Below are 230,686 nucleotides of genomic sequence, written 5' to 3' on the forward strand. Positions count from 1 at the left end.
ATAGGTGAAGCTTTGTTAGATCATGGTCTAGCACCTGCTTCCGATATTCGTGATCGGGTCAAAGAAGTACTATCTTCTTGCGGATTATCGTCCTATCATATTGATCGTTTTCCACATGAATTTTCTGGAGGTCAACGTCAACGGATCGGAATCGCCCGAGCATTGGTATTGAATCCAGAGCTGATTATTGCTGATGAACCGGTATCAGCGCTTGATGTATCGATTCAAGCTCAGATTATTAACCTGTTTAGTCATTTACAGGAGAGTAAAGGATTAACGTATCTTTTTATTTCGCATGATTTGAGTGTAGTCGAACATCTATGTTCACGTATTGGGGTGATGTATCTCGGTTCAATGGTAGAGACAGCTTCCAGAGATGAATTGTTCCGTCATCCGCTACATCCATATACCAAAGCTTTGTTATCTGCTGTACCGATTCCGATTCCCAAGTTAAAGCGTGAACGAATCGTGTTAAAAGGGGATATTCCAAGCCCTGCCAATCCACCTTCTGGTTGCAAATTTCATACTCGCTGTCCGTTTGCAGAACAGCGTTGTAAAGACGAAGTTCCTGTATTTCGCAATATGGGTAGTGATCACTGGGTTGCATGTCATTTGGTCTAGACGTATAAAATAATAGTATAATTAGCAAAAAGCCACTGATCTTTAAAAGATCAATGGCTTTTTTTTGATGGTATCTATTTAGTTAGAAGCTGTAACAGCTACTTGCTCGCGGCAAGCATCTGAGCAGAAGTGTTCGTGTTCTTCTTTGCAAGATTCGCATACCACATGTTGCAGATTGCAAGTCGGGCAGTTGATATAATCGTCTGTTGGTGCTTCGCAATGATAGCATTTGCCTACAATAATATCTTCATCGGTATGGTTGATTGGAATCGAAATACGTTCGTCAAATACATAACATTTTCCGTCAAACAATCGACCTTGTACTTCAGGGTCTTTACTATAAGTCACAATACCGCCTTCAAGTTGAGCAACATCGTTAAAGCCTTCTTTCATCAAGAAACCGGTTAGCTTTTCACAACGTACGCCACCTGTGCAGTATGTGAGAATCTTTTTGTCTTTGAACTCGCTCATATTTTCTCTGATCCATTCAGGGAACTCGCGAGAAGATTCAACATTCGGACGAATTGCCCCGCGGAAATGACCGATATCGTATTCATAATCGTTACGACCATCCAAAACAATCACATCTTCTTGTTGAAGTTGTTCATAGAACTCTTTCGGTGAAAGGTGCTTGCCTGTAAATTCACTAGCATCCCATTCTTCTTCAAAGCGGAAAGTGACCAATTCATCTTTTGGACGCACAAACATTTTTTTGAAAGCATGTTCTTCTGCTTCATCAATTTTGAACACTGTATCTGCAAATCGTGGATCTGCTAATAAGTCTTGCATATACTGTTCAGTCTGTTCAAAATCACCTGACAATGTACCGTTAATACCTTCTGGTGCGATTAGAATTCTTCCTTTGATACCTAACTTTTTGCAATATTTCAAATGCTCTGCGGCAAGTGCTTCATGATCATCAATTTTGACAAATTTATAAAATAATAAAATCCGGTATGGACTCGTAGACATATTCATCACCCTATATATAAAAATTTTAATTTTGCACCGACGTACAATATAATCGCAATCATAAATTTTACGCTTCTCTTGGGGGTTAGTCAATGAAAATGTATAAAAAGGGGGATTTAATTCTTATGGTGGGGTGGGAGCGCTGCGCCAATAGAATCGTTCTTGTCGTCGCTGTTGCTATGGAATCCCTTGAATGACCGCTTGGCGGTCGGGATTTCATAGCAAAGGCGATCGCTTCGCTCTTTCAGAACGATTCTATTCGCTCCGCTCTACGGTGGGAGTGGGAGGAATTAAAGTCTTGGGTGGGGGAGGGTAGGTGGAGTTTGGGTGGGAGATTTGGAGGGGAGTGAGAATGTAGTGGGAAAGTAATAGATAGTATTGAGATGGTAAGTGAGAGTCAGATATAGTGGGATTATTGTGAGAATGGGAAGAAGATTTTGTGAAGGGATAATATATAGTGGGAAATAAAAAAAGGGGCTGTCTAATGGGGATAGACAGCCGGGAGTGTGGGATAGCATATAGAGTTGGGATGGAGAAAGTATCTATTCACTGATGCTTATGCAACATACTTAAATGTGATTTGATTTTGTATAGTGATTAGCGGTTTGCGCGGTTTTTGGAATTTTGTTTATGTGTTTTGGATAAGGTTTTCCATTTTTGTTTTTCTTGGCGCAGTTGAGTGACGTTATTTTTGCGTTCGTTGTAGGCTAGTTCTTTTTTGAGTTTGAGCCAGTTGTTGTAATGTTTAGTTGGTAGTGTGCCTTCGGTTAATGCTTGTTGCACCGCGCAGTCTGGTTGATCCTCTGTATGCGCACAGTCGTGGAAGCGACACTGTTCGGCTAGAGATTCGATATCATGGAATGTTTCTTCCAGTCCTGTCGAAGCTTGCCCTATACCCAGACTTCGCATGCCAGGAGTATCGATCACGATCATACCATTGTGTAGTAAATGGAGTTCACGATGAGTAGTAGTGTGTTTACCTTTCGCATCGTCTTCGCGAATTGCATTTGTTTTCATTTTGTATTCGCCTGCAAGTGCGTTAACGAGTGAAGATTTACCGACACCAGAAGAACCAAGCAATACCAGTGTGTCTCCTACAGCAAAATGCGCTTGTAGTTCTGTTAATCCGTCACCATGAATACTATCGACTGGATAGACAGGAACACCAAAGCCAGCTATTTCTAATTGTTGAAGATAGTGATCCAATTGATCGGTTAGATCGCTTTTGGTTACGATAATAAGCGGTTGTGCTCCGCTATTCCACGCAATCGTTAAATAACGCTCAATACGATTCAGATTAAAATCATCATTTGCCGAACAAACGAGTAGACAATAATCAAAATTGGCAGCAACCACCTGTTCACCAATATCAGGATCATCACGCAAAATAATCGTTTTACGTGGTAACACTTGATGGATGAGTGAAGTATCACCGGGATGGCTCTCCAGAGCGACAAAATCACCAATCGAAGGGCGATCGACTCGCAGAGCATCGCGGAATGAAGAGGTTTTTAATTTGGCTAATTGTTCTCCATCTTCAGAGACAACACGGTATACATGTTTGAACACCGCACTAATCCGTGCTGGAATAAGACGTTCCGACGTCTCATAGGCTGCAAAGTGTGCAGCAAAATAATCGTTATATCCATAATCATTAATATTCAATTCAGTTAGCTCCTTTGTTGTATCGGGAGCTTGTTTACGTTATCCGTTCATTTCTCCCGATTGGAAATAGGTTCTATGCGGCGTGTGATGGGGTGTACGTTCAATAGTCATCATTATGAATCATCCTTTCTGTTCGGGATTTCACCAACAGTATAACAGAAAATGGATAAAAAGGAATAGCAAAAATAGAAGATACGTATAAACATAACCAGGATTGTAAATAGAGTGTTATCTTTTACACGTTATAAACAATTCATTTATGATCAAAAAGAACTAAATTTGTAAGCAAATCGCAAAAATACCTTTTCAGCCCGCAAAAATACGTTACAATTGAGTTGTGAATATTTGTTGAATACATGTAAATTTAATATCAATGATCCAATAATCATAGCGTAATTACGTTTGATGTGAGGAGGAAGCAGATGAATCCGAAGCGTACAAGTTCAAGGTTGTTGCGGAGTTATATGTTGTCTTATTTACTTATTTTTCTGATTCCTCTTATTTTGATTACTGTTCTGGTCTATCAAAGCGCTGTTAAAAGTCTACGTACTGAAATAGAGCAATCCAATGTGAATCAGTTAAGTCAGGTACGAATGACGATAGATGGACGGATGAAAGAGTTAAGCGATATTGCAGCCCGGATCAGTTATGATAACAATCTGACTTCTTACATGGTGAAGCATCCGTATTATAGTCGTGAAGCGATCAATACACTGGCTCAATATCGAGCGAATAGTTCGATTATTGATGAGTTATTTCTTTATTTTCATAACGATTCGATGATCTATTCTTCTCAAGGATTAAGTAATTTGAATGTGGTTTTTGGACGAACATATGAATTTAATAATTGGACAAATGAACAGATTACACATGACCTTAATGAGATTAATTATCCGATGACTCGCTTAACCGAGCAATTGGGCACTCATTCACGCCAAAGGTCGATGTTATTACATATTGTGCCGATCAAGCCTGCTGATGCGTATCCATATGCGTCTGTAGTGTATTTGATTGAAGAATCCAAATTGACCGGAATGATGGATTCGATTTTGAATGATTTTAAAGGAAATAGTTATATTTTTGACAATACAGGTCAGGTACTTACGGTCAACAACCATGATCAACCGGTGCAAAATCAAGAATTGAATACGCTTTCTCAGCTAGGAGAAGGGATTCATAGTATGATGCTAAATGGAAAACCGCAGTCTGTAGTGTCGGTCACTTCAGCGCAAAATGGGTGGACATATGTAACGACTATGCCAAGTGATCAATTTTTTAGTCGGATTTTTCATATTCAGACATTGATTATATTGGTGTTCGGATTGATTGCTCTAGCAGGTATTCCAATCGCAGTATTATTAGCGCGTAGACAGTATCATCCACTACGTGATCTGGTTGAATTTGCAAAAGAAAAAACCAATCATTCAACCATCCCATCTGTCTCCAGTGGCACTTCTAATGAGTGGACATGGATTAAAAACACATTGCATGATTATCGATATCAGATGGATATGCAGGAACCGTATGTGCGTCACCAGTGCTTACTATTGTTAATGAAGCATGGCAAGCCAGAAGATCCAGAGACGATACGTGTTATAGACAGTCTGGGGCTGGAAGCCGATCATCATCAATATTTTGTCATGATTGTAGCCAGTGATATTTTATCTGAAGCCAGATATACAGATACATTACAAGCTACAGATACAGACATAGCCGAGACTCAGCGCTTAGAGAAATTGCTGGATCCGTATTTATTTTTACCGGATATTTTAGCAGAAATCGATCTTCCTCATTTGAATGCACATATTTATGGAATAGAGTACTCGTCAGGCAATCGGTTAGCTTTGGCGGTGTGCTGGCATCAGCTTGAAGAAGTAGAGCGTCAGCAACAAATGAAGCAGATTGTAGAAGCAGTTAGAGAAATTGTGTTTGAACATTATTATACGTTGCCAACTGTAGGGGTAGGCACAAGTTATACACGTCTGGATGAGTTAAATCAATCTTTTATCGAAGCGGCAACAGCGATGGAATATCGATTAACAGATACCCAGCATAGTGTCACATACTTTGATCAATTAAATAGTGAAGCCGATCGTCCTTCAGGCGAGCATTATTGGATTACAAATGAATCGTTATTAAAATTATCTCAAAGTTTGAAGCAAGGTAATATTATGGTTGCTTCCCATATGGTGCAGACGGTTGTAGCCGACGTACGCTCACAAGCCTTACCACTTTCACTGATGCGGTGTGTTTTATTTGATCTATTAAATACAGTGCTCAAAGCGGCTTCAGAAGTGGGATTAATACGAAGTATACGCGACATGCCGAAGCTGGCTTCTTTTGAACGTACAGAAGAGTTAGAAGAACAACTACATCTATTGATTGCACGCATCTGTACATGTGCAGAACACAAAGAAGAAACCAAGCAATTATCTATGATGGATCAAGTGCTTGCTTATGTACGGGAACAGTATTGTGATTATGCGCTAAGTCTGGAAGGTGTGGCTCAGCAGTTCTCGATTTCTAGTTCATATCTTAGCCGCACCTTTAAAGAAAAAACAGGGTATACGTTCTCTCAATATGTATGGCAATTGCGTATGGATGAAGTGATCCGGCAGATGAACGATACCAACGATCCACTGAAAGATATTATTCTGCGTGTAGGATATCTGGATACCGCTAATTTTATTCGCAAATTTAAAAAAGAAACAGGCTGTACACCGGGGCAATATCGTAAGCAAAGTCTGCAAAATGAAGATCATAATCTACCAATTAACAACAGTACAGGATAATCAGGAGCAACACTGTTTGTAGGATAAAAAAGATGATAAAAAAAAGACCTCAATCGCTATCTCTAGCGGAAAGAGGTCTTTTTTTTATGAGTACATTTCTACGTTTACATATCAATCACATAAATTGTATGAATCACATAAATCGCATCAATAATGTGGTTATGCTGTATACTTGTCTACCTTTTTAGCTTGATTTCCAGCGATCATACGCTACCTGATAAATCTCTATAATCCGATCTCCACCCATTTGCTTGATCGTTGCTAGATACGTATCCCAACTGGTTAACGGTTCTTGTCCGGTAACAAATTTGGCTTCCATTTGCTCAATATACGTATCCATATCTGCACGCAGACTTGAAATTTCAGCCTGTTCTTCTTGCGTTAGATACAGAATAGGGAAAGGTGGCTGTGGATCATAGGCAAGAATTTTCTCGTCATTTTGCTTGTCTACCCACGTATCAAATTCTTCTTTTAATCCTTTTTGCAAATCAGGGCTTAATAAAGTAGGCGCTGGCGTACCATAGTTCGGTGTTAATGTTCCACGGTAATCTTCACGACTATTGTACTGGCTTGGTAGCTCTTTCCATTTCTTAGTATGATCTTTTTCGTTGACCGTCTCGTACATTAGACCTTCAGGGCCTTTGTCGAACAGCATAGCACCTTCATAGCTGTACATATAATCGACCCAGCGCATAGAAGCTTCTGGTGAAGGGTTGCTTTCAGTAATAGCAAATGATCCGGTAGATAACCCCGGGTGAATAGCAACAGCTGGCTTGTCTACAGCATCACTTTTCACAGGAACAAACATCGGGTCTTTGGTTGTCGGCTTACCGCCATGTGTGAAATAAGCATGCCAATCTTGGAAAAGACCTAGCTGATTGTTAGCCCCTTTGGCTTTTTTCTGATCAGGAGTTTGTGAGAACGTTTCATGATCTAACAGATTTTCATTCCATAAGCGATTCATATACGTTAAAAATTCACGATATCCTTCTTCGGTACGAGCAAAATGTACTTTACCATCTGCATCATTATAGATATCTTCTCCATAGATACCCCAAGCACCTAATAACCATGAACGAATATCATCTAATTTGACAGAAGCTAAAGGAATTTCGTCTTTTTTGCCATTGCCATTCGGATCTTCATCACGGAAACGAACCAATAGATCGTACAATCCTTCAGTAGTGGTTGGTAGATCTTTGACTTTCAGTGCTTCCAAAAAGTCACCGTTATACCACATCGGACTGCGATACCAGATACTTTGCTGATTGATTACCGGTAATGAATAAATATGACCATCCGGTGTAGTGATCGATTTGCGGATAGATGGATCTTCGTCCATTAGCTTTTTAAGATTAGGTGCATAATTATCGATTAGACCTTCCAGCGGAAGCAAGATACCTTGATTTCCGTAGTTGACTTCGTCTGCTTGAGTGAGAGAAGAAGCATAGAAGATATCTGGATACTCACCACTGGCAAATACCAGATTTTTTTTCGTTTCAAAGCTATCCAATGGCGGATTTTCGAAAGTGAACGACACATTTGTTAACTTTTCCATTTCTTGAAAAGCAGGCATGTCTTTCCAGTTCTGTAGACCAACATCAGGGCCCATCATTGATAAAGTAATCTTTTCTTTGACGATAGGGAATCCTTCTTTACTTACATTTTCAGCCGAGTTAGACTTGGCGGCTTCTTCAGCTTTGCCACCGGAACAGCCAGCAAGTAGCGTCGTTCCTAATACCAACGATAATGCGACTGTACCTGTTTTGCGCATAAAAGTAGAACGGAATCGAAATGGAGATTGATTTGTCATAATAATCCTCCTTGTAAATGATAGTAGACATTCGATCGTAAGCGCTTACCCTTTGACTGATCCTATCATAACGCCCTGAACAAAATAACGCTGAACAAAAGGATAGACCGCAATAATCGGCAATGTGGCAACAATAATAACAGCATATTTGAGCAGAGCCGCCATATCTGCTTTGGCATTCATCGCCATTGCAGCTTCACCGCTCGTAGCGGCACCTTGAGCAGAAGTAGACATTTCTTGCAAAACAAGAATCTGACGCAATACCATTTGTAGCGGATACTTGGATTGATCATTTAAATATACCAAAGCGTTAAAATAACTGTTCCAGTGACCTACACCATAGAATAGTGCCATTACTGCAATAATAGGTGTTGATAACGGAACAACGATTTTTAGAAATAATCTCAAATTCGTACATCCATCCATATGAGCGGCTTCTTGAAGTTCAATCGGAATCGTGGATTGGAAAAATGTCCGCGCTACAATAATGTTCCAGACCGAAGCAGCTCCTGGCAAGATCAATGCCCACATCGAGTTCACCAGACCTAATTGTTTGACGATAAGATACGTAGGGATCAGACCACCACTAAAAAACATTGTGACTAGAAACATTCCCATAAAAAACCCTCGTCCTACAAAATCTTTACGACTGAGTGCATAAGCCGCAGGTAAAGTGACTAGTAGATTGATTAACGTGCCGACAACTGTATACAAAATCGTATTGCCATAACCGACCCAGATTTTACTATTTTCAAAAACTCTAATGTATCCTTCAAATGTAATTCCTTTGGGCAACAGCCACATTTCGCCTGAATTGACGTAAGAAGGTGTACTGATCGAAGCACTTAAAATGTAGATAACAGGGTAGAGTACTAGTACAAAAGCGATCGTCACATACAGGTAGTTGCAAATCAGAAACAAACGGTCTGTTTTGGTTTCTTTGATCACAGCAGCCATAGATCATCCCTCCTTAATACGTTATAGATAAGCTATATATGAATTACCATAGACTATGTTCTGTTGTACGACGAGCAATCTGATTCACAGTAATCAATAGAATCGCATTAACCGCTGAATTAAATAGACCTACTGCTGTTGAGAAGCTGTACTGTACATTAATCAGACCGGTACGATATACAAATGTATCAATAACATCAGAAGAACTCATATTAAGAGCATTTTGCAATAATAAAATCTTCTCAAAACCAACTCCTAAGATACTCCCTATACTCAAAATCAGCAAAATTGTAATCGTCGGGATAATGGTTGGAATATTGATACTGATAATACGTCGAAAACGGCTTGCACCATCCATAATAGCAGCTTCATGTAGCTGTGGATCGACCGCGGAAAGGGCAGCAAGGTAAATGATAGTTCCCCAACCTGTACTTTGCCAGACACCGGATAAGACGTACATCGTTTTGAACCATGCCGGATCGGTCAGTAGATTAGGCGCAGTAAAGCCTGACCATTCTATAAATTTGATAATGATTCCTGTAGAAGGAGAAAGAAATGTAATAATAATCCCTGCCATAACTACAACCGAGATAAAATGAGGAGCATACGTGACGGTTTGTACAGTGCGTTTGAAAAATCCATTTTTGATCTCATTAAAAGCGAGTGCTAATAAAATAGGTAAAGGAAAACCAACAGCTAATTCGTATAACGAGATACTTAATGTATTCCATAATAAATCCCAGAAATAATAAGATTCAAAAAAACGCTTAAAATGCGTAAAACCTACCCAGGGACTATCGGCGATCCCTCGTGCGGGCAGAAAGTTTTTGAAAGCAATCTGAATGCCATACATAGGTCCATAATGAAAGATAAGAAAGTACAAAAATGCAGGTGCTATTAAGATGTATAATTCCCAATTACGTGTGATCCTTTTCCAAAGTGACTTACGCCGATCAGATACATTAACTTCAGAAATAGAATCAGTATGAACGGTATTCGATACATTTCTTTGCATCATAGTCCTCCTTTCTGGTGAAACGATAGAATAATAAAGAAGTGGTGTACCGCTATGTGTATAGTCTTATTGTAGAAATATAACGGTTGAACCGTAAATATGTGAATCATGAAGTGAATAGTAAAAAAGCACATATTCCTTGTCAGTACAGGCTTTATAGAACATAGAGAGTATCAATCTACTACTCAAAAAGATCAAGAAGTATGTAAAATTTGCTGTCATATAAGTAGTCATTTTAACAAAAAACATATAAATAAATGATTTTTCGATTTATAGAACGCTTACAAAATAAATATAAAATATCAATGTTAGTTGTATGCGTTTACATATGTAAGGTTAGTGATGGGTGGAAGTGAAATGTTTAGTACAAGAGGGTTATGTTTAAAATATCCCCATACGTTCTTTCCATTAAATAGAAAGAAGTTCGTATTCTACATATTACAAATTCACTTATTAAAGGATGATTATAAAATGGATCAAAATGATAAAGTGTTAGATAAAATTGTGGGTGTATTTGATAACGAAGCTCAAGTTAGTCGTACGTTAGAAGATTTGAAAGCAGCAGGATTTACAGAGCAAGATATTTCAGTTATTGCTAAAGACCATGAAGAGATCGAACGAATAGAGCAAGAGACTGATATGGATACAGCAGAAGGCATGGCTTCCGGTGCAGCTACAGGTGGAGTGCTCGGCGGGGTCGCTGGTCTGCTAATTGGATTAGGAGCATTAACGATTCCGGGTATCGGGCCAATATTAGCAGCAGGGCCGATAGCGGCTACTTTTACAGGGGCGATTGTAGGAGCTGGTGCAGGCGGTCTTGCTGGTGGTCTAGTAGGCTATGGTGTACCTGAAGAAGATGCACGCCATTATGATGAGCGTGTCAATGAGGGAGCAATACTGGTATTAGTTGATGAATCAACAGGACGTGGAGCTGAGATCTACAATATTTTCCGCAAAAATAACGCTTCTAATGCACAATATGATGAAATGTAATTCATAGATCATTAAAAATCGATCTGCAAGTAAAACACTAATGAATGATAGATAATTTATGAGTAGCCATCAGAAAACAATAAGGCAATTGTACAGGTGATTATACTGTAGAATTGTCTTTTTTTATGCCTATTCAGCAAGTCTATACATAGCTACATTTTGCTAAAATAAATAGTCGTTGACAACTTGTATATACAAGAATATAATCCTGTATATACAAGTTAGATGTAAGCGATATTATAAACATCGATAGCAATCTGATTCAAGGAGAAATGTGAATATGAATGCTTTATCCACACAATCAGTCCAAATTACCCGACAAGACTGGTGGCGCAAATCGGTCGTGTATCAAGTCTATCCACAAAGTTTTAATGATACGACAGGCAAAGGAACAGGCGATATCAAAGGTGTTACTCAAAAGTTAGATTATCTAAAAGGATTAGGTGTTGAGATTGTCTGGTTACAACCTGTCTACTTATCCCCACAAAATGATAACGGTTACGACGTAGCCGATTACTATCGTATTCATCCTCAATATGGAACGATGGAAGATATGGAAGAATTGATCGCAGAGATCAAAGCACGTGATATGTATTTGATGACTGATATTGTAGTCAATCATTCTTCAACAGAACATTATTGGTTCCAGGAAGCTCGCAAATCCAAAGACAACCCGTATCGGCATTATTATATCTGGCGTGATCCTGCTCCAGACGGCGGTGTTCCTAACAACTGGCAGTCCAAATTTGGCGGCTCAGCATGGCAATATGATGATCATAGCGGGCAGTATTTTTTGACATTATTTGATAAAACACAAGCTGATCTGAATTGGGAAAATCCTAAAGTTCGACAAGAAGTGATTGATTTGTTAACTTTTTGGGCAAATAAGGGTGTTAGCGGATTTCGGATGGATGTTATTAATTTGATCTCCAAAGATCAGAATTTCCCAACTGATACCGATGAAGGCGGTCTGGCTATTAGAGACGGTCGTAAATTTTATACTGATGGGCCGCGTGTACATGAGTATGTGAAAGAGTTGTATGAAAAAGTATTTGCACCTTATCAAGCCGTAACGGTAGGGGAAATGTCATCAACAACACTGGAGCATTGTATACGTTATTCCAATCCAGAGGAAAAAGAATTTTCGATGACCTTCAATTTTCATCATTTGAAAGTAGATTATCCGAATGGTCAGAAATGGGAATTGATGCCTTATGATTTTGAAGCATTAAAATCATTATTGTCCCACTGGCAAGTAGGAATGCAGCAAGGAGGAGGATGGAACGCTTTATTTTTCAATAATCATGATCAGCCGCGCGCATTATCACGTTTTCTAAATGATGATCAATACCGCGTAGAAAGTGCCAAATTATTAGCGACCACTTTGCATGGCTTACAAGGAACACCTTATATTTTTCAAGGTGAAGAAATCGGGATGCCTAATCCGCAGTGGTCAAGTATTGATGAATTTCGAGATATAGAATCTACGAATATGTATCGCATTTTGCAAGAACAAGGTAAATCAGCGACAGAAGCATTAGATATTATTCGTGAACGTTCGCGTGATAATTCACGTACACCGATGCAATGGGATAGCAGCACTAATGCAGGATTTACAACAGGAACACCATGGATCAAAGTGGATGAACGTTATCCAGATATCAATGTACAGTCTCAGCTTCATGATCCGTTCTCCGTTTATCATCATTATCGTCAATTGATTACACTTCGCCAGCAAGTAGAAGTGCTCACCGATGGTACATATGAACGATTAGATCAGTCCCATCCTCAGATATTTGCTTATACACGTAGCAATGCACATGAGCGCATCATTGTTATTTCTAATTTTAGTGCAGAACAAGCAGTATTTCATTTACCAGAGCAGATCACACAACAATACAGTTCAGTACAATTACATGCGGCTACTTTATTGATCGGCAATACAGTCACTACACCACATGTAAGTGAATCCATAAATTTAGAACCGTATGCGTCTTATATGTGGCTTCTGCATGAAGATCGTTCTGTATCCAATCGTTCTCAATAATTGATCCAAATAATCAATCATTAATCTATACAAATAAAGTATGAGTGGAGTAGAGCAGAATCAATCTGTTCTACTTTGCAAGTACATGAACATGCAGACATAGTGAAGGAGTGGGGTTAGGTGGCAGATATCGATAAAAAAAGTGTAGAGCAGATTATAGCCGCAGTCGGTGGCAAAGAAAATATAGAAGTAGCTACACACTGTGTAACACGATTACGATTTGCTTTGCATGATGATAGTCTGGTAGACAAAGATGCGTTGGATCAGAATGATCTGGTCAAAGGACAATTTTCGTCACAAGGTCAGTATCAAGTAGTTATCGGTCCCGGACTTGTTGATAAAGTGTACAACGAAATGATAGCGATTACGGGCGGTAATCGTGCTTCCAAAGACGATGTAAAAAGTGCAGCTAGTAAAAAGCAAAATCCGATTCAACGAGCAATCAAAACACTGGCTGATATTTTTATTCCGATTTTGCCAGCGATCGTTACAGCAGGTTTATTATTAGGGATTAATAATATTTTGACAGGCGCAGGTATTTTCTTTGAAGGACAATCTTTAGTGGATGTATATCCACAATGGAAAGATTTTGCTTCTATTATAAATACGATAGCCAGTACAGCCTTTACGTTTCTTCCTGTATTGATCGGTTGGTCAGCGACCACCAGGTTTGGCGGTAGTCCTTTACTCGGGATTGTACTCGGTCTGATTCTAGTTCATCCAGATCTTATGAGTGCTTACAAATACGCAGATGCTGTCAATAGTGGCACTGTACCTGTATGGAATCTATTTGGCTGGGAAATCAACAAAATCGGTTATCAAGGACAAGTATTACCTGTACTTGTATCCGCTTACGTATTATCACGTATTGAAATATTTTTAAATAAACGAATAGCTGATTCTTTTAAACTATTATTGTTAGCTCCTATTACGTTGCTAGTCACAGGTTTCCTTGCATTTACCGTTATCGGGCCGGTTACGTTTGCAATCGGTAATGTGATTACAAGTAGCTTTGTCTATGTATTTGATACAGTTCCTGCTCTAGGTGGTCTAATCTATGGTGGATTGTATGCATTGCTAGTTATTACAGGAATGCATCATACGTTCCTTGCAGTCGATGTACAATTGATCGGAACACAAGGAGGCACCTTCTTATGGCCAATGTTAGCTTTATCTAATATTGCTCAAGGTGCAGGCGCATTAGCTATGGTACTTATTTTGAAAGATCAAAAAAGTAAAGGTCTAGCGATTACATCGTCTGTATCCGCTTTTCTCGGTGTAACTGAACCGGCGATCTTCGGGGTTAATATTCGTTACAAATATCCTTTTGTATTCGGAATGATTGGTTCAGCTATCGCAGGGGTATTGCTCACGATTAATCATGTGTTGGCGTATTCAATAGGGGTCGGCGGTATTCCCGGATTCCTTTCTATCTTCCCGGATCAGTGGGGCGTATTCTTTATCGGTATGGCAATCGTATTGATTGTTCCTTTTACACTGACATTGTTATACGGCAAAATTATGATCCGTCGTCAGCAAAATAACAGTTCTGCTGATGATACCAAAAATGTATCCAAAGCAACGACTCCAACAACGACCGAATCGGTTAAAGGCTCTGCTCATCAAGCATTATCTGGTTCTCAATCGAATGCTACCAGTGATGCAGATGCAGTGGATGTGTTGGAAGTGTTAGCTCCTGTCACAGGAGAAGCGGTTATGTTGGAACAAGTACCTGATCCTGCTTTTGCTGAAAGACAAATGGGTCAAGGGATCGCTATCGAACCGACAGATGGTAAGATTGTTGCTCCATTTGCCGGAACGGTCGTGCATATTATGGCGAATAGTAAGCATGCTATGATTTTGGAACATGCGACTGGCGTACAGATTTTGATTCATGTAGGTATTGATACTGTAGGTCTTAAAGGCGAAGGATTTACAGTCCATGCGGAGACAGGAGATACGGTAGAAGCAGGTCAATTGTTATTAGAATTTGATCGTGATGTGATTCAGGCAGCAGGGTATCCGATCATTACGCCTATTATTGTGCCAGATGGTCAAGATATGATTGAATCGATTGAAGAACTTCCGGGTACAGTCAATGACTTGAAGTATCAGATTCTAAAAATTCATCTTAAACAATAAGCATGATCTCGGTGACATTGATATCGTATGTAAAACAATTTGCTGATTTCAGATGATTCAAAAAGTGCTACAATAAATGTGGTGATGACAAGTGAATACTAATATTTTTCTACAAATTTATCATGATTATTCAGAACGTATTCAATCCGGTGAGATCGCTGCGGGTACCAAACTTCCTTCTGAAAATGATCTAACCAGAGAATATGGCATCTCTCGCGAAACAGTGCGCAAAGCACTTCAATTACTTTCAGAGAATGGATTTATTCATAAGATCAAAGGCAAAGGTTCATTTGCACTTGATATTGGACGAATGAATTTTCCGTTAAGTGGTCTGGTTAGCTTCAAAGAAATGTCTGAACGAATAGGACGCAAATCACAAACGATTGTTTACAAAACAGAGCATATTCCTATACCTCATGCAGTAGCTCGTCATTTGGAAACAGATAAACATGCAACTGTATGGCAAGTGATTCGTGCTCGCAATATAGAAGGCGAAAAGGTCATTCTGGATAAAGACTATTTCCGCTCTGATATTGTCCCGTTGTTAACAACAGAAATTGCTAGCGGATCGATCTATGCTTATCTGGAACAAGAATTGAATTTGCAGATCAGTTATGCTAAAAAAGTAATTTCTGTAGAAGATGCAACCACTGAAGATTATGAATTGTTAGATTTAAAAGAGTACACTCATGTTGTTGTAGTACGCAACTATGTTCATTTAGAAGATACGACTCTTTTTCAGTATACTGAATCAAGGCATCGGTTAGACAAATTTCAATTTGTCGATTTTGCTAGACGTTCTCCTGGAGAAGAAAAGTAGATTTATTAATGAACAACAAAAGAAGCTAGTACAAAAAGGTCTGTCCTGTTCGCTGTCATTCAGTGAATAGTTACAGACCTTTTTGTGATCAAATGTGTTATAAGAGGCGGAAGTATGGTTTTTCCCATTATGAGAATAAGTGCTGACTTGTTTGACTTTTAACCGTAATCTTACTACACTCAAAGTATAGATTGATAATTCCTACTTGTTTAATTGGTTTTTTTATTTTCCTATTTATTGACCAATGGTTTAAAATACAATATTTATTATGGTTATTCATCTAACAACACACAATGATTAGATCATCAAAGGAGCAAACTCGAATGGCTTTATATCGCAGTACTATGGATTTGATCGGAAATACACCACTGGTAGAAATCAATGCGTATGATTTACCAAGAGGTATTCGGTTATTTGCCAAGTTAGAATTTATGAATCCTGGAGGCAGTGTCAAAGATCGGGTAGGTAAAGCGTTACTTCACGATGCACTGGCTACCGGCAAAATCAAACCAGGTGGCACACTTGTGGAAGCGACAGCAGGAAATGCAGGGATAGGTCTAGCGATGGCGGCGATCCATGAAGATATTTCTGTTGTATTTGCTGTGCCAGAGAAATTCAGTATCGAAAAGCAGACCTTAATGAAAGCGTTAGGAGCTCGGATTGTGCATACTCCGACAGCGAAAGGAATGCGTGGTGCTATAGATAAAGCACGTGAACTGGTAGAAGAAATACCGGGTGCATATTGTCCGGGGCAATTTACCAATCCAGATAACCCCAAAGCGTACTATCAAACGATGGGACCTGAGATCTGGAACGATCTTGAAGGGAAAGTGGATGTATTTGTCGCAGGGGCAGGCTCTGGTGGTACATTTATGGGTACAAGCCGTTATTTGAAAGAGCAAAATCCAAATATTAAAACAGTCATTGTAGAGCCAGAAGGTTCGATTATCAATGGCGGCGAATCGGGATCGCACAAAACCGAAGGAATCGGGATGGAGATGATTCCTGAATTTATGGATAAATCGTATTTCAATACAATTCATACAATCAGTGATGAAGATGCTTTTCATCGGGTCGCTGAACTGGCTCGTCTGGAAGGATTATTGATCGGAAGTTCAGCAGGATCAGCGCTTCATGCTGCTCTTTTAGAAGTTGAAACAGCGCCCGATGGTGCTCATATCGTCACCATTTTCCCGGATAGTAGTGAACGTTATTTAAGCAAACAAATTTATGAAGGTGGTATTTAAATATGAAACGCAAAACAAAATTGATTCACGGCGGTATCTCTGGTGATCCTCATACAGGCGCAGTCAATGTGCCTATTTATCAAGTAAGTACGTACAAACAAGAAGAGATTGGTGTACACAAAGGATATGAATATTCTCGTACAGGCAATCCGACACGATTTGCCTTGGAAGAATTGATTAAAGATTTGGAAGAAGGATATAAAGGATTTGCTTTTGGCTCAGGGATGGCGGCTATTCATGCCGTATTTACTATGTTCAATACAGGTGACCATATTTTGCTTACAGATGATGTCTATGGAGGTACATATCGTATCTTCACCAAAGTGTTAGCACGTCTGGGGATCGAGTCTACTTTTGTAGATACAACCGATCTGGATGCTATTCGCCAAGCAATACAGCCGAACACCAAAGCTATCTATGTGGAAACGCCAACCAATCCTTTGCTTAAAGTTACAGATATTCGCGCTGTAGCCGATGTAGCCCATGAACATGATCTATTATTTGTCGTCGATAATACATTTGCTACCCCATACTGGCAAAATCCTATTCCATTAGGAGCAGATATTGTGCTTCACTCTGCAACTAAGTATTTGGGAGGGCATAGTGATCTGGTAGCAGGGTTAGTTGTAGTAAATAGTGAAAAACTTGCTGAAGAGATCCATTTTATTCAAAATGCTGTTGGTGGAATTCTAGGGCCACAAGATGCATGGTTATTAATTCGTGGGATCAAGACATTAGGATTGCGTATGGAAGCAATAGAACGTAATTCACAAGAAATCGTAACCTTTTTAACTGAACATCCAGCAGTAGGCAAAGTCTACTATCCAGGTCTAGCTTCTCATCCGCAACATGAATTATCCAAAAAGCAAACAACAGGTTTTGGTGGTATTATTTCATTTGATGTCGGTAGTGATGCCAAAGCAGCAGAATTACTCAAAAAGCTGACTTATTTCACATTAGCAGAAAGTCTAGGAGCTGTGGAAAGTCTTATTTCAGTACCTGCACGTATGACCCATGCTTCGATTCCAGCAGAACGAAGAGCAGAATTGGGCATTACACCAGGATTAGTACGTATTTCGGTAGGCATTGAAGATGGAGAAGATCTGATTGATGATCTCAAAAAAGGTTTAGATCAATAATTCCGTATTATACAAACAAGCGATAAACTATCACTAAAAATGACAAAAATGAAATATTTATTTTTGTTGTAAACCAGTGTATAGACGATCGCTTGTTTTTTATTTTATATTTCTTTAGAAATCATCGCATGATCCTTAGAAAATGAATAAGATAGAGTATTACATATAACATTATAGAAATAATATCGTTTGGATAAAGAGAGTCAATAAACATAAATGGTGATCAGAAGTAGTGATTATAGCAGTGTAAATTAGAGGAAAAGCGCTACCATTAACCAAATGTTGGTTGGTTTAATCTTTTTTATACGGTTAATAACACTATAAGCGACAAACACATATAAAAAAAGTGCAGTTCAATTGTCTGCACAATTATTACTTACATGCAATCATTTATACATGATGCAACTTTTCAAAAAAAGCGTACTTATCCTGAGGAGGATGAAGAAAAATGATGGACCATAACAATACAAATGAAATGAATAACGAGCAAACAAATGACAAAGTTGTAGGAATGTTTGTAGAAGAACAACAAGCAACTCGTGCGATTGAACAATTAAAAGCCGAGGGTATTTCTACAGATCAAATCTCTGTTATTGCCAAAGACAAAAAAGATTTAAAACATATTAGTGAAGAAACAGGAACAAAAGCTCCTGAAGGGATTGCTACAGGTGCAACAGCAGGAGGATTGTTAGGCGGAACTGCCGGTCTTCTTGCAGGTCTGGGCATGATGGCTATTCCGGTATTTGGCCCGATTATGGCAGCAGGCCCAATCGTTGTCGCATTAACAGGAGCAGCAGTCGGTGCAGGTGCTGGTGGTCTAGTAGGCGGTTTGATTGGACTCGGTATTCCTGAAGATGAAGCAGCAGAATACGAGAACAATGTAAATGAAGGACAAATTTTGGTATTGGTAGACAAATCTGCGGGTCATCGCAATATGATTTATGATATTTTCCGCAATAACCATGCTTCTAATAGTCGATTCTATGATCGTAATGATACAGCATCACCAACGATCCCAACAACAACGGCAACACCAGCAACAGATCATTTGAGTACACCTGTGGATCATACGGTATCGACAGATTCGATGAACAATGATCGTGCTAATATAAACGAAGATGAGCAGACAGCTATTTTACGTGAAGAAGCACGTCTGGGACGTAGTAGTGAAAATGTAGTTGATAAAGATGTTTCTTCTACGCCAACCAATCCTTTACACCGTAATTAATCAACAGCACTCATCACATCATTATTTATAATTTATAAATTTACAAATAATGAAAATATTAGCATATAACCCAAAATAGCTGTTTTAAACACTTTTTTACGGTTAATCATATAGCAGAACGATAGAAACAGAACAATACAAATTTGCTTACAATCCAAGGAGGATAAACACTATGGAAACTCATAACACTAATGATTTAAATAACACTAACGAATTGAACAATGACAAATTGGTAGGCGTATTCCAAACAGAACAACAAGCTAGTCAAGCGATCGAAGACTTGAAAGCGTCTGGTATTAACAAAGACAATATCTCCGTTATTGCCAAAGATAAAAAAGATCTGAAGCATATCAGTGAAGAAACAGGAACCAAAGCACCTGAAGGCATTGCAACAGGAGCAGCGGCTGGTGGTACAATCGGTGGGGTAGCAGGATTGCTAGCAGGTATCGGTATGATGGCTATTCCAGTATTTGGTCCAATTATGGCGGCAGGCCCGATTGCAGTAACATTAGCAGGCGCAGCAGCTGGAGCTGCTGGTGGTGGATTAGTAGGCGGACTTATCGGTCTTGGTATTCCTGAAGATCAAGCAAAAGAGTACGAAAACAATGTAAAAGAAGGTCAAATTCTAGTCTTGGTTGATGAGCATACAGGTCGCCAAGTAACAGTATATGATATCTTCCGCAAAAATCAGGCTTCCAATACAAAATATTATGATACAGATACAACAACTGCTACAACAGGAACAGGTATTGATAGTGTAAATGTTGATCCTGATTTGAATGATCGTAGAGTGGACAGCGAACGCGATCCATTGAACTTCCCTAGAAAATAAGTTGTCGATATAAAGACAACAAATTATAAACTTATGTGTAATTAAGGTGCTAAAAGGCTCTATAAGCTAATCACTTATAGAGCCTTTTTTTGTATTTAATTTTAAGTGTTCCATTGGATATAACTTGGGTAATAGTAAAAGAAGTGAAATATAGTTAATATTCCATTATTTTATTGTAAAAAATCTTTTCTTGTTCACACTCTATCGTACGTATTTATTTACAAATATTATTATACATAACTACATAGAGATGAGATTGATTATAAATAGGAGGTAGGTTCATGATTAAATTTGCACAAGTATCCAAACAGTATGAAGATGGTACGATTGCTGTACATCCGATGGATTTACATATTCAAAAAGGTGAATTTTTCGTATTGGTTGGGCCAAGTGGATGCGGTAAAACCACAACTCTCAAAATGATCAACCGATTAATAGAACCCAGCTCAGGATTTATTTCTATTAATGATCAACAAGTTAATGATTCTCCTGTACACGAATTGCGTCAAAGTATAGGGTATGTGCTCCAACAGATCGCTTTATTTCCACATATGACGGTAGAAGAGAATATTGCTATCACTCCTGAATTATGTGGATGGGATCGAAAAAAAATAGATAAACGTGTCGATGAATTACTTCATATGGTAGGGCTTGATCCTAAAGTGTTCCGCACTCGTAAGCCGGATGAATTATCAGGCGGACAACAACAACGTATCGGTGTACTGCGTGCGCTTGCTGCTGATCCACCTGTCATTTTAATGGATGAACCTTTTAGTGCGCTTGATCCGCTAGCCAGAGAACGATTGCAAAACGATCTGTTAGAACTTCAAGTGACGATTCAGAAAACGATTGTATTTGTCACCCATGATATTCAAGAAGCGCTCAAGTTAGGAGATAGAATCGGGCTAATGCGTGAAGGGAAAATGATTCAAGTCGATACGCCAGAGCAGTTGTTACATCATCCTGCACATCCATTTGTGAGTGAATTTTTTAGCTCTGTACAAGGGGAGTCCTACACATCGACTTCATCTTCGTTGCTCAAAAAAACATCTATATCTAGCAAAGGAGACGCTGAATAATGAATAATATATGGGAAGTAATGATTCAGCGGCAAGATCAGTTATTACAAGCATTGACTCAACATATACTTATTTCTTTTGTAGCTTTGTTATGTGCTTTAATTATTGCTATTCCGTTAGGCATTTATATCGCACGTCATTTGAAAATATCTGAAGGGATATTAGGTATTGCCGCTGTATTACAGACGATTCCTTCGCTTGCTTTGCTCGGTTTATTGATTCCGTTATTAGGGATCGGGATTGTACCTGCAATTGTAGCGATTGTAATATATGCGCTATTGCCGATTTTGCGTAATACATATACAGGTATCCGAAAAGTCGATCCTTCTTTATTAGAAGCGGCTGATGCGATGGGAATGACCCCGACAAAACGATTATTTAAAGTCGAATTGCCTTTAGCGATGCCTGTCATTATGGCGGGTATTCGGACAGCGATGGTACTTATTATCGGGACGACTACATTAGCAGCTTTGATCGGTGCAGGTGGATTAGGGGATATTATATTGCTCGGTATTGACCGTAACGATACAGCTTTGCTTATCTTGGGTGCGGTACCTGCGGCATTGTTAGCGATTATCTTTGATGTTCTGCTACGTGTGATCGAAAAAAGATCATTCCGTCAATCTATTATCTGGTTATCAGCTACAGCATTGATCGTGATTGCGGTAAGTGTAATTCCGTTACTGAATAATACGCAAAAAGATCTGGTGATTGCAGGTAAGCTTGGAGCAGAACCAGAAATTTTGATCAATATGTACAAAGAATTAATCGAACAAGATACCAATCTAACAGTTGAACTCAAGCCAGGAATGGGTAAAACACCATTTTTGTTTAACGCTCTAAAAAATAAAAATATCGATATTTATCCTGAATTTACAGGTACAGCGCTAGCTGAATTTTTGAAAGAAGATGCGGTAAGCACAGATAGCAATCAAGTATACAATCAAGCGAAAGAAGGAATGGCGAAAAAGTTCAATATGGATATGTTATCTCCGATGGAATATAACAATACGTATACTTTAGCGGTTCCTGAGGCTTATGCACAGCAGAATAATTTAGAAAATATTTCAGATCTTCAAAATGTATCATCACAAGTAAAAGTAGGTTTTACACGCGAATTTGCTGATCGTAATGATGGTTATGTAGGCATGACCAAGTTGTACGGATTTACATTTCCTAATTTGCAAACGATGGAACCGAAATTACGCTATAGTGCAATCGCGTCCGGTGATATTCAATTGATGGATGCTTATTCTACGGATAGTGAATTGCAACGATATAAGTTGAAAGTGCTCAAAGACGATAAAGGATTATTTCCACCTTATCAAGGTGCGCCATTGATGCGTGATGAGACATTGAAGCAATATCCAGAAGTAGCAGAAGCTTTAGATCATTTGTCCGGTCAGATTACAGATGATGAGATGCGCAAAATGAATTATCAAGTGGATGTTGAAGGGAAACCTGCATCCGAAGTAGCCAAAACGTTTTTACAGCAAAAAGGATTGTTGAAATAACAAGAACTTGTATATTGTTTATTTTGTACTGTATTTTTGTACAACAACAATGTTAGATCAAAGTCGTACGATTTCAGTGGATTACAAATCATTGAATAGTACGGCTTTTTTTGTATATTTCATATCTATATCTTCAATTGTGAAAAATTTGTTCATAAACAGTTGTACCTTGTTGTTCACATTTGAGGTATAATGAAAGGATGCACTAAATCAGATCACTTGGAGGAATACACGGATTGAACACTTATCCATTTACATTTGATCCCGGACAACCATTTATTAAGCAGGCGAGTGATTGGATCGCGGATGTTTTTTATGATATTTTACCCGAAGCAGGTTTTGAGGTAAGAGACGAACAGATTTATATGGCTTTTCAATTGGAAAAAGCATATGCCGAAAAGAAAACTATTTTTGCAGAAGCGGGTGTAGGTACAGGGAAAACATTAGTCTACCTTTTATATGCTATTGCTTATGCTCGTTATACACGCAAGCCTGCTATTATCGCTTGTGCCGATGAGTCATTGATCGAACAGCTGGTCAAACCAGAAGGGGATATTAGCAAGCTTGCCAAGCATCTTAATCTGGTAGTAGATGCCCGTCTAGGGAAATCGCCGGATCAGTATATTTGCTTGAACAAACTGGATGTAGTACGTGATGATGCAACAGAAAGTGATGTATATCGCGATATTTATGCCGGTTTGCCAGAGTTTGTACATTACCCGGATACAATGCAATCTTTTTATCCATATGGTAACCGCAAAGAGTATCCTGAATTGACCGATGGCGAATGGAATCGAATAGGTTGGGATGTATTTCAAGATTGCCTGGTATGCCCGCAACGTCATCGCTGTGGTCAGACATTATCGCGTGAACATTACCGTAAATCGTCTGATTTGATTATTTGTTCACATGACTTTTATATGGAACATGTCTGGACATATGATGCTCGCAAACGGGAAGGGCAACTTCCTTTACTGCCTGATCACAGTTCAGTAGTATTTGATGAAGGTCATTTGCTAGAAACAGCAGCTCAAAATGCGTTAACACACAAGTTAAAACATTCTCTTTTTGAAAGTATTGTTGTGCGCTTGTTAGAAGGAGAAGTTCGTGAGACGTTAGCACTTGCAGTAGAAGAAGTGATTTTGGAAAGTGATATTTTGTTCGAGAAGTTAGCGAAGTACAGTCAGCCTGTACCTGCTTCAGATCGCAAAGAAATCAACTGGAACGAAGATCTGATGAACCAAGTCGGACGTGTCCAAGCACAGATTGCTGTGATTGAAGAAGAGTTAGTATTTGAAAGTGCATTATTCACACTGGATGATTATCAGCTCAAAATTGTAGAAGAACATCTAGAAATGATTCAGATCGCATTGAATCTTTGTCGCAAACAAGATCAGTTGATCTCATGGGTCACAGGAGAAGAAGCCGATCTTACACTGGTGATTATGCCGAAAAAGGTAAAAGAAATTCTGAACGAGAAAGTATTTGCTAAAAAAATGCCTGTTATTTTCTCTTCAGCAACGTTATCGGTCGAAGGTTCATTTGATTATATTGCGCATAGTCTGGGAATCGATAAATATCTTGCTTTCTCAGTAGCTTCTCCTTACGATTACAAAGAACAAATGCAAGCGAATCTAATGCCTGTATTGCCAGGTGTGACGACTACATCAGGTGCTTCTTTGGGATTGTTGGATCTCAATGCTGTCAATGTACAGTCTGAAAGAGTACTTGGATTGTTGGATCAATCGGGTGGACGTGCTCTTATCTTATTCTCTTCTGTTGAGGAATTAGCTGCGTTCCGTCAAAGTACACAAAACTTTACAGGATATGCTAAATATCGCATGTTATATGAAGGATCTGCCGAAATCAGTCATTTGATCTCTGCTTTCCAACAAGATGAGACTAGCGTATTATGTGCAGTTACGTTATGGGAAGGATTAGATATTCCGGGACCTTCGTTGTCCAATGTGATTGTCTGGTCATTGCCATTCCCTTCGAACGATCCATTATTTGCTTCACGCCGCGCGGAAGCAGTAAATGCTTTTGAAGAAGTCGATATGCCTTACATGCTACTTCGTCTCCGTCAAGGCATGGGACGCTTAATCCGTTCACGCGAAGATAGTGGAAGTGTATCCATCTTCGGTCGAGAATTGGATCAACCGGATGTTCGTCAAGCGGTTGAGCAGTTGTTACCTTGATTTGGATGAAATATAAATAAGAAGTGGTTGGAGTTATAAAATAGTTGCACGACCATTTAAAACCATATAATATCAAAAAGGGATTGAAGATATATTCAATTCCTTTTTGTTGTGATCAATCATACATAAGAGTAGGAGATAATGTAAATTATGCAGATGATCGATATTCAAGCTGTTTATGAGCAATTTAATACACTCAGTGCAAGTATCAAATTTTTGATTGCAGGTGTAGCCACATTCTTTGTATTTATGTATAAAACATTTGCAACGATGTATGCTGAAAATGATAAAAATGTACAGTCTACTTCTACTCAGAAATTGGAGATTCTTTTTAAGTTACAAGCGGCACTATCTATTTACAGTAAAAGCACTAAACAAATAGCAGATCAGAATGAGCTCATTTATATACTTGCTAATACTATGATGTATCTAGATTTTAGACTCAGAAAAAAAATAGAACTGTTTTATGAGAATCGATCAGATCATACTTTGCAATTAATAGAAAAACAGATCACATATGAACTTAATAACAGTCACATGATTCTTAGAAAAAAGTTACCGACCGAACGATTCTTTTTATTTACAAGTAATATGGTTAGACCACTATTTCCAGTATTAATATCGTTAATATTTATTGCGGTTTCTTTTTTTATCGTGATTAATTCAATGTTAACAGGTGATATTTACAAACAGTTAGAAATTGTAGCCGGATATTTTTCAGTACTTAATGCATTATTTATATTTATTCTATTGATCAATGTAGTTATAGAGGATTTCAAAAGTGTGCATTTTCGTTGGATTCCTTTGATAGGTTCTATAATTATAATCGTTTTACCACTTTTACTAATGAATCCACTTATACCTGTATTCGCTATCTTATTTACACAAATTATTATTTTTATAGGTATGATTTTTGCAAATAAAATAACATAATCTATATCCTCTAAAAAGATCATATAAATCATTTTGATATCATGAAGCATTCGTCTTGGAAATTCAATCTCTTATTTAATTGTTGTATGGTAGACGTGATCTAGAATAAAAGGTTTCATTTACTTTTAATGGTTAAAAATGGTTATATTTTGAGCGAAAGTGGTATATGTCTTATGGATATGTCATAATAAAGAGGTTACATAGTAACGATTACACTTATAAAATTTGAAGAAAGCACATTTGAGAGGAAATGAAATGATGAAAAAAGTAAATAAATTGGCAATCGGCACATGGGCACTTACCGCATTGGTAACGGCATCTTTATATTCAGCACATTCTGTACAAGCAGCATCTGCAACTTCAACATTACCTGCGGCTAGTACATCCAAAGCGATGACATCTACAACAACGACTGCAACGACACCAGCAGTTTCCTATTATACAAAAGATGGCGTATGGACTGGAGTGAAAAAGTTAAACCATGATAGTGTAACTCCACTTATCGTTGAAGCTGAAAAAAGATACGTATACACTTCTACAGGTGGCAAAACATCTACAACTGATAGTACTTTTTCTTTAAATAACAAAACATATCGTTACTTATCTACAGATATCAATACACATGCTAAATTATTAGCGTATTTGACAGAAACATATACCAAACAAGCAAGCGAAGCTTATATTCAAAAATATGTAATCGAGAACAACGGCAAGCTGGCACAAGTGGTGTCGAATGAAGACAGCAAGTTAGAATTCAATCGTTCTACTGCTAAAATGATCAGCATGACAGATACCACTCGTGTATATCGCTTAACGGTTCCTTATGTTAAAGATGCACAACCTGTCGAACGTATGCTTGTGAAATTTGAATTAGTTGATGGCTTGTGGAAAATCAATACTTCGCCAAGTGCATTGTTTTAATATAATGGTGAAAAATAACATACTATTATAGTGACACATATAATCAATAAAAAAGAACCTTTCGTTACAGTACACACTGTAGCAGAAAGGTTCTTTTTATTTGGTACGAATATTTTGTTGACGGAAATGAAGAGGAGTTAGACCACAGCTTGTTTTGAATAGTCGGTAAAAGTACTTCATATCGTGAATTCCTACTTCGTCTGCAATCTGCTGAATACTCCAATCAGTGTTGATTAACAATTCGCAACTTTTTTGTACACGAACTTGTTGCAACATCCGGGTATACGTATAACCGGTTGTTTCTTTAAATTTACGCTGTAGATGACGAGGGCTGATCGATAACCATTGGCAGAACTCTTCCATTTTGAGGGGGTTACGATAATGTACTTGAATATATTCGATCGCAAAAGCTACAGGATCCACTAATTTATCCGGTTTGGATAGCAGACTGAATTGCTTGAGTCGGTACATGGTATTCAGTAAATCAAGCAAGCAAATATATAATTTGTAATGGTAGCCAGGAGACTGCGAATTAACAGCAAAATTCATACTATACATTATTCTAGCAAATTCGCCACCTTGATCTTTATACCGTAACCACTCTTCACTTTGACGAAAAAATTGGGCTATTGCGTCAAATTCACGTTCTAATTCGTTTTTTGGTGAGTTTTGAGGAGCTAACAACTCTGTTTGGAACATACAGGTCATCATTTGCAAAGGAACAGCAGGTGTAGCAGATTCGGATTTGAGTAAATGAGGGATCCCGATCGGAATAAAAAACAAGTCTCCTTCTTCAATCTGTAATGAATCTTTATGAATAAATAACGTTCCTTTGCCTTCACTTATATAGATAATTTCATAAAATTCATGAGCATGTTCTTGAAAAGAACCTTTTACCGTAACCAGTTGGAAAGAAATGGGGGTTTCGATTGGAAAAGGATGTTGAAACATTTCAAATGATCGAGGCGATGATGTCATTATGAATCTCCTTTATATTTCATAATTAGATGTCGCATTTTCCTAATTTTTTGTCGTATTCAACTATATTTCAAATTTGGAGATTTAGCTACAATAAAATAGTACAAGAGATCAACACACACGTTGATAGACTATATTAATCATCACCATTTCAGGAGGAACTTATGACAACAACATCATTAATTACACATTTACCAGATACGTTAGCCCCTTACTTACTTCGTAGAGGAGAAGGACAGCGTTATCTTTTTGGTAAACAGTTAGCAACTGTGATAGCGAATTTTCAAAGTACAGGCGATATTTTATCGGCAGCTATTATTTCAGGACCCAAAGGAGAATCGTTCCCGCTTCATACTCATCAACATACTTACGAATCTATCTTTGTATTAGAAGGTAAAGTTCAATTTGTTATCAACGGTCAAAGTCATCTATTATTGCCGGGTGATTATGCACATATTCCACCAATGACAGAACATGCGTATCAATTGCTTGCCCATCGTAATGCTTTTATCTCTTATTCGATTGCAGGGAATGTAACAGATATTTATGAAATATTAGGACAATCACATACACCATATGAGTATCCGGCTGTAAGTGATCATACGTATGCTACAGAACATCTACAACAGGCTATGCAACAAGCAGATATTACTTTCGCTACATCAGAGACAGTATTTCCTGATTATGAATTAGTAAATAACAGTGTGATTCCAGATGCTGTCGAATCGTATGTATTAGAAAGTGGCGAAGGAACCAAATTGCTAACAGGTGACCAACTGCATCGTCTACTCGCAACTCAAGCTTCTACAGATGGAGATTATATTATGGTATCTACAGAAGGCCCTAAAGGAGACGCTATCGTATCCCATTATCATGAGCATCATACCGAGACATTTTTCTGTGTACAAGGACAGATGACGATGTGGGCGAATGGTGAAGAAGTTCAATTGTTACCAGGAGATTTCTTGCATGTGCCAGCAGGAACCGTCCATTCTTACCGTCTGGATACACACTATACGAAATTTGTAGGTGTACTGGTAAGTGGATTGTTTGAACCATTTTTCCGTTTGTTGGGTGATGAGTATGAACACTATATCTTCCCTGATACACCTGGCCCGCTTCGTATGGATCGTGTGATTGCCAATATTCAATCACTTGATCTCAAAGTAGTTACTCCTCCAGGCGGTCACCGTCCAGAATAATAAGATAAAGGAAAGAATAGTGCTAGTCTGATGCCACCTGTAGAGAGTGTATAAGACTAGCACTCAGGTATATTATGAAAATTATCTATATTCTAGCATTAGCGATGATTATCTCGGTTATGAATTCCACGATGTTTAACGTCGCTTTGCCTTCGATTCGTCACGATTTTGATCTTAGTAGCTCTCAAGTAAGTTGGGTAGTCACATCCTATATTATTATCTATGCTATTGGCTCAGTAACGTATGGCAAGCTAGCAGATAAATACCGGCTCAAAAATTTAATGACGATTGGACTATGTTTATTTGCGATAGGTTCTATTGTTGGGTTTGTCGCTTCAGATTATTGGATGGTGATCGCAGGTCGTATTCTACAATCCGCAGGTGCCTCTGTTATTCCAGCATCATCGATGATTATTCCTATTCGTTATATAGCTGCTGAAAAGCGGGGAAGAGCGCTCGGAATTACTTCTTCCGGCATGGCGCTCGGTACGGCGATGGGGCCGATTATCGCTGGCATGATTACCAGTTTTGCAGATTGGCGTTATTTGTTTGCGATTTCTTTATTATCGTTAGTGACTATTCCTTTTTTTCGCAAATATCTCAATCAAGATCAAGTGCGTCCGCTGAAAATAGACATCTGGGGTGGTATCCTATTAGCGACAACAGTCACATTGCTTTTATTAGCAATTACTAATGTCAGTCTTATTCTTGCTATTATCACGATTGTCATGCTAATTGTTTTTGTGATCTATATTCGTAAAGTGGATCAGCCATTTTTAGATCCAGCTATTTTCCGCAATTCGACCTATACAACGACAATGATTATCGCTTGTCTGGCATTGATATTTAATCTATGTGTTCCATATCTGATCCCACAAATGTTAAGTAGTATTCATCAATTATCTTCATTTACAATTGGTCTGATTATGTTTCCCGGTGCATTGATCGCTGCTATATTTGGAATTGTAGGTGGACGGATTGCAGATAGCAAAGGAAATACATTTTTGCTACGGATTGCGTTTGTACTGCAACTGATAACATATGCTCTATTAGCGGTATTTACAGATCGGTCGTATTGGTTGATTATGGGGGTACTTCTGATCGGCAATACAGGGCTAACTTTTGCTCAAGTCGGGCTTGCCAATACAGTCTCTCGTACATTAGATGGTGCACAAGTAGGTGTCGGTATGGGATTATATATGATGTTAAGCTTTATTTCAGGAGCTATAGGTACAACCGTACTGGGATTAATACTGGATCGTGTGAAGTCTCCATGGTCTTTGAATAGTATATGGTATGCTGGTGGAGCTAATACATTCAGTAATATTTTCTTAGTGTTTGCAATCTGGATCGCGATCATAATCCTCTTTTTATTCCGTTATTTACGCGCTGCTAATCATAATTCAACATTTTCTAAATAATCATCTGATAACAACGCACAGATAATAATAATATCAATACAAAAAGGAAGCCTTAGTGTAATTCAAGGCTTCCTTTTTTGTATATAAATCGTCAGCACAATAAGATAGCTCTGACATCAACAATAGCTTATTCATTTTCAACAGAATAAGTTATCGATATTATTGCTTAATCACTTCAAAAGCTTCCCAACCACTGACTGTACTGCGATTAGCAATGAGCGGACTATCTCCGTAATTGTCTGCACAAACATAGAGGTTATTCGCTAATGATTTGAACGTTCGTTTCCCATCCGCTGTAGTTCCCATTTGAAATGTTTCCCATGTTCCGATCGCGGTCTTATTAGCGATTAATGGGCTTGCCCCGGTATTATCAGCGGATACGTATTTATTGTTCGCCATAGAGCGTAGTGCAACATTATTATTACCAAGATCGATAAGCTCAAATTTTTCCCAGTCGCTGACTGTAGTAGAACGAGCGAGAAGAGGAGCATTTCCATAATCTTCAGCTGCAACATATTTTCCATTAGCTGCAGCTTTAAGCGCTACAATATTACCTGTGTCTCCAGAACGCTGGAATACACGTACATAATCAATAGCGTATTTTTGTGGGAAAGTAGTACTTGCGTCAGGATATCCAGGCCAGTTGCCACCTACAGCTAGGTTAAGTAATAAGAAGAAAGGCTTATCAAATACCCATTTGTTGCCGCCGATATCTGCTGATGTACGAGTGTGATATAAATTATTATCAACATACCAGCGAATCACATTAGGTTCCCATTCAATAGAGAAGGTGTGATAAGCGTTACTGATATTTTCACCGATTGTATACCCTGCGGATAGACCACCAGCACCGGAATAACCAGGCCCATGAATCGTTCCGTATACGGTATTAGGAGCATTAGGTCCTACATATTCCATAATATCGATCTCACCGCTATTTGGCCACTGATTGCTACCGATATCGCTACCTAGTGTCCAGAATGCAGGCCAGATTCCTTTACCGTAAGGAAGTTTGGCACGCATTTCGATTTTTCCATATTTCACATCAAATTTGCCAGCTGTTGTTAAGCGAGCAGATGTATAAGGAGCACCATTATAATTTTCTTTCAACGCTTGAATAATCAGATTGCCATTGTCCATATAAGCATTATTGGTACGATTGGTATAGTACTGTAACTCATTATTTCCCCAACCACCAGCACCTGTTTCTGAATTCCATTTGGAACCATCTACACCTGTTCCATTTGATCCATTGAATTCATCTGACCAGATCTGCTTCCAAGTGCCAGCTGCTTCGGCTTCAGAGTTCCAAGTCCATGACCCTAATAATGTAAATAAGCATAGCGTGGATAAAAGAATAGCAATCTGCTTGCGTATCAACATGAATACCCCACCTTTTATATGGTTTAATTTCCATTTTATTGTATTTTAAGGATGGAGAAAGATAAACTGCTTTTTACGACATACGTAGAAACACACACACTATACACAAAAATGCCCCTTCAGACCATATATTTATTCTTTAATATGTTGAAGCCATCGACTAGGAGACATCTGTTTGTATTGCTTAAACACTCTGCCAAAATAATTTAAGCTTGCAAATCCGCAATAATACGCCACTTCACTGATATTCCATTGCCCGGAGCGTAACAACTGCTCTGCTTCATGAATACGTAACATATTGATATAGTCGATAAATGTTTTGCCAGTCGTCTTTTTAAATAAATAACAAAAATAAGTAGGAGTCAGTTGACATAGATTCGCAGCAGTCTCCACAGATATATGTTCTCGGAAATGATGACTGAGATGCTGAAATAAAGGTTGCATATAAGAAGGATGAAGATTGGACTTTTGTACATGGATACGATCTTGTTCTGCCATTCGATAAAGCCAACCAATACAAGCGAGTAAATACGATTTAATTAGCAGTTCTGAACCCTGTGTAGATTGCTCATACTCAATAATCATCTGTTGCAGATAAAATGTAATGTGCTGAGATAATAGATGATCTCTGGTGAAAATCGCGGGCAACGCCAGACGATTCTCTAAAAGCGGGCGAATATAACGTGATTCAGTGTGATCCAATTGTATATTTCGAATCAATGCTTCGTTAAATACGATACATATCAGTTCAGTATCTTCCTCCAAAGGAAAAGCAGCATGAATCTGACGTGTATTTACAAAAACAATATCTCCGACTGTAATATCTTGATGCTCGGTACCGACTTGAACGCGAAAAGAACCTTTTTGTACAATCATCCATTCTAAATGTTCATGCCAGTGTAATGGAACCCAGCGCCAATTCGGTTCTGTAACATGAAAAATATTAATAGGAAATGTTTTATCAGGAATCTGTGTAATTTCATAAGGTGGTGATATCTTCATCGGCAATGAACCTCCGTTAGAACACATTTTCAATAAAATCGTAATATTGTGCGAATAATACATAGAATAGGCATAGGTTACTGTTACTCAAAAGTATACAATAATCTCATATGTAACCGTTATCAATTTTGCTTTATTTGCTGTCACAATGACTTCATATACCATATACTATAGGAGGATAATAACGTATGATTCGATTATATGATACACCGTTACTTGGCGAACCGATAGACATGAGTAAAGAATTTGGACGTATCGAAAATACATATTTTATGGGAATGCGGGTAGAGGAATTTGATCCTGAGACAGCGACAGGTCAGATACGGTGGGAACGATATTCACGGAAGCCCCGCTTGGATTTTGGAAAATATACATTACCATTTACAGCCACAGAATCGTGGGAATTTCCAGCGTATGAAGAATCACCTACTTTTCCTTTTTACTTACAATTCGTCGATGCCAGAACAGTTCGGATTCGGTTAGCAACTCGCCAATCGAAGTTAGAGCCCCGTCATAGCCTGATGTTAGTAGAACAGCAATTGCCTTTCAGTACAGAGTGGGCACTACATCAACATGATGCAGAACAGACTACGTATATCAGTGATTATGGTTCAGTGACGATAAAGTATGCTCCCTGGAAAATAGAATTTCGAGATGCAACAGGTAAGCTGTTAACACGTACACATCATTTAGCAGATCAGGCTTCTATTCTCAGTTCTGATCCAACACCGTTTTGTTTTATCCGATCTGCCAAAGATATGAATCGTAGTCTGGCGGCGAGTTTTGCTCTATCTCCAGGAGAACGTTTATATGGTGGTGGAGAATCGTTTTTGAAAATGGATAAGCGAGGACAAAAATTTAACTGGTTTACCTATGATCCATTAAGCGCCCAGACCGCAGATATGTATAAGCCGATTCCGTTATTATGGAGCAATCGTGGCTATGGTATGTTTTTTCATCATAGTTGTCCGATGACCTGTGATGTAGGGCATCATTTTGATGGAGCAAATACAATCTATATTGGTGAAGATGAGTTGGATTTATTTTTCTTTTTCGGTACACCCAAAGATATATTATCCAGTTACACCTCATTAACTGGAAAGTCTACGGTTCCGCCGTTGTGGTCATTCGGATTATGGATGAGTCGTATTACGTATCAATCTGAAAAAGAAGTAAGAGAAGTCGCTTATCAATTACAAGAGCATCAGATTCCTTGTGATGTCATTCATCTCGATACCGGTTGGTTTGAACATGATTGGCGTTGTGATTATCAATTTTCAAGCAGTCGATTTGATAATGCAGAGCAAATGATCACTGATTTACGTAAGCAAGGATACCGAATCAGTTTATGGCAATATCCTTACTTTATGCCATCTAATCCTTTATACGAAGAAATCATTGAAAAAGGATATGCTATCAGTGATGGGAACGGTTATATTGCCGGAGAAGATGCTATTTTAGACTTTTCTAATCCTGAAGCAGTGAAATGGTATCAACAAAAGATCGCTGGACTGTTACATCTAGGAGTCAGTGCGATCAAAGTAGATTTCGGAGAAAGTGCACCGATTCATGGGTCGTATTATTCTCGTCAGCAAGGATGGAAAGAGCATAATCTATATCCTCTTCGTTATAATCAGGCAGTCTCTGAGATTACGCAAAAAGTCACTGGCGATTCTATTATCTGGGCACGTAGCGCGTGGGCGGGTAGTCAACGTTATCCGCTACATTGGGGTGGAGATGTAGAGAATACCGATAACGGTATGGCAGCGTCTTTGCGAGCAGGGATGTCTTTAGGATTAAGTGGTTTTACATTTTGGAGTCATGATATTGGCGGATTTGTCCACCGAAGTCCACGAGAATTGTATCGCCGCTGGATGCCTTTTGGTATGCTGACTTCGCATAGTCGTTGTCATGGAGCACCCCCCAAAGAACCGTGGCATTATGACGAAGAGTTTGTAGAAGATTTTAGAAAAGCAGTTTCTTTAAAATACGGGCTAATGCCTTATATTTATACACAAGCTGTTCTAAGTGCAGAGCAGGGTATTCCATTGTTACGTCCATTATTGCTTGAATATCCGAATGAGCCGGGTGTCTGGCAGATTGAAGATCAATATTTGCTAGGTACAGATCTATTAATTGCTCCTATTTTAGAACAAGGAACAACATCCAGAGATGTATATACTCCATCTGGAGAATGGATCGATTATCAGACAGGTCAGAGATATACAGGCTCTACATGGCATCATATAACAGAAGGTGAGATCCCAATTATTATACTGGTACGAGCAGGTAGCTTTATTCCACATGTACCGGTCGCTTTATCAACAGATGCTATAGATTGGACTGCTGTGGAGTGGTGTCATTATCCATCTAGCGAATCGCAAACACAAACAGAACATTGGCAGATAGCACTGCCTATCCACAAGCATTATGTCTGGATTAGAGGTCAATTTATAGACCAACAGATCGTAGTAGATACTACATTACAATCAGATACACTTGATTCAACGTCTTTCAATCCAGAGGAAATACAGAAGCTTATCAGTCAGTGGACTTATCAGAAATATTCTAAATAATCTAAAAAAAGGCGATTTCTATATGCTCCTATATAGAGTCGTCTTTTTTTGTGATAACGATTCCTAAAAATGAAGATGTAGTATTTGTACAAATACAGGACGTAAATGTCTATGGAGTCTAGTAATTTATTCCATATACTAGAGAAGTGCCTAATTGAAAATGATTATCAATATCAAAGGAGCGATTATGATGATAGAAACTGTAGATTCAGCCTTATCTCAAAATACACGTTATTTGCAAAGCCAATCTGAAAGAGAGTCCAATGCTCGTTCATATCCTCGCCGATTACCGATTGTGATCAAAGAAGCTGAAGGTATTCATATTACCGATATGGATGGCAAAGTCTATTATGATTGTCTGGCTGGAGCAGGAACTTTGGCGCTTGGACACAATCATCCTGTCGTGATAGAAGCGATGCAACAATTGCTGACCAGCAAACATCCGTTGCATACATTGGACTTAACGACTCCGCTTAAAGAAAAATTTGTAGAAGAAGTATTTGCAAGTCTGCCACCATCGTTTGCACAAAATGCCAAAATACAATTTTGTGGACCTACCGGTGGGGATGCGATTGAAGCCGCGATAAAGTTAGTCAAAACTGCAACAGGTAAACGTAGTATCTTATCATTTCAAGGGGGATATCATGGATCGACCCATGCGGCAATGAGTCTTAGCGGTACATTGGGGCAAAAAGAACGAGTGAATGGACTAATCCCTGATGTTCACTTTATGCCGTATCCTTATGAATATCGTTGCCCGTTCGGAATAGGGGGAGAACAGACTCATCAGATCAGTAGCAGTTATATCGAAAATCTTCTCGATGATCCTGAAAGTGGTATTGTATCGCCATGTGCAATGATTTTTGAAGTAGTACAAGGTGAAGGTGGTTCTATTCCTGCTCCTGTCGAATGGATACGCGAAATGCGCCGTATTACGCAAGAGCGCAATATCCCACTTATTATTGATGAAGTACAGACAGGATTAGGTCGGACAGGTAAGTTATATGCTTTTGAACATGCAGGAATTATTCCAGATGTATTGGTATTATCCAAAGCAATCGGAGGTAGCTTACCGCTATCTGTTGTGATCTATAACAAAGAGTTGGATCAATGGAATCCGGGTGCTCATATCGGTACATTCAGAGGCAATCAGATGGCTATGGCAGCAGGACTTGCAACACTACGCTATATTCGTGAACACCATATCCCTGAACATGTGACTCAAATGGGTGCATTGCTGGTAGAACAGTTGCAACATATTCAACAACAGACAGGATGTATCGGTGATATTCGTGGTCGTGGATTAATGATCGGTGTCGAGATTGTTAATGATCAGAAAATAATGGATCATCTAGGGCACTATCCTGCACATCCACAATTAGCAAGTCTGATTCAACAAGAATGTCTGAAACGTGGATTGATTCTTGAAGTCGGAGGTAGACATTCTACAGTGATGCGCTTTTTGCCACCGTTGATTATTACACAAGAACAAGTGTTAGAAGTAACTCGTATTTTTGGTGAAGCTGTAACGACAGCGTATCAAGCTTTGCAGACTTCTACATTATAATGAAGCATCACAGCTCTAGGTTTACTATTTCGTCTGAATGGATGATTTTATGTAGTATTTTATTAGGGACATTTACTGTGATTTTGAATAACAGCTCGCTCAATCCGGCTGTTCCTGAATTTATGAATGTTTTTCACAGTAGTGCTAGTTCAACAAGCTGGATTATTACTATTTTTCTGCTAGGTATGGGAATGACGATGCCATTAACAGGATATCTAGGAGATCGTTTTGGTAAAAAAACAATCTATTTACTCGGTCTACTTCTATTTATTCTGGGATCAGTACTTGGATCGCTATCCTGGAATTTGGTGTCTGTTATTTGCTTTCGAGGTCTGCAAGGTGTTGCAGGCGGGCTAATGATTCCACTTTCGCTAGCAATCATATTTGATGCTTTTCCCAAAAATGAACGTGGTCGTGTAACTGGCATCTGGGGAATTGCAATTATGGTTGCACCTGCTATTGGACCAACAGTAGGCGGATTGATGATTGAATGGGGAAGCTGGCAGTCGTTATTTTGGATGAATGTACCGATCGGTCTGTTAGGACTTATGATCGGTCTGAAATATTTGCCACACTCTGTTGCTGATCGTAAGCGTACTTTTGATAAGAGTGGCTTTATTACAGTGACACTTGGAGTCGGCATTATTTTGCTAACACTGGGTCAAATTAAACATCTAGCCGATATGGTCGTCTGGTCGAATCTGGTTCTTATAGGTGTAGGCATCGTGTTGTTAATTATCTTTGTACGTCTGCAATTAACCAAAGAGCAACCGCTACTGTATTTACGAATTTTCAATATTCCTACGTATGCGCTTAGTGTCGTCGTAGTGAGTGTACAGGCTATTGCGATGTTTGCTACGATTTTTATGGTTCCTTTACTGGTGCAAAATGTATACGGATATAGCGCTATGGTTACAGGGTTGGTGTTTTTGCCGTCTGCGATTTTTACAGGAATATTTGTCCGTATTGCAGGTAAACATCTTGATCGTAAAGGGCCGAAAATGATTGTGCTTGTAGGTCTGTCGGTGACTTGTATCACTACAGCTATGCTTGGGATGCTCCAATTGGATTCACCGCTCTGGGTGATCTTTGTACTTATGATGTTGCGCGGAGTGGGCTTAGGATTATCGAATATGCCCGTAACAACAGCAGGATTAAATGCGATTCCGGAACAATTCGTATCTCAAGGTTCAGCAATGAATAATGTGATTCGCCGCATGACTTCTTCACTTGGTATCGTGATTATTTCGGTCTATTACGAAGTTCGACGTACTCAGCTTATCGAATATGGCAATTCCGATGCCATCAGTACATTGCATACGATCAATGAAGGATTTTGGGTATTGAGTATCATCATTTTAGTAACAATTCCGGCTGCCTTTTTTATGCGTCAGACAGCAGAACCGACGAAGTCTATTCATCATACGAAAAGGAGTGCATAATGTGTCTTCTGTAGATACCCGTCATAGTGACAAAATAATACAGCAAACAACGGATAGTAGCAATTATATGAATCAATATCAACATCATCTGCATACCGATCATCCGCTTGCATTGACTTCAACAATACAAGCATTGCTTAACAGTTATTTGCGAGAAACCAAGCAATTTGATCCTACGATCACCACTGTACTTCAGAATTTCCCGCTATTACAACAGCACATTGTATCTGAACAACAGTTGGAAAGTGAACAGTCGTATACATCTATATTGATTCAGCTTCCTTTTACAGAGCGCTGGATACAGACAGGGATTACGTATGATTCGCTTATCGGACAGCATCATTATATCGATACATTTGTATTGATTAATGAGCAACAATTAGCAGAAGTGATAACGCCTGTGCAATTGATTGATTACGTTATAGAAGAATTAAGTCATTATACAGAGACCGAGCAACGGGATTCGCAAAAGCAATTAATGCGAGCACGAATCCAGAATAGTCTCACTAAAATGGAACATTATTATAATCATCATCTATCTCAGCATGCTGTAGATAAACAAGATTATATCTATTCAGAACAATCGCTTATTGCAGGTCATCCGTTTCATCCATTTCCCAAAAGTTCCGAAGGGTTCTTATTATCTGAACTATCACTGTATAGCCCGGAAATGGGAGCTAGCTTTCAATTGTATTATCTAGCTGTGCATTCTGCATATATGGATGAACACTGGTTACACGAGCAAGCAAGACAAGAATCTATCTCGCCAGCAGTACGTCAGCAAGCCCAAGAACGATTAGGATCGCTGTGGGATCAGTATCATTTATTACCGATGCATCCGTGGCAAGTGAACTATATCCAGACATTATCTATCGTGCAACAGGCGATAAAGAATCAACACATTATTTTACTGGGATCGTTAGGTGACGAAGTATATCCGACTTCTTCTGTCAGAACAGTATGGAATAAGCAGGACGGCAGAGGATACAAGTTACCTTTGCATATCCGAATTACCAACCTTATTCGTGAAAATACAACCGAACAAGCAAAACGTACAATCGATGCAGCGCGAATTATAGATCATCAACGGACAGCGATTGAATCAAATCATTTCAAAGTATTAACAGAAACAGGGTATAGCTCGGTGAAAGTACAGTCGCTACTTACACAATTGAATACTGATCGATCTCTTGATGATGGATTAGATCATAACAAGTCAGCTAGTCATAATCAGACTAATGATGATATCCAGATGACGTTAGCAGAACAAGAACAATGGACTTCTGCTATGACAGTGATTTATCGTCCACAACGTATTGATCCTGAGTATACGTATGTAGTGGCTTCACTATTAGAAAAAGCACCTCATTCTAACGAACCCAAATTAATATCGGTTATTCGGCAGGGTTCGGCAGATACAATGTCTGATCTATCATTATGGTTATCACACTATACAGAAATAACATTATTATCGTTATTACGTGTTTTTACAGATTACGGAATAAGCTTTGAAGCACATCTACAAAATTCGTTAATTTCTTTAAAAGATGGATTGCCTGCTTGTTATTATGTACGTGATCTGGAAGGAGTAAGTATTGATCGCACTTGCCCGGCGGTAGAAGAGTGGATACAGCCTTTGATCGAGGCAGACAGTCATGTACTATACGATTCTGATACAGCATGGCTTAGAACACAATACTATTTTGTAGTCAATCATTTAGGCTCACTTATTCATGCGATTGCTCACTATGAACAGTGCAGTGAACAGCATTATTGGAATATCGTACAACAGCAATTGATTAGATGGAACGAACAAGCACAATCAACACAACATGTCCGTCTTTCCCGTCTGATTGAATCTTTACTACACGTAGAAACGTTACCAGCTAAAGCCAACTTTATTAGTTGTTTTCAAGCCAAAGGAGATCAGCCTTCTTTTCTCGATATTCCTAATCCTTTATATATAGCCAAAAGATAATCAACCGATTTTGCAATGCTTACTATTGCTTATCGTATGACTGCAATTTGATAGAAACACTACTACTCTTATTTGAGGTGAAATGATGTCTTTTACACAACAACGTCCAACGTATTCAACGGTATCTTCAACACAACCTGCTGATCCTTTTTATATGATTAAAGCGCTACACTCCGAACATTTTCAAGCAGTAGAGCAACGGATTATTCGTCAATTAATGCAAGCGATTATTTATGAAGATATTCTTCCTTATACTCAGACAGCATCCGCTTATGATACGGCTATCAATCAACAGTCTCCGCATCTGTTCACAATAGCCGGTCAGAATACAGATCAGCAAGTGGTGCAATATACATGTGCAGGTAAGCGCATGCTTAGTTTTGGCAGAGTGAGATTGCAACAGATGCCTGTTACACGTATATCCGCAGATGGTCAACAAGAGACTGCACGTTTGCATGAATTTCTGAATGAAGTATTGCAACAAGTACAACAAGGTGAGAAGCTACAACAATTTCGCAATGAGCTAGAGCAGACACTTTTGAAAGACTTACAATCTCAAGCAGATACGCAAGAAAATGCACTAACCGCAGAGCAACGTCAATATGATTCTTTAGAAGGACAGATCAAAGACGGTCATCCGTACCATCCTTGTTACAAATCTAGAATCGGATTCACGTTGGAAGATAATGCTCAATACGGCCCCGAATTTCAACAATCGCTGTATCCCATCTGGCTAGCTGTATCAAAACAATACAGTCGGGCGGCTTTTTCAACTAGTGTGGATGATCATGACTCATTTATGGAAGAAGCATTAGGACAAGCGCAATGGCAACAATTCCAAGAGAGATTACAACAGCAACAGTTGAACAGTAACGATTATTATATGATTCCGGTTCACCCATGGCAGTGGAAAAACAAAATCAGTTCTGCTTTTTACCGCGAACTTGCCAGTCAACAGATTGTTCCGCTGGGTTATGGAAATGATGCTTATTATGCACAGCAATCTATTCGTACACTTGGCAATCAGACTAGACCGGAAGCCCCTTATCTCAAAATGGCACTCAGTATTACGAATACATCGACAGCACGTATTTTAGCAGGGCATACCGTGCTTAATGGATCGCTGATTACAGATTGGCTAACTCAATTGATTCAACAAAATGAAACAGCACAACAACTTGGATTTGTAGTGTTACGTGAGCGAGCAGGTATTACTTTTGATTATGAGAAATTGCCAGAATATCGCCAAGCACAGACTTATGGTTCGTTAGGAACGATCTGGCGTGAAAGTCTGCATACTTATTTGAAAGAAGGCGAAGATGGAGTTCCTTTCAATGGATTATGCCATGTGCAGTCCAATGGTGTTCCTTTGATTGATTCGTGGATACGACAACATGGGGTAGCACAATGGACTTATGCGATGTTACAAGCAACAGTCACTCCGATTATCCATATGTTATATGCTCATGGAATAGGAATGGAATCACACGGGCAAAATATTATTTTAATTCATCAACAAGGATTGCCTGTACGGATTGCACTCAAAGATTTTCATGATGGTGTCCGTTTCTCTGTCGCTCATCTGGCTGAGCCTGAATTATGCCCTGATCTCACACCTGAGCCAGCGAGTCATGCGAAGATCAATCGCAATTCATTTATCAAAACAGATCGCCCTGAAGATGTACGCGATTTTTCATATGATGCTTTCTTTTTTATTGCGGCAACAGAACTATGTATGTTTTTGGAGCAACATTACCAATTCCCTGAAGAATCATTTTGGAAAATGACAGCCGATATTATTCACGATTATCAACAGCAACATCTACAGCATCAAGAACGATTTGACTGTTTTGATTTGTTCGCTGAGACCGTACTCATTGAAGAGTTAACCAAACGAAGACTATTTGGAGATGGTGAGCTACGCTTCAAAAACGGCATCAATCCGTTATATGCTTACCGCCATGCAACATGTTAACTACCAATCGGCTACGTCAACAATTAGCGCAAAAGCAGACAGTGTTTGGATTGATCGCTTCTGTACCTGCACCGATTATGATTGAAGTGATTGCTTATGCTGGTTTTGATTTTGTAATTATTGATATGGAACATGTCATGATTAATCCTGAAACGGTTGAGCATATGATTCGAGTCGCAGAGCAGTCAGGCATTACCCCGTTAGTACGTATCGCAGAAATTAATGCCAAAGAAATCTTACGTGTGCTGGATAGTGGAGCAATGGGAATTGTTATTCCGCAAGTGGAACACAAAGAGCAAGTTGAAGCTGTTATTCAAGCGGCTAAATATTTTCCTATCGGGCAACGCAGTATGAATAGCGGACGGCCGGGCATTTTTGGTAGAGACGATCTGGCGGATTATATGGAACGTGCGAATCACGAAATTATGATTATACCGATGATTGAGACTGTTCAAGGCGTGGAACAGATTGATGAGATTTTGAGTGTAGAAGGAATCGATATGATTCTTGAAGGCGCGGCTGATCTCTCTCAATCTTATGGTGTACCGTGGCAGACCGAGCATACTCTCGTGCGTCAAGCATTAGATCATATCCAGCAAGTCGCGACTTCCAGACAGATTCCATATTGCGCTATTCCACGTCAAATCAATCAATATGAGCACTGGCAGAACAAAGGTGTACATGCTTTTGTATTAGGAGATGAACGAGGAATTGCTTTTCGAGCGTTACAGAGCAAACTTGCTCAATTCCCTGTCATAAATACAGATAGATCACAAACGGAACTATAAGTAAACTTTTCCTGTGTATGTGTATGTGTATGTGTATGTGTATGTGTATGTGTATGTGTATGTGTATGTGTATGTGTATGTGTATGTGTATGTGTATGTGTATGTGTATGTGTATGTGTATGTGTATGTGTATGTCCAGTTAAATGAAGGAGGATTTCTATTGAATACAAAGTTGATACCGTCACTTTCTCCAACTAAAACGCAAGTATCTACTGCAATTATAGATCAAGTTCATAAAATCATCGAAGATGAAAAAGTAAATCGTTCTCCGCATATGATCTCACGAAAACCTGTATGTGCTTTTATTTATGATCTGGATACATTACGTCAACGTACACGTAGCAAAGTCAAGGATATGCCGGCAAGAACTAACTTATTTTATGCAGTCAAAGCAAATCCTGATCCACGCATTATTACAGCATTAGCGCCAATTGTAGACGGTTTTGAAACGGCATCGATCGGCGAAGTGCATACTATTCGGCTAATCGATCCCGATGTTCCTATTATTTTTGGTGGCCCGGGTAAAAAAGATAGCGAAATCGAGCAAGCGATTGATCATAATGTGATGTTGATTCATGCAGAAAGTATGCATGAAATTCGTAGAATCGCATGGATTGCCGAGCAGAAAAGCAAAACAGTGCGCATTTTACTACGTGTGAATGTCAGAAAGACTATTCCTACAGGAACTGTCACGATGGGTGGTAAGCCGACTCAATTCGGGATTGATGAAGCGCAGATTGCAGAAGCAATCGAATGTGTACAGTCTTTGCCACAACTAACGCTAGCTGGATTTCATATGCATTCAGTATCCAATAATCTGGATGCACAGCTACATGTCGAATTGGTCAATATGTATATTCAATTGGTAAGTCAGTGGATCAGTCAATATCAGCTATCGATTCAATATGTTAATGCAGGTGGGGGATTTGGCATTTGTTATACAGAGCCAGATACTCATTTTGCATGGGATACTTTTATAAAAGGTCTTGATGATATCTGGAATGAAAAGGTATTGCCAGGAGTAGAGCTTATTTTCGAGCCGGGTCGTTATCTGGTTGCTCATGCAGGATATTATGCGTCAGAAGTGATTGATCTGAAATGCAATCATCATAAACATTACGCTATTTTGCGTGGAGGAACTCATCATTTCCGGTTACCTGTCTCATGGGGACATAATCAACCTTTTGAACTCATTGCTATACAGCAGTGGGATTATCCTTTTGAGCGTCCACATCAAGAGCAGATTACGATAACACTGGCAGGAGAACTATGTACACCCAAAGATGTACTTGCTCAAGATGTAAAAGTAGAACAGATTGCTGTAGGAGATATTGTTTTATTTTCGATAGCAGGTGCTTACGCTTGGACAATATCACATCATGATTTTTTGAGTCATCCTCATCCCGATATGATATATATTGATAACCAAATAGGAGGTTATGAACCGCTATGAATTGGAACGAAGTTTTAGAACCGTTAACTGCTAAGAACAATCCATCTATCGATCTACAATCTGTATCTTCCAATCATACCCATACAGAGCAGACAGAACAGCAAGTGAAGCGAAGTATAGCATCAGAGCAGATTATGCAAGATTTGATCAATACATTACTAGCTGAAAAGGTCTTGTCAGATCACCAATTACAATTGCTGTCTACAGAGGAGTTGAAGCATCGCATCATTTCATCGGCATCAGCTTTGTCCACTATCCAGCAAGCAGAAGCATTAACAGCGATTTCTTCGCTAACCGATACCAAGACATTAGAAAATAGCTTGTGGTATCTCTGGAATATAGAGTCGCCCCAAGATGATCTATCTGTATCATCTGCTCCGGCACAGACTATAGATACACCTTCATATACCATTATTTTTCCTGTGAAATCAGCGATTGTTCAACCTTATCGTTATGTACCTGCTAGCACGTCTATATATGCTTATCATGCTAACTCTACTGATTCATATTCTAATAGCGTCGAGGCAAGTCGGATCAATACTCATGTGTATGCGGTTCGTTATTCTGATACGCTTTCAGCAGATCAACCGTCGTCTGTCCTACAGATCATCGCATTAACACCGATACAATTGATGAAGATTGTAAATGATCAATGCTTTACTGCTACTTATCGAGAACAACCTGGTGTAGAGCGCTTTGTGCAGTTATTAGAAGAGACGATTCAGCAGACCACTTGGTCATTAGAACATAATTTAGCACCAGCATCTTTATTTGATCTGTCAGCCAGCGAATTTTTTCAACATATGGAGCGGTATGCTTCATTAAGAGATCGACCTTTTCATCCAGTATCCAAAGTCAAAGTCGGATTAAATGAGCAAGATTATCGTCAATATAGTGCAGAGTTCGCTCAACCCATGACATTGTGCTGGGTGGCTATTAAGCGTCATGTTGTGATGGAAGGCGAAGCTCTGGTTGGCAGGACGGTTCTGGATTATCAATTATATGATTATCGTCAAAATAGTTCATTAGCAAATGATCTGTCTGAACCGATGTCTGATCTATTATCTAGTGATCAACAACAGCAAGTCATACAAGCTATGCAACAGCAAGGGTTAGATCAAGCAGAATATATAGCAATTCCTGTTCATCCATGGCAATTGCAGTATAATTTGCCGCAATATTTAGCAACAGCACAGCAACAAGGCGATTGGGTAGACCTTCAGCTTCAAATCGGTCTATTTGAAGCTACTTCATCGGTACGTTCGTTATCGCCTACAGATCATAGTCCGCATTATCTCAAATTACCGCTTAGTGTATTTTCATTAGGGGCTTCTCGTTATTTGCCAGCTGTCAAATTGATAAACGGGCAGCGTGGACAATCTATGCTAGAACAAGCGCTAGATCGTGATCCTATATTGGGTGAACAGTTATTTCTATGTGATGAAAATCGTTGGTGGGCGTATATGCCTGAAGCAGGAAGTCTATTTGATGATGAACCGAGACATCTAGCCGTAATGGTACGTACTTATCCTGAGTCATTGATTACAGGTGAGCAAGGAGAACGATTATTACCGATGTCCGCTTTATCTGTAATTTTACCTGCACCGATCAATGCTTTACGTGAAGGACACTTTTTCGATGAATGGATGATTGCACGTCATCTGCAAGTGACAGAAGAATCGGTATGTACATTATTTGGCGAAGTCTGTCAGACTTTTTTCCAGATCAATCTGCGATTATTCCGACTAGGATTAATGCCAGAATTGCATGGACAGAATAGCGTATTGGTCTGGCAAAACGGTCATATCAAGCAGATGCTTTTACGAGATCATGATTCTGTACGATTGCATTTACCCTGGCTTCGCAAGCAAGGTATCGCTGATCCTCAGTATATGATTCGCCCGGGTTATTCGAACAGCTTGTACAATGATACACCGACAGAATTACTGTTTTATTTGCAGACGTTAGGGATTCAAGTGAACTTGTATGCAATTATTGATGCATTATGTACGGTATACGAAATACAAGAAAATGTATTATGGACAGTATTACGAGATCAATTGATCGAGCAGTTAGATGAAATACCTTTTGAAGCAGAAGTAAGACAAGAAATAGATGGTGTATTGTTCGACAAAGCAGAATGGCCGCTTAAATTATTAGTGAAGCCTTTATTAGAACAAGCAGGTGTACCCGGCAGTATGCCATCCGGTCAAAGTACAATTCAAAATCCATTTGCACAACTGTAATCCAAAGACTCATTTGCTACAACAATTTACTTTTGCGTCTAAATCTATATAATGAGAATAGTTCTCAGAAATGTGATAATTATTCTCAATCTATGTAGAAAGGCGACGAGTAATGAGTAAGATATTAGATCAGTATCGACAATTTCCTTCCTATATTTATAAATTACAGACTGTGCAATATGCGGATCAAGTGTTACCACGCTACGACGCTATATTGCATAGTCTTTTACTATTTAAAGAAGCCAAAGGGCAGATCATTATTAACGGTAATCGCTATGATCTTCATCAGCAAAAAGTATTTCTAGTTCCACCACATGCTTCGCTGAAAATCATGGTTGATAGCGATACTCGTACCGAATATTATATTCTTTCTTTTCATGTACTACAGCCTGATATACAAGGTAGTTTTGTACCGATAGAATTGCTCGGGTTATATGAGCTTCATGTGGCTCACTTTCGCTGGTTTGTTGATCGAGTGCGTGAGATTCAAGAAAAGCACGATCAAGAGAATTTATGGGATCAGATGAAAGCGAATATTATTTTCCAAGAACTGTTGATTCATTTGTTCAAAGAAGATGCTCAAGAACAGAAACCTGATATGAATCAAGCGATAGCAGCTACACTGGATCATATGGAACAGCATTATGCTACATCGATTACTCGCAATCAATTAGCCGAGATTGCAGGCATGAGTGCTGATTATTATTCGCGTGCTTTCAAAAAAGTAGTCGGGAAAAGTCCGATGGAGCATCTTACTGAACTTCGGATCACTCAGTCCAAAGAAGTGTTATTGCTGTCTAATGATTCTTTTCGTTCGGTAGCACAGCAAGTAGGATTCAGTGATGAATTTTATTTTAGTCGCAAATTCAAAGCCGTAACCGGGCGCTCACCCAAATCGTATATTCACAATATTCGTTATTCAAACAAAATCGCTTCACTCAAACATTTATTAACCGGTCATCTGGTAGCGCTTGGAATAGAGCCTTATGCAGCCGTTATCAATAATGCTTATCCTGTGACGACTCAATTTGAACATACGATTCCGATCGGAGATAGTAAGCCTGATCTGGAGAAGTTAATGAATGCTCAACCCGATCTAATCGTGACTTGTGAATTTCGAGATTTTGAAAAGTCACAAAAAGAAAAAATGTATGAGCAGATTGCACCTACTATCACATTGCCTTTTTTTGAAGATTGGCGTGTTCATTTTCAAACGATTGCACGAATTGTAGGTAAAGATCAAGAAGCACAAGTGTGGTTAGAACAATACGCAGATATAGCCCAATTATTACGTCAACAATTGAAACATACATTCGGTTCACGTTCATTGCTAATTCTTGGTGTAGGAGAGAGCAAAATCTGTATCTATGGCAAGCGCAATCTAGGAGCTGTATTGTACAACGATCTAGGATTTACAATGCCTGCCGGAGTGGAGAATATCGCTCATTATTTTGAAATTCAACCAGAAGACTTGTTGCATTATGATGCAGATTGTATATTGATTACTCCTTTTCAGCATGATGGTACCGTAGGGATGCAAGCTGGCATCGAGCAAGGTATTTTTCGTTTATGTGCTCATCCGATCTGGCAACAGCTCCAAGCTGTACAACACGATTCAGTCTATGAAATGTACACAACTCAACATATGCATACCTGTTATAACTCTTTTTCACATCTGATGTTATTAGAAAAAGTACGTCAATTGTTTTTGGATAAAAACGACAAATGACGGATTATTCCAAGCACTAGACTGAATTGTCCATGTTAAAGGAAAAGACGTTCACTATAATTAATAATGAGAATCAATATCAATTGTAGTGAACAGAAAGGGAGAATAAAGACCATGTTGAAAGGCAAATCGTTCAAAGGTATACATATGTTGTGCATCATGATGATCATCGTGATTGTCCTTGCGGGTTGTGGTGCAAATAACAATAAAAGTGCAGTTGATCCAACAGCGCAAGCGGCAGGCGAAAATGTTAACGCAGAATCAGCAACACGTACAATTCAGCATGAAATGGGTAGCACAGAGATAAAAGGAACACCTAAACGGATTGTGACATTATATCAAGGCGCAACTGATGTATTAGTCGCTTATGGTGTAAAACCTGTAGGAGTAGTAGAAGCGCATACAGGAGAACCTGCTTATGATTATTTGAAAACTGATCTGGCAGGTGTGCCTACAGTTGGACTTGAAACACAGCCAAATCTCGAAGAAATTTATAATTTAAAACCGGATCTTATTATCGGTTCCAAATTCCGTAATGAAGCAACTTATGCTCAGTTGTCCGAGATTGCTCCTACTGTGATGGTGGATCAAGTCTATGATTGGAAAAAGACGCTTGATCTGGTCGGTCAAGTCTTAAATGAACAGGATAAAGGAAAGCAACTGTTGCAAGCGTGGGAAGATCGTGTAGCTGATTTTAAAAAGAAAATGGGAGATCGTTTGCCTATTCAAGCTTCTATCGTAAACTTCCGCGCTGATCATGCTCGTATTTATTATATGGGTTATGCAGGGTTGATACTGAAAGAGCTTGGATTTACCCGCCCAGCATCGCAAGAACAAGAAGAGTGGGGAATCAAAGTAAATTCCAAAGAAAGTATTCCTGATATGGATGCTGATGTGATCTTTGTATTCGATTCAGGTACAGACAAAGCCGCTATCGAAAAAAATTATCAACAATGGACGAGTCATCCATTATGGAAAAACTTAAAAGCATACAAAAACAATCAAATCTACAAAGTAAATGAAGTAAATTGGAATCTAGCAGGCGGTTATATCTCAGCAGGTCTAATGTTAGATGAACTGTATGATATCTACAAATTAGAAAAGCCTCAAACCAAATAAGTACAATTGGCTAGAACCTAGAATTTCTTAATAGGATAAAGGAGGAGAACAGGTAGTTTACATCACCTGCTCCTCCTTTTATCACATTTACTGGATAGGAGTATAGCTGTAGTCCTGTGACTGCAATCATTTAACAAAACGTAATCATGAAAGAGTGAATGTCTATTGGTTTTATTCAAAAGCAATACAGCCAAATGGTGCGGATTAATTATTACGTTATTATTATGTATCGTTGTTCTAGCGATTAGCCCGATGTTAGGGCGAACTTTTGTACCGCTCAAAGAAGTGATCGCGGCGATACTTCATTACAATCCTGAATCGATAGCAGACGTGGTAGTGTATACAGAGCGATTGCCACGTGCCATTATCGGAATAGTAGTAGGAGCAAGTCTAGCGGTTGCAGGTGCATTAATGCAAGCACTGACACGCAATCCATTAGCTTCACCGAGTACATTTGGGATTAATGCAGGAGCTATCTTTTTTGTCGTGATAGCTAGTCTGCTATTTTCGATAACCGAAATGACGCAACTGATGTGGTTTGCTTTTGCAGGGGCATTAGTAGCGGCAGTAATCGTCTATGGATTGGGGTCGATAGGACGAGACGGATTAACACCGATAAAGATTGTACTCGCAGGATCAGCGATTCTGGCGTTATTTACTTCATTTACACAGGCGATGCTTGTTTTAAATGAAACAGGTATGCAAAATGTATTATTCTGGTTAGCTGGAGCGATTGGTGGACGAACATTAGCGATGTTACAACCGGTTCTGCCGTTGCTGACGATTGCAGGTATAACTGCATTATGTATGGGACGAGCGATCAATTTATTTGTCACCGGTGAAGAGATTGCCAAAGGCATGGGACAACGTGTGCTATTACTCAAACTGGTTATTGGTTTGATCATTGTTATTCTTGCAGGTGGTTCGGTGGCTATTGTGGGCGCTGTCGGATTTGTAGGGTTATTTATTCCTCATATTGCACGTGCACTTGTAGGAGCTGATTACCGCTGGATTATTCCATTTTCCGGTGCTTTGGGAGGTTTGTTGTTAATGACAGCAGATCTAGTGGCACGATTAGTGATTATACCGGCAGAGATTCCATTAGGTGTAATGACAGCATTTATCGGGGTACCGTTCTTTATCTATATCGCTCGTAAAGGAGTGACATGGAAATGAACAAACATAGATATTGGACATTACGCAGTCGTTCTGCGAGATTTCATATGCAAGTAGAAAAAAGATCTGTTCGTACTTTGGCGATATTGATAGCGCTTGTGATCATCATTGGCATTATAGGTGTAGGAATCGGAGAGACATGGATACATCCATGGGAAGTGATTAGAGCTATATTCGGTCACAGTTCAGGCAACTATGATTTTGTATTGTATCGCTTGCGCTTACCGCGTGCTGTTGTAGGTTTGCTAGCAGGAGCAGCGCTGGGCATGTCGGGTGCTATTTTACAAGGAATGATTCGTAATCCGTTAGCTTCACCAGATATTATCGGTATTACAGGTGGAGCGTCAGTGGCGGCTGTTTTATTTCTTTCATATGGAAATAGTGTATTTCATCTAAGTATCGACTGGTTACCTGTGGCAGCTATTACAGGAGCACTGGTTGTATCGGGGCTTATCTATCTATTGTCATGGCAAAATGGTGTGACACCGATGCGACTGGTATTGATTGGGATAGGAATCTCAGCAGGAATGAGTGCACTGACTACTTTTATGCTTGTGATCAGTTCTTCGTTTACAGCAAGCAAAGTATATATCTGGTTAACAGGTAGTGTATATGGGGCTACATGGAGCGGAGTTTATTCTATTTTGCCTGTATGTATAGTAGCAATTCCATTACTTTTGTACTTTGCCCGTAGTCTTAATTCGCAAGAATTGGGTGATGATGTAGCGCTAGGTCTGGGTGTACGAGTGCAGAAGCATCGCTTGATGTTGTTACTATTAAGCGTGATTTTGGCAGGAAGTGCGGTAGCTGTAGTTGGAGCAGTTGGATTTGTCGGATTAATTGCACCACATATTGCCCGTAGATGGGTTGGTCGTACATTTGGCAGTGTTGCACTTGCCTCGGGGTTGCTCGGAGCTTTACTGGTATTTGTAGCCGATGTTATCGCACGAACAGCTTTTTATCCGATTGATATTCCAGCAGGTATATTTACAGCGGCGATCGGTGCTCCTTTTTTTATCTATTTGTTATATCAACATCGGAATCGGTTTTGAAAAAAAGCATATTCACTAACATGAATACATGGAGCATACAAGGAGGGGGAAGATGATGGATCAAATCGAAGCAAAAAATATGACGATCACATATGGAGCAGATCCTATTATCGAAAATCTGAATCTGCATATTCCTAAAGGTGAAATAACGGTTCTGATTGGAAGCAACGGGTGTGGTAAATCGACGATTTTACGTACATTGGCACGTCTACTCAAGCCGAACAATGGATCGATATTGTTAGCAGGAGAAGAAATCGCTCATATTTCCACCAAAGAGATCGCTCGCCGGATGTCTATTTTACCGCAAGGCCCGAATGCTCCTGAAGGATTAACCGTAGAACAATTAGTTAAGCAAGGAAGATATCCGCATCAGAGTTGGCTCAAACAATGGTCTATTCAAGACGAGCAAGCTGTTGAGCGAGCACTGGAATTAACACATATGGTGGAATTAGCTGATCGAGCAGTAGATTCATTATCTGGTGGACAACGTCAACGTGCATGGATAGCGATGACGTTAGCACAAGGAACAGACACTTTATTGTTAGATGAACCGACAACGTATCTTGATATGACGCATCAAGTTGAAATTTTGGATTTGCTGTTTGATTTGAATGAACGTGAAGGGCGCACGATCGTTATGGTACTGCATGATCTGAATCTGGCTTGTCGGTATGCTCATCATATGATCGCTGTACACAATCGAGGGATTTACGCTCAAGGAAGACCTGAAGATATTATGACCGTAGAAAATGTACAATCGGTATTTGAAATGCGTTGTCAGATTGCACGTGATCCTTTATTTGGTACACCAATGCTTATACCTTATGGAAAGGGGAGAGTCTTACATGAATCGCTCTCTGTCTAATCTTACATCTTGGGAATCATATGAATGGGAGTATCTGAATCAAGAATTAAGATTAACTGATCAGATTGCAGAAGATGATGAGTATAGTGTCACTTCTTCTGCCTTGTTAGACCCTCAGCAATGTGCAGCCTATTTGGATCGGTTGCAACCATTGTATCGTTCATCTTCACGTGCACTTACAGCTTCGATGTTTTCCAAACGTTACGCTTTTATGATGGTATGTCCTATATTGTATGCGATGAGTATGTATCGCAAAACATTTTCGCTGAATATTGATAATTGTCAGTTAGAATCAGCGTATTTCCAATTACCGACTCGCAAAACATGGATGCCTAATCTACTGTTGCGTGATCCAAGTGTATATGAGCTTCAATCTGCGGATGTAGCCAATAATGAATTATACGCCCAACAGCGGGAAGATATTGTACGACGTGTATTTGCAGAGCATCTTCAACCTATTTTACAAAATATCTCGGAAGTGTCTTCGATCTCACGAACTATTTTATGGGAAAATATAGCGATCTATGTATATGTACTGTACGAAAATCGGTTATTGAAAGAAGCAAACGAAGAACAACGTCAACAGATACAGCAGGATTTGTATTATCTGACTCAAGAAGCGCCGAATGATTGCTTTGGAGAAAAGCGTAATCCGTTGACACAATTTTATACCAAAAAGCGCGTAGTACCTCTTTCAGAACAACCACAACGTGTACGCAAAACGTGCTGTGCTCATTACGAGTTACCTGCTCCATCGGATTATTGTCCAACCTGCCCTAAAATTTGCAAAAGTTAAAGTATCAGTACAGACAGGATCCATACAGTAAATCCTATATCAAAATCATGATTGAACTCATTTGTACATTCAATAAAGAAAGGAGTACAGCAGATGTTACGTATCGAACCGCGCGTTCAAGGTGTTACAGCAGAATTAATAACATTGTACAGTCAACTTCAGCCTTCTACATTAGGTCATCTGACAGACTTTGGATTTTTACGAGGAATACAGCCTTTATTTCGTCCGATTCGAATGCTTGGCAATGCGGTGACTGTACGTATTCCTCATCTTGATTCCACAGCGATTCGACATGCGTTGCAACAAGTAATGCCTGGCGATGTGATTGTGGTGGATATGTCTGGAGATGATTTTCGAGCATGTTGGGGAGAATTTCGTACATATGTAGCGATGAAAAAAGAAGTGGCAGGTGTCGTGATCTCTGGTTGTGCAACCGATGTGAAAGTGATTCGAGAATTGAATTTCCCGGTATTTGCGACAGGAACCAGTGCATTAACTACTCGAAGCTTAGACATGGAAGGCGAAGTAAATACACCGATTAGTGTATGTGGTGTAACCGTACAGCCAGGAGACTTGATTATTGGCGATGATGATGGCGTATTTGCTGTTCATCCTAATCATGCACAGATACTAGGTGAGCAAGCTTTAGCCAAACAACAACAAGAAGAACTTAATCGTCAAAAATACGGGTATGATCTTATAAAACCATATCCGTTACCCAAAATATAATAGTTGCTTATAAAAAGACATAAACAAACAAAAAAAGATAGATTAAATATTTATTTTGTTTTATTTATGTCTTTTTTTGTTGACTTTATTTCTAAGTAGGACTAATATAGCATTATAGATCAAGTAATTATTTTCACAAAGTATAAATGCAAATGATCAATTCTGTATCATCCTAACCCATATTGAATAGGAGAGATGTAACATGAACACCTCAACAGCAGCTCAACCTATCAAAGCAGGAATGCATATTCCTTTTGTACGCGAAATGGCAGAGACGACCTATAATATGTGGAAGTTCGGTTGGGATGAGCGGAATGGTGGAAATGTGAGCTGTATACTTGATGAAGAAGAAGTCTCGCCTTATATTGATATTCAGCAAGTACAATATAATATCCAACCTGCTTTTCCTGTACATGAATTAGCAGGTAAATACTTTATCGTAACAGGATCGGGTAAATATTTTAAAAATGTAATTGATGATCCTGAAGCCAACTTGGGTCTTTTGCGTGTATCTGCGAATGGAGAACAATTGGAAGTATTATGGGGATTTAAAAATGGAGCTGTACCGACAAGTGAATTGCCTTCTCATTTTATGAGTCATATTGAAAGGTTAAAAGTAGATCCTCAGCACCGGGTGGTCATACACAATCACGCAACAAATGTGATCGCGATGAGCTTTATCCATGATCTTAATGAAAATACATTTACCAAAACATTATGGGAAATGTGTACTGAATGTATTGTAGTGTTTCCAGATGGTATTGGCGTTATCCCATGGATGGTGCCGGGGTCTAATGCCATCGGTCAAGCCACTGCGCAGAAGATGAGAGATCATCATGCGGTATTATGGCCACATCATGGTATATTTGGGACAGGGCACTCGATAGATGAAGCTTTTGGACTTATCGAAACGATAGAAAAAGCAGCTCAGATTTATATGCTCACAGCTCATCATTCGGTTCGTCAGAAAATAACCGATCAACAATTAGCTGATCTAGCCACAGCTTTTGGTGTGACTCCACGTGCTGGCATTTTACAAATCTAAACATCATAACCAGTTTACAAATAGCGATTATTACATTTACAAAAGTAGATCATTGAATTAACGATCTACTTTTTTTATGTCTAAAAATAGGTCTTTTGATTTACTTTTTAACTTAAAAATAGAATAAAAGGAAAAAATATTGAATTTTTTTACGAAAATTAGCGAAAAATAAAAAATATTCATACTTTATTAACAATTTTTATGTAAAATGAGTTTAAAGTCTTTACTTTTTGTTTAAATTTATATGATAAAAGACTCATAGTAAGTAGTCTAAAGAACTAATAAGAGGATATATATAGAAACGTAACGAAAGAGGCAGAAAAATGAATACGATTTTGGAAACAACGATACCCGTCCACTGGCTATATGTGTTTATAGCCGCCTTAGCTTCTATGGTAGGTTGTGCTGTCATAGTTATTGGTTCTGCGTGGTCTAACTCTTCGTTGCGTAATCAATATGTGAAAAAAAGACAGCGGATAATAGCTCTCATTGGCGTACTAGCTTTTAGTACTTCTCATATCTTGATCCCCATATCAATGAATGTTCCGATCACAATGAAATATTATGGATTTCATCTTGTTTTTACGATTATTGGTTGTTATGGAGCAGTGTTTGCCGCTTCCCGTTATGCTTTCTCATCATGGCGTGGATCTATGCAATTTTTTGTAACCAGTATGACGGTAGCAATTACGATTTTAGTGTTTGATTATGCGAATACATTATATTTATTTCGAGGATTTTTGATCTGGCAACCTGAACTGATTTTAATGACTATTCCTATCGCTATTTCTATTTGTTTAGCAGTTATGCGCTTATTTTCACTATCTAGTCGTAATCGGGAACACGGTCTACGTTCGCCTACAATGATTTTTGGCATCATCACTTCAGGAATGGGGCTAGCAGGTATTCCGTTACTTTGTGCATATTCCGTATTACCATTTGATCAAATGGGATTGACTGAAAAATCGTATCTTGTTCCTTATATTTATATGATTTTTGTTACAGCTAGTCTGTATGCTATTCCGGATAGTTTTATCTTTGTCCGTGAACAAAAAGAAAATCGTGCAATGATTCAGCGAGAACAGTATTACAGTTCTTTGTATGAACAGAATCCTGATAGTGTGATTGAATTTGATATCAATGGTGTTATTACAGGGATTAATCGCCGTGCACAGAAAATGTCTAGTGAACTGGGTAAAACATTGATTGGAGTACGTGCTACAGACCTGCTAGAAGGCGAACAGAAAATTCTTGCTCAAGATCATCTAAAATTAGTGTTAAGCGGACATTCAAGTACGATTGACCTGGAATTAAAATATCAAAAAGATCGTACGTTATCGATAGCGTTAACGTCTATTCCTATCTTTGTACATGGCAAAATCGAAGGTGCTTATACTATTGTCAAAAATATTACCAAACGTAAACGAGATCAAGAAACGATCCGTCATCTTGCCTATCATGATGAATTGACAGGGTTAGCGAATCGCCGTTCTTTTGAAACTCGCTTATCGATGTATACGATGGTAGATAATCATCATTCACCGTTCACTTTATTTTTTATCGACCTGGATCGATTCAAACGTATTAACGATTTATTTGGTCATGCTTTTGGAGATGCTGTTATTCGTCACTCTGGTCTTGTACTGAAAAGTTGCCTGCCCAAAGATAGCTTTGTTGCTCGAATGGGTGGAGACGAATTTACAGTGATTATCCCGGGCTTATCAGATATCGAAGAAATCAAAAAAATAGCTGGCAAAGTGGTAGAACGATTTGTACAACCGTTTCATATTGAAAAGCATGCGGTAAAATTATCGGCATCGATCGGGATTGCCCGCTTCCCGGAAGATGGGGCATCCGCAGGTGTACTGACTCAGCGTGCCGATACAGCGATGTATACAGCCAAAGAAAACGGCAGTTCTCAGTATCAGTTCTATGACGCAGTATCTGATCAGAGCAGTCTGGAACAGATTATGCTAGAAAATGATCTGGAACAAGCGATCGATAATAATCAATTAAAATTGGTATATCAACCCAAGTTTGATATTCGTACCGGACTTATTATCGGCTATGAAGCACTTGTTCGCTGGTATCATCCTATTTTGGGTGAGATTCCGCCACTTTCGTTTATCCCGTTAGCAGAAAAGTCAGGCATGATTATTGCTTTAGAACAATGGGTGTTACGTACCGCTTGTTTGCAAAGTAAAAAATGGCAGTGTGAAGGTTATGATGCAGTACCGATTGCTGTCAACGTATCTCCTATTCACTTAATGAAGCCAGACATTTATGAGACTATTATCAAAACGCTACAAGAATTAGATTTTGATCCTACCTTGTTAGAAATTGAGATTACAGAAAGTGCAATGATGCATAATGAAGAGCATGTCATTGATATTTTGAGTAAATTAAAACAATCCGGCATTTCGGTGTCGATGGATGATTTTGGTACAGGTTATAGCTCACTTAGTTATTTGCATAATTTGCCAATCGGTTGTCTCAAAATCGACCGCTCTTTTATCCGCAAAATTACAGTAGATAAAGATAGTCGTGCGATCGCTGAGATGATTATCTCTATGGCGAAGCAATTAGGATTAAAAATTATTGCTGAAGGCGTAGAGACAGAAGAACAAGTAGCGTTACTCAAAGAGTGGAAATGTTATAACGTACAAGGATTCTATTACAGTCGTCCACTTGCCCCAGAAAATGCAATTCATAGTCGTGTATCGTAATGAACGCCGAGTAGTATCAATAAAGACCAAAATAAAGACCCTGAGTACGCTGTATGATCCAGCACTCAGGGTCTTTTATAATAGACAATTACTAATCTTGTTAAGAAGCCGTCTTCGTAACTGTTTTCTCGCGGAATACAAAGAACAAAGCAACAAGCATCAAAATGACTCCAATAAGACGTTTGATTCCAAAATGAATCGTTGCACTTTCAAACCAACCAAAGTGATCGATTGCCATACTGGCTACCAATTGACCGACAATCACAGAGATCACCGCAGCCGTTACACCAATCTTAGGAACAGCTAATACCATTAATGAAAGATAGACGACACCGAAAATAGCACAAAGCAATTGCCATTTAGGAACTTCGTGAATATTCAAAATATTGCCTTGTCCAAAGAAGTTTACAATAATAGTCAAAAAAATAGCACCTGTGAAAAAGGTGAAAAAGGCACTTTCGATCGTTCCAATTTTATTACCAAGTGTACCGTTGATTGCGGATTGAATACCTAAGCCGATACCTGCCAGTAAAGGAATAATTAACATAGCTATATTCATAATGTTGACCTCCTACAAGACTAAGAAAAACGACACAGTAAGCAAAACAACAGCTACCAATCGATTGACATTAAATTTGATTTTGGGTGAACCGAGAAGTCCAAAGTGTTCAATAATAATACTAATCACAATTTGCCCGATAATAACGGCAGTGATCGATATACCTACACCGATTAATGTTACACTGATTACGAGTAGAGCGAGGTAGACGACACCGAGCAGACCGCCAAGAAGATTCCATTTGGGAACTGTAAATATTGCGCCTAAGTTTCCTTTACCGAAAAACAACGTGACCAAAAAGGTTGCCATAGCTCCGATAATAAAAATGTAATACGTACTTTCTAACTCTCCTACATGTTCACCTAGCGCACCGCCGATAGCAGCTTCGATACTTAGAGACATACCTGCGATAATAGCCGCTAGATAAATCAGTATTTTACTCACATTATTCACTCCTTTTATATAAATATCTCGAATAATCGATATATCTTCAAAAAAAGAAACTAGCTTTGTTCAAATTTCTTCATCTAAGAACTTAGCTATTTTCTTAATTGTATCTTCATTACGACGATAATACGTCCATTGTCCATAACGTACCGCTTCAAGAAGACCCGCTTTTTGCATAATAGATAAATAATGTGAAACTGTTGACTGAGATAAATTCACCTTATCGTGGATATCGCCTACGCATACGCCACCTTTGATACTTACCTCCTTAGGCAAATGCGCTTGTTGCTGGGGAAAGTTTTTCTCAGGTTCTCTCAACCATTTCAAAATATTTAAACGCGTCTCATTTGAAAGAGCTTTAAAAATATCGATTTCTGTCATACAGGCTATTATATCGAATAATAGCGATATGTCAAATTAGATCTTTTCTGTTAGTATAGATAGAATTATGACTTTTGATATTAGAACCTGGTCTTAAGACGTGCTATACTATGCAGAAGTGATAACACTTATATTATGGTTGAATAAAGGAGATTACTCATTTGGATTATCAAAAATGGATTGCACCCGAACAATATAATCTGACGTCAGAGATGGAACGTCATGATGCTGATAAGATTGCTTTAAAATGGCTAAGCGAGCATGACGATTATGCTGAGATCACTTATGGTGATTTATTGAAAAAAGCCAATCGTCTAGCAAATGGATTGGTGAAGTTAGGACTTCAAAAAGGAGATCGCGTATTGGTCATGGTACCAAGACAGATTATTGCTTATGTTATTTATCTGGCTTGTCTGAAAAGTGGACTGGTCATTATTCCTTCTTCTGAAATGTTGCGTGCGAAAGACTTAGCATATCGTCTGGATCATTCTCAAGCCAAAGCTGTTATTGCCTGGTCTGATGTAATGGGCGAAGTGGATAAAATTCAAGATGAATTGCCATCATGGCAACATCGGATCGCTGTTTCTAATGAAGCAGTTACTTTATCAGAGAACTGGGTTGGATTAGACTCATTGCTAAATGCACAGTCTGAAGAATTCACAGCAGTAGATACGAAGCGAGATGATACAGCGATTCTCGCCTATACGTCAGGCACAACCGGCAATCCAAAAGGTGTTGTCCATACTCATGGTTGGGCATATGCTCACCTTCGTATTACCTCACCATGGCTTGATATTCGTGAGAGTGATACAGTGTGGGCAACTGCGGCACCTGGCTGGCAGAAGTGGATCTGGAGCCCATTCTTATCGGTTCTAGGAAATGGTGCAACTGGATTCGTATATAATGGATCATTCCATCCCAAACGGTATTTGCATTTGCTGGATGATTACAATATTCAAGTGCTGTGTTGTACACCGACAGAATACCGGATTATGGCTAAAATCGAAGGGTTAGATGAATATCAATTGCCTAACTTACGCAGTGCTGTATCTGCCGGCGAGCCACTAAATCAAGAAGTAATTCATACGTTCAAACGTCACTTCGATATTACGATTCGTGATGGGTATGGACAGACAGAAAGTACACTATTGATCGGTAATTTGATTGATACTGAAATTCGCTTGGGCTCTATGGGGAAATCGATGTCTCCTGGATTGGTAGAAGTGGTAGACGAAGAAGGTGTTCCTGTACCGGCTGGTCAGGTAGGGGATATCGCTGTTCGTATTGATATGCCTGCGTTATTCCAGACGTATTATCTGAATCCAGAACGTAAACAGGTTAATGTGCATGGTGATTACTTTGTGACTGGAGATCGCGCTTGGAAAGATGAAGATGGTTATTTCTGGTTTGAAGGACGGGGCGACGATATTATTATCAGCTCTGGTTATACAATCGGACCTTTTGAAGTAGAAGAAGCATTAATGAAACATCATGCTGTCAAAGAATGTGCAGCTGTAGCGAGTCCTGATGAAGTTCGTGGACATGTGGTTAAAGCATTTATCGTATTGCAAGACGGAGTAGAAGGTACACCTGAATTAATAAAAGAATTACAAACCCATGTTAAAGAGTGGACAGCACCATACAAATATCCACGCAAAATCGAGTTTGTAACGGATCTCCCGAAAACCAACTCTGGCAAAATTCGCAGAATAGAATTGAGAGAACAAGAGAAAAAGAACAATAGTCTTTAAAAATTAAAGGAAAATGAATATTATTGCTCAAAAAGCAACGAAAATGGCTGAATATAAGCTATTTCCGTTGCTTTTTCTTTTTTCTACAATGAAGGAACGATTGGCAAAATTCAAAACTTTTTGGACAATAATAACTTTATAAAATCACTTAAATAAATATTTCAACATATGAAAAATTCACAATAGAAAACCAGAAATGTTATCGCATCATACTCAAAAAACCATACTTTCGACGCTTAATCGAAAAAAAGAAAAACACATCCTCTACAATTATACAACAACAAAAATAACCGACTATACCATAGATCAGAAGCAGTCTGATACTACTTCTGATCTATAAGTATTGCCAGTTTACGAGCAGTATCAAATTTAGGTAAAGCTATATTAACAAGAATTTGTATATCAGGAGCATCTAAAGATTGAAAAGAAATATGTTCAAATGCAAGTTCTTTGACAAGAGGATGAAGAATAATTTTGCGACCTTCTGGCGCATCTAGTACTTCATGCAATTCCCATAACTCGCGAAAAGGTTCACTTACTTTTTGCAAATTCATCACAAAGTCGGTATACCAGGGATCTTCGATAAAACGAGCATATCTGGCACGAAATTGAGCGACAAGGCGAAGGGCATGTTCTTTCCATTGTGATCCTTTGAGAGCAATAAATTCAGTAGAAGTAAAGGTTCGCCATAGTAGATTCCGATCCTGTTCGTTCAAATAACTATAGTCTCCATATACGACTGAAAAAGCTTTATTCCACGATAGGACATTTAACTTTGGATCAATAGCACAAGCAGGTGCATGACCTAATTGATCTAAAAAACGTTGCACTGTATCGCTAACTTGCAATTGAGGTGGATGTATATAAGGTGGTAATTGGCAATGGGCTAATACAAAAAGATGTTTACGTTCAAATTCGTCTAGTTGTAAGACACGGGCGATACTTTCTAGCACTTGAATAGAGACTTGTATATCGCGTCCCTGTTCCAGATACGTATACCAATCTACACTTACTCCAGCGAGCATAGCCACTTCCGCACGACGCAACCCTGGAGTCCGTCTACGTCCATGTTCCGGTAGTCCAACATGTGCAGGTAATATTCGAGCACGACGATTTTTTAGAAAATCTCCTAATTCTGATTGACGATCCACTTCTAACATAGCGACCTCCTACCAAGCTTATTTATAAATATCTGTCCAGATGAGACAGGGACAATGAATCCTAGGATAAACGCCCATCTATGTCATAGAATTCTTTCATTATACACTATGATCAAGCAAAGGAGAGGATCACAAAATGGATACAATCTTGAATAAAGTAGTATTGATTACGGGAGCAAGTAGTGGAATAGGAGAAGCGACAGCACGTGTATTATGTAGAGCAGGAGCGTCGGTAGTTCTCGGAGCAAGACGAACAGAACGTTTACAAAAGGTAGTCCAAGAATTAAAAGAAGAAGGCGGACAAGCAGAATATTGTACGTTGGATGTTACCAACCTTGAACAGATGCACGAGTTTGTAGCTTTTGCCCAGCAAAAATTCGGACGAGTAGATGTGTTTATCAATAATGCTGGAGTTATGCCATTATCTCCACTTGATAGTTACAAAGTGGAAGAATGGAATCAAATGATTGATGTGAATATTCGCGGTGTTTTACATGGTATTGCTTCAGGATTACCTGTTATGGAAAAGCAACAGACAGGGCATTTTATTAATATCGCTTCTGTAGGGGCTTATCAAGTAAGTCCAACAGCAGCAGTCTATTGCGCTACCAAATTTGCAGTACGAGCCATCACAGAAGGATTGCGCCAAGAATCAAGTGGACATATTCAAGTCACTCTTGTATCTCCAGGTGTCACTGAATCTGAATTAGCTGATCATATATCGGATGAGCAAGCTCGTGCTGAAATGAAAGAATATCGTCGTATTTCGATACCGGCTAGCGCTATTGCCAATGCTATCTTGTATGCGATCGAGCAACCTCAAGAAGTGGATATCAATGAAATCATTATAAGACCAACCGCTACTTCATAAACTAAAGTACACTCATGCACTATTTTAAATTCATAATCTAAAAAAGTTGCCTCTATAATAAGGAGGTGACTTTTTTTAGATTGATCATACAAATCACAAAAATATTATACATAAATTTACTTATTTAGAAAATAAGGATATGAATCATTAAGAATAATCTAAAAGTTATTCGAAGATCACTTTTAACGCTAATCTTTTTGTCTAAATTGTTCGATATTTAAGATATAACGTTATAAGTGACGTTAGGTTGGAGGATACGATTATGTTTATTTTTTTGATTAGTGTAATCAGTTTGTTTGTACCCTTTTTATTTCTTACTACTTTAGCGATCAATGTTATTTTGAGAAATCCCAAACATTCTTTGCATCGATTAACGATGATGGTTATGTTTACATTAGGTTTAATATTTTTAAGCGATTTTCTTATGCATACCTTAGAATTTCAATACGGACAACTTACCTTTACTTTTCTAGGATATAATCTTTCTTTTTTAGCGATGACATTGCTGATTTATTTTTTTGCTAATTTGAGTCACTTGCGTATTCCTAGATATGTGGTTCATATTATGGCTTGTATTCCGTTAATAGGTATTCCTTTACTTAATGTGTATCCGTACCTTTTTAATATTACGATTACTCAAAGTAAATACTGGCGAGTGGAAGATCGTTCACTCTCGTTTGATTTGATGTTTATTGTTATTGCTCTTTATAGTCTAACCACCCTTATTACATTTGTCGCACTTACTTATCGCAAAATGAATGGCTCTTTAATGTATCAGCGTGAGAAGCGCATGATGGGTACCATTATGCGAGGAAGTATTCTAGCCGCATTATGGTTAGTGATCACTTTTGTAATTACTTCGATTTATAAAGAAACCCCCTATTTTCCAATTGCAAGTCTACCGGCTTATTCAGGTGTGATCTTAGCTGTAACATTGCATATTGCCATGCATAAATATAACTTTTTGGCAGCAGCAGAACGCCGCTATAAGCTTTTATTTACATTATCGAGTAGCGGGATTGCTCTGATGAATCGAAATGGAATTGCAGTGGAAGCTAATCCTGCTTTTCGCTTATTGGCGGCTGTCGATGAATCGGAAGGCGAGATTGATATTTTTGCTATGATTCAGCATGAAGATAAACATAATTACCGGGAACGGTTAAAAAAAGCATTTGAGAATCGTACGATATTGCAGAACTCTCAAGTACAAATACGTAATTTAACAGGGATGACCTATATTGTCGAAGTGAATAATGATTTTTTGGAGATTGATGGAGAACTGTATTGTTATCTATTAGTGCGTGATATTACAGCGCAACAATTGAATGAAGCCCAGTTGATCGAATTAGCTTACAATGATCCACTAACAGGACTGTCTAATCGATTTCAATTTAATCGCAAATTATGGATGGCTGTCGATAAAGCAAATGAAGATGGTACTAAAGTGGTTGTGATGCAGATTGATCTGGATCATTTCAAATGGATTAACGATACGATGGGTCATTCTGCTGGAGATATTTTGTTACGACATGTCGCTCAGCTTTTACAAGAATATGTACCTCCTCATGCTGTTGTAGCTCGTATGGGTGGGGATGAGTTCTCTATTATGATTGAACTCGCTTCAGGAGAAGGTGAGCAGTTGGCGATCGATATTGCGAATCAGATTATACATGCTTTTGAACAACAGGTCGTTATCGTAGGCAAATATTATAGAGTTTCTTGTAGTATCGGTATTAGTATTTCTCCTGATGATGGAGAAGATTCGGAAACGTTACTACGTCATGCAGATACAGCGATGTATGTAGCCAAACGTTCCGGTCGCAACCAATATCATATATTTACCAAACAGCTCAAAAGATTAGCTGAAAAGCACCTATTATTGCAACAAGGGTTAGAGAATGCACTAAGTCTTGGAGAGTTCTCTCTTGTGTATCAACCTCAAGTCGATAGTCGTACTCAACAAGTATTTGGAGTAGAAGCGTTGTTACGATGGAGTTCACCTGATCTGGGGATTGTCTCACCTGTCGATTTTATTCCGATTGCAGAACAAAATGGAACGATTCGTCAAATTGGAGAATGGGTGATGAGAGAAGCTGCTTATCAAGCCGCCGCATGGATTCAAGCAGGGCACACAGATTTACAAATATCTGTTAACGTATCGGCTAGTCAATTAAGCGATCCTAACTTTGCTAACAAAGTAGAGGCTATCCTTAAAGAAACCGGATTACCAGCTCATCTGTTATGTCTGGAGTTTACAGAAAGCGAAGCGATTCGAGAAGAAGAACAAATCTTGAAAGTGTGCAAATCGATTGTAGATATGGGCGTCGTGTTGGCTGTCGATGATTTTGGTACAGGATATTCATCATTACGAACAATCACCCGTTTTCCATTCCAATTTATAAAAATCGATCGTTCATTGATCTATGATATCGGAACCAATCCACGAAATGTGGCAGTAGTTCGTTCAGTTATCGAATTAGCTCAGCAATTGAATATGAACGTGATTGCCGAAGGCGCAGAGATGGCAGAGCAAGTAGAAATGTTATCTCAACTAGGCTGTTTTCAAATTCAAGGATATTATTATGGCAAACCAATGAGAGCCAAAGATATCGAACGCAAGTTATATCGTGATTTGGAAGAAAATACGCGTATTGATCAAGCTTTATAACGATAGAAAAGCAGTTCGCCTGTCATGAGGAAGAACTGCTTTTTGTTATATTCTGAAATACATAGATTATCTGATAACCAAAAGTTTTGATTTTTTGGAGTTGAACATATATGCTACGATTAGATTGAAATATAACATCTGAATCAAAGTATCGTATCATTATATTGAAAAAGGATGGATAAGGAGGAATACGGTTGACATTGCAGCAGCTACGGTATGCGATCGAAATTGCGAATTGCGGTTCGATGAATGAAGCAGCCAAACGTCTTTTTATTTCTCAACCGAGCCTTTCCAACGCGATTAAAGAACTTGAAAATGAGTTAGGCATTACTATCTTTGATCGTACCAATCGAGGAATTAGTATTTCTATCGATGGAATGGAGTTTCTCGGTTATGCGCGTCAGATCATTGAGCAGACAGAACTGATCGAAAACCGCTATCATGGTAAAAATCGTACACAAATTCATTTTTCGGTATCTACACAACATTATGCGTTTGTGGTAGATGCGTTTGTCAAATTGATGAAGCAAAGTGATGTGAACGAATACAGTTTTCATTTACGAGAAACACAGACGTATCCGATTATTGAAGATGTGCGCTCTCTGCGTAGTGATATCGGCATTTTGTATATTAATGAACGTAACTTCAAAGTGATGAATAAACTTTTTAGTGATGGTAATCTGAAATTTACCCCTTTGTTTAACACGAGTCCGCATATTCTGATTCATAGCAGACATCCATTAGCTAATCAAGAAACAGTGAAGATGGAGGACTTACTTGGCTTTCCGTATATTACATTTGAACAGGGAGTTAACAATTCATTACACTTTTCTGAAGAAATGCTCAGTATTCGAAGCAACGACAAAAGTATTAAAGTAAGCGACCGCGCTACATTGTCTAATCTATTAATAGGTACAGATGGATATACGATCGGGACAGGTATTCTTGTGTCTGAACTTAATGGACATCAGTTAATCTCGATACCTGTTGAAACCAATGAAACAGTAACGATTGGCTGGATTGCTCATAAAGATCGACAACCTAGTGAAATAACAGCTCAATATATCGAATTACTTAATGATATGATTTCTCAGAACTTACTTGATCTGAACCAGTTCTTATTATGATTACACTTATACAGGAGGATTCTATGCTCAATCCAGTCATCGGTACCAAACGAAACAAGCCTCCTTTTCGCTATGATATTGTTGGAAGCTTTTTAAGACCGGACGATCTGAAAGATGCTCGTCTACAATATGAACAAGGTGAAATGAATGCCGAGCAATTATCGGTTATCGAATATGCAGAAATTGCTCAATTGGTAGATAAGCAAAAAGCTTTGGGATTGCAAGTGATTACAGATGGAGAATTTCATCGTTCCTGGTGGCATCTAGATTTCTTTCTCGGTATTCAAGGTACTCAGAAGATCTATCTCAATCAGGGGACAGGTGGACAGGATAGCAAAACACGCACAGAAAGTTTTCAAATTGTAGATAAAATCTCTTTTGCACATCATCCCATGTTAGCGCACTTTCGTGAATTGCAACAATTAGCAGGAGATCATATTGCTAAAATGACGATTCCTTCGCCAGCGTTATTTCATTTTGTAGAACATTATAACGGCAATGATGTGTATTCTGATCAAGAAGAGTTGTTTGCTGATATTATCAAAGTCTATCAACAAGCGATTCAAGCGTTTTATGATGCAGGTTGTCGTTATTTACAATTAGATGATACTACATGGGGGACACTGTGTAGTGGCAGACATCGGGTGCATTTGCGTAGTCGAGGACTTGATCCAGATCAATTAGCCGAAGACTATGTACGCTTAATCAATGAAAGTATAGCTCATCGTCCAGATGATATGGTGATTGCACTTCATGTATGTCGGGGCAATCTGCGCTCGACATGGTTTGCCGCAGGTGGTTATGAACCGATTGCTGAGACTTTATTTGCTCAGGCACAAGTCGATGCTTTTTTTCTTGAATATGATAATGAACGTTCAGGAGGATTTGAGCCATTACGCTTTATCCAAGATCAATTTGTAGTACTCGGCCTAGTCACGACCAAGCATGGAGGACTTGAAAGTAAAGAAATGCTCAAAACCAGAATAGCTGAAGCCGCTCAGGTAGTAGACCTGAATCAACTCTGTCTAAGCACCCAATGTGGATTTGCTTCGACAGAAGAAGGTAATATGTTAACCGAAGAAGAACAGTGGGATAAGATTCGCTTAGTGATCGAAACAGCTAATGAAGTATGGACACAGCCTAGTTCTTAATTTGAAGGGTAACGGAAGATTGTAGTGAATCTTAGCATGATAAGCTTTACGATCATATCAACATGGCTATCATTAGGATAGAAATAAATAAAAAGGACTTGCTATGATACATTGAGCAGGTCCTTTTTTGATGTGCCTATTACTTTATTCATCTTCAATAATATAACCCTGTCCAAGTGACTTGCTCTCAAAACCAGCCATATGACGACCTTGATAGCGTATAGGTTGATGACCAGCTATAATAATCATATTTTGCGTATCAGATGTTCCTTCAGCCGGAAGAGCAAAACACTCGATACAGATATACACTTCACACAATGTAGTGTATATCGCATTAATGATCCGATCATGATTAGCTTTACCAATCAGATTAATCATCAAATATCCTGTATCATGTAACTTGGTAGCCGTCATTTGAAAAAACGATCTAGAGATTAAATGTTGAGGAGTGCCTTCTGTCGTAAAAGCGTCTAAAATAATATAATCATACTGGTGATCATTTTCAGCCGATAATAATACTCTTCCGTCTCCGATCTGGACATTATCCAGTGTGTAATGAAAATAAGTCTGACTTAGCTCAAGCACCAGCGGATCTATTTCAGCAATGCGAAATGACTTGGTCGGATAGTGACTCGCAATCGTTCCTATGCCATGCCCGATAACAAAGACATCTTGAAACTCTGAATTGTTAAGCTCCATCAGATGAATCATAGCACGCGGATACTCAAATAGAATCCGATCAGGATGCTGAAGATCAATCGCACCTTGTATGTCTTCATTAGCAAATTGAAGAATTCGAAAGCATCCTTTTTCATTATAAAATTCATTAGTTTCATATACAGAAAGTTGATTTTCTTTTTGAAATAATAGTTGCAAGATAGTATGCTCCTTACTGAATTAAGTGATCAATTGTGTGGCGGAAAAAGGATAAATAAACACTCTATAATCATAACAAATTGTGCAATATGGTTCATTATACATATAGTTGGTGAATCATAGAATAGAACAAGCTAACATTAAAAAATACATTTTTGGAGGTTACCATCATGGCTAAAATTGCTGTCGAAAAACCATTTGACGATATTAAAGAAGTATTGGAAGGAAAAGGTCACCAAGTTGATCTTGTAAATAGTGATCAAGAACTTAAAGGATACGATGTTGGTGTAGTTCGTGTCCAAAATGATGGCGATACAGGATTGTATGATTTCCCGATCGTTAGTGTAGAAGGTTCATCTATCGATGAAGTAGTTGCACAAGTAGAACGCTATCTCGAACTATCTAAATAAGCAATCAATAGATTTGATAACCAACTGATCCTTTATACAAAGGGTCAGTTTTTTTGTTCACTTTTGCTGCTTATTGACACGTACAATCGTTTGTCTTATATTGTTAACTAACATACTAAAAATATTATTTTTTCATAATATGCAAATAAATGGATATAGAAAATATCGAATTTTATTTAGGTATTATTAAGTTTACATCAAATGTTAAATCGCTTTAAGTTACCCATTTTACACAAAAAGACATTTACTTAACAGGCAAGTTATTTTATCTTTAATTATAGCGAATCTTTTGATGATATCTAATCGTTGTTTCGGCACGTTACATAAAATCAAAAGAAAATATGTAAAAAATTTCGTAGTGTACATAACAGTAGACGACCTGGGAGAGCTATGCCTTCGAGGGCATTTTTGTCTCAAAATCAAGTCAATCAACCAACATAGACGGGAGGTAGCAGATGAATAAAAAAAACGTACTTATGTTTTCTGGTCAAGGTTCTCAATATTATCAAATGGGAAAAAAGTTATTTGATCAAGATCAGCAGTATCGTCAGATTATGCTTGATTTGGACAAAATAGCGATAGATATGATAGATATTTCTATTGTACATACGATTTACAATAATGAATTTCGGAATAGTCCGCAATTCACACGTACGTTGCTCTCTCATCCCGCTATTTTTATGGTTGAATATGCACTGGCGCAAGTATTAATTACACGCGGTATCCAAGTCGATTATGTGTTAGGCAGTAGCCTGGGTGAATTTGCAGCGGCTACTATTGCAGGTGTATTCGATGCTTCTACCGCTCTTACATGTGTTATTCAGCAAGCAAAATGCTTTGAACAATATAGTTCGTCCGGGTCTATGTTAACTGTGTTATCTTCTGTTGCTATCTATGATCAACTACCACAAATACAATATTGTACACTGGTGTCCGTCAGCTATGATGGGCATTTTGTTATTTCTGGACCTGTAGAGAAATTAGCATCTATTCAGAACTATCTCGGTCAGCAATCGATTGCTTGTCAGTTATTACCTGTATCGTTTGCTTTTCATTCATCTGCGATCGATTCAGCAGAGCCATCTTATTTGGCATTTTTAAAAACGATATCATTTCAAAAGCCGACATTACCTTATTTGTCGTGTATGCAAGGAGGTCTCATTACAGCGATTCAACCCGATCATTTCTGGCAAGTAGCAAGGCAACCTATTTTGTTTCAACAAACTGTTCGACAGATTGAATCTTTAGGGTCACATCTGTATATCGATAGTAGCCCTGGTGGTACATTATCAGCTCTGGTCAAACGCAATCTAGATACTTATTCGTTATCATCTACATCGAGCATACTAGCGCCTGCTGGAGATGAGATGGTGAATATAGAGCGTCTGTGCAATCAAATAAATAGTGATGATGATTCAACACCTTATTCATCTGTGCCGTCTCAACCACAAGGAGGAGAAAAGCTTATGAGAGCATATGTATTTCCAGGGCAGGGTTCACAATTTAAAGGGATGGGCAAAGAATATTTTGCTGAATTTCCAGATTTGGTTGCTCAAGCTGATCAAATCTTGGGTTATTCGATCGAAGAACTTTGTCTGAACGATCCTCAAAAACAAATCGGACATACCGCTTTTACTCAACCTGCATTATATGTTGTAAATGCACTGATGTATTACAGCATGATCAAAAAGAATAATATTCCTGATTACGTGGCTGGACATAGTCTAGGTGAATTTAATGCGTTACTAGCAGCAGAGGTGTTTGATTTTGCAACAGGTCTAAAAATCGTACAATACCGGGGCGCACTTATGGGAGAAGCTAGCGGTGGTGCAATGGCAGCGATTGTCGGATTAGATCAGAGCAATATCGAACGAATTGTCAAAGAGCACAGATTCCATACTATCGATATAGCGAATCTCAATACCCCTTCACAGATTGTGATCTCTGGTCCTAAAGATGATCTGGTACAAGCACAAGCGATATTTGAACAACAGGGGGCTACCAACTATGTAATGCTCAAAGTCAGTGCAGCGTTTCACTCTAGATATATGGCAACTGTACAGCAAAAATTTGCAGCGTATCTGGATCAATTTGATTTCAATATGCCTGCTATTCCTGTTATTTCAAATGTATATGCTAGACCTTATCAATCGAATAATCTGCATGAATGTATGGTTCAACAAATCACTTCGTCAGTACAGTGGACAGATAGTATACGTTATCTGATGGGAAAAGAAGTAAATGAAATTATCCAAGTCGGCCCTGGGAAAGCAGTCACTAATATGGTGGCAGCGATTCAGCGGGATGCCAGCCCATTAATTGTAGAAGAATCTACGGTAGAACAACCGCATAAAGTGAATGTACCAACCGTACATCGTTATGATGCTTCTACACTGGGTTGCAATGAATTTAAAAAGGAATACAATCTTAAATTGGCTTATATTGCAGGGGGAATGTATGGCGGCATAGCGTCTGTATCTATGGTGAGTACATTGGCTAACTACGGTTGCCTTGCTTTTCTAGGAACCGGTGGGTTAACGATGGAACGGATTGAAGCAGACATTATTGCTATCCAGCAAACTCTTCAGCATAGAGAGTCATACGGGGTTAACTTTTTACATAATCAAGTTCAACCAGACATGGAACAACAATTGGTTGAACTTTTGTTAAAACATCAAGTGAATATTATAGAAGCCAAAGGATTTTTAACGATAACACCAGCGCTTGTGTATTACCGCGTATCTGGATTATCGCTCGATTCGAACAGTGAAATAAAAACAGCTCATCGTATTATTGCTAAATGTTCACGTCCAGAGATAGCGACTTTATTTATGAGCCCGCCGCCTCAACATATAGTGGATCAATTGGTACAAAGCAGACATATTACAGCAGAACAAGCTCATTTAGCAAAACAGATCCCGATGGCAGATGATATCTGTGCAGAAGCAGATTCAGGGGGTTATACCGATAGTGCAGTCATGATGACGTTGTTGCCATCGTTGTTAAGCCTTCGAACAGCAATCATGAAGCAGTACTCCTATCGCCGAAAAATAAGAATAGGCGCTGCTGGAGGGATCGGTACACCTGAAGCAGCAGCGGCGGTGTTCGTGATGGGAGCCGACTTTATTTTGACAGGATCGATTAATCAATGCACGGTTGAAGCCGGAACCAGTGCGATGGTCAAAGAATTGCTTCAGCAGATCAATGTTCAGGATACCGAATATGCACCTGCTGGAGAAATGTTCGAATTGGGAGCTAAAGTGCAGGTGCTAAAAAAGGGATTGTATTTCCCAGCACGTGCAAACAAATTGTATGAATTATATCGTCAGTATAATGCCATTGAAGAGATAGATGAGAAGACGAAAACAAGGTTACAAGAACAGTATTTCAAAAAGAGTTTTACCGATATTTATGCTGATGTTAAACAAACGTATAGCTCGCAAGAGATTGAGCGTGCAGAACGTAATCCCAAAGCCAAAATGGCGTTATTATTCAAATGGTATTTCACGTATTCTACCGAATTGGCATTACGTGGTAATCGGGACTCCAAAGTAGATTATCAAGTCTATTGCGGACCGGCATTAGGTGCTTTTAATCAGTGGGTACAAGGTACTCTGCTAGAGCACTGGCAACAAAGACATGTAGACCAAATAGCAGACAAGTTAATGAAAGAGACTGCCGATTTATTAAATCATCGCTTGCTTCATAGCTTTTAACTACAACTTATTCTAGCGCGAAGGAGCCAAATGAATGCAGATAAATACAGATGTATTGATTGTCGGTGGTGGAATAGCAGGTGTCTCATTAGCTCTGGCGATGGGCAAAAAAGGTCATGATGTGACTCTAGTAGAACGGGTAAAACAATTTAAGCCTATCCCTAAAGGAGATTTTCTACAGCCGGTGACGATAGAGTTGTTAAAAGGATTGGATGTTCTTCCGGAAATTCGTAAACACTGCGCGCTAGTCACCAAAGTTCATTATGGAACATTAGGCGGGATACGCTGCTTTTCAGGAGATTACAGTACGATGGATATTCCTATTCAATATGCACTAAATGGAGATCATCATAAAATTCATGAAGGCATATTTAATGCAGCAATCGCGCTTCCTAATGTTCACTTCTATGCTGGAGTCAATGCTCAACAGCTATTATACGATAATGGCAAAGTCATCGGACTTGAAGCAACAACCGATGGAGAACCAATGACTATTCATAGCAAAGTTGTAGTAGGATCAGATGGCATTAAGTCGAAGATTCGAGAACAGTTAGGGCTCAAACACCATTTATATCCTTACGAAGAGAAAAAAGCTAAAATGTTTGCTTTTTCTTTTCATATGGACGAAGATCCACCAGCAGAAGCCAGTTTCTTTTTTGGAAGTGGCGTAAGCTGTGGAGTATTTCCATTGCCTAATAAGCGTACACGTGTATATCTCGCACTTCGTAAAGAGCTGTGGCAGAGTATCAAAGATGATGGGATTGATTCGTTACGCCAATTACTGCTATCGCTTTGTCCGCATCTTCAGCAAGAATTAACACAGATAACAGATTTTAAACAAGTGCAGTCGATTCCGGCATTTTATCTAGATACAGATAAATGGGCAGTAGATGGAGCTGTTCTGTTGGGGGATGCTTGTCATGCATTAAGTCCTGCGCTGGGGCAAGGAATGAATCTGGCGATTCAAGGTGCTATGGAGCTTAGTGAAACGTTGACTACAGCATTATCGACTGAAAATTATTCGGAGTCGATGTTGCGTTCTTATGAAAAGAAAAGACGTAAATATGTAAAATTAATTCAGCAAAATAGCACAGCTCACACGTTCTGCTGGTTTGTTAAAAATAGTTCGTTTATCAAATTACGCAATGCGGCTTTTCGTCGTATGGGTCGTTGTCCTAATCTTCTAGAAGCTCAAATGCTAACAACATCGGGATATAGTGATAAGTCACCATCGTTTTCCTATTTGCTTCGTTTTGCAGGTATTATGAAACCTTAATTTGACGGAGGTGAAGAGTAATGGAATCGAAAAGAGCCGATATCGCTATTGTAGGGATATCTTGTCGCTTTCCCGGTGCGAATGGGTATGAGGAATTTTGGAACAATCTTGAAGCAGGCGTCAATTCTATTCAAGAAATTCCCGCTGATCGTTGGAATATTCAAGACTATTACTCTGCCGATGTACTGGAAGCAGGCAAAACCAATAGTAAATGGTGTGGAGCGATCGATCGTGTGTACGATTTTGATCATCGGTTTTTCAATATTTCGCCACGTGAGGTAAACAATATGGACCCTCAACAGCGATTATTGCTAGAGGAAACATGGCATTGTATTGAAGATTCAGGTATTCCATTATCACTATTGCAACAACAAATCACTTCGGTCTACGCAGGTATTATGTCGGCTGATTATTTACAAGAGATCAGCAGTCTGGATCAGCAAGACATCGATAGTTACGCTTGTCTAGGTACATATGAAAGTCTGTTAACCAATCGAATATCTTATATTTTGAATTTAAAAGGGATAAGTATGCCTATTAATGCAGCTTGTGCTTCATCACTGGTGGCTGTCCATGAAGCCAGACGTGCATTAATTCATGGTGATTGTAATTATGCTATCGCTTCGGCTGTGAATCTAAATCTTCATCCTATGAAATATGTTTCTTTTGCTCAATCTCGAATGCTTAGTTCAGATGGTCAATGCAAAACATTTGATCAACAAGCGAATGGGTATGTGCCTGGCGATGGGGTTGCAGTCCTTTTGTTACAACGACTAGATCAAGCGATAGCAGATGGGAATCATGTCTATGGAGTGATTCGGGGATCGGCTGTGAATCATGTCGGGAAAAGCGTTTCTTTAACTGCTCCCAAAATGGAATCTCAACAACAAGTTATTCAAGCCGCTTATCAATCTGCTGATGTAAAAGCATCGACTATCAATTATATTGAAGCTCATGGTACAGGTACATCGCTAGGTGATCCGATAGAAATCGAAGCTTTAACTCAAACATTTCGTACAGATACTTCAGATAATGGATATTGTCAGATTGGTTCGGTCAAAACCAATATCGGACATCTGGAAAGTGCAGCTGGAATGGCTGGGATCATTAAAGTGTTAATGATGATGAAGCACCAAAAGATACCGGCTTCTCTAAATATCCAAACACTGAATCCGATGATCGATTTTGACTCTACTCCATTTCAAGTCACTACAAAATGTAGTGTATGGGAACGAGTTGCTACAGATCAACCTTTGCGAGCAGGAGTAAGTTCTTTTGGATTTGGCGGTGTTAATTCTCATATTTTGTTGGAAGAATATATACCTGATTCTGCTCATGAGGTTGTAGAATCATCACTCCCTACACCTGTCACTCAATTCATTGTATTATCTGCCAAAACGATTCAAAGTCTTGAGCAATTGATTGACCATTGGAAAAACTGGATCGAGCATATCGAGGAAAAAGAGTATTCATTTCATGATATATGTAGAACACTTTTACATGGGAGAGAATCTTTTTCTTATCGAGTAGGCAGTATCGTATCTTCTATCAGCGATATCAAAAAATGGCTACAAACGGCTGCTTCGCATATTATCAAAGCAGATCAACCGTATTGGAGCTTGGATACAACAGGCTTATCATGGAGAGGTTATGCTGATATTCAATCAAGTTCTATCTACAGTTCTCTGTATAAGCAAAAACAAGAAGAAACGTTGAATATTCTTCGACAGATGACCCAAGATCCTAATCAAACTGAAGGTTATTATCAAGAAGTATGGCTTGATAAGGATATCGAATTATATGCATTTATAAGTGGATATAGTTATGCATGTACGTTAATTGAATTAAGTACATTACCAGAACTCGTGACAGCATTTGGAAAAGGAACATGGATCGGTCTTGCTATTAGTAAGGTTTTACCTATTACAACGATTATGAATCTGTTACTTCATCAAGCAAATCAAGAAGAGATGGTGCTTAATAGACCTTCTATTCCTTTATATACAGGGAATCATGCCTATATCGCACCTCTAGTATGGGATGCTGCATATGTTGAATATCTGTCCAATCAATTATCAGAACTTGCGCAATATGAGCAGATATCACGTATTCAACAAGAACATATCAACAAAGCTAAAATGTTATACGCTCATCAGTATACGTTTAGATCATTGCTAGAAGAATGGAATAAGATCATACAAGAAAAATATAAAATCGATATTATCAAATGGATGATTCAAGATAAACCGATGACTTGTGATTATCCAATCGCTCAGATCAATATGATAATACTGTTAAGTATTGTGTATTCCTTACGCAAATTGAAACAAAAATGGAATCTATCCGAGCAATATACTTTTGATCATAAAGCTTGGCAAGAATGTATAGATTTATTAGATGATGAGATGCTTAGCAAGCAAGACGCATTGGAACTTATTATGCATACTAATCTGGATGCTGAGCGTATAGCCCATTCATTGTCGCAACAACCAAATCAAATCAATAAGCAACATGATTATTCTATACTTTATGCGCATAATCATACGCTTACTGAAATAGATCATCCTTCTGACTGGTTGTCGCACCTGGTGTATACAGAAGATAAGTCATCTGCATTGGGAGAAGAACTATTTGCAGATCACATGATAACTAACAAACAATGTGTTATCCATTTAAACGGTTCTTATACAGAACAGTTATTACAATTGTGGCTACATGGCATTGATATTCGCTGGGATGTATTTTACAAAAATCAATCTTACACCAAAGTGAGCTTACCTTTATATGCCTTTCAACGTACTACATTTCGACTGCAAGCCAATACCAAAACAAAGCAAAAATCGATACAAAATGATATAGCTTCACATCCGATGGTACAACAAAATCAATCGACAACAGATCGTATTGCTTTTCAATCTACATTTACAGGAGAAGAATTCTTTTTGTGGGATCATCTGGTACAAGGGGTTGCTGTGTTACCTGGTGTAGCTTACTTGGAAATGGCTGTTGCAGCCCTTCAAAAAGCGAGCGGGATGTTAACAAAAGTTCAGACTGGCTTTGTCTTGAACCATGTAACATGGACACAACCTATCTATGTTACAGACCAACCAATTGATGTACACATCTATCTGTATTCAGCAAAACAAGAACAATTACGCTATGAGATTGCTGTAAAGCATCAGGATTCTAGTCTTTCTGTATGTGGTCATGGCATAGTTATGCTGAAGAACTATTCAGAATCTCAGCTATCAACTATTGACCCTGAAGAACTTCAGCAGTTATCTACACAACAACAATGGGATGCTACAACTTGCTATCACCAACTGGATCAATGGGGGCTGAATTATGGTGATAGTCATCAAGGTATTGATCATATATGGATAGATAAGCAACAAGCCGTAGCCAAAATAAAGCTGCCAGCGAAGATCGAAACTACGCTATCCGATTATATATTGCATCCGGCGATGCTCGACTCGGCATTACAAGTTGCTATTTTATTTACAATGTCTCAACAGGATACACATTTGAAAGAAAAACCTCAGTTACCTTTTGCTTTGGAAGAGTTAGAGTATATTCAAGCTTGTACGACGACAATGTGGGTATGTATTCGTTGGAGCGAAGGCAGTAGTGTTCAGGACAAAGTGCAAAAGTTAGATATAGATCTTTATAATGATTCAGGGCAACTATGTATACGCATATCAAAATATACAGCTAGAACATTAGAAGGACAATTATTAGAGTCATCCCGAGTACCAGCACTGACTGAATTACCTGAACAGGTAACCATGTTTGCACCGGTATGGGATACCTTATCAGTAGATGAAGTTGTAAGCCTAGATCATACTGCAATACATCAACAAAAAATGCTGGTGATAGGAAGTTCTGATATGCAGTGGATCGCTCTTTCTTCTGATTATCCAAATGCTATACGCTGGGAATGGAAAACAGACCAGAATATTGAGTCTATCTATCAGTCGTTACTTCTTTATGGTCAGATCGATCATATAGTATGGATAGTTTCTGATCTTCCATCAGATGTGACTCATAGTGAAGCGATTATATATGGACAAGAACAAGGTGTAATTCAGCTTTTTCGTCTGATCAAAAGTTTATTTCAACACCATGATGATCGTCATGTATTGGAATGGACGATAGTCACTATGAATACGCAACGGGTATCGCCTTCTGAACAAGTTAAACCTATTCATAGCAGCATTAACGGCTTAATAGGTTCACTGGCTAAAGAAATAAAAAATTGGCATTTTCGTGTAGTTGATCTTGAACAGACAGAGGCGATAGACTGGCAACTTATTTTTTCATTACCACCTCATCCTGATGGTGATGTGATAAGTTATCGTAGATCGCAGTGGCATCAACAGCAACTTATTCCGGTACAGTATACAGCTATTCAACACACTGCTTATCGTAAAAATGGTGTGTATATAGTGATCGGTGGTGCAGGAGGGATCGGCGAAGTATGGAGCGAGTACATGATACGCCATTATCAAGCAAAGATTATTTGGATTGGTAGACGTGATATCAATGAACAGATTGAATCCAGCTTACATCATTTAGCACAGTATGGCACAGCACCTGAATATATCAGTGCAGATGCCGCTGATCCAGACGATCTAGAAAGAGTATATCAAGAAATCATCAAGCGTTATCCTCAGATTAACGGTGTTATCCATGCAGCAATTTCTTTATTAGACAACACACTCATGCAGATGGATGAAGAGCGGTTTCGCGGAGCGTTGACAGCCAAAGTGAATGTGTGTGCCAGTATAGAACACGTATTTCAAAAAACGAATCTTGATTTTGTGCTGTTTTTTTCTTCAATCAATGCATTTGCTAAGCCAGCAGGTCAAAGTAATTATGCAGCAGGCTGTACGTTTAAAGACACATTTGCACAATATCTAGCCACTCGTTGGACATGTGCTGTCAAAGTCATGAATTGGGGATATTGGGGAAGTGTAGGCACAGTAGCATCAAGGAACTATCGTGAACGTATGCTCAAACAGGGAATCGGTTCGATCGAACCTCAAGAAGCGATGCAAGCATTAGAATGGTTGCTTGTTTCTCCATGTCAACAGATAGGGCTAATCAAACAAGTAGATGAACGCAATGTGTATCATATCAATGAAGAAGAACTAATGATTGTACAATGATCAGAAAAGGGAGATCTTTATGTCTGATAATGAACAACTATATGATCAACAGCAACAGTTAGATGAACTAAATCAATGGCTTGTTCAATTATTGTATGTGCAGATGCAAAAGATAGGCTATACAGCAGATATGCCTATAGCGGAGCTATTAGACTTACTTCCTAAAACAAATCAAATGTATATGAAATGGCTACAACAAACGGTAACTGTTTTTAACCAGAATTCGTTTCCTTTGCTACATGCTGATGAAGTATGGAACAACTGGACAGAACACAAAGAACAATGGTTAAAAGATGATAACATGCGTGCCAAAGTGATTTTAGCTGAAACGATGCTCTTGTCCTTACCTGATATTTTACATGGTGATAAGCCAGCAACCGACTTGATGTTTTCACATGCTTCGATGGATCTGGTAGAAGGAATCTACAAGCACAATAAGATAGCAGATCATTTTAATCATATGGTTGCAGATCAGGTCATTGCTCAGATTCAAACCATAGATCAGAAGAGTAATTCTAAATCATTGCGTATTTTGGAAATAGGAGCAGGCACAGGTGGAACAAGCGCTTTATTATTTTCCAGATTAGAACCGTATGCAGCATATATAGAAGAATATGCGTATACTGATATTTCCAAATCTTTTCTCAATCATGCTCGTAAACATTATGGGATTCACTACGATTATTTAACATATCATCTTCTAAATATTGAAGAATCTATGCTGAATCAGCAGATTGATATAGGTGGTTACGATCTAGTCTTAGCGACCAATGTGCTACACGCTACACGCGATATTCGTTTAACTTTACGTAATGCCAAAGCGTTATTAAAAAAAGACGGTCAAATCATTATTAATGAAATTATTGAATATTCTTTGTTTAATCATGTCACTTTTGGTCTGCTTCAAGGATGGTGGTTGTATGAAGATCCGGTATTGCGTATTCCGGGTTGTCCGTTGCTGACTCCTAAGCAATGGAGCAATGTACTGGAACAAGAAGGATATCAGCAGATTACGTATCCAACGGTAGAGACTGAATTTCTAGGGCAACAGGTGATCACTGCTATAAGTGATGGAATTGTTCGTCAGAAAAAAGAAATCGCTATTCCTAAACATCATGATGCAGAGAAAATGATCCAACAACCTGTAACAACAAAAGAAGTATCCAACAAAGTCACTTTGACATCAACAACACAACAATCTGAAGAGTTAGTAAAACAGAAAAGTATGGAGCACTTCAAAGTAGTCATTGGACAGATTTTGGAAGTGGAACCCGATAGTATAGATGTTAGTGAAGAACTTGAAATGTATGGTATGGATTCTATTTTAATTATTCAATTAACAGATGAACTGAATAAAGTCATGGAAGAGCACGTGAGTAGTGTGCTCTTTTTTGAATACTCTACTATAGCCTCGTTAGTCGAGTATTTTATCACCAATCGCTATCAAGCTTTGATGAAGATGTTGGGAGAAAAAGTAGAGTCAGATTCCGAAGAAAGTACTGATCCTATTGCAACTGTAAATGTGCTAGAAGAGGTTATTCCTTATACTTCTACAGTGATCACAGAACCATTAGTTGAACCTGATACTGAATCTATAACATCAACTGCATCAACAGATTCACGCCAACAAGATATCGCTATTATTGGACTAGCAGGTCGATATGCACAAGCCGATGATATGGATGAATTCTGGAATCAACTACAACAAGGTAAAAGTGCTATTACCGAAATACCTACCGAGCGCTGGAAATGGCAAAATCATTACCGTTCTGAAAAAGGGCAAACCGGATTTTCTTATAGCAAGTGGGGAGGATTTATCAAAGGTATTGATACGTTTGATCCTTTATTTTTTTATATTTCTCCCAAAGAAGCAGAACAAATGGACCCGCAAGAACGACAATTTTTACAAATTGCTTATTCTTGTATTGAAGATGCCGGCTATATTCCGCAACAATTAAGTAATTCGCAAAAAGTAGGTGTATTTGTAGGTGTGATGAATGGAAACTATCCTACTGGATCATCATACTGGTCTATAGCCAATCGGGTCTCATATAGTTTTAATTTTGTAGGACCTAGTCTGGCTGTGGATACAGCATGTTCATCATCGCTAACAGCTATTCATTTAGCATTAGACAGTTTGTACAGTGGAACCAGTGACTGTGCAATTGCTGGCGGGGTGAATCTGATTGTAGATCCTGTACACTATGCACGATTATGTGAAAAAAATATGCTTTCTCCTGGAGAACAATGTCGTTCTTTTGGCGAATCTGCTGATGGATTTGTAGACGGAGAAGGAGTAGGCGCTATCGTATTAAAGCCTCTTCAGCAAGCGATACAAGATGGGGATCATATCTATGGAGTGATCAAAGGCAGTATGATCAATGCAGGTGGCAAAACCAAAGGCTATACCGTTCCTAACCCGGCGCTTCAGTCGAAAGTGGTTGCTGATGCTATACAAACATCGGGTATAGATGCACGTATGATTAGTTATATTGAAGCTCATGGTACAGGAACAGCACTAGGTGATCCTATCGAAATCGAAGGATTGCGCAGAGCATTTGCTCAACATACTACAGATACGCAATTTTGTGCGATCGGTTCTATCAAGTCTAATATCGGTCATTGCGAAAGTGCAGCAGGCATAGCCGGATTAAGTAAAATCTTATTACAATTTCAACACCAGCAATTAGTACCATCGCTTCATTCTAATCGATTGAATCCTAATATTCAGTTTGAACATACTCCTTTTCATGTTCAACAACAGTTAACAGCATGGAATAGACCACAAATTGAACAAGGTGGTTATCAAGAAGAAATACCGAGAATAGCAGGTATTTCTTCTTTTGGTGCAGGCGGAGCCAATGCTCATCTGATTGTGGCAGAGTATATGCCTGCCTTTGTTCACCAGCAACTACATGATCAGCAAGATTACAACAGTCCTCCTGTAGCTATTGTATTGTCTGCTCGTACAGAAGAACGATTACAGGTAATTATGGAGCGTTTACTTCAATACTTAGAACGTTCATCTATAAATGAAAAACAATTACCGGATATAGCTTATACTTTGCAGGTCGGGCGCGAAGCAATGGATTATCGTCTAGCTATTATCGTGTCATCTGTAGACAAATTGAAGGATGAATTGAAACAAAGTCTGCATTCTATCGACAAATCTACAAACACGTATAAAGGCTATACTTCAAGTAGCAAACAAATCCAAGCGCAATGGTCAGACGAAGATATGCAAGCTACGATCACAACATGGATTGTGAAAAGAAAATATCCTCAATTGTTAGAACTATGGGTACAAGGTATAGATATTCAATGGTCGTTAGCTTATAACGAGAATGATGTATTACCACAGCGAATGTCTTTACCAGTCTATCCATTTGCCAAAGAAAAATATTGGTATACGCCAGCAACAATACAATCTGATATTGATGTATCAGTACAATCTCAAGTGGCTTCGATAGCTGACTATATTCATCCTTTATTACACCGTAATCATTCAAGATTACAACAACAAACATTTACTTCTATATTTAGCGGAAATGAATTTTTTCTAGAACATCATCAAGTACAAGGTGTACCGATATTACCAGGAGCTGCTCATTTGGAAATGGCTTTGCAAGCGATCAGACATTCTATGCCGTTATCAAAAGGGTTAGACACAGAGCTACCTGTGCCTTTTGCATTAACTCATATCGTATGGGCGAATCCTGTATCTATTGAACAATCTTCAAAGTCAGTCCATATTCATCTGCAATTAGAACATGCACAAGACATGAGTTATGAGATTTATAGTGAACAAGATCATCAAGAACCGTTGTTATGTAGTCAGGGTAGAGCAACATTCGATATCGCATTACACAAACAAGTGCTAGATATTCATTCTATTCAACAAGCTTGTCAGTTGAAAAAATGGTCTGCTGCTGAATGTTATAAAGCTTTTGCAGCGATGGGATTATCTTATGGTGTAGCTCATCAGACGATACAATATGTGTCTGTAGGTACCGATCAATTGATCGCCAAATTATCGTTGCCAGATGTATTTGAATCTACTATTCAACCGTATATTCTTCATCCTGCATTGCTTGATGGGGCATTACAAGCTTCTATAGGATTAACGACTGGGTTTGATGGATCTATCACTTCTCCTTCGCTTCCGTTTGCTCTGCAAAGGCTTGAAGTGTTGGGGGATTGTGATACAGAAATGTGGGCACATATTCAATATAGTTCAGGCAGTCATTCCAATGATTCTATGCCTAGATTAGATATTGATATTTGTAATCGACAAGGAACGGTATGTATACGATTAAAAGAATTTGTGACACGTCGTATGCAATCTCATCATGCTCCAATTCAGCCTTCTGATGCTATAGATACTTTGGCTATAAGAAATACAGAAACAATGATGTTTACTCCAGTGTGGGAGTTAATCGATAGTATTCCTACAACACATGTGTCTGAATCGATAGAAACAATCGTGTACATTAATACTCAATCTAATGTGCCAGAAATCTGGTCAGATTTTATGCCCAATATGAATATAGTCAATATAGATGCTGGTCAATCGATCAATCAGATAACCGATCGTTTATCGATATTCAGCGAAATAGATCAAGTGATCTGGACTGCTTCACCTGAATCGATATCAGATGCACAGGAGCAAAAAAGTATTGCTTCTCAACAAAAAGAAGTTCTTTTATTTTTTCGGTTTGTCAAAAGTTTGTTAGCACTTGGTTATGGAAGCCGGTCGCTACATGTAACAGTCATTACTTATCAAGCACAACAGCTTGATCCATTTGACAATATATATCCAGCGCAAGCTGCATTACATGGATATATTGGATCACTTGCCAAAGAGTACAGTCACTGGCAAATTCGCCTTGTGGATATAGAAAACGAAGCACATATTCCAGTTGCAGATATATTATCAATCGCCCCTGATCCACAAGGGAATGCTTATCTATTTCGTGATCAAGAATGGTATCACCAACAATTACTTGCTGTTGAATATGAGCAAAACCAGACATCTACGCTCTATCGTCAAGGCGGAGTATATGTAATCATCGGTGGAGCAGGCGGAATAGGCGAAGTATGGAGCGAGTATATGATTCGTAATTACAAGGCGAATATTGTATGGATAGGTCGAAAAGAACAAAATCCACAGATTCAAGCTCAGCTAGATCGCTTGGCTCGATTAGGGAGACCTCCAGTATACATTTCAGCAGACGCTACCGATCTGAACCAATTGCAACGTGCATATCAACAGATCAAGCAACATTATGATCATATTGATGGAGTGATTCATTCTGCACTAGTCTTGTCTGATCGTAGTCTAGCCAATATGGATGAACACCAATTTTGCACAGGGCTTGCACCTAAATTAAATATTAGTGTGAATATGGCACAGGTATTTACTCAAGAATCTTTAGATTTTATTGTATTCTTTTCTTCTTTGAATTCATTTATGAAATTACCAGGACAAAGTAATTATGTTGCTGGTTGCACGTATATTGATGCGTTTGCCCGCCAGTTATCACAGTCTTGTACATGTGCAGTTAAAGTGATGAACTGGGGTTATTGGGGAAATGTTGGATCGGTTGTATCTCCAGAAGTACAGCAAAGTATGGCAAGTAAAGGCATTGGATCTATTGAGCCACCAGAAGCCAATCAAGCGCTTGAGTTGCTTTTGACCAATACATTAGATCAACTTGTAATGATTGAGACGATAGGACAACCAGAGTTGCCATTATGGAACAACAACAAAACGATTATGGTATATCAATAATCGTTTTGTTTGGGTTGCAATAAAAAGGAGTGCTCAGACATGAAAAACTTCAAGATGATGGAATCAGCGAATCAACAAATGGAAGCTGTCAATGAGCTTTTAATCCAATTATTATGGTGTCAATTGCATGCTGTAGGCTGCTTGGATAAAGATTTTGTCTGGAAAAAAGGAACACTATCGTTTTATCCTAAATGGTTAGCCGAAAGTATGACTATGCTTCAAGCGAAAGTTCAATTTTTGCCTGTTGCTACCGATCGTTTAATCGATACGAACTTATATAAACAGATGGTCAATACCTATTGGGAGAAATGGGATCAACAACTGACAAGCTGGTTACAAAATCCTGATCTTCAAGCGCAAGTAAAGCTAGTAGACCGCATGTTACGAAGTTTGCCTTCGATTTTGCAGGGAGAAAAATTAGCTACAGAAATTATGTTTCCTGAATCATCTATGCATCTGGTAGAAGGGATCTACAAATATCATTCGACTGCGGATTATTTTAATACTGTACTGGCAGAGTCTGTGTCTACCTATGTTGAGAAATGTGCACAAGCTGGCAAAAAAGTACGCATTTTAGAAATCGGGGCAGGTACAGGCGGAACAAGTGAAGTGGTGTTTGAACATTTAAAAGTATGGGAACATCATATACAGGAATATGTTTACAGTGATATTTCAAAAGCCTTTCTGATGCATGCAGAACAAAAATATGGCCCATCTGTTCCTTATTTGAACTATCAAATTATTGATTTGAAAAAGTCATTTGCTAGTCAGGATGTAGATCTAGGCGCATATGATCTGATTATTGCCAGCAATGTTCTGCATACGACAAAAAATATTCGTCATACGTTACAAACTGTGAAAACAGCGCTCAAGAAAAATGGGATGTTACTTGTGAATGAAATCACAGATAAATCATTAATCAATCATCTCACATTTGGACTACTGGAAGGTTGGTGGGCTTATGAAGATGAAGCTTTGCGTATTAGCGGTTCACCTGCATTATCCGCAGATTCCTGGAAAAAAATATTAAAACGCGAAGGTTTTCATTCGATTACATATCCTGCCTCAGAAGCTCTTATGTTCAAGCAACAGGTAATTGCTTCTCAAAGCGATGGAATTGTTATTCATACTAAACATACAATACCAGAGGTGGATGTACCTCTAAATCCATCACAACAACATATTCCAATACAACAACCTGAAGAACATGCTGATATTAACGCTGTAACCGATCAGTCTGTATTGGATTTTGTTAGTGATATCGTGCGTGGAAGTATAGCAGAAGATCTCAAAATAAGTATCGATCGCATCCAGAATAATCGTAGTTTTGCTGAATATGGTGTTGATTCTATTATTGCTGTGCACTTGGTAAATGTAATCAATAAGCGAGGACAATTATCTCTACAGACTACGGTATTGTTTGACTATAACAATGTTGATTTGTTAGTAGAGTATTTGCTAGAAGAATATTCGGATCATTTCAAACAAATGCTACAGACTATAAAAGAATCGTCTGAAGAGAATAAACAGGTACCAACGATTGAAAAGAATACAACACCTCAAAAATTGGATACGCCTATCGAAACGTTAAAAGATTCCAATACCGATCATTTTTCGTCTGAACATCATACATTTTCAGAGAATTATACCAAAGCTCAGAATGTTTCTGCTTCATCTTTTTATCAAGTTGTACTTCACCGACCGTCCGATATCCAAGAATTATCTATTCAAGCACAGGAAGTACCAGCACTTAAAGAAGATGAAGTTCGTATCGCTGTACGCGCGTTTTCTTTAAATTTTGGTGATTTATTAAGTGTAAAAGGGATGTATCCTACGATGCCTCCTTATCCATTTACTCCTGGCTTTGAAGCATCTGGAATTGTGGTTGATGTTGGTGATCGTGTTACACATATTCGTGCTGGAGAAGAAGTTGTCTTTTTTGCGAGTGAACATATGGGTGCACATGCAACAGCTATTACATGTAAAGCATCTCAAGTATTTGTCAAACCAGCAGCTCTTTCTTTTGCTGAAGCTTGTTCTTTACCGGTTGTAGCGATGACAGTTATTGCTGCTTTTCGTAAAGTACAGATCAAGCCAAAACAACGGATATTAATTCAGACTGCTACTGGCGGAGTCGGACTGATCGCTATTCAGCTAGCTAAACACTATGGAGCTGAAATCTATGCCACAGCAGGTTCACAGCACAAGTTGGATTATCTATTATCGATCGGTGTAGATCATGTGATCAATTATAGAGAAGTTGATTTTGAACAACAGATTAGACAGCTTACCAATGGTCAAGGCGTTGATATGATTCTGAACACTTTATCTGGCGATGCTTTGCAAAAAGGATTAAATAGTCTGGCTTCCAATGGAAGTTATATCGAAATCGCGATGACTGCTTTGAAAAGTGCCAAAGCGATTGATCTTTCTCAGATGGGATCGAATCAATCTTTTTATAGCTTGGACTTGAGAAAATTAAGCTTAGAGCAACCTGAACGATTAGTCGATTATTATCAGGAAATGGTAGATTGGATCGAAAAAGGAGTGATAGTTCCTCATATCGGTCAACTATTTAGATTTGATCAATTACAAGCAGCTTATCGGAATATTGAAAATCGCGAAAATATCGGCAAAATTGTAGTTACGATTCCAGAAGAATGGCAATATCAAGGTTCGCCACAGAATGATCCAGTGCCGTCTTCCAATCAGGATCGAAACTCACGCGAACCTATAGCGATTATAGGGATCAGTGGACGTTTTGCAGGTTGTAATACTCCTGATGAATTGTGGGAACATTTACAACAAGGAACAGATCTGATTCAAAGTGTATCTCGGTGGGATTTATCTAGCTATTACGATAAAGATAAACAATATTGTGATCAAGGTAGCTTTTTAGATGATATCAGTACATTTGATCCGCTATTTTTTAATATTTCAGGGCAAGAAGCAATTTATATGGACCCGCAGCAACGTATTTTTTTAGAGGAATCATGGAAAGCTTTAGAAGATGCAGGTTATGCAGGTCATTCGATCAAAGGGCAAAAATGCGGTGTTTATGTAGGTTGCACTAGCAGTGATTATCAGACATTAGTTGGTGAAAATCCACCACCTCAATCGTTTTGGGGCAAAGCAGGGTCTATTATCCCTGCACGTATTGCTTATTACTTGGACTTGCAAGGGCCTGCTATTGCTGTAGATACAGCTTGTTCTAGCTCATTAGTTGCGATTCATTTGGCTTGTCAGGCGTTATGGGGAAATGAAATTAATATGGCATTAGCCGGTGGTGTCTTTCTCCAATCTACACCTCAATTTTATCTCGATTCTAATCGGGCAGGTATGTTATCTATTCAAGGAAAATGTCATACATTTGATGAGAGAGCAGACGGGTTTGTTCCCGGAGAAGGAGCAGGCACGATAGTATTAAAACGTCTGCAAGAAGCGATAGATGATGGAGATCATATCTATGGTGTAATACAGGGAAGTGGAATCAATCAAGATGGTACAACTAATGGAATAACAGCACCAAGTTCCAAATCTCAGACTAGATTAGAACAACAAGTCTATGATTCTTTTGCTATTAATCCAGCTCATATTCAAATGGTAGAAGCTCATGGTACTGGAACTAAGTTAGGCGATCCTATTGAATATCAAGCATTAACAAAATCTTTTAGCGCCTATACAAATGAGCAACAATATTGCGCAATCGGTTCTATCAAAACCAATATCGGACATTTGGCGACAGCAGCAGGTATTGCCGGTGTTCTCAAAATAGTGCTATCACTGAAAAACAAACAAATTCCAGCTTCTTTACATTTGGAACATGGTAATCCGGGTATATCTTTTGCAGATAGCCCTTTTTATGTAAATACAGCGACCAAAGATTGGGAAGTTCCGAGCGGTCAAGTGCGACGTGCGGCGATTAGCTCATTTGGATTTAGCGGAACGAATGCTCATATGGTGATCGAAGAAGCACCGCAGCATTTGCAACCCTCTCCAGTATCCAAAGCTGGATATCTGATCGTATTATCTGCGCGTACCGAGCAACAATTACGCTTACAAGCACAACAATTACTATATTGGAATATAAATCACACAGCAGATTGTGCTGCGATTAGTTATACGTTATTGAGTGGTAGACAGCATTTAAATCACCGTTTGGCTTGTATTATTCACAGTCAGCAAGAATTGACTACATGTCTACAGCAATGGGTAGAGCAAGGACAATCTTCTCAGGTAACTGTTGGGCAAGTGAACCGAAGTGAAAACCGTGAACAGCTGTCATTCAAAAAGTATGCAGAAGACTGTATTCAGAAGTGTCAACAAGATAGACAAGATCCTTCTTATCTTGAATATCTATCCGCTGTAAAAGAAGTATTTATACAAGGATATGATGGTAATATGGGCGATATTTTTGTGAAAAAAGAACAACAACGAATACCACTGCCAACATATCCGTTTGCCAAAAATCAATACTGGATTCCGACTACGCCTTCACAACAAAAAGGCTTCACCTCTTCTCAAGCGGTAGTTGTTGAATCTATTCATCCATTGATGCACCGAAATACGTCAGACTTGCAACAACAAAAATATAGTTCTACCTTTACAGGCAATGAGTTCTTTTTCCGGGATCATATTGTACAAGGCGATAAAGTCTTACCAGGCGTTGCGCATCTAGAATGGATACGCATAGCTATTACAGAAGCAGTAGGTGGAATTGCTGAAGATCAAATAATGCAACTTAAAAATATCGTGTGGGCCAGTCCTTTACGTTTGGAAGTCGAGCCGTTCATAGCTCATATTGATCTATATGTCGAATCCAATGGCGAACTGTCTTTTGAGATTTATAGCGATGCAACAGCCAATAGAGAGCGCCTTGTATACAGTCAAGGATCAGCATCTATTATAGACAATACACAGCCTGTAGCTATAGACATTGCTGATCTGCAACATCAGTATTCAATCAGTCCTATAAGTGCTAATCAATTTTATGAGCAATCACAGAAAAATGGAATAGCATTAGGGAACAGCTTAAAAGGAATAGAAGTCGTCTATACAAAAGCAACAAATGATCATGACGTGTTGGCGCGCCTTAAAATGCCTGTGAGTCAGTTACCTGATCAAGAATCATATCAATTGCATCCTAGTATGATGGATTCTGCTTTACAAGTAGCGATAGGCTATACGATAGGAACGGTAAGCAATCCGGCATATCAAGGCAAATCTACACTTCCATTTACATTGCAGAAGTTAGAGATATTTCAGCCATGTCTTTCAGAAATGTGGGTATTGGCAAGATATAGTGCTGGCAGTACAGCGAATGATAAAGTTCATAAATTGGATATTGATCTGTGTGACGATGAAGGTAATGTCTGTGTTCGTTTTCATGGATTTACGGCTAGAACATTAGAGCATACAGTAACAGCTTCTTCACATCATCATGATTCTGTATTACTAACACCAACTTGGACAGAATATCCAGTCATATCCGACTTACAAGATTCTGTTCATAATGATAAAAATATTCATCATATCGTAGTATTATCTCCACCTTTTGCTGCCCGATATGAGGAGATTCGTACACAGCTGCCAGATGTACACTGTGTTATTTTACAAGAAGAAGAGGTTACCTATCTCACTGAAGAAGAACAGAGTGCTCATTTATTTACAAGTTGTACTTTGCAACTGATAGACCTGCTCAAACAATCGCTGTCTACTTCTTCCGAAAAGGTATTGCTTCAACTGATCGTACCTGATAGAGAAAAGTATCAGATGTTACTTGGGTTAGCTGCGACACTACAGACGGCTCAACAAGAATACAGCAAGTTGCAAGCCCAATGTATTCAAATGAACCTTCAAGAAATAGCTACAGGCATAACAAGCAAAATCAAACAAAATCGTCATGAGTCGGTTGCAATTGTACGTTATGAAGATCAGATTCGTTATGTACGTGATTGGAAGAAGTGGGAATCTTCATTATCCAAATCTCCACAGATTCTATGGAAAGATCAGGGTCATTATTTAATTACAGGAGGCCTTGGCGGTCTTGGATTTATTTTTGCGCAGGAGATTATTCAACAGACGCATCAAGCAACGATTATTATTGTAGGGCGTTCACCGCTAGATCATGTGATGCAAGAAAAGTTAGACCAATTACAAGATCATCAAGCTCAAATTCACTATATCGTAGCAGACATTACGATAGCAGAAGATGTGAATACTATGATGTATCAAATTCGCTCGATCTGCGGAAATCTACATGGCATTATTCATAGTGCAGGTGTACATCGAGATCATTATATCCAGCACAAAGTAAACGAAGAAATCGAAGAAGTATTGGCTCCTAAAGTTAAAGGAACATTATTACTAGATCAAGTCAGCGCAGAGATGCAACTTGATTTTTTTGTGCTGTTCTCTTCTTTAGCTTCAGTGATAGGCAATACCGGTCAAGCTGATTATGCAGCGGCGAATGCTTTTATGGATTTATTTGCTTCCGAGCGTAATCGCAAAGTAATCTATCAACAGCGCTCAGGTAAGACATTATCGCTTAACTTTCCGCTCTGGGAAGATGGAGGTATGCAGGTAAATACGGCAGAACGTACACGAATTCAAAACAAACTAGGTATGATCCCTATGGATACTGCTACAGGTATGCAGTTATTTTATCAAGCGATGCAAAGTCAACAAGATCAGGTTGTCGTAATGCATGGCGATACGGATAAGTTTCAATCGCTATTACAACCTGTTAGATCAAAACGATTAACGAAGCAGAATCCGGCTACTATTCCGCATAATGATCAAGATACATCTATACTGGATCAATCTAGCGCTAAAACAATTGAAACCCACCAGACTGTATTGATTGAGAAAATGCAGTCTGCTCTAATTCATATCGTTTCTCATATGCTGAAAGTAAGTCCGAAAGACATTTATCCTGATGTCGAGTTAAGTGAATATGGATTTGATTCGATCTCATTTACAGACTTCTCGAACCAGTTAAATGATAAATATCAATTGGACCTAACGCCAACTGTCTTTTTCGAGTATTCAACTATTTATACATTAGCCAGACATTTGATAACTGCGTATTCCGAACAGTTAACATCTATATTGATGCCAAATGTTCAAAGAAAAGTCGATAGTGCTTCGGATTCGGCGAAAGTAGTAAATACCGAACTTGACCAAGAAGTGAAATCGACCAAGAGTGAGGCAATTGCTCAAGCACGCTCACGTTTTCAAAAGCCAGCAGAGCCAGTACATGAACCTGTCTCTTCTACAGAAACAGATCAAAGTCCAGACCCTGTAGCGATTATAGGGATAAGTGGTAGATTCCCGATGGCAGACGATATTCATGAACTCTGGGAAAATTTAATAGAAGGTAAAGATTGTATTTCCGAGATTCCTGCGGATCGTTGGGATTGGAAAGCTTATTATGGTGACCCGTATCAAGAAAAGAACAAAACGAATATCAAATGGGGAAGTTTTATAGACGGAGTAGCCGACTTTGATCCGATGTTTTTTGGCATTTCTCCTCGTGAAGCAGAATTAATGGACCCACAACAGCGTCTAATGATGATGTATATCTGGAAAGCGATAGAAGATGCAGGTTATGCGCCTTCTAGTCTGTCTGGTAGCAAAATGGGGATTTTTGTAGGTACTGCTAATAGTGGATATAGTCATCTTCTGTCTCAAGCAGATACAGAGATTGAAGGATATTCATCGACAGGTAGTGTGTCATCTGTAGGACCGAATCGAATGAGCTTTTTTCTAAATGTAAATGGCCCGAGTGAACCTATCGAAACAGCATGTTCAAGTTCTCTTGTAGCTCTTCATCGAGCGGTACAAGCGATTCATAATGGAGATTGTGATACCGCAGTAGTAGGTGGAGTCAACACTATTCTTGATCCTGATTACCATATTAGCTTTAACAAAGCAGGCATGTTAAGTCAGGATGGTCGTTGCAAAACATTTTCGGATCAAGTTAACGGTTATGTGCGCGGAGAAGGCGTAGGAATGATTTTTGTCAAACGCTTAAAAGATGCCGAGCAAGCAGGCGATCATATTTATGGATTGATTCGTGGTACAAATGAAAATCATGGTGGAAGAGCTACCTCGTTGACTGCACCTAATCCAAGAGCTCAAGCCGATTTGATCAAATCAGTCTATAGTCGTGCTCATATTGATCCAGCAACGATCAGCTATATTGAAGCTCATGGAACAGGTACTCCACTAGGTGATCCGATTGAGATCAATGGTCTGAAAATGGCATTTAATGAATTAGGTTATGATGTTACGCTGAATACAGCCACATGCGGATTAGGATCTATCAAGACCAATATTGGACATTTGGAATTAGCAGCCGGTATTGCAGGAATCATTAAAGTATTATTGCAAATGAAATATAAAACACTGGTAAAAACAGTACATTTTGAACAGCTAAATCCTTATATCCAATTAGATCAGAGTCCATTTTATGTGGTGGATACAAACCGACCGTGGACACCTTTAGAGGATCAAGAAGGAAATATATTGCCACGTCGAGCAGGAGTTAGTTCGTTTGGATTTGGCGGTGTGAATACTCATGTATTGGTGGAAGAGTATATACCTTCTTCTACAGATCAAGTTATAGCAACTAGATATGAAGAACCAGTATGTATTGTATTATCTGCACGAACTGAACAACGTTTACGAGAACAAGCCAAGCAATTACGAACAGCTATGCAGTCTGATCAATATACTGATCATGAGTTAGAGCGGATTGCTTACACATTGCAAGTCGGTAGAGAAGCGATGGAAGAAAGGTTGGCTATGCGTGTATCTTCGATCAACGAACTTGTCACTCTATTAAATAAGTATATTGAGCAAGATGATTCTTCATGGAACGATGACATTTATACTGGACAAGTTAAACGGGATCAGGAAGTGCTTGAATTTCTAACAGCAGATGAAGATATGCAAGAAACAGTACAACGCTGGCTCGAAAAAGGCAAATATCATAAGTTGTTAAAACTATGGGTAAAAGGGATGGATATTGATTGGTCAACCTTGTATACCCATCGTTCATTACAACGAATTAGTTTGCCGACCTATGCTTTTGAACGTAAACGGTATTGGATTCCTAACCGATCAAAAGTAGATTCTAATTCATATGCGATAGCCAATTCATCCCATATGCATATGATCCATCCATTGCTTCATCATAATACATCTACACTGACTCAGCAGAGATTCACATCTACATTTACAGGAGAAGAATTTTTCCTGAAGGATCATGTGATTAAAGGTCAGAAGATCTTACCGGGTGTTGCTTACTTGGAAATGGTACGGGCTTCTGTCGTACAAGCGATGGAACTTACTAAGCACGATCTATCGATAATTGTTTTGCAAAATGTAAACTGGATACGTCCGATAGCTGTAGATCAGCAACCTGTACAGATTCATATTCAGTTGATCCCGCAAGAGAATCAGCTACTGAATTATGAAATTTATAGTCAGCAAGAAGATATGCTAACTACTCTGTATAGTCAGGGAACAGTAACAGTTGTTCCAACTGAAAAAGGATACAAAGAAATCAATATTGCTGCTCTTCTAGAAAGTTGTGATCAGCACATGATTACAGCAGCAGAATGTTATGATTCTTTCCAACAAGTAGGACTCTCGTATGGCCCTGCTCAACAAGCTATACAAAATATCTATACCGGGCATCAGCAAGCGATCGCTCAATTGTTATTGCCATCAACCGTATCACATACAGCAGAACAATATATATTACATCCAAGTATGATGGATGCCGCTATTCAAGCATGTATCGGATTACCTTCACTAGGGTATGAATCGGTGACTCCATTTGCTTTGGATCAAATGAACATATATCAACCTTGTACATCTACAATGTGGGTCTGGGTACGTTATCAAGATACGGTAGAACAGCAGAGTTCTTTGGACAAAGTAGATATTGATATCTGCAATGAACACGGACAGATCTGTATTGAGATTAAAGGTCTGAATATTATTCATTTAAGCCCTAATCAAGATCAGCTACAGCATACTGATAGCGCTCCACCTGTCGGTGCATTGATGCAATATCCTGTATGGGATAATGTTATTCCTGAATATACAGCCTCTCATATGGAGTCTTCAACACATATTCTATGCATAGGAGAGACTCCAACATTGTGGTTGAATCTCATTCAGGATTATCCGCATATCCGATATGCACAATTAGCAATAGATGCCGATGTCGAGCAGATCGTTGCTCTGTTAGAAAAAGAACCTGCAATCGATCATATCGTATGGTCTGTATCTAATACTGTTCAACTTGATCTTTTACATGTGCCTCTACAGCAACCTGCCAAAGGAATATTACAAGTATTTCGCATATTGAAATCATTGTTGCAGTTAGGATATGGAGAAAAAGATCTATCATGGACTATTGTGACTGCACAGACGCAATCCTTATCCATAGCAGAAAAGGCTTATGCAGAACATGCAGGGATTGCAGGTCTGGTCGGTTCTATGGCCAAAGAATATTCAAATTGGAATATCCACCATGTGGATTTGGAAGAAAATATGCATGTGGTTGCGCATGATGTGTTGACTTTACCTGTGGATCAGGAAGGCAATACATGGATGTATCGTGAACATCAGTGGTATCGTCAACAGTTAATGGTGGTTGATGCCAAAGACGAATCATCCACTTATTTTCAACAGAATGGTGTCTATGTTGTTATTGGTGGAGCAGGCGGAATTGGTGAAGTATGGAGTCAGTATATGATTCAGACGTATAACGCGCGAATGATCTGGATAGGCAGACGACCACTGAATTCACAAATTCAAGACAAAATCGATCGCTTAGGTCAGCAGGGAATCGCACCTCTTTATATCGCTGCTGATGCATCTGATCTACAAAGCCTAACAGAAGCTTACCGAATGATTAAACAATCGTATTCGTCGATTAATGGGGTTATCCATTCAGCAGTAGGAATTATGGATGCTAGCCTGAGTCATATGGAAGAAGATCATTTTCAAACCAGTCTGTCTGCCAAAATAGATATCAGTCTTGCTATGATGCAAGTATTTGCAAAAGAATCATTAGACATTGTTCTATTCTTTTCTTCGATGAGTTCATTTAGTAAGCCGATCGGTCAGAGTAGTTATGCGGCGGGTTGTACTTTTACAGATACATTTGCGAACGAGATGAGAAGAGTATTTGAATTTCCGATCAAAGTTATAAGTTGGGGATACTGGGGCGATATCGGAATTGCGGAGAAAGTGCCTTCTGCTTTCAAACAACGATTAATACAATCAGGAATAGGATTTATAGAGCCGTCTGAGGCTATGCAAGCTGTTGAATATTTAGTGGGTAATCCTATCGATCATATGGCTTTTATTCATACGACTCAACCGGATGCAGTTCTCAATACACATTCAGATGAGAAATTATGGATTGCACCGAAAGTAGAAGCTGTTGCTATAGAGTCATTACAACGTGGTCATACGGATGATTCTAAAGTGAATTCTCTGATACAAACGATGCAAATATTTGATCGAGAATTAGAAACGTTGTTAGCGCATCTATTGTATGTTCAGTTACAACAGGCACAGTGTTTGGAGCATAATGATAATATTATGCCTATATATGAATGCTGGTTAGAAAGCAGTCGATGGATATTAAAACAAAAAAATATAGATGATTCCTATGGAGCTACTGAACAGATGTGGAATCAATGGCAACAGAGAAAAGAAGTATGGAGTCAGCATCCTGATCTACAAGCACAAGTGGTATTGGTAGATACGATGTTAAAGCATCTTCCCGATATTATTCAGGGTAAGGTGTTAGCTACAGATATTATGTTCCCGGATGCTTCGATGTCTTTACTTGAGAATTTGTACAAAAACAATGCGGTTGCAGATTATTTTAACGAAAAGCTAGCAGATACCATTGTGTCTTATATTCAAATAAGATTGCAAAATGATCCATCTGCGTCTATTCGTATCTTGGAAGCAGGAGCAGGTACCGGAGGAACAAGTGCTATCGTCTTGAAAAAATTAAAGCCTTATACAGATTCTATTGCAGAATATGCATATACAGATCTGTCGAAGGCTTTTTTGAATCGAGCAGAAATGATGTTTGGTCAAGATTATCCTTATCTTAACTATCAGCTCTTTAATGTTGAAAAACCAGCGCAAGAACAATCACTAGCAATAGGTAGCTATGATATCGTTATTGCTGCAAATGTGCTACATGCTACACAAAATATTAAACGTACATCCAAACATATTCATTCTCTTCTAAAACAGAATGGATTGTTATTGTTAAATGAACTCAATCGTAGCACATTGTTTAGTCATCTTACTTTTGGATTGTTAGAAGGTTGGTGGATGTATGAAGATGCTTTTATACGTATTCCAGGATCACCTGTACTAGATCAACATCACTGGCGTAAAACCCTTGAATATACAGGTTTTCATACAGTGACATTCCCTGCACAATATGCTGAACCGTTAGGACAACAAATTGTTGTAGCAGCTAGCCATGGATTGATTCGGTTACCACGATCTCAATCAAGTAATGCTATATATGACAGTAAAAATCACAAGGCAGAGGAACAAGTCCAGACTATAGATACGATATCTACAGCCAAAGATATCTATGATTCACAAGAACAAAAGCAAGAAAAGATTTATGTGAGTGCTAAGCCAGCTACTCCAGAACCGATTACTGAAGAAATGCTACTGCAACACAGTAAGCCTTATTTTCAGCAATTAATTGGGGAACTGGTCAAGCTTCCTTATGAACAGATTGATATCTCAGAGCCGCTAGAGAAATACGGGATTGATTCTATATTGATAGTGCAGTTAACTAATAAGCTTCGTAAACATTTCGATCCGATTAGTAGCACTTTGTTTTTTGAACATCAGTCTTTGGCAGCGCTTATCCAGTATTTTATAAAAGAACATCAGCAACAACTCATTGAATTATTGGAGATTAAGCCGTCTCTTGCAACAACCGTATCTGCAACTGCATCGTTCACTAACGATAGCTCTCAAGTGATCTCGGATAAAAAGTATCGTCCATTAAAAATGCCTGTACAAGAAGTAAAAGTAACAGAATCAATAGAACCAGAACCAACAGTATCGGAACCAATAGCATCATCTATATCCCAATCAGTGGTTTCAGTTCAACCCATTCCATCGATATCGCAACAAGAGCCGATAGCGATTATTGGTATGAGTGGACGCTATCCACAAGCGGATAATTTGGAACAATACTGGTACAACCTTGAACATGGAATAGATTGTATTAGTGAAATACCTGAAGAACGCTGGTCTATCGAAGGATTTTATAATGCTGATCGTAAGCGTGCAGCAGCTCAAGGACAAAGTTATAGCAAATGGGGCGGATTTATCAATGGATTTGCAGATTTTGATCCTTTGTTTTTCAAGCTATCGCCACGAGAAGCAATCAATATGGACCCACAGGAACGCATTTTTCTACAATCTGTATGGGAATCGTTAGAAGATGCCGGGCATACTAGGCAAAAGCTGGCAGAACACTATCACAGCAAAGTCGGTGTATTCGCGGGTATTACCAAAACAGGCTATAACTTGTACGGGCCAGAGCTATGGAAGCAGGGAAGTGATTTATTTCCAATGACTTCATTTAGCTCGGTAGCGAATCGGGTATCATATTTGCTCGACCTCCATGGTCCTAGTAAGCCTGTAGATACGATGTGTTCTTCTTCGTTAACAGCAATTCACGAAGCTTGTGAAAGTATACGTAGTGGAGCTTGCGAATTAGCGATTGCTGGAGGGGTGAACCTATATCTGCATCCATCTAATTATATTGGTCTATGTGCTCAACAGATGCTGGCAGCAGATCATAAATGCAAAAGTTTTGCAGAGCAAGCCGATGGATTTGTACCGGGCGAAGGTGTAGGGGTATTGCTACTCAAGCCACTTTCAAAAGCTATAGCAGATGGAGATGCGATTCACGCTATTATTCGCGGAACAGGTATTAATCATGGTGGCAAAACCAATGGATATATGGTTCCTAATCCGACAGCTCAAGCTAATCTGATTCGCGATACGATGGATCAAGCAGGCATTCATGCCGAGGAGATTAGTTATATTGAAGCGCATGGTACAGGTACATCACTAGGTGATCCTATTGAAGTATCCGGCTTAACCAAAGCATTTCGTATAGATACTCAAGAGCAACAATATTGTGCAATCGGTTCTGTCAAAAGCAATATGGGACATCTTGAATCAGCGGCAGGTATTGCAGGAGTGACCAAAATTATTTTGCAAATGAAACATCAAAAAATAGTGCCTACATTACATGCCAGTACACTTAATCCAGAGATTCCATTTGCGCAGACGCCTTTTGTTGTTCAGCAACATTTGTCAGATTGGAAAAGACCGCATATTCATATCAATAGTCAATTAAAAGAAGTGCCGCGTATTGCTGGAATTTCTTCTTTTGGTGCAGGCGGATCTAACGCGCATGTCATTTTAGAAGAATATATCGCACAGCAGACTGAGAAAAAACCACAGTCCGAACCTATTGATGTTCAGCCAGCAATGATTGTATTGTCTGCTCGTCAGTCAGAGCAATTGATTGAACGTGCTCATCAATTACTTGCTTTTGTAGAGAGCACTGTATCGTCTGAGCCTTCATTAGCAGATATTGCTTATACTCTGCAAGTGGGTAGAGAAGCGATGGAAGAGCGTATAGGTTGGATTGTACACTCAATAGCGGATTTGAAAGAAAAATTATCATCTTTTATTCAACAACCTGAGGATACTAGTACTCATAATTATCAAGGGACTGTGAAACGTTTATTTGATATTACGTCTGTTTTTGACTCTGAAGAACATATGCAACAGATCGTCAATGAGCATTATTTACAGGGTCAGTATGATGTTCTTTTAAAATTATGGATACAAGGTGCACCGATTAGATGGAACAAGCTCAATCATTATGTCACAAGCCATATCATTCATTTACCTGCGTATCCTTTTGCAAAAGAAAAATATTGGTTAGCGCCTGCACAGATGAATACATCGCTACCAGAGCAAAAGAGGCTTTTAAATGAAGGAAAAGTAATGCATCATACGGCTTTGCATCCTTTGTTACATCGCAATACTTCTCAATTATCAGAGCAACGATTTACATCTATATTCAGTGGTCAAGAGTTTTTCTTCGCAGATCATATAGTGAACGAAGCCTCCATTTTGCCAGGAGTGGCTTATTTGGAAATGGTTCGCGAAGCGATTGCGCAATCAACAAGTGCATCATTAGATCATAGTATGTGGTCGTTAGAAAATATAATCTGGGCAACACCAATTCGTATAGAAGAAATAGAGTTAGCTGTGCATGTTGCGTTATATGCAGAAGATGAAAATCATATTCAATATGAAGTGTATACAGAAAAAGATACTGCAAGAACGATTCATAGTCAGGGTAGAGCGATCAAATCATCTTTAATAGATGCACCGGGACTCGATTTATCTCATATTCAACAGTCTATGACAGAAGAGATTCTACCATCTACATGTTATAAGCAGTTTGAGCAGATGGGTCTGCATTATGGAGATCGCTTGCAAAGTATTACTTCTTTACAACTAGGTACAAAAGGTGTTCTAGCCAGATTGAATCTACCTGCAACGCTGGAAGATTCTTTTTCTTCCTATGTTCTGCATCCAAGTATGATGGATGGAGCATTGCAAGCTTCGATCGGTCTGATCTTCAGTGATAATACGTCAGCACCTATGCCAAATCGTCCACGATTGCCATTTGCATTGGAGCAGATTCGGATATTTAGTGCATGTTCTACATCGATGTGGTCTTATATTCGTTATAGCGAAGGAAGTGATCCGATGGATAAAGTACAGAAATTAGATATTGATATTTGTCATGAAAATGGAGAAATCTGTGCCAGTCTAAAAGGATTTACCAGCAAACGTTTAGAATATTCTGAAGCTTCATCATATCCTAAAGAAACTGTAATGTTAGTACCCGAATGGTTGGAGCAAGATATCGTCACAGTACCTGAAATTTCATTTCAGCAACATATGATTATGATCTGTAGTCCTTCTGCACATATAGCTGAACAGGTTCGACAAGAACTTCCTGAAGCATTATGTATCCAGCTTGGTTGTCATGAAAGTCTACCGTTAGAACAACGATTTGGAAAAACAGCTTTAGAAGCATTTACTCAAGTTCAACAACTGTTGCAGTCCAAGCCGGAAGGTTCTATTCTGGTGCAATTAGTGGTTGTGAATGACCAAGACTATCAACTGTATACTGCGCTTTCAGCTATGTTAAAAACAGCAGAGTTAGAAAAGCCGCAGTTGATTGTACAGATGATAGAATTAGACGCTTTAGCTGCTGCTTTTCATCCAGTAGACAAATTATGTGAATGTAGAGATAGTGCAGGAGATACGCATATTTCTTATCATAATCATCAAAGATATATTTCAACATGGCAAGAATTTGTTCCTAACGCCACCTCTGTAAAACAGGCATGGAAAGATCGAAATGTCTATTTAATTACAGGCGGAATGGGAGGAATCGGTTATCTGATTGCGCAAGATATAGCACAAACAGTTACAGAGCCGATTTTGATTATGACAGGTCGCTCTAGATTAGATAAAGATATTCAGATCAAATTAGATACATTGCAAGCGTATGGCGCTCAAGCTTTTTATTATGTATCTGATATTGCTAATAAAGAAGAAGTATCTGCATTGATGAACACGATACGCATGGAATTCGGTCAATTAAATGGAATCATACACAGTGCAGGTGTGTTAAAAGATAGCTTTATGATTAGAAAAACGCCTGAAGAATGGAACCATGTATTAGCAGCCAAAGTGAATGGAACTCTATATTTAGATCAATACAGTCAATCATTTGAGTTGGATTTCTTTGTTCTTTTCTCATCTCTAGCAGGTGTTCTCGGCAATATAGGACAGAGCGATTACGCAACAGCGAATGCTTTTATGGATCAATATGCTCATTATCGGAATAAATTGGTCTATACCGCCAAGCGAACAGGTCATACACTATCTGTAAACTGGCCTCTTTGGGAAGAAGGAGGAATGCAGATGGACACACAAAGTACTTCTTCGATGAAGCAAATGTCTGGAATGTTTCCTATCGATCATTCCACAGCTATACATGCACTACAACAAGCGTTAGAACATGAACAATCTCAAATCGTAGTGATGTACGGCAATGGTGCACAAATTCGCAGTTTTATGGATGTGGACAAAGGAAGAGAAATGGATGTACAAGATAAATATTTTTTAGAACTGTTTGATCATATTCAAAGCGGGCAATATTCGTTAGAACAATTAGTAGAACAGTATAATCAGACAAAGCCATTTTAAAAAGAATAACGAAATGAGGTGTTACTATTGAATGAGTCATTATCACATCTATACAGCCAGATTGAACAAGGAAAGATCGATAAGGTAGAAGGTGCTAAGCAATTACAGCAATTACTTTCTACAAAGACTGAATCTTCTACACCACTTATCGAATATTCTATCGATGAAAATGTGCTAAAAGATAATGAGCTTCAAGATCAAGCTGTTCAGTACCTCAAAAAGTTATTATCTTCGGTGTTAATGATGCCTGAACGACAGATTGAAGCCGATGCACCGCTCGAAAAATATGGAATAGACTCTATTATGGTGATGAAATTAACAGATCAGTTGGAAACTGTTTTTGGTTCATTGTCCAAAACATTATTTTTTGAATATCATAATCTAGAAGAATTAACAGCATACTTTTTGAAATCACATCGTAAGCAATTGGTTGAACTTTTGGGTACTGGGAAAGAACAGCATACAAAGATACAACCCAAACCCAATCAATCACTTAATGCATCGACAACACAAAGAAACATAAGGAATACAAGGTCTTCAAAAGGTTCTGCTAATCTTAATTCCATAGCTGAACATGCTAATGATTCTACAACTGCAACAGAATCTTCATCTTCACAAGCATTAGATATTGCTATTATTGGATTAGCAGGTCGTTATCCTGAAGCCGAAAACATTTCGCAGTATTGGGAAAACCTTAAAAATGGCAAAGACTGTATTACCGAGATTCCTCAAGAACGATGGAATTACAAAGTGCATACCGAGATGAAACGTTCTACTAATGATGCGACAGTTTCTGGAAAATGGGGCGGATTTATAGAAGGAGTGGATCGTTTTGATGCACTCTTTTTTAATATTTCTCCGAGAGAAGCGGAACGTATTGATCCGCAAGAACGACTATTTCTAGAAAGTGTATATTCTGCTATAGAAGATGCTGGATATACTCGTGCTAATTTAGTCCGATCAACAGCGCAGTCAAAAGTCAACAAAGTAGGCGTGTATGTCGGAGTAATGTATCAAGAATATCAATTGTATGGAGTAGAATCTCAAAAACGCCATAAAGACCCTTTTGCCTTAAACGGTAATCCCGCATCGATTGCGAATCGGGTATCGTATTACTTTAATTTTCATGGGCCAAGTATGGTTGTAGATACGATGTGTTCTTCATCATTAACAGCGATTCATCTCGCATGCCAGAGTCTGCAAAAGCAAGAATGTGAAGTAGCGATAGCAGGTGGAGTTAACGTCTCTGTCCATCCTAATAAATATGTCATGCTAACACAGGGGCACTTTTTATCCAGTAAAGGCAGATGTGAAAGTTTTGGCGAAGGTGGAGACGGATATGTTCCCGGTGAAGGCGTAGGAGCAGCGATCCTCAAGCCGTTAGCCCAAGCTATAGCCGATGGCGATCACATTTATGGAGTGATTAAAGGAACAGCGATCAATCATGGAGGTAAAACTAACGGCTATACGGTTCCTAATCCTAATCAACAAGCAGAAGTTATTGACAAAGCAATCCAAGAATCAGCTATCGATCCTAGAAGTATTAGTTATATCGAAGCTCATGGGACAGGCACATCGTTAGGAGATCCGATTGAGATTGCAGGTCTTACCAAAATGTTTGATCGCTACACATCTGATCGGTCATTTTGTGCGATCGGTTCTGCCAAATCTAATATCGGACATTGTGAAAGTGCAGCAGGGATTGCAGGTATAACCAAAGTGTTATTGCAAATGAAGCATCAGAAACTAGCTCCTTCTATTCATTCGCAACCAGCTAATCCTAATATCGATTTTGCAAAAACGCCTTTTACAGTTCAGCATCAATTAAGTGAATGGCAACGTCCTGTGATCGCTATAGATCATGTAATGACCGAGGTTCCTTTGACTGCTGGTGTGTCTTCGTTCGGTGCAGGTGGATCTAATGCGCATATAGTGATCCAAGAATATAGGTCTCCAATCGTAGCCAAACAATTAGCTACACCTGTACAACCTGTAATGATTATATTATCTGCCAAAAATGAAGAACGATTAAAACAAATCGTTCTTCACTTCATTCATCACCTAACAGAACATACGTATACTGATCAAGATTTGGCTGATATAGCATATACGTTATGTACAGGTAGAGAAGCGATGGATATTCGATTAGGCATCGTGGCTTCTTCGGTAACGAATCTTATTAGTCAGCTTCAAGAGTATATCGAATCTGATGATATACCTTCATCTGTATACTACGGCAAAGTTCAAAATGATCTGCCTGCATTGCCTTTTTTGTCTACAGATGAAGATATGACAGCTACTATTCAGCAATGGGTAGAGAAAAGAAAGTATTCTAAATTGCTTGAATTATGGGTGAATGGAATCGAATTGAATTGGGATAATGTATATTCAGCTGGTACATTTCAAAAAATCAGCTTACCTACGTATCCTTTTGCTCGTGATCGTTACTGGGTTCCCGAAGTGGAAGAAACGCACACATTAGAAATAGAACCGAAGTTTCGTTCTCAATCTATTCTTCATCCTTTAGTTCATACGAATACTTCAAATATGAATGTGCAAAAGTATACAACTGTTTTTGAAGGTGATGAATTTTTTATAGCAGATCATCGCATAGGAGATGAACATCTTTTACCAGCAGTAACGTATTTAGAAATGGCTAGAGCGGCTGTGGAACAAGCTCTTACAGGAACACCAGTACAAGGACAATCGATATCTTTGCAACAAACCGTCTGGAAACAGCCACTTGTAATTGAACAAGAATCTACTGCTGTACACATTGCTTTATTTCCAGAGCAAGAAAATGCTATCCATTATGAAATATACACGCAATCTGATGATCTAGCCGAACCGATTATTCATTGTGAAGGCATCGCTATCATTGAAGATGTCAAGATAGAACAACCTTTACTAGATATACACCAGATCAAAGCAACATGTAATACAAAAGAATTTACTGTAAACACATGTTATGAAGCTTATCGTCAACTGAATATGAATTATGGAGATCGTCACCAAACGATCCATCATCTATATGCAGGGTCAAATGAATGGTTAGCTAAGCTCCAGTTATCTGAAGAATTACAAGTAAATAGTCAGGATTATATTCTTCATCCTGCGATAGTAGATGGTGCTTTGCAAGCTTCTATTGGAATATGGTTAGGTAGAGAAGAACGATCTCAAGAGCAAGAAACCTTTTTACCGTTTGCTTTGGAACAAATTGATATCTATCATCGGACAACATCAACAATGTGGGCACATGTCTATCAAGATGAAGTAACTCAATCTTCTATCTCGCAATTAAATATAGATCTAATAGATCAGACAGGTCTTCTTTGTGTAAGATTACAAGGCTTAACAAGTAAAGCGATTCGTAATGAAAAAGCAATCTTACTTTCTCCCAAGTGGGAAGAAAAAGCAGTGACTGATCCATTAGTTGCTCAGCATCGTAAATATGATCAGCATATCATCATGCTATGCGAACCTGATCTGGCACTAGAACAACAAGTGAAACAACATTTTCCTAATGCACAGTGCATTTCGTTATTACCAGCTCATCTAACGCATGTTGATAAATCAAGCCTTTCGATCGATCAACGTTTTACTCGATTGGCTACACAAGCATTTGAAGAAATAAAGCGTATTTTGCAAAGGTATAAAGAAGATCGTGTGTTTATTCAAATGGTCACTGTTCATCAAGTGTCTCAACAATCGCCTACTGCTCTTATAGCATTACTCAAAACAGTCACACTGGAAAATCCTAATATAACTATTCAAATGATAGAAACGCAATCTTATCTAACAAATGCTCAAATCATTACACAATTACAAGAAAATCAGTATAGTGCAGATCAACAGATTCGTTATGAATCTCAACAGCGCTATATCCAGTCTGATTACGAACAGATTATCGTACCGGCAAAGACTACTCACTCCCCATGGAAAAATGGCGGAGTTTATTTGATTACCGGCGGTACAGGTGGATTAGGTATGGTTTTTGCAAAAGAAATTATACAACAAGTGGAGCAACCGATTGTTATTTTAACAGGTCGAGCAGCCAGTATAGATGAATCTATTCTTTATTCATTACGATCAAAAGAAGCGACTGTGTTATACAAACAACTTGATCTGACACAACAGGAAGATGTAACCCAATTAATAGCATGGATTACTCAACAATATGGATCATTAAACGGCATTATTCATAGTGCTGGTATGACTCAAGATAATTTTATCATTAAGAAAACAACCGACGAATTCAATCAAGTGTTAGCTCCAAAAGTAACAGGTACAGTCCATTTGGATTTAGCTACTCAGTCTATACCATTAGACTTTTTTGTATTATTCTCGTCGGTTGCTAGTGCGTTTGGGAATGCAGGTCAAGCAGATTATGCCACAGCAAATGCTTTTATGGATCAATATGCTATTGATCGTCATAAGCAAGTATTAGCTGGAGAACGTTCCGGTCAGACAGTGAGTTTTAATTGGGGTCTATGGGTAGAAGGTGGAATGCATATCGATAAAGATACAGCACAGTTTCTGTATCGTACGACAGGTATGAGACCATTGCCTACATTGACTGGATTACAACTTTTTTATGCAGGTATGGCGTCTAATCAACCTCAAATCATTACTTTATATGGCGATCAAGCTCAGTTATCATCCATATTATTATCAAGAACGAATGCAGTTCCAACGCTAACAAATCATAAAGTGGAAAAAGAAATACTACACATCATGGCTACTATTCTCAAAGTAGATGCTTCTGAATTGGATCCAGAAACAGAATGGTCTGAATACGGTTTTGATCAGACGATGTTAGCAGATCTATCCCATCAATTGAATCAGCACTTTCAATTGCAATTAACAGCCTTAACGTTCGTAGAATATACCACTATTCAGCAATTAACAAATTGGATTGAATCGGTAATCACTATCTCATCACAAGCAGACACCAATAAAATAGCAGATCAAAAGGGTGTAAATCTACATGAACCTCAATCTGTTGACGTTCATGAACAATCGAATAGTCTACAATCATCAACAATGATGTATTTGAAACAAACACTATCTACTATTCTCAAGTTGCCTATAGACCACATTGAAGCCAATGCTCCAATGGAGAAGTACGGTATCGATTCAATTACAACATTACAATTCACAGAACAATTAGAGCAGACATTTGGGCGATTATCCAAAACACTATTATTTGAATATCAGACATTATCAGCATTAACAACTTATTTCATCAAAGCACACTTTGATATTTTGGATAAGCAATTTAATATCAGTACAGTTCAAAAATCTTCACCTTCTGTTGCTAAAGCAGAATATTTATCTACTAATCAACCAAAGAAAGCAATCCAAGCACAGTTACCTGGTATTCATTCTCGCTTCAAATTGGCTTATCATACTCATCAACCTGTAGAAAAGCATGAAACAGATATTGCTATTATCGGATTATCTGGTCGCTATCCTCAAGCCGATCATGTAGATCAATACTGGGAAAATCTAAAACAAGGAATAGACTGTATTACAGATATTCCTCCAAGTCGTTGGAATAATGATTCGCTAGATTCTACATCATCGCAGAATAGAAATCAGGGCGGATTTATAGATGGAGTAGAGCAATTTGATCCACTATTTTTTAATATTTCACCTAAAGAAGCAGAGATGATGGACCCGCAAGAACGATTGTTTTTACAAACGGTCTATCAAGCGATTGAAGATGCAGGTTATACCCGACAGACACTTGGTGCTTCTACAGACTCGAATGAAAATCATCAAGTGGGTGTCTATGTAGGTGTTATGTATGAAGAGTATCAATTGTATGGAGCACAAGCACAAGCATTAAGCCAGAGTTCTGTAGCACTTAGTGGAAATCCAGCATCGATTGCAAATCGTGTATCGTATTTCTGTAACTTTAATGGGCCGAGTATGGCTGTAGATACGATGTGTTCTTCTTCACTAACAGCGATTCATTTGGCTTGTCAAAGTCTGATTACTCAAGAATGTTCGACCGCGATAGCAGGTGGAGTCAATATTTCTGTTCATCCTAACAAGTATCACATGCTAAATCAGGGTGGATTCCTGTCGAGTCAAGGAAGATGTGAAAGCTTTGGTGCAAATGGTGATGGTTATGTGCCTGGCGAAGGTGTAGGAGCTGTTGTACTAAAACCTCTATCTGTTGCTCAGGCAGACGGTGATCATATTTACGGAATTATTAAAGGTTCAGCAATCAATCATGGTGGCAAAACTAATGGTTATACGGTTCCTAATCCTGTTGCTCAGTCTCAAGTGATTCAGCAAGCATTTCAACGGGCAGGGATAGAGCCGAGAACGATTAGCTACGTAGAAGCGCATGGAACAGGAACATCTTTAGGTGATCCTATTGAGATAGCTGGATTAAATGCTGTCTACCAGCAAAATACAGCAGATAAGCATTTCTGCGCTATAGGTTCAGTAAAGTCTAATATTGGACATTGCGAGAGTGCCGCTGGTATCGCAGGATTAACTAAAATTCTATTGCAAATGAAGCATCAACAACTTGTGCCTTCATTGCATGCAGATCCATCGAATCCGAATATCGATTTTGATCATATTCCGTTTTTTGTTCAAAAAGAATTATCACAATGGCAACGCCCTTTACTTGAAGAACATGGTAAAAAGAAAGAAATACCTAGAAGAGCAGGGTTGTCTTCTTTTGGAGCCGGTGGTTCGAATGCTCATCTGATTATTGAAGAATATACAGTAGAACCAGCGATTACAACGTCTACTGATTTATCTGAAAATGATCCGGTACTGATTATATTATCTGCCAAAACAGAAGCACAATTGCGTATACAAGCACAACAATTATTAGAGAAGCTAGCAACGGATCGTTCAGCATATCCTTTACAACAGATTGCTTATACTTTACAGGTCGGTAGAGAAGCGATGGAAGAACGGTTAGCCTTTGTGACGCATTCGTTATCGGATATGAAAGAGAAGTTGAAATCGTATCTACAACCAACTACACAACATCATTCATACCAGTTCTATCGAGGACATACGAAAGCGCATAAAGAAATGTTATCTATGCTGTCTTCAGATCGTGGATTTGAAAATATGATTGCTTCATGGCTCAATCATCGTCAGTATAATCAATTATTAGAATTATGGGTAAAAGGTCTAACAGTCGATTGGAAATCACTTTATAGCGATCGCCAGCCACAGCGTATTTCTTTACCTGTATATCCGTTTGCCAAAGAAAGATATTGGGCTCCAGATCATCTGATGTCTGCAAGCTCTAATCTATCGACATCATTGCCAAAAGCACAACAACAATCTGACCGAACATCAATTATATATAAAAAGCATTGGCAAATGAGTGCTATAACGGAATCATTCAATACCGAGCTTACTTTACCTGCTGATAGACGTGTAGTCATTTTAATGAATAACAAAACAGAAAGTTTAGAAAAGCATCTATCTGCTATAATCCCGAATTTGTTGATCTGGCATGAAGACGATCTGGCACATCAATTGGAGAGCACAGAGGAGCAAATAAAATCGATTGCAAGCTTTATTGATCTGACTGCATGGACAAGTGATGATACGAGTGATAGTAACAGTAACATACGCTACACTTTACACAAAGGCTGGTTGCAATGGTTACAACGCTGGATTGAGATCAACCAAAAAACACCGATCACATTATTGCAGGTAACAAAAGGGTTAGAGTCTTTTCAGAATATATCTGTACATCTTCAAGGAGCAGAACGTGTAGGATTGTATCGGATGTTACAACATGAATATGCTCATGTACGGTCAAAACATATTGATTTTGATCTGAATGCATCAGAAGAAAGGACAGCTTTTGCGATTATGCAAGAGCTGTTATTTGATTCTCCAGATGTGGAAGTATGCTATCGCTCCGATCAGCGTTGGGTAGCTTATCTCGGACTTGTAGAGAATATGCCTGATTTTACTACTGCTCCCGCTCAACGCCGTTCATTTGATCCAGAACAAGTCCTTTGGATCACTGGAGGAACTAGAGGATTGGGGATGTTATGTGCTCAACATTTTGTAGCTCAATATGGAGTGAAGAAGCTTGTATTAAGCGGTCAAGAAGTATTACCGCCAAGGGAAGAATGGCATTTATATGATCATCAAACTTCAATAACGGCAGAAAAAATAAAATCGATTGTCCAACTAGAAAAACAAGGTGTACAGATCTATGTGGCTTCTGTAGATCTAACATCTATGCAAGAAGTACAGAAAATGATTGATGAAGTCCATTCGGAGTTAGGTTCGATAGGCGGTGTTATTCATTGTGCAGGTACAGCTGATCAGATCAATCCAGCCTTTATTCGCAAACAGGTAGATTCAGTTGAATCTGTGATGAATCCCAAAATAAAAGGACTGCATACTTTGCATCAGTGCTTGCAACAAGAACCTTTACAATTCTGGGTATTGTTCTCGTCAGTTGCTGCAACGATCCCATCACTGGCTGTAGGACAAAGTGATTATGCTATGGCAAATGCTTATATGGATTATTTTGCTGAAGCTTCTACAGATTCGTATCCGATATACAGTATTCAGTGGCCTAGCTGGAAAGAAACTGGATTTGGCGAAGTGAAAAGTAAGCCTTATGAGCAAACAGGATTACTCAGTATGACCAATACAGAAGGATTGCAGTTGCTTGATTCTATTATGAACTCATCCAAAGATAACGTGATATTGCCTGCTGTTATCCATGAAGAGATTGCGCAACCATCAGTATGGATGAAGTATCAACCATCTGTATTCTCTAACAAGTTGATAGCAGAGCAAAACGTCCAATCTGCTTACACACCAGCATCATCAATCGCTATGCCAGAGTCAGATGAATTACACCATATGACTTTGGATTGGTTAAGAAAGCTGATTGCAGAAGAATTGAAAGTAGATGTTGCACGATTAGATGATCATACGCCATTTGCTGAATATGGAATCGATTCTATTTTATTAGCACAAATTATTACAACGTTAGATCGAACATTACAAGGAACTGCTGTAGATCCAACCATGATGTTAGAGTATCCTACGATTCACCAATTAGCAGAACAATTGGTGTACACGTATCCATTGGAATTAGTTACATTATTCACAAATGATACAACTACAGAGCCAATCGTAAGTCCATCACCGACAATTATTGAAAAGGCTCAAGATATGTATACGCCTATGTCTGAGAAACAACAAGAGCCGAAGCAGAAGATTGCTGTGATTGGTATAGGATGCCATTTTCCTGATGCCAATGATCCGTTGCAATTTTGGAATAATTTAAAATCGGGCAAAGATAGTATTCAAAAAGCACCATCTTCTCGTCAGCATCAACAATCTAATAGAATCGCTCCATATGATTCGACAACTCATGTGCGGTATGGAGCTTTTTTACCACATATCGAACAATTTGATCCTGCTTATTTTGGTATCAGTGAATCGTTGGCTGTGCAGATTGATCCGTTACAACGACAACTTTTAGAAGTGAGTGTCGAAGCGGCTACAGATGCAGGATATACCAAACAGCAATTATCAAATACACAAACAGGTGTATTTGTAGGATCACGTACCAGTAACTATTCTTCTAAAGTCGATCGTACAGCAAAAGACACGATTGTCGGTATAGGGCAAAATTTTATCGCTGCACATTTAGCGCATTTTTATAATTTGAAAGGTCCTAATCTAGTTGTAGATACTGCTTGCTCTAGTTCACTTACAGCGATTCATCTGGCTGTACAAAGTATTCAAAATGGAGAGTGTGAATTGGCTTTTGCAGGGGGAGTTGATATTTTGCTAGATGAAGTTCCTTTTGAAACGTTAGGATCAGCTAATGTATTATCGACAGATTCACGCTGTAAAACATTTAGTGCAGATGCAGATGGGATAGGCTTGGGAGAAGGATGCGGAGTTGTGATACTCAAGCCGCTACATCAAGCGATTGCAGATCAAGATCGTATCTACGGCGTGATTGATGGAAGTGCTTTGAATAATGATGGCAACACGATGGGAATCACAACACCTAATCCAGAAGCGCAGAAAGAATTGGTATACAAAGCAGTTCAGAATGCAAATATCGATCCTTCGACGATTAGTTATATAGAGACTCATGGTACAGGTACATTAATTGGCGATCCGATTGAATTAAAAGCATTAACCAGCGTTTTTTCAGGTGTAACAGATCGTCAACAATTTTGCGGAGTAGGTAGTGTGAAAAGCAATATCGGTCACTTATTAAGTGCAGCAGGAGTAGCTAGCTTTATCAAAGTATTGCTGTCTCTTGTGCATGAAGAGTTACCACCTACGATTCACTGTGAAGTCCCTAATCCAAGATTTCGATTTGAGCAATCACCATTTTATATTGTGCAACAGCATCAGAAGTGGAGTCATACACAAGGAATATTGCGTGCCGGTATCAGCGCATTTGGATTAGGCGGTAATAATGCTCATATTCTTGTAAGTAATGAAGGGATTCCTGCCTCTTATCGTCATCAATTGCCTTTATCGTATTCTAATGTTGGATTTAATCGTCAACGATACTGGCCTACAGAACCCCAAGAGTATGCAACATCTGGAGTGATATCTTCAGAAGCAACATCTGATTTTTTTGATGTGATTAAAGTTGGCGAAGGGAGTGAATAGGGATGACTATAGCATCTCGTACCGAAACCTTTTTGCAGAAGCTAAAACATACCGATTATTTTGTACAAGATCATAGAGTGCATCAAATCTGTACACTTCCTGGCGTGGTGCTACTTGATATGATCTATCGGCTCAGTTCTCATGCATTAGGAACTCAAGCTATAGAATTGCATAATGTAATATTCAAGCAACCTATCGTCACGTCAGAACAGTTCGATATTGAAATTTGGGTATCTTTTACAAATCATGGTCACTATACAGATGTAGTCGTATCCAGTCGCAAAGTTTACCATGCTAACGATAATATAAAAGAGAACGATAAAGTGGTTAATATGGAGTGTTCTCTTTATCCTATAGCTACGGATCAGAGTGCTAGAACACAAGTATCTATGCCTTTTCTAGATAAACAGGTAGTCAGTCAATGGGATATGGATAAAGTATATGGGTTAGCGCGCGATTCGGATATTCATCATTATGATTTTATGAAAAATTCCGGGACTGTATATCAACAAGATGATAATGAATGGATGCATTTGCATATTAGCCCTGTAGCTACTCCATATATGAATAAATTTTATGCCCATGTCGCTTTGTTAGATGGTTCTACCTTTGCGGGGACATCGTTCCGTTGGGATGCACAGGGTAACGAGAAGTCAATGGAAGGATTCAAACCGTATATCCCATTTATGATTGAGCGATTTACCATTTATCGTTCTTTTCCCGAGCAAATTTATACTCATACCGCAAGAACCAAAGAAGACCTTGTTGCAGATGCAGACCTTATTAAGCGTGATATTTCCATTTATGATCATGAAGGTGCTCTTCTTGCATCATTTCAAAATCTTACTGCCAAACGAATTCGAGAATCTCAATTAATTACAGGATTAGTGAACGAATCATCTGGTTCTGTTGCTACTATTCACTCCAAAGTGGAAAAGGCAACTACTCTAGATAGCCATACATCAGAATCTCCACTCAAACAAATAGAACAATTTTTACAGTTACAATTAGCAGATATTTTGATGATTGACTCTAATCATATTGATCTTGAAACGGGTTTTTATGAATTAGGATTGGATTCGATTAAGTTACTGGAACTGGTTACTTTTTTAGAACAGTATCTCCAAATCGAATTATATCCAACGTTGTTATTTGAATATTCTACTGTGGCTACATTAGCAGCATATTTGAATGATCACTGGCAGGATACTTTTCTTCAAACTCTTTCTCAGTCTCAGTCGTTAGCAGACCGTTCAGTATTAACAGACACGATAGATCCAGTTGAAAGTACAGCAGTTATCTATGAACCTGTATGGGAAGAAGCTTCGATCTCAGAATCGCTTCCAACGGCAAGCAACGCTGTAGGTCGAATCGTTATTTTGTATACTCCATCTCCAGAGTGGAAAAAAGTATTATCAGCTCATTCCCAAATAGAGCATATCGTTGCACTTCAACACGATAAGCAGCATACGATAGACTATCTACCTTCTCTGATCGAACAGGTATTTACATTCATGCAACAATATGTACAAACCAATCGACACACGCCGACTTTCGTTCAAGTGATTGCGGATAATGAGGATACTACGGGAACGATTTGGGGATTAGAAGGATTGTTTAAGACAATTGCTCAAGAATATCCTTTGATTCAAAGTCAACTTATTTTGTTGGATGTGGCAGATGTATCGGATACAGACCATATTGTACAGCGATTAGAGCAGGAATTTCATCAGGCTTCTACAGCTCCATCAACCAGTATTCATTATCAAGGGCATAGATTAGAACGACATATCAAAAAATTAAAAGAAGTTACGTTGTTACATGCTAACACTAACATTACTACTCAGCATTCGTTCCGAAATGGCGGTGTCTACCTGATTATCGGTGGGATGGGCGGTCTGGGATATGAGTTAGCCAAGCATATTGCAGATCATACGGATACAGTGCTTGTTCTAACAGGCAGATCACCTTTAAGCCATTCATTATCTGTACAGTTAGAATCACTGCGCGCTAAGGGATCTGAAGCGATATATATCCAGACAGATATCACCAAACATGACGAAGTCGAAAAAATGGTACATCTGATTCTGGAAGAATACGCTACTATTAATGGCGTATTCCACTGTGCAGGTGTGATTCAAGATAAGTTATTGATTCAGAAATCAATTACCGAACTTCATCAGACGCTACAACCTAAAATTCAAGGATTTACTTATTTAGATCAAGTGCTATCTCAACAAGCTCTTGATTTTTTTGTTGTTTTCTCTTCTCTGTCTGCTGTAGTAGGCAATATCGGGCAATCTGATTATGCAGTAGCGAATGGATATATAGATCAACTGGTGTTAGAACGTGCAATCAAAGTAAAACAAGGACAACGCTCTGGAAGCACGTATACAATCAACTGGCAATTATGGGAGCAAGGTGGTATGCAAGTCAGTGATACTCATCGCCAACTTATGTATAAGTCTGGAGGCATGGTTCCTTTACCAACAGATGTAGGGATGAATACGCTTGATCTGATTATGAAGTCGGATTCACCTCAATGGACTGTATTATATGGTGAATCTGAGCAAATTCGTTATCATATGCGAGAAAATCTAGCTCAGTCTCCTGTATTCTCGCAAAAGCAAGATCTACCTACAACAGCTACTCAGAAAGACAACCTAACAGACATCGCTATTATTGGTGTAGCCGGGCGCTATCCAGATGCCAATACGATCGACCAATTATATGAAAATTTAAAAGCAGGAAAAGATTCAATTACGTCGATTCCAGAACATCGCTGGGCTTCTAATCATAATGCGTATGCTGTAGAAGACTATTATCGTTACGGTAGTTTTGTAGATCGGATTGATGATTTTGATCCTTTATTTTTTAATATTTCTCCTTATCAAGCCGAACGAATGGACCCACAAGCACGATTGTTTTTACAGACGGTATGGGAAGCATGTGAAGATGCAGGATTTGCTGTACATCGGAATCAACATGATTATTCAGCTTCCAGTAGTCGAAGTGTAGGCGTGTTTGCAGGAGTATTCTGGAATCATTATGAGTTGTATAGTGCAGAGATGTCACAGCAAGGACAACCTTCTGCTTTTGGAACCAATGCAGCTTCTATAGCGAATATGGTATCGTATCATTTGAATTTTCATGGACCTTCAATGGCTCTGGACAGTATGTGTTCATCATCACTTACTGCTGTTCATCTTGCATGTGAAAGTATCAAACGTGGCGAATGTCATTATGCTGTAGCCGGTGGAGTGAATTTGGTAACTCATCCTCATAAGTATGTATTTTTGAAAGAAGCACAATTTTTATCTTCAGAAGGAAAGTGTAGAAGTTTTGGGAAAGATGGCGATGGATATGTTCCCGGAGAAGGCGTAGGCGCAGTGCTGATGACTTCTGTAGCTGAAGCTCAAAAGCAAGGTTATCCTATTTATGCTGTTATCAAAGGTTCAGCTCTTAATCATTCAGGAAGAACATCCGGTGCTACGGTTCCTGATCCAGTTGCACAATCAGAAGTGATATTAAATGCACTGGCAAGCGCCCATATCGATCCGTCTACATTAAGCTATATCGAGACTCATGGCACAGGAACTTCTTTAGGAGATCCGATAGAATTACAAGCGTTAGAACGTGCTTTTCGTCAAGCAGGTAGTACTGAGCAACAATTTTGCGCTATTGGTTCGCTCAAGTCCAATATAGGGCATTTAGAAGCTGCCGCAGGGATCGCAGGATTGACCAAATTATTACTGCAATTGAAGCACAAAGAAATTTTTCCTTCTCTTCATGCCGAACCGTTGAATCCACTTATTCCTTTTGGATCAACGTCTTTTTATGTACAACATCAAGGAAAAGTGTGGGAACGACCTACAATCACGAGCGGTGGAGTTGCAAATGAAATTCCATTACGTGCAGGGATCAGTTCATTTGGAGCTAACGGAAGTAATGCTCATCTTATCGTAGAAGAGTATGTTCCTGTACCTGCACTCATGAAGCAGCCAAATAGTATAAATGATCAACAACCAGCGATTATTATTCCGTTATCTGCTCAGACTGAAGAACGACTGCAAGTCTATGCGCAAAAGTTACTAGATTTTGTACACACTGCGGACGAATCGTTAGACTTGCGCAACTTGGCATATACATTTCAATTAGGACGTACTGAAATGAAAGCACGTGTTGCATTTAACGTTGTAGATATAGCTGATCTCAAGCAACAATTACATGCTTTTAGACAACAAACGAATATCGATCATCCTCAGCAGACATTGTTTCTACCTGCTGAGCAAGCAGATCGTGTTCTATTCATATCACAACTCGTAGCCCAACAGGAATGGAATACACTAGCTACTGCATGGACACAAGGAGCCAAAATCGATTGGACGATATTATATCAAGATCAAGTCGGTCAGTTTATTCATGCGCCTACGTATCCATTTAGAACAAATCGATATTGGGTTCCAGACATTGAGCCTTCTAGCTTAGCGACCGAGCAACAAATATCTGCTGAACCAAAAGTACCTTTGGAAGAAGTAGCTATATCTTCTTTACATGAACAACCTATTGAAGAGCATAGTTCAACAGATTCTGTATCAATAGTTGAAGAACATGTGAGTACATGGATAAAGACTACGGCTGCCAAAATACTCAAAGTTCAATTGATAGATATAGAGAATGATGTGGAACTGAGTGAGTATGGATTTGATTCGATTTTATTTACACAATTAGCCGATCAATTCAATCATCAGTTACAGACTGATCTAACACCAGCTCACTTTTTCGAACAAACCACGATTCATCAAATTACAGCATTTTTAATAGATCAATATAGTACAGAAATAAAGCATTTCTTTAAGGATAGGGTAGAACAGCATCATCGTTTAGTGAAGCCAAATAGCTCTAACTTATCAACATCGCCCAAACCAAAAGTGAATTCACACCAACAACCAGTCAGGTCTGTTCCAGCTTCTTCATCTGTAGATCATCAAGAACCTATCGCTATTATCGGCATGAGTGCGAGGTTCCCGCAAGCAGAAGATATAGCTCAGTTTTGGGAAAATCTTGTATCCGGAAAAGATTGTATTAGTGAAATTCCTTCTAATCGCTGGGACTGGAAAAAGCACTTTGGTGATCCTAATCAAAATAACTACAAAACCAATATTAAATGGGGAGGATTTATCGAAGGGATTGATGAATTTGATCCTTTATTTTTTGGTATTTCTCCTCGTGAAGCCGTGCATATGGATCCACAGCAACGGCTATTGATGATGTATGTCTGGAAAGCAATTGAAGATGCTGGATATGCCGCTTCAAGCTTAGCTGGTACACAGTTAGGTATATTTGTGGGAACAGGTAGTAGTGGTTATAACGTGATGATGGCACAAGCTAATGAAAATGTAGAAGCGTACTCGATTACAGCCAATGTACCTTCAGTAGGGCCAAATCGAATGAGTCATTTTTTAAATGTACATGGGCCGAGTCAACCGATTGAGACAGCGTGTTCCAGTTCATTAGTCGCTATTCACCGAGCGGTCAATGCTATCCGTAGCGGTGATTGCGATACGGCTGTAACAGGTGGCGTTAATACGATTTTGTCGCTCGATGCTCATATTAGTCTGAATAAAGCAGGCATGCTTAGTACAGATGGACGTTGCAAAACATTTTCTGCACAAGCGGATGGGTATGCACGCGGAGAAGGTGTAGGCATGATCTTTTTGAAAAAGTTAACAGATGCCGAAGCAGATGGAGATCATATTTATGGCGTTATTCGCGGTAGTTATGAGAATCATGGAGGCAAAGCCGGTTCTCTGACAGCACCTAATCCCAAAGCACAGACCGCTTTATTAAAAACAGCATTTGCGAGATCAGGTATTTCACCGGACACGATTAGTTTTATTGAAACGCATGGCACAGGAACACCTCTAGGCGATCCGATAGAAATCAACACGTTAAAGTCAGCTTTTCAGACTTCAGGTGAAGAATCTACAGGGCTTGATCCTTCTATCGGTTATTGTGGCATCGGTTCGGTAAAAACCAATATTGGACATTTGGAAATAGCAGCAGGGATCGCTGGAGTCATCAAAGTGTTATTACAAATGAAGCATCAAAAGCTGGTCAAAAGTCTTCATGCCGAAACTGTGAATCCGTATATCCATTTGGAAAATAGCCCTTTTTATATTGTGAATGCAACTCAAGATTGGCAACGGCTTAGAGATGAGAATGGACAGGAGATACCACGACGCGCAGGAATAAGTTCTTTTGGTTTTGGAGGTTCCAATGCTCATGTAGTACTTGAAGAATACACTCCTGAGATGTCTCCACATCATAATCAAAATGAACCTTCACATCATCCTGTAGTGTTCTTATTGTCTGCTGTGACCAAAGAACGCTTGCAAGCACAGGTTCAGCAGTGGATACAAGTCCTTCAACACAATGACTATACAGACGATCAGCTATCTGATATTGCTTATACACTTCAAGTGGGAAGAGAAGCATTTGAGATACGATTCGGATGTGTAGTGAGTTCAATCAATGAATTAAAAGAAAAGCTTCAGTCTTATGTAGCATCTGAACATCCAGTAGAAAATGTATACGAGGGTGATGCTTCAGCGCACAAATCATTTATTTCTTTGTTTAAAGCAGATGAAGAATTGTCTGAAGCTGTGTATAAATGGATGGAACGCTCCAAATATCATAAACTGCTTGACGTGTGGACGAAGGGGCTTGATGTAAATTGGAACGCCTGGTATGCAGACGCTCAACCACAACGATTAAGCTTACCTACGTATTCATTTTCCAAAGAGAAATATTGGGTGAAGGTATCATCGTCTCGTGCAAGAGAAGTTGAGTTACAGGACACGCACACCGATACATTACAAAATCAAAAAGAACCAGAAGAACATCTGACTATAGAGTCAACATCACCAAAAGCTGAAGTGAATTCTGCTCTCTCTATGCAACAGCAAATTAGTACTATTTTGGCTGACTTGCTAGGAATAAAAGATACCTCTATACAAGCAGATGTACCTTTAGATCGTTATGGTATGAACTCTATTTTGATTTTACAAATGTTACAACGATTACAGAGTCAGATTGATGAATCGATTCAATTAGAAGATATTATGGAGTGCGATACGATCGAAGAGTTAATAGCTGCTCTGCCTACTGATTCTAGCCATATGAATACTCATTCGGATTCTATTGCCTATTCTGAGTTAATTCATTTAAATGCAGTGACTGTAGGACAGCCTATTTTTTGGATTCATGGTGGTACAGGTGGAGTTGAAGCTTATATAGAGTTAGCCAATTCATTACATCGACCTTTTTATGGTATTCAGGCTAAAGGCTATTCTAATGATGAGCCACCTCTGCAAAGTATGTATGCTATGGCTGCTTATTACACACGTATTATTCGGGATATTCAACCTGAAGGGCCATACGATATAGGAGGATATTCATTAGGAGGAGTATTAACGTATGAGATTGCTCGGATATTGCAGACGATGGAGCAAGAAGTATCTTCAATCATTATGATTGATTCTCTCTATCCTGATGATTCACATGTTCAATGGACAGCGGATCATCCGAATCTATGGCAAATGCTTTATCCGAATGGGTCGACTGCTTCCAAAGAAAAATTTATAGAGACTTGTTCTCGTTTAGAACAAGCTTATGAATTAGATCAGTATAAGCCATTACCTTTACTGAATCCGCAGTCTATTCGTAGTTATTATTTCCGTAATCAGAACGGTATTTTGGTAGACGATAATAGCATAAATCCTACAGATTACTGGCAGACATGGAAAACGATATTACCAGATCTTCAGATGGTAGATATTGATGCAACTAATCATTTTGTGATGTTATCTGAACCCACATCGCTTCAAGAGATTACAACAGCTATTCAATCTATTTATACACCGAATGATATTCCTAATGCAGTGTCTTCTACAATCTTATAAATGATTCTATAGCCTACGGTACCCTGTAAAGGAGGTGATGCAGAGAACCGGGGTATTTGTTGATTTTTCTTTTAAATGTATTGATTGTATTTGCTCTACAGAAAGTAACCCCATACGAAAATAAGAGGAGATGTTTGTAATGATGATCGGTATTATTTTAATTTTGCTATGTATGATTCGTGTTCCGTCTGCAATGATATCTGCACGTAATGAGAAACAAATCAAAGCCAATGGTGGAGTAGAGTACGGCATGAATAACAGTAAACTACTGATTGCCGTACAAGGATTAATCTATTTAGGATGTATCGTCTATGCTTTTGTCTATGATGTTCAGTTTAGCTGGCTTACGATTGTTGGACTGCTTGTGTACTTATTCTCTTTGGTTACACTGATGTATGTTATTCGTACACTTAGCCCTTTTTGGACATTCAAGTTGTATATTGCTAAAGATCACAAACTTGTTGAAAGCCCATTATTCAAGCATGTACGTCATCCTAATTACTATATGAATATTATTCCAGAACTGATTGGTTTTGCTCTGATTTCTCAAGCATGGGTAGTCTTTATTCCTTTATTTATTCTGCATCTTATTACATTAATTAACCGAATCTCATTAGAAGAGAAAGTGATGAAACAGACGTTCCAACAGTATTAAGACATGGTGAGTATGTATAAAATAAAAGAATTTTAGGAGGAATTGCAATGGAGAACAAAACAAGAGAGTATTTTCCTGACTTAACTCAAGTGTCTGGCTTTACAACCAATGAAGAGAAATACGAACCTTTTGCATGGTATCAACAAATGCGACAAAATGAACCGGTATATTATGATGAAGGACAAGATGTATGGAATGTATTTAAGTATGACGATGTGAAAAGGGTCGCTGAAGACAAAGATTATTTCTCAAATGCTGTTTTACTGCCAGATATTATCAAAGATTCATTAATGGGACTCGATCAACCCAAACATACACTTAACCGGGCATTAATTAATCGAGCGTTCACACCAAAAGCTGTGATGTCCTGGATTCCCAAAATTGATCAAATTATCGCTGAATTGATGAATGCTATTGATGGTAAACAGCATATCGATATCGTGCAAGATTTTGCTTTCCCTCTGCCGATGATTATTATTTCAGAATTGCTTGGTATTCCTACAGAAGATCTTGAAAAGTTCAGAGCATGGGTGAGTACACTTACTGTAGCTCCGCAAGATAATACGATTGAGGAATATATGCGTATTGCACAGATTCAAGCAGAAGCCAGTAAGCAATTAATCGTTTATTTCCAGCATATTATAGAGGTCAAGCGTGCTCAACCAGAACAAGATATTATTTCGGATCTTATTCAAGCAGAAGAAAATGGATACAGGCTATCTCCTGAAGAGTTGATGGGTAGTTGTGTCTTTTTGCTGATTGCAGGTAATGAAACTACAACTAGTCTGATCACTAACTCGATTTATTCTCTCAATCAAAACAATTTGTTCGGGACATTGCATACACAACCAGAACTTATTCCAACCACAGTGGAAGAAGTATTGCGATATCGTGCGCCGGTTCAACGTACAATTCGTAAAGTATCACAAAATACAGTGATAGGTGGGAAATCACTAAAAGCCGGTGATTATATCGCAAATTGGATCGGATCAGCGAACCGGGACGAAGATCATTTTGAACAAGCAGAATTATTTATTCCTAATCGACGCAATAATAAACATCTTTCATTCGGTAAAGGAATTCATGTTTGTTTGGGATCTCAATTAGCTCGCATTGAGTTAAAAGCAGCATTGACTGCTCTGATACAAAAGTATCCGAACATGAAAGTAAGTCCTAATTATCAAATTGATGTTGCCTATAGCAATATTTATAGCCTGAAAAATTTACCTGTGGAACTTGGACAAAGTACATAGGTTCTTTTTTTGTATAAAAAATCACTACTAACCAATTGAAATGAAATCCTTTCTTATTTTTATTTACTTTTGTATAATAAAAATGGTTTAATATGTAATTAATGTTCTGATTTAAAATTCATTTTATTGAGGAGGCATTATGAGTTGGTATACATTTTTCGTCCAAACCGGTAAAGAAGACCATATTAAAAAGCACATAGACCGACATTATGACGACAAGCAACTCAAATGCATGATACCCAAAAGGATAATACCTGAGAAACGTCAAGGTATTGTCAAAGATGAAGTGAAAGTATTATTTCCTGGTTATATTTTTGTAAAAACGAATATGATTCAAGATGTGTATCATTCGATCAAAACAACGCCTCATGTGTACTTTTTGGTAGGTAGTTCTTCTTGTACTACAGCGAATACGAAAGAGTACTTTACCAAAATTCCTGAAAATCAAATGAATTGGTTACTTCAACTGTTTGGACAAAATCATATTATTGGTTATTCTGATATTATGGTATTGGATGAAAATGTTCAGGTAATCTCAGGTCCTCTTATGGGAAAAGAAGCGATTATACGTAAAATTGATAAACGTAAAGGTAGAGCCAAAATTGAAGTGCAATTACTCAATGATATTCGACTTATTGATGTTGGAATCGAAATATTGTCTCCATGATCGTAAGCTATCGAAAAATGTTTTTGGATGTGGGCCAGATCACTTTACAAGGTGGTCTGGCTTTTTTTACATAGATTGCAGTATCGAGGATAAAGGTTTCATTATCGTTGTAGTTGGGGAATCAATCTTTGAGCATAGGTCTACTATAACGAGCGAAAGAAAGGATGTAATTCATTATGCCTGTCGATCCGCAAATTCAACAATTATTGAATATGATTAATCAATTTCAGATGCCTCCCTTTGAGACTATTTCTCCATCAGATTATCGTGATATGGAAAAGATGATGACGTTACCGTTTGCGACAAATAAAACAGAACTTTTTGAAATAAAAGATCAAACGATTCCTTTAAAAGATCGAGATATTGCTATTCGGATCTATCGACCAACCACAGAGGAAGGAGCGCGTCCGACGCTTGTCTTTTATCATGGTGGCGGATGGGTTGTAGGAAGTCTGGATTCTCATGATGAGATGTGTCGCCAGATTGCTCACGAATCCAGTTGTACTGTGATTTCTGTCGATTACCGCTTAGCACCTGAATACAAATTTCCGACCGCTGTATGGGATGCTTATGATGCATTAGTGTATCTGACAGAACATGCAGCAGAATTTCAGATAGATCCGATGCAGATTGCAGTAGGTGGAGATAGTGCAGGAGGTAATCTGGCTACTGTCGCTTGTATTATTGCGAAGCAAAGAGGCGGAGTACCTGCTATTCAATATCAATTGTTATACTATCCTTCTGTGGGGAATGAGAAAGAAACAGATTCGTATCGTGATAATCAAAAAGGGTATTTGTTAACAGCCGATATGATGGAGTGGTTCCGCAAACATTACTTTAATACAGAAGAAGAAAGTCAGCATGTATATGCGGCACCGATATTATATGAAGACTTGAGCGATTTGCCACCAGCGATGATTATTACTGCTGAATACGATCCGTTGCGAGACGGTGGAGCAGCCTATGCCAAAAAGTTGCAAGAACAAGGTGTAGCTGTAGAATATATGTGTTACGAAGGTATGATTCATGGATTTATGAGTATGCCTCAAATTGATAAAGCCAAAGCAGGCGTACTACAAGGTGCAGAAGCATTAAAACGCATTTTTAATCTAAGCTGAGTAGAAGCAAATAAAGATAAAACAGTAGCTATTCCGAAATAACCAGCTAGACAACACATAAAACCCCGCATCCTTGAATATCAAGAGTGTGGGGTTTTACGTGTTATTTTGAATATACAATTAACTTTTTCCTCCTGAAACAATCCTCCTGCGTGACATGGCACATACTTTCATATTTTCCATGTTGCCGATTATCAGGTCTTCACCATTTCAATAATCGTTTGTACTAATTGTTATACTTATTTGATAATTACTGTACTGCTTTGTTCGCCTTACCTCCAAACTTTACGTAAAGGAGATAGCGATATCCGTTCCTCCAATCTTCAAGTTTTGGAGAACTTCATTAAATCGATCCGGCTTCCATCCATACTCATGTCGCTAATGATTTCCCGTATACCCACGATCTCACGAAAAACGTTTTCACTGACGCTTTTCTTGCGTGTTATCGATTCTAGTATACTTCGCTAACATTTTCCAACGGAATCCTGCTCCCTTCCTGTAGATCTTAACTACTAATACGGAAATGAGACTATCACCTGATTGATGCTTGTTTGTTGCTTATGTGGTTCAGCACCTCTTGGTGATGTCTATATAATAAACCTATCTTTTCAAAAGTTAAAGGGGAGTAAAGTTTGTTTTCGGACTGTAAAATGGAGTCTGGATCACTGAGGTCACACATGCTTGATTTCGCTTACATTTACTGTTTATTTGTAGCTTTTTTATTGATTTTATATATAGAAAAGTTGAATTTAAAATGAAATAAAGTTAGACTTGTAAAGGTTCATTTTATTTCAGATTACGTCGAACTAAGACTACATTAGATTTTATTAGGAGGATCAACATGTCAGACTTATTTATATTTGGATTATTTGAAAGAACACGTAAAAGTATTCTTGGCTATACGGCGGAGTTGACTCCAGAACAACGTTCAATTGTTCCAATCGGATTTAATAATAATATTCACTGGCAACTGGGACATGTTATTGTTATCGCAGATGCGATTGTACTTGGTTTCGCTGGTCACGCGTCTCAAATACCTGCGGAGTACAAAACCTTTTTTGGACCAGGAACCAAGCCGGCGGACTGGACAACTGAAGCGCCAGCATGGGAAGAGTTACTTGATGTATTTGCAAAACAAACACAATCGTTACGTGAAACGTTTGCTGGTCAGACAAATGAACCTGTTGCGAATAAAGAAAACTTTGCCAAAGCAGAAACAGTTGGCAATCTACTGGAATTGAACACTATGCATGAAAGTTCACATTCTGGTATGATCAACGCGATGTCTCGCCTTGTTAAACAATCTTAATTAAACTTATATACCAAGTAAAAAAGGAGTATAGCATATGTTGCTGTACTCCTTTTTTTGCTGTGCTAGATTGAACTAGATGATGAGATAACGATAAGATTGACTATCGCTATAAAATAACGTAATATTCGAATTAATTGGAATATAATTACATAAAATAAAATATTATAGAGGTGATTTGATTGGCAAAGTATTATCCATTACCTTTATCTACTTATTATAATAACAACGGATTTAGTTATGAATTAGAACAACGAATTGGCAATTTTACGACATTCGGTTCGTCTTATCCTGGAGATGAAATACCTAACCAAACAGATGTAATTATTGAAGAAATTCCATTTTTATTTCCTGATGCTCAATCGACTTTTAATAATATCGAATTGGAAAATCAACAATTGGATATTCCAGCCGACTATTATACAGCTATGTTTATTTTAGGCGCGGCGGATAATGGATCTTATCAAGAAGATATTGAATACTATTTGAATGATACGTTAGTAGAGCAGACATCTCTCGCTTTGACCAATTGGACAGATCATATGCCTAAATATCAAGAACAAGTAGTGTATCGCTGTAGTGGCATTTACACCCAAAAGGGAGCACTTTTAACAAGCAAACAGACAACGATCTGGTTGCAAACGTTATCATTTGAACATCCTCTTCATATGAACAGGATCGTATTACCGGATAATCCTTGTATGCATATATTCTCGATAACATTACAAAAAGGAGAATAGACATGAATATGCAGCCACGACCTGAACCTAAAGACGGTGAAGATTGTTTTACCTTATGTGTAAGCAGTATTCTAGCCTATCAAAATGTGTCCGAGTTTTGTAGTGTCTGGAAACAATGTGGGATCGTTTACACGGAACCGAAAGAAGAAGGGCAAGGTCGATTATCTCCAATCTATATGGCTACCGAGAATGATTTACAATGGATTCACGGAATTAAGCTTCAGATTTATCGTAAAAATGATAAAACAGCAGTCATACAACATATCAAGCAACTGCTTATTCAAGGAGAGCCTGTTATTGTCTGGTTGGATGTTTTTGATATGAAATACAATTCGTTATATCAACTACGTCATTTTGCTCATTGTTTGTTATTGGTAGGGTATGCAGATGAACAATTTGAATTTATTGATGAATTTTATCATCTCAAAGATACGATTGATGAACAGACATTAATCAATGCGCTTGATCTTAGGCAGACAGAAATGATTGAAGAAGGAACTCATTATGTCTATAATGTGGTGGATAGTACTCAAGCAACTATAGAAGTAACCGAAAAAGATATTCACGATGTAATCCAAATGAATCTGAACGTTATGCAAAGTAAGTATTCGCATATGATTACAACAGATCACGGGCAACCTGTAAGCAATGCTTATACTGGATTACAAGCGCTGGAGCAGTATATTGATCATATTCATAACTGTTTATCAGATATCACTGTGCTAACAGATGAATATGTAGAGCAGATGTATCAAGATCTATCTCGAATGAGCAATAATCGATATTTGTTCACTTATTTTCTAGAGCAAGGTATATCTTATGATCTATCGTTAAAACAGTTGATTGAAAAGTATCAATATGTAGCACAACGCTGGAAATTAGTCTCTAACATGGCACTAAAAAGTCAGTATGTAGAAGGCGAAAAGCGGCAACAAATGGTAGAGCGAATCTGGAGCAAATTACAAAGTATTCGTCAGCTAGAGCAAGAACTTGTCGAATACAATCAATTGATAATAGAAAAAAAGGATCAAAAGATAGAAATGGAGTATTGATGAATGACGTATAGAGTGGCGATCTGCGATGATGATCAGCAACAAAGAGAACTTGTCCAACATATGTTGATGACATTATCTATGAAAACCAGTATCGATTTTGAGATCGACTATTTTGAATCTGGTGAATCATTAGTCTCTTATTATGAGAATAACCAACAACCTTTTCATATTTTGATTTTGGATATAGAAATGGGTGGTATTAACGGAATCCAGACAGCTCAGAAGATTAGAGACCTCAAACATCTGGATGAACAAATTGTGTTTCTTACCAGCTATCCAGATTATATGATCGAAAGCTTTGATGTAGTGACTTTTCAGTATTTACTCAAGCCAATTGCTGTGTCTACGTTTGAAGAAAAGATTCTTAAAGTTTGTCAGTATTTTCAGTCGTTAGATAAACGAATTTTGATTATCAAATCAGATTATGAAGAAGTTGTATTGAAATACGACGATATTATTTCGATTGAAGCAGTTAAAAGTCTGACGATGAAAAACAAACTGCATGTTGTCACTCTTCAGCAGACTCACACAACCAAGGGCATTATTTCTAACTATGCTACTGCATTAAAACAGTATCATTTTTTACAAATTCATCGATCTATTATTATCAACTTGCTTCATGTTAAAAAGTTTGCAGGAGGTATGGTTCTAATGTCTAATGGAGTAGAGTTACCGATTGGACGTTCCAAAGTGAAAGAAGTGAAAGACGTGTATACCAAATTTATGATTACAGGTATGTATGAATAGATGGAAACTCAACTATTATTGCTGAATGCTTGTATTGTACTGGTGATGGGATTTCAAATCAATTTTTATTTCAATGCTGTTTTTGGCAAAGGACACCGCGGCTCTAACCATGGAGTGTATTTGATCTTATTTGGTGTGCTTGATTTCTTTTATTTAAATTCATATACATCTTCTGTATTTTCTTCAGTGTTGGCTTTGATCGTTATTTTTGTATTATCGATTCCTTACCAGACTGAGTTAAAAAAGAAGATTGTTTTTTCGATTTTGTACGCAGTTTTGCTCACATTAGTTAATTTTATTTCACTGTACATTTTGTATCCATTTAATGCTACCGATCTAGGAACTTCTAATCCTGTGGCTATTGAAGAGTATGTTATTTTATCCAAAAGCATACTGCTAAGTTGCTTAATCATGTTTGTGATTATTCTGATTATTCGATTTATTGTGAAGCGTAGAAGTTTTCCTTTGCATTATCGATATTATCTACTTTTCCTTACGATCCCGGCGATTAGTATTTATCAGGTCAATGTATTGTCAATGTATAGTGAAAGGAATGTGTATTACTTTATCTCGATTTTTAGCTTTCTTTTTTTGAATGTATTTATTATTTATATATTAGATAATATGATCGAGAAATTTCAATTGATGCACGAAAATATACAATTGCAAGATCAGATGGATTATCAAGATGCGAATTATGAGAAAACTGTTCATAGCTTTAAGCAGATTAAGCGAATTATTCATGATACCCATCAACAATTTCTGTATATCGAACAATGTATCGAAAAAAATGAGTTAGATGAAGCTAAAAAGCATATCCATACCACGCTAAATAAGGTTGAGGATGCTTATCAGCGGGTGAACACAGGCAATCTGGTTGTAGATGCGTTAGTGACTAATGCGCTTAATATCGGTCAAGCCAATGGTATTCAGATCGATACACAACTGCAACTGTATTCTCAACATATCCAGATTGAACGGTATGATCTCTGTGTAGTGCTAGGCAATATGTTAGACAATGCTATTGAAGCTTCCAAAAAGATCAATATCGCTGAAGACCGTTATATATTGATCAAGATCCAATCGACGGATTCTCACCTTTCTATTCATATTTTGAATCATATGGTAAAAGGTGCAGGGCAGGTGCAAAGCCAAAAATCGAATCTAGAGTTTCATGGAATCGGACTGACGAATATTGATCGAATCTGTAACAAATACGGTGGGAATATGACAATCGAACGAAAACATCAAGTTTTTAATAATATGGTTATTCTGCCTTTTCAATAAAAAAAGTACACAACCAACAATCTCTCATGTCGTTGAGGGATTGTTTTTTTCGTTTCAGCCCTTTTTGAAGAGGATTCGACTATTTCCATGTAAGATGCAGATAGTGATTATATTTGAACACGTTCAAGGGAGGAATTATATAATGAAAAAGATAGGAAGCTTACTATTAGCTGCTGTATTAACCGTTGTACCGATGACTTCATCTTTTGCACAGGAAAGTCATTCCAATCTATCTCCAGAAGAAAAAGCGAAGCAATGGGCAACGACAGTTGTGACAGATTACGGAGCAAGTGCTGTCCAATATGCTATCGTTGATCATGGCAAAGTGATTCTATCCGGTCATGCAGGTATCAAAAATCAGGCAACCAAAGAAAAAATCACACCGGATACGATGTTTGGAATAGGTTCTGTTAGTAAAATGTATGTTTCTTCCGCAGTAATGATGCTGGTTGATGCAGGTAAAATAGATATTGATCAACCATTAACTACGTATATTCCTGATTTTAAAATGGCAGACGAGCGTTATACCAAAATTACACCTCGTACTTTGCTAAATCATTCTTCGGGATTATATGGATCTCATTATCATAACAGTATTTTATTTGATGATAATGATACTCAGAACTATGATAACTTGCTAAAAGAATTACAAACCGAACATCTCAAAGCCGATCCAGGCGCATTTTCTGTCTATAGTAACGATAGTTTTCAGTTACTTGAGGTGTTAGTAGAGCGAGTTAGCGGAATGAGTTATTCTGAATTTGTCAAAACACGTATTAGTGATCCGATGAAATTCAAATCTACGCATACACCGTTAGACCAGTTCGATCGTAAACAACTATCCAAAACGTACTTTCCAGGAATCGAAAGTGCATTGCCTGTAGAAAATGCGAATATACTGGGTACAGGCGGGATCTATTCTACAGCAGAAGAATTAGCGACATTTGGTGATGTGTTGATGGGCAATAAGCCAGAACTCTTATCCGAGAAATCTGCTCAAGCGATGCAAAAAGACGAATATCGCAATGGAATCTGGGTGCCTGAAGAAAGAAATACAACCAATTATGGCTTGGGTTGGGATGCTGTCAATTTAGCGCCTTTTAGCGACTATGGTATCAAAGCATTATCTAAAGGTGGAGATACTATAATGTATCATGCCGATCTGATTTCTTTGCCCGGCTATGATATGTCTGCCGCAGTTGTGTCCGCAGGAGGATCTTCTTTATATAATACGCAGTTAGCAACGCAATTATTGTTAGAAGAATTGAAAGATCAAGGCAAAATTAAAAAGATATTACCTGATCAAACATTCAAACCTGCTGTGCAAGTAAATATACCAGCTGAAATGAAACAATATGCTGGATTGTATGGCACATTAGACAAAACAATTCAATTGGAACTTAAAAATGGGAAAATGGACTTACCTGATATATTAGGTGGAATTATACCTGCTCAGACGTATGTGTATACAGGTAAACAACAATTTACCAGCAAAGATGGAAGTACTATCATAAGCTTTGACAAACAAACAAATGGAAAAACGTATATTAAAGTCAATACAACGGTAAGTTTTCCTGGATTGGGACAAGCTGCGATGGTCTTTTATGAATACCAAAAATTAAGTAAAAATAAAGTATCAACAGCGGTACAACAAGCATGGAAAGCACGCGATGGTAAACGTTATTATGCGGTAGATGAAAAGATTAATTCTGCTTTTTATATAGCGCCATCGATTTTGACCAAAACGCTAGCTGTAGATGCAAGCAATGGCTATGTTAATGGAGACAAAATCATCGATCAGAATCATGCCGTCAATGTAGCTCAAATTCCTGTTATGACAGGCAGAGACACATTTGATTTCGAATTTGTAAAACAAAATAAGGTCGAATATCTAAAAACAAGCAAACAACTATATATCCCAGAAGATGCGATCTCACCTTTATCCAAAGACAAATCGTCTACAATCACGATCGCTTCTAATGGACATGCCAAATGGTTCAAAATTGATAAAAATACAGCAGGCAAAACAATAAACGTAGATTATCCAAACAATGCGGGCTTTGTTGTATATGATGCCAAAGGCAACGTTGTAGAATCTTCTATTATCACTTCTAAAAAATCTGCTGTTCTGCCTGAAAACGGATTGATTGTGTTTGGCGGACAAGCAGGAAATGTTTTCAAAGTGACATTAGGTCAAGGTACAACGAAATAAAAGATTTTCGATCATATTCATAAATAAAGAAGTACGTATAAACATTAATAATGTTTGTACGTACTTCTTTTGTATTATACTATTTGAGTAAATACATATTATCTGGGAGTGACATTGGATACGATGGATATGTTAGATATTCACGCTACAACGCAGAGTCGCGAATTACTAGAAGTAGAGACATCACGCTTAGCAGACTTACTCTCAATACATGCGAATAAAGATGGTAGTTATGAGTCTGAGCGAATTTCAGGTTTATATTTTAATCGTTACTCCAAAGTCGAAAAAGCAGATTATACGCATACGATGTATTGGCCGACAGTAGGTATCGCTGCACAAGGTAAAAAAGTTATTGAAGTGGGAAATGAGATTTTTGAATATGGAGGTTCTACAATATTTGTAGCTCCTGTTGCTTTACCAGTAATGATGAAGACTATTATAGCTAGCCCCTCTGATCCTTTTCTAGGTGTGGGGATATATCTTAATCCGCAACGAATTGCTGAATTGGTACCTAAAGTATTCCCGCAAGGATTACCTAAAGTGAGCCAAAGAAGTCCGGGATATATGCTACCAGGCGATTTAGGATTTATACATGCAGTTGCACGCTTAGTGGATTGCTTATCTAGCTCTAGTGATAGTGAATTGCTAGCTCCACTTATTGTGGATGAAATTTTTATACGACTTCTTCGTAGCCCTATAGGTGTATTTGTAGCTGAGACTGTTTTTGTAGAATCTAATGTACAACGTGTTGCTAAAGCGGTTCGATGGCTTCATGAACATTTTGCTCAGCCTTTAAAAATTCCTGAATTAGCAGACATGGTGCATTTGAGTCAATCTTCTTTTCGTGAACATTTCAAATCAGTAACTTCTATGAGCCCTTTGCAATATCAAAAAGCTCTACGTCTGCAAGAAGCAAGACGATTGATGTTATCTGGTCATATGGATGCGATCACGGCTTGCCGGATGGTCGGGTATATTAGTGATTCACAATTTAGTCGAGATTACAGTCGTTTTTTTGGTAGTCCACCTAGTAGAGATCGCAATAGATGGCGTTAACATATACCAGTAAAAATGAATACATCTCAATTACAATACCAGCCTGAACTTATTACCAATTCAAGCTGGTATACAACCTGCATCTAGCTATTAGCTTTGCAGGTTTTTTTTGTATCTTCAGACGTTCTGGCGAATTAGGCAAGAATTTACGCAGAATAGGCAAATGTCATACTGACATCCAATCTATACTACAAGTAACTTAAAAGCAGAAAGAGTGTGTTTTAGGGAGCAAGGTAGAGATGGAATCAAATACATGATGATATGAGGAGGATATAAGATGCGAGTATTTGTCACAGGAGCGAATGGTTTTATAGGAAGTGCTGTGGTTCAAGAGTTAATTCAAGCCGGTCATGAAGTAACAGGTCTGGTACGTTCCACAGAAGCTGCTCGCAAACTTACAGCGATTGGAGCCAAAGCGCAACAAGGCAATGTAGAAAGTATCGAAGATTTACGTAAAGGAGTAGCCCATGCAGATGGAGTGATCCATACCGCTTTTTTTCATAAATTTTCGCATGCTCGCTTATCTACACGTGTAAAGATTGTATTAGGTGGTAATCCTCGTCATGCTGGATCTAGATTTATGGCAATGGCTACTGAAACGGATCGACGTGCGATTGAAACGCTTGGAAAAGCTCTTTCGGGCGAAGATCGTTCACTTGTGATGGCGTTCCCAACTATGGCACTAAAAGCTGGTTATGTAGCAACCGAAAAGGATCCGTCCGATCCTCAATCAGTAGGAGGCGGACGGATCCTTTCAGAGAAAACAACGCTAACACTCGCAGATCAAGGAGTTCGCTCTTCTGTTATTCGTATAGCCCCACTTGTACACGGCATCGGCGATAAAAGCGGTTTATTACCGACTTTGATTAACATTGCTCGCAAAAAGGGCGTATCGGCTTATGTAGAAGACGGAGCTAATCGATGGCCAGCAGTACATCAATTAGACGTAGCACGCCTATTTAGACTGGCTTTGGAACAAGCTACGGCAGGCTCTACCTTCCATGCAGTCGGAGAAGAAGGAATACCTTTTCGTGAGATTGCTACTGCGATCGGTCGTTATCTAAATGTACCTGTATCAAGTATCAAAAAAGAACAAGCCAGTGCCCATTTTGGATGGTTAGGTGGTTTTGTATCTGTCGATAATGTTGTTTCAAGTGCATTAACACAGTCACAATTAGGATGGACAAACAATCATCCATCTTTATTTACTGATATGGAGAACGGTCATTATTTTAAATAGAATCAATTTAAGTCAGATATAGATTTTTGATTAAAAAGTCATTTACAATTATCTGTTATGAAGATAAGCATCGATGCGATCTAATGCTTCTTGTGGCCCGCCTGTGTGTTGGAAGCTTTCATTAATGTTCTGTACACCTTTTTTGTATTGTGGATTAGACAACACTTCTTGTACCGCTTCTTGAAGTGATTGTACATTGATCTGATCTTTGGTAATACGATAGCCTGCTTGCAGTTCAGTTAAGCGCTGAGCGACCATTGGCTGATCTTTGTCTTGTGGCAAAACGACTAAAGGCACATTGAAATGGATGCCTTCATTGACGCTGTTCATACCGCCATGAGTAATAAATACATCGGTATGCTGTAACACCTCTAACTGAGGAACATAAGGTAAAATCATGATATGTTCAGGAGCCGGGTTGATCTTCGTAAAGTCAACTTTTTCACCTGTAGCAATAACTACAATACCGTTAAAGTCTGTAAAAGCTTCGATACAAGTATTAAAGAATTGTTCGGTGTGATCCAGAATGGTTCCCATTGAAATGTATAGTACTTTTTGATCTTTAAGAAGATGAAGTGGAAATGACGTATTTTCAGTACGTTTTGGAAAACTAGGTCCAATAAAAAGATGTTCATCGCCAAACTGATCACCATTGCGTTGAAAGTATTTACTTGTATAAACAATATTTAGATCACCGTTATTATTCATAAATTGACCCATTTCTTTAGGCATAACGTTGTATTTCTCTTTCATTAGTGATAGTCCAGCTTGAATATTCTCGGAAACCTGAGAAGTAGTGTCCATTTGACTTGGAAAAATTCGTTTAGTCATCTGATCATTAGATATCAAAAAAGATGGAGACGAGGAAATACCCGGAATATTCAGGAAATCTCGAACTAACTCACCGGCCCCGAACTTATCATAAAATACAAAATCAAATTGCATTGTTTGTGATAGCTGTTCGGTTAACGCTAAAATGTGTAATGAAGTTTGAATATGAATGTTTAAAAATTCATTTATTCCATTGGGGCTACCTATACGGATCGAAGCATTTCTAAGCAGATCAGTATGAACGTGAACAATCGCTCCAACAGCTTCTAATCTATCTCTGAACTTCTCGGTCGTAATATAGTGAACCTCATCGCCACGTGATGTAAAAGCATGAGTGATCCCAAGTGTTGGATTCACATGACCTTCTGCGGGAAAATTAACAATTAGAATACGTAACATTCGATATCACTCCTATTGGATAGTATAAGAAATAGAACCGTTGCTTATTTATGATAACAATAATCTATTTCTTTTCCAATTTTTGCAGATTTTTCACAAGTATAATGGAGCAGTGAATAGAAGAAAGAGATCATAACCGTTTGGCTAGAAAATAGTTATTCTCTTATAATATCTGCTTGTTCACCAAACGTTTTGCCAAAGCTATTCATCGCATCCAGTACAGGCATAAGCGCTGTTCCTTTATCAGTCAGTGAATATTCGACTTTGGGTGGAACTACAGGATATACTTTGCGTTTGATTACGCCATCTTTTTCTAATTCACGTAGTTGTTTGCTTAAAGAACCTTGCGAAAGATCACCTAGAAACGCTTTGATATCTGAATACCGGCGCGTATGTCCTTTTAAATACCACAAAATAAAATATTTCCATCGTCCAGATAAAATATTTTGCGTAAAAGCGATGGTATACATATCTGTCTGATCATTAATAAATTCTTTTTGAAATCCGTCTTTACACACTTTCATCGTCTTTCTCTCCATTCTTAAGTACATCCATGTGTACTATGTACATCTAAATTGCCCTCTATGCAACGTCACGATATCACTTTATGATTATTTTATTATGCAAACTGTTATAGATCAAATGATCGCATAGGAGTCTTTATAACAGGTATAGTTAGTAAGCTAATCAATAGTCTAACATATGAATAAATATTAAAGGAGAGAACATACTTGAATCAAACATTAGAATTGCTTCACAACCATTCATCGGTGCGTTCGTACACTAATCAACCATTAACCGAGGAACAACTAGATGCTATTTTCCAGGCAACTATTCAAACATCGTCATTTAGCTTGTTACAGGCTGTTTCTATTATTCGGGTTACAGATCCAGAGCTTCGCCAACAAGCAATGGAACTTTGTGGTCATCAGCCTTATATCGGGCAAGCAGCCGAGTTTTGGGTTTTCTGTTCAGACTTTCATCGGAATCATGAAATAGCTCCTGAAGTAGATATAGAATATATTGAATTTCTAACGATTGGTTTAGTAGATGCTGGACTTATGGCGCAAAATGCTTTGACAGCAGCCGAATCTATGGGGCTTGGTGGCGTATATATTGGCGGTGTCAAACTCAATATCGAGAAATTATCGGAAGCTTTGCAATTACCTAAATACGTTATTCCAGTAGTAGGATTGTGTATTGGTGTTCCAGCAGAAGAGAAAGCAGAACTCAAACCACGCTTACCGAAATCTATGGTGTTATTTGAAAATAAATACCAACCATTAGACAAAGAAGAACTATCTACTTATGATAACACAATGAAAAAATACTATGAAGATCGTCCGATCAGAGCGCCTTTCACTGTAAAAACGGTTAAAGGATGGAGCGATCATATTCATGATCATCTACAACGAAGTATTCTGCCTGATATGATGAGTTATATGAATAAAATGGGGTATGCTAAAAAGTAATAAGCAGTATATATAGGAGTCTATATTTGCACATTAATTTCCACTATGTTATATTTAGCCCACTAATTAGTTTTGAAAAACAATCTGAGAAACAAATGGAGAGTAACTTATTATAAAGTTACTCTTTTTTATGAATAATTTCTAATATGAATACGAACATAAATCTCTAAAGCGTAATAAAGTCATCAAACATCATCCTATCTCAAGCTATTTTTGTTGGTATTACTAATTCAATGATTCGAAATGGAGCGATGAAAAAATGACTAAAAAGATCAAAGTAGGTATTATCGGTGGATCAGTAAATAACGGGTGGGCAAATAGTACACATATTCCCGCAGTTCAGCATTTGGAAGAGTATGAGTTAACAGCCGTAGCTACAAGTAACAAAGAAAGTGCAACCAAAAGTGCTGAAGCTTTTAAAGCTACTCATGGTTTTGATCAAATTGAAGAGTTAGTACAACATCCTGATGTAGATATGGTAGTTGTCAGTATTAATGTAAAAGAGCATTATCATGCGGTCAAAGCTAGTATTCCTTCTGGAAAGCCTATTTATAGCGAATGGCCGTTAGGATCAACTACAGAAGAAGCTATTGAAATGCAACAATGGGTAGCAGAGCATCAGATTCCAACTGCAATCGGATTACAAGCAAGACAAGCTCCTGCGATTAAGTATGTCAAAGATTTGTTGAAAGAAGGATATGTAGGAAAAGTGTTGTCTGCTCAATTGAGAGTATCTATGGAAGGTATGGGCGGTACAGCTGACCAATCAACTGCTTATTTGTTCGATCGTACATCTGGCGGAAATTTGCTAACTATCGTGGGTGGACATAATATAGATGCGTTTACTTATATGGTTGGCGATTTTGCAGAACTTTCCGCTACAACAGCACAACAATACACTCAAGTAGCGTTAGTAGATACTCAACAAATGATTGAGAAAACAACAGATGATCAAATTCTGGTTACTGGTAAATTAAAAAATGGAGCAGCAGCGAGTATTCATATTCAAGGAGGAGTGAAGCATCAAAAAGGCGTGACTCTTGAAATCTTTGGTGATCAAGGGACGATTGTTCTATATGCGCCTAAAACGATTCAATTTGGAGCACATGAATTATTAGGAGCCAATTCTGCTGATGCCGAGCTACAAGAGTTAACAGTTCCTGATGACTATTATTCTGTACCGGATTCTCTGCGAGATGATACTCCAGTGCTAAATATCGCTCAAGTGTATCGTGCATTTGCTCAAGATCTTCAAGAAGGAACATCGTTGACATCGAATTTTGCAGATGCAGTCAAAGTACATCAATTAATCGATGCGATACAAAAATCTGCACAAACAGGTGAACGTCAGTATCTTTAAATAAGACTCTATGTCTACGTGTTGGGTATTCAAAGTGTGAATCAAAGCGCAAATTTTACTAATACAATCAATACTGATTTTTGCAAAGTCAAATCGCTTATCTTAAATCTCTTACCTAAAAAAGGAGCAGACATCTTCAGTGATGACTGCTCCTTTTTGGTATGAACTACAATAGATTTGATTGATAACATTCAAGGTTGAAAGCGATAGCCTACACCCCATACTGTCTGAATATAGCGAGGATTACTAGGATCTTCTTCTGTTTTTTCACGTAGTCGATTGATATGAACAGCTACAGTCGCATTATCACCAATCGATTCAAAACCCCATATACGCTCATATAACGTTTCTTTACTGAATACATTGTTAGCATTCACGATCAGAAAGTGGAGCAGATCAAATTCTTTTTTCTTTAACTCTAGTTCTTTGCCGTTTAGATAGACCCGGTGAGCTTGCATATTAATCACAAAAGAACCTATTTCAATATGACTATTCCCATGAAGATCAGGTTTTCCTTTTATCCGATCATATTGAGCTAGATTGGACTTTACTCGCGCTACTAATTCATTAGGAGAAAAGGGTTTGACAATATAGTCATCCGCACCTAACCCTAATCCGCGAATCTTATCAATATCTTCTTGCTTGGCAGTAACCATAAGAATAGGAATATCTAGCTTTTCACGCAAACGGCGACATACAGAGAATCCATCTTCACCCGGTAACATAAGATCCAGCAAAATCAGATCGTAAGGTTCAGATAATGCTTTTTCTGCACCGGTAAGTCCATTATCGGCTATCTCCACTGCAAAGTGATTGATTTCGAGATAATCCCGTTCAATCGATGCAATCGCTTCATCATCTTCTATAATTAGTATTTTTCTCATTGTACTTCCTCCTGATTAATCAATGGAAGCTGAATCTTAATCTGCAAACCGCCTGAAGGTGCATGCATTGCCCGAATCGTTCCACCCATGCGCTCCACAGCTTTGGCAGTGATCGCTAAGCCAAGCCCGCTACCTTTATTAGGATTATTACGCGAAGGATCACTACGATAAAATAAATCAAACAGTTGAGGCAATGACTGATCAGGAACACCGGGGCCATCGTCGGTGATACAAATAGTGATCTGATCATCATCTACATTGGTCTCTATATGAACCCATCCGCGCTCTTTGTGCTTGTACTTTAAGCTATTTTCGACGATATTGGTAAATACGCTATCTAACTGCAATTGATCTGCAAAAATTCTGGATTTCTGATGTGAAAATGACGTGGTGATATACAGACCTTTACTACGATATTCTTCAGCTGTTGCTTTAACAAGTGATTCTAATTCATAGTTCACATCTAGCAGTTCAGGATCGTATGGATAATTACCTAGATCCATTTTGGAAAATAGAAAGATTTTGGCAACCATCCGGTCAATATCTCTTGCTTTGGTCTGTATCATAGTAATGTACTTATGTTGAGCTTCCGGTGTATTAGCCACTCCATCGAGAAGCCCTTCTGAATAAGCACGAATCGAAGTGAGTGGAGAGCGTAGATCGTGTGAGATACTAGCTAGTAGTTCTTTACGGCTTTCTTCTTGACGCTGAATTAATTGCATCGATTGTTTTAACTGCAATGCCATATCATTAAAATCATGACAGATCGCTGCAAATTCATCTTTGCTCTCATATTGAATACGTGTATCTAAGTTACCATCCCGAATCTGCTGAACACCTGCTACTAATGTATTGAGCGGTTGACTGATTCGCTTGAACACAAAATAAGTCAGAAAGCGATTAGTAAAAAAGATAGTGACAATAATCCCAATGCCAAATAAGATCATAAACAGCGTAATTAACATCTGATATCGGCTATAGTAACTATCATCGTTTGTAGCATTTTCATGAAACGAATCAAATGTTGAAATGACATACGTTTGATCATTTACAGTTACTTTTTTGCTATACACATCTTCTTCAGCAAGGTAGATACTCCCTTCTCCGTTCAAAGACCAGATCGCTGTCATCATTTTATTATTAGCATCGATCGTCAGTTTCCCCATATTTAACAGAGGTGTACGCGTATTATAATCGTGCACTGTCAGTCTCATTGAATGCTTTTGCAAATAATCTTCTAGTTGCTGTTTTTCATTTGTTTTTTGCTTTTGAGGATGTTGAATAAGTTCTGTCGCAACAGAAGTGATTTTCTCCGGTACATCGTAGATAGAGCTTTCATTATCGTATTTCGTTTTCCAATACTGGTAAGATAAATATTGTCCGGCTCCGATAATAATCGCTGAAATTAGTACAGGTATGACAATCATCAAAATGTTAGAAATGATCAGGCGTTGTTTAATAGTCATACCACGTACTCCTTCGATAATAGATAAGTGATTACGAATGTATTGTAGCATTTAATCTGTACGAAGCGCATAAATAGGTCGTAATCGTGCAGCTTTATTGGCAGGAATAATTCCGAATATAACACCGATCACAAATGAAAATGCAAATGAGATCGTAACCATATTCCATGCATATTGAATCGGAAACGGTGTAAATTTACCCGCCACCCAGACCAATCCAAGTCCTACCCCGATACCAAGCAATCCTCCAAGTGTACTGAGAAATATCGATTCGATCATAAATTGGATCAAAATATTACTCTTTTTAGCACCAATCGCTTTGCGAATACCGATCTCACGCGTCCGTTCATTTACCGATACAATCATAATATTCATAATGCCGATTCCACCTACAATCAGTGAAATCCCTGCGATCCCTGCTAGAGATGCTGACATCAATGCATTGGTTTTTTCCATAGATTTGATCATTTCTTGAGCATCAAATATATCGTATGCTGAAGGATCTTTGAATTTCTGTTCAAGGCTAGCTGCAAGTAGGGCTTTGACAGTAGGGATATCCTGTTCGGTCACAGTTTTGACTTCAAACGTCTGAATACCTTTTGTCTGTAAAAAGCGTTCTGCGGTAGCGAGTGGAATTAAAATTTTCTCATCATTGGAACCCATTAAGCTTGAACCTTTACTTTGCAACAAACCTACGATTTTGAAAGTTTCGCCATTAAGACGTATATCATGTCCGACTGGATTTTCAGTGCCAAATAAAGTGGTAGCAGTAGATGAGCCGATCACAGCTATTTTTTGCCGGTACTGACTATCGATATTAAGAACAAATCGTCCAGATTGTACATGAAAGTCTTTGACATGCTCATACGCAGGAGTTACACCTTCTAAGGAAACATCGACATTGTTATTACGATTTTTGGCAGTGACATTGCCTGAAAGGGTAGGGGATACACCGGATACACCTTTTAACTGGTTATAAGCAATGACTTCCTCATATGTCAGTGAACTGGTCACTCCGCGTCCCATCACATTAACAGATAGTAGATTGGTGCCCATATCTCCAAATTGATCACTAATCTGCCCGTTAAAGCTCATACCCACAGAGACGACTAGAATGACCGAAGACACTCCAATAATAATGCCTAACATCGTCAAAAAAGAGCGGATTTTATTGCTGATTACACTAAGTAATGCCATACGTACACTTTGAAAAAAGATCATTACTCATTCCTCCGATCTTCTGTCAAAACGCCATTTTGAATACGAATAACACGTTTGGCTTGATCGGCGATATCCAGATCATGGGTAATCAAAATGATCGTATGTCCTTGTTCATTCAGACTTTTGATCATCTGCATGACTTCTTTCCCTGTATTCGTATCCAAAGCACCTGTCGGTTCATCTGCTAGCAATAAAGGCGGATCACCAGCAAGAGCACGTGCTATTGCGACACGTTGCTGTTGTCCGCCGGATAATTGATTAGGACGATGATACATCCGTTCATGTAATCCTACTTGTTCTAACGCCTGACTTGCTCTTTTTTTACGTTCTCGATAAGACAATCCACGATAGATCAAAGGAAGCTCTACATTTTCGATCGCTGATAATTTGGGCAATAGATTAAAACTTTGAAAAATAAAACCGATTTTTTCGTTACGAATTTTGGCAAGGCGATTATCAGATGTTTTGCGTACATTTTGACCATCCAATATATACTCTCCGCTATTAGGCAGATCCAAGCAGCCTATCATATTCATCAAAGTAGACTTGCCTGATCCCGAAGGACCAATAATCGCTACAAATTCACCATGATTCACCGTCATAGAGATATCTTGCAAAATAGGCATCTGCTGTCCTGCCATCATATAACCATGATTCATATGACTGATCTGTATAAGCGGCTCCTTATTCATGGAGTGCCACCACCTGTAGAGGAGCTATCGCTAGATGTACTCGTATTTGTATCGGTAGTATTACTATTATCTGTTGAAGTACTGCTGTCTGTTGCATTACTGTCAGTTGAACCACTATCTGAAGCTGTCGTCGAACTACTGTCATCCAAGCCACCTGCACCAGACATACTGCTATCTGGTGAAGAGGTACCAAGCCCGCTCATATCACTGGATGGGATCACGATTAGATCGCCTTCTTTTAGACCACTTTTAATCTCAATCTGACTATCATCATGAATCCCAATCGTTACTTTCTGTTCGGTCGTAGCATCAGGTTGCGCATTTTGTGTACCTGCTGATACTCTCGCTTTTTGAACTACATATTGATCACCTTGTTGAATAACCGATTCGATAGGTACTACAAGAATATTTTTTTTCTGTTCAACCAAAATCGTAGCCTGTGTGGACATACCTGCTTTGATCTCGCCCGGTTGATCCAAATGAATCGTTACAGCAAAAGTAGAAACACCATTTTTGATCGAACCTTCATTTGCGATCATTGAGACTTTGCCAGTATACGTTTTGCCGGGTAGTGCATCTAGCTGAAGTGTAGCTTTCAATCCGTCGTGAATTTTAAGAACATCTAATTCATCGACCTGAATTGTAGCGCTCAAATCTTGATAATCAATAATAGTAAATGCTTCTGCGCCACTACTGACTGCTCCGCCGGGAGCGACACTCATCTTAGTGATTGTTCCACTGATTGGAGAGAGCAGCGGAGCAGGAGCTGCTTGATCTTTTTGTAAACGCGCGATTTCTGTTTCAGTAACAGTGATATCGTCTTTACCTTTTTCTATCGCTAGACGAGCCGTATCTAATTCAGTTGGAGTCGCATTATTCATAACTAGCTGTTTGTATTGTTCTTGCTTATCTTGAAGATCGCTTTGTTGTTGCTTCAGGGTGTTGGTTTGTTGAGTGATATCTTTGGAATTATCTTTATTTTTATAGTTGAACAAGACCTGTCCTTTTTGAACACGTGTATTTAATTTGCCGTTTACTTGATTAATATTTCCTTCATGATCGGCATAGACAAGCGTCTGGCTTGTGGCTTTGATCGAACCAGCCCCTTTGATCAATACCGTAATTTCTCCTTTTTGTACAGGAACAGAAGGGGTAGGTTCAACAACCAATTCATCTTGTGCTTTAGGCCAGAGAATATAGGCGGTTGCTCCGGCAACGGCTAATACGACAATAATAGCTATAGTGATCCAGATTCGTTTTTTACTTTTCATAGGTTCCTCCGTTAGTTAGCAGATAGATCTGTTGTGCTATTTTTGTTATTGCGATCAGTTGAATCTGGTTTGTCCGGTTGATTAGTTGTCGGAGGTGTGCCCGGATTCGTTGTAGGTGTATCTACAGGTGATGTTGTAGATGGTGTATTGACGATATTAGCGGTGTAATCAATTCTATAGCTCTGTGTACCAAGAAGGATTCGTTCGCCTTCAAATTCATCGTACACATTGATTAAGAAACGACCACCTTTCATCGTTTTGTACACATTGCTATTTAAAGTGGTTGAATACGGAATCGACTTGCCGAGTGTTAAGTCAGTACCCGGAACCATAGTTTTTTCTTGCACTTGACCGGATGGATCTACCCATTGAATGACCAAATTATGTCCATATGTGCCCATATTATAGGTGTTGTCTTTGCTAAAGTTATAGGTCATATTCAAAGCAATACTTTCTTGACCTTCTGACAATGAACCTGTAGCACTTGTAATCGCAAATCGGTACGGGAATAGCTCCATATCGCTACTTACACTAGCAACTACAGGCGGCGTCTGTTTATTGAGTCCTAGTTCAACGGCATTGATATAACCTGTAGGTGTAGTCGTCGCTGTAGACATTTTGCCATCGTTAATCGCTTCACCGATATAAAGTGTTAGTCCGGAGGTATTGATTGACGCAGGGAGTTTGCTCCAGACAGTAATTAAGTTTTTACCATCAGGGCCGACTGTTTTGTCCGATTGATTAACAGTAGCTTCATAATATTCATTATTTGGTGTTTTGTAATAAGCTATAAGACGAGCAGGTGTAGAAGTTCGTTTTTCTTCACTCTTCATTTCAAGTTCAGTATATGCAATTTTTTGACTTGCACCTTCATAGGTAATCGTACGACGTTCTTTGATTTCTGCTTTTTTGCCTATCGTCTGAATATGGAAAGAAGATCCAGATGCGATTTTGGCAACAGTAGAATTGATCTGACCTACTTGTAGCGATAAGAACGGATTATCTTGATCCAGTGTATTACCAGTAGAAGTTGTCGTATTGGTAGCTGGACTGGTTGAATCGTTATTTGCAGTATCTACATTAGGATATAGTTCGATTTTGAGTTGAGATAAATCTGCATCTGCATCAAAATGACTGACCACATAGTACACACGACTTTGACCGGCATCCAGTGACGTATCTGTCTGTTCCGCTATAATCTGTACTGGGCTACTGATGCGATTATTTTGCGCTTTGATCCATCCGCCAAGTAGAGGCAAGTTAACAGAAGAAGTCCCGGCATTACGTAGACGAATTTTGGCAACTACGATATCTTCAGCAGTCCATGGCATACGTTGAAAGCTTTCAAGCGTTACGCCAAAGTTGCCGTAATTATTATCAAATGTATACTCTGTTTGCGCCGATTGATTCTGTTCTTGGCTGTAGGGAATCATATAAAAAGCAGTAGGTAAGATAATCGCACTTTTCGCTTGCGTATTGTCTGCTACTTGCGTATTTGTCGTTGTATTACTTGGAGTTGTTGCTGATGATTCTAACAATTGCAGTTGAAGTTGTTGCTGTTTCAATTGAGCTGGAATTTCAGCAGATAATTGAATTTGCTTTTCCTGCAATGGCTTGAGTGCTAGATTAGTGAATGCTTTGGTAGTGATCGGGAATGAATACCCTTCTGATGTTTTGATAGATGTTTCATAAGTAGGCAATACTACTGTTTGATTACCGATATTTTTTATTCTAAATTGCATCGTCCATACGGCTTTATCTCCACTGGTAGAGATTGTTGCTGTTTTTAATTGAGTCTCAATCATTGTTCCATCTACAGCGATTTTTCGAGAAGATGCTACAGGAACAGTAAGACTAGACGGACTTACTTTAGGTAATTTGAATGCTACTACTGGTAATTCCAAGTTAGTAACACTACTTGCTGTAGAACTGTCTATTTTGCTATCTGTTGCAACAGTATTGCTTGTAATCTGTAAAGTCATATTTGTAGTATTTAGAGAAGCTGGGATAGCGGCAATATACTTTATACTTTGAGTATCTCCGGGTGAAATAGAGAAATCACTACTAGCATGATCTAGTTGTAGCTCAAAAGTAGAACCGGTAGCAGACTGTAAATAAGTATGGTAATTAGGAGCCTCTAACACTTCAGTACTTAGATTGCTTACTTGTACAGCTAGACGAGCATATAATTTATTATTAAAACGGATCACTTGTAACTGCTGTGGTTTGAGATTAAGTGTTGTCGTACCAATCGTTACTTTTTTGCTTTTGCCTTGAGCGATAGCAGATGAGTAATTCGCAGGAACGGTAAATGTACCTAACTTTTTCTCATAATTGGCGGCATTAAAATCCCAACCAAACATCGTAATTTTGCTATTAGCTAGTTTATTTTCTTTTTTCATATCTACATAGTACGTAATCGCTTGAGTAGACTTCGGGGAAATCGTTATCTGATCTTTGTTATCAGGAACAGGTACTCCTTTGATCGGAGAAGTTCGTATTGTACTTACTCTTGAAAAGCTATTCATTAACTTGTATGGACTGGAAGTGGTGTTGGTATAAGTAAGGGTGTATGTCAGAATATTGCCTGTATTTTTGCTAGCTAATTGAATATCGGTTAATTTCACACTGACTCCAGATTGGAGCGAGATTGAAGGGAGCGCTGTTAAGGAAGCGCTAGTCGAGGGATTCATCTGAGTTGCAGCAAGATGAGTTGGAGCAGCAAATACGGGATTATTTGTAGTCTGGCTTAAAGCTACCATTCCTGCTAACAGAGCAAGATATGCAGGGTATTTCTTCATCTATCGTTCCTCCTGATCTTCATCACCTGTGTTGTACAGATTGATTTATAGATTGATCTTAGAGGAAGGAGTTAAATTACACATAAACAAAAGCAAAGCATTTCTATACAGGACTTAAATTAAATATAAACTTTTTATAAACTGGGACGATCATATACATCTACCTCAAGATGACGTTCAAGTAATAATCCTAATCGCTTAGCCATAAAAGCAGGAGGGTGAGGTTTCTCATGCTTGATCCACCATTCGACTATTCCTAAAATCGCTGCTCCTAAAAACTGAATATCTACATAATCTTCTTCAGTTAATAGTTGTTTCTTTTGATCCAGTATTCCTTGTTCTAACTCTTGAAGAAAAAATGCTAGAAATCGTGTACGAAAAAAAGAACTTCCTTTACTGGCTAGCATTGCAGAGAAAAATGAATACTGACTTTCAAAATATTCGAACCACAACAATCCAGATTCTACATAACTATCATTCATGTCTTGTGAATTGCAAATGTCTCTCATTTCTTCAATATGCTCTTGAATAAGCTTATCTAGTAAATCAAACTTGTCTGTATAGTGAAGATAAATCGTTCTTCGGCTAACATCTGCTTGATCAGCAATATCTTGGATCGTAATCTGATCAAACTTTTTCTCGATCATGAGATCAATCATAGCCAATTTGATCGCTTTTTGTGATTTCCGTACTCTTCGATCTATTTGCGACATGTTATTATGACCTGCTTTCTTCCAAATAATGCACAGTTTGAAGAAGAACGTGAACTACTGCACAAAATCTGTTGTTTTAATCATTGTAAATGCTGTATTTGTATTTAGTATTATACATAGTTGTTTCTTAATACACTAATGTGCATTTTTAGATATGGATATATGTATGAAATGATCCAGGGAGGAAAGAGAAAAATGAAAGTTACTGTTATTGGAGCTACAGGAGCCACAGGTAAGAAAGTAGTGGAGCGTTTACTTCAATTAAATCATGAAGTTAATGCTGTATCTCGTCGACCTCAAGTTCATACATCGACTGAGCAACTGCATATTTATCAGGGAGACGTATTGGATACATCCACTATGATTAAAGCTATGATAGGTACAGACGTGGTTATCAGTTGTATAGGACCAACCAAAACATTTTCATCAGGTCATATCATGTCAAAAGGAGCTTTGAATGTTATTGCAGCCAATTTCTCACCGGGAACTGTGATGTCAGAAGGGATGCCGAATATTTTATCAGCTTGTCAGCAAGCAGGAGTTGGGCGTGTGGTGATGCAGAGTGGCATTAATTTGAGTGATGGAAAAGAATTTTCTGCTTTTAATCGGGTTGCAGTACGTACGATGCGATTTATTTTCTCTAAAGCGATCAAAGATAAAGCAATCGCTGAGTATGCAGTGATCGCAAGTAACTTGGATTGGGTGATTGTACGTCCTTCTGTGCTTAGTCATACCGCTGACTCTGTCCAATATACAGCAGGGCCTTTAGCCCGGATTGAGCCACTTCATCCTCTATCATTTGTAGACTGTGCAGACTCTTTGGTTCGAGCAGCAACAAGTGAACCATCATGGATCAAAAAGATTATTAATGTCGGAAAATCATAATTTGTACTAGTAAAATCTTAAATAATTATAGACAAAAAAACACCTCCAACGTGGAAGAGCAGCAAGTGATCTGCTTTCGCATTGGAGGTGTTTTGCAAATGAAGAATACTTTAAGACCAGCGATCAAACCAGTGAATATCAGTGATAATATCCTGATCTAACGGAATACCATATGTTTCGTTGATCCATTTTAAGCTATTGAGTTTGTTTTTGACGACTTCTGCTTCTTCTGGAGATAGTTGCTTATCCATCACTTTGATGACGATATAGTCGCTCCAGAAATCATAAAAAATCACCGGTGCTCCAATCGCATCTTCTACTGCACGATAAAATTGTCCACGCGGTTCACTATCGCCTGCCATAATCGTATCCATAAAATCAATCGAAAAACGGATACTGTGATAATTAACAGATGCTTGAGACGTAGAAGATTGCACAGCAGATGTGGTTCCTGTGGAGGGGAGAGTAGAAGTGCTATTGTATAGGTCACTATCGGATGCTGAAGCAGAAGTCACCGGAAGAATCGAAGCGAATAAAGTAGCAGATAACAATAAAAAAGATAATTTTTTCATTACAAACCTCCTGTATAAGTGTAATAGGGATACAGCCAAAACAGAATCATGTAACATCTCAATAAACAGCTAATCTTTTCCCGATAGATGCTGTTAGTATGTAATACATTCCTCCTTTAGCGCTTAATACATATATGCGGAGAATACACCTAAATTATATAATATTTTCTTTTTCATTAATATACCTAAATTGTAAAAATATTCTTTTTAAAACTTATAAAATAATAACGATAGTAGGATCAAATGCTAAGTCAGAAAGTACTATTGATAAACAAGCAATAAGCCTATATAAATAATAGTTCTACAAATAACTTGCATGAAAAGAAAATATATTTTAAAATGTTGATATGTCAACAGTTGATTTATCAACGTTATTACTTTTGATGAAAATAAAAGCTAATCTAAGGAGAATACCCATGACAAAAACAGCATTAGTGACAGGAGCAAATAAAGGTATTGGATTTGAAATTGCCAAGCATCTATTGCAAGCAGGATATCATGTATTAGTAGGAGCACGTGATCAAGAACGTGGAGAAGTAGCCGTAAATACACTTAAAGCATTTGGTTATGCAGAGTTACTATTAATCGACGTAGCTGATCTACAAAGTATTGATCAAGCGGTCAATCATATCAAGCAAAACTATACTGATTTGAGTCTATTGGTAAATAATGCAGGTATTCCTGGAGATATGCATAAAGTAGGCTGGGAATTTGATGTAGAAGAGTTAGTAGCCACTCACCAAGTCGACTTTATTGGCCCATTCGCTCTTTCCAAGGGATTGTTACCGCTATTGATTGCGAATAAAGGCATAATTCAAAATATCAGCATACCGATTGAACCACTATCATTTTTTAATGCTTTTGCTTATCAGACTGCAAAAGCTCCTTTGAACGTTATGACCAAGTCATGGGGAATGAGCTTTGAAAAAGAAAATATACCGGTTGAAATTTTTGCAGTTATGCCAGGAGCTGTCTCTACTGATCTGAATGGAAATATGACAGGAGACTTTGTAAAAACTACTGCGCAAGCTGCTGAAATTATTGTAAGTTATATACTAGATGATCAGAATCACAATGGACAGGTGATCAATTACGACGGTACTCTGTCTGTATATTAATAAATCGTTATCTATTTTATATGTATGATAATTGTGACCAGCCCTCTTTCTTGTCTATAGAAAGAGGGTTTTATCTATATAGAGTAGTCTGACACGTAGAAGAACTACTGATTTTTTTCACTATATAGGATAGTCATCTATCATGATGTGTTATGCCATTTTAAAAGCTATATGAATGTATTTATTATCGAGGTCAAGGAACAGACTTGCTTGTAAAAAAAGGATTAAAGTTGTATATTGTCTAATACGCTGTACACCTATAGTAACAAAATATGATTACGAAAGATGGGATGGTTTTGAAGAAAGATTGGTCAGAAGAGAGTGCGTTGTTATACCAAATGTATCGTGTAAACAATGCGATAAATACGACATTTGATGCTTATATTAGTATCAGCCAATCTCGCTTTGAAATACTTGCTTTAATATATCAAGAAACAGAAATTAGTCAAAGTGATCTACAAAAAAAAGTGACCATTGATAAAGCCGCTGTCGCTAGACATCTCAAACAGCTTGAAGATAACAATATTGTATTGCGAAGAAGAAAAGATGGAGATAACCGTATGATTTTAGTACAATTGACAGACTACGGTAAAGAAGTTATTGAGAATTCTCAAAAAGAAAAAGAACAATTTGCCAAAGGGCTGTTGAATAATATTAGTGATACCGAGTTCAATATGCTCAAAAAAGTATTAGATCAATTAAATGAAAATGTGAAACAGATGAAAGATAACACGTAAATCCTCCAAAATCTCAAGTAAATCAAACGATCAAATACTTGCTATCCAAACAGATAGTAATCCAAAAGTCGGTCTATAATGATCGACTTTTTTGTATTTATCTAGAGGAAACAAAGTCTTCTTGCTGTACATAATCATTTTATTACATATAAATGTATACAAAACGACGCGAAAGAGAGAAACTATATTCAACTACATGTATGATAGCTTTAGCACAAAAGGTCAATATTGAATAGGAGAGAGGCAATCATCATGGAGCATCATTATCAGACACTTCAGTCTATGGCTTATCAAGCTTCTATAACACCTATAGAGTGGAAATGGTTTGTACATGCAACAACAGTAAAGTCTATTGCACATGGAGCGACTATTATTGAAGCTGAAGATCATGTAAATCATGCTTATTTCTGTACACAAGGGTTATTTCGCTTGTATTATACTTTAGCAGATGGACGAGAGTATAATGTCGCTTTTACATTAGAAAATGATTTTGCTACCTCGTATGGAGCTATGATTACCGGATTAACATCAAAGTACACTATTCAGGCGATCGAAGATTCTACCGTTATCGAGATTCCTTATGCTACGTTACAAATACTTATGGATCAAAGTCATGGATGGGAACGATTTGTTCGCACAGCTCTAGAACGACTGTATATCCGTAAAGAAGAAAGGGAACGGGAATTGTTATATTTATCTGCTTTGGAGCGTTATCACGCTTTTCTACTTAAATATCCAGGGCTTGAACAAAGAATACCCCAATATCATATTGCTTCTTACCTCGGCATCTCACCTGTATCCCTGAGCCGCATTTTGCATGAAAATCATTAACCTATGTTAATGCAGTTGTAGATTATGTCCTTTACACTAGACCTATAGCAACCATTACTTAGATGAGGTGAAAGACATATGCGACAAATGATGATCGTTTTACTAGAGTTCTATCCTTCCTGGTTAGCGTTACCACGAGAACAACGCAGAGAGCATGCAGAAGTAATTACAGCAAATTATAAATAAGTATCGTTCATCGATTACAGTACGTTTTTTTGATGCTGAAGCTTTGCCGGGCAAAGATTATACTGATTTTGTAGTCTGTGAGACAGAAGATCTCAAGCAGTACCATTATATGTGGGAAGAAATTCGTGACTCCGAGACATATACTCGAGGATATATGAAGATCAAAGATGTGATCATGGGTTTGGAAAATGCTTTTCAATCGTATGAGAAAGAAGCGTTGCAGATGTCTTCCGAATAAAAATTTATGCAATGAATCATTAAGATTCGTCCTTATAGATATTAAAGTCTGATCAAATACAAAAGGAGCGCCATTTTATAGGCACTCCTTTTTACGTTGGTTAGCAGTCATTTTGAATTAGACAAAAAGATTATGATTCGCTTGAGAAGCTTGTCCTAAATAATAACCGACGCCTACACTTTTAACATGATCCATCAATTCGTCGCGGTGAATATTCATCAGATCCATCGACATCTGGCAAGCTACCATTTCTACACCTTGATCGACGGCACTCTGTATAAGTTCTTCTAAAGAAGGAACATTATGATGTTTCATAAGACCACGAATCATTTTGGGACCTGCGCCAAACATATTCATTTGGGATAAGCGTAACTTATGGCTGGTACGAGGGAGCATCATATCAAACATACGACCAATCATGGTTTTGGAGATTGGCTGAGGAGACTGTTTGCGAATAATCGTTAATCCCCAGAACGTAAAGAACATAGTAACTTTGCGACCACTGGCAGCAGCACCGTTAGCAATAATTAAGGAAGCAATTGCTTTATCCAAATCACCACTAAAAACGACCATTGTACTAGCAGGATCGGCTTCTGTAGAAATGGAAGGCGAAAGCTCCGAGTTCTGCGCTGCTATTGTTTTGCCAATGATAGCTTCAATTACTCCACCGTTACCACGCTCTAATTGGAGAAGCGTAGACTTAGACATTGCTGTCCATGCTTTGATATCTTCGTAAAAGCCAGGGTCAGACGCTTGCACATGTAAAGTCTGTCCATTGGATAGTTGATCCATTGTCTTCTTAACCTGTATAAGAGGGCCGGGACAGCTTAATCCACGTACATCCAATTCAACATCTATATGCATCGGTTGAGCAGTTGGATGTTCGGTAATATGTGATCCATTTTCTACTACAGTAAGGGTTGGTAAAAGATTAGGTTGTCCATTGTTATTGCCGTTTGGTTCTTCGGAAGAAAAAGAGCTGGTCTGAAATTGAGCCATACGGTATGTTTTGTAACCGCCGCTTAAGTTTTTAGTCTCAAAACCATGCTGACGCAAAATTTGAGAAGCGGTATAGCCACGTAATCCAACCTGGCAATACACCCAAATTTCTTTGGAACGATCCATTTCGCTCAACCGCTGACGAAGTTCGTCTACTGGAATAGACAGTGATCCAGTGATATGTCCATTGTGATGCTCCAGTTCACTACGCACATCGAGCAAAATAGACTGCTCAGTGTCACGTTCTGTTAGCTGATCATACGTAAAGACCTGCACGCGTCCAGATACTATATTCTCCGCGGCATATCCAGCCATATTCACAGGATCTTTGGCAGAAGAATACGGTGGTGCATAGCTAAGTTCAAGTTCTGCCAGATCATGAATAGAGCCACCAAAATGAATAGCCGTAGCAATATCATCAATTCGCTTATCTACACCCTCATAACCAACAGCTTGAGCTCCTAAAATTTTACCTGTTGGTGTAAATAGCAACTTGAGTGTAATAGCACTGGCACCGGGATAGTAAGAAGCATTAGAGGAAGGATGAACAATCACACTCTGGTAGTCTATACCCAGACGTTTGAGCTTCTTCTCACTACTTCCTGTAGAAGCACCGGTGAGATCGAATACTTTAATAACAGACGTACCCATCGTTCCTTTATAACTAGAGTTCAATCCAGCGATACGGTCAGCAACAATCCTACCTTGTTTGTTAGCAGGACCTGCTAGCGGAATCGTTGTCTGGCTTCCATGAATATAGTCTTTCACCTCAATAGCATCTCCAACAGCATAGATATCTGGCAAATTAGTTTCAAGCGATTCATTGACCACAATATGTCCGCGTGATCCAAGAGCAATGCCACTACTTTGCAAGAAGGAAGTGTCAGGTCTTACACCGATCGCAAGAATGACCAGATCAGCAGATAGTGGGCTACCATTTTCAAGTTCAACACGAATACCTTGTTCGTAGGAATGAAAGCCGATCACACGTTGCTTGAACATCAGCCTCACGCCATGTTGCTCCATTTCTTGTGCTAGTACTGTCGCCAGTTCAGGATCGAATGGAGCCAGTAGCTGAGGATTACTTTCTATGAGGGTTACGTCCAGACCGGCTTCGCGTAGATTTTCTGCCATTTCTACACCGATAAATCCTCCACCTACAACAATGGCTGATCGGGTATGTTCGGAAGTAACACGTTCTTTGATACGCTCAATATCATTCACATTACGTACAGTAAAGATAAGTGGATGATCATTGCCAGGCAAGTTAGGAATAAAAGGACGAGCACCTGGAGATAAGATCAACTTATCATAACTTTCCTCATATAGACCACGTTCAGGATGCTGGATCTGGATCGTATGAGTATCCGGATGAATAGCTATAACTTCGCTTTGTGTACGCACGTCGATTTGAAAGCGCTCTGACATGCCTTTTGGCGTTTGAACAAGCAAGCGTTCACGGTCGGTAATAGAACCCCCAATATAGTAAGGTAATCCACAGTTAGCAAAAGAAATATGAGGCCCTTTTTCAAACATAATAATCTCAGCATGTTCATCCAGTCGGCGTAAACGTGCCGCAGCCGATGCGCCTCCAGCTACACCACCGACAATCAATACTTTTTGACATTGTTGATTCATGATTCGCAATCTTCCTCTCCAAACAAAATATGGACGATCGGTTCGATCCGAGGGTCAGCGAGAAGATAGTTAACTTCTAGCCCACTACGTTCAGTGGTAACAATCCCGGTGCTACGAAGCTTCTGTAGATGTTGTGAAATCGTCGATTGTGGAATATCCAGACATTCTTGCATATATGAAACGTTACATTTACGTTTGCGTATAAGTCCACGCACAATGCATAAGCGAATAGGATGCGATAAAGCTTTCAACAGATTAGCAGGTTCATCAAATTGTTTTAAATCTTTTACATCAAAAGCGGTAGTATCCATATGAACCCTCCTTATATCGTTATATTAGAATAATACGATATGAGAAATGATCAGTCAAATGTATTTGGAAAAGAGAGATTAGGAGGCTAGAAGTAGATTGCCATTTTATAAAAAGTAGTAGATAAAAAAGGAACCCATTGTTGCAGACTCCTTTTTTATATCGATTATGAATAAGAGTTACTTTTATTTTGTGAAATCGCTGTTAGGGCATCGCTTTGCTTCATTTTTTGGATAGACAAATTCAGACTATAATTGCCGTGGACAAGTAACGCATCAAGAAAATCATTTAACTGTTCTTGCGAACCGACTTTTAATTTTAAATGATAACAACCTTCTCCAGAAATGCGCTGTGCTTCGATAACTTCATCTTGTTCGCAAATAAAACTTATAAAAGATTTGTGATTGGCACTATTCATCGTAATAATGACAAACGCTGTTATAAGTAAGACTCGGCTTGAGTTCATCTACAATCAAAGAATAGGAGTGGATCACGCCGTTATCTTTAAACTTTTTAATCCGGTTAACAACAGCTTGCCCGGTCATATGAATCTGTTCTCCAAGATCTTTCCAAGGAATACGTAAGTTGTCTGTCAATATTCGAAGGATCTGATAATCTGTGTGATCAAGCTGCATATAGAAATCCTTTCATCTTGAAATGATTTAATAAGAAATGGTTTTGCCAGGTTGTTTTCCGAAATTCAAATAACCTTTATCATTTGATTATACGCTAAAAGTTGTGCAGAAATGAAATGCATATTTCTTCAAATCTTAACATGTACGTATTATATCTAAATAAAAGGAGTCCAATAAAATGAATATTCAATTAATCCGTAATGCTACTCTTATTGTTCAATATACAGGCAAGATATTTCTGATCGATCCATTTTTATCTGAAAAGGGTACACTGCCTACTTTTCCTAATGCTGCTAGAGAAGATCAAAAAAATCCTCTTGTGGCGTTACCCATTTCAATCGAAGAAATTATCAGCGGGGTAGACGCAGTAATCGTAACTCACTTACATATCGATCATTGGGATGATGCAACCAAAGAAGCTCTACCGAAAGAAATAAAGCTTTTTACACAAAACGAAGAAGATGCTCAAGAAATCAAAAGTGCTGGCTTTACCAATGTTGAAGTTCTACAGATAGATACCGTATACGAAGGTATTCAATTCATCAAAACAAAAGGTGAGCACGGACGCGGAGAAATTCTGAATACGGCAGGCAAAGGATGCGGTGTCGCATTCAATCATGCCACTGAAAAAACGTTATATGTCGCTGGAGATACGGTCTGGTATGAAGAAGTTCAGCAGACTATTCAGACGCATCAACCTCAAATCATCGTAGTCAACGGTGGAGGCAACCAGTTTATACAAGGCGGCTCCAAAGTCTCAAATTAGCTCTGCTCATATGGAAGCTGTGAATCATGGGAATCTTTCAAGAGAAGATCTCAGAAATTTTGCCGCTGAAAAGGAATGTCTTCTAACGTTATTGTACCGAATAATGGTGAATCGTATACTTTTTGAATAAGTGAAAAAAAGGCACTGAAAAGGGTATTTTTCTTATAATTAGAGCAATGTAATTATTTCCACAATCATACATTGAAAAATTAACTTATTTGGGAAGATAAAGTTCAATATGTTTAAGAGGGTGCTGTATCGCTATAAATTCTTCAAAAAAATAGATTTCTTTATCACAATCTCCTTTTGGTTTCGCAGTAATTTTGTACTATTCATTACATTTTTTAGATCGCTTTTCCTGTACAACTGTCAAATATCAAATAAGGTTTTTCTTTAAATTTGTATTACTCGTGATCTGCAAAAGCCATTTTATTTCATACTCACAAATTCAATATACAAACGATGGGAACGAGAACGATTAAACTGATCTATGATTTGTCAAACAGGGTAGTAATGAAATGATTCTTTATCCATAGTACTAAAGGTCTGAGTATTTCAAAAAAGCATATCTTTTCTTGGAAGTTCTTTTTGATAGATAACTCAACAGAAATCTTTCAACGCTTGATTTGAATAATTGAAAATTATGTATGATTTAATCTTATATAGTCTATGTTTTCACATAATACATTCTATTAATTTTATTGACAGCATATTCAAATAAGATATAATCTGATGTAGATATTTTATTCCTATTAATTGAAATTAAAGATTTTATTTCCTTCTGGTAAATTACATAATGGTATTTTTGTGATTAAATGTATCTTAGTAACAGATAAATGAATACTATAAATGGAGGTTAGGATGGATAAAATAAAAGAGAGTTTGATTACGGTTGCTAGAAGTTTGGATTCAGAAAGGAAAATTGATACGGATTTATGGAATATGAATCTAATGGAACTAGGTATGAATTCGATTGAATATATAAAATTTATAGTTGCAGTTGAAGAAAATCTAGGAATGGATTTTCCTGATCAATTGCTAGATCTCAATGAATTTAATACATTTAAAAAAATAGAAAATTATATTAAGGAATTGATAAAAGAAAATAAATGAATCAACATTTTTTAACATTAAATTTATTTTTCTATAATTTTATATTAAATATTGATATAGTATACAAAAAATGATACAATCACAACAAAATTTGTAAATATGTATTTTATGAAATTCATCAAATAACTTATTTAATCGTTGTTTCGGCACGTTACATAATTATTTGATACATATGCCATATCTTCTTGTAGTGCGATTTATTTGCATGAAAGGGCGAAGCTTTGTTTAAAACACATTCCCAATATAAACCATTTTTCAGAAGAGTCCGTTTGAAGAATGGTTTTATTTATTATCAGTTTAGAAAGGGCTTACAAAATTTTGAAAAGTAGCGCTTACACACATGATTTCAAGTAAACCATAAGTGGGTGGTAATAACATGAAATGGTATGTATTATTTGTTAAAAATGGTGAGGAAGATTATGTAAAAAATCAAATTCAAATGCGATTAAATGAGTTTGGTTGTAATTGTCTTGTCCCAAAACGAAAAGTCCCAGAAAAGAAAAATGGCATAATAAATCATGTCGTAAAGATTATGTTTCCGGGTTATGTATTTTTACAAACAAAAATGAATTTCTTTAAATATGATCTTATAAAAACAATACCTCATATTATTTATTTTCTAAATTATAGAAATAAAAAAGATTCCAGTTTAAATTCATCCGGTCAACATGAAGAAGCATTTTTTAAATTTATTCCTGATAATGAAATGAACGGGCTACTAAATTTAATAAACCTTGAGAATGATACGTTGGAATATTCAAAATTCTGTTTAGATCAGGAGAAGTTAACAATTATATCTGGACCCTTAATTGGCATGGAAGGAAGAATCAAGAAAATAGATAGACGAAAACAACGAGCCAAGTTATTGATTAATGTTATGGGTCAGGAAAAATTAGTCGATATTGGATTTGAAGTTTTGAATTTAAAAAATTATGCTTTATTAGATAAACAAGCTAATCTTAGAGAAGGATTAAGGAAAAAAGTTGAGCGTGTGATTAGAACTTTGATTCAAATCCCAGAATTTTTGCCTAAAGGTAACACATTAGCTAATTATGGAATGAATTCAATCACTTTTCTAAGGCTGATGTGCAACTTGGAGACTGAATTTGGAATTGAATTATGTGATGATGACCTTTGTATAGAGAGATTAAAAACTGTAGATGATATTACTTACTACATTCAGAAAAAAATTTAACAACATAACAGGGTACATAATCTGCATACAGAACTAATGATACCGTGAGTTTAGAGATAATATTTTTAAAATATTAAAAAAGGAGTTAGAAAATTGACTATTAAAATTCTTGAAACTCATTCTCCTATGATAGCAACGTATCCACACCATGCAAGTCTGTTTTCAATTATTGAAGATGATCCGCGAGCCTTAAGCTGGATATTTCACAATTATCTACTACTATTTCTTCACCATGATGAAAAAGGAGAATATGGTATAGATTTTTGCTCTCAATATTTTCCTTGGCATCAACTTAAATTTTCATCTTGTCCGTTAATTTTATGTAGAAACTATGATACAGAGATTTTATTGAAAAATTCCAAGTTAAGCGACCTGATCATAAGCTTAATAGATACAGAAAGTTATGTGTATTTTTTTAGAGATATTGGAAATAATAATAGGCATGAAGTATTAGTCTCAGGATATGATTTGTCATCTCAAACATTTTTGTGTCATGATTTTTGGAGTGACGTTTTTAGTGAAAAATGGATACCCTTTAATGAAATCCAAACAGCCACTACTAAAGTATCTCATGCTGAATGGGCTGTAGATTATTTGAATGGAATATGGACATTACAAAAAAATCCGAAATACAAGAATAAAGATGAATTTTATTACGAAACAGTACTTAATTTCAATAAAGAAGATCTAATACATTGTCTACGGGAATATTTAGGATATGATAACAATGTAAGACAGGTTTTGAAAAAAGATAACCGTATCGTCGGCATTGATATTTACGATACAATGATCAATATGCTTGAAAAACAAAAAAATAATCCAATTAATCTGCCGTTTACTCCTCATCCTTTTCAAGTCCTATATGAACATAAAAAGTTAATGGCATTTGCTATTGAGAATTTTATTGATACTTATACTCACTTGGAAAAAGTAAAGTTATTAGTGGAAGAATCAAAAAAATTAAGGAATATTGTGATTTACTGTAATATATCGTTGGCGAGTAACCAAGTTTATAAACGATATGATTCAATAATTGAAAATATAAAGATTTTAAAAAATCTAGAATCAGATTTATTTAACACATTAATTGAAGAATATAACAATATATAGTTTTTTCAGATTCTGGCAATATTGATAGTAGATGAGGATCAAAAAGATAGCTATTTGGTTGCAAGCGTTCGAACATAATATTTAACTGTCTTACTTTTTTTGCAACTGATGTCAATAAAATTTGTAATCGATCAAATATATTTGGAATATGTCGGAATAAATGTGATTTGTTGACTATATATAATTCATGTAGTAAAGTTTGTAAAATATCATTTAAAATTTTGATAAGTATAATATAGAAAATCGTATTGAGTTTTATGTGAATTGAGAAAGCTTGCACAAAGCGAGCAAAGGATTAAGTTAAAAAATCAAGGTGATACCAATCGCTGTTTCGACACGTTGGCTTACTTTTGAGGTTATATAACTATTTCGTAGTCTATATGTGATATAGATGACTGGGCGAAGCTGTGACTTCAGGTTATTGAAATCTTATGCTCGTGAAATCAGATTTAAATAAATTCATTTATTGCAACTATTAGGATGCTTACACTTTCGAGTGTAAGTTTTTTTATTATCAGAATGCTGATGGAAAGAGGTTAAATAAAAATGGTAAATGAAAAAAAACTATTTCCTTTAATTCACCCTCAGAAACGCATTTGGTACATAGAGAAGATTCACCCCGGGCTTCCGTTGCACAATATTGGGGGTCTGATATGGATTGAGGGAGAAGTCGATAAAACATTGTTAGAAGAAGCAATACATCTTTTCATCCAAAACCATGAAGGAATTCGTAGCCAGATTACAGAATTAGAAGATGGCGTTTTTCAATCTTTTGAGATACACAGCAGACCCGAAATTCATATGCTTGATTTTTCCAAATATGAGAATCCAAAAGCCGCGGCATCGGTATGGGCAGAAACGGAGTTCGGAAAACCATTTGAACTGTTGGAGAAGCCTTTGTTTGAATTCGCAATCGTTAAAGCATCCAAACAACTGAACGGGTATTTTGTTAAATTCCATCATCTTGTATCTGACGGTTGGAGTATTCAAATTATGTCAGAACAGATTTATCAGTATTATATGAAGCTAAAGAATGGAGAAACGGTTGATCACGAATGTAGAAGCGGATACGCGGATTACATTCTTCAGGAAGAAAAATACTTGTCCCAGGATCGATTTGAAAAAAATAAACGGTATTGGTTGGACAAATTCCGAACAGTCCCAGAAATTTTTTTACAGCGAAGTGCTAACCAGTTGACGGGCAGAAGGAAAACGTTTTGGCTGAATGATTCTCTTTCGTCTGCGATTAATGAATATGTCCAGACAAATCGTTGTTCGTTGAACACCTTTTTTATCTCTTTAGTTTTGCTTTATCAGCACAAACTTACACATCAAAAAGACCTCATTATCGGCACACCAGTTTTGAACCGTTCGGGCGTTAAGGAAAAGCAGATTGTCGGTATGTTTACGAGCACATTACCTTTTCGCATGGGAATCGATAGCATGGAATCAGTATCTATTTTTACTCGCCGGGTTAATAAGGAATTGATGCAGAGTTATTATCATCAGAAGTTTCCATACGATTTGCTCATTCAAGAATTGGAACTGCGAAAAAAAGGCTATGATCAGCTTTTTCAAATTAGCGTCAATTATTACAACACCAAGCTTGTCCGTGAGTGGGAAGGCCACGAAATGGAAAACGAAGAATTTTACTGTGGACATCAGATTTTTCCATTGCAAGTTGTAATCAAAGACTGGTCAGAAACAGGAAGACTAGAGATAAAAATCGATTACCAGACGAACGATTATACGGATGAAGATGTTAACACTCTATTTGAAAGATTAGTGTTACTCGCCGAACAGATGGTTCGTTCAGCAGGGCAATTGAAGATAGCTGAACTGGAATTAATATCAGATCAAGAGCGACACAAGCTGATTTATAAATGGAACTCTACAGAGGCCTATTATCCCAAAAATCTATCGGTTCATCAGCAAATTGCTCAACAGGCTATTGAAACACCAGAGAAGATTGCGGCTGTATGGGAAGGAAAATCGTTAACTTATGCTCAACTACTCGATTTTTCTAATAAGCTTGCTCATAGACTCGTTCTTGAAGGAATCGGGAAAGGAAGCCTTGTAGCACTATTATTGAACCATTCGTTTGAAACGCTGATTGCGATATTAGCCGTTCTTAAAACAGGCGCAACTTACTTGCCTATAGATACGACCTATCCAGGAAAGCGCATTCGATATTTGTTAGATGACAGTCAGGCCGCTATCCTTATTTGTAATATTGATGTAGCCGAGGAAATTGGTTATTCGGGAAAACAGCTCCGCTTGGACATGGATGTACTGCAAAGGATGCCGTCGGAGATAGAACCTCTTTCATTCGAAGTTTCACCTCAGGATCCGGCTTATATTATCTATACTTCTGGTTCTACTGGTAACCCTAAAGGAGTTATTGTTACGCATCAGGGACTAATGAATTACACTTGGTGGGCCCGAAAAACCTATTTCACAAATGAACGGGATGTTGTTGCGCTATACTCCTCACTTGCTTTTGATTTGACCGTTACATCGATATTTCCGCCACTTATCGGTGGAAATACAGTAGCCATCTATTCTGCGGCTGAAGACGAATTTGTACTGGATCGTATTATTGAGGATAACATAACAACAGTTCTTAAATTAACGCCTGCTCATTTGTCATTAATCAAACATCGTGAAAACTCCCATTCTGCCATCCGCATGTTAATAGTAGGCGGAGAGAATTTGAAGGCGGCGGTTGCTGCCGAGGTATGCCGCAGTTTTGCTAGTCGTGTAACGTTGATCAACGAATATGGACCGACAGAAACCGTCGTCGGGTGTATCACTCATCATTTCGATCCTGATATTGATGTTGAAGGTTCTGTTTTGATCGGTCGTCCGATTGCTAACACACAGGTGTATGTCGTAGATGAACAGATGCAAGCCGTACCTGTAGGTGTAACCGGTGAAATTTATATCGCGGGTGACGGAGTGGCGAATGGTTATCTCGGTCGTTCCGATTTGACAGAACAACGATTCATTCCAAACACATTTACAGGAAACGGAATGATGTACAAAACAGATGATCTGGCATTTTGGCATACGGATGGCAACTTGGAATATATTGGTCGTAACGATTCACAAATTAAGCTTAACGGATATCGGATCGAATTGGGTGAAATCGAAAACCAGTTGATAGAAATAGAAGGTATCGACGAAGCAGTCGTAACAGCACGCCAAATTGATAAAAAAATAACTGCACTAGCCGCTTATCTTGTCACGAGCAGGAAGGATATAACCTCCTATGTTGTAAGGCAAGCACTGCTGGATAAAATTCCAGCTTATATGTTGCCTCAATATATGGTGTTTCTAGATGCATTGCCGATGACCGTCAACGGAAAGGTGGACCGCAGAGTTCTTCCCGATCCGGACATGGTAAATGTTTCTGTATCTGAAAAGGTACTAAATGATCGACAGCAGATCTTGTTGCAGATCATGAAAGAGATTCTCAAGTCCGAGTCCATATCTTTACAGGATAATTTTTATCAATTGGGTGGCGATTCCATCAAGGCTATTCAAGTGATGAGCAAACTGAACGAAGTTGGATTAAGTGTTCAGGTGAAAGACATTTTATCGTTTCCGATTTTAAGCGAATTGGCTTCTATTATTGAACAGAGCAATTCTCTTACATCTCGCAGTATTCCAGTAGAAGGAAGCATCCGGCCAACTCCGATTACGGATTGGTTTTTTACGAGTGATCTCGTCTATCCGCATCATTACAATCAGTCAGTGCTGTTGTCTATGAAGCAAAAGGTAACTTCAGAGATGATCGGTTTGGCTCTGAGAGAATTGGAAAGTCATCACGATTCTTTGCGGCTACATTTGGTAGAGTCTACTGGAAGACTTCATTATATTGAAAAAAGATCAACTGTCGGTATTCCGCTCGAAGTAGTTGATTTGGACAATTTTACAAGCGAAGAAGTGGAAGAGATCATATTGAATCGTTCGTTAACGTGCAAGCAAAGCTTACATATGATCGACGGCCCTTTGTTTAAATGCATACTATTTCACAGAAGCAATGAGCCAGATTTACTGCTCTTAACGGCTCACCATCTGATTATTGATGCTGTATCATTACGCATTTTGCTGGAGGATCTGGAACGGACATTACAGTCAAAAATAGCCGGTGAATCAACTTCGCCTCAGCTTGTCAGAACAGATTCGTATCAAGCTTGGGCTGAGGCGTTGGCTATTTATAGTCATGAAAAAGCCATCAAGGAATTATCATATTGGCAGTCGATTATTCATAGAATTGATACACCATTGATAGTCGATTATGAGAACAAACCGAGTACAATCAACAATACGTACACAATGCAGGCTGAATTAAGCGAAAATTACACTTCCATGTTGTTGACAGAAGCCAATCAGGCATATGGAACCAGACCAAGTGAACTTCTAGTTGCTGCACTAGCGTTAGCTTGTAATGCGATGAGCGAAAAAAGTTCATTCACCATAGAACTCGAATCACATGGACGTGAGGCGATTTCAAATGATGTCAATGTATCTCGTACGGTGGGCTGGTTCACTTCGATGTATCCGGTACGCTTAGACATTCCAAATGATCCTATTGGCAATCAGATCAAGGCTTTTAAAGAGCAACTTCGAGCTGTACCCAAACAAGGAATTGGCTACGGGGCATTGGTGCTTGCGCGGAAACTTCCGCGCTTTACAGCACGAACGATACGCTTCAATTATTTGGGGGAAATTGATGATCAGTTGAATGCTTCGTTTTTTGAATTAGCGAATTATGCGACAGGATATGAGCAAGCCGCTGAAAATCGGTTTGAAGTGTTAGTTGATATTGTGCCTTACATTCAGAATAAGCGCTTCAACATGTCGGTCACCTATAGTTCCAACGATTTCCTACCGTCAACCATAGAGCGCTTTGTGCAATGTTATATCGAACAACTTCAAGGAATCATCCAACATTGCTGTACAAAACAAGAGATTGAATTTACTCCGTCAGACTTCGAAACAACAAATCTGAATCAGGACGAACTGGATAGTCTATTCACATAAAGCATATAAAAGGGGACTGTCTGATGACTTTTAAACAGAAGTATGTTCTGTATGCTACGGCAATCATGCTGATGTTGAGCAGTCTGTTTACTCCCTATACGAGTGCAGCTGTTGAGCCGTTATCGTCGGATCAAAAAAAAACAATTAATCAGTATATTGACGAAATACAGGCCGATGCTAAAATTCCCGGTCTGGCCGTTGTTGCTGTACAAGGCGACAAATTAATGTTCGAACAATATTCAGGTGTTAGCGATATCGAGCAAAAGAGTGCTGTCACATCCAAAACTGTATTTGAGCTGGGTTCCAATTCAAAAGCCTTTACTGGTCTAGCTGTTCTACAATTGGAGAAACAGGGCTTAATTAAGCTTGAAGATCCGATAAGTAAATATTTTCCTTGGTTCTACTTAATATATAAGGGGAAGAAGATTGTACCCACAGTCGGGCAGTTGTTGCACCATACGTCGGCTATCTCACCGGATACGATTGGTAACATACCTGTATCGAATGCGGACGATGCACTTGAGCAGACCGTGCGAATGCTTGTCGGAAAAGAAGTCCAAGATTATAAGGGACTGAAACCTGGCGAATATTTTATGTATGCGACAATCAACTACGATATTCTCGGTCTACTGATTCAGCAAGTTAGTGGTATGTCTTATGAAGATTACTTGCTACAACACATTGTTCGACCTTTAGGTCTTAATAGCACGTTTTTATACCATGAAGATGCTGTACAGCATGGGCTTGCTACTGGTTATAAATTCGGCTTTTTGCGTCCACATGCTTATGACGCTCCAAGATATCGTGGAAACACACCGGCAGGTTATGTGAACTCTACTCCTGCAGATATCGCCAGATGGATGCAAATTCAACTTCGGGTAATTCAACCTGCTGAATTTGACTCTACTTTGATCGAACAATCGCACGAGAAAGATTTGACCGTGGCTCCAGATGGGAACGGTTCATCTTATGCCGCAGGTTGGTCAATTTACCAATCGGGCAGTGGCGAAATCGCGCATGGTGGGAACAATCCAAACTTCTCATCCTATATTATAATGCGCAATGACGGTCAGCTTGGTGTAGCAGTAATGGCTAATATGAATTCCGATTATACCGAATCTATAGCCCGTGGCGTTATGGCAATGATACGCGGACAGACTCCTATTCAGCCGACGTCTGACACTTACGAAAAATTGGATAAAATCGCTTCGGTGGCACTCGTTATTTTCGATGTAGCTCTGCTTGGACTTTTATATATTCTTGGCATTGGCATTGTACAAATTGGAAAAAGAAAGCGGCGTTGGGCAGGGATACGAGGATGGAAAATTGCGAAGTTCATAACTTCGTTATTTTTTTTAGCTTTGTATTTAAGTGGCTTGTATTACTTACCGATGATTTCATTTGAAAAACTTCCATGGAATGCGCTCAACGTATGGGCTCCATATACGTTAATACCGACTGTTATCGTCGCAGCTGCATTCGGAGTAGTTTACACCGTGTATCATCTATTGATGCAGTTGTTCCCTTTACAAAAGGAAAAAAACTATTTGTCTCTTCTTATGCTTGGCATAGTTAGCGGCTTCGGCAATGCGTTCATTATTTTTGTTGTCAATCAGACGTTCGGCAGAACCGATAACCTGACCAACGGGTTTTTGTTTTACTTTGCACTTGGCATTCTGATGTATGTTTATGGACAGCGCTATATCAGCACGAAACTGGTCACACTAACAAATAATTATGTGTATGACAAACGAACAGAGCTAATTGGCTTAATTTTGAAGACTCCGTATGAGAAGCTTGAGCGAATGAAAGACGGGCGTCTACATGCTGTATTGAACAACGATACAGAAACAGTAAGCCGTTCTATAAACACCGTTGTATCAGGCATGGTTTCTTTCATCACGTTAATTTGTTGCTTTGTTTATCTAGCAGTGCTTAATGTATATGCCTTTTTGCTTTCCTTGTTAGTGATCATTGCAGTGGTGGGGCTGTACTATTTGCTAGGAAGCAAAGCAGAAAAGTTCTGGGAAGAAACGCGCGAAATCCAAACCGAATTTTTCCGCTTAATTAATGATATGCTACGAGGTTTCAAGGAACTTCGACTTAATCGTGTGAGAAACAGTGCTTTCAAAAACCATTTGAACGAAAGCTTGGACACGTATCGGATCAAGCGGACAGAAGGCGATGTACGAATGGCAAACGTTAATGTCGCGGGGGAATTGTTATTTACTGTTGTGATCGGAGCTGTCGCATTCTTGTTCCCGCTCATTTTCCCAAGCTTAGTTACAAGTACGGTTCAGATTTACGTATTTGTTTTTCTGTATATGACTGGGCCGGTCAATGTCATTCTGAATGCTTATCCAATGTTCTTACAAATTCGGATTTCTTGGAAACGTATTCAAGAGTTGTCATCCGAAATAGAACAACTTCAAAGCGAAGATACCTCTGCAAAAGTTCAGTTTGTTTCCGATGAAAATATTGAACTTACTATTCGAAATGTGCGTTATAGCTATGGAGAAAGCGAAGATAGCTCCTTTATGGTTGGGCCATTCGATTTTAGCTGTCGTTCGGGAACGATTACGTTTATAACAGGAGGAAACGGCAGTGGCAAGACAACGCTAGCTAAGCTAATGACCGGTTTGTACGAGCCGATTGACGGTACTATTACAGTAAATGGAAAGGTTATCGCTTCCGAACAACTGGGAGACTTTTACTCGGCTGTATTCAGTGATTATTATTTGTTTGAACGGTTATACGGAATCGATTGCTCGGGCAATCAAGAGCGAATCTCTTCGTTGCTCGGCTGGTTGCAGCTAGAGAATATAGTCACGGTGCAAGATGGACGCTTCTCAACCATATCACTATCAACGGGTCAGAAGAAACGGTTAGCTTTACTTGTCGCTTTCCTCGAAGACAAGCCCATTTATTTGTTCGATGAGTGGGCGGCTGATCAGGATCCCGAGTTCCGTCGCCGTTTTTATTATGAAATTTTGCCTGAGTTAAAAGCAGAAGGAAAGTGCATTATTGCTATCACACATGATGATAGATATTTCCATGTTGCTGATACGCTTATTCATCTTGAACGAGATAAATTGATGCAATATCGGGATCAAGAAGCTACGATTCGAGTCTAATTCTTATATAACGAGGAGAGATTACAGTGGAAGAACAAAAAGCCCAAATAAAGCAATACGTTTCAAGATTTTTCCGTAAGCATGAGCTACAGGATGACGAGAACATGTTCGAACTAGGCATTGTGAACTCTTTATTTGCGATGCAGTTGGTCACCTATGTAGAAAGTATGATCGGCATAACGCTGGAACCTCATGAGCTTGACATGAATAACTTTCATAGCATTAATGCCATTATGAAGCTTATTGAGTCTAAGAACACACTTACAGAATAGCGCTTTTTATTCTATCTAGGATCTGAAAAAGTGGAAGGAGGTTACTCGGATGGAACCTTCAAATGCGAAGAAACCTGTACGCCGACGGAATAGCAAAATCAAATGTTTAGTATGGGACTTGGACAATACGCTTTGGGAAGGTGTACTGCTAGAAGATATCCAAGTCAAAGTAAAAGAAGGAGTTGTAAAGATCATTCAGGAGTTAGATCGACGAGGTATTCTACAGTCGATTGCGAGTAAAAACGATTATTCGGTAGCTATCGCCAAACTGGACGAATTTGGTCTGAGCGAATATTTTCTTGTTCCTCAAATAAACTGGAACTCCAAATCATCATCTATTCAGCTAATTCAGCAATCTTTGAACATCGGTCTCGACACTTTTGCATTTATCGATGACCAGCCGTTTGAACGTGAAGAAGTCGCTTATATGCTATCTGATGTCCTATGTCTTGATGCTGATCAATTGGAACAATTATTGAATTTGCCAGAACTGATGCCGGATTATGTGACAGAGGACTCTCGCCAGCGAAGAATGATGTATCAGAGCGATTTCCAGAGAAAACAGGCAGAGGAGCAATTTCAGGGTCCACAAGAGGAGTTCCTTGCCACACTCGGTATGGTGATAAGAATTTCACCTGCTCACAGCGAAGATTTGCACCGGGCAGAAGAACTGACGCTTCGTACAAATCAATTGAATACAACAGGATATACATACTCGCTAGAGCAACTCGAAACATTATCACGATCTGACCGTCACAAACTGCTTGTCGCAAGTCTGGAAGACAAATATGGCACTTATGGCACCATTGGACTGTCTTTGGTTGAGCTTGGAGAAGAAGCATGGAGACTTAAGCTATTGCTTATGTCCTGTCGGGTGATGTCACGTGGTGTCGGTTCTATTATGCTACAACATTTGCTACTTTCAGCTAAGCAAGCAGGCTCTCGTTTTCAGGCTGAGTTTGTGTCTAATGATAGGAACCGAATGATGTATATCACGTTAAAATTTGCCGGATTTTATGAAGTTTCTTCTATGGATGAGACGGGCGTACTGCTTGAGAATGATCTTTCGCAGGTTGGCGGATTTCCAAAATATATAGATGTGCAAGTGATGGATTAGGAGGGATACTTTTGGATAAAATCGCATTTATTTTCCCAGGGCAGGGCTCGCAATATATCGGCATGGGAAAAGAATTATTTAACGATTTTGACATAGCCAAAGAGACGTTCGCTGAAGCAAATGAAGTACTTGGATTTGATCTACAAAAAATTTGCTTTGAAGGAAGCTTACAAAAATTAAATCAAACGGAAAACATGCTACCTGCCATATTGACTGTTAGCGTTGCGGCGTTTCGTGTCTATATGAAGGAAATCGGATATAAGCCTACTTTTTTGGCAGGTCATAGTCTGGGCGAGTATTCAGCTTTGACTTGTAGTGGGGCTATTGCCTTCGCTGATGCTATAAAGCTAGTACATAAGCGCAGCTTGTTAGCCACACAGGTTAAAGGTGGACTCATGTCTGTTATTAACGGTGTGAGTCTAGAGGAAGTACTGGACATTTGCCAAAAACAAAACGCTTCAGGTGAAATTCTTGCTCTGGCTTGCCAAAACAGTATCGACCAGTTTGTTCTCTCTGGAAAGGAAGAAGCAGTTGTTCATGCAGAGGATCAGATTATTCTTCTAAATGGTCAAGCGACTCCGATTCTGATGGCTCCACCTTTTCACAGTCCATTAATGAAGGAAGTATTACCGCAATTGCAGGAAGAATTAGGGACGCTGACATTCGATACGTTTCAGTTTCCAGTCGTTGCTAATGCAACCGCTCTTCCTTATAAAGGAACAGATCAAATCATAGATCATCTGAGTCTCCAATTGACAAGCACTGTACGCTGGTTCGATACTATTGCTTTCTTCCAAGCTAATGATATCGATTTGACGATTGAAATGGGACCGAAGGCTATACTGTCCGATTTGATTGGTTCGAGGACAGGACTGACAGCGCTATCCTTCGGACAGAAGGAAGATCGTTCAGCTATTAAAGAACGTTTGCAAATAGTTAGCAATCGCTATGTTCCAACGATTATTACTCGAAGCTTAGCAATTGCCGTGGCCACTCGCAATCGTAATACCGACAATGAACAGTACCGACTCGGAGTTGAAGTACCCTATGAACAATTGGAGCAATTGCAACTTGAGTTAGAGGAGAAAGGCATGGAACCAACGGAAGCCCAGATGAGGCAGGCATTGACGTGGCTGAGTCAGATTATGCGCACGAAAGGCACGACAAAAGAAGAACAGCTTCGACGCTTCCAACAAATTTTGTTAGAAACGGGTACAGAAGAGCAGTTAAGCGATTTTCCGTTCTGTCATGGTGTTTCAATCCATGTATGATGACATTTAGTTGACTTGTAATTTTAATTTTTATATTTAGTGGAGGAAACCTATGCTAAATGTTCCAGGCCTTACCCTTCAAGATGTTGACTATGATGAAGTGATCGAGGAAATAGCCGAGATTTCGTCACGAGATATTGCGATCATCGGTCTCGCGTTGGATTTCCCACAGGCACGAACTGCAGATGATTTCTGGGAAAATATTAGAACAGGCAAGGACTGTATTCGCGGTATTCCACAGCGTAGACGTAATGATGTGGATCGTTATATTTGGTCTCAAGGAATGCCTCTGGACGATCATCTGTATTCACAACTCGGATTTTTGGACGAAATTGATACGTTTGATCATCGTTTCTTTAATCTTTCTCCTGTAGAAGCTGCCATGATGGATCCCAGCCAGCGTTTGTTTTTGCAGTGTGCTTGGCGAGCACTCGAAGACGCAGGATATGCGGGAGATAAGGCGAAAGGCAAGGCAGTCGGTGTATATTTGGGGCAAAATGTAAATCTGGTCGAAAATTATTACCAGTATATTCGCGATGTGGAGCCAGAGTCGATGGGTGCAGCTTTGCCAGGCAATTTGGCCGCAATGGCCGCAAGCCGAATCTCTTATTTTCTTGATTTTTCGGGACCGAGCATTGTAGTCAACACAGCCTGTTCCTCCTCACTAGTCGCCGTTCACATTGCTTCGCAGGCACTTCGAGAGGGAGATTGTGAAATTGCACTGGTTGGTGGCGTTAGCATCAATCTGTTGTCACTTGAAACAGAGCAAAAAATTGCAAAAGCGTCTTCTGGCAAATCCTACACATTTGATGATAGAGCAGACGGGACTAGCGATGGAGAAGGCGTTGCAGCTGTCTTGCTTAAGCCGCTAAAGCAAGCAATGGCCGATGGCGATTCCATTTACGCTGTAATCAAAGGGAGCGCGGTCAATCAAGATGGTAGTACAAACGGCATTACAGCCCCGAGCGCTCGAGCGCAGGCTAATGTTATTGAAAAGGCTTGGAAGGCAAGCGGTATTAATCCGGAGACAGTGGGTTATATCGAAGCACACGGTACAGCAACAGAGCTGGGGGATCCTATCGAAATTGAAGGTGTCACCCAAGCCTTCCGCCGTTATACGAGCAAAAAACAATTTTGCGGAATCGGATCACTTAAACCGAATATCGGTCATCTGGATGCTGCGGCAGGTGTTGCTAGCTTAATTAAAGCAGTACTGGCACTCAAACATAAAGAATTGCCTCCATCGATTCATTTTGATCGGCCTAACCGTAACATTCGATTCCAGAAATCTCCTGTATATGTACAAGATACGCTGGAGACGTGGGAAGCTCCACACGGCCCGCGTAGATGTGGTGTCAGTGCATTTGGTCTGAGCGGTACTAACGCTCACATTGTTCTAGAAGAGGCACCTCGTATGAACAGGCAGGCTGTTACAGAACGCTTGCGTTTGTTTACGATTTCAGCAAGAAGCCCGGCTGCTATGGTCTCTTTGACCCGTGAATATCAGAAGTGGTTTGCTACGGCAGAACATGAGGATTTCGCAGCCATCTGTTATACAGCAAGTACAGGACGCGGCCATTTTCGCTATCGTTTGGCAGTTCTTGCTACAAATGCTGAGCAATTGCTTGAAAAGCTGAATATTTTAACGAAAAATGGAATAGATGCAGACATTGACGGAGTTTTTTATGGAGAGCATTCGATCGTTCCAACCAGCAAAATGGTTCGAGATAAAGGAGATTTGACAGAAGCAGAGGCGGAAGCATACAAGGCACAAGCTCTTGCTACTATAGAACATCCTAAAGAGGCTGTGTTGGAACAGCTCGGACAGCTGTATATTCAAGGAGCAGAAGTTGATTGGGAAATGCTCTATGAACCAGCAGCCAAACGTCGAATCCCATTGCCGCATTATCCATTTGAACGTATTCGTTGCTGGCTAGAGTTGCCTGAACCTTCAGGAGTGGACGGAATGTTTTTCACGATGAAATGGGAAGAACGACCGTCTGAACAACAAGCATCTATTCGGTGGAAAGGACGGATTCTTCTTTTTAAGGGACAAGGTATCTTATCCGACGAATGGCAGGCCTCTCTTGAAGAGGCAGGAGCATCACTCATTACGATTGAATACGGTGATGCATTTCGTCGAACCCGTCCGAATCATTTTACCGTGTCTTCGACAGAGGAAGATTATGAACAACTGATGCAAGCACTTCAAGACGAGCAAATTACGAATGTATTACATTTTTGGTCACTCAACGAAAGTATAAAGGATTCGTCCTTTGAAGATAAAACGCGCAAAAGCGTCAACAGTCTTTTTTATCTTATTAAAGCCATGAATAAAACACATGCGGCAAATTCTATAGAGTTCATTCTGGCTGCTCCTACTGTGTGGCAGGTAACGGAACAGGAAAATAGGTTGGAGCCGGAGTATGCACCTTTGTTTGGACTTGCGAAAGCGGTCTCAGCCGAGTATCCGCATTGGAATTGTCGTTGTCTGGATGTAGACGACTCCTTAACGGGTAGACAGTTAAATTCAGAGTTGATGGATCCTCATCCGCCATATATGATAGCCTATCGCAATGGACGTCGATATTCTCAATATTTGATAGGAGATTCTCCGCATGCCATAGAGACTATGAAGTTGCCGATTCGTTCGTATGGTGTGTACGTTATTAGCGGTGGTACCGGAGGAATAGGTATTGAAATGGCGAAATGGCTAGTGTCTCAAGAGAGAGTTTCGATCGCTTTGGTTTATCGTACGCCGATACCTGAGCGAAGTGAGTGGGAACAGCTGTTGAAGCGAAGAATTTCGGAGAAAGAATGTCGGAAGATTGAAGCTATTCTGGATCTGGAAGCTTCCGGAGCAAATGTACAGCTCTATGAGATTGATGTTGGTGACAAACAAGCAGTAGTACAGATGCTCTGCGATCTGCGACAGCGTTTTGGTAAAGTAAACGGAATCATACATGGTGCCGGTGTGCCAGGAGAAGGCATGCTTTGGTCGAAATCTCAAGCTGAGTTCGATGCAGTACTTCGACCAAAGCTTCAAGGTACCTATAATCTAGATGAAGCGTCGAGCGATGACGGGCTCGATTTTTTTGTGCTATTCTCCGCTATTACCTCGTTGACAGGAGGTTTCGGACAAGGAGATTATGCGGCTGCGAATGCTTATTTGGATGCGTTTGCTGCCAAGCGTGCTAGACGAGGTGGCAGAACACTCACCATCAACTGGGCAGTATGGAAGGAAACAGGGATGGCAGTCGATTATGGTATAGCAGACCGAGAACATATTTTTCAAGCTCTGCGAACGGAACAGGCTATCGAAGCTTTTCAGAGAGCACTTACAAGCTCATTTGTACAAGTTGCAATTGGTCGAATCAATCGTACAGAAGCAGTAAAAGTATTACCGTTGCTCGATCAGCCAAGATTTCCGATTCAACTTCATGCGGAGTTGATGGCTGAATTGGAACAAGGGATAGAAAAGAAGGGGACAGGGCAGAATGCAGTCCATGTAGTCCATCCTGAATTTGTTCCATCAGTGGTACTTACCGGACGTGCCGACAACACATACAGTGATTGGGAGCAGGCGATAGGAGCCATTTGGCTGAAAGTGCTCGGGGTAAAGCGAATAAACATTTATGATACATTTTACGAGTTGGGCGGAGATTCAATTTTTGCAACTAGAGTTGTGAATCATATTCATGAAGATCTGGGAATCGAGATAAGTATAGCCGAATTTTTGCAACACTTGACGATCGACGGTTTGGCTGTGTATTTAATGCATAAAGAGCAGAGAGATGAAAAGTGCAATTCTACTGACCATTCTATTTCGCTTGCTTCACCAGCTTCGTTCTATCCCGTTTCTTCTGCACAAAGACGTTTATATTTTCTACATGAGTTGCGTCCTGACCAACAAGCTTACAATGTAACGGTTGTGCTACAGATTGAAGGGGAATTAGAACGGGAGCGTTTCGAACAAGCGTGGCAGACGATCGTAGATAGACATGAGACGCTTCGTACGTATTTTGAACTTCATGATGGGGAGCCTGTACAAAAAATAGCTGACAACCTAATCGCTCCAATACGTTATATGGAAGCAGATGAACCGCAAATAACGGAGCTTATTCAGGCTGGCATAAGCTCATTCGACTTAAAACAGGCTCCGCTGTTGCGGATTTTACTACTTGCTCTTTCATCGACCCGGCATGTGCTGGTAATAGACTTGCATCATATTATTGCGGATGGATTCTCGATAGGAATTCTGGCAGAGGAATTCATGACATTATACAAAGGGCAAACACTGCCTGCTTTGTCGATACAGTTTAAAGATTATGCAGTCTGGCACAATGAGCGAATGAACAGCAATCAGATGTTACGTCACGAGCAGTTCTGGCTCTCTCTGTTTGCTGACAACGTGCCAAAATTGGACCTGATAACAGACAATACGCGTCCATCGCTACAAAGCTTTGCAGGTGACAAACATATCTTTGCAGCGAATGTAGATATGCTGGAGCAACTACAGCATTTTGCTACCAAGTATGAGACAACAATGTTTATGTTGCTATTAGCCGCCTTCAACATACTTCTTGCAAAACTAGCAGAACAAGATGATATCGTTGTAGGCTCGCCAGTTGCAGGAAGAACCGTTCGGGATACCGAACCGCTGATTGGAATGTTCGCTAATACCGTTGTCTTCAGAAATCGACCGATGGATCAGTTGACATTTGCAGAATTTCTCAGTCAGGTCAAGGAAAATACGTTGGCTGTATACGATCATCAAGAATATCCATTTGAACGTTTGATCAGTCAACTTGGATTAGGCAGTGAACTAAGCCGTAATCCTCTGTTTGACGTTATGTTTGTGATGCATAACGAACATAAAACAGAGCAGGAAAATTTGCCGCTCCGCCTTGCATCATATCCTATTCCTCACCGTATCGCGAAGGTAGATATAACCTTGGAAGCGACCGTTCTAGAGGATAAACTACTACTGGTATTTGAATATTGTACTGATTTGTATCGTTCAGCGACGATTAAGCATTGGAGCAATGGCTTGCTCTATATTTTACAAGAGGTTGTGAAAAAGCCCGATGTACGTATCTGCGATCTTATATGGTCAACTCAAAAAAGGGTCACTAATGTGCTACCTGAAGAAATAGAATTTAACTTTTAAGGTTGTGACGGGTCAGGGGAAAGGAGCGTCGAACGGTGAGCGATAACTTTACAAACTCTGTTCTTGCAGCAAACGACAAGACAGTCAAAGAGAAGGCTTACTGGCAGGAGAAAATGCAAGGAGATCCGGTGATGAGTGTATTTCCATCCGAACATCGTATCATTGATGGCGGAGAGGGAGCTAACTCTGTTTCTTTTCAATTCAATCATGCTGTATCAAATCAATTGAAGCACATAAGCAACGGTTCTGATTACGGTATGTTTATCCTCTTTGTGGCAGGGATGAATTTGCTGTTATCTCAATATACTAATAGTTCGGATATTGTCATAGCGATGCCAGCATTTCGACAGGCTCACGATGTGGACAACGAGGACGAAGCACGGTTGCTTGTTCTGCGGACGTCACTACAGAACTGTAACCATTTTAGGGATGTACTGAAAGCAACCAAGCAAACCGTTACCAAAGCGAATGTCCATCAAAATTATCCTTTTCATCTTGTGATGAAACATGGAGGCATGCTTACTGATCTTGATACAGATACACAGGCTCAGATACTTGTTGGGTTTGATCGTGTTCACGATCTTCCTCAGGTCAAAGAATCTAGGGCAGAAATCATTATAATACTGTCCTCTTCGGAACAAACACTTGAGGTACAGTTCAGTTTTAACCAAAGTCGTTTTGAGCCGAAAACTGCTCAACAATGGGGCACGCATCTGGAGCGCCTATTTGAAGAAGCATTGTTTCACCCCGAAAAATCTCTATCGGAAATCGGGGTATTAAAAAATAATGAAATCGAGATATTGACGAACCAATTTAATAATACGCAAGCCGAATACGACAAGGAAGCGACCCTGCCTCACCTGTTCGAGGAACAGACTGCGCGAACGCCAGACCAAACAGCCGCGGTGTTCAGCACCGGATCGTGGACGTACAGCGAGCTGAACAAGCGCGCGAATCAGCTGGCCCGAACGCTACAAGCCAAAGGGGTGAAGCCGGATCAGTTGGTGGGGGTATTGCTGGAGCGATCCCCTGAAATGATGATGGGTCTGCTCGCCATTTTGAAAGCCGGCGGGGCGTACGTGCCGATCGATCCCACCTATCCTAAGGAGCGGATCAGCTATGTGCTACAAGACAGTGGCGCTTCGCTACTGCTGACACGCGGAAAAGAGACCACCCTCGACGTGCACTTCGAGGGAGAGGTGCTTGACTTGACCGACGAAGCGCTGTACACCAACGATGACACTGATTTATCTGGTGGAGCAGGGGCGAATGATATAGCCTATGTCATCTATACCTCCGGTTCAACCGGCGAACCCAAAGGAGTGATGATCGAGCATCAGGCGGTGATCAACCGGTTGCAGTGGATGCAAAAGCAGTTTCCGTTGACCACTCGCGACGTCATCTTGCAAAAAACACCGTTTAGCTTTGATGTCTCGGTGTGGGAGTTGTTCTGGTGGAGCTTGTCCGGCGCGTCGGTCGTGTTTGCCGAGCCAGGAGCCGAGAAAGATCCGGAAGCTCTTGCGCAAAGTGTCCATGAACACCAGGTGACCGTGATGCACTTCGTGCCTTCGATGCTTCAGCTGTTTTTGGAGCATGTGGAGGCAACCGGAGGGGATAAGCTGCGCTCCTTACGCCGCGTCTTCGTCAGTGGAGAAACGCTGCAAGCGAGTCAAGCCAGTCGGTTCGGACGGTTGCTCAAAGACAGATGGGGAACAGAACTGATCAATTTGTATGGCCCGACGGAGGCGACCGTCGATGTGTCGTACCATGAATGCTCGTGCGAAGATCACGTCACGCACATTCCGATTGGGCAACCGATCGACAACATGTCCCTGTATATTCTGGACCGCGAAGGACGAGTGCAACCGGTGGGGGTACCCGGCGAGTTGTACATCGGGGGCGTGGGTCTAGCCCGCGGGTATTGGAACCGTCCGGAGCTCACCGAGGAGCGGTTTACGACGCAGAAAGCCGTACCAGGGATACGGTTGTACCGGACCGGGGATATCGGGAAGTGGCTATCGAACGGGGAAATGGCCTACGGGGGACGGATCGACCATCAGGTCAAAATTCGAGGAAACCGTATTGAGCTAGGGGAAATTGAGACACAGTTATTACGGCATCCTCAGATTCAGGAAGCGGTGGTGACGGTACACGAAGCCGAAGCAGGGCGGAAGGAACTGAGCGCGTATTACGTCTCGGAAGGGGTGCTGGGAATCGGGGCGATTCAAGCGTATGTGGGCGAGCGGTTGCCCGCTTACATGGTACCCACCTATGGGAGACAACTGGAGACGATGCCGCTAACGGCGAACGGGAAGCTGGATCGGAAGCGTCTACCGGCTCCTCAGGCGCAAGCGGAGCAGAGGAGATATGCCGCTCCACGCAACGAGGTCGAGGAGCAGCTGGCAAGCGTCTGGCAGGAGGTGCTCGGGATCGAACGAATCGGCATTGATGAGCCTTATCAAGAAATTGGTGGCGATTCAATCAAGACGATTCGAATTATTTTTTTGATCAAAAAGCGTTGCCAAATAGATTTGCAGATGCTTGAGTTTTATCAGCATCCTACAATTAGGGACTTAGCGGATTTTCTCAAAAATCGTGATTCAAATGAGTCTGACGAAAAGCTAGCAGTGGCCAAAGAAAAACTGGCACAGTGGCAACAGGAATTGTTTCAGTCGGATATAGAATGGCTTTTGCCTAATAAGGAAATTGAAGAAGTGTTGCCGCTTAGCGATATTCAGCAAGGAATGATCTATCATTCGCTTACTCATCCGCAATCGAGTCTGTATCATGAACAGTTTTTGTATGAATTTCAAGATGATTCGTTCTCTGAACAAACATTCAGACAAGCGATGGAACTTCTTATTGATAAGCATGCCATTTTTCGGACGACTTTTAATCTGAAAGATCTATCAGTGCCTGTACAGTTGGTGCATCGCCAAGTATCTGTCGATCTGGAATTGATTTCACTCGTTGATTTGGTGAGGGAAAAGCAGGAGAATTTCTTGAATTCATTCTTGGAACAGGATCGTAAGCAACCTTTTATTCAGGATGCAGTTTCCTCAAACATAATATGGCGGATGAGGGTGTTTCAGCTTAACGAGCATCATTACTGTTTAGCCTGGCTTTATCATCACGCTATGATGGATGGTTGGAGTAATGCTTCGTTTATTACTGAGCTTTGGCAAATTTATTTTGGACTAAAGCAAGGTTTAGTGGAGTTAAAACCGCTCCGTCATAGCTACAGAGATATGCTGATTGAGCAGTGGAGTATTCAGGACGATCCTGAGGTGCATTCATATTGGCGAAATGAACTAGAAAATTATAAAAGGTTTGAATCACCTTTTGCTGTTGTGGAAGAAGAGCTTGATGAATCTCTTGACATAACAACAATCATTTTGAACGAGGAAATAAATTTATTATCGTTAATGCAGGCGGCGAAAATCAATCACGTATCGCTTAAAACTATTCTTTTTACTGCTTATGCTTGCATGATGCATATGATCGATGCGGAGAACGACTTTGTTGTCGGGGTTGTAGTGAACAATCGGCCGCTTGTAGAAGACGGTGAAAAAATACTGGGTTGTTTTCTCAACTCGATCCCTGTGCGCATTCGTATAAACGGAACAACCGCTTTACAGGAATTTATGTTAGAAATGGACAAAAAATTGCTAGAGGCACAGCAGTATGGGAAGCTGTCACTAGCACGAATTTTGCAGGCAGTTGGCGAACATGACGGCGGTGGAAACAAGCTATTTGATAATATTTTTAACTATGTTGATCTATATGTATACGACGGTGTATCTCGCGAAATGCGCGACCATCAAACATTAGACAACGTTGGTAACTATGAGCGGACGAATGCGCTATTTCAATTTGACTGCTTTATGGAGAACGAGCATTTACATATTGTAGTCAGACATGAGACTAGCTTTTATCCTAAAGTAGACGTCGAATGTATGATTTCGTCTTATGCCCGAATTCTGAAGGCGATAATCGATGGTTCGGAGACTATACTCAACAAAACGCTGTTTTCAGACCCTAATCAGATTCGCTTATTGCGTGAGAGGGCAGAGACTTACGCTACTCCACTTCCAGACGAGCCAACGATCAGCGGATTGATCGATGCTCAGGCGAAGCGATCTGCACAGCGTACGGCGTTAATCAGTCAATCGGAAAGGCTGACATATGCCGAATTGAACCGAAGAGTTGATCAACTTGCTTGGAGACTTGTTCGTTCCGGTGTTAAAGAAGGAGATATCGTTGCATTAATGGCTAGGCGTTCAATCGAAATGATGATTGGTCTGCTTGCAATTCTGAGAGCAGGTGGTGCCTATTTGCCAATTGATCCCGACTATCCAGATGAGCGTATTCAGCACATGTTCACGGACAGCGGAACGAATGTGCTACTAACGCATCAACCGTACAACGAACGGGTAAATTTTGGCGGTGAAATACTTGATCTGGCAGAACATATTTATGAGGAGAATGATGCAATCAAGCGATCGTTTCCGCACATTCGTCCGAATAATCTCGCGTATTGTATTTATACATCAGGTTCTACAGGGCTGCCGAAAGGAGTATTGATTGAACACCGTTCGGTCGTCAATTTGCTAGAAGGTATGACACAATTGATATCGTTTCAGGAGGATCAAACATTTCTCTCTGTCACGACAATATCCTTTGACATTTTTGTGCTAGAGACGCTTTTACCACTGATGAAAGGAATGTGCGTGGTGATTGCCAATGCGGAGGAGCAGATTGATCCGGCGGCACTCGGACGACTGATGCTTAATCATGATGTCAGTATGTTGCAAGTGACGCCTTCCCGATTGAGGTTGCTTCTGGACAATGAGATAGCTATCGAAGGAATGGCTAAGCTCACGAACATCATGATCGGGGGAGAGTCATTCGGAATAGAGTTGATTCACACGTTTCGTGAGCATTCTTCTGCTCGAGTATTCAACATGTATGGTCCGACGGAAACGACCGTATGGTCGATGGTAGCGGATCTTACGGAAGCGGACGAGGTAACGCTTGGACGTCCGATTGCCAACACGGAAGTCCTGATTGTTGATCGGAATGGCCAGCTTCAACCGTTCGGAACGGTGGGAGAATTGTGCATTGCCGGGGCAGGATTGGCGAGAGGCTATCATGGTCTGCCGGATATGACACAAGCTAAGTTCGTTACTCACCCGATTGATTCCAGCCAGCGTATATACAAGACTGGAGATCTGGCACGCTGGCAAATGGATGGACAAATTAAGTATATCGGACGTCGGGATCATCAAGTAAAAATTCGCGGATATCGAGTGGAACTTTCTGAAATTGAGCATGTGCTAGGAAGCTATGCTGGAATCTCCTCCCCCTTGGTTGTAGCTCAGAAGCGAGACACAGACGAATCATATTTAATCGCTTATTATTTGTCAGAGAAGGAACTGCCTGTAGCTTTGCTTCGGGAACATTTGACTGATCGATTGCCGGATTATATGATTCCGGGTGCATTCGTACAGTTGGAGTATTACCCTTTGCTTCCTAACGGCAAGATTAACCGTGCAGCGTTACCAGAACCGAATTTATCGAGAAACGCCATGATTACACCATTCCGACAAGCGGTTACTGACATCGAACAAAGATTGGCACAGTTATGGCAGGAGATTGTAAGAATAGAGACCATTGGAATGGATGACAACTTTCTGGAAGCAGGGGGGAACTCCATCTCGCTCGTTCAGTTTCATGCCAAGCTGGAATCCTTTTATCCGAATCAGATCAGCATTGCGGAGATGTTCTCTTATCCGACGATCGGCAAGCTTGCAGCAAAATTAGAGCAAGCCATTCCAAAAAAGAAAATTGAGATCGACAGGTTGTTGTTGCCAAAACATTTTCTTAATCTGAGTGGAAGCTTAACCAATGAAAACACGTTTCTTTTTCATTTAAGTAACCCAGCGGTGGACGAGCTTGCCATACTGGCACAGAGTTACAATGTTGAGACAGACGATGTGCTCCTAGCCGCAGGTATATATCTGTTCCATGAAATTACGGAACAACAGGTTATTTCTCTACAAACAATGACAACGCTAAAGAATGAGATGATTACAGTAAGTGTAGATATGCAAGAAATAAGCCATTTTTCGCAATTGTTTCACAGCATTTACGAACAGCGGACACAAGCTATACTTACCTATAAACTTGAGGACTTTCAATTGTTCGCCAAACGTGTTAGACATGGCGCTATTGCTCCATTGTTCTATAGATCCTCATTAGAGACCTCCCATCAACGATTAAGTGATTGGTTTGGTTTCATGTTGGGCTATTCGATCAAAGAAGGTCGAGTAACGTTTACCTGCGACTATGACGGGAATATGATCAATGAAATATCTATGGAGCAATGGGCTGCCGGTTATATAAAACTGCTCGGTGTTTTGACAAATCAATTTTTGAAGGAGGCTCCTTAAAAATGAGAAAACTGGCCTTGGTGTTTCCGGGACAGGGGTCCCAATATATTGGCATGGGAAAAACATTGTATGAGCAATATCCGATTGCTAAAGAAACATTCCAAGAGGCTAACAAAGCTCTTGGTTTCGATTTAACTTCGTTATGTTTTGAAGGATCGCCGGAGCAACTTCAGCAGACGGAATTTACTCAACCAGCGATTTTAACTCACAGTGTGGCAGCATACCGGGTATTTATGCACGAAGTAGGCATACGTCCACATTTTATTGCTGGGCATAGTCTGGGTGAATTTAGCGCGCTGACTTGTTCGGGAGCCATTTCATTCGCTGACGCCGTGAAAATCGTAAACAAGCGCGGGCAGTTTATGCAAGAGTCGGCATCGCTAGGGACAGGAGGGATGTCAGCTATTTCGAGAGTGAGTGCAATCGATGTGGAACGAGTATGCCGAGAGATAAGCACCGAACAAGAACTTGTTACGGTATCCAACTACAATTCGTCTACCCAAACAGTCATTGCGGGCCATATCGGTGCGATTGAAAAGGCAGAACGCAAATTAACAGAGATCGGCGCAGACTTTATTCGATTGAAGGTTAGCGCACCGTTCCATTGCCCGCTCATGAAGCAGGCTTCCTTTCAACTGGAACAGGAGCTTTTGCAAACGCCTTATTCGGAGATACATGTTCCGGTTGTAGCAAACTACAACGCTTTGCCATATCCAGGGGTCAATCGGATCGTTCAAGCATTGACCATGCAGATGGTCGAACCGATACAGTGGAATGCGACGATGCAGTTTTTGAAAAATCAGGACGTAAATATTGTCGTAGAACTTGGTCCTGGTACAGTACTCCGTAATTTAATGAAAAAAAGCTTTAGCTCTATCCATAGTTTCTCCTATGACCGAGAAGTAGATCAGACAGATTTGAAGGAGTTGTTGTCCTCAGACCAATTGGAGTATCCATGTCTCGTATCTCGTTGTCTTGCCATAGCTGTTTGTACGCGCAATAGCAACTGGGATCAGGAGGAATATGAGGAAGGGGTCATCAAGCCTTACCGTCAAATCCAAACGATGCTTGCGGAAATCGAAGCAGCAGCAGTAGAACCGACTCTGGAACAAAAGCGAGCTGCGCTTAATATGCTCAAATTGGTGTTTGCAACGAAGCGTACACCTTTAGAAGAACAGCAGATGAGATTTTCCCAACTGTTTGAAGAAACCAACACTGGCGATATGTTTGCAGATGAAGTTCAATTACCTATGCAGACATCCTTTACGAGCTAGACAGGAGGATGATAAATTGGGGAATTTATTAGGGTTTTCAATAATGGGAAAAAATATCGAAGAGTATCCGCTAGAGCTGGAAAAAATATCAAAAAAGAGTATTGCTATTATCGGGATGGATGTTCGTTTTCCTCAGGCGAATAATCCACAATCCTTCTGGCATAATCTGGTCAACGGAACAGACTCAATTCGCGATTTCCCACTGTCCAGACGCTTAGATACTGATCCTTATTTGCGTCAAAAGGGGCTGGATTACGAACATTTTTCTTATATTAAAGGAGCCTTTCTTGAAGGAATTGATCATTTTGACTATCGTTTTTTTGGACTTTCCCATCGGGAAGCTTCTTTGATGGATCCGTGCCAACGACTATTCTTGCAGACAGCATGGCAAGCCATTGAAAATTCGGGTTATGGCGGCAATTGTCTGGTGGGATCTAATACAGGCGTCTACCTCGGCTTTAGCAATGATTTCGATACAGAGACAACTTATAAACGCTATATTGCTGATTTGGAGCCTGAGTCGGTGCCACTTGCTATCACAGCAAATATTAAAGCGATCATTGGAAGTCGTATCTCTTATTTACTTGATCTGCGTGGCCCGAACCTGCTTATTGATACGACCTGTTCTTCTTCGCTTGTCGCTGTTCACACTGCCTGTCAAGCCATTCGTAACGGAGAATGCGATATGGCGCTGGCAGGAGGGGTTGAATTGCATTTATTACCTTTAAATGTGACAGATCGAGAGAAAATGGGCATCGAATCATCCGACTATAAGACGAAGTCATTTGATGACAGCTCGAATGGATCTGGCAATGGAGAGGGAGTAGCAGTCGTTGTACTGAAATCGCTTGACCGCGCCATTCGGGATCGAGATCCGATCTATGCGGTTATTAAAGGGAGCGCGGTAAATCAGGATGGTAGCTCTGCCGGGTTAACTGCACCAAACGCTTCAGCTCAAGAACAAGTCATTTTACGGGCCTGGAAAGAGGCCGACATTGATCCTGCGCAGCTATCATACGTAGAAGCGCATGGGTCGGGTACGCCCTTAGGCGATCCTATTGAAGCGACAGGGCTGACAAACGCGTTTGCACATTTCACGGATATGAAACAGTTTTGTGGTATCGGCTCGGTCAAAACGAATCTAGGGCATCTCGGAAACAGTGCTGGAGTGGCTGGCTTGATTAAATCGGTGCTCGCTTTGAAACACAAACAATTGCCAGCTTCGTTACATTTTCAAAAGCCGAACAACAAAATTAATTTTAAAAGCTCGCCACTCTATATGGTTGATGAATTAATGGATTGGCCGATGCAGGGAGATTCTCCTCGTTACTGCGGGGTCAGCTCATTCGGACTAAGCGGAACCAACTGTCACATGGTGTTGGAGGAAGCGCCGAAGCAAGAGAGAGCTATTATGCGAACAAATAATGAGAAAGGTTTGTTACCATTATCAGCCAAAAGCATCTGGTCATTGCAACGTCTGGTTGAGAGTTACGATAAGCATTTGACAGAATCACAGGAAATTAGTCTGGTGGATCTTTGTTATACTGCCGCAGTGGGGCGTGGTCATTATACTCATCGACTTGCCATTGTATTTGACGGACTTACAGATTTAAAAAGCATTATCCATAAGCTGGCTTCACAAGGGGTGGACAAAGTCGAGCCTCCAAATGTAGTTTACAGCGTGCTTAAGAGTAACAATACTGTGGACAGCTCACAAGCCGGAGTTGGTCTCGCAGATTCAGACCAGACCGATTGGCATGAATGTGCTCGGTTGTACACAGCAGGCGTTGTCATCAGATGGCAAGACCTTTATTCAGAGGGCCAACGAATCCATCTTCCTGTGTATCCATTTGAGCCAATACGCTGTTGGCTGGATATTCCGGTAAAAGATAATTATTATCATGTTATCGACTGGCAACCATTTGAGTATAGCAGCACGATAGATGATGGGTTGGTCGCAAAAGGTACTGTACTGGTGCTGAAAGACAAGCATGAACGTGCCGATCGGTTGCGGAAAACACTTGAACGGAACCAAATGCAAGTTGTTGAGATCGAAATCGGAAGCGATAACGAATATTCACAACTTCACGAAACATCATATGTGTTAGGACATCTCCAAGATCACTATGATCGCCTTCTCGCTGAATTCCCGGATGGCACTGTAACGCATATTGTTCATATGGCTTCTTTAAGCGGCGGGCAAAGCCCTCAAACTATCGAGGAGTTGGAAGAAGAACAGCAACGGGGTGCCAATAGCTTATTTTATTTAACAAAATCCATTTTAAGGAATAAATGGAAGAAACGGATTCATCTGCTCCTCTTAGGGCAGGGCATCTACGAAGTGACGAAGAACGAAGCAGTATTGCACCCAGAAGCGGCTACTTTAATAGGTCTGGGCAAAGTCGTATCTCATGAGTATCCACATATTGCATGTCGCTGTCTGGACATTGACGAAGCTACAACCGACGAACAAATTACAGCCGTGTTGGAAAGAAAACAGGTACCGTACATGCTGGCCAGCAGAGAAGGTTTGTTGTATTCCGAAACTTTGAAACCTTTTGACTTACAAACAAATGAGGATGAACGCATTGAATTTAAGAGCGATGGCGTGTATTTGATTACAGGTGGATTGGGCGGAATGGCACTTGAGATTGCCAAGTATCTATCTACCAAACAAAAATTAAATTTGGCGTTGCTTAGCCGTTCTTCATTTCCTGATCGAAAACAGTGGAACCAATTGTTGCGAGAGGGTTCATCCCGAAAAATAAGGGAACGTATACTGAGTTTGCAGGAGATAGAAGCAAATGGAGCTCATGTTCAGCTTTATACCGCGGATGTTGCGAATAAGCACCAGATGGCTGATGTGGTAACCAGCTTAGAAAGCACGTATGGACGAATCAACGGGATCATACACTGTGCAGGGGTAGCTGGAAATGGATTTTTGGTACGTAAAGAGCAGGCAACGTTTGAAGAAGTATTGTCTCCGAAAACCAAAGGAACCTGGCTAATTGATCGGTTGACTGAAAGTGATCCTCCGGATTTCTTTCTTCTTTTTTCTTCAATATCGTCTTTAATGTCCGCTGTCGGACAAGGAGACTATACGGCTGCTAATGCTTATCTCGATGCTTTTGCACGTGCAAGAACAAGACGAGGCCTACGGACGCTGAGCTTGAACTGGGCGATGTGGAAGGAAACAGGGATGGCTGTCGATTACAATGTCCAGAACGATTCCTCTTTTAAAGAGCTCTATACACAGGAAGCGCTACTTGCATTGGATAAAGTAATACACACGAAAGCTTCAAATGTAGTTGTCGGTGAGCTAAAGCATAGTGAAATGCAGACACTGCTGACTGAAGATAATTTTGGCTTTCTCTCATCCGAGCTTCGTAGCCGAATCACTGAACGAATGGCGATCCAAGGGAAGCCTAAAGTGGATGAAGAACAGTCAGTACAACCAACAATACACATTACGTTGAAAGGCAAGGAAGAAGGAGATTTCAGCGACAATGAGCAGCAACTGGCTGCGATCTGGTCCAATCTGCTGGGCATGGAATCAATCAGCGTACATGATAATTTTTATGACATTGGCGGGAACTCGATCTTAGCAACGCATTTGCTTAGGGCACTGGATGAGGCGTATCCGAATCATTTTGATATTACGGATATTTTCTCATATCCTACTGTGTCCTTGATGGCTGAATACTTGGAACGACGATTGGATGACGTCGAACAGTCTGGATCATCTCTAGATGAACTGCTGGATCGTTTATCCGAGGGAGATCTTTCAGTTGAAGAAGCGTCCGAACTAATGAAATCGGTAGGTGAAGACCAGTGGAAAACATAAAGAATTTTATTTTTCAGCAGGTTGCTACAAATAAGTTGACTAAAGATGAAGCTAAAGTGCTTCTCAAAGAACTTTATCAATCGAATGTAAAAGAGGAACAAAATTCCAGCCATGATATAGCTATTGTTGGGATGGCTTGCAAATTGCCCGGTGCAGAAAATACTGAAGCTTACTGGAGTATTTTGGAGAAGGGCGTACGTACGATGGGAGAATTCCCTTTTAATCGCCGTCGGGACACCGATCCATTTGTAAGCGGCGGTGCGGAGTATCGTAAGGGCGGATATCTGGATCAGATTGATCGGTTCGATGCTCCCTTTTTTCGTATTTCGCGCCGGGAAGCAGAAGCGATGGATCCGATGCAACGACTATTTCTGGAAACCGCTTGGGAAGCGATGGAAGATTCGGGTATCGGTAGTGAGAAGTTAAAGGACACGAAAACGGCTGTATACGTTGGGCAAGAGACGAACTACAACAACGAATACAGAAAGTTGCTGGCCGAGGAAGACGAACTGTCGATGACGGGTTCCCATACAGGCATAATCGCTAGTCGTATTCAGTATTTACTTAACTTACGTGGACCTAGTCTTGTGCTGGATACAGCTTGTTCATCTTCGCTTGTAGCACTGCATCTCGCTTGCCAAGGGCTACGCAACAATGAATTTGACTATGCGCTTGTCGGAGGTATTTCTGCTTTTTTGTTCCCGGCAGGTCAGAGTCTTGTGATGGAATCCGGTAGTGCTGAAATTCGTGCTTTCGATAAAAATGCAAGTGGAACATGCTGGTCGGAGGGTTTCGGCGTCGTGATGCTCAAACCGTTAGATAAAGCTTTGCAGGATCAGGATCACATTCATGCTGTCATTAAAGGAAGCGCTATGAACAATGATGGAACATCGAATGGAATTACGGCACCTAATGCCGATTCACAAGCAGAGGTGCTGACAGCGGCATGGGAATCGGCAGGTATTCCGCCAGAATCGATATCTTACATCGAAACGCATGGAACAGGAACTCCGCTTGGTGATCCGATCGAGATTAAAGGATTGACAAAAGCATTTCGGCGATATACGAAAAAACGGCAATTTTGCGGTATTGGTTCGGTCAAAACGAATATCGGACATGCGGTCGCGACTTCCGGTATTGCATCGCTGATGAAGGTTGTGCTGGCAATGCAACATCAGAAGTTACCGCAGACGCTTTCTTTTCAAGCTCCCAATCCATATATTCATTTTGCCGATTCACCTGTGTATGTTAATGATTGCCTACGGGACTGGGAAACAGGCGATACCCCAAGAAGAGCTGGTGTTTCAGCGTTTGGCTTCAGCGGAACAAATGTACATGTGGTGCTGGAAGAAGCTCCAGCGCGTCCAGCTCGCGTTCAGACAGAACGAGGTTCGGAATTGTTCGTTGTATCTGCACGTACAGAAAATGCGCTACGAAGTTTGTTAACCAGTTATTCGGACTATTTGCGGGAGAACCCCCACGTTTCGCTAGCTGATTTATGCTACACAGCAAGCACAGGTCGAAAACATTATACGATCCGTCTGGCGTTCTTTGTTCATACGACGGAAGAACTTCTTAACAAGTTGCAGACAGCTTTAGCTGGTGAACTAGAGGATATTCCGCAGATTATTCCGCATAGTTTTTTTGGGAAACATAAAATAATTTTTCATAAACAGGAGAAGCAAGCGGGTGAATTGACAGAGCAGGACGTTGTTGGGTTAAGCGATGGAATCAATGGAAGACTTGCCGAATTAACCGCTTCAGGTATAACCGAGAGATCCGCAGAAGACATCAGCCGTGCATACGTTTTAGGTGCAGATGTCGATTGGAACATCATCTATAAACAGTCGGCTTGCCAGTTGCTCCGCGTGCCGACTTATCCATTTGATCGAATAAGATATTGGGCAAGCGGAGAACATCTCCTACAACAGAATGATGCGGTGAAGCAATTGATAAACGCACCTTTGCTGGATTATTGCATCTCTCGTACACCGAATGAATCTGTCTACGAAACGAATTTAAGCGTGGACAAGGAATGGGTTCTTAGCGAACATGTTATCGGTGGGCAAGCGGTACTTCCTGGAACCGCTTACTTGGAGATCGCACTGGAAGCAGGAGAACAGTATTTGGGCAAAATGCCGGGCGGTATCGAGGATATTCAATTCTTATCTCCGTTTGTAGTAGATAGTACTGAAACCAAGACGCTCTATACCGTTATACGAGAAGAAGATCAGCGCTTGTATTTTACGATTGGCAACGCTAAGGGAAGTCTTGATGAGGAAGAGGGAACTGTACACGCGGTTGGTGAATTGATGCGCGCTGATGTCGCTCTAGCAGAATCCTACGACCTTGTCGAACTTATCTCCAAATTCTCAAAAACAATCACACCGGATGTTTTGAAAGCAGAGACGTCCTCTGATCGCTCCATCGTATTCGGTCGGCGTTTTCAAAATATTGATCGCTTGTATGTAGGCGAGCAAGAAGCATTGGTGGAATTGAACTTATCGTCTGAGTTTGCTGCAGAAACCAATACTTATTGGCTTCACCCCGCACTGCTGGACAAAGCGACGGGTGCTGTATCGGACTTGCTTGCTGAGGATGATGACTTGTTTCTGGCTTTCGCTTACAAACGGCTACGTATCGTTAAACGTTTGCCGGAGAAGTTATTTTCTTATGTGAAAAGGCTGAGTTCTTCCTCAAAAGAGCTACTGACGTACCAAGTAACGATTATGGATACGAACGGGAACGTGTTAGTAGAAATCGACAAGTTTACTGTGAAAAAATTGAATCGCAAAGCGCAAAACTTATTGAACCAGGGCGAACTGGCATCAAGCTCATTTTTCTATGAAGTTGGCTGGCGGGAAATGGAGCAACCGCAGTGGGACACAACTGATTCTTTAGAAACTATTTGTGTTCTAAAGAACCCGAATGCATTCACCAATAAGTTGCTCGATAAACTGCTCTCCGAAGGTCATTCTGTTTTGCAGGTAGACGTTGGAGATGAGTATGTCTGCATCGACGATGAGCACTATGTTGTTAGCGGGTCAGAAGAAGATTATATGCGACTGCTCTCCGCTGTTCAGCATATACCTTTTACGAAGCTTATCCATTTCCCTGCTTGGGGAGAATCACAGGCTGCCGACTTTGATGAATTACAGAGCCGTGAAAAGAGCGGGGTATACGATTTGTATCGCCTTGTCCGCGCATTAGTCAAGAGCAAACGGCCAGAAAAAACCGAAGTGATATTGGTTGCGGACAATGCGTCGGAAGTGACTTCATGTGAGACAACGATTAAGCCGATTAATGCCGCTTTGTTCGGCTTAGGAAAGGTTGTCGAGGCGGAGCATTCATTTTTGAGTTGTCGTAGCATTGATCTTGACGAAATGACCAGTATAGAGGAGCTGTATCGCGAGCTGCAATCGAAAGATCATCCTTATGCAGTAGCTTATCGGGAAGGTAAGCGATATGCGGAAGAAATACGTCCTTTGTCTTTGGTAATAGAAGATCGACAACCGGTCGAATTGCAAAAAGAGGGAGTGTATGTATTATCTGGAGGAACGGGTGGACTTAGTCTGGAAATAGCGCGATGGCTCTCGACTTGTAATAAGGTCAAGCTGGTTCTTCTGCACCGTTCACCATTTCCTGAGCGCTCCAGATGGGAGCAATTATTGCTGTCTGAAGAAACTGATGCCAAATTGCTTGATAAATTGCGTATTCTTCTAGAAATTGAAGAAAATGGTTCACAGATTATATTTGTAGAGGCAGATGTGACCCAGCGTGAACTGCTGAAAGAAGCGCTAGATGTAGTTCGTCGACAGCATGGAGCCATCAAGGGGATTATTCACAGTGCAGGCGTGGCAGGGGATGGATTCCTTATTCGCAAGGAGGAAGAAACTTTCCGCAATGTTATAGCTCCTAAAGTCGAGGGCGCATGGTTGCTCGATGAACTGACGCGAGAAGATAAGCCTGATTTTTTTGTATTGTTCTCATCTGTAACTTCAATCTTAGGTGGACCAGGACAAGGCGATTATACAGCTGCCAACGCGTTTCTTGATTCATTCGCCGCGTATCGAACCAAACGGGGTGGCGGCACTACGTTGACGATTAATTGGCCTGCTTGGAAAGAGACCGGAATGGCGAAAGACTATGAAGTTAATCAAGATGGAATCTTTAAAGCATTATCCACTGCCGATGCATTGTTAGGCTTTGAAACGGCGTTAACATCTTCAATAAGCAAAATTATCATCGGTGAGTTGAACTATGATGTAATCCAGACCGAGGAGCAAGCTCCACTGCAACTTTCCGAAGAAATTAAGATCGAAATCAAACGACGTGCTTTAAAAAGGAAACGAGTATTACATGTGAATGAAAAAGCACATATCTCCATACCCGTTGTGCTAGAGGGAAGATCTTCGGGGATCTACTCGGAGAAAGAACAACAGCTTTCGACAATTTGGGGAGAAGTGCTCGGCGTTGAACGAATGAGCATTCAGGATAGCTTCTACGATCTTGGAGGCGATTCGTTATTAGCAATCAAAATATCGAATTTGATCGAGAAAAAAATAGGGCAAAAAGTCGATATCGGCGATTTATTCGAATACTTGACGATTTTTGAGCTGGCTCAGGCATTAGGCGGAGAAGCGCCGGAGTCAACTGATGCCGTGTCACTAGAAGCAGATGAGTCGCTACGCATAAAGTCTACAAGGGAGTTCGTTTTCGATCTTTCTAACGCCCAACAACGTATCTGGTTTTTGCATAAGCTGAATCCGGAGTTGCACGCTTATCATTTACCCCTTACGTTCGAAACGGATTTTGAACTGGATCAGAAAACCTTTGAAGCAGCTTTGATGTATATGACCGCAAGACACAGCTCGCTACGCACCGTGATTCGTGAGGAAGATGGCGAGCCTATACAGATTGTACTGCCGCACATAGATTTGCAGTTGGTATGGCAAGATTCGCTATCTACTGTGTACGAAAGCAATGGGTATGACGAAGAACTTCGGGAAGAAATTGAGCGTTCATTCGACTTCAGCCAATGCTTGTGGCGGATTAAAGTAATCCGTAAAAATGACGGTCGCTGCCTTATTTGTCTGACGGTTCACCATTTAATTTCTGACGGCTGGAGTATGATGATTCTGAAAGATGAGCTTTTGCATGTGTACGCTTCGCTTCTGGCAGGTGGTCATCCCGAACTACCGCCACTTCAGGCGGAATATAGAGATTGGCTGAAGCAGCTACAGGTACGAAAAAAGAGTGAAGCATTCTATCAAATGGAGCGCTTTTGGCTAGAAGAGTTGAGCAGTCCATTGCCTGTGCTTCAACTTCCGCTAGACTATTCAAGACCGACAATGCAAACCTATAATGGTAGCTATCTAGTTTTTGAGATGGATGAAGAACAGACAGGCCGCATCAAGGAACTGGCGAGACAAAACAAAGCGTCTATGCACATGTTCATGCTGTCTGCTTATTTTCTATTTCTAAAAAAACTTACACATCAGGACGAATTCATCATTGGTTACCCAGTTGCAGGACGAGAATCAAAGGAATGGGAACCTTTATTGGGATTGTTTATGAATATCGTCTGTATGCGTATCTCTTTGTCAGAAGACTGGACTTTTGAGAGTCTCGTTGCTGAAGTCAGACGCAAAAGCTCACAGTCCTATAAAAATAGTAGCTATCCTTTTGACTTACTTGTATCCAAGCTTAATCCAGAACGAGATATGAGTAGAAATCCGATTTTCCAAACGTTTTTCCAATTTTATGAAAATTATCAGCAGAATGAGCATAACAGTTTGTATGATCTATCGTTCCTTTGTAGAGAAGCAAATCACAAGCTTGAGATCAGACTGGAATACAACACTGACTTGTTTGACAAGACTACAGTGGAACGCTTCGCACGGCAATTCCAGTTTATGCTTGGCGATATTGCGACAGATATTCAGCGGCCGCTAGCCGAGTTCAACCTCCATAATGAGCAAGATGAGGCGGAACTTCTAAAACAATTCTCTTCTACGTGCTCGGATGTGATTCCGGACAGAACGGTTGTCGAATGGTTTGAGCAGACAGTAGCACGGCAATCAGAAGCAATCGCTATTACTTGTGGAGCAGAAAGTTTCACTTATAGTGAACTTGAACAGCGATCTAATCAAATCGCCCATCTACTTGCGAGCACCGGTTTAAAAGCTAACCAGCCAGTCGGACTAATGTTAGATCGTGGTGTTCCACTTATTGCAGGAATGATCGGCATCTTGAAAGCCGGAGGAGCATATGTGCCTCTTGATCCGGATTATCCTAAAGAGCGCATCAGTTACATGCTCAGTCATAGTGAAGCGCGGGTGCTTCTCACAGAGACCAAGTATGTAGATACTATTGTCGACCTGTTGGAGCCGGGTAGCACTTTGTCTACAATCGTTGACGTGAAAGGGCGCGAAAGCTTTCAACGGGCTGGCATTGGGCACATCATTCATCTAAAAAATGTGGAAAGTCAATCTGATAAGCCTTTACCTGTACAAGCCGATCTGGATGATCTCATGTATCTGATTTATACGTCCGGTTCCACAGGACAGCCCAAGGGTGTCGCTGTTTCGCATCGAAATGTGGCAAACTTTCTTCAATGGAGCATTGCCGATGGAAAAATAGGGTCTGACGACCGCATGGTCTTGCTCACATCAGTAAGCTTCGATATTTCCGTATTTGAAATTTTCGGAGCCCTTTTGAGCGGAGCTACGCTTCATATCGTTACAAAGGAGCAATTACAGAACCCGGAAGCTATATTCAGTTTGCTGTGCGAGAAAAAAATAACGTTGTGGCACTCTGTTCCAGCACTGATGCGCCAGTTGCTCGTGTACATGCGTCAACTAACGGATTCAAAAAAACAAATGGGATCGGCTCATATTCGCAGAATCATGCTTGGTGGCGAAGCATGGAATACCGAAGTTGCAGAAGAAATACGCAATATATTCCCCCAAACAGAGCTACTTAATATGTACGGTCCAACCGAAACGACCATTTGGGTATCAAGTAGCCGCATTGAAGACAGTTTGTCATATCGGGGTGATCTGCCGATTGGTCGACCTATCGCAAATACCCAACTGCTTATCCTTGATACAAATGGACGACTTTGTCCGGTAGGCATCCCAGGAGAAATCGCGATTGGTGGCTTAAATGTAGCACAAGGGTATTACAAGGATTTGGAAAAAAGCGATAAATCTTTTGTCTTTTACGGAGCTACAAAAGAACGCATCTATTTGACCGGAGATACGGGGATGTATTTGTCTTCCGGTGAAGTTCGGTTTCTCGGACGCAACGACGGAATGATTAAAGTACGTGGCTATCGTATCGAAACCGGAGAAATTGAGAGTGTTTTGCTACGTAACCACTCCATAGCAGAAGCAGCTGTTATTGCTCGACCAGAGGCTGGGACGCATCATTTAGTCTGTTATTACGTCTCCGATGCAGGGCAGATCACAGAACAACTGCGGGAGCAACTGCGACAAAGCTTGCCGGAATATATGTTGCCTGCACATTACGTGTTGCTAGATAAACTCCCCAAAACAGCTAATGGAAAAACGGATCGTAAACAGTTAGCTATGCGTTCGTTGCAAGAAACGCTTGCAACACCTAATCATTACGTCGAACCCATTACCGAGGTTGAACAGCAGTTGGGAGCTATCTGGTGCGAGTTACTCGGTATCGGACAGGTAGGCATCCATAATAACTTCTTTGAAGTGGGTGGGAATTCGTTTTTGATTAGTCAGATGCATTATCAGATTGAACAGTTATACCCAAATCGTATTAGCATCACAGATATATTTTCGTATCCAACGATCAACACTATTGCTCAAAGAATCGAAGGAATGACAATGCAGGAGGAAGCTTTCGATGAGCAAGAGAATACAAGCGATGAGGACTTGGAGAAAGAGCTTTACGAAATGTTTGATGAAATCGCTACCGGTAACGTATCTGTAGAAGACGCAGTCAAAAAGCTGTTGTAATTAGGAGGTACAAATGAACAGCATATATCAATATGTCGTTGAGAAAACGGCCACAGGTAGTATCAATAAAGCAATTGGTGTTGAAATTTTGAAACAGTTAAAACGGGAAGATAATGAAAAACCACATCAAGATATCGCTATCATCGGAATTGCAATTGAAATGCCGAATGCAAACGATCTGGATCAATTCTGGAGTAATCTACGACAAGGAATCGATTGCGTAGCTCCATTTTCTGAAAAGCGGAAAGCGGATCTTCAAGCTCTTTGGCCAATGGGTCAAATGAGCGATGCCGCTCCCAAATATGCCGACGGTGCTTATTTATCGGATATAGCGCACTTTGATCCGTCTTATTTCAATATTTCGCCTGTAGAAGCAAAACTGATGGATCCACAGCAACGACTTTTCCTACAGCATGCCTGGAGAGCTATCGCAGATGCAGGATACAGCGAGGAACAGTTGTCTAGATCACGCACTGGGGTCTACGTTGGATTCACTGGCGATTTTAGCGAGAGTTATCAAAATTTTATTGCTGAAGTCAATCCTGAGCAACTTCCTCTTTCTGTTACGGGGAACATTAATTCCATCATTGCTAGTCGCATTTCGTATTGTCTCAACCTGAAAGGGCCAGCGATGCTTGTCGACACGGCCTGTTCTTCGGCTCTGGTAGCTGTTCATTTAGCAGCCCTTGGAATGCGAAATGGGGACTGCGAAATGGCTATTGCAGGAGGAGTCAAGCTAAACATGTTGCCGCTGAAGGATAAATTGCAGTCACTGGATATTGCTTCTTCTACCGGAAAAGCCAGAACGTTCGACGATGAGTCGGATGGTACGGGCTTTGGCGAAGGGGTAGCAGCAATTTTGATGAAACCTTTGGCAAAGGCCCAAAAAGACGGCGATCGTATTTATGCTGTCATTAAGGGGAGTGCAGTCAACCAAGATGGTAGTTCGATCGGTATTACAGCACCAAATGCTTTGGCACAAGAAGATGTCATTGTCCGAGCCTGGAAAAATGCAGGGATCGATCCAGAAACGATCAGCTATATGGAAGCACATGGTACTGGCACCAAGCTAGGTGATCCGATCGAAATCGACGGAATTGCGAAAGCATTCTCACGATTTACTGACAAAAAACAATTTTGCGCAGTGGGCTCAATCAAAACGAATATCGGTCATCTTGATCATTTAGCTGGTTTGGCTGGTTTGGTAAAAGCTGTTTTGGCGATGCAACATGCTGAGATACCACCCTCGCTGCATTTTCGTCGTCCGAATCGAAATATTCGGTTCGAGAGTTCACCTGTATTTGTCAGCGATCGCCTGATTCCGTGGAGTGTAGAGCATGGGCCTCGTCGTTGTGGTGTTAGCTCGTTTGGACTAAGCGGCACCAACTGTCATGTAGTGCTAGAAGAAGCACCTCCAGTCAAGACGGAGCCTGCTACTTTGGATCATTTGCGCGTGCTTACACTTTCTGCGGAATCCAAAGAGGCACTGATTGAATTGGTACAAAGCTACCGATTTTATGTAGGTAGTAAGCTTTATAGAAATTTGGATGATTTGTGCTATACAGCCAATACAGGAAGAGGACATTATAGTCATCGGCTTGTACTGCTATTTATTGATGAAAACAAACTCCAACAGCAGATGCTACGTCTTGTGCAGGATGAAGCTTGGGACGTGCTCGAAGCGGAAGAAATATATTATGGAGAAAATAAGGTCATATCCGCCCCAAAAGTTAATAAGCGATTGGGAGAACTGACGGAGGACGATAAACGCCAGCTTACTGCAAAAGCTCACTCGCTACTAGAGAGCGGAGAACAACTTGCGGCATTGGCTAAGCTATATACTAGCGGAGCAGATGTAGCATGGTCCACTCTTTATCGAGGGCATAAGTATAGTAAAGTTCAACTTCCACCCGTGCCTTTTGCAAGAAAGCGTTTCTGGGTAGAAGCTGTAACAGACAAGCGCAAGATTGAGCACGTTACGCATGAACAGCCACTAAATTCCTTAATCGATAAGCAATTAGTAGACACGATGGGTCTTCAGGTTTATGCGAGCGACTTTCGTTTGGAAGAACGATGGGTGCTGTCTCAACATCGAATAATGGGAAATGGAGTCGTGCCAGGAACTACTTTTATTGACATGGTTCGGCAACTTTTACTGTTGGATGGTTCGGAGAACGAGAGCCATTTCGAGCAAGTAACATTTCTATCGCCATTTATCGTATCTGAGGGTGAAGTAAGACAGATGCACCTGTCTTTTGAAAATGATAAAGACACACGACTTCGATTTGCTATAGTTAGCCGGGGTGAAGACGAGAAAGAGTGGATTGAGCACTGCAAAGGCACTGTTGATCTGATCAAGCCACAAAAGAATCGAACATTTCCTTTCCGAGAATTACTCGATCGGTTCGCGTCATACGAGACCATTGAGGTAGAACAGGGGCAAGGAGATATAGAGTTCGGGCCACGTTGGAACAATGTTAGACAAATTCAGGTTAACAAAACGGAAATGCTTGCCCACATTGAGCTTCCCGAAGATTTTGCAGCCGACATCTACGATCATCAATTGCATCCAGCAATGATGGATAATGCTATGAACATCGCCATTAACCAAATCGGAGATGGATTTTATCTCCCTTGGATGTATAAGAAACTTCGGGTATATGGCAAGATGCCACAGCAATTTTTCAGTTTTGTTTTATTAAAACAGGACGTACAGCCAGGTGGAGAAACGGCAGTATTTGACGTTATGTTAATGGACAAACACGGGCGTGTATTTGCTGAAGCAGAGGACTATATCATCAAACGAGTGAACAAGGACGGAGAGTCATATCAGAGACTGAAATCTTCTGATTGTTTCCAATTGGAATGGTTACCTGAACCATGTGTGACTGACGAGCCAGCAACCAGCATATCCGGTTCAGTTCTTCTGCTAGGCAATCACGAAGCAGATATGCAATCACTCAAAGCTCGCTTCGGTCAGGAGGGATGCCGGGTCATCGAAGTCGAACTAGGTCAAGAGTTTTGTGAGCGTGGACCGGATCAATACATCTCATCTGCAGCAAGCAATGATTTTGACCGGATACTGCAAACGGCAGATCGGGAACAGATCGGGCAAATTGTTTATATGCTACGCACTCCGGAAGAATCGGATAGCTACGAGCGTTTGGAAGACCTTCGTAAAAAAAGCGCTGATGGACTGTTCTTGCTTATTCAGTCTTTACTGCGCCACAAACTAAAGCAAACACTGAACCTGACGCTGATAGCTTCAAATGCGCAGAACATATCCAACGCTGAGAGCGAGCTTCAACCGCTATTCTCAGCGTTTTTTGGCTTGGGAAAAGTGATAAATGAAGAATATCCTGATTTACATGTTCGTTGTATCGATGTTGATGAGCATATATCGATTGATACTTTGTGGGAAGAGATGTCATTTAAACCGTCCACTTATTGTATCGGGTATCGAAGAAACGTTCGCTATGCGCCTAAGTTGGTATCGCTGCATAAGATCTCTACGGACGTCCGTCCGGTACCGCTAAAACAAGAAGGATTTTACCTCATTACAGGCGGACTAGGAGGCTTGGGACTGGAGGTAGGCAAACATTTGGCTGCTTCTCTCTCTGGTATTAAGCTGGTGTTTATGAACCGTACGGCATTGCCTCCGCGCGAGATATGGGCCCGTATAATTGATGATTCGGTCGATGAGAAGACGATACGTGCTATACAAGCATTGCTGGAAATGGAACGTCGAGGGGCAAGCGTACAGAGCTATTCGGCTGACGTCTCCAAAGCAGACGAACTTGAAGCGGCACTTTGCCAGTTGCGCGCGCAGTATGGAAAAGTTAACGGGATCGTGCATGCTGCTGGTGTCGCAGGCAAAGGGTATTTATTTCAAAAGCAACCTCTAGATTTTCAGAGTGTAATGGCACCAAAAGTTAAAGGAACCTGGCTACTCGATAAGCTAACTGAGAACGAACCTCCCGACTTTTTTGTACTGTTTTCTTCGATCACTGCGCTTATAGGAGGGGTCGGGCAAGGTGATTATACAGCAGCTAATGCTTATATGGATACGTTTGCAGCTAAGCGAAACCAAAGCGGCAAACGTACGTTGTCGATCAATTGGCCAATCTGGAAAGAAACAGGAATGGGTGTCGATTATGAGATTCAGGATAACGGAATATTGCAAGCGATTCGTACTACTTCTGCTATGCAAATGCTAGACTTTTTGCTACCGCAGAGCCATGCCAATGTCATTGTTGGAAAATGGAATCAAGAGGCGGCTGGCAAACGGTTGATCGGTTCTTTTCTGTTTGGCTTATCTCAGGAACTGGAGCGCAAAATCCTCAAGCTTGCTTCGAGCCGTGAGCGCACGTTGCAGAAGGAGAATCCGTATCTCTATGCTGAAGTGGAAGTACATGGTAAAGAGAATTATAGCGAGATGGAAGTAAAGCTAGCTCAGATTTGGTCTGGCATTCTAGAGCTTGAGCAGATTAATGTCTACGACAGTTTTTATAGTTTAGGTGGAGATTCCATTATTGCGGTGCGGCTGGTGAGCGCTATGTCAGATCTTCTTCAAGTAGAAATCGGAGTGAACGATTTACTTGATCTCGCAACGATAGAGGCACTAGCCGGTTATATCGATAAGTTACCTGGACAGGAATCGACTGCCAAACCGAATGCTGTGACAAAAGTGGCTAGCAAACAAGCCCCTGAGGAATTAAGAGCAATCGTTTCCGACCAAGCTTCATCATTGCCTGATCAGACGATCATAAGTCTTGATACATTCAACCAGACCCAAGAATTGTCTTGGCGGCAGTTTAATTGCTACGACAGAGGATTTGCTATCCAATTTGGTGATGAGAATGCTTCGTTGATTCCGTTTTTTAAACTGTTTTTAGGTTTGAAACGAGGATACAATCTTTCTGCACACGGGTATCCATATTCACTTCAAGATCAGGAGAAAGTGTTCGGCTACGAAACTGATCACCAGATGTTAACAAAATTCGGTTACGCTCTTCAGCAAGTGAATGTTGGGTCAGAGTCGAACTTTCATGAAACGATTTGTCAGTTAGTAGCGCAAAAAAAACTTGTCATGGTTTCGTTTGACGAATTTTATTCTTTTTATACTCCATACTATCGTAAAGAGCATACAGATCATCTTACAATCATCAATGGGTATGACAGAAGAAAAGAGATTTACCATATCGTCAATCATAATCATCTTCAACAACAAGCTGTAAGCACTGTTTCTTATGGTCCATTTACAACACCGTTTGCTACGCTGGAAGAAGTATACGAAGCTATTCCAATAGAATTGAGAACAATTATTATATTGGATCGATTGCCAGACTCGATTATACATGTGGAGTCGTTACGTACAGAACTTCTTCATCTTTTACGCATTTTAAGTGTGGAGGGTCAGGCAGGAAGCGAAATCGAACGAATGATCACCTGGGACGGGCAGAGTACAGAAAGCGTAGACGAGAAGATTAGGGAACTATATCTTAAGCTCGGAGGCAAAGAATTATTTGTGGATACACTGATGAGAGATTTTATAGAAGAACCTTGGCAGACAGAAATCGAAGCAGCGGCAGATGTCATTATCACAAGTTCAAAACAGTTTATCACCCAATTTGTTACTGGTATTTTTCGCAAACGTCCTGTGGATATACAGGATGTGATTCATTTTGAGGCAGAAGTACGTGATCATACACAACAATGGCTTAACTTGGCTATAACAGTATTGGAACAAAAGTGGCAGAAAAGTTGAGTCGATCTAACGCTATCTGCTGACAAGGCACATACTCGGAGGATGCATATGTATATCTTAGGAATTACCGGACCGTTAGGACATGATGCAGCGGCATGTCTTATGAAAGAAGGACGTATCGTGGCTATGGTTGAAGAGGAGCGTCTATCGCGCATACCGCATTCACCTGGTGGATTAATGCCTTACTTGGCTATTGAGCATTGTTTGAATAAGGAAGAAATATCTCTGGATCAAGTCGATTATATCGTGCTTAGCTGGGATAAGGGACTTATTCCCCAAACCAAAATTCCGCTACCCGATATTTTTGATGATGTAGGAAGCTTATTTCCAAAAAGTAAGTTTCCTCATTCTAAGCTTCCTAAAATTGAAGTTATAGATCATCATTTGGCACATGCAGCGAGCGCGTATTACTTTTCTCCGTTCGAAGAAGCTGGCGTTCTGGTTGTAGACGGCGCAGGTGAAGATTGCAGTACAACACTTTATCACGGGAAAAATGGGCGCTTGAACAAACTCGATTCTATCCATCATAACGAATCGTTGGGGGAATTCTATGCGACAGTAACAGAATATGTCGGGTTTGACTGGAACGATCCGGGCAAAACAATGGGACTGGCTTCTTTCGGAGAGCCTGTTTATGAATTTCCTCGTATCGCTCTTGACGATGTTAAAGGATACTCGATGAAAATCGATCAATCCTTACATATGTCCAAAGTGGAAAATGTTTGGAAAAAGGAATTTGTTCGTCTTGGTATCATGCCAAATATCAGCACTCGCCGGTATAACCCGGTGACTTATCGGATGTCTGAGCATTTGGAGTTCGATGCTGTTCATTATAATCTCGCTGCTTCAGCGCAACGCAAGCTTGAAGAATGCTATATGAATCTCGCCAAAGTGTTGATGGAGCGAACAGGCTCCCGTAATCTTTGTTTAGCGGGTGGGGTAGCGCTGAATTGTGTGGCTAATGGTCAATTAAGACGATCTGGTCATGTAGACGGTCTGTTTATACAACCTGCCGCCAACGATGCTGGCGCCGCGATTGGAGCGGCGGCGGAAGTTGCGGCAAGACTGGGCTTTGCGATTGAGAAGCTTGTAAGCAACTACTCCGGTCCTTCGTTTACCAATGATCAAATTCGCGCAACACTGGATCACCTGGGATTGAGATATAAAGCGGTCAACGATGCAACAGAAACGGCTAGCCAATTGCTTACAGAAGGGCAGACTGTTGGTTGGTTTCAGGGAGGGGCAGAATACGGTCCACGGGCGCTGGGCAACCGTAGCATGCTCGCCAACCCATCCGTTCCTGATATACAAAATCATATGAATAATAATGTAAAATTTCGTGAAGGATTTCGTCCTTTTGGTCCCTCTGTTCTGGAAGAAGAGGCTGGAGAGTGGTTCGAAGATATGCACTCTTCACGTTTTATGCTTCAATCCTTTGACGTGAAACCTAATAAGCGTAGCGCTGTTGAAGGCGTTGTACATGTAGACGGTTCTTCGCGGCCACAGACAGTCACAAAGGAAACAAATGCTCGTTACTATAAGCTAATTAGCGAATTTCGAAAGAATACAGGCATTCCTATGGTGCTGAATACTTCGTTCAATTTGCGAGGAGAACCGATGGTAAATACACCGTATGATGCTATTCGGACGTATATCATGGGAGCTCTAGATGTGCTGGTTATGGAAGATATCGTTCTGGTCAAAGCAGACTCCAATCTTTGATAATTTGATGAACGAAGGAGGAGTAATCTATATGTCAGTAGTAATCAAGCCTTTTGAGATAGGTATGCTGGAAAGTTTGAAATATATCGAAAATCGAGTTAGAGAATCAGAGTCTGATTTTCCTTCTTGGGCAAACTGGGCTTATTTAAACAATCCGGAGTTAAAAAAATCAAATATGTTTGTAGCACTGATCGACAACGAATTCAAAGGGTATGGGCATTTGCTTCCCCGTCCTGCTTTTGACGATGATCCTCCGAAAGTAGCGCATACGCTTTACTTTGACTTTAATGTTCTACCAGATATACCGGAATCACGGATGGTGCTGAAGGCGCTTTACACTGCTTTGCATAAAAGAGGGCAAGAATTGCTTGCGGAATTGCCGTCTCGACAAGCCGAATGGTGCATTCAGCATTATGGCTCCGTAAAGCGGCAACTGGATTTTGTTCAAAGTCTTGGATTTAAGAAAATCGAAAGCTATATGCTTCTTGAACGTAGCTTCGAGCAGTCAGTGTCTTATAATGCGCTACCAGAAGAACTCTCTTTATTTCAGTGGGAAATGGATACTCAGCAAGACCAGAATACTTTTCTAGAGCTTGAAAAGTTATGCTTTCCGGAGGAAACACCTACGTTAGATAAATTGAGTGCATTAAAGGGATTGCCAGCGTGGAGAACGTATGCTGCTGCGGAGTCAGACGGCACCGTTGTCGGCCTGATTATGGTGCATATGGACTTAAATAGAAAAAAAGGATATATCGACGATCTATTCACTGTTCCCGCTTATCGCAGTCGAGGAGTTGCCCGGGCGCTGTTGGGAGCAGGGATTCAATATTTATCTGATCTTGGTTCAATTGCAGTACAGCTTCACGTATCGGACTCGAATTTATCGGCTTTCCGTCTATACCGTCAAATAGGATTTGAGATCATAAAGGAGCAATTAGAATTTAGAAAGTCTTTTGCGGAACAGGAATAGGAAGGGGCGGTGGTAAATGAGTACATCTGAAAAGCTGAACAAAGATCAAGTAGAAACGATTCTAGCGCTCAGTCCACCACAAGAAGGAATGCTGTTTCATTACTTGAGTGACCCAAGCAAGCACGTTGAGCAACTGACGTTTAGATTAAACAATTGTGGACATAATGTTCGGCAAGCATGGGAAACAGTGACAAAGGCTAATCAGGCATTGCGAACGGTTTTTAGATGGGAAGGGCTCGAAGCACCGATACAAATTATTTTGAAAGATCAGAAATTGTCTTATTCGGAGTACGATTTGACTTCAGAGTCACCTGAACAGCAAGAAGTGTTGCTGAAAAGTTATCGTGCTACCCAAAGGGAGAAGGAGTTTGATCTTCAACTGCATTCGTTTCGTGTACTGCTTTGCCGCTTATCGGAAGATGAGATTGAAATGACGCTTACGTATCATCACATTATTATGGATGGTTGGAGTACAGGGGTGCTTCTTCGTGAGTTCGTCTATGTGTATCAGGCTTTAAATGAAGGAAAGGAAGTCCATTTGCTACCGAAGACATCCTACAAAGCATTCGTTCTCTGGCATCAGGAGAAGTCGCACGAAAATAAAACAGATTACTGGCAAGGTGTTCTTTCAGACTTTGAATGGAAACCAGGCATATCCTCTCGAAATCTAATGCCAGAAGGGAGTAGCAAAGCTGAAAAGAAGGAGCATGCAACCGTTCGAAATAGACCTTCGGATCATATCTATGCTGCTGTACGAAAGATCGCAGAGCGATTAAAGACGACACCGGCAACTTTTTTTTATGCCGCTTGGGCATTCGTATTGCAACGTTATGGAAATACGGAAGATATCGTTTTTGGGACGGCTGTTTCTGGACGAAAGGCCACTATTGTCGGTATTGATCAAATGGTAGGTTTGTTCAGCTCTGTGATTCCTTTGCGGGTTCGAACTGCTACGAAAAAGGACTGTGTTCGCGAGTTGTTACTTCGTATCGATGCCAGCCTGAAAGAACGGGAGCCGTTTGAGCACGTTCCTCTGGCAGATATTCAACAGGTCGGTCAGGTGCCACCGGGTATGTCACTTTTCGATTCTATTGTAGTTATCGAAAATTATCCGTTAGATCATACAGTGCTAGCTCAAAGCACGTTGCGATTAACCGAAACGTTCAAACAAATGACGTACCCGTTGGTGCTTATCGTATATCCTTTTGAGCAATTGGAATTCGAGTTGCAGTTTCATTCTCAAACCTTGGAACAAGCAGAAGCATTGATGAATCGTTACATTCACATACTTGAGGAAATAACGTTTGATGAAGAGCAGCTGATTTCAGAACTTGGCTTGTTATCAAAGTCGGAACTGAATCAGATGGAGAGCTGGCAAGGAGCTATGACAGCAGATCAAATGACGGATCGCACCGTATTTGATGCGTTTGAGTGGCAAGCCGAGCGGGAGCCTGATCGAATTGCGGTTAGTTTTGGTGAACGATCACTTACTTACGGGGAGTTAAATGACAGAGCTAATCGATTGGCACATCTGCTTCGCAGTAAGGGCGTTATTCCAGACCAGCTTGTTGCAATCATGCTGGAGCGATCAATCGAAATGATGGTAGGCTTGCTTGCGATACTAAAGGCAGGCGGAGCTTACGTGCCGATCGATCCCAGTTACCCGAAAGATCGTATTGCTTACTTGCTAGAGGACAGTCAGGCACATCTGCTACTGACCGACGGCCAACAGACACCTTCATTCTCTGGCGAAATCATAGATTTGACGGATGAATCGTATTATGAAGACATACAGAGCAAGGTACAAGCAGTAAGCGGATCATGTAATTTAGCCTATGTTATTTATACATCAGGCTCTACGGGCAAACCGAAGGGAGTTATGGTCGAACATCATTCGATTGTTAACCGGCTAGAATGGATGCAGAAATGTTATCCGCTGACAAAAGCAGATGTCATTTTGCAAAAAACGTCATTTAGCTTTGACGTGTCCGTCTGGGAACTTTTTTGGTGGGGAATGTCTGGAGCATCAGTTGTATTTTTGGAACCGGGAGAAGAGAAAAATCCTGCCGCTATCGTGCAAGCTGTCAAACAGTATGGAGTTACAGTGATGCACTTTGTTCCATCGATGTTGCAACTTTTTTTAGATCATGTGGAAGACAATAGACAAGAAGAGAATCTTCGTTCACTTCATCATATATTTGTAAGTGGAGAAGCATTACGTGTGCAACAAGCCTATCGGTTCAAGCATCTATTCGAGCAAGTGAAACTTGTTAATTTGTACGGACCTACGGAAGCGACTGTAGATGTGTCTTTTCATGAATGTTCAGGAGACAGTCGTCTGTCCACTATCCCAATCGGTCGGCCTATTGATAATACGTCACTTTATATTATGAATCAGCATATGCAGCAACAGCCAGTTGGTGCTGTCGGTGAACTATATATCGGCGGAATCGGAGTGGCAAGAGGCTACTGGGGTCGTCCAGAATTAACTGCAGAAAAATTTATCAGTAATCCCTTCAAATCCGAAGAACGGATCTACAAGACGGGGGATCTAGCTCGCCGACTTCCGAATGGAGAAATTGATTATTTAGGTCGAACCGATTATCAAGTCAAAATACGCGGTTACCGTATCGAACGTGGAGAGATCGAGCACGTTCTGGCTAATCATCCGGCAGTGCTTCATGCCATAGTTGTAGTTAAGCAGCTTGGAGAGAGCGACAGTCTTGTTGCTTATGTGCAATTACATGGCGGAGAACAACGACTAGATGAAGTCAAAACGCATGCAGCGTCTATACTTGCGCCTTACATGATTCCGTCTCTCTATGTCGTTCTTGAGCAATTGCCGCTTACTAGCAACCAAAAGATCGATCTAAAAAATCTACCAGAACCTGATTCGTACAGATCAAGTCGCTCGCCGTATACTCCTGCTCGGAACGATGTCGAGCACAAACTTGTCAATATTTGGCGCGATGTCCTTAACATCGAACAGATCGGTATTACCGATCATTTTTTTGAGCTGGGTGGCAATTCTATTCTTCTAATGCGGTTGTACAATAAGTGCCGGAAAGAAATTTCGGATACGTTGCTCATAACCGATTTGTTTGCTTATCCGACAATTCGTCAATTGGCTGAGTTTGTGTCACAACATGGAGATGGACATTCGAGAAGTAAACGAAAAGGGATTCATTTGGAAACAGGCTTGACTGGGCGAGCTAGAGGTAAAGTGAAGCCCGGAGGATTGGAAGCGATCATCGATGGCGAGTTGCTGAAGTTCCTCCGCACTATTGCAGATATGGAGCAGACAAGCACCGATGCTATTTTGCTGGCAATGTTTTTGTACCAGCTCTCTGAATATGCTGTAACGTCTACGGTAGAGTTCGATATGATGTTTTCCTCTTACAACGAGGTCGCTTCTGCACAGATTTCGATGGATGGATTTCAATCCTTCTCTCCGCTGTTTTACGAAGTGAATCAACAGATATCATCTAATTTCGAAACGTATTCAATCGATAACTGGAAGAATTGGGAACAAGATCCAAATGGTGCGCATTTGCTAGTTAGCCGGCGAGAATTACTGACATCCACGATCAATCTGCTAGACGTGTATGACATTGTGTTCCGTATCGCAGATGGGAAAGAAGCAAGCATGCGTCTAACTGTAGATTTTAATATCGCTTTTCTCAGAGAGGATCGAATCGAGTCACTGGTTGGAGAGTATCTCGAATCGTTACATTTGCTTGTTGCACACTATCAAAAAATTCACAGCGCTTTTTAGTCCTATTGAAGATAAGCTGATGTATTCGGAGGCTCTTTCTGAAAGGAGGTTTCTATTTGTTAAAACAATTGCTTCATACCAATTCATCAACAAACACAACACCAATGTCCGAAGCAACAAAATTTCAAAAGATCAAGTATGGAGACATTGCCGTCATCGGTCTTGCTTTGGACTTCCCTTGCGCTTCAGATCCTGATACCTTTTGGGAGCTTCTACGCTCTGGTAAAGATGCTGTCCGCAAGCTACCTTACGGAAGAATGAACGATGCAAGTCGTTATATAGCATATCAAAATAAAAGCGATCACGAGCCAGCTTTAAGTCATGGGGAAGCTGCCTTTTTGGATGAAATTGATAAATTTGACTATAGATTTTTTCGTATGTCACCCAAAGAGGCTTCTTTAACAGACCCTAATCACCGACTTTTTCTACAAACTGCATGGAAAGCACTGGAAGAGGCAGGTTACGGCGGTAATCGTCTAAAAGGTTCTCGCACAGGAGTTTTTGTCGGATCAAGTTCAGAAGCAGTATACAAAAATATGATTGCCGAGCTACACGCTTCCGAATTGTCTATGGCTCTGACAGGCAATATTCACGCCGTATTGCCAAGCAGACTTGCTTATCTTTTGGATTTGCGCGGTCCTAGTCTCGTCGTCGATACTTCATGCTCTTCATCGCTTGTTGCAGTCCATCTAGCTTGTCAGTCGATTCGCAACGGCGAATGCGATACAGCATTGGTAGGAGGGATTCAACTTCATATTCTGCCGATTCGTAAAACGAAGGTTGGAATAGAATCATCCAACGGACGGACGAGAGCGTTCGATGATCAGTCAGATGGTACAGGTACTGGCGAAGGAGTAGGCGTTGTTTTGCTTAAGCCACTGGAAGCCGCATTAGCCGATAGAGATCATATTCATGCAGTCATTAAAGGAAGCGCCATTAATCAAGACGGCAAATCAATGGGGCTAACTGCCCCTAATGCTGTTGCACAGGAGGAAGTTCTTATCCGTGCATGGAAAGAAGCGGGGATCGATCCGAAGAACATCGATTACATCGAAGCTCACGGTACAGGAACCAAACTGGGCGATCCGATCGAAATCGATGGCATTCGTCGCGCATTTGCCCGTGTAACGGATCGCAAGCAATTTTGTGCTATAGGTTCTGTAAAATCAAATTTGGGTCATCTTGACAATGCAGCCGGGATCGCTGGAATGATCAAATCTATACTGGCTTTGAAATATAAGCAAATTCCTCCAACCCTGCATGTCCGCAGAGCGAACAGAAGCATACCGTTTGAGGACTCTCCAGTGTATATTAATGACCAGTTGCAGGAATGGGAGAGTGATAATTCAAGATTATGTGGGGTTAGTTCTTTCGGCATCAGCGGTACGAACTGCCATATCGTCATGGAAGAAGCTCCTATTCCAAGTCTGGTTGAAGAAACAGGGAGTCCACATCTGTTTACACTCTCGGCTCGCAGTATAACAGCGTTGAAGAGAGCGGTATCAGACTATGCTGTATTTACCGAACGTAATCCGGATGTCTTGCTGATGAACCTTTGTTACACTGCAAATACAGGTCGTCATCATTGGGAACACCGATTGGCCGCGGTCGTTGAAAGCATGGCTGAACTTAGCAGCCTGTTGCAGCTTGCTTCTAGAGACTGGGAAGCTGCCTGTATGAACGGAGTATTTTATGCGGAATGTACACCGGATGACATGCCCGCTAGATCACTTGTTCTTGCTAGTCAACAACGGGCAGAGCTTGAACAAGTATGTGCACAATATGTTTCCGGTTCTATGTTTGAATGGGAGACATCCTATTCCGGGCACAGAGCACATCGAATAACGTTACCGACATACTCATTCGATAAATCTCGATGTTGGCTAGAGATTCCGGATACAACAGAACAAATGTTTTATACGACACGTTGGGAGAAAAGCTTCTCTATTGATCACAACTATGCTGTGCACGGAACAACATTGCTATTACACAACTGTTCTCCAGCAGCAATAAATATAGTGAATCTACTCCGAACTCAAGGCGGCAGGGTGATAGAAGTAATAATAGGTTCCCGATACGAAATGCTAGATGACGAGGATCGGTATTTCATAGGTTATACAGAAGAGGACTACAGAAAGCTGATTGAACATCTACAGGAAGTCCAGTTGGATCGGATTTTGCATGCGACCGCACTAAATCCTGATCCAACGATAGAAAGCGTCAGCGATTTGATGTCGGAGCAACAGTCCGGATTGTATAGTTTGTTTCATCTGGTGAGCGCATTATCACTACAAATTTCAGACAGACCGACAGAGCTCATAGTACTAACGTGTTATGGAACCCGAACAACGGTGAATCAAGAAATAGTCCACCCGCTTCGTACAGCCTTGTTAGGTCTGGCTAAGGTCGTACACTGGGAAAATCCACAATTGCGGTGTCGTTGTATTGATTTAGATGAGAATACGGACTCGCTTCATATTTTGAAAGAAATCAGTGCATCGCAGACAGAATTTCAGATCGCTTACCGTGGAGAGCAACGTTGGGTTGAGCGTCTTGCTCACCTAGAAATAGCTCAAGCGACAACAAGCGAGGCGTATATACGAACAAATGGTGTTTATGTTATCACAGGAGGACTTGGACGTTTAGGTTTGCAGATGGCTCGTTATTTGGCATCTAAAACCAGGGTGCATCTGATTTTACTTAATCGTACTGCCTTTTCATCCCGATCCGAATGGGACGAATTGAACAAGCACGGCGAAAATGATGAGATGCACCGACAAATTCAAGCTATACAAGAAATTGAAGCGACGGGTTCGCACGTTCATATATATCAAGTCGATCTAACAGATGTTGATCGATTAAATAACGTATTGATTGATGTGCGCAATCAGTATGGTAGTTTAAATGGAATTATGCATTGTGCAGGGGTTGGCGTCGGCATGATGGGAGAAATGATACCGAACGATCGTCTTGAAACATTTGAAGCGGTGATTGCTCCCAAAATTTTAGGAACTTGGAATATTGCGCAAGCCACAAAACAGGATGATATGGATTTCATGATTCTATTTTCTTCTGTGATTACATTGATTGGGGCTGTAGGAAGCGGTAGTTATACAGCTGCTAATGCTTATTTGGATTCTTTCGCTGCCGATGCCCGCTTACATGGAAGACCCGTGACAACTATCAATTGGCCCTATTGGCTTAAAGAAGATGAGGAAGAGGAAATCGGCAACCAGGCGAAAGAGATATTTCGTTTTCTAGCGCCCGAAAAAGCGTTCAGTGCGCTGGATGATCTACTTGGTTTGCCGCTAGATCGTGTTATTATTGGTCAGCTCCATCGTCAAAGTCCTGTCTTACAGTTGGGAGATCATCTGCCTTTAAAATTATCAGACGAGTTACTTGATTCTTTTCCCGATACAAGAAAGGCGCAAAGCGTACCCTTATCTGTCAAAAGAAAAAATGTGAAATTGAAAGGGACGAAAGATGCAAACGTATCGGAAGTTGAGCAATTTGTCGCAACTACCTGGAATGAGGTGTTGGGATTTTCTGAATTGAGTATAGATGACAATTTTTTTGATCTTGGTGGTGATTCTATTATGGTTACAAAAGTGTTTTCGTTGCTTCAAGAGCGTTATGCAGACCGTATTCGAATGGCGGATTTATTCACTTACCCGACCATTTCTAAAATCGCTGCCCACCTAGCATATCGGCCAGATAAACCTTTTAACAAAGAGCAAGGAAATATCGGAGATGGCATTCTGCGTCTTGTGAGTGAACTGGAGCAAGGTAACATGACGTTGGAGCAAGTTGTAGAACAATATCAATTATTAGAGGTAGAACGATGAAAGATACAATATCTTTAATATTCGAACAAATTGCAGCGGGTAAAATAGAGCGAAATACAGGCGTAGAATTGTTAAAGCAAATGAAAAAGGATCATTCTACAGTATCAGATGAGATGGCTATCATTGGAGTCGCCGTCAAGTTACCACAAATATCCGGATTGGATCAGTTATGGAATCATCTGAAGCATGGCGTAAACAGCATCGGGGAGTTTCCTACATCCCGGCGTGCTGATACTGACCGCTATTTATCTTACATGGATCAGTGGACTCCGAATACCACTTACCTGCCTGGTGCATATTTGGATGAAATCGATAAATTCGATTATAAGTTTTTTCGATTGACTCCCAGAGAAGCGGGACTTATGAGCCCTGCACAAAGACTATTTCTCGAAACTGCTTGGGAAACGTTTGAAGAAGCTGGTTACGGCGGGGATAAGCTATCGGGAAGCCGGACAGGCGTTTATATCGGTTATGGATCGGATTCGTTGTTCGAATATGTTCGTTTCATCCAGGATGTAGAACCATCTGCTCTTTCGATGTCGGTGCCCGGGAATTTAAGTCCGATTGTTGCCAGCCGGATTTCTCATTTGCTGGATCTGCGAGGCCCTGCACTAGCGATTGATACCTCTTGTTCTTCTTCTCTGGTCGCTCTGCATGAAGCATGTCAAGCAATACGTAATGGCGAATGCGATCAGGCCCTAGTCGGTGGAATTCGCATCAACTATATGAGACTGTCGAATCAGATAAATATGGGTATTCAAGCTTCCGATGGTAGAACACGAACGTTCGATGACTCCTCCGAAGGAACAGGAAGCGGAGAAGGTGTCATTACGGTATTGATAAAGCCTGTTCGAAAAGCGATAAGCGACGGTGATCACATTCATGCCATTATCAAAGGGAGCTCGATTAATCAGGACGGTAATTCTCTTGGATTGACCGCTCCTAATGTACGTGCACAGGAAGAAGTCATTCTTCAGGCGTGGAAAGCAGCTGGTATTGATCCGCAGACGATATCCTACATAGAGGCACATGGAACAGGCACAAAATTAGGAGATCCGATCGAAATCGAAGCCATTAGACAAGCCTTTCTACGTCATACGTCAAAAAAACAATTTTGTGGTGTTGGCTCAGTGAAAAGTAACTTTGGGCATTTAGACAATGCCGCAGGGCTTCTTGGATTGGTCAAGACAATATTAGCGCTCAAACATCATGAAATACCGGCTACGCTTCATTTTCAAAGTGCAAATCGACAAATTTCGTTTGAGGATTCTCCGGTCTATGTGGTTGACCGTTTGACTCCATGGCAAACGAGTGATCATCCGCGAAGAGCTGGTGTCAGCTCATTTGGTCTCAGCGGCACGAACTGCCATGTCGTTCTGGAAGAAGCGCCTGCACTCATATTGTCCGAACTGGAAAATTTGGAAGGATATTTATTGCCATTATCGGCCAAAACGATGCAAGCACTCCGAACGACGGTTGAGCAGTATTTAACACAATTACGAGAAAACCCATCTTGGTCTCTTGCCGACATTTGTTATACAGCCGGAACATGCAGAGGTCATTATGCCTATCGATTAGCTATTCACGCTTATGACCTTCAGGAAATGCAAATTAAGCTAGATCGGCTGATTAAAGAATGGCCTTCTAACGATTGCACTACCGAAGGTGTTTTTTACGGAGAAAAGGATTCTACGCGACAGCCAGAAGACGTTGCGCTTGTGACTGCTGTTTTTGAAAAGCTGAACCAATTGTCCGAGTCGGATGATAAAACAGAGCGTTTGGATATGCTGATGGAGCTAGGCTATCTGTACACTAAATTTACGGACATTCCCTGGGATGTACTTTATCAGGGAGAACATCGTCAGAAATTATCGTTGCCTACCTATCCATTTGAACGAACTCGTTGCTGGATTTCGATAACACCTCGACAACATCAAGCAAAGGAGCAAACGATTTCTATGAATATAGCGCTAGATAAAGGATCGTCCGCTCACAGAAAGCTTATTTTTGAATTTGTTATGCAGACGCTAGAAGATATTTCTGGTATTCCACAACAAGAAATTCAGGATGAAGTTAACTTTTTCGAACTTGGTCTTGACTCGATTCTTCTGTTTCAAGTGAGCGAAAAAATAAAAGACCGTTATACATTAGAATTGTCGTTAAGCCGATTTTATGATGAATTGTCTACGCCTAAAGCATTGATCGATCATCTTGCGACTCATATACCTCAAGAGTCGGAGGTATCGACATTGAATTTACAGACTGCTCAAGCGGCGCAGACCCCGACAAGAAACGATGAGCCGACTCAGGACGATTTGCCAACGAGTGATCTTACGAGTATGCAGCCGTCTGGGCAAAGATCGGAGTTAAAAGATCTATTCTCCAAGCAATTGGATATTATATCGCGACAGCTAGATCTGCTACATGAAGATCAACATGTCACTACGAGTGGTTCGCATAATTCATCTTCTGACGAACTAGGAAGAGCGGCGCAGACGAACATCGTTCTTAAAGAAGGAACGGAGCTACCACTTACAACGAGTTCAGAGTTGTCTAGAGCTTTTCCCAAGACGGGCAAGCAAGAAGCGGAAGTATTCATGCCCTATCGCAAATTAAATTTGTCAACAGCGAAAAATTTATCAGACAAACAGGCGCGTCATACAGAAGCACTAATCGGTCGTTTGAGTGAACGATTTAAGGTCACCAAAGAGTTCACGCAAAAATATCGCGCTGTATTGGCGAACAATCGTAATGTAGCTGGCTTTCGGCCAGCATGGAAGGAAATTATTTTTCAGGTTATTGCAAAGCAAGCACAAGGTGCAAGGATTTGGGATATTGACGATCATGAGTATATAGACATCTCCATGGGTTTTGGTGCTTATTTACTCGGTCATGCGCCAACTTTTATTACCGATACTATTCGTACAGAGTTAGAAAAAGGGATGGCGATCGGTCCAATGAATCCGCTTGCAGGCGAAGTCGCCGATCAGATTGCGAAGTTTACTGGCTCCGAACGTGTCGCCTTTTTTAATTCTGGAACGGAAGCGGTCATGGTTGCACTTCGATTGGCACGAGCTGTCACAGGTAGATCGAAAGTTGTATTGTTTGAAGGCGCGTTTCATGGAACATTCGACGGTGTGCTGGCGAGACGACATACAGCTGAACCGGATGGACGTTCAGCGCCTATGGCTCCAGGTATTACCGATCATCTCGTAGGAGATGTGGTTGTGCTGAAATATGGTGATCCGCAAGCACTAGAGATAATCAACCGTCTTGCTGGAGAACTGGCAGCCGTACTCGTTGAACCTGTACAGAGCCGTCGTCCAGACTTGCAACCACAATCGTTTTTGCACGAACTGCGTAAGATAACAGAGAATCATGGCGCGGCGCTCATTTTCGATGAGGTCATTACAGGGTTCCGGATCGGGCAGGGCGGTGCTCAAGAATGGTTCGACGTCCGTGCAGACATTGCCACTTACGGAAAAGTTATCGGCGCGGGCATGCCTGTCGGTGTCGTTGCAGGCAAAGCAAGGTTTCTAAACGCAATCGATGGGGGTTGGTGGGAGTATGGAGATGCTTCTTACCCGACCAGTGACGGTAATCGTACGCTAGTCGGAGGGACGTTCTGTCACCATCCATTGACAATGGCTTCAATTCTGGCCATGCTTACCCATTTGCGAACAGAAGGGCCAATGCTTCAGAAACGGCTAAATGAGCGAACTGAACGATTGGTCAGCAAATTGAATCGTTATTTCTCAGAGCGGCAATTACCGATTTCGATGGTTCATTTTGGTTCCCTCTTCCGGTTTGTATTGCAAGGAGATTTGGAGTTATTGTTCTATCATTTGCTTGAGAAAGGAATCTATGTATGGGAAGGACGAAACTGCTTTTTATCGACAGCACACACGGATGAGGATATCGACAAGATTATCCATGCCGTAATAGAAAGCGTAGAAGAAATGCAGGCCGGTGGTTTTTTTTCGGAGAAGCGTGAAGAAAAAGCATCCATTACCAGAGCTGAACGCAACAAATATTATCCGATATCGTCCGCACAAAGACGACAATATGCTTTGCAACAAATTGATCCTGCAAGTACTGCTTACCATTTGACATCTTCCTTTATGTTAAAAGGTCCAATGGATCGACAAATGATGGAAAAAGCTCTGCAACGACTTGCTAATCGCCATGAGTCACTTCGAACTTCATTTGCATTTGTAGAAGGTGAGGTTGTGCAAATTGTTCATGAAGATGTGCGACTACCATTAGTTTCAGTGCAATCAGACGATCTGCTCGCTAGCGAACGTTTCAGTCAACCATTCGATCTCGGTCAAGCTCCATTACTGCGGGTGCATTTGCGAGAAGAATCTCCCGAAAAACATGTCATTGAATTTAACATGCATCACATTGTTACAGACGGAATTTCGATGGACATTTTGTTCCGCGATCTAGCTGCTCTTTATCAAGAACAAGATTATATTCTTCCCAAGCTGGAGATTCATTACAAAGACTATGCTAAATGGGAACTCGAACAGTTCAGTTCTGATGCGATGCAGCAGCATGAGTCCTACTGGCTTGAACAGTTCACAGAGGAACCACCCAAGTTACAGTTGCCAACCGATTACCCGCATCCAGCCGTCAAAAGCTTTGAAGGGGGGAGTCTCTCGTTCGTAGTCGATGAATCGTTGCGACAGGATTTGAACGTGTTGGCTCGAAAATCAGGGGCTACATTGTATATGGTTCTTCTGACTGCCTATCATCTTTTTCTTAGCAAATATACGAGTCAACAAGATATCGTTATAGGTTCTCCAGCAACTGGTCGTCCGGGCTTGGGGACAGAAAATGTCATCGGCATGTTCGTTAATACGTTGGCATTACGCATTCGGTCGAACGGGAACCAAACGTTTTCAGAACTTTTACGACAGGTTAAAGCAAGTACCTTAGCTGCCGTGGAGCACCAGTCCTACCCTCTCGACCGTTTAATCGCTAAATTACCATTAGAACGGGATACGAGTCGCAATCCATTGTTTGACACTTTGTTGGTGTTTGACAAAGATATGAGTTCTAATTTTGCGCATACAATCAAAGACATAGAAATCGAACGAATTCGTCAAGAACTACAAACTGCGCAATTCGATCTTGCTCTTCATGCAGTGGAAGAAAGTCAGACGCTTCGTTTCACATTGGTGTATGCACGTAAATTGTTTGCAAAAGAAACAGCAGAAAGAATGCTGAAACATTTTGAAAGGATTGTCCAACAAGTCGTCCTTTATCCAATGTCTAAACTGAGCGAATTCGACCTTAGTACAGAGGAAGAACTTAAACAAATAAAAACCATTTTTAACAATACGCAAGCCGAATACGACAAGGAAGCGACCCTGCCTCACCTGTTCGAGGAACAGACTGCGCGAACGCCAGACCAAACAGCCGCGGTGTTCAGCACCGGATCGTGGACGTACAGCGAGCTGAACAAGCGCGCGAATCAACTGGCCCGAACGCTACAAGCCAAAGCGGTGAAGCCAGATCAGTTGGTGGGGGTATTGCTGGAGCGATCCCCTGAAATGATGTTGGGTCTGCTCGCCATTTTGAAAGCCGGCGGGGCGTACGTGCCGATCGATCCCACCTATCCTAAGGAGCGAATCAGCTATATGCTGCAAGACAGTGGCGCTTCGCTACTGCTGACACGCGGAAAAGAGACCACCCTCGACGTGCCCTTCGAGGGAGAGGTGCTTGACTTGACCGACGAGGCGCTGTACGCCAACGATGACACTGATTTACCTGGTGGAGCAGGGGCGAATGATATGGCCTATGTCATTTATACCTCCGGTTCAACCGGCGAACCCAAAGGAGTGATGATCGAGCATCAGGCGGTGATCAACCGGTTGCAGTGGATGCAAAAGCAGTTTCCGTTGACCACTCGCGACGTCATCTTGCAAAAAACACCGTTTAGCTTTGATGTCTCGGTGTGGGAGTTGTTCTGGTGGAGCTTGTCCGGCGCGTCGGTCGTGTTTGCCGAGCCAGGAGCCGAGAAAGATCCGGAAGCTCTTGCGCAAAGTGTCCATGAACACCAGGTGACCGTGATGCACTTCGTGCCTTCGATGCTTCAGCTGTTTTTGGAGCATGTGGAGGCAACCGGACAGGATAAGCTGCGCTCCTTACGCCGCGTCTTCGTCAGTGGAGAAACGCTGCAAGCGAGTCAAGCCAGTCGGTTCGGACGGTTGCTCAAAGACAGATGGGGAACAGAACTGATCAATTTGTATGGCCCGACGGAGGCGACCGTCGATGTGTCGTACCATGAATGCTCGTGTGAAGATCATGTCACGCACATTCCGATTGGGCAACCGATCGACAACATGTCCCTGTATATTTTGGACCGCGAAGGACGGGTGCAACCGGTGGGGGTACCCGGCGAGTTGTACATCGGGGGCGTGGGTCTAGCCCGCGGGTATTGGAACCGTCCGGAGCTCACCGAGGAGCGGTTTACGACGCAGAAAGCCGTACCAGGGATACGGTTGTACCGGACCGGGGATATCGGGAAGTGGCTATCGAACGGGGAAATGGCCTACGGGGGACGGATCGACCATCAGGTCAAAATTCGAGGAAACCGTATTGAGCTAGGGGAAATTGAGACACAGTTATTACGGCATCCTCAGATTCAGGAAGCGGTGGTGACGGTACACGAAGCCGAAGCAGGGCGGAAGGAACTGAGCGCGTATTACGTCTCGGAAGGGGTGCTGGGAATCGGGGCGATTCAAGCGTATGTGGGCGAGCGGTTGCCCGCTTACATGGTACCCACCTATGGGAGACAACTGGAGGCGATGCCGCTAACGGCGAACGGGAAGCTGGATCGGAAGCGTCTACCGGCTCCTCAGAGGCAAGCGGAGCAGAGGAGATATGTCGCTCCACGCAACGAGGTCGAGGAGCAGCTGGTAAGCGTCTGGCAGGAGGTGCTCGGGGTCGAACGAATTGGCATTGATGAGCATTTCTTTCATATGGGAGGCGACTCAATCAAAGCAATTCAGATTAGCGCCAAGCTCATGTCTACTGGTCTTGTTATGCAGGTCAAAGAGTTGTTTGAAAAACCAACGATTCGATCCATATCACCGCTGATTAGACAACAGGTTCATAATAGAGATCAAGGATCTGTTGAAGGAGCAGTTATATTAACGCCTATTCAACATTGGTTTTTCGATAAGCACTCATCTGATCTACAACACTTCAATCAATCTTTGTTAATGCGAGCTGCTCACATGTTGGATGCCGAACTAGTGAAAAAGGTCATTGCCAAGCTGGTGGAGCACCATGACGCTTTGCGTCTGGTATTTGAAGAGTCAGAGGGAAAATGGATTTCGTTTAATCGGGGTCTTAGCGATAAGCCGAATTTCGAATTTCAAGTTCATAATTATCGTGATCTTCCACAAGTCAACATGGCGAGCCAGATCGAAGAAGAAGCAGCAAAGTATCAGGCTTCTATTCATCTAAACGAAGGCCCATTATGTAAAGTTGTTTTGTTCCAGACCGCTGATAAAGATTATTTACTTTTTATCATTCATCATTTGGCGGTAGACGGCTTATCTTGGCGCATATTGCTGGAAGATTTCCAAACTAGTTATGCACAGTTGTGCCAAAACAAGACGATTCAATTGCCAGATAAGACAGATTCTTATTTGTTGTGGGCCAATCGATTGCAAAACTATGCGAATATGCCAAACAAAATGCATGAAAGTTTTGAATATTGGAAAGGTTTTGCATCACACCCGGTCGACTCTTTACCCGTCGATCGCTCGGTCACAGGTCGGTGTGAAGCAAGGATGCAGTCTAAGACGCTGAATTTTCCCGAACCGTTCACAGAACTTTTGTTGACGACGGCACATCGTGCTTATCATACAGAAACGAATGACTTATTGTTGGCTGCCCTTGGATTGACTATACATGAATGGGCAGGACTGGAACACATATGGATTCAGCTTGAAGGACACGGTCGCGAGTCAATTATGCCAGAAATCAACATTAACCGGACTGTAGGATGGTTTACCTCCCTGTTTCCTGTACTGCTATCTTCGCATAGTCCGTCCGGCAACTTGTCCGATATTATAAAATCGGTGAAAGAGAGCATTAGAGGCATTCCGGACAAAGGGCTAAGTTATGGAATGTTGCGATATCTTACCGATCAAAATTTACCTGAGATTGAGCCCGAGATTTGTTTTAATTACTTAGGCCAGTTCGACCAAAGACAATCGTCGGACGTGTTGATCTTGTCAGAGCTTCCTATCGGTCGTGTAGTGAGTCCAAATATAGAATGCCCTTTCAAAATCGATATTAACGGCATCGTCAAAGACGGACAACTTATACTAACCTTCCGATTTGATCGTGAGGAGTTTTTAGAATCCACGATTCAGCGCTTTATAAGTACTTATGAAAGACACCTTAACTGTCTTGTTTCTCACTGTGTCGACAAGCCAGATTTGGATTTTACACCAAGTGATTTCAGCGCGGCCGGACTAGACATGGAAGATTTAGACGATGTGTTTAGAGCGATAGAAGAGAAATTTTAAATATTGTATACTGTGGCGGACATCTATATTAAAGGTGGGATAGCTCGCAATGAACATTAAGAAAGAAAACATCAAGAACATGTACCCCCTATCCCCAATGCAGGAAGGGATACTGTTCCACACTTCACTTGACTCAAAAACAAATGCTTATTTTCAGCAATTTGAAATCAAGATTGAGGGAAAGCTAGACATTGCTTTGTTCCAGAAAAGCTTTGAATGGTTGGTTGAAAGGCACGATGTGCTACGTACGACATTCGTCTATGAAAAGGTAAAGCGCCCGCTACAGGTCGTTTTCAAAAGTTGGCCGAAAGAATTAAAAGTTATCGATCTTTGTAGCGTACCCGAAGCAGATAAAGAAATCCAAATCCAGAAAGTGAAACAAGAAGATTTGGAAAATCGTTTTGATTTGTCTCAAGATCATTTAATTCGCATTACGGTATTGCGTATACATCCTGAGCAGTATTCGATTTTTATTTCGTACCATCACATTCTGATGGATGGCTGGTGTATTGGCATACTATCGCGAGAGTTGTTTGCCGCTTACGAGGCTTTGAGGCACGATCGAGAAATAAACTTGGATGAGCCTTATCCGTTCCATGGATATATCAGCTGGCTAGATCAGCAAGATATGACGGAAGCAACATCGTTCTGGAGCGAATATGTTGAAGGTTATGACACAACTGCGATCGTTCCACAGCAGCGATCGTCTCAACAGCAACGTTACTTGTTGAAAGAACATCGATTCACGCTAGACGCGACCCAAACGAATCAGTTAAATGATAGGGTTCGAAGATACGGAGTTACGCTCAGTACATGGATACAAACGGTTTGGGGGATTTTGCTCCAGAAGTATAATCAGACGGAAGATGTTGTTTTTGGTGCTGTCGTTTCGGGTCGTCCGGCTGAACTACCCGGCATTGAACGAACAGTTGGATTGTTTATCAACACAGTACCTATTCGAATTCGTTGTGATGAGAAAGCTTCTTTTGAGGAGGTGTTGCTTCACGTTCATCGTTCATCCATTGCGATGAAACCACACGAGCATTTCCCTCTTCATAAGACGCAACAATTAAGCGAGCTAAAGCAACAGTTGATTCAACACATTGTTTTATTTCAAAATTTTCCGGTTAGTGAAATTGCTAAAACAACAGCAGATGTCGATTTCCGTGTTTCTGAAGTTCATTTGTTCGAGCAGACCAATTACGATTTTGAGCTTATTGTTGAGCCAGGAGATGCTCTAGGGTTCATGATCAGATACAATGAAGCTGTATACGAGACAATGTTCATCGAATGTGTTGCACAACACATTATTCAAATGATCGGTACAGTACTGGAAATGCCTGCTTGCCCATTAAAAGATCTGCAACTGCTTTCTCCAGAGCAAATGGATCATATTCTTATTGATTTCAATCGTACGCAACAACCACTTGTGGATAATGTACTCATTCACCAAGTATTTGAACAACAGGCAGCACGAACTCCTAACGATATCGCGTTAGAAGGCCGAAATCGTATAAGCTTTGGAGAGCTGAATAAAAAAGCAAATCAGCTTGCCCGACGCTTACGTCAGGAAGGAGTGGCTCCGGGTGTGCTTGTTGGACTACTGATCGACGCTACAGAAGAACTTGTCATTGGGTTACTTGCTATTTTGAAGGCAGGAGGGGCATACGTGCCGTTGGATCCACAGTTTCCGCCCGATCGTATTGCCTATATGCTTGCAGACAGCGGAGCAAAATTGCTTTTGACCCAAAGCGAACATTCGGTGAACACCACTACTCAGGCGAAAGTTATCGAAGTTGATCGCCAAGAATATGATGATGAAGATGGAGACAATTTGCTACCTTTGCAGCAAGAAAGCGATCTGGCTTATGTTATCTATACTTCTGGTTCAACCGGACAGCCAAAAGGTGTCATGGTGACCCATCGTAATGTCATCAACTTTTTTGTAGGCATGGATGAGCGGATTCAGCCTGACAGTAACGATGTGCTACTTGCGGTGACAACTATCTCGTTTGACATTTCTGTATTGGAAATGGTATGGACGCTAACTCGCGGAATTTCAGTCGTATTGCATGAAAAAACAGGGCTACAATTCGAACACTTTGATCGTTACACAGCTGATGATTACGATAAAGGTGTAGAATTTAGTCTCTTTTTCTTTTCTAGTTACGACAACAATGATCAAGAGCACACAAACAAATATCAATTGTTACTGGACACAGCAAAGTATGCGGATCAGAACGGATTTTCCGCTGTGTGGACTCCAGAGCGACATTTCCATCAATTTGGAGGCTTGTATCCAAATCCTTCCGTAACATCGGCTGCACTGGCTATGGTCACTGAACGTCTTCAATTGCGTTCAGGAAGCGTGGTCACTCCGTTACACCAGTCGCTTCGGATTGCGGAGGAGTGGGCTGTTGTCGACAATCTTTCGGGAGGAAGAGTAGGGCTCTCTTTCACATCTGGCTGGCATCCGGATGATTTTGTGTTAAATCCGGCGTTATATGCGAATCGGCACGAGGCGATGTTTCGCAAGGTAGACGAAGTGAAGCGCCTGTGGAGCAGGGAAAGCATATCGATGCCTAACGGACTCGGCAAGGATATTGATGTTCGAGTGTATCCGGAGCCGGTTCAATCCGAACTTCCGATATGGATTACGACGTCAGGTAGCCATGATACGATTATTGAGGCTGGACGAATTGGAGCTAATCTTTTGACTCACTTGCTTGGTCAAGATGTCGACAGCCTGGCTGAAAATATTGCCCTCTATCGCAAAACATTAGTCGAGCATGGTTTTTCTCCCGATCATGGCAAAGTATCATTAATGATTCATACTTATATTGGCGAAGACATGGAATCGGTAAAACAACGGGTCAAAGAACCTTTTTGCAACTATTTACGTTCAAGCTTGCATCTGATTCGCAATTTGGCAGATGCGCTAAATATGAATACGGAAGAACTACAGACTGAAGAAGCAATGAGCACGTTGCTGGATTATGGCTTTGATCGGTATTGGCAAACAGCCTCACTGATGGGTACACGCGAAAGCTGTAAGGAGATAGTGTATCGATTGCAGCATGTGGGCGTAGATGAAATTGCATGTCTTATCGATTTCGGATTAAGTTACGATCTGGTCATGGATGGATTGGAGAAGCTGAGCGAGTTGTGTCAGTGGTTTCAGAAGTCGTCCGATTCTTTAGAGCAACAGAACAATCGCCAAATAACGATGTTTCAATGTACGCCTTCCCGATTAAGATCACTAATCAAGGATCCACATTCACAATCTTTTTTGCGCTCGCTTCGTACAATACTGGTCGGTGGAGAACCGTTTCCCGCCGATTTGGCAAAAAGTGTGAAAAGCGTGACGAATGCCCGTATTCTCAATATGTATGGACCAACGGAAACAACCATTTGGTCCGCAACGTATGAAGTTTCAGAGCCATCTCAATCTATATGTATCGGCTTGCCTATTACAAATACACAAATGTATTTGTTGGATTCACATGAAAGACCTGTTCCGATCGGAGTCGTCGGTGAGTTGTACATTGGTGGTGAAGGGGTATCGAACGGATATTGGGAACGTCCCGAATTGACTACAGAGCGATTTGTGTTGAACAAGTTTACCGGTAAGGGAAAGATGTACCGGACAGGCGATATTGGCCGTTATTTTCCAGATGGCAACATCGAACTACTCGGGCGACGTGACGACCAGTTTAAGGTGCGCGGTTACCGTATAGAAGCCGGCGAAATTGAAGCGGTTCTACTGCGTCATGGCAGTGTTAGGGAAGCAATCGTTATGCTAGAGGATGAAGGATCAGATGATAAAACTCTTGTCGCTTACGTCATATGGAAACAAGCAGGGAACGAAACAGAGCTTCGTACGTATATAGGCAACTTACTTCCATACTATATGTTACCAGGGAGATATGTTGCTTTGGCGAACATTCCGCTTACTCCTAATGGCAAAGTGGATCGCAAAGCACTTGTTGTTCTCGGGCAAGCATCGGTTAGCTCTACTCGGTTCGTTGAGCCAACAAGTGACATCGAAATAGTTATGGCCCAGATATGGCGTCAAGTGCTCGGCTTGGAGAATATAGGTGTACACGACAACTTTTTCAGACTGGGAGGCGATTCGATTAGTGCGCTTCAGATCTCATCTCAGCTGTTGAAATACAACTACAGAATGGACATGAAACATTTGTTCCAGCATCCTACAATTGCCGAATTAAGTCGACTCGTTCGCACGGAAGAAGTCAAAAAGCATGACAACGGTATAGTAGAAGGTTCTGTTGTGTTGACGCCAATCCAACATTGGTTTTTGGAACAAGAATTATCGGATGCTCATCATTATAACCATGCTGTCGTTCTTCGTGCTGCAAATCGATTTGATGCTACTATCGTGCAGCGCGTGTTAGAACAATTAGCAAAGCATCATGATGCTTTGCGTATTGTTTTTCGGCAGGACAGCAGTGACGGTTCAACAATAGCTTTTAACCGTCCGCCAGAAGCGAACTTCATCGAGCTACACGTAACGGATTTGTGCGGTGATCCTCAATACATGAAAAAGGCAGAAGCGGAATTTGCGCTGCGACAATCGACACTGAATCTGGAGAATGGGCCGCTGTTCCGAGCGGTATTGATACACACAGATGAGGGAGATCATCTACTGCTCGTCATTCATCATCTCGTAGTCGATGGAGTCTCATGGAGAGTGTTACTTGAGGATTTCGCTAGTGGATACCGACAAACGTTGCAAGGAGAAGATATTCATTTTCAGAATAAAACAGATTCATTCCAGAAGTATGCGAGAAGTCTTATCGATTATATGCAAAGCGAAGCGTTAATGGCTGAAAAGAATTACTGGAAGCAATTAGAAGATTATTCGTTCCAACCGCTACCACGATCTAGAGCCGTGACGAATCGACCGACAACGAGCACGAATTGCGTCGTGCATTTGACACTTTCAACACAGCATACGCAACAATTAATGCAAGAAGTTCATCATGCTTACAATACAGAAATTAATGATATTTTGCTTACTGCATTAGGGTATTCGGTTAAAGAATGGATCGAGTCTCCATATGTACTATTCGATTTAGAAGGACATGGTCGTGAGTCATTCGTTGAAAATTTAGACGTTACGCGAACTGTAGGCTGGTTTACTTCTATTTATCCGGTAGCGCTGGATATGTCAAGTTCCGATCGTTTATCTGACCAGCTCAAAAAGGTAAAGGAAAGCTTACGAGGAATTCCTAGTAAAGGGTTAGGGTATGGTGTGCTGAAATATTTGACCCCTGCCGAAAAAAAACAAGAAATGAACTTCAACGTGCAGCCGGAAATCATGTTCAATTATCTCGGGCAATTCGACCAAAGCGTTCCAGAGGACTTATTCGACCTATCACCATTGTCGACGGGACCGATGTTGTCGCCCCACTCGGAACGGAAATACGCTCTTCTAATCAACGGCATAGTGCGAAACAACTCGTTACAACTTTCTTTTGACTACAGTAGCGAAGAGTTCGTAGCATCTGAAATCGAATGGTTTGCAGATCTGTATCATCGTCATTTGATACAAATTATTCATCACTGTGTGGGAAAAAATCAGACGGAATTGACGCCTAACGATTTGTTATATCAAGATTTCACGCTTGAAGAGTTGGACGAGCTTCGCGAGGAAATTACGGCATCCGTCATAGAAATGGGAGAAGAGGATTAGTTATGTCGAAAAAAATAGAAATCCAAAATGTATATTCGCTTTCCTCTATGCAAGAGGGCATGCTGTTTCACTCGTTGGTCCATAAGGAAAGTGGCGAGTACGTGCTACAGGCGGAGTTCGACATACACGGATCGATAAATGTAGAGACGTTTCGGAAAAGCCTTCGAATTCTTGCTAATCGTTATGATATTTTGCGTAGCATTTTTAACTACAAAAAAGCGAGCCGTCCACTGCAAATCGTATTAAAAGAGAGGTCGATTTCTGTTCAGGTAGAAGATCTTTGCCATCTGGAAGAAGTAGAAAAAACTCAGCAGTTGCAGGTATTCAAACGTGCTGATTTGATTCGCAGTTTTGATTTAACAAAAGATATGTTGATTCGAACCGCAATCATTCGTACGGAAGAAGATCGATGCAAGCTAATGTTAACATATCACCACATCCTGATGGATGGATGGTGTCTCGGAATTTTATTTAACGAGTTAACACAAATCTATGACAGTTTGAAAAACAATACAGATCTTCATCTACCTTACGTATATCCTTACTGGATGTATATCAAGTGGGTGGAAGAGCAAAATAAAGAACAGGCAGAACGTTACTGGGAGCAGTTGCTTGCGGGCTATGAGCAATCAGCTTTGCTACCCCAAGCAGAGGTTCGGCATGATCATGTTCAATATCAGTTCCAAAAATATACGTTTAGCTTCGATTTATCTACGACACGGGAATTGACAATGCTGGCGCAACACTCGCAAGTGACGCTATATACGGTCATGCAGACATTATGGGGCGTTCTGTTGCAAAGGTATAACAATACGACAGACGTTGTATTTGGAGCTGTCGTCTCAGGACGTCCGGCGGATTTGGTGGGCTCAGAACGAATGGTGGGCTTATTTATTAATACTGTTCCCGTGCGTATTCGTAGGGAAGACAAAGAATCTTTCGCTGAATTGGTTACGAAGGTTCAGTTGCAAATGACCGAGGGGAGCCCGTACGAGTATTTCCCGTTGCACAGCATACAAGCGAATACGATGCTAAAGCAAAATTTATTTCAGCATATCATTGTCTATGAAAATTATCCTATTCAGCGAGAATTAAGTAGTTCCAACACTACAATAGACGAGCTAGGTTTTGCTGTGAATAATTTTGAAATGCGTGAGCAGACTAATTACGATCTGAATATCATTTTCGTGCCGGGAGAACTGATGACCGTGACAATGACTTATAACGCTGAAGTCTATTCCAAGGCAGGTGTTCAAGCGATTGAGTCACATTTAAGTCAGCTGGTTCGCTCCGTGCTGGACAACCCGTCTGCCGAGTTGTCCGATTTGGAAGTGATCACCGTGGCTGAGCGAAAAGCGCAGTTACCTTTCCACCACCTTGCGGTCTACCCTGAGCAAGTGACATTATCCGAGCTGTTCGAACAGCAAGTGCAGCGAACCCCCGACACGATTGCCGTTGTCTATGAAGGGGAAAGCATAACCTACCGTGATCTTAATGCTCGAGCGAACCAACTTGCATATGTACTTCACAGCAAAGGAGCAAAGCCGGACAAATTTGTAGCGTTACTTTTCAGCCGCTCTATCGATATGATTGTGGCGATCCTTGCCACTTTAAAAGCAGGGAGCGCTTACGTACCCATAGATCCAGCATATCCGGAACAGCGGATACGTTATATGTTGGAGGATAGTCAAGCGGTTTTGTTGCTGGTAGATCCGGAACATCGTCAAGCGGCGTCCTGTTTCGAAGGAACCATCATTCAAATGAATGATCCGGAGATTACATCTGCTGCGGATTCCGATAGACGGCAAGAAGCAACCGCACAGAATTTGGCTTATGTTATATATACTTCTGGCACGACAGGTATGCCTAAAGGAGTCATGATTGAGCATCGCAACGTTGTGAGTCTGTTTTTCCATGAAGGCTGTTTATTTGATTTTGGGGCAGACGACGTTTGGACGATGTTTCATTCCTATTGCTTCGACTTCTCTGTCTGGGAAATGTATGGGGCGCTTTTGCACGGTAGCAAACTCGTCATTGTACCGGATCAAATCGTCCGTGATCCACAAGGATTTCTGGAGTTATTACAACAAGAACAGGTGACGATTTTGAACCAGACACCAACGATGTTCTATCACATTATACAAGCGGATGAGAAGCTGTCCAATTTCGATCTTCGGCTCAGAATAGTTATTTTTGGCGGAGAAGCGCTTGCTCCTTATCAGCTTAAAGGATGGAAAAGAAGGCATCCTCAAATACGTCTGATCAATATGTATGGTATTACTGAGACAACCGTACACGTAACCTTTAACGAAATTACGGATGCCGATATTGAGCGTAACTTAAGTAATATTGGATCACCGCTTCCGACGCTGAGGCTATACATTTTGGATGAGGGTTTGAATCTGCTTCCGCAAGGCGCGCCAGGGGAAATATACGTAGGAGGCGAAGGCGTTGCACGTGGTTATTTGAATCGGCTTGAGTGGACGAACGAGCGATTTATCTCAAATCCTTATGCCCCCGGCGATATTCTGTATAAGACGGGAGATTTGGGTAAATGGCACCACAATTGGCAAATGGAGTATCTAGGACGTGCCGATCAACAGATTAAAGTGCGGGGTTACCGAATTGAAGTAGATGAAATCGAATTTTGTTTGCTCCAGCATGATGCTATACAAGAAGTGGTAGTACTAAGCAAAAAAGGCGCCGGAGGCACGGTCGTTCTTTGTTCGTATATCAAGGCAAATCGGACACTCCAATTAGAGGAAATTAGGGGTTATATCGGGGATAAATTGCCATCGTATATGGTTCCTTCGTTTTTTTATCAGGTGAATACTATTCCTTTGACGACAAATGGAAAAGTTGATCGGCAGGCATTATTAGCTTTAGAACATGCAATGGGTACTTCAATAGAGCAAAAGACGGCAGCAACGGATGAGGTTGAGCGGGAACTGTTTGCGATGTGGAAACAGGTGTTAGGAGTCGAGCATTTTGGGATACACGATCACTTTTTTGATGTCGGCGGCAATTCTATCCTGCTCATACAAGTTCACAATTTAATAGACAATCGTTATCCAGGGAAAATGACGATTGCCGATTTATTCACATATTCCACCATTTCCAAACAGAAAGAACTAATTTACCAAACAAGCCGTTCGGAATCATCATCGGTGAACATACAAGGACTGGTACTGCCTTCGAGCTACTATGCAGAGAATGATGAACGAAGAGAAGCTACTCATTACCGCTTCTCTTTGTCAGATGTTCTGTACAATCAACTTATGTCGATTTCTCGACAGGAGCAAGTGACGATTGTTGAATTGATGCAAGGATTGTTCGTATACGTCCTTTCCGAATTGCTAGAAACTCAAAACATATCGTTACAAATTCTGATGGAAAAAGGTATTTTGCAAATCGGGATTGACTTCCAGTCTGTATCAGATTTTTCAGAGCTGTTCCGTAAAATATCGGATCAGAAACAGCCTCAGAGCGAGCTTTACAATTACTCGCACCTTAATCAATCTAGACAACAAGCACTTCCAGAAACTGTATATCCAGTGTTCGCTCAATCGACTAAAGACGACCGTCTTTTGAATTTGACGGACTACTTTGATTTCGGGCTAGAGTGGAGAACTGGTGACAAAGGGGCAGAGTTTATCTTTCACATGGATCATCGCCGTCTGGATAAAGAAAAAATGCGATCTATATATTCCAAATATGTTGCTTTCCTCAAAGTGTTTGCTGAAAATCAGAAAGCTGTCGTTCGCAAATCCTAATTCATAAATAATGGTGGTGCTTAATCATGCAAAAAATTGGAGTCATCGGTGCGGGAACGATGGGAATTGGACTTTCACAGTCGCTGGCCCAAGCTGGCTTAGATGTCGTTCTTGTTGATATTGCAGATCATATTCTTGCTCATTCCAAGAAAGAAATTCAAAAAAATATACGCTTCTCGACTCTTTTTAAAAAAGACCCTTCGTTGGAAAGTGTAAAGACTGTACTTGGAAGAATTACTTTTACTACAGATTATCATTTACTGAGCGATATCGATTTTCTTGTCGAGAACGTGACCGAAAAATATGAAACAAAACGTGCACTTTACAAAATGATTGATCCCATTTGTTCTCCAGAATGTGTGTTTGCTATTAATACGTCTTGTATCTCGATAACTAAGCTCGCAGCTGAGACAAAACGTCCGGATCGGGTGATTGGAATGCATTTCATGAATCCGATTACAATGAAGCAAACCATTGAAGCGATTCGGGGATTTCACACTTCAGACGAGACTATCGAAAACGCTAAAGCTTTTCTTGCCCGATTTGATAAGAATATGATTCTCGTCAATGATCTACCGGGATTTGTTTCGAACCGCATTTCCCATCTATTCATGAATGAAGCCGCATTTGTGGTACAGGATCAAGTGGCCGAGC

General features: G+C 40.0%; 111 protein-coding genes and 8 pseudogenes (2 of these 119 cut by a window edge). 93 read left to right on the forward strand and 26 right to left on the reverse strand.

Annotation, left to right across the window (positions count from 1 at the left end; translation table 11 throughout):
- A protein-coding gene (locus tag PQ456_RS10575; RefSeq protein WP_273616091.1) for an ABC transporter ATP-binding protein crosses the window boundary here: on the forward strand, positions 1–621 show its 3' portion. 345 nt of this gene lie to the left of the window's left edge; 621 of the gene's 966 nt are visible here — the last part of the coding sequence; its start codon lies off the left edge, out of view; the stop codon is at positions 619–621.
- A gap of 78 nt (positions 622–699) precedes the next feature.
- Here PQ456_RS10575 and trhO read toward each other — a convergent pair whose 3' ends face one another.
- Positions 700–1,593, reverse strand: a complete 894-nt coding sequence (trhO, locus tag PQ456_RS10580; RefSeq protein ID WP_273616092.1) for an oxygen-dependent tRNA uridine(34) hydroxylase TrhO — start codon at positions 1,591–1,593, stop codon at positions 700–702.
- A 597-nt stretch (positions 1,594–2,190) separates the two neighbouring features.
- A complete protein-coding gene (gene rsgA / locus PQ456_RS10585; RefSeq protein ID WP_273616093.1) occupies positions 2,191–3,258 on the reverse strand; it encodes a ribosome small subunit-dependent GTPase A in 1,068 nt (355 codons plus the stop codon).
- A 422-nt stretch (positions 3,259–3,680) separates the two neighbouring features.
- Here rsgA and PQ456_RS10590 point away from each other — a divergent pair, with 422 nt between their 5' ends.
- Complete coding sequence (locus PQ456_RS10590) at positions 3,681–6,050, forward strand: AraC family transcriptional regulator (protein ID WP_273616094.1); 2,370 nt, start codon at positions 3,681–3,683, stop codon at positions 6,048–6,050.
- A 184-nt stretch (positions 6,051–6,234) separates the two neighbouring features.
- On the opposite strand, the gene PQ456_RS10595 is transcribed toward PQ456_RS10590, so the two are convergent.
- From PQ456_RS10595 to PQ456_RS10605, 3 genes are read right to left on the reverse strand one after another with little or no spacing between them, the layout of a single operon-like run.
- Positions 6,235–7,863, reverse strand: a complete 1,629-nt coding sequence (locus tag PQ456_RS10595) for a type 2 periplasmic-binding domain-containing protein (protein ID WP_273616095.1) — start codon at positions 7,861–7,863, stop codon at positions 6,235–6,237.
- 45 nt (positions 7,864–7,908) lie between these two features.
- Positions 7,909–8,820, reverse strand: a complete 912-nt coding sequence (locus tag PQ456_RS10600; protein ID WP_273616096.1) for a carbohydrate ABC transporter permease — start codon at positions 8,818–8,820, stop codon at positions 7,909–7,911.
- A gap of 43 nt (positions 8,821–8,863) precedes the next feature.
- Complete coding sequence (locus PQ456_RS10605; protein ID WP_273616097.1) at positions 8,864–9,835, reverse strand: ABC transporter permease; 972 nt, start codon at positions 9,833–9,835, stop codon at positions 8,864–8,866.
- A 471-nt stretch (positions 9,836–10,306) separates the two neighbouring features.
- Here PQ456_RS10605 and PQ456_RS10610 point away from each other — a divergent pair, with 471 nt between their 5' ends.
- The 13 genes from PQ456_RS10610 (at position 10,307) to PQ456_RS10670 (ending at position 26,928) form a co-directional block, all read left to right on the forward strand.
- Positions 10,307–10,828, forward strand: a complete 522-nt coding sequence (locus tag PQ456_RS10610) for a general stress protein (RefSeq protein ID WP_273616098.1) — start codon at positions 10,307–10,309, stop codon at positions 10,826–10,828.
- Positions 10,829–11,108: 280 nt separating this feature from the next.
- Entirely contained in the window at positions 11,109–12,875 is a 1,767-nt protein-coding gene (gene treC, locus PQ456_RS10615) for an alpha,alpha-phosphotrehalase (RefSeq protein ID WP_273616099.1), read from the forward strand.
- A gap of 120 nt (positions 12,876–12,995) precedes the next feature.
- Positions 12,996–15,017, forward strand: a complete 2,022-nt coding sequence (gene treP, locus PQ456_RS10620; protein ID WP_273616100.1) for a PTS system trehalose-specific EIIBC component — start codon at positions 12,996–12,998, stop codon at positions 15,015–15,017.
- Positions 15,018–15,108: 91 nt separating this feature from the next.
- The gene (treR, locus tag PQ456_RS10625; RefSeq protein WP_273616101.1) at positions 15,109–15,837 is read left to right on the forward strand and encodes a trehalose operon repressor; all 729 of its coding nucleotides are present in this window, start codon (positions 15,109–15,111) and stop codon (positions 15,835–15,837) included.
- Between the two features lie 323 nt (positions 15,838–16,160).
- A complete protein-coding gene (locus PQ456_RS10630) occupies positions 16,161–17,084 on the forward strand; it encodes a PLP-dependent cysteine synthase family protein (RefSeq protein ID WP_273616102.1) in 924 nt (307 codons plus the stop codon).
- A gap of 2 nt (positions 17,085–17,086) precedes the next feature.
- Positions 17,087–18,223 (forward strand): bifunctional cystathionine gamma-lyase/homocysteine desulfhydrase, encoded by a 1,137-nt coding sequence (locus PQ456_RS10635; protein ID WP_273616103.1) that lies wholly within the window; start codon positions 17,087–17,089, stop codon positions 18,221–18,223.
- A gap of 448 nt (positions 18,224–18,671) precedes the next feature.
- Positions 18,672–19,451, forward strand: a complete 780-nt coding sequence (locus PQ456_RS10640; RefSeq protein WP_420540653.1) for a general stress protein — start codon at positions 18,672–18,674, stop codon at positions 19,449–19,451.
- Between the two features lie 172 nt (positions 19,452–19,623).
- Positions 19,624–20,283, forward strand: a complete 660-nt coding sequence (locus PQ456_RS10645; protein WP_273616104.1) for a general stress protein — start codon at positions 19,624–19,626, stop codon at positions 20,281–20,283.
- Positions 20,284–20,564: 281 nt separating this feature from the next.
- Entirely contained in the window at positions 20,565–21,362 is a 798-nt protein-coding gene (locus PQ456_RS10650; protein WP_420540654.1) for an ABC transporter ATP-binding protein, read from the forward strand.
- Complete coding sequence (locus tag PQ456_RS10655) at positions 21,362–22,876, forward strand: ABC transporter permease/substrate-binding protein (RefSeq protein WP_273616105.1); 1,515 nt, start codon at positions 21,362–21,364, stop codon at positions 22,874–22,876. Before PQ456_RS10650 ends, PQ456_RS10655 begins: the two co-directional genes overlap by 1 nt.
- A gap of 236 nt (positions 22,877–23,112) precedes the next feature.
- Positions 23,113–25,074, forward strand: coding sequence for an ATP-dependent DNA helicase (locus PQ456_RS10660; RefSeq protein ID WP_273616106.1), 1,962 nt, complete (start codon positions 23,113–23,115; stop codon positions 25,072–25,074).
- A 150-nt stretch (positions 25,075–25,224) separates the two neighbouring features.
- A complete protein-coding gene (locus PQ456_RS10665; RefSeq protein ID WP_273616107.1) occupies positions 25,225–26,007 on the forward strand; it encodes a hypothetical protein in 783 nt (260 codons plus the stop codon).
- A 258-nt stretch (positions 26,008–26,265) separates the two neighbouring features.
- Entirely contained in the window at positions 26,266–26,928 is a 663-nt protein-coding gene (locus tag PQ456_RS10670) for a DL-endopeptidase inhibitor IseA family protein (RefSeq protein WP_273616108.1), read from the forward strand.
- Between the two features lie 96 nt (positions 26,929–27,024).
- Here the strand turns inward: PQ456_RS10670 and PQ456_RS10675 are convergent, their stop codons facing one another.
- Entirely contained in the window at positions 27,025–27,906 is an 882-nt protein-coding gene (locus PQ456_RS10675) for an AraC family transcriptional regulator (RefSeq protein ID WP_273616109.1), read from the reverse strand.
- A gap of 164 nt (positions 27,907–28,070) precedes the next feature.
- Here PQ456_RS10675 and PQ456_RS10680 point away from each other — a divergent pair, with 164 nt between their 5' ends.
- Both PQ456_RS10680 and PQ456_RS10685 read left to right on the forward strand, forming a co-directional pair.
- The gene (locus PQ456_RS10680; RefSeq protein ID WP_273616110.1) at positions 28,071–29,108 is read left to right on the forward strand and encodes a quercetin 2,3-dioxygenase; all 1,038 of its coding nucleotides are present in this window, start codon (positions 28,071–28,073) and stop codon (positions 29,106–29,108) included.
- Between the two features lie 74 nt (positions 29,109–29,182).
- Positions 29,183–30,529: an MFS transporter gene (locus PQ456_RS10685; protein ID WP_273616111.1), complete on the forward strand. Its 1,347-nt coding sequence runs from the start codon at positions 29,183–29,185 to the stop codon at positions 30,527–30,529.
- A 159-nt stretch (positions 30,530–30,688) separates the two neighbouring features.
- On the opposite strand, the gene PQ456_RS10690 is transcribed toward PQ456_RS10685, so the two are convergent.
- Both PQ456_RS10690 and PQ456_RS10695 read right to left on the reverse strand, forming a co-directional pair.
- The gene (locus PQ456_RS10690; RefSeq protein WP_273616112.1) at positions 30,689–31,912 is read right to left on the reverse strand and encodes a glycoside hydrolase family 16 protein; all 1,224 of its coding nucleotides are present in this window, start codon (positions 31,910–31,912) and stop codon (positions 30,689–30,691) included.
- 132 nt (positions 31,913–32,044) lie between these two features.
- On the reverse strand, positions 32,045–32,914 hold the full coding sequence (locus tag PQ456_RS10695; RefSeq protein WP_273616114.1) for a helix-turn-helix domain-containing protein: 870 nt from the start codon (positions 32,912–32,914) through the stop codon (positions 32,045–32,047).
- A 188-nt stretch (positions 32,915–33,102) separates the two neighbouring features.
- Between PQ456_RS10695 and PQ456_RS10700 the strand changes: the two genes are divergently transcribed.
- The 17 genes from PQ456_RS10700 (at position 33,103) to PQ456_RS10780 (ending at position 58,176) form a co-directional block, all read left to right on the forward strand.
- Positions 33,103–35,490: a glycoside hydrolase family 31 protein gene (locus PQ456_RS10700; RefSeq protein WP_273616115.1), complete on the forward strand. Its 2,388-nt coding sequence runs from the start codon at positions 33,103–33,105 to the stop codon at positions 35,488–35,490.
- Between the two features lie 187 nt (positions 35,491–35,677).
- On the forward strand, positions 35,678–37,057 hold the full coding sequence (locus PQ456_RS10705) for an aspartate aminotransferase family protein (RefSeq protein ID WP_273616116.1): 1,380 nt from the start codon (positions 35,678–35,680) through the stop codon (positions 37,055–37,057).
- A gap of 41 nt (positions 37,058–37,098) precedes the next feature.
- Positions 37,099–38,499 (forward strand): MDR family MFS transporter, encoded by a 1,401-nt coding sequence (locus tag PQ456_RS10710; RefSeq protein WP_337957880.1) that lies wholly within the window; start codon positions 37,099–37,101, stop codon positions 38,497–38,499.
- Position 38,500: 1 nt separating this feature from the next.
- A complete protein-coding gene (locus PQ456_RS10715; protein ID WP_273616118.1) occupies positions 38,501–40,477 on the forward strand; it encodes an IucA/IucC family protein in 1,977 nt (658 codons plus the stop codon).
- 85 nt (positions 40,478–40,562) lie between these two features.
- Entirely contained in the window at positions 40,563–42,452 is a 1,890-nt protein-coding gene (locus tag PQ456_RS10720; RefSeq protein WP_273616119.1) for an IucA/IucC family protein, read from the forward strand.
- Complete coding sequence (locus tag PQ456_RS10725) at positions 42,446–43,240, forward strand: HpcH/HpaI aldolase family protein (protein ID WP_273616120.1); 795 nt, start codon at positions 42,446–42,448, stop codon at positions 43,238–43,240. The genes PQ456_RS10720 and PQ456_RS10725 overlap by 7 nt, the downstream gene beginning before the upstream one ends.
- A 127-nt stretch (positions 43,241–43,367) precedes the next feature.
- Positions 43,368–44,693 (forward strand): type III PLP-dependent enzyme, encoded by a 1,326-nt coding sequence (locus tag PQ456_RS10730; protein WP_273616121.1) that lies wholly within the window; start codon positions 43,368–43,370, stop codon positions 44,691–44,693.
- Positions 44,690–46,939, forward strand: coding sequence for an IucA/IucC family protein (locus tag PQ456_RS10735; protein ID WP_273616122.1), 2,250 nt, complete (start codon positions 44,690–44,692; stop codon positions 46,937–46,939). Before PQ456_RS10730 ends, PQ456_RS10735 begins: the two co-directional genes overlap by 4 nt.
- Positions 46,940–47,051: 112 nt before the next feature.
- Positions 47,052–48,668 (forward strand): AraC family transcriptional regulator, encoded by a 1,617-nt coding sequence (locus tag PQ456_RS10740; RefSeq protein ID WP_273616123.1) that lies wholly within the window; start codon positions 47,052–47,054, stop codon positions 48,666–48,668.
- 114 nt (positions 48,669–48,782) lie between these two features.
- Positions 48,783–49,787 carry an ABC transporter substrate-binding protein gene (locus tag PQ456_RS10745; RefSeq protein ID WP_273616124.1) on the forward strand — a complete coding sequence of 335 codons (1,005 nt, stop codon included), beginning with the start codon at positions 48,783–48,785 and terminating at the stop codon, positions 49,785–49,787.
- A gap of 165 nt (positions 49,788–49,952) precedes the next feature.
- Positions 49,953–50,963, forward strand: coding sequence for a FecCD family ABC transporter permease (locus PQ456_RS10750; protein WP_273616125.1), 1,011 nt, complete (start codon positions 49,953–49,955; stop codon positions 50,961–50,963).
- Complete coding sequence (locus tag PQ456_RS10755) at positions 50,960–52,015, forward strand: FecCD family ABC transporter permease (protein ID WP_273616126.1); 1,056 nt, start codon at positions 50,960–50,962, stop codon at positions 52,013–52,015. Before PQ456_RS10750 ends, PQ456_RS10755 begins: the two co-directional genes overlap by 4 nt.
- A 55-nt stretch (positions 52,016–52,070) precedes the next feature.
- Complete coding sequence (locus PQ456_RS10760; RefSeq protein WP_273616127.1) at positions 52,071–52,880, forward strand: ABC transporter ATP-binding protein; 810 nt, start codon at positions 52,071–52,073, stop codon at positions 52,878–52,880.
- Positions 52,861–53,676, forward strand: coding sequence for an IucA/IucC family C-terminal-domain containing protein (locus tag PQ456_RS10765; protein WP_273616128.1), 816 nt, complete (start codon positions 52,861–52,863; stop codon positions 53,674–53,676). The genes PQ456_RS10760 and PQ456_RS10765 overlap by 20 nt, the downstream gene beginning before the upstream one ends.
- A gap of 93 nt (positions 53,677–53,769) precedes the next feature.
- Positions 53,770–54,405, forward strand: coding sequence for an RraA family protein (locus PQ456_RS10770; protein ID WP_273616129.1), 636 nt, complete (start codon positions 53,770–53,772; stop codon positions 54,403–54,405).
- Between the two features lie 202 nt (positions 54,406–54,607).
- Positions 54,608–55,450, forward strand: coding sequence for a rhamnulose-1-phosphate aldolase (gene rhaD / locus PQ456_RS10775; protein ID WP_273616130.1), 843 nt, complete (start codon positions 54,608–54,610; stop codon positions 55,448–55,450).
- Positions 55,451–55,773: 323 nt separating this feature from the next.
- On the forward strand, positions 55,774–58,176 hold the full coding sequence (locus tag PQ456_RS10780; protein WP_273616131.1) for a bifunctional diguanylate cyclase/phosphodiesterase: 2,403 nt from the start codon (positions 55,774–55,776) through the stop codon (positions 58,174–58,176).
- 100 nt (positions 58,177–58,276) lie between these two features.
- Here PQ456_RS10780 and PQ456_RS10785 read toward each other — a convergent pair whose 3' ends face one another.
- From PQ456_RS10785 to PQ456_RS10795, 3 genes are all read right to left on the reverse strand, one after another.
- Positions 58,277–58,735, reverse strand: coding sequence for a DMT family transporter (locus tag PQ456_RS10785; protein ID WP_273616132.1), 459 nt, complete (start codon positions 58,733–58,735; stop codon positions 58,277–58,279).
- Between the two features lie 12 nt (positions 58,736–58,747).
- Complete coding sequence (locus tag PQ456_RS10790) at positions 58,748–59,179, reverse strand: DMT family transporter (RefSeq protein WP_273616133.1); 432 nt, start codon at positions 59,177–59,179, stop codon at positions 58,748–58,750.
- 69 nt (positions 59,180–59,248) lie between these two features.
- Positions 59,249–59,563 carry an ArsR/SmtB family transcription factor gene (locus PQ456_RS10795; protein WP_273616134.1) on the reverse strand — a complete coding sequence of 105 codons (315 nt, stop codon included), beginning with the start codon at positions 59,561–59,563 and terminating at the stop codon, positions 59,249–59,251.
- A 212-nt stretch (positions 59,564–59,775) separates the two neighbouring features.
- Here PQ456_RS10795 and PQ456_RS10800 point away from each other — a divergent pair, with 212 nt between their 5' ends.
- Complete coding sequence (locus tag PQ456_RS10800; RefSeq protein ID WP_273616297.1) at positions 59,776–61,314, forward strand: acetate--CoA ligase; 1,539 nt, start codon at positions 59,776–59,778, stop codon at positions 61,312–61,314.
- Positions 61,315–61,637: 323 nt separating this feature from the next.
- Here PQ456_RS10800 and PQ456_RS10805 read toward each other — a convergent pair whose 3' ends face one another.
- On the reverse strand, positions 61,638–62,474 hold the full coding sequence (locus PQ456_RS10805; RefSeq protein WP_273616136.1) for a helix-turn-helix transcriptional regulator: 837 nt from the start codon (positions 62,472–62,474) through the stop codon (positions 61,638–61,640).
- 136 nt (positions 62,475–62,610) lie between these two features.
- On the opposite strand from PQ456_RS10805, the gene PQ456_RS10810 reads away from it, so the two are divergent.
- The 4 genes from PQ456_RS10810 (at position 62,611) to PQ456_RS10825 (ending at position 68,291) form a co-directional block, all read left to right on the forward strand.
- Positions 62,611–63,345: an SDR family oxidoreductase gene (locus PQ456_RS10810; RefSeq protein ID WP_273616137.1), complete on the forward strand. Its 735-nt coding sequence runs from the start codon at positions 62,611–62,613 to the stop codon at positions 63,343–63,345.
- Between the two features lie 262 nt (positions 63,346–63,607).
- Positions 63,608–66,013, forward strand: a complete 2,406-nt coding sequence (locus tag PQ456_RS10815; RefSeq protein WP_273616138.1) for an EAL domain-containing protein — start codon at positions 63,608–63,610, stop codon at positions 66,011–66,013.
- A 194-nt stretch (positions 66,014–66,207) separates the two neighbouring features.
- Positions 66,208–67,140, forward strand: a complete 933-nt coding sequence (locus PQ456_RS10820; protein WP_273616139.1) for a LysR family transcriptional regulator — start codon at positions 66,208–66,210, stop codon at positions 67,138–67,140.
- A gap of 23 nt (positions 67,141–67,163) precedes the next feature.
- Positions 67,164–68,291, forward strand: a complete 1,128-nt coding sequence (locus tag PQ456_RS10825) for a 5-methyltetrahydropteroyltriglutamate--homocysteine S-methyltransferase (protein WP_273616140.1) — start codon at positions 67,164–67,166, stop codon at positions 68,289–68,291.
- A 144-nt stretch (positions 68,292–68,435) separates the two neighbouring features.
- Here PQ456_RS10825 and PQ456_RS10830 read toward each other — a convergent pair whose 3' ends face one another.
- Positions 68,436–69,167 carry a spermidine synthase gene (locus tag PQ456_RS10830; RefSeq protein ID WP_273616141.1) on the reverse strand — a complete coding sequence of 244 codons (732 nt, stop codon included), beginning with the start codon at positions 69,165–69,167 and terminating at the stop codon, positions 68,436–68,438.
- A gap of 170 nt (positions 69,168–69,337) precedes the next feature.
- On the opposite strand from PQ456_RS10830, the gene PQ456_RS10835 reads away from it, so the two are divergent.
- The 22 genes and pseudogenes from PQ456_RS10835 (at position 69,338) to PQ456_RS10930 (ending at position 134,890) form a co-directional block, all read left to right on the forward strand.
- On the forward strand, positions 69,338–69,577 hold the full coding sequence (locus PQ456_RS10835; RefSeq protein ID WP_273616142.1) for a YkuS family protein: 240 nt from the start codon (positions 69,338–69,340) through the stop codon (positions 69,575–69,577).
- Positions 69,578–70,032: 455 nt separating this feature from the next.
- Positions 70,033–73,293 (forward strand): ACP S-malonyltransferase, encoded by a 3,261-nt coding sequence (fabD, locus tag PQ456_RS10840; RefSeq protein WP_273616143.1) that lies wholly within the window; start codon positions 70,033–70,035, stop codon positions 73,291–73,293.
- A 34-nt stretch (positions 73,294–73,327) separates the two neighbouring features.
- Positions 73,328–74,569 (forward strand): FAD-dependent oxidoreductase, encoded by a 1,242-nt coding sequence (locus tag PQ456_RS10845; protein WP_273616144.1) that lies wholly within the window; start codon positions 73,328–73,330, stop codon positions 74,567–74,569.
- A gap of 20 nt (positions 74,570–74,589) precedes the next feature.
- Positions 74,590–79,737, forward strand: a complete 5,148-nt coding sequence (locus PQ456_RS10850; protein ID WP_273616145.1) for an SDR family NAD(P)-dependent oxidoreductase — start codon at positions 74,590–74,592, stop codon at positions 79,735–79,737.
- 460 nt (positions 79,738–80,197) lie between these two features.
- Positions 80,198–80,731: pseudogene (locus tag PQ456_RS22995) on the forward strand (class I SAM-dependent methyltransferase); the annotation flags it as partial.
- 198 nt (positions 80,732–80,929) lie between these two features.
- Positions 80,930–83,527 (forward strand): annotated as a pseudogene (locus PQ456_RS23000) (beta-ketoacyl synthase N-terminal-like domain-containing protein); the annotation flags it as partial.
- A 114-nt stretch (positions 83,528–83,641) separates the two neighbouring features.
- Positions 83,642–85,528, forward strand: a pseudogene (locus tag PQ456_RS23005) (SDR family oxidoreductase); the annotation flags it as partial.
- A gap of 39 nt (positions 85,529–85,567) precedes the next feature.
- Positions 85,568–102,925 carry an SDR family NAD(P)-dependent oxidoreductase gene (locus tag PQ456_RS10860; protein WP_273616147.1) on the forward strand — a complete coding sequence of 5,786 codons (17,358 nt, stop codon included), beginning with the start codon at positions 85,568–85,570 and terminating at the stop codon, positions 102,923–102,925.
- 27 nt (positions 102,926–102,952) lie between these two features.
- Positions 102,953–113,587: an SDR family NAD(P)-dependent oxidoreductase gene (locus PQ456_RS10865; protein ID WP_273616148.1), complete on the forward strand. Its 10,635-nt coding sequence runs from the start codon at positions 102,953–102,955 to the stop codon at positions 113,585–113,587.
- A gap of 2 nt (positions 113,588–113,589) precedes the next feature.
- Positions 113,590–121,551, forward strand: coding sequence for an SDR family NAD(P)-dependent oxidoreductase (locus tag PQ456_RS10870; RefSeq protein WP_273616149.1), 7,962 nt, complete (start codon positions 113,590–113,592; stop codon positions 121,549–121,551).
- 139 nt (positions 121,552–121,690) lie between these two features.
- Positions 121,691–122,206, forward strand: coding sequence for an isoprenylcysteine carboxylmethyltransferase family protein (locus PQ456_RS10875; RefSeq protein WP_273616150.1), 516 nt, complete (start codon positions 121,691–121,693; stop codon positions 122,204–122,206).
- Positions 122,207–122,253: 47 nt separating this feature from the next.
- Positions 122,254–123,459, forward strand: a complete 1,206-nt coding sequence (locus tag PQ456_RS10880; RefSeq protein ID WP_273616151.1) for a cytochrome P450 — start codon at positions 122,254–122,256, stop codon at positions 123,457–123,459.
- Between the two features lie 139 nt (positions 123,460–123,598).
- Positions 123,599–124,126 carry an antiterminator LoaP gene (gene loaP / locus PQ456_RS10885; RefSeq protein ID WP_273616152.1) on the forward strand — a complete coding sequence of 176 codons (528 nt, stop codon included), beginning with the start codon at positions 123,599–123,601 and terminating at the stop codon, positions 124,124–124,126.
- A gap of 176 nt (positions 124,127–124,302) precedes the next feature.
- Positions 124,303–125,244, forward strand: a complete 942-nt coding sequence (locus tag PQ456_RS10890) for an alpha/beta hydrolase (RefSeq protein ID WP_273616153.1) — start codon at positions 124,303–124,305, stop codon at positions 125,242–125,244.
- A gap of 841 nt (positions 125,245–126,085) precedes the next feature.
- A complete protein-coding gene (locus PQ456_RS10895) occupies positions 126,086–126,553 on the forward strand; it encodes a DinB family protein (protein ID WP_273616154.1) in 468 nt (155 codons plus the stop codon).
- 182 nt (positions 126,554–126,735) lie between these two features.
- Positions 126,736–127,293: a hypothetical protein gene (locus PQ456_RS10900; protein ID WP_273616155.1), complete on the forward strand. Its 558-nt coding sequence runs from the start codon at positions 126,736–126,738 to the stop codon at positions 127,291–127,293.
- A 2-nt stretch (positions 127,294–127,295) separates the two neighbouring features.
- On the forward strand, positions 127,296–128,345 hold the full coding sequence (locus PQ456_RS10905) for a BtrH N-terminal domain-containing protein (protein WP_273616156.1): 1,050 nt from the start codon (positions 127,296–127,298) through the stop codon (positions 128,343–128,345).
- 3 nt (positions 128,346–128,348) lie between these two features.
- Positions 128,349–129,095, forward strand: coding sequence for a LytR/AlgR family response regulator transcription factor (locus PQ456_RS10910; protein ID WP_273616157.1), 747 nt, complete (start codon positions 128,349–128,351; stop codon positions 129,093–129,095).
- Positions 129,096–130,382, forward strand: a complete 1,287-nt coding sequence (locus PQ456_RS10915; protein ID WP_273616158.1) for an ATP-binding protein — start codon at positions 129,096–129,098, stop codon at positions 130,380–130,382. It begins immediately after the preceding gene.
- Between the two features lie 142 nt (positions 130,383–130,524).
- A complete protein-coding gene (locus PQ456_RS10920; RefSeq protein ID WP_273616159.1) occupies positions 130,525–132,594 on the forward strand; it encodes a serine hydrolase domain-containing protein in 2,070 nt (689 codons plus the stop codon).
- Between the two features lie 123 nt (positions 132,595–132,717).
- The gene (locus PQ456_RS10925; protein ID WP_273616298.1) at positions 132,718–133,650 is read left to right on the forward strand and encodes an AraC family transcriptional regulator; all 933 of its coding nucleotides are present in this window, start codon (positions 132,718–132,720) and stop codon (positions 133,648–133,650) included.
- A gap of 277 nt (positions 133,651–133,927) precedes the next feature.
- On the forward strand, positions 133,928–134,890 hold the full coding sequence (locus PQ456_RS10930; protein WP_273616160.1) for an SDR family oxidoreductase: 963 nt from the start codon (positions 133,928–133,930) through the stop codon (positions 134,888–134,890).
- A gap of 48 nt (positions 134,891–134,938) precedes the next feature.
- On the opposite strand, the gene PQ456_RS10935 is transcribed toward PQ456_RS10930, so the two are convergent.
- The gene (locus PQ456_RS10935; protein WP_273616161.1) at positions 134,939–136,120 is read right to left on the reverse strand and encodes a macrolide family glycosyltransferase; all 1,182 of its coding nucleotides are present in this window, start codon (positions 136,118–136,120) and stop codon (positions 134,939–134,941) included.
- Positions 136,121–136,275: 155 nt separating this feature from the next.
- Positions 136,276–136,644: a winged helix-turn-helix transcriptional regulator gene (locus PQ456_RS10940; RefSeq protein ID WP_273616162.1), complete on the reverse strand. Its 369-nt coding sequence runs from the start codon at positions 136,642–136,644 to the stop codon at positions 136,276–136,278.
- A gap of 207 nt (positions 136,645–136,851) precedes the next feature.
- Here PQ456_RS10940 and nfsA point away from each other — a divergent pair, with 207 nt between their 5' ends.
- Both nfsA and PQ456_RS10950 read left to right on the forward strand, forming a co-directional pair.
- Complete coding sequence (gene nfsA, locus PQ456_RS10945; protein WP_273616163.1) at positions 136,852–137,592, forward strand: oxygen-insensitive NADPH nitroreductase; 741 nt, start codon at positions 136,852–136,854, stop codon at positions 137,590–137,592.
- A gap of 259 nt (positions 137,593–137,851) precedes the next feature.
- Positions 137,852–138,952, forward strand: a complete 1,101-nt coding sequence (locus tag PQ456_RS10950; RefSeq protein ID WP_273616164.1) for a Gfo/Idh/MocA family protein — start codon at positions 137,852–137,854, stop codon at positions 138,950–138,952.
- A gap of 191 nt (positions 138,953–139,143) precedes the next feature.
- On the opposite strand, the gene PQ456_RS10955 is transcribed toward PQ456_RS10950, so the two are convergent.
- The 7 genes from PQ456_RS10955 to PQ456_RS10985 form a co-directional block, all read right to left on the reverse strand.
- On the reverse strand, positions 139,144–139,836 hold the full coding sequence (locus PQ456_RS10955) for a response regulator transcription factor (protein WP_273616165.1): 693 nt from the start codon (positions 139,834–139,836) through the stop codon (positions 139,144–139,146).
- Positions 139,833–141,302, reverse strand: coding sequence for a sensor histidine kinase (locus PQ456_RS10960; RefSeq protein WP_273616166.1), 1,470 nt, complete (start codon positions 141,300–141,302; stop codon positions 139,833–139,835). The genes PQ456_RS10955 and PQ456_RS10960 overlap by 4 nt, the downstream gene beginning before the upstream one ends.
- A 51-nt stretch (positions 141,303–141,353) precedes the next feature.
- A complete protein-coding gene (locus tag PQ456_RS10965) occupies positions 141,354–142,523 on the reverse strand; it encodes an ABC transporter permease (RefSeq protein ID WP_273616167.1) in 1,170 nt (389 codons plus the stop codon).
- On the reverse strand, positions 142,523–143,215 hold the full coding sequence (locus tag PQ456_RS10970; protein WP_273616168.1) for an ABC transporter ATP-binding protein: 693 nt from the start codon (positions 143,213–143,215) through the stop codon (positions 142,523–142,525). The genes PQ456_RS10965 and PQ456_RS10970 overlap by 1 nt, the downstream gene beginning before the upstream one ends.
- Entirely contained in the window at positions 143,212–144,486 is a 1,275-nt protein-coding gene (locus PQ456_RS10975; RefSeq protein ID WP_273616169.1) for an efflux RND transporter periplasmic adaptor subunit, read from the reverse strand. The genes PQ456_RS10970 and PQ456_RS10975 overlap by 4 nt, the downstream gene beginning before the upstream one ends.
- Positions 144,487–144,497: 11 nt before the next feature.
- Positions 144,498–147,287: a hypothetical protein gene (locus PQ456_RS10980; protein WP_273616170.1), complete on the reverse strand. Its 2,790-nt coding sequence runs from the start codon at positions 147,285–147,287 to the stop codon at positions 144,498–144,500.
- A 134-nt stretch (positions 147,288–147,421) separates the two neighbouring features.
- Positions 147,422–148,000, reverse strand: a complete 579-nt coding sequence (locus PQ456_RS10985) for a TetR/AcrR family transcriptional regulator (RefSeq protein WP_273616171.1) — start codon at positions 147,998–148,000, stop codon at positions 147,422–147,424.
- A gap of 195 nt (positions 148,001–148,195) precedes the next feature.
- On the opposite strand from PQ456_RS10985, the gene PQ456_RS10990 reads away from it, so the two are divergent.
- Positions 148,196–148,885, forward strand: a complete 690-nt coding sequence (locus PQ456_RS10990; RefSeq protein ID WP_273616172.1) for an NAD(P)-dependent oxidoreductase — start codon at positions 148,196–148,198, stop codon at positions 148,883–148,885.
- Positions 148,886–148,995: 110 nt separating this feature from the next.
- Here PQ456_RS10990 and PQ456_RS10995 read toward each other — a convergent pair whose 3' ends face one another.
- Positions 148,996–149,457, reverse strand: a complete 462-nt coding sequence (locus PQ456_RS10995; RefSeq protein ID WP_273616173.1) for a hypothetical protein — start codon at positions 149,455–149,457, stop codon at positions 148,996–148,998.
- Positions 149,458–149,873: 416 nt separating this feature from the next.
- Between PQ456_RS10995 and PQ456_RS11000 the strand changes: the two genes are divergently transcribed.
- The 4 genes and pseudogenes from PQ456_RS11000 to PQ456_RS11015 all read left to right on the forward strand — a co-directional run bounded on the left by PQ456_RS11000 (position 149,874) and on the right by PQ456_RS11015 (position 152,567).
- On the forward strand, positions 149,874–150,575 hold the full coding sequence (locus tag PQ456_RS11000) for an SDR family NAD(P)-dependent oxidoreductase (RefSeq protein ID WP_273616174.1): 702 nt from the start codon (positions 149,874–149,876) through the stop codon (positions 150,573–150,575).
- 290 nt (positions 150,576–150,865) lie between these two features.
- Complete coding sequence (locus PQ456_RS11005; protein ID WP_373462042.1) at positions 150,866–151,312, forward strand: MarR family winged helix-turn-helix transcriptional regulator; 447 nt, start codon at positions 150,866–150,868, stop codon at positions 151,310–151,312.
- Positions 151,313–151,564: 252 nt separating this feature from the next.
- Positions 151,565–152,143, forward strand: a complete 579-nt coding sequence (locus tag PQ456_RS11010) for a Crp/Fnr family transcriptional regulator (RefSeq protein ID WP_273616175.1) — start codon at positions 151,565–151,567, stop codon at positions 152,141–152,143.
- A 78-nt stretch (positions 152,144–152,221) separates the two neighbouring features.
- Positions 152,222–152,567, forward strand: a pseudogene (locus PQ456_RS11015) (darcynin family protein).
- A 117-nt stretch (positions 152,568–152,684) separates the two neighbouring features.
- Here the strand turns inward: PQ456_RS11015 and PQ456_RS11020 are convergent.
- The 3 genes and pseudogenes from PQ456_RS11020 to PQ456_RS11030 form a co-directional block, all read right to left on the reverse strand.
- Positions 152,685–155,204 carry an FAD-dependent oxidoreductase gene (locus PQ456_RS11020; protein ID WP_273616176.1) on the reverse strand — a complete coding sequence of 840 codons (2,520 nt, stop codon included), beginning with the start codon at positions 155,202–155,204 and terminating at the stop codon, positions 152,685–152,687.
- Entirely contained in the window at positions 155,201–155,515 is a 315-nt protein-coding gene (locus PQ456_RS11025; RefSeq protein WP_273616177.1) for an ArsR/SmtB family transcription factor, read from the reverse strand. The genes PQ456_RS11020 and PQ456_RS11025 overlap by 4 nt, the downstream gene beginning before the upstream one ends.
- 164 nt (positions 155,516–155,679) lie before the next feature.
- Positions 155,680–156,148, reverse strand: a pseudogene (locus PQ456_RS11030) (Lrp/AsnC family transcriptional regulator).
- A gap of 178 nt (positions 156,149–156,326) precedes the next feature.
- On the opposite strand from PQ456_RS11030, the pseudogene PQ456_RS11035 reads away from it, so the two are divergent.
- The 25 genes and pseudogenes from PQ456_RS11035 to PQ456_RS11145 form a co-directional block, all read left to right on the forward strand.
- Positions 156,327–157,040, forward strand: a pseudogene (locus PQ456_RS11035) (MBL fold metallo-hydrolase).
- Positions 157,041–157,775: 735 nt separating this feature from the next.
- Positions 157,776–158,027, forward strand: coding sequence for an acyl carrier protein (locus PQ456_RS11040; RefSeq protein ID WP_273616178.1), 252 nt, complete (start codon positions 157,776–157,778; stop codon positions 158,025–158,027).
- Between the two features lie 376 nt (positions 158,028–158,403).
- Positions 158,404–159,222, forward strand: coding sequence for an antiterminator LoaP (gene loaP / locus PQ456_RS11045; protein ID WP_273616179.1), 819 nt, complete (start codon positions 158,404–158,406; stop codon positions 159,220–159,222).
- Between the two features lie 93 nt (positions 159,223–159,315).
- Positions 159,316–160,332, forward strand: a complete 1,017-nt coding sequence (locus PQ456_RS11050; RefSeq protein ID WP_273616180.1) for a hypothetical protein — start codon at positions 159,316–159,318, stop codon at positions 160,330–160,332.
- A gap of 546 nt (positions 160,333–160,878) precedes the next feature.
- Positions 160,879–165,381, forward strand: coding sequence for an amino acid adenylation domain-containing protein (locus tag PQ456_RS11055; protein ID WP_273616181.1), 4,503 nt, complete (start codon positions 160,879–160,881; stop codon positions 165,379–165,381).
- A gap of 23 nt (positions 165,382–165,404) precedes the next feature.
- On the forward strand, positions 165,405–168,515 hold the full coding sequence (locus tag PQ456_RS11060) for a cyclic peptide export ABC transporter (RefSeq protein WP_273616182.1): 3,111 nt from the start codon (positions 165,405–165,407) through the stop codon (positions 168,513–168,515).
- Between the two features lie 26 nt (positions 168,516–168,541).
- Entirely contained in the window at positions 168,542–168,787 is a 246-nt protein-coding gene (locus PQ456_RS11065; protein ID WP_273616183.1) for an acyl carrier protein, read from the forward strand.
- 49 nt (positions 168,788–168,836) lie between these two features.
- Positions 168,837–169,904 carry an HAD-IIIC family phosphatase gene (locus PQ456_RS11070; protein ID WP_273616184.1) on the forward strand — a complete coding sequence of 356 codons (1,068 nt, stop codon included), beginning with the start codon at positions 168,837–168,839 and terminating at the stop codon, positions 169,902–169,904.
- Between the two features lie 11 nt (positions 169,905–169,915).
- On the forward strand, positions 169,916–171,175 hold the full coding sequence (gene fabD / locus PQ456_RS11075) for an ACP S-malonyltransferase (protein WP_273616185.1): 1,260 nt from the start codon (positions 169,916–169,918) through the stop codon (positions 171,173–171,175).
- A 52-nt stretch (positions 171,176–171,227) separates the two neighbouring features.
- Entirely contained in the window at positions 171,228–176,345 is a 5,118-nt protein-coding gene (locus PQ456_RS11080) for an SDR family NAD(P)-dependent oxidoreductase (protein WP_273616186.1), read from the forward strand.
- Positions 176,346–176,380: 35 nt separating this feature from the next.
- Positions 176,381–182,797: a non-ribosomal peptide synthetase gene (locus PQ456_RS11085; RefSeq protein ID WP_273616187.1), complete on the forward strand. Its 6,417-nt coding sequence runs from the start codon at positions 176,381–176,383 to the stop codon at positions 182,795–182,797.
- Positions 182,798–182,799: 2 nt separating this feature from the next.
- Positions 182,800–184,071: an ACP S-malonyltransferase gene (fabD, locus tag PQ456_RS11090; protein WP_273616188.1), complete on the forward strand. Its 1,272-nt coding sequence runs from the start codon at positions 182,800–182,802 to the stop codon at positions 184,069–184,071.
- Positions 184,072–184,087: 16 nt separating this feature from the next.
- On the forward strand, positions 184,088–187,915 hold the full coding sequence (locus PQ456_RS11095; RefSeq protein WP_273616189.1) for an SDR family NAD(P)-dependent oxidoreductase: 3,828 nt from the start codon (positions 184,088–184,090) through the stop codon (positions 187,913–187,915).
- Positions 187,903–195,912 carry a type I polyketide synthase gene (locus PQ456_RS11100; protein WP_273616190.1) on the forward strand — a complete coding sequence of 2,670 codons (8,010 nt, stop codon included), beginning with the start codon at positions 187,903–187,905 and terminating at the stop codon, positions 195,910–195,912. Before PQ456_RS11095 ends, PQ456_RS11100 begins: the two co-directional genes overlap by 13 nt.
- Before the next feature lie 13 nt (positions 195,913–195,925).
- Complete coding sequence (locus PQ456_RS11105; RefSeq protein ID WP_273616191.1) at positions 195,926–201,679, forward strand: SDR family NAD(P)-dependent oxidoreductase; 5,754 nt, start codon at positions 195,926–195,928, stop codon at positions 201,677–201,679.
- A 48-nt stretch (positions 201,680–201,727) separates the two neighbouring features.
- The gene (locus PQ456_RS11110; protein WP_273616192.1) at positions 201,728–203,401 is read left to right on the forward strand and encodes a carbamoyltransferase family protein; all 1,674 of its coding nucleotides are present in this window, start codon (positions 201,728–201,730) and stop codon (positions 203,399–203,401) included.
- 31 nt (positions 203,402–203,432) lie between these two features.
- The gene (locus PQ456_RS11115; RefSeq protein ID WP_273616193.1) at positions 203,433–204,371 is read left to right on the forward strand and encodes a GNAT family N-acetyltransferase; all 939 of its coding nucleotides are present in this window, start codon (positions 203,433–203,435) and stop codon (positions 204,369–204,371) included.
- A 16-nt stretch (positions 204,372–204,387) separates the two neighbouring features.
- Positions 204,388–208,146, forward strand: a complete 3,759-nt coding sequence (locus PQ456_RS11120) for a non-ribosomal peptide synthetase (protein WP_273616194.1) — start codon at positions 204,388–204,390, stop codon at positions 208,144–208,146.
- A 56-nt stretch (positions 208,147–208,202) separates the two neighbouring features.
- Complete coding sequence (locus PQ456_RS11125) at positions 208,203–211,991, forward strand: SDR family NAD(P)-dependent oxidoreductase (protein WP_273616195.1); 3,789 nt, start codon at positions 208,203–208,205, stop codon at positions 211,989–211,991.
- On the forward strand, positions 211,988–220,543 hold the full coding sequence (locus PQ456_RS11130; RefSeq protein WP_273616196.1) for a non-ribosomal peptide synthetase: 8,556 nt from the start codon (positions 211,988–211,990) through the stop codon (positions 220,541–220,543). Before PQ456_RS11125 ends, PQ456_RS11130 begins: the two co-directional genes overlap by 4 nt.
- A 79-nt stretch (positions 220,544–220,622) precedes the next feature.
- A pseudogene (locus tag PQ456_RS22965) lies at positions 220,623–221,927 on the forward strand (condensation domain-containing protein); the annotation flags it as partial.
- Positions 221,928–222,572 (forward strand): annotated as a pseudogene (locus PQ456_RS22970) (AMP-binding protein); the annotation flags it as partial.
- Positions 222,573–222,575: 3 nt separating this feature from the next.
- Complete coding sequence (locus tag PQ456_RS11135) at positions 222,576–226,259, forward strand: LLM class flavin-dependent oxidoreductase (RefSeq protein ID WP_420540668.1); 3,684 nt, start codon at positions 222,576–222,578, stop codon at positions 226,257–226,259.
- A gap of 2 nt (positions 226,260–226,261) precedes the next feature.
- Entirely contained in the window at positions 226,262–230,032 is a 3,771-nt protein-coding gene (locus tag PQ456_RS11140; protein WP_273616198.1) for a non-ribosomal peptide synthetase, read from the forward strand.
- Between the two features lie 23 nt (positions 230,033–230,055).
- Positions 230,056–230,686, forward strand: partial view of a 3-hydroxyacyl-CoA dehydrogenase family protein gene (locus PQ456_RS11145; protein WP_273616300.1) — the 5' portion only. 233 nt of this gene lie beyond the right edge of the window; only the first 631 of its 864 coding nucleotides appear in the window; the start codon lies at positions 230,056–230,058; the stop codon falls past the right edge of the window.

The sequence above is a fragment of the Paenibacillus kyungheensis genome, from assembly GCF_028606985.1.
Classification (GTDB): domain Bacteria; phylum Bacillota; class Bacilli; order Paenibacillales; family Paenibacillaceae; genus Saccharibacillus; species Saccharibacillus kyungheensis.

Coding starts and splice junctions, on each gene's coding strand:
- trhO (WP_273616092.1), bottom strand. CDS start 1,593: ATGTCTACGAGTCCATACCGGATTTTATTATTTTATAAATTTGTCAAA.
- PQ456_RS10590 (WP_273616094.1), top strand. CDS start 3,681: ATGAATCCGAAGCGTACAAGTTCAAGGTTGTTGCGGAGTTATATGTTG.
- PQ456_RS10595 (WP_273616095.1), bottom strand. CDS start 7,863: ATGACAAATCAATCTCCATTTCGATTCCGTTCTACTTTTATGCGCAAA.
- PQ456_RS10600 (WP_273616096.1), bottom strand. CDS start 8,820: ATGGCTGCTGTGATCAAAGAAACCAAAACAGACCGTTTGTTTCTGATT.
- PQ456_RS10605 (WP_273616097.1), bottom strand. CDS start 9,835: ATGCAAAGAAATGTATCGAATACCGTTCATACTGATTCTATTTCTGAA.
- PQ456_RS10610 (WP_273616098.1), top strand. CDS start 10,307: ATGGATCAAAATGATAAAGTGTTAGATAAAATTGTGGGTGTATTTGAT.
- treC (WP_273616099.1), top strand. CDS start 11,109: ATGAATGCTTTATCCACACAATCAGTCCAAATTACCCGACAAGACTGG.
- PQ456_RS10630 (WP_273616102.1), top strand. CDS start 16,161: ATGGCTTTATATCGCAGTACTATGGATTTGATCGGAAATACACCACTG.
- PQ456_RS10635 (WP_273616103.1), top strand. CDS start 17,087: ATGAAACGCAAAACAAAATTGATTCACGGCGGTATCTCTGGTGATCCT.
- PQ456_RS10640 (WP_420540653.1), top strand. CDS start 18,672: ATGATGGACCATAACAATACAAATGAAATGAATAACGAGCAAACAAAT.
- PQ456_RS10645 (WP_273616104.1), top strand. CDS start 19,624: ATGGAAACTCATAACACTAATGATTTAAATAACACTAACGAATTGAAC.
- PQ456_RS10650 (WP_420540654.1), top strand. CDS start 20,565: ATGATTAAATTTGCACAAGTATCCAAACAGTATGAAGATGGTACGATT.
- PQ456_RS10655 (WP_273616105.1), top strand. CDS start 21,362: ATGAATAATATATGGGAAGTAATGATTCAGCGGCAAGATCAGTTATTA.
- PQ456_RS10665 (WP_273616107.1), top strand. CDS start 25,225: ATGCAGATGATCGATATTCAAGCTGTTTATGAGCAATTTAATACACTC.
- PQ456_RS10670 (WP_273616108.1), top strand. CDS start 26,266: ATGAAAAAAGTAAATAAATTGGCAATCGGCACATGGGCACTTACCGCA.
- PQ456_RS10675 (WP_273616109.1), bottom strand. CDS start 27,906: ATGACATCATCGCCTCGATCATTTGAAATGTTTCAACATCCTTTTCCA.
- PQ456_RS10680 (WP_273616110.1), top strand. CDS start 28,071: ATGACAACAACATCATTAATTACACATTTACCAGATACGTTAGCCCCT.
- PQ456_RS10685 (WP_273616111.1), top strand. CDS start 29,183: ATGAAAATTATCTATATTCTAGCATTAGCGATGATTATCTCGGTTATG.
- PQ456_RS10690 (WP_273616112.1), bottom strand. CDS start 31,912: ATGTTGATACGCAAGCAGATTGCTATTCTTTTATCCACGCTATGCTTA.
- PQ456_RS10695 (WP_273616114.1), bottom strand. CDS start 32,914: ATGAAGATATCACCACCTTATGAAATTACACAGATTCCTGATAAAACA.
- PQ456_RS10700 (WP_273616115.1), top strand. CDS start 33,103: ATGATTCGATTATATGATACACCGTTACTTGGCGAACCGATAGACATG.
- PQ456_RS10705 (WP_273616116.1), top strand. CDS start 35,678: ATGATGATAGAAACTGTAGATTCAGCCTTATCTCAAAATACACGTTAT.
- PQ456_RS10710 (WP_337957880.1), top strand. CDS start 37,099: ATGATTTTATGTAGTATTTTATTAGGGACATTTACTGTGATTTTGAAT.
- PQ456_RS10720 (WP_273616119.1), top strand. CDS start 40,563: ATGTCTTTTACACAACAACGTCCAACGTATTCAACGGTATCTTCAACA.
- PQ456_RS10725 (WP_273616120.1), top strand. CDS start 42,446: ATGTTAACTACCAATCGGCTACGTCAACAATTAGCGCAAAAGCAGACA.
- PQ456_RS10735 (WP_273616122.1), top strand. CDS start 44,690: ATGAATTGGAACGAAGTTTTAGAACCGTTAACTGCTAAGAACAATCCA.
- PQ456_RS10740 (WP_273616123.1), top strand. CDS start 47,052: ATGAGTAAGATATTAGATCAGTATCGACAATTTCCTTCCTATATTTAT.
- PQ456_RS10745 (WP_273616124.1), top strand. CDS start 48,783: ATGTTGAAAGGCAAATCGTTCAAAGGTATACATATGTTGTGCATCATG.
- PQ456_RS10755 (WP_273616126.1), top strand. CDS start 50,960: ATGAACAAACATAGATATTGGACATTACGCAGTCGTTCTGCGAGATTT.
- PQ456_RS10760 (WP_273616127.1), top strand. CDS start 52,071: ATGGATCAAATCGAAGCAAAAAATATGACGATCACATATGGAGCAGAT.
- PQ456_RS10765 (WP_273616128.1), top strand. CDS start 52,861: ATGAATCGCTCTCTGTCTAATCTTACATCTTGGGAATCATATGAATGG.
- PQ456_RS10770 (WP_273616129.1), top strand. CDS start 53,770: ATGTTACGTATCGAACCGCGCGTTCAAGGTGTTACAGCAGAATTAATA.
- rhaD (WP_273616130.1), top strand. CDS start 54,608: ATGAACACCTCAACAGCAGCTCAACCTATCAAAGCAGGAATGCATATT.
- PQ456_RS10780 (WP_273616131.1), top strand. CDS start 55,774: ATGAATACGATTTTGGAAACAACGATACCCGTCCACTGGCTATATGTG.
- PQ456_RS10785 (WP_273616132.1), bottom strand. CDS start 58,735: ATGAATATAGCTATGTTAATTATTCCTTTACTGGCAGGTATCGGCTTA.
- PQ456_RS10795 (WP_273616134.1), bottom strand. CDS start 59,563: ATGACAGAAATCGATATTTTTAAAGCTCTTTCAAATGAGACGCGTTTA.
- PQ456_RS10800 (WP_273616297.1), top strand. CDS start 59,776: ATGGAACGTCATGATGCTGATAAGATTGCTTTAAAATGGCTAAGCGAG.
- PQ456_RS10805 (WP_273616136.1), bottom strand. CDS start 62,474: ATGTTAGAAGTGGATCGTCAATCAGAATTAGGAGATTTTCTAAAAAAT.
- PQ456_RS10810 (WP_273616137.1), top strand. CDS start 62,611: ATGGATACAATCTTGAATAAAGTAGTATTGATTACGGGAGCAAGTAGT.
- PQ456_RS10815 (WP_273616138.1), top strand. CDS start 63,608: ATGTTTATTTTTTTGATTAGTGTAATCAGTTTGTTTGTACCCTTTTTA.
- PQ456_RS10825 (WP_273616140.1), top strand. CDS start 67,164: ATGCTCAATCCAGTCATCGGTACCAAACGAAACAAGCCTCCTTTTCGC.
- PQ456_RS10835 (WP_273616142.1), top strand. CDS start 69,338: ATGGCTAAAATTGCTGTCGAAAAACCATTTGACGATATTAAAGAAGTA.
- fabD (WP_273616143.1), top strand. CDS start 70,033: ATGAATAAAAAAAACGTACTTATGTTTTCTGGTCAAGGTTCTCAATAT.
- PQ456_RS10845 (WP_273616144.1), top strand. CDS start 73,328: ATGCAGATAAATACAGATGTATTGATTGTCGGTGGTGGAATAGCAGGT.
- PQ456_RS10850 (WP_273616145.1), top strand. CDS start 74,590: ATGGAATCGAAAAGAGCCGATATCGCTATTGTAGGGATATCTTGTCGC.
- PQ456_RS10860 (WP_273616147.1), top strand. CDS start 85,568: ATGAAAAACTTCAAGATGATGGAATCAGCGAATCAACAAATGGAAGCT.
- PQ456_RS10870 (WP_273616149.1), top strand. CDS start 113,590: ATGACTATAGCATCTCGTACCGAAACCTTTTTGCAGAAGCTAAAACAT.
- PQ456_RS10875 (WP_273616150.1), top strand. CDS start 121,691: ATGATGATCGGTATTATTTTAATTTTGCTATGTATGATTCGTGTTCCG.
- PQ456_RS10880 (WP_273616151.1), top strand. CDS start 122,254: ATGGAGAACAAAACAAGAGAGTATTTTCCTGACTTAACTCAAGTGTCT.
- loaP (WP_273616152.1), top strand. CDS start 123,599: ATGAGTTGGTATACATTTTTCGTCCAAACCGGTAAAGAAGACCATATT.
- PQ456_RS10890 (WP_273616153.1), top strand. CDS start 124,303: ATGCCTGTCGATCCGCAAATTCAACAATTATTGAATATGATTAATCAA.
- PQ456_RS10895 (WP_273616154.1), top strand. CDS start 126,086: ATGTCAGACTTATTTATATTTGGATTATTTGAAAGAACACGTAAAAGT.
- PQ456_RS10905 (WP_273616156.1), top strand. CDS start 127,296: ATGAATATGCAGCCACGACCTGAACCTAAAGACGGTGAAGATTGTTTT.
- PQ456_RS10910 (WP_273616157.1), top strand. CDS start 128,349: ATGACGTATAGAGTGGCGATCTGCGATGATGATCAGCAACAAAGAGAA.
- PQ456_RS10915 (WP_273616158.1), top strand. CDS start 129,096: ATGGAAACTCAACTATTATTGCTGAATGCTTGTATTGTACTGGTGATG.
- PQ456_RS10920 (WP_273616159.1), top strand. CDS start 130,525: ATGAAAAAGATAGGAAGCTTACTATTAGCTGCTGTATTAACCGTTGTA.
- PQ456_RS10925 (WP_273616298.1), top strand. CDS start 132,718: ATGGATATGTTAGATATTCACGCTACAACGCAGAGTCGCGAATTACTA.
- PQ456_RS10930 (WP_273616160.1), top strand. CDS start 133,928: ATGCGAGTATTTGTCACAGGAGCGAATGGTTTTATAGGAAGTGCTGTG.
- PQ456_RS10935 (WP_273616161.1), bottom strand. CDS start 136,120: ATGTTACGTATTCTAATTGTTAATTTTCCCGCAGAAGGTCATGTGAAT.
- PQ456_RS10940 (WP_273616162.1), bottom strand. CDS start 136,644: ATGAAAGTGTGTAAAGACGGATTTCAAAAAGAATTTATTAATGATCAG.
- PQ456_RS10950 (WP_273616164.1), top strand. CDS start 137,852: ATGACTAAAAAGATCAAAGTAGGTATTATCGGTGGATCAGTAAATAAC.
- PQ456_RS10955 (WP_273616165.1), bottom strand. CDS start 139,836: ATGAGAAAAATACTAATTATAGAAGATGATGAAGCGATTGCATCGATT.
- PQ456_RS10960 (WP_273616166.1), bottom strand. CDS start 141,302: ATGACTATTAAACAACGCCTGATCATTTCTAACATTTTGATGATTGTC.
- PQ456_RS10965 (WP_273616167.1), bottom strand. CDS start 142,523: ATGATCTTTTTTCAAAGTGTACGTATGGCATTACTTAGTGTAATCAGC.
- PQ456_RS10970 (WP_273616168.1), bottom strand. CDS start 143,215: ATGAATAAGGAGCCGCTTATACAGATCAGTCATATGAATCATGGTTAT.
- PQ456_RS10975 (WP_273616169.1), bottom strand. CDS start 144,486: ATGAAAAGTAAAAAACGAATCTGGATCACTATAGCTATTATTGTCGTA.
- PQ456_RS10980 (WP_273616170.1), bottom strand. CDS start 147,287: ATGAAGAAATACCCTGCATATCTTGCTCTGTTAGCAGGAATGGTAGCT.
- PQ456_RS10985 (WP_273616171.1), bottom strand. CDS start 148,000: ATGTCGCAAATAGATCGAAGAGTACGGAAATCACAAAAAGCGATCAAA.
- PQ456_RS10990 (WP_273616172.1), top strand. CDS start 148,196: ATGAAAGTTACTGTTATTGGAGCTACAGGAGCCACAGGTAAGAAAGTA.
- PQ456_RS10995 (WP_273616173.1), bottom strand. CDS start 149,457: ATGAAAAAATTATCTTTTTTATTGTTATCTGCTACTTTATTCGCTTCG.
- PQ456_RS11000 (WP_273616174.1), top strand. CDS start 149,874: ATGACAAAAACAGCATTAGTGACAGGAGCAAATAAAGGTATTGGATTT.
- PQ456_RS11005 (WP_373462042.1), top strand. CDS start 150,866: ATGGTTTTGAAGAAAGATTGGTCAGAAGAGAGTGCGTTGTTATACCAA.
- PQ456_RS11010 (WP_273616175.1), top strand. CDS start 151,565: ATGGAGCATCATTATCAGACACTTCAGTCTATGGCTTATCAAGCTTCT.
- PQ456_RS11020 (WP_273616176.1), bottom strand. CDS start 155,204: ATGAATCAACAATGTCAAAAAGTATTGATTGTCGGTGGTGTAGCTGGA.
- PQ456_RS11025 (WP_273616177.1), bottom strand. CDS start 155,515: ATGGATACTACCGCTTTTGATGTAAAAGATTTAAAACAATTTGATGAA.
- PQ456_RS11040 (WP_273616178.1), top strand. CDS start 157,776: ATGGATAAAATAAAAGAGAGTTTGATTACGGTTGCTAGAAGTTTGGAT.
- loaP (WP_273616179.1), top strand. CDS start 158,404: ATGAAATGGTATGTATTATTTGTTAAAAATGGTGAGGAAGATTATGTA.
- PQ456_RS11055 (WP_273616181.1), top strand. CDS start 160,879: ATGGTAAATGAAAAAAAACTATTTCCTTTAATTCACCCTCAGAAACGC.
- PQ456_RS11060 (WP_273616182.1), top strand. CDS start 165,405: ATGACTTTTAAACAGAAGTATGTTCTGTATGCTACGGCAATCATGCTG.
- PQ456_RS11070 (WP_273616184.1), top strand. CDS start 168,837: ATGGAACCTTCAAATGCGAAGAAACCTGTACGCCGACGGAATAGCAAA.
- PQ456_RS11080 (WP_273616186.1), top strand. CDS start 171,228: ATGCTAAATGTTCCAGGCCTTACCCTTCAAGATGTTGACTATGATGAA.
- fabD (WP_273616188.1), top strand. CDS start 182,800: ATGAGAAAACTGGCCTTGGTGTTTCCGGGACAGGGGTCCCAATATATT.
- PQ456_RS11105 (WP_273616191.1), top strand. CDS start 195,926: ATGAACAGCATATATCAATATGTCGTTGAGAAAACGGCCACAGGTAGT.
- PQ456_RS11110 (WP_273616192.1), top strand. CDS start 201,728: ATGTATATCTTAGGAATTACCGGACCGTTAGGACATGATGCAGCGGCA.
- PQ456_RS11115 (WP_273616193.1), top strand. CDS start 203,433: ATGTCAGTAGTAATCAAGCCTTTTGAGATAGGTATGCTGGAAAGTTTG.
- PQ456_RS11120 (WP_273616194.1), top strand. CDS start 204,388: ATGAGTACATCTGAAAAGCTGAACAAAGATCAAGTAGAAACGATTCTA.
- PQ456_RS11130 (WP_273616196.1), top strand. CDS start 211,988: ATGAAAGATACAATATCTTTAATATTCGAACAAATTGCAGCGGGTAAA.
- PQ456_RS11135 (WP_420540668.1), top strand. CDS start 222,576: ATGGTATGGACGCTAACTCGCGGAATTTCAGTCGTATTGCATGAAAAA.
- PQ456_RS11140 (WP_273616198.1), top strand. CDS start 226,262: ATGTCGAAAAAAATAGAAATCCAAAATGTATATTCGCTTTCCTCTATG.